The following is a 224,084-nucleotide window of genomic DNA, read 5'->3' as shown; positions in this document are numbered from 1 at the left end:
GCGGCGCCGACCGCGGCGTCGAGCTGCCGGTGCGAGCAGGCCGGCGCATGGGCGAAGATCCGGGCGCTCGCGGGATCCTCCACGGGCGTCCGGCCGGCGCCGGCGGCCGGTTCTCCGTCGATGGTCAGGGTGACGGTCGGGGTGACGGTCAGGGAGGCGTCGGGGCAGGGGGGTCGGGGCGGGGGGACGGCCATGGTTCGCCTCGGCTTTCGGTCGTGAGGGGCGACGGCTCGATGCCGCACCGGGGCGCGGCTCACGCCAGCAGGTGCGCGGTCAGCTCTTCTTCCAGGTCGGCGAGCCGGTGCAGCAGCCGGGCGAGTTCGGTGAGGTCGCCGGCGCTCGCGGCGCAGTACGCCCGTCCGAACTGCTGCGCCTGACGATCGCACATGCCGGCGGCTTCGGGGCGATCGTGGGAGCGGAAGAACTCGGCGTAGTTCCCGGCCCGGGCCGCCGCCAGCGGGAGTTCGAAGCCGACGAGCCGCTCGACGGTCGTTTTGGTCAGGTGGTCGGCCCCCGCTCGCAGGGCCGCGGCACCGGTCGGCCATGGGGCGCCGGACGTGTGCTCGTAGTCGGCGCGGAACGCGGCCAGGGCGGTCGCCCCGACCTCCGGGGTGCGGACGCGCTCCGGTGAGTGCCACAGCTGGTAGCTGCCGCGCCGGTAGTCGATCTCCTCCGCGCGCCAGGCCGCCAGCAGGGTGTCGCGGTCCAGCCGGACGTGCGGGTAACCGCCGGGGTCGTGCAGCAGCAGGTGATCGTCCTCGATGGCGTAACCGACCACGTAGTGGTCCACTCCGGCGGGCGGACGGAACAGGTGGTAGTGCAGCGCGGAGTAATCCACCGGGCCGAGCAGCACCGGACCGCGCGGCAGCAGTTCGGCGAGCCGCCGCCACGCGGCGTCGCCGGTGCCGTCCCGCTCGACCCGGACGTCGAAGCCGAGCCGCTGCAGCGCATGGTCGACTCCGACGTCGGGCGGGACCTGGCCGAGCACCAGGATGTCGCCCGGGAGCAGGATGGCGCCCAGGCCGACACCGCTGAGCGCCTCCACGAGGTCACTCGACACGTCGTGGCCGTGCGCGGCGAGCAGCATGCTCACCCCGTCGGCGTAGCAGTACTCGCGCCGGCCGCGGTAGGGCGGCGGATGCGCACCGGGCCGGCCGGCGGGAGGCGGGCGGTTCGGGTCGGGCGGGAGGGTCATCGTGCTGGCCTCGGCTTTCGGTGGACATCGGACCGGGAACGGCGGGACGCCGCGCGGCGGCTCAGTCGAGCAGGTCGGTGGTCAGTTCGTCTTCGAGGCGGGCGAGCAGCCGCAGCAGGGAGGTGAACTCGGGACGGTCGCCCCGCGCCCACGCCCAGTACGCCTGGCCGCACACGCGCGCCTTTCGTTCGCACACCTGGGCGGTCCCCTGGCGGCCGTGACCGTGGAAGAACTCCGCCAGCAGCTCCGCCCGGGCCGCCGCCAGCGGCAGCTCGAACCGGGCGAGCCTGGTGGCGTTCTGATCGGAGAGGATGTCGGCTCCCGCGCGGATCGCCGCGGCCCCCACCGGCCACGGCGCCCGCGCGGCGCAGGCGTGGTCGGCCCGGAACCCCGCCATGGCGGCCTCGGCGAGCGGCGGCCCGGCGCCGAGGCGCTGCGGGCTGTGCCACATCTGGTTGCGGCCACGGCGGAACCGGATCCGTTCGGCGCGCCAGGCCGTCAGCAGCGGATCCCGGTGAACGGAGGCGTGCGGGTAGCCGCCGGGGTCGTGCAGCAGCAGGTGATCGCCCTCGACGGCGTAGCCCACCACGTAGCGTTGCGTGTCGGCCGGCACGCGGCCGGTGTGATAGGGCAGCGCGGCCAGGGTCAGCGGGCCGAGCAGCACCGGACCGTGCGGCAGCAGTTCGGCGAGCCGCCGCCAGGAGTCGGCTCCGCTGCCGTCCCGCTCCACCTGGACCACGAACCCCAGCCGGTTCAGCGCCCGGTCGATGCCGGTATCAGGGGAGACCTGGCTGAGGGTCAGGGCGCCATCCGGGTGCAGCGTCGCGCCCACGCCGATGCCGGTCAGGATCTCGACGTGCTCGGTGGGAACGGCGTGGCCGTGCCCCGCCAGCAGCATGCCGACGCCGTCGGCGTAGCAGTGGCCGCGGCGGCCGCGGTAGGGCAGCGGTGGCGGACCGAGATCGTGGGTCTGCACTCAGGTCCTCCCGGGGGCGCTGGGCACCTGCGTCTCGGCGTCGTCCGCTCTGGCCGCCGGCCGGCGTCCGGCGGACGCCGGGGCGGACAGCGCCTCGCGCAGGGCGCCGCAGACGGAACGTTCGACCGCGCGCGCGGCGGGCAGCGCCGCGGACATGCCGAAGAAGCCGTGGAACAGGCCGTCGGCGCGCAGGGTGGTGGCGGGTACGCCCGAGGCGGTCAACCGGTCCGCGTACGCCTCCCCCTCGTCGCGCAGCGGGTCGTACTCGGCGGTGACGACGAGCGCCGGCGGCAGCCCGGCGAGGCTGGCAGCGCGCAACGGCGAGGCGTGCGGGTGCGCGGCCTCCCCGGGCGAGGCGAGGTACTGCTCCCGGAACCACGCCAGGTGCCGGGCGGTGAGGAAGTAGCCCTCGGCGTTCTCCCGGCGGGACGGCAGGGTGGAGAGGAAGTCGGTCTGCGGGTAGATGAGCAGCTGGAAGGCGATGGGCGGGCCGCCCTGCTCCCGTGCCAGCAGCGTGCTGACGGCCGCGAGGTTGCCGCCCGCGCTGTCACCGGCGACCGCGAGGCGGGCGGGGTCGGCGTCCAGGGCGTCCGCCGTCCGGTGCACCCACCGGACGGCGGCGTGGGCGTCGCGCACCGCGGCGGGGAACCGGTGCTCGGGGGCGCGCCGGTAGTCGACGGACACCACCACGGCGCCCGCTCCGTCGGCGAGCAGCCGGCAGACGCCGTCGTGGGAGTCGAGCCCGCACAGCACGAATCCGCCGCCGTGGAAGTAGACGATCACCGGCCGGGGGGAGCGCCCGGTGTGCGGATGGTAGACGCGGACGGGGATCTCGGGGTGCCCGGGGACGGCCTGGTCGCGAACCCGGGCCATCGGCGGTCCCTCAGGGAAGCGGGCGGCGGAGTGCACGCGGCGGGCCTCGCTCGCCCGGGTGACTGTTCCGCCGAGGTCGGGGTAGGCCGCCGTCATCAGTTTGAGGACGAGTGCGGTGGTGCGGTCGAGTGCCATTGCCCGCCTTTCGTTGCGGACGCCTCGGTTCGGCGCGGTAACGGACCGGCCGGTGTCATGGCCAAAAAAATTCACGGCGGGTGTCATGGGGAACGACCGCGTCGTGAGTCGAGGGCGCTTCGGCCATTCGGGGATCGGGGACTATCCAGACCGGGAGAAATCTATGATTCCGGTTTTCAGGGCGGTCATCACGGCCGCGGTGCGGTTCGGTGATCCCAGTTTCAGCAATACGCTGGTGACCAGACGCTTCGCGCCGTGCTGCGAGATTCCGAGCCGGGTGCCGATCTGTTTGTTGCTCAGGCCCTCGGCCAGCAGTTCCAGGGTCTGGCGCTCGCGGCTCGTCAGCGACACCGCGCAGCGCGACGCGGGGGCGGACTGCCCGCCCACGTGCGCCAGCAGCGACTTGGCGAGCGCGACCGGCATCGGGATGTCGCCGACGGTGATCCGGCGCAGCGTCTCCGACAGCGACTCCGCGGACAGTTCCCGCTGATCCAGGTACCCGTCGACCGGGAGATCGGCGAGGACCTCGGGCGCTCGCACGTCGGACTCGTCGACGAAGAGCAGGATCTTCGGCCGACGGCGCTCACCTCCGGCGGCGATGGCGCCGACGCGGGCGCGCGCGGAGCCGCTGACGATGAGCACGTCGCAGTCAGCGGATCGGACGCAGGTCTCCACCTCCGCAAAGTTTTCACAGTTTCGGACAATTCCCACAGGCGACGAACTTCGGAGCATGTCCTCCAGTCCGCGACGCAGCACCTCATTTTCCATGAAGAGGGCGACGTCCAGCGTCGCCACCCCCGGGGAATTGACATACCGGACGTAAGTGTCCGCCATGACAAGACTCTCCTCATTATTGTTTTTTTCAACAGCGAAGACTTTATACCAACGGCAGGTTCCATTAAAACAACGCAAAGCCCGACGGAGGAATCTCTTCCGACGGCGCGATTAGGGCGACAATTCGCACCGATCCCCGCAAAACCACCGGGACACTCGGCGGTCGAGCCGGTGGTCGGGTGTGGGCGGGTGGAGCCGCGGCCGGTACCGGTCGCGGCTCGCGTTGATAGGGCGAGGCGGACACGCCCGAAACAACGCCGTAATGACCGCCCGTATCGGGTGGAGCGGATCGCTGCACCGCGGCCTCGCCACGGTGGTCACCGACCACGGCGTGCAGGGCCGCATCCTGGGGTACCGGCTCCACTGGTACCCCAGGATGCGGCCCTGCCGCTCGTGCACGGCGCGATGAAGGCCGCGCCGGTCGATCCTTGTCGGGCTCGCGCTAGGCCGCTCCCCCTTCGGCGACGGGAAGCCGCCCGGCCCGGGCCGGTTGCGCGGGCCCTCCGCCGCCCGCCGGTGTGACACCGGTGGCGGCGGGCAGTTCCTCCGGCCCGATCTCGCGCTCGACGGCCGCCACCAGCAGCCGCTCCACGCCCCGCAGCACCTCCTCGATCACCGGCGGCGGAATGTGCCGGGTGTCGGCGCACAGCTCCAGCACCACCGAGGCGGAACGGCCGCTCAGCACGTCGGGGGTGTCCATGAGCACGAAGTACGCGGCCTCCCGTTCCTGCGGATCGGTGGCGGCGAACCGGCTCGCCGGCACCGCCGCCCTGACCTCCTCGGCGGTGGCAGCGGCGGCGACGGCTCCCGGTTCGGCGGGGCGGCGGATGTCGTTGAAGTAGCAGCCCAGCTCGATGGCGGCGCCGCGCGCGCGGCCCGCCTCGGCCACGAGCGAGTCGGCGTCGTCAGGGTCGTAGCGCGCGTTCCGGTACGCCGCCAGGGCGGTGCGGAAGGTGGCCCGGGCCACCTCTTGGAAGGTACCGGCCCTCAGATCGACCGCCACCGGCACCTCCTGGATGGCGTTCAGCACGGCCCGTCTCAGCTCCGGGACGAACCGGTTGCCGACGATGAGCTGCAGCCCGCACCGCGGCAGCCCCGAGTAGGCACCGAGCACGGCGGCGATGGCGGTCAGCGCCACCGCGGAGACCGACACCCGGTACCGGGCGGCGAGCGTGTCCAGCGCCAGCCGCATCGCCCGCGACTCCAGCGCGCCGCTCTGGAAGCGCGGATCGGCGGCGGCGACACCGGGCCCCGGGAACATCGTCGGCGGAAGCCGCGCGAGCTGGGCGCGCCAGTGCCGTAGCGCGGCCTCGTTCAGCGCCCGCCCCCGCTCCGAACGCTCGAAGGCGGCCTCGTCGAGCGGCCGGCGCGCGGCCGGCAGGACCGGCGGCGGCTCGCCCGCCGCGACGGCCGTGAGCGCGGTGCGCAGCTCCTCGATGACGATCCGGCTGGCCGGCAGGTCGGCGGCCACGTGCGGCACGCAGAATCCCAGCCCCCGAGGTGTGCCGTCGACGAGCCCGACGAGCGGCCGGAACGGCGGTTCGGCCGCGAGGTCGAACCCGGTGCCGCACATCTCGGCCTGGTGCGCGAGGAAGAGGTCGCGGGAGTGCGGCTCCTCGGCGCCGTCGGCCAGCAGCACCGCGACGTCGAGCAGCCCGGAGCCGACGACCCGCTGGGTGAGCACGCCGTCCTCGTACCGGAAGAGCGTGCGCAGCGAATCGTGCCGCTCGACCAGCCGGGCGATCTGGGACAGGACGTCCTCCAGCGTCAGCCCGCCGGGCAGCTCGCACCCGAGGGAGTGGTCGTAGAACGCGCTGTCGGGCATGCGCTGCTGGATGAGCCGCCACATCTGCCGCTGTGCCCAGGTGGCCGGCCCTTCCCCCGCGCGTCCGGAGAACGGTATCCGGCGCCGTACGATCCGCACCATGCCTGCGTCTCCTCGCTAGCTCGGGGACCCGGACGCCATGAGCGGGCTGCCGGACCGCTGCAGCCGGCGCACGTAGAAGATGGCCAGGGCCAGCACGGAGACCCCGAGCAGGTTGCTGAACGCGACCACGCGGTAGAGGGCGGTCGGTTCCTGGACGGCCGCGGTGACCAGGGCGCCCACCGCGATGATGGCCGCGTAGTAGATGACGTTCAGCGTGACGGCCAGCGGTCCGGCGCCGGTCTGCTCCAGGATGGTCAGCGAGGCCAGCACCAGGCCCTGCAGCAGGTAGGTGAGGCCGACGATGTGCAGGTAGTGGGCGGTCTGCGCCGCGATCTCGGGGCTGGGCGTCATGAGCTGGGCCAGCAGGTCGCCGCCGAGCCACACCGCCAGCGCCACCGCCAGGTAGATGCCCAGGACGAGTTCCAGGCCGCTGCGCAGCGTCCGGCCGAGCACGTCGAATCTGCCGGATCCCATCTGCTGGTTCATGACGATGGCGGTGGCCGACCCGAACATGATCCCCGGCATGATGATCAGGCCCTGCAGGGTGGCGGCGGTGGAGTATCCGGAGACCACCTCGGGGCCGAAGGGGGACAGCACCCACAGCAGGCCCATGTTGGCGCCGAACAGCACCACGTGGGTGCCGGCCACCGGCACGCCCACCCGGCCGAGCTGGGAGAACGCCGAGGGCTGCCATGGCCGGGGGGTGCGCGGCACCCACAGGCCGGTGCGGCGCAGGAAGAACAGCCCGAGGGCCAGGCCCACCGCGCTGGAGAGCACGCCGGCGAGGGGCACGCTGAGCACGCCCATGCCGGCGCCCAGGCCGAGCACGGCGACGATGCCGAAGTGCACGGCGGCGTCGGTGAGCGTCACGACGGCCGCGGCGCGGGCGCGTCCGTAGCCGCGCAGGCTCGACGAGCACAGGACGGGCGCGATGTGCGACAGTTCGGCGAGCGACATCCAGAACAGGAAGGACTGGAAGTCCGGCCGCGACTCGGGCGCCACGTCCAGGACGTCGGCGAAGAACGGCCCGGCCAGGATCAGCGAGGCGAAGAGCACCACGGCGACGACCGCCCAGATGCGCAGCAGGCTGGACGCCATGGCGAGCACGTCCTGCGGGCGGCCGCGGCCCCTGCTGACGGCGGCCGACACCTGGTTGGCGATCTCGAAGGCCGTGAACACGGCGATGAAGAGGAACCCGATGGGCATGTACAGCGAGCGCACGTACAGCGCCTCGTCGCCCATGCGGCCCATGAGCGCCACCACGCCGACGACCACGAGCAGGTCGACGACCTCGGCGAGGGTCATGGGGCCGGCGAGCGCCAGAACGGAACGGCGGGACGGCGGGGGCGCCGCACCGGGTGGCGGCCCCATCTCGGGAGTGTCGCCGGGCGGGCCGGGCCTCCCCTCCCCCGGCGCATTCCCGGTGTCGACCTCGCGCACCGGTTCGCGCGTGCCATCGCTGTGATCACTCACGGTCGAGCCTTCCCTGGACGGTCGTTCCTGCAACGGTTCGTGGTTTCGGCGGGTCTGGGCGGTGCGCCGCGCCGGGCCGCGGCGCGGGCCGGGTGGGCTCCCGGGCGCGGCACGCCCGTGCGGGGGTCATGCCGGCCGCTCCGCGCCGAACGTGATCTCGTAGGTGTGGAGGTAGCGCAACTCGCGGTCGTAGTCGGCCAGGACCAGACCTCCCTCGCCCGCTCGCAGCGCGGGCAGCTCCCGGGCGAGGGCCGCCCAGATGCCCGTGGCGGGCAGCCCGGACGGCGCGGCACCGGCCTGCCAGTCGGCCGGCACGTCGCGTTCGGGATCCAGCCCCTGGCCGGTGATCGCGTTCCGCCCAGCGCCGTGGGCCTCGCCGAGCAGTGCGGGGACGTCGCGCAGTGCCACGTCGGCGTACTGGCGGGGGGTGACGGTGCCGGCCGGATCGGCCGGGTCCAGCACGAGCGCGGCGACGGCGTCGCGTGCCGGGGGCACGACGCCGTCCGGTAGCGGCAGGTCGTGCAGCAGGACGCTCTGTTCGAGGGCGAGGACGAGCGAGCGGCCGGTGCCCGCCGACGCCGCGTACTCCGCGGCGACGCGCAGCGCCGTGGCCGTGGCGGCGGTGCCCTGTTCGGCGATGCCGAAGGCGAGCGGGCCGCCCGGCAGGGCCTGGGTGAGTGACGGGCCCGGCCAGCCGGGCTCCGGGTCGGGAGTGCTGTGCGCCATGATCACGAGGTCGAAAGGGTCTCCGGCGGTGAACGGGGCCACGGCCTCTCCGGCCATCTCGGTGAAGGAGTTGCGGGTGAGTCCGTCGAAGTAGTCGTCGCCGTGGGTCAGTCCATACAGGCGGGCGAGGTCGGCGAAGTAGATGTGGGTTCCCTCAAGAGTGTAGGTGCGCCCGGGGCCAAAAATATGGTGATTGACCTGGGAGAACGGCAACGTGGCGGCGGTTCGCCCGGTGGTGGTGGGCGGCGCGGCGAGGAACATCGGTCTCACGCCCCCGCCTGTTCGGCCACATACTCGATGAGGGAGCCGACGGTGGCGAAGTGGTGCAGCGCGAGCGTCTCGGGGTCGGCGTGGAAGCCGAACTCGTCCTCCAGCCGCATGAGCAGTTCGAGCGCGGTGGTGGAGTCGAAGCCGAGGTCCTCGAAGAGGCGGGTCTGCAGCGACATCGACGCGGGCTCGCGCCGCAGCATGGCGGCCAGCGCCGCGGTGATGCCGGTCGCGAGCCGTTCGGAGGCCGCTCGCACGTCTTCGGAAGCTGGTGGCATCGTCGGGTCCTCGCCTTCCTGTGGGGGGTGGGTGGGGTGACGGCGTGCGGCCGGCCGGCTCACGTGACGCGCTCCGGCCGCCGTTCGCCAGGGCCGGGAGCCGGTGTGAGGACGTGCAGGCGCTGGCCGCGCAGCAGTTCCTCGGGCCGGTCGCGCTCCCGCACCAGGTACGCCTCGCCGCGGTGCACGAGGACCTCGGCGGGGCGGCCGTGGCCGAGGAACAGCGTGGGCGAGGCGGTGAGCCCGTAGGCGCCCGAGCGCTGCACGCCCAAGAGGTCGCCGGGACGCAGCGGCGGCAACGCGACGTTGCGGCCGAGGGTGTCGTTGGGGGTGCACAGCGGTCCGGTCACGTGCCAGGGCTCGGCGGGTTCCGCGGACGCGCGGCCGAGCAGCCGCAGGGGGAAGTTCCGGCGGACGAACGAGCCGATCCCGACCGCGGCCATGTGGTGGTGGGTGCCGCCGTCGGTGATGGCGAACCGCTCCCCCATGGACTCCTTCGTGTAGCGGACGCCCACCAGATACGTCCCGCAGGACGCGGTGAGGTAGCGCCCCAGCTCCAGCACGAGCCGGGTGTGCGGCCGGCGGGCCCGGAATTCCGTGACGAGCGGGTTGAGCCCGTCGGCCAGCCGGTCCGGGGCGAGGTCGCGTTCGCCGTCGAAGTAGGCGACTCCCAGTCCGCCGCCCACCCCGACGAGCTCCAGGGGGAGATCGAACCGCTCGGCCTGCCGGTCGGCCAGCTCCAGGATGTTGCGGGTGTTCGCCACGATGACGTCCTCGTCGAGGATCCGGGTGCCCAGGTAGACGTGGATCCCGATGAGGCGGACCCCGGCCAGGCCGCGGGCCAGCGCGACGGCGTCGGCGATCTGCGCCTCGTCGATGCCGAACTGGCGGGGCCGGCCGCCCATGGCCAGGCCGGCCCCGCGGGTCTCGAACGCGGGGTTGACGCGCAGCGCGACGGGGACGCGGACCCCGCGGTCGCGGCCCAGCTCGTCGATGTCGCGGAGTTCGCCGAAGGACTCGCACAGGATGGCGTGCACGCCCTCGTCGACGCACGCCGCCAGCTCGGCGCGGCTCTTCCCGGGGCCGGGGACCATGATCTCCCCGGCGGGCACGCCCGCCCGGCGCGCCGTGAGAAGTTCGGCGAGGGAGGACACCTCGGCGCCCGCGCCGAGCGCGTGCAGCAGGGCGCAGACGGAGACGTTGGGGTTGGCCTTGAGCGAGTAGCGGATCTCCAGCGCCGGGTGCAGCCGGTCGCGCAGGCCGCGGTACTGCTCGGCGAGGACGTCGCCGTCGTAGACGAACAGCGGGGTGCCGAACCGGCGTGCCAGTTCGGTGAACGGGATGGACTGGATGCTCGGGTCAGGTGTCACGCCGGTCTCCTGAGGTGAGGGCGTGCAGCCGGGCGGCGATCTCGGTGTCGATCGCGGCCAGCCGTTCGGCCGTGTCGGCGACGACCAGTCCGTAGAGCCGGCCGTCGAAGGAGGAACCGGGCGGGCCGCCCTCGGGCGGGGCGGCCGCGTTCACCGTCGCGTGGTTGGTCACCAGGAGCCCGGCGGGCGCGCCCGGTGTGAGCAGCAGCCCGCCGAGCGCGTCGCGCAGTTCGGCGAACCGCAGCGGTGTGCGCAGCCGGAGCGGGTAGTGCCGGGTGAGGGTGGTGCGGTCCGGTCCCACGATCAGGTCGTGCAGGGGTGCGTGGTAGGTGGACATGTTGTTGCGGGCGTTGATCTCGATGACCTGGTGGAGGCTGCCGTCGGGCTGCACCAGGGCGTCGACGCCGACCACGCCGTGGTAGCCGTCGGCGTGCAGCAGGGCGCCGAGCCGCTGCGCGGCCTCGGCCAGGCCGGTGTGCTGTGCGGCGGTCAGCCGGGCCGGGGTCCGGTGTCCCAGGTGGACGCCGTCGCGGGTCAGCGCCTCGCGGACGAAGTCGAACCGCACCGTGCCGTCGCGGGCGACGGTGAAGTGGTAGTTGAGGTCGGTGCTCTTGGCGACCCACTCCTCCACGACGACGGCCACCCGCTCGCTGCCCGCCGCCGCGGCGCGGTCGGCGACCATGCGGTGCAGCCGGTCCAGCCGGCGCTCCTCGGCGACCACCGCGAGTCCGCTGCCGGAGACGCCGAACGCGTCCTTGACCACGACCCGTCCGCCGGAGGCGAGCACCGTGCGCGCCCAGGCGACGGCGTCGGCGAGTTCGGCGAGCGTCTCGCACGCGCGCCCGGCGGGCTGGCGCAGCCCCGCCGTCTCGGCGGCGCGGCGGCTGTAGATCTTGCTGTTGACCGCCTTGCACACCGCGGCGGCGGGCGGCAGCGGCCGGAGGGAGGTCCGCTCGGCGAGCCGCTCCTCGGGCCGGGAGAAGCCGTGCGGCAGCAGCCGGTGTCCGGCGGCGGCGAGGCGGCCGAGTTCGGCGAGCAGGGCGGGATCGTCGAGGACATCGAGGGTGACCGTGCGCTCCGGACGCTGCCGGGCGGGGGCCAGCACGGTCGGGAGGTCGAGGCCGAGACCGGACAGGTGGCCGAGGTGGTCGGGGTCGGGTGCGGTCTTGAGGACGACGTGGTCGGCGCCCCCGGCGAGCAGGAGGGCGAACTGGTCCAGGCGGTACACGATGGCCCGCCCGGCCGCGAACCGGAGCCGGGGCAGGCCGTGCTCGCCCACGGCCCACTGTTCCTCGACCTCGAAGTTGCCCAGGTGGACGAGGGGCGTGTCGGCGCCGCCGGTGAGGGCCGTGCGCAGGCGGCGGGTGAAGGGGGCCGGGGGCTCCGGCCGGCCGCGGTGGTCCGGGCCGTCCTCGGCGGTCCGTGCGGCGTGGCCGGAGGTGGCGGGGAGGGTCACCTGCTCCACCTTCCTAGTGCCGGAAGACCATGGCCGAGAAGGTCGCCCCGAGGCCGACCGCGGTCATGAGATAGTGGTCGCCGGGCCGCAGCAGGCCGAGTGCGCTCGCCGACTGGTGGTTGATGAAGGAGTCGGCGCAGAAGCAGTGCCCGGTGACCGGCAGGTTGTCGAGGAAGATCCGGTCCCGGCCCAGGCCGGTCATCTTGGCGACCCGCAGCCAGGAGATGAGGTTGACGTTGTGCGGCAGCACGAGGTCGATGTCGCGGGGTTCCAGGCCGGCCTGGCGCACCGCGGCCAGTACCACCTCGGCCAGGGTGGCGGGGTAGATCCCCTCGAACTCCGCGTCGAGCTTCACCGGGAGGAACGGCGCGGCGTGGAACTGTCCCAGCGTCCGGGTGGCGTAGCCGAGCAGCCGGTCGTGGCCGCCGTCGGCCCGCACCAGGACGACGGCCATGCCCTCGCCCATGATCGCGGTGTCGCGGATGAGCTGCGCCGACGGGGTGAACGCCTTCTCTCCCGCGAAGATCAGCGCGAGCGCGTCGGGATCGCCGTCGGCGGCGAGCAGCCGCCCGGCGATGTCCACGGCGAGCAGCCCGGACGCGCAGGCGTGCTGGGTCACGGAGAAGGCCGTGGCACGGCGTAACCCGAGCTCCGCGCACACGTCGTGCAGGGGGTTGAGCGGGTAGGGCGCGCAGAGCTGGATCGTCCGCGGGTAGAGCACGTACCGCACGCGGTCCTCCACTCCACGCAGGGCGTCGAGCTTGCCGGCCGCGGCCAGCATGAGGTCGCGCAGTCCCGAGTCCGGCGCGCGGCGCACCTGGGAGAAGCCGTAGAAGCGCCGGTACAGCGCGATCTGCGCCTCCTCGACGCCCAGTTCGCCGAGGATGTCGGAGACGGGGGTGCTCTCCGGTGGCAGGTAGCCCGCGACCGCTTCCAGACAGGTCATCTGCTCTCCGCATCGTGGTCGACCCGCGGGGGGCGGGGGTGGTGGGATCGTCGCGACGGCGCGCCGGAGCCGCCGGCCGCTGCGGCATCCACCAGCGTCGCTGTTCCGCGCCGCCGGCAGAAGGCTCGGACGGCCGCACGAACGACCTGCCCGAAGAGGGAGGGCGGACGGCCACACGGCCGGGGCGGTGGGATCGTGGCCGGCGCGGCGCTTGGCGCGCGGCGGCCGTGGGCGGGCGGCCAGGAGGGCGTGCGCGCGGGTCGGGCGATGGCCCCGCGCCTCCGCAGGCGGGGGCGGGCGGCCGTAGGGTGGCCCGCGTGAGTCGACACATCGCGTTCGAGCGTCTGCACAACTTCCGGGATCTGGGCGGATACCGGTCCGCCGACGGCCGCACGGTCCGCTGGGGCCGGCTGTACCGGTCCGACTCGCTCGGCAAACTGCGGGACCGGGACGGCGAGCGGTTCCGGGCGCTGGCGATCCGCACCGTGATCGACCTGCGGCGTCCCAGCGAAGTCGAGCGCAGCGGGCGCGTGCCGCACTACGACGGGCTCGCCTACCACAACCTGAGCGTCGAGCACCGGCCGTACGACCAGGCGAGCCTGTCCCCCGAGGTCGAGCCCGTGCGGTTCCTGGCCGACCGCTACGCCGAGCTCGCCCACGACGGAGCCCAGGAGTTGCGGCGCGCGCTGGAGATCATCGCCGGCGACACCGCCCCACTGGTGTTCCACTGCCACTCGGGCAAGGACCGCACCGGGGTGCTGGCCATGCTGGTGCTGGCGCTGGTCGGGGTGCATGACGACGACATCGCCGCCGACTTCGCGCTGACCGGGCTGGCCACCGACCGCCTGGTCGCCGAGTGGCGCGCCGGTTACCCGCATCTGACGCTCACCTGGCCCGCGTACGGCCGCGCCCCGGCCGGGATCATGCGGCTGTTCATGGCCGAGCTGGCCGCGCGGTACGGATCCGTGCGCGGCTACGCCACGGAACGGCTCGGTGTCGGCGACGACCTGGTGGCGGCGTTGCGCGAGCGGCTGCTGCACTGACACCGCCGCCGGACCGCGGCGCGGCCGGCCGCCCCGTCACCCCTGCGCCGGGCCCGTCTCCAGCACCACCTTGAACGCCTCCCGCCGGTCGAACAGCCGGTAGCCGTGCGCGGCGTCGGCCAGCGGCAGCCGGTGGGAGACCACCCGGGAGGGGTCGATCCGTCCACCGGCCATCAGGGCGAGGACCCGGTCGCGGAGCCGGATCGGGTCGCCGACCGTGAAGCGCAGGGTGAGTTCCCCGGCGAACGCGCGGGCCGCGGGGAAGGGCATCGCGTCGGAGTGGTGCGCGCCGACCGTCACGACGGTGGCGCGCGGCCCGGCACCGTCCAGGGCGGTGCGCAGCGCGGCGGCGGAGCCCACCGCCTCGATGACGACCGTCCCGCCGCCGTACTCCGCGGCGGCGGCGAGCGCGGCGCCGAACTCCTCGGGCGGTACCGCGCGCAGACCGGCCGCTCGCACCCGGTCCCGGCGCCGCTCGTCGGGGTCGGCGACCACCACGGTGGCGGCGCCGGCGACGACCGCGCACTGCGCGGCGAGCAGCCCGACCGGCCCGGCGCCCACGACGCCGGCCGCGTCGCCGGGCCGGATCCCGGAGTCGGCGACCGCCGCGTAGGCGGTGGTGAGCACGTCACCGGCGAACAGCGCCTGCTCGTCGGTCACCCCGTCGGGGGTGCGCGCCAGGACGACGTCGGCGTAGGGGACCCGCACGTACTCGGCCTGCCCGCCCGCGACGGACCGGCCGACGACGGTGGAGTAGCCGAACAGGGTGACCTCGGGGCAGTGGTAGTGCCAGCCGCGGGCGCAGCGCCGGCAGCGCCCGCACGCGACGACGTCGGAGGCGAACACCCGCTCGCCGACGGCGAAGGGCACGTCGTGGCCGGCGGCGGCCACCGTGCCGGCGAACTCGTGCCCGAGAACGGTGCCGGGCGCGAAGCCGGGGATCTCGCCGCGGTAGGGGTGCAGGTCGGTGCCGCAGACGGCGGTGCGGGTCACCCGTACCACCGCGTCGCGCGGCCCCTCGACGCGCGGTTCGGCGAGCCCGGTGGCGACCTCGACGTGGCCGGGGCCGCGGTACACGACGCCCTTCACGGTGCGCCGTCCGGGTCGCCGGCCGGGCCGGGGTCCGGGTCGAGGTCGAGGATCCGCCAGTCCTTGGCGTCGAGTCTCAGCCGCAGGCGGCGTCCGCCGGGCAGGGTGAGCCCGGTCTCGACCGGGGCGGGCCGGTGGTTCACCACGACCGCCCGCCGCCGGTCCTGGCTGCGGCCCGTGACCACCTCGACGTCCGGGACGTCGCACCGTGCCCCAGGCGGCACGCCGGCCCAGTCCGCGACGCGCCGGTACCAGCCCTCCCAGGGGGCCGCGGTGAGCCGGCCGGGGCGGTCGAGCTGGCGCTCCAGCGGCATCGTGGCGAACAGGATCCGTCCCGCGCCGTGCCGGCGCGCCAGGACGGCGGGCGAACCGTCGTCGTAGCCGGCGACCGGTTCGCCCGTGGTGGGGCGCACCGTCACCGGCGGCGCCGCGGCGGCGGCCCAGTCGACCTCCCACCGGCGCCCGTCCCACGAGAAGCCCGACCTGCCGTCGGCGTTCAGCGAGAAGTCCACCAGCCGGGCCCCGGCCAGCGGCTCGCCCGGGAAACCGTGCAGGTGGTCGCCGAGGGAGAGGTAGACGGCGGCGCCTCCGGTGGCCGCGGCGTCGATCCGCTCGATGTCGGTGAGGGTGAGGTGGGTGGTGGAGGGGCAGACGATCAACCGGTAGCCGCCCACGTCGCCCGCGACCACGTCGAAGTCCAGGTGGGCGCGCTTCAGCAGCAGGTAGCCGTAGAGGAGGGCGACGGTGCCGACGCCGGCGTCGAGGTAGCCGCCGCCACGGGGCCGGGCGCGTTCGGGGATGTACAGCGCCACGGGAGCCCGGTCCCGCCGGAGCGCGAGCGCGGGGGCGGCGCGGAGCACACGGGCGTACTCGGCCATGGCGGGTTTGGCGCCGCCGTCGGCGGTGTGCAGGCCGACCAGGCGTTCCATGGGACGGTCCCGGTACGGCTCGGCGGTGGAGGTGATGTCGCGCCAGCACCACGGGATGACGCCCTGGGCACCGTTGGCCAGGGCCGACGCGGCGGCGGCCCGCAGGTAGCGGGCCGCCGTGTCCTCGTCGACCCCGTAGCTGCCGAGCTCGTCGACGACGGCCGGCCCGTAGGCGCCGGCGGCGCGGGCGAGGAACGGCGCCAGGTGCGTCGCCTTGACCGAGAGCGTGGACTCGATCGAGCCGGGCGCCCAGGTGGGGAAGCCGTGGGTGGCGACCAGGTCGAGCCCGTCGGCGTTGTCGGGACCGAACACCGAGCGGCCGAGCACGCCGGAGGCGTCGTTGGCCTGGGTGACGAGCGTCCCGGGCCGTTCGGCGCGCAGCGTGGCGGCGATCCGCCGCTGCCACGCGGCCACGTCGCCGGGCGCCAGGAGGGCGGCCTCGGCGGGGTCGACGTTGCCGATCTCGTCACCGAGGTCGAACGCCAGCAGGTCGTCCAGGTCGGCCAGTTCCCGGGCCGCCGCGCGGGCGAACGCCTCCTGGCGGTCGAGCATCTCGGGATCCCGCCACAGGCTGCGCCCGGCGCGCCACGGCAGGTCGAGCCGCTGGCCGTTCATCCAGATGGTGAACAGCGAGACCACGCAGGCCAGCCCCGCGTCGCCGGCCGTGCGCACGGCGGTCCGCAGGCGTGCCAGCATCTCGGGGCGGATGTGGCCGGGTTCGGGGTGGAAGTCGCGCCAGAACACGAAGAGCCGCACCGTGTTCAGGCCGGCCGCGGCCATGTCGCCGAAGTCCGCCTTGATCGCGGTGGGGTCCCAGTCGGTCCAGATCCGGCACCCGGCCCCGGCCGGGTGGTAGTTGACGCCGAGGACGGTGAACGGGCGGCCGTCGCGGCACAGCCGGCCGCCGGTCACGTGGAAGGTCACGGCCGTCCCTCCCCGCTGCGGCGGACGGCGGCGATGAGGGCGTCCGCGGCCAGTACCGCCTCGGCGCCGGTCATCCGGCTGTGCAGCGGCAGGGAGAGCAGCCGCGGGGTCACCTCGTCGGTGACCGGGAGCGGGCGCCGGTCCGAGGCGAAGGCGCGCCGGTAGTGGCTGAACCGGTGAGTGGGCGGGTAGTGCACGGAGGTCTGGACACCGGCGGACCGCAGGTGCGCGCGCACCTCGTCACGGGGCACGCCGGGCGGCAGCAGCACCGCCATCAGGTGGTGGGCGCTGTCGCCGGTACGTTCGGCGAAGGGCACGCCGATGCGGGGCTCGGCGGCGAGCGCCGCCCGGTAGTCCGCGACGAGTCGGCGGCGGCGGGCGCGGTCCGTGGGCAGCCGGCCGAGCTGCACCCGGCCGAGCGCGGAGGAGATCTCGGTGGGCCGGTAGTTGAGTCCGGCGCCGTCCACGTCGTAACCGGCGACCCCGCCGCGGGTACGGTCCCAGGTCGAGGTGGACAGCGCGTGCGAGCGCAGCGAGCGCATCCGCTCCAGGAGGGCGGGGTCACGGGCGACGAGCATGCCGCCCTCGCCGGTGGTCATGTTCTTCGACGAGTAGAAGCTGAAGCAGCCGATGTCGCCGACGGTGCCGAGCATGCCGCCGCCGTCCTCGCCGGAGCGCACGAGAGGGGCGTGCGCGGCGTCCTCGATGAGCGTGACGCCGTGCTCGCGGGCGGCCTCGGCGAGCTCGCCGAGGCGGGCGGGGTGACCGGCGTAGTGCATGGCGACGACCGCCCGGGTACGCGGCGTGATCAGGCGGCGGACCTCGGCCGGGTCGATCGTGAGGTCGTCCGGGGCCACGACGTCGGCGAACACGGGGGTGGCGCCGCTCAGCGCGGTGACCGCCGCCGAGGCGACGAAACTGAGCGATGGGACGATGACCTCGTCCCCGGGGCCGATGCCGAGCGCGAGCGCCGCGAGGTGCAGCGCCGCGGTGCCGCTGCTGACCGCCACGGCGTCGGGCGCGCCGTGGGCCGCTGCGAACTCCCGCTCGAAGTCGCGGGTGACCCGCCCGGCGGTGAGCCACCGGGACCGGAGCACCTCGGTGACCGCCGCGATCTCCTCGACGTCGATGGTGCTGTCGGCCAGGGTGACCTTCCAGACGGGCTCCCCCGCCGGTTCGTCGGCTGCCGTCATTGAGATACCTCCGAGGACATCCCCGCCTGCGGGCGGGAGCGGAATCGGGCTGGTGCGGTGCGGGGCGGCGAAAGCCGGTGCGCCGCCGGGGCGGACCGGCGGCCACCCGCGCGAGCCCGCGGCTGGTCACGGGCTCCCGCGATGCTTCGCGAGCCGTGAACTTCTCTCAGGTGGGAACGGGCGTACGGGTGGGTGCGCGAGGCCGACGGCATGGTGATGGGGCCGGCGGCCCGAACCGGGGCGTGGACGCTGCGGGCCGAGCGGATCGACGCCCGACGTGGCGCCCCTCCTCCGGGAGAGGGAAGCGAGTCAATGGGGCCCCGTGCTCCCCTCTCGCAACATCGGTTGCCCGGCCCGGTTCGGGGCACCGGCGGAGGCGGTCGCCGGTGGGGCGGCGGCGCCGGTCCGGTAGCCCGCCTCGCAGGCGGCGGCCACCCGGTCCCAGGTGAACTCGCGGGCCGCGCGCCGCCGGCCGGCCTCGCCCAGGGCGCGGCGCAGCCCGGGGTCGGTGAGCAGGCGCACCAGCGCGTCGGCCACGTCGCCGGTCCGGGGCGGCACGACGAGGCCGTCCACCCCATCGCGCACCACATCGTGCACGCCGGGGAACGCGCCGCTGACCACCGGCCGGCCGCTGGCCCACGCCTCGGCGAAGACCAGCGGGAACACGTCGGCGCTGGTGGGCAGGCACAGCACGTCGCAGGCCGCGACGGCGTCGTGCTTGGTGCGGTCGTCGGCAAGGCCGAGGTCGTGGACCCGCGGGTCGCCGGGCGGACCCGGCAGGCCCGCCGAGGCGCCGTCGCCGGGCGGGCCCGCGAACACGAACTCGGCGTCGCGGACCCGCCGCCATACCTGCGGGGCCGCCGCGACCAGGCGGGGGTAGCCCTTGCCGACGGTGCGGCGGCCCACGAACAGCACCGTCGGGCCGGTGATGCCATGCCGGGCGCGGAAACCGGCGGGGTCCGGCCGCCCGGCCAGGTCGGGCGCCTGGGGGAGCGTGCGCAGCGCGGTGCCGGCGGCGCCGTACGTCCGCAGCGCGGCCGCCTCGGTGGGGGTGAGCGCGAAGACGACGTCGGCGGCCGCGCACGCCCGCCGGCCGACGCCGGGGTCCGGCCACAGCTCCGGGGTGGTGGCGGGAGTGAGCGCCAGGCGGGCGCCGGTGGCACGGGCCAGGCGCAGTGCGGCGGCGACGTGGGCGGGACGGGCGAGGTCGAAGGCGTGCACGACGTCGGGCCGGTGGTGCTCCGCGTACCGCCGCAGCTCCGTCTCGGTGCGCAGCAGGCGCGGCGGCGCGTCGTCCAGGAAGGGCGGCCGCCGGGAGTCGGTGGCCACCGCCACCGCGTGCCCGCGCCGGGCGAGGTGCTGCGCGGTGCGCCACGCCATGCGCTCGGCGCCGGCCAGCCCGGCACCGTAGCCACCGAAGACGACCACGACCTCACTCATGGCCGGCCGCCCCGTGCTCCGTGTACCAGGCGAGGGTGGCGCGCAGGCCCTCGTCGAGCGGGGTGGCGGGCCGCGGGCCGAGCAGGGCGCGCAGTGTGGCGAGGTCGGGCAGCCGGCGGTCGGGGGACCCGGCCGGCGGGTCGTGCACGTCCAGCCTCGGGTCGACACCGGCGAGCCGGAACAGCCGGCGGGCGAGCGCGTCGATGCGGATCTCCTCGGTGTCGTCGCCGATGTTGGCCACCAGCGGCTCGTCCCGGCCGATCCGGGTCAGCCGCACGGTGGCGTCGACGGCGTCGGTCACGTAGCAGAACGCCCGTGTCTGGTGCGCTCCGTACAGCGGGAAGGGGTCCTGCCGGTCCAGGATCCGGCCGATGAGCTGCGGGATGACGTGCCGTCGGCCCATGCGCGGCCCGTACACGTTGTGGTACCGCCCGATCCGCACCTGCGTCTTGCCGTGCAGGCGGCGGAACATGGATTCGGCCACGGCCTTGCTCAGGGCGTAGGAGGAGCGCGGGGCGCCGAGGTCGGCCACGACGAAGGGGACGTCCTCGCGGGTGGGGTGCCCGGTCAGCCCCGCGGCGGCGGCGCCGTCGGCGACCTCGCTGGTGGAGCTGAGGAAGAGCGCCCCGGGTTCGGTCCGCGCGCACCAGTCGACCAGGTGGATGGCCGAGAGCAGGTTGGTGGACAGCACGTGCGCGGGCCGGTGGATGCTCTGGTGCACGCCGACGACGGCGGCGAGGTGGTACACCTCGTCGAAGGGCCCGGGGGCGAGGTCGGGCGGGATCGCGGTGGTGAGGTCGTGTTCGACCGTCTCGACGTGCCCGGCCAGTTCCTGGAAGTCGCGGTCGGGGCGGCCTCGGGAGAAGTCGTCCAGCAGGGTCACCCGGACGCCGTCCGCCAGCAGGCGGCGGACCAGGTGCAGCCCGACGAACCCGGCCCCGCCGGTGACGAGTGCGCGCTCAGCCACGGCCCAGCCTCAGGTACTCGACGCCGCCCTGCCCGCCGGATCCGCCGGGCGCGCCGAACTCCGCGCGCAGCAGGCCCCACATGTCGAACACCACGGCCGGCCGGCGCATGCGGCGCAGGTGCGCGGTGTTCTCGGGACGGGCGTAGCCGGGATGGTCGACCAGCAGCACCAGGGCGTCGGCGTCGGTGAGGCCCTCGCCGAGCTCCATGGGCCGGTAGCCGAGTTCGGCGATGCGGTCCGGCTCCACGACGAAGTCGTGGCCGGCCAGCACGCCGACCCGGTCCCGTAGCTCGGCCGCGACCTGCACCGCGGCCGCGCCGCGCACGTCGTCGGTCACCGGCCGGCCCTTGTAGGCGATGCCGCACACCAGCACCTTGGCGCTCGCGGCCGGGCGGCCGGTGCGCTCGAGGGCGGCGAGCACCCGTTCCACGACGTGCCCGGGCACCTGCTCGTTGACCTCGCGGGCCGCCGCGACCAGCGGGGGCCGCCGTCCGGCCCGTTCGGCGGTGTGCATAAGCAGGTAGGGGTCCTTGGTGAGGCAGCTTCCGCCGACGTACCCGGGGCGGGCGAGGTCGGGACGCGGGTAGCGGAGGTTGGCGGTGCTGATCAGCTCCTCGGCGTCCAGGCCGAGCGGCGCGGCGAGCAGCGCCACCTCGTTGCCGAAGCCGTACAGCAGGTCGGTGTGCGCGTTGCAGATGAGCTTGATCATCTCGGCGGCCTCCAGGGAGGACACGGTGATCTGGTCGCTCGCCACGCTCTTGAGCAGTTCGCCCGCGCGGGCCGTCGAGGCGTGGTCGAGTCCGCCGATGATCTGCGGCAGCGACGCCAGCTCGGCCATGGCCTGCCCCTGGATGATGCGTTCGGGGCAGAACGCCAGCAGTGGGTTGGCCACGCGCCGGCGCAGCAGCGGCAGCACCAGCTCGCGGCAGGTGCCGACCGGGATGGTGCTGCGGACGACGACGAGCGTGTCGTCGGCGATGTGGTCGGCCACGTGCTCGGCCGCCGCGCGCAGGTGGCGCAGGTCGGGTTCGCGTGTGCCGGGGTGCACGGCGGTGCCGACGCAGATGATGACGGCGCGCGGCGGGGTGTCGGGGAGCCGGTCGGTGACGGCGAACTCCTCGGGCGTGCGCGCCCGGAGCGCCTCCTCGACCCCGGGTTCGACGAAGAGCGGCCGGCCCTCGGCGAGGGCGTCGCGCACCCGGGCGCTGGTGTCGACGCCCACGACGCGGGTGCCGGTGCCCGCGAGGGCGAGGGCCAGCGGGAGGCCGACGTAGCCGAGCCCGACGACCGCGACTGGGTCGCGGCCCGGCGAGGCGGGACTGGTGCGGTCTGCTGCCGCGCTGGTCTGGGACACGGTGCTACCCCCTGGTTGCCTGGTGGGTGTCGGACTCGATGAGCTTGCGGCGGTCGACCTTGCCCAGCCCGGTGCGCGGCAGCCGGTCGTGGCGGTGCACGTGCCGTGGCACCTCGTAGGGCATGAGCCGTGTCCGGAAGTGGGCGAGGAGATCGTCGGCCTCGGTGCCGTCCGCCAGCACGACGGCGGCGTGGATCTGCTCCTCCCGGTCGATGCCCCCCACCCCGTAGACGGCGATCTCCCGCACTCCGGGGTGCTCCTCCGCGATGCGCTCGATCCGCCGCGGGTTGACCTTGCGCCCGCCGACGTTGACGAAGGTGCTCTTGCGGGCGATGAGGAACAGGTGCCCGTCCTCGTCCACCCGTGCGATGTCGCCGGTGTCGAGGAAACCGTCGGCGTCGAGGGCGGCCGGGGCGCCGTCGAGGTAGCCGTGGAACATGGCGGGCGTGCTGACCAGCAGGCTGCCCTCGGACCCTCCGGGCTCCTGGGGACGGATGCGCCAGCGCACCCCGGGGCCGGCCACTCCCACGCTCTCCGGCGGCCACGGCCGCGCCCGGTCGTACTGGCAGGCGATCAGCCCGGCCTCGGTGCTGCCGTAGATCTGGTGGGGCGGCCGGCCCAGGGCCGCCGTGGCGCGGGCGCGGACGCGCTCGGGGAGCGGACTGCCGGATGACAGCGCGAGGCGCAGTTGCGGCGGAGCCGCGCCGGCCGGCAGCGCCGCGGCCAGGAGTTCGTAGCCGAGCGGCGTGGCGACGAGGACGGTGGCGCCCGAGCGGAGCGCGTCGATGACGGCCCGCACCGTGAACCGGGGGACGGTGACGAGGGTGGCGCCGGCCGTGAGCGCGGTGCAGACCCCGCAGATGAGGCCGAATGCGTGTGCCACCGGCACCGTGACCAGCGACGTGTCGGCGGCGCCGACCCGGTACACCTGCCGGTAGGCGTGGGCTCCGCGCAGGGCGGCGCTCAGGGTCTGGCGGGTGATCCGGGGCTCGCCGGTGGAGCCGGAGGTGAGCTGGAGGATGGCGGGGTCGGCGCGGACGGGGGCGGGCGCCTGCGGGCCCGGACCGGTGAGGTCGTGGTAGTGGTACGCCGGGACGCCGGGCGGCCCGGCGGAGCGCCGGCCGGGCGGTGCCACGACCGCGGCGGGCGCGGCGCGGTGCACCGCCGAGCCCTCGTCGGCCAGGTGGGAGTTGTCGGCCTCGACGAGCAGCAGGTCGGCGCCGCCGGCCATGAGGCCGAGGAGCACCGCGACCGAGGTGGGGGTGTTGTCGAGCAGCATGACCACCGGTCCTGGGCGGCCGGTGAGCCGGCCGGTGCCGGCCGCTACCCGGTCGACCAGCCCGGACAGTTCCCGCCACGTCAGGGTGTCGCCGCCCACGGGAGAGGTGCGCACCGCCACGCGATCGGGGTGGGCGGCCGCGTGGCCGTGCAGGGTGCTCCGCAGCTCGCCGGCGGCTCCCGGGCCGGAAGAGCCCGATGCGGGGCCGCTCACCGGCGCTCCCCGCGGAGCAGGGGGGCGACGGCGGCGGGCGTGGAGTCGTCGAAGATCGCCATCAGGAGTTCGGCCTGCATGGCGTCGGCCGCGGCCTCGTCTTGGGGCCCGAACCTGGCGACCAGCCGGGTGATGATCTCGATCGCCCGGTAGGAGTCGCCTCCGTTGTCGAAGAAGTCCTCGTCCGCGGCGAGCGCGGGGCGCCCCAGCACCGCGCCCATCTCCGCCGCCACCTGGCGGACCAGGTCGTCCTGCTCAACCGTCATCACTACCCCTGTTCGGTCGGTACCGGCTTCGCTCATCGGCTGCCGCCCGCGATGAGCGCGACGTCGAAGCGTGTCTCGGCCTCCTTTTGCCGCCAGCCGCGCGGCGCGGCGATGGGGAGGGCGTCCCGCCGCACCTGCCCCGCGACGCGTTTGGGGCCCACGTAGCGCTCGGAGTGGTCGGCGAACTCCTGTTGCGCGCGCTCGTAGCGGTCGGGGGTGCCGATGTCGTGCCATTCGCCCCCGAACTCGTACGCGGTGACCGGGTCCCCGTGCTCGACGAGGCGCAGGATGAGGTCGGTCATGTCGGCCACGCCGCCGTCCAGCCGGTCCCGGACACCCGGGCTGACCACGTAGATTCCCGAGCTGACGTCGAGACCGAGGCGCGGCTTCTCCCAGAGACCGCGCACCTTGCCGTCGGCGATCTGCAGCACGCCGAGGTCGACCGGGACCTCAAGGCGCTGCGCGGCGACGGTCAGCAGCGCGCCGCTGCGCACGTGCTCCTGGTACAGGTGGGCGAAGTCCAGCGTGGTGAGGACGTCGCCGTTCATGACGAGGGCAGGGGTATCCCACCCCTCGACCCACCGCAGCGGCGCGGCGGTGCCCAGGGCGACGCGGTCGACGCTGAAGTCGATCGCCACGCCCGGATATTCGCCGGCGGCGAACCGCCGGCGGATCATGTCGCCGAAGTGCGAGACGCACAGGGTGACTCTGCGGAATCCGGCGGCGGACAACTGCCGGATGATGATGTCGAGGATCGGTGATCCGCCGACCGGGATCAGCCCTTTCGGGCGGTCCTCGGTGAGCGGGAGTAGTCGTTTTCCCTTACCGCCTGCCATGACGATCGCGTGCAAGGTCTACCTACCCGGAGCCGATTCTGGGGACCATCGCGTTCTCTGCTGCGTGGGGTGACGGCAGGCTCGGGAACCCGCCGCCGTAAGAGTGAGCGCACTGGGATCGTCTCCCGCCGGCTCCGGGTGCATAAGCCTCGCATGGCCACCCGATCGACCTGTCCGAACGGTCATACCGGAATGAGCGGCGGCGGTCGCGGGAGTGGGGTCCGCCGCGGCGTCACTCCCCCGCCGTGCCGGTGTCCGGGAACTCCGATCCGACGCAGTACGCGGTCAGCGGCGGCAGGCCGTTGAAGCCGACGGTGGCGGAGGACAGCGTGTAGGCGCCGGCGCCGAGGATGTCCACGTGGTCGCCGGGGCGCAGCGCCAGCGGCAGCCGGTAGGGGGTGCGCTCGTACAGGATGTCGACGCTGTCGCAGGTGGGGCCGGCGATGACGACCGGCCCGCTGGGGCCGTCGTCGTGCTCGGTGACCAGGCGGTAGTGGATGGCCTCGCCCTCGGTGTCGATCAGTCCGCCGTAGCGGCCGATGTCGAGGTAGACCCAGCGCTTCTCGTCGTCGTGGTGCTTGCGGGCGACCAGCACGACCTCGCAGCGGAGCACGCCGGCCTCGGCGACCAGATAGCGCCCCGGCTCCACGGCCAGGGACGGCGGCACGGCGAAGTGCCGCCGGACGGAGGCGTGGATGGCCGCCGCGTAGGCGTCGATGGGCGCCACGGGGGTCAGGTAGCCGGCGGCGAAGCCCCCGCCGACGTTGAGCATCCGCAGGTGGACGCCGGCCGAGCGCAGCTCGGCGAAGACCCGGGCCGCCTGGGCGATGCTGGGGTCCCAGCGCTGCGGGTCGAGTTGCTGGGAGCCGACGTGGAAGGAGACCCCGACCGGATCCAGGCCGAGGCCGGGGGCGGCCCGCAGCAGCTCGACGGCCATGTCGGGCGCGCAGCCGAACTTGCGGCTCAGCGGCCACCGGGAGCCCTCGCCGCTGGCCGGCAGCCGGCAGAAGACCCGGGAGCCGGGCGCGTGTTCGGCGAGTTTGCGCAGCTCCTCGACGCTGTCGAAGACGAACAGCCGCACGCCGCGGGCGTAGGCGTGCCGAATGTCGGCGGACTTCTTGACCGTGTTTCCGTACGACAGCGCCGCAGGGTCCGCGCCCGCGGCCAGGCAGAGGTCGACCTCGGCCCGGCTCGCCACGTCGAAGGACGCCCCGAGCCGCACCAGCAGCCGGATCACCCGGGGGTCGGGGTTGGCCTTGACCGCGTAGAACACCGGCGCGGAGCCGAACGCGCCCGCGAGCGAGCGGTAGCACCGCGCCACGGTCGGCAGGTCGACGACCAGGTAGGGGGACGGACCGGGGTGGCCGGCCATGAAGGCGCGGATCCGCTGGTGGTGGGTCTCGGTGTCGACGGTGCAGGTGGCTGACTGGTTCATGTGCTCCCTCGGGTGGTCCTGGTTCCGTCCGCGGCGCACCGGGCGCGGCGCGGGGCGCGAGATGGCGACGGAAGGGATTGACAACCGGAAATCAAAAACAATTCGCCCGAACCCGCGGCGCGACAACTATACAATTTAATTTTTGCCACCCGGCCACAATTCGGCATTCCCGATCCGGCGCCGGAAGATGCACATTCTCACGGACCGGCCGGCCGCAATTCGACGGAACGGCCCGAACCCGACTCCCGGCCGGCGAATTCCCGTCCCGAGTTCTTTTTCCGGCATTCGCCGCCCGCCGATCCGGGCGTGGCCGCCGCCGGCCGCCGCGCGTTCCCTGCTTCCCCCGTCACCGCGCCTGGCGCGGACTCGCCGCCGCCCGCGACAATGGGCGGCATGGCAGGTACGGATGCGGGCGCGGCGCGCGTCATCGTGCAGCGGATCGCCGTCTCCTGGTCGCCGGACGCCCGGGGCGCCGCGGCGGCGGCGGAGCGTGCCCGCCTGCCGGAGGCGTTCCCGGTCCCGGCGACGCCCGCGGTTCCCGGTGCGGAGGAGTCCGGCGGCGTGATCCTGCTGCACGACGTCCGGCTGCGCGACGTCCGGGGGTACCGGCCCGAGGAGACGGTGACGGCTGGCCGCGCCGCGGACCGCCCGTGGCGGCAGGGCGTTCTGGCCAGCTGGGGTCTGCGGCTGGTCGAGGAGGGCGGCAGGCTCCACGTGCACCGGACCTCGGCCGGCGACGCGTTCCCCCAGCGATGGCCGCGGCCGCTCTGCGTACTGGAGCCGGGCCGGATCGCCCGGTACCGCGCGAACTTCCGGTTCGTCAGCCTCTCGCACATGTCCGGGTGGCGGTACGCGCAGTGGACCCTCACCGTCGGCTACCGGATCGCCGGTCCGGCGGCGTCCGGCGCGTTCGCCCGCGCCACGGCCGCCGTCGATGTCGACGACCGGGTGTCGCTGTACGGCAACGGCCGCGGCCGCCGTCCGGCGAGGCCGCGCCGGAGATCCCGCGGCTAGGCGCCGGGCGCCTCGGAACCGCCCCCGCCGCCGGATTCCCCGGCCACGCGGCTCGATACGGTGGGGTCGACGAGGCCGCAGTGGGATGATCGTCGGCGTTCCGCGTCGCGGCGCGGAGATCCGATCCAACCCTGTTCGAAGAGGAGAGCCGCCATGCCTGTCGTTCGCACCGCCCACACTCGCTGGGAGGGCACTCTGGCCGAGGGCCAGGGCACCGTCTCGTTCGACTCCTCCGGGCTGCCGGACCAGCAGGTGACCTGGAAGGCGCGCTCCGGCGCCTCCGAGGGCCTGACCAGCCCTGAGGAGCTCATCGCCGCGGCGCACTCCTCCTGCTTCTCCATGGCGCTGAGCCACGGCCTCTCGCAGGCCGGGACGCCGCCGCGGTCCGTGCGGACCCAGGCCGAGGTGACCTTCCAGCCGGGAACCGGCATCACCGGCATCCACCTGACCGTCCGCGCCGTGGTCCCCGGCCTGGGCGCCGAGGACTTCGCGAAGGCCGCCGAGGCCGCGAAGACCGGATGCCCGGTGAGCCAGGCGCTCACGGGCACCACCATCACGCTGGACGCCGCGCTGGAGCAGTAGCGGCGGTATCGGGTGCGACCGCCCCGCCGGCCCGGACGGGCGGCGGGGCGGTTGCCGGTTCGGGCGGCGACGTGGTCGTATGGGGCCATGAGCACCGATCAGGTGCGGCGGGGCGCGGCCGTGCGGGTCCGCCGGGCGGCCACCGGCGATGGCGCGGCGATCGCGGCCGTGCGCGTGTCGGGATGGCAGGCCGCCTACCGCGGCATCGTCCCCGACGACGTGCTGGACCGGATGACACCCGACCCTCTCGCGCGGGAGGCGCTGCTGCGCGCTCCGCGGCCGGGCGTGCGGGAGTACCTCGCCGAGGCCGGCGGTGACGCGGTGGGCTGGCTGGCGGCCGGCCCGTCGCGCGACGCCGACCACTTCGCCGCCGGGGTGCGCGAGATCTACGCGTGCTACGCGGTGCCGGCCTACTGGCGCCGTGGGGTGGGCAGCGCACTGATGGCCGTGGCGCTGCGCGACCTCGGGGACGCCCGTCCCGTCGCGGTGTGGACGTTCCGCGACAACCGCCGCGCCCGCCGGTTCTACGAGGCGTTCGGATTCGTCCTGGACGGCCGCGAGCGCGACTTCGACGCCTCCGGGGCGCCGGTCCGTGAGGTCCGTTACCTGCGTCCGGGGACCGCCGAACCGTGACCGGCGAACTGTTCGACCCGCGGCGGCCCGGGCCGGTCACCGTCGCCCCCGGCGCCGTGCACGTCCCGGGCTGGCTGGACCCCGAACAGCAGCGCGACCTGGTCGGCCGCTGCCGCGACTGGGCGCGTGGCCCCGCGGGCATGCACCGGCACCGCATGCCGCGCGGCGGCGTGATGAGCGTGCGGATCGTGTCACTGGGCTGGCACTGGGCGCCGTACCGCTACACGCGGACGCTGCCGGACGGCACCCCGGTCAAACCGTTCCCCCCGCTGCTCGGCCGGCTGGCTCGCGACGCCGTGGCCGCGGCCTACGGCGCTCCCCCGCCGCCCGGCGCCCCGCCCTACGACGTGGCGCTGGTGAACTTCTACGACGCCGACGCCCGCATGGGCCTGCACCAGGACCGCGAGGAGCGGGTGGACGCGCCGGTGGTCTCGCTCAGCCTCGGCGACTCCTGCGTTTTCCGGTTCGGCAACCCCGAGACCCGCGGGCGCCCGTACACCGACGTCGAGCTGCGCGGCGGCGACCTGTTCGTCTTCGGCGGGCCGTCCCGGCTCGCCTACCACGGGGTGCCGCGGACGCTGCCCGGCACGGGCGACCCCGCCTGCGGGCTGACGTCCGGGCGGCTGAACATCACCATCCGGGCGTCCGGGCTGCCGGCCTGAGCCGCCGCGAACACCCGGGCGGCCGTCCCCGGCCGCCGCCTCACAGGTCGGCGGCGTCCAGGCCGTGCGTCGTCTGGCGGACCAGCAGGTCGAGGACGTCGGTGAGCCGTCCACGCCGGGCGTAGGCGGCGCGCTGACGGTGCGCACCGGACCCGACGGAGAACAGCCGCAGCAGCAGCCGCTCGACGAGTTCGCCCTCGCCGTCGGCGCCGAGCCCGGGCATGGCCGCCTCGACCAGCCGGTCGAGCTGCCGGCGTGCCGGCACGAGGTCGGCGGAGAACGGATCGAGGGCGTGCCCCTCCAGGCCATCGCGCGCGGCCCGCCACATGGCCAGCCGCAGGGAGCGGTCGCTGAGCGGCGGCGCGGGATCGCCCGCGGCGACCTGGGCGAGCGCCACGGTGACCAGGCCCCGGACCAGCACCGCGAACAGCACGGCCTCCTCGGCGGTGCCCGCGACGTCGCCCACCCGGATCTCCAGCGTGGGCAGGTGCTCGGAGAGGCGGACGTCCCAGTACACCATGCGGCGGTCCAGGATCGCCCCGGTGCGCAGCATCTCGGTGACCGCGCGTTCGTGCTCGGCCACCGAGCCGAGCCAGGGCGGCGGGCCGGCGGAGGGCAGCCGCGCCCAGATGATGGACCGCCAGCTGGCGTGCCCGGTGTCCCGCCCGCGCCGGAACGGCGAGTTGGCGGTGAGGGCCAGCAGGGTGGGCAGCCAGGGGCGCAGATGGTTGGCGACGGCGAGCGCCACCTCCCGGTCGGCGATCCCCACGTGCACGTGGCACCCGCACACCACATGGGCGTCGCGCAGCGCGCCGAACCGCTCGGCGATCGCGCGGTAGCGGCGTCCCTCGCTGAGCGGTGCGGACCCCACGTCGCCGAGCACGGCGGTGCCGGTGGCGACCACGGCCAGGGCGCGCTCGGCGGCGGCCTCGGTGAGCGTGCGCCGGGCGGAGGCGACGTGCGTCGACAGCTCGGGGGCGGTCTGGCAGACGGGACTGGCCGCCTCGACCTGGAACCGGGTGATCTCCGCGCAGAGTTCGGAGCCGGTCGGCCGGGCGGCGGCCAGCACTTCGGGCGCCTGGGCGGTCGCCTGCCGGGTGTCGGCGTCGACGACGAAGAACTCCTCTTCGACCCCGAACGTGGGCGCGGCGGCGTGCGGGAGTTCGTCAGGCGATCGGGCCGCCAGCGGAACCACGGGGTGGTGGGGCTGCGGTTCGCCCCCGCCGGCGGGCATGGCGGGAGACGGGAGACGCGGCTGGTCCTGGCGTCTGCGGCTGAACTCTTCCATGCCGGCCCCCAAGCTTGACGGTTTATCGGAGTAGATACCCCTAAATCCCGACGGCGCCCGGTCGCCCGGCGGCCGGAATCGTCCAACCGCGAGTGCGAGAAAACCCCGTGCGGCACGCCCGTCCCTCGCGTCCCACCGCCTGACGTGCCCGCGTGCCGGGGCCGCGCGACGGCGCCGCCCCGGCACCGTGCACGGTGCCGGGGCGGCGGGGGACGCAGGAGAGGCGAGACTAGCGGCGCAGCAGGTCCCGAACGTTGACGACCAGCAGGATGACCACCACGAGCACGATGGGCACCAGCACGGTGATCCGCCAGTTGGCCATGAAGGCGGCGATGATACCCGCCACCGCGGCCACGACGACGAGGAAGATCGCGAGCCCGGTGAGGAAGGACATCAGCTTGCGGCGCGCGAACGCGTCGAACATCGCGAAGAGCAGGACCACGCCGACCCCGGCGAGCGGCGCGAGGGGCCCGCGCAACAGGAGCAGCGCGCCCAGCGAGATGATCAGCAGCGGAGTGCTCAGCGCGGCCCAGATGTGCAGGAAGCGGGTGGGCCGCTGTTTGCCGGACGCGTACGGCAGGTGCGGCGACTTCAGGTGCGCCTGCGGTCCGTGTTCAAGGGACTCGCCGCTTTCGAGGGCTTCGCGGTGCGTGTCGCGTTCGTCCGCCAGCAGGGCGCGTTCGCGGTGCCGGTCGGCGAGCTCGCGTTCCGCCTCGGCGATCCGCTCCCGCTTCTGCCGGGCCTCGGCCGCGGCGTGTGCGCGGCGCCCCAGGACGATGTCGGCCGCCGCGAGCCGCCGGATCTCGTCGCGCCGGCGGACGATGTCGGCGTCGGCCTCGTCGATGCGCGCGTCCAGCTCCTGGACGTGCGCCAGGAGTTCGGCCCGCGCCGCCGTCGCGCTCGGGGACACCTTGTGCAGCCCGACCCAGGACAGCGGGTCGGCCCATGACGCACGGACCGTGCCGTCCCGCTCGTAGCGGGGGCCGCTGGGGGCGCGTTCACCGTCGAACCAGTCGCGGGTATCGCGGCCCCACAGGCCGCGGAATCCGCGCACCCAGGGGGTGTCGTCGTCGATGACCACGGGCGTCCAGTCGCGCTCGCCGCCCGGGCCGACCCGGATGCCGTCGCCACGGGCGTAGTCGACGAACGGCACGCCGATCCCGTGCCGCACGATCGCGCTCGTGCTGGGGAAGATCCGCTGGGTGACGGCGCGCCAGACGCGCACCAGGCCGCGCAGTACGGCCGGGTCCACCTGGATCAGGTAGTCGCCGGGCAGCATCTGGTGGGAGTGCGAGCCCGCCCCGACGAAGATCATCGGATGGTCGCCGTCGCGGTGCAGCTCGGGGTCGTCCCATCTGCGCCGGAGGTCGTCGCCGGTGTACTCGTGGGAGGAGGCGCCCACCCACACCGGCCGGGTGCCGCCGTCGGCGGTCTCCACCAGATAGACGGTGACCCGCTCCCAGTCGGCCTCGTGGTCGTTGACGCCGCCGTAGGTGGACCGCCAGTCGTTCATGGCGTAGAAGAACCAGTACTGGAGGATGACGTAGCCGCCCTCCCGCATGACCCGCCCGTAGTAGGTCGCGCCTCCGGTGTCCAGGCGGTCCTTGTAGCGCGTGGCGGCCGCGGCGGCGACTCCGCCCGGCACGGCGCCGCGGATCAGCAGCGACAGCTTCATCAGCACGTCGACGACCCGACCGAGCACGCCGACCGCGGCCAGCCGGCCGCTGCGCGGGATGACCGGACGCGCGCTCCGCCGATAGCGGCGCGCCTCGGCACGCAGCGATGACTCCTGCACGAACCGCAGGTGCTTGTGGTGGCCGGGCCACTCGCGTTCGGCGCCCGCGAGACGCTCGACGGTGAGTTCGCCGGCCGGGACCACCTCCTGCTCCCGGCCACCGGGCAGTTCGAGCCAGAGGCTGCAGCAGTCGAGGTAGTCCTCGATATCGGTGGGGAAGAAGAGCTCGCCCCTGGTGTAGACCAGCACCGGTTCGTAGGCCCGGAGCAGTTCCAGATCAGATTTTGTCGTGCCCATAACTTCGCCCGACCCTAATGGATCACGGGGGCGCGTTCCGCCATGACACCGGGCGTAGCGCCCGGCTGCGCGGCATTCGGGCACGGCGTAGATTGCCGGGTATGGAGCACGACCAGATCAGCACGCTCTCGGCGTCCGTCCGTGACGAGGCGCCCCTGGCGGCGCTGCAGGCGATCGCGGAACTGCGCCGGGAGCTGGAACGACGCGAGGCGGTCAACGTGCGCAAGGCGCGGGCGCAGGGCGCCACGTGGGCGGAGATCGCCGCCATGCTGGGGGTCAGCAAGCAGGCCGTGCACAAGAAGTACGGCGGTGGCCGCCGGGAGCGCTGACGGCGGCCGGCGGGGAGGGGGAGGCGGAACAGCGCGAACGCGCGCTCGGTATCGTTCTCGTCACAATCGCGTACCGCGCTTCGACGCGGCGACGCCGCCACGGGGCCGGGTGGCGGCGTCGCGAGCCACACCCGGGCACTCGGCCGGTGCGGGACCCGGCGAGGCGTCGCCCGATCACCGTCGATGACCAGGCGACGCGCCGCGCGGGTGGCCCTACTGCATCACGCTCACCGGTGGTGGCCGTGATGCATGCCGTGGTGCCCATAGTGGCCGTGGTGGCCATGATGGCCGTGGTGGCCATAGTGGTGATGATGGTGGTGACGGTGGTGGTGGCGGTGGTGCACCGTCGGCTCATCGGCGGTGGTCGCGGCGTTCGCGCTCACCATGCCCATGGCGGGCGCTCCCAGCGCGACGGCGGGTGCCACGAGTCCGGCCACCAGGATGCGGCGCAGGCTGACGCTCATGCGAATCGTCTCCCCCACAAAAACTGATCCGGCGATCTGCCAGATCAAGACTCCGCTCGAAGGACTCCGGCCGCCGGCCCCTTCGCCGACGGCGGTGGGCCCTGGAGTCACGATTCCCATGCTTGCGGCGCCCGTCCCAAGGCCAAACACGCTCGGGCTCCATGGTGGTCAAAGAAACCGCCGGAAGCGTCAAGGACGCCCGGCGCCCGCCGTGGAGGCGGGGCGGGGCGCGGGCGCGCCCGTCGGCCAGGCGGTCAGGGCCGTCGACGTCGGTCACGTAGCGTCGGCCGCCCTCGGCGCTCCGGATGGATCCACCGACCCGGTCGGCCTCGGCGACGATGTCGGCGGCCAGCCGGACGCGGAGCCGCTGCCGTCGGCGAAGCTGGGCAGGTCGGCGACGTCGTACCCCTCGGCTTCCGGCGTCCGCAGGGCGGTTCGGTCCGCGCACGGTGCGGCGTCGGCGCGCCACGGTTCGACGCCCCCAAGGTCCGGTCGACTCGGCGCGGACGAACAGGAGCGGCCGCCGCACTTCCACCGACCACGATTATTCGCGCCAGCGACCGGAATTAGCCGACAAGGAGACCCCGGCCACAGAGTTCTTCTGGGAGCAAATAACTCCTAATTCAACAACTTTCAATGACAGCACCGCGCAATGATCGCAGCGAGCGACACTTTTTCAATACGTCCCCGGCCCGCGCCCCACCATGGCGGCGACACGCATCGCGACCTGCGATGACGCTCGCGAGATGCGGAAATATCCGCGTCGCCGGACCCCCGGGTCCGGCACCGGAAACGCGGCCGGAGGCGCGGTCTTCCGGTTCGCTCCGATCCCGGCCACACCTCATTCGTCCGCCGCAAGGCGCTCCATGGCCTCCCGCTGCCACTCGCCGCCGCGGGGACTCCCCGAGGTCTGCCGCACGCTCTCGCGCACGGTCCCCCGCCACGCCCACCGGCGGGGGTGGGCCACGGGAGAGGGCACCGGCGCTGGCTCGCGGCGGCCCACGTGCCGCCGCCGGCCGGCCACCACACCGGCGCCGCCAGCGTCACGTGCAGCATGTTCGACGCGATGACCGACGCCTGGAAGACCGGACCGGCGTCCCAGGACGCCGTGCCGCTCGCGGTGGTCAGGACCAGCAGGAGCCCATGGCGGCGGGGAGCAGGGCGTACAGCGCTGCCAGTGCGACGGCCGCGACGCCGAGTCACCGCCGCCGGGCCGCGCCGGGAGCCCAGGAGGCGGCCCCGGACGGCGACACATCGTCCCGTCGTGGTGCGCGGCACGTCATCCGCGATGTCACGGGCCGCGATTCCAGTACGTCTCGCTCCTCCGCCGGGCCGGGCCCTCGGCCGACCGCCCAGGGATCCGGCGCGTCCGCTGCCCGCTGCCTCCACCGTCGGGGCCGGCCGTCGCGGCGCGCACTCACCCGGGCGGTGTTCCGGAGCCGGCGCTTCCGGCCGCCCGCCGCCGCGCGAAGATGACGGGGAGACCCCCTTTTCGTCCCGGCCCGCCGGAGTCCGGTCCCGCTCCCCCTGTTCCGGGCGGAGCGCCCACGGAGGAGCTTCGATGCCGATGTCCACTGCCGCCTCCGCCACCCTGCTGCCGGTCGGCCCGGCCCTCGGCGCGGTGATCGCCGGTCTGGGTCTCGTCGCGATGGCCGTCGCGGCCCTCGGGCGGCTCGGGCACGCGCGGGCCGTCCTCACGGCCGGGCTGCGGGCGGCCGTCCAGCTCGGCGGGGTGGCGCTCGTCATCGCGGCGGTCGTGCGGTCGGGACCGTGGACGGCCGCGTTCGTGCTGATGATGTACGCCGTGGCCGTCTGGACGGCCGGGCGCCGGATCTGCAAGGGGTGGCCGGCGGCGTGGGCGGCGCTTCCGATCGCCGCCGCCTTCCCCGTGGCCGGGCTCGTGCTGGCGACCGGGCTGCTCCCGCCCACCGGGATGGCGGTGATTCCGGTCACGGGGATCCTGGTGGGCGGCGCGCTCACGGCGACCTCGCTGGCCGGTCAGCGCGCCGTCGAGGAGCTGCGCTCCCGGCGCGGCGAGGTGGAGGCGGCCCTCGCGCTCGGGCTGTCCTCCCGGGCCGCCCGGCTGGAGATCTGCCGGCCGGCCGCGGCACGTGCGCTGGTGCCCGCGCTGGACCAGACGCGGACCGTGGGGCTGGTGACGCTGCCGGGCGCGTTCGTGGGGATGCTGCTGGGCGGGGCGAGCCCGGTCGAGGCCGGCGCGGTTCAGCTCTTCGTGCTCATCGGCCTGCTGGCCGTGGAGTCGCTGGCCATCGTGGTGTGCGTGGAACTGGTGGCGCGCGGCGCGTTCCCGGCCGGACCGTAGCGCGGCGACCGGAGGGCGCCCCGGTGCCACGCCCGCCGCCCGGCGCGCCGCGGCGCCGAGACCCGGCAGCCGCCGCCCGTGGGCGTGCCGCCGGCCGCCTCCCCGGAGGTGCCGGCCGCCGGCGAGTCGCGCCGGGACCGCGTGTCCGAGCGCGCCGCTCCCACCCCGGCGACGACCACCAGGGCCATGCCGAACATCTGCGGCACGGTCGGCGTCTGCGCGATGACCAGCATGCCCATCGCGAGGCTCACCGCCGGTTCCAGGCTGCCGAAGGTGCTGAAAGCCGAGCGGCTCATCCGCTGCAGCGCGACCATCTCCACCAGGAAGGGCACCAGCGGGTAGAGCACCGCGATCCCGAGCGCGCCGAGCAGGACACGCGGCTCCGGGTCGGCGACGACCGCGGGAGCGCCGAGCGGTGTGGTGAGCACCGCCGCCACGGTCATGGACAGCGCCAGGCCGTGCAGTGCGCCGAAGCTGCCCCCGACGCGCTGCGCGAGCACGATGTAGAGCGCCACGCACACCGCACCGGCCAGCCCGAACGCCACCCCGGCGAGATCCGCGTCGCCGCTCCACGGCCGGGTGAGGCAGAGGACGCCCGCCAGAGCCGCGAGGATCCACGCCAGCTCCGCGCGGCGGCGCAGCGCCAGCACCGCCACGGCCAGCGGGCCGAGGAACTCCAGGGAGGTCGCGACGCCCAGGTCGATGCGGGCCGTCGCCTCGGAGTAGCAGACCATCATCCCGGCGCTGACCGTGCCCAGGATCACCACCGCGGCCAGCTCCCGCCGCGGCGCCGCGGCCACCGCCGCCCACAACCGGCGGCCGCCCAGCAGGAGCAGCAACGCCGCCGCCCAGCACAGCCGTAGCCAGGTGACGCCGCCCGCGCCGACGGTGTCGAACAGCCGCACCGCGAAGGCGCTGCCGGTGTGCAGGACGAACATGCCCGCGAGCACCAGCAGCGGGGCGGGGGCCCGAGTCAGGGCACGGCGAAGCAGGGCCGAAGAGAAGAGGATCACCGGACCATTGGACCGGTCCCCGTTTGTTGCTGTCCACGGACCGTTGGCGTACGGATCACGTCGTTATGGTGGATGGTCTCCGGTTCCGCCGTCCGTTCCGTGGGCGGGGTCGGCGCCGGAGCGGGCGGAGCGGTCCGCGTGACGGTCACCAGTCCAGTGGAAGGGTGGCGATGAGCCGCCCGAGACGGTCGGCGATGAGCTCGTGATCCCGCGCGGACGGGTGCCAGTCGCAGCCGAGGTAGTCCAGCCCCGAGCCGTCGTAGTACCAGTAGCGGACCCGGTCGTCGCCCTGGTCGTTGCGGTCGCTGACGATCTCCTGCGCGGTCTCGGCGAACACGGTCGTGTTGGACAGGTGGGTGGCGCTGACCACGATGACCGTGCCGGTGCCGTACCGTGCGCGGAGCTCATCGAGGAAGTCGTGATAGGCCGCCTCGTAGGCGGTGACGAGACCGTCGGGGGTCCACGGCTCCCCGGGATTGATGGCGGTGGAGAAGTCGTTGATGCCCAGGCCGACCACGACGAGTTGCGGCCGCCAGCCCGCCGGGCGCTGCCAGCGGTCGCCGTCGACGCCGAGCAGGGCGCGGTCGTAGAAGGAGCGGTAGTCGACCTCGGGCCGCTGGCCGTTGTAGTTGCGCACCATGCCCAGACCGGAATAGGCGTTGATCTGGTAGTCGGCGTCCAGCCGCTGCGCCGTGAGGGCACCGAAGCTCCGGTCGGCGTTGGTGGTGCGGTTCACCTCGTCGCCGGTGCAGACCCGCGTGCCGGAGAGGTTGCCGTAACCGGCGGTGTAGGAGTCGCCGATGAACTCGATCTGCCGGCCGCGGGCGGCGGGCCGGTCCAGGATCGCGCCGCCCGGCGCGGCGACGAGACCGCCGAACGTGCTCTCCGCCCACGGGCTCTCACTGCGCTTGACCAAGCGGACGGCGTGCGCACCGTCGGTGAGGCCGTCGACCCAGTGGGTCCCGCCGGTGGGGGTCACCAGGGTCGTGACGACCTCGCCGTCCACCTGGACGTCATAGTCGGCGGCGGGATCGTCCAGGACGATGCCGACCCCGGTGCCGCGGAAGCGGCCCTCGAAGTAAACGCCGGGCCAGCTGTACCGCACCAGATCCCCGTCGGCGTGGAACCGGCCCGCGGAGTGCACCTGGGTGAGGGGCTCGGTGCCGGTGCCGTCGCCGGCCGGCGCGGCGGACGCCGGTGATGGCACCGGCACCGCCGCGAACCCGACGGTCAGCGCTCCGGCCAGGACAATGGCGGCGACGTTCTTCATCGAGCCTCCTGCACATCGAGACCGGGAGCGCTCCCGGATTGTTTCCGGAACGGCACCGTCCGTCAATAGCTGGCCGGGCCCAGAGGTGGCCGGGCACAGCGGGGGCACGCCACGTCTCCACGCATACTGGACGAGTGGATCTCACCCGGTTGCGCCTGCTGGTCGAACTCGACCGGCTCGGCACCATGGCGGCGGTCTCGGAGGTGACCGGCATGGGAACGTCGGCCATCTCCAAGCACTTCGCGGTGCTGGAGCGCGAGGTCGGCGTCCGGCTCCTCTCACCGGACGGCCGCCGGGTCCGCCTGACGCCGGCGGGGCACCGGCTGGTCGAGCACGCCGTCGGCATCCTGTCCCGCGTGGAGGCGGCCCGCGCCGAACTCGCCGGGGAGTCCGAGCCGGTCGGCCGGGTCAACCTGGTGACCTTCGTCAGTGTCGCCACCCCGATCGTGGTCCCCGCACTGGGGCGGCTGGCCGCCGACCACCCCGGCGTCGACGTGCGGATGATCGAGCACGAACCCGACCAGGCCCTGGAGTTGCTGCACACCGGCGCCGCGGACCTGGGGCTCGTGTACGAGTACAGCCTGGTGCTCCGGCGGTTCCCCGACACCTTGACGCTGCACCGGATCGGGGCCGAGCCGCTGCTGCTGGCCCAGCCCGCCGGATCGACCGCCCGATCCCGGCCCATGACGCGGGAGCGGCTGCGCGAACTCGCCGACACCGCGTGGATCGCGAACTCACGGGGCAGCGACGAGGACCAGCTGGTGCAGCGCATGTGCGCGACGGCCGGGTTCGCGCCGCGGATCCGGCACCGGATCGACAACCTCGACGTGGTCGGCGACGTTGTGGCGGCCGGCTGGGGTGTGGGCGTGCTGCCCCGGCTGGCGGCGCGGACGCGCCGCCGCGGTGTGGTGCACTCCCCGCTCGGCGAGCTGGGCGGTCTGCGGCGCGTCTACCTGGTCGCGCGCAGCGGCGGCTGGGCGTGGCGGCCCGTGCGGACGGTGGCGCGGTACGTGCGCGACGCCGCGCGCGAGGTGCTCGCCGACCCCGACGGCGACGCCGGGCGGCCGCTGCCGGGGACGGAGGGGGTTCCCGGCTGAGCCCGGTCAGGCGGCCCCGCTCCCGGTGACGATGAGCGGGCTCGCCGAGGGCACCGGCACCTTGCTGGCCGCTTCGCGCATGGCGCCGAGCAGCGGCTCGGGGTTGCCGCCCGCCCGGCTCACGGCCACGATGTGCCGGCGCGGGCCGTTGCGGACCGAGCGCACGACCACCTGCGACGTGGACAGGCCGGTCCAGGCCAGCCGGGGCATGAGCGCGATCCCGAGGCCGGCCGCCACGAGCGCGAAGACCGCGCTGAACTCGCCGACGGTGTGCGCGATCCGCGGCTGGAACCCGGCCTGGTTGCAGGCCGCGGTGACGCAGTCGTACCACGCGGTGCCGGGCGCCGACATGATCCAGTCGGCGTCGGCGAGATCGGTGGCGAGGTCGAGCTGTGTGGAGGCCGCCAGCGGGTGGTGGTACGGCAGCACCGCGTCGAACGGCTCCACCATGATGGGGTCGAGCTGGAAGTCCGGGGTCCCCTCGGGCGGCAGGTGCACGGAGGACATGGTGACGGCGAGGTCGAGGGCGCCGACGCGCACCATCTCGGTGCTCTCCTCGGGCTCGGACTGCACGACCTGGAACCGCCAGCCGGGCCGGGTCTGGCGCAGGCCGGCGACCGCGGGGGCGACGAGGTCGGAGATCCCGGTGGCGAAGGAGCCGACGCGGGCGACCCCGATGGTGCCCTCGGCGTACGCGGCGAGGTCCGCTTGCGCGCGTTCCATCTCGGCGAAGATGACGCGCGCGTGGTCCAGCAGGACCCGCGCGGCGCCGGTGAGCAGGAACCGCCGGCCGCGGCGCTCGACCAGGGTCACTCCGGTCTCCTTGGCCAGGGCGGCGAGCTGCTGCGAGACGGCCGACGGGGTCACGTTCAGCGCCTCCGCCGTGGCCGCCACGGTGTGGTGCTGGTCGAGTGCCTGGAGCAGGTGCAAGCGGCGCACGTCGATCATGTCTGCCAATCTAGGCGAGCCCGTGGGGAACTCGGCACGGACCCCGGTGCGGATTCGGATCGACCGCAGGTGGTTGCACCCACACCCCCGCACCGGACTCGACGATTCGCTACTTTTCTCCCAATTTTCCGAATCGCCCAGACCCCACGACCCGCCGCCTGGAGCTCTCGAACAGCCCAGGGGCGGTACCCGTACCGCCCCTGGCCGGCACAGCCCTGGCCCCGCATTACGGAAGATGAACAGAGACCGAACTTCAGCAACGAGACTCTCCGCGTACTCGGCATCTCCTACACCTGAGAAAGCATCAGGGGGCCCGGGAGGCGGGGTCGAATCGAGCATTCCACTTCCCCGAACCCGCCCCGGAGAACGCGAGGCGAAAAAGAGCGCGACGGACGGCACACTCGACTGAGACCGACGTCAGCCGCACTTCTATAACATATGAAAATGCCCTTGAATATCGGTCCCGACGCTCATCGAAGCGCCGTAGCCGAGGCCGTGTTCCGGATCATTGACGGCGACGGGGTCAGCGCGGCCACGGTCACGCGTGTGGCTCACGAAACCGGCCTTCCCCCCGCAACAGTGGCGGCATATTTCACCAATTCAGCTGAGCTGCTGACCTTTGTTCGCGAAGTGATCTACAGTCGGCAAACCCAGCGGCTGGACCGGCCCGCCGCCAGGATTCGCGACACCGGCCCCTCCGTGACGGCGGCCGAGCGGCTCGCCGCGATCGAGGACGCCTTGACGCAGCTCCTTCCGATGGACGAAGAACGCCGAAAAGAGACGCGAGTCTGGCTCGCGCTTTCCGTCCACGCGGCCGACCATCCGGATCTTGAGCCGCTGAGCCACGTCTTCTCGCGCAGCATACGGGAGGGTTTGCGCAACCTCTTCACGTCGGGGAAGAGTACGGGCGTGTTCGCTCCCGATCTCGACATCCCCGTTGAGGGCGAACGGCTCGCCGCGCTACTGAGCGGTCTTCGCATCGACGCCCTCCTGCACCCCGAACTCGTGCGGCCGCGAACCATGCGCGCCGTGCTGCGGCGGCACCTCGCCGATCTCAGCGCGGTTGATCGGCGTTAGATACCCGGCGTGTCCCATCACTGGTCGTTCCAGGTGATGCGACGAACGCCCCCGCCGCCCGCTCACCGCAGGTCGACCCGCTCCAGGTCCGCCACCAGGCGGGCGATCACCGGCGTCCCGACACCGGCACGCTCGGCCGCCCGCAGTAGGGCGCCGCCGAGGGCGTCCACCTCCATGGGGCGGCCGGCCTCGCGGTCGCGCAGCATCGACGGCTTGGTGGCGGGCGGCGCCGCGTCGGCGAACCGCAGCACCGTGGCGGTGTCCAGCCGCACGCCATAGTGGGCGGCCACCTCGGCGACCTCGGCCATCGCGGCCGTGAGGTCGGCGCGCCGCTCGGCCCGGGCGCGGCCGAGGGGCAGTCCGGCGTGCGTGCACACCAGCGCCGTGGGGAGCAGGAAGTGCAGCTTCTCCCATAGCGTCCGCGCCTCGTCGGCGGTGACGGTCACCGTGAACCCGGTGCGCCGCAGCCGGTCGGCCGCCTCGGCCACGAGCCCGTCGGGGGCGCCGGGCGTGGCGATCTCCAGGGTGGTGAACGGGCTCGTGTGGCGGATGTGCCCGGGGGCGACCCGGGTGGACTCGACCCGGATGGCGGCAGCCACCACGTGCGCGCCGGGGAGCCGGCGCCGCAGGTGCTCGACGTGCTCCAGCCCGTTGAGCAGCGGCACCACCAGCGCCCCGGACGCCAGTTCGGGCGGGATCCGGTCCAGCGCGGCGTCCAGGGCGGTCGCCTTGGGAGCGACGATCAGCACACCGGCCGGCTCCGACAGCCGCGCCACGGCGGGAACCTCGGCGGCGAAGTCGCCGAAGCGGACGGACTCCACCCGCACTCCGTTCGCCGCGATGTGCTCGGCGGTGGCCTCCCCGGCGACCACGGTCACCCGCTCACCGGCGCGCGCCAGGAGCCCGGCGAGGAGCCCGCCGACCCCACCGGGGCCGAGGACCGTGAAATGCGGCGAAAGTTTCCCGACTGACATGTCAGCGTCTCCTTTTTCCTGTGTCGGACGGTACCGGCGCCTACCTGCCGAGTAGTCTCGACTCACAGCTCAGCCGGTGGCTCGGTCTGTGCCGCCGGCGAGGGGCCGCCGCATTCTGGTGGAACGGGTGAGAAAAAAAGATGCAAAATTCGGTTGCCACCAAATCCCGCGTCGGAGCCGGTGAGGTCCTGCGCTTCCGTTACCTCGGCCGCCACGATATCGAGGACGTCGCGGACCTCTGGCGCTCCCAGCACCTTCGGCACACCGCCCTTGCCCCGCACCTTGAGGAGGTCCTCGCCTCCGTCGACGTCGAGGAGTCCTGGCGGCGGCGGCGTGCGCAGTACCTCGACTGGCTGGCCGATCCCGACACGATCGCGGTGCTCGCCGAGCGCGGCGGGACGGCCGTCGGCTACGCGATGGTGACCGTGCGCCGCACCCACCAGGGGTCCTGGGAGCGGGGCGAGCGCGTCGCCGTGGTCCAGACGCTGTCGGTGCCCGCCGACCCCGCTGACGCCGCCGTCGGCCCGGCGCTGCTGGAGGAGGTCCGCCACCAGCTCGCCGCCGCGGGCATCCGTGAACTCGAACTCGACGCGGTCGCCACCAACTCCGACGCCATCCGGTTCTACCAGGAGCAGGGTTTCCACCCGTTCGTCACCACGCTCGTGGCGCGCATCGGGGCGGCCGGACCGCACGACTGACCGGCCGCCCCGGCACTCTCGCTCCCCGGCGCGCACGGATAGGGTGAGGCGAGCGCACCCGCCGCGGCCCGGCGCGGTGCCCGGCCCAGCGAGTCCCGGGAGCCCCATGCGCAGTGCCCTCCGCCCGGTCACCTGGTTATCCGCCCTCACCGTCCTGATGCTCGCGCTCTCCGGCTGCGCCGGACCGGATGAGACGGGCGCCGCGGATCCCCCGACGCGCACGGTACGGGTGTCCGGCGCAACGGTGGAGGTACCGGCGGCCCCCGAGCGGATCGCGGTGCTGTGGCGGCCCGGCCTGGCGGCCGTGACGGAGCTGGGCATCGTGCCGGTCGCCACGCTGGGCGACCCCGCCCGCGGCGACTACGGTCTGGCCCCCTACCTGCCCGAGGACATCCCCGCCGAGAGCCTGACCGTCGTGTCGAGCACCCCGCAGGAGCACGACATCAATCTGGAGCGCCTGGCCGGCACCCGGCCGGACCTCATCATCGGGGTGAACAGCACCGCCGCCACGCAGGCCCGGCTACGCGACCGGCTGGCCGAGATCGCGCCCACCGTGCTCCTGAACTGGCCGGGCCCGACGGCCTGGCGGCAGTACCTGCGCGACGTCGGTGCGGTGCTCGGCCGGGAGCAGGAGGCGGAGCGGGCACTGGACGACTACGCCGAGCGGGTCGCCGCCACCCGGGACCGGCTCGGCGACACCGCCGGCGTCGAGGTGTCGCTGCTGCGGCTGCAGAGCGACAGCGAGGTGCGGTTCGAGACCACGACGTCGTTCCCCGGCCAGATCCTCGACGAGCTCGGCTTCGCGCGGCCGGAGAGCCAGCGCGGTACCGAACCGGACGAGCCGTTCGTGTCCGAGAGCTACGAACGGCTGGCCGAGGGCGACGGCGACGTCATCTTCGTGTTCGCGAACCAGGGCTACACCGAGGCTCCGCGGACGTTCGGCGGCGGCGTGTGGGCGAACCTGTCGGCCGTCCGCGAGCGGCGGGTCTACTCGGTGGACTACGACTACTGGGGCGCGTCGAGCCTGTTCGGCGCCGAACGCGTCCTCGCCGACGTCGTCGCGGCGATGGAGGGCGAACTGCCACCCGCGGTGTGAGGCACGGATCGCGGCGGCGTCCGCCGGGCCCCAGAGTCTGGGGGCCGACCGGCGTCGGCCACGCCGCGCCCGCACCCACGCGTCCGGTCGGTCGGCAAGCGCACGGGATCGAGACCGCGGCACGCCATGGACGCCCCTGATGCCCGGCGGCGGACGACGACCAGATGGCTGATGGAGGTTCGCCGGACCATCTGCGAACGGCGAAGAGCGCCGAGGATCGGACGGGAGAAACGACCTGCTCTCCACGCCATCTGGACGACGATGTCCCCCTTCGGCTCCACAGAACCGCGAATCCGGCCCCAAGTGGCCGCTCACCGACGCGGAACCCTCACGCGCGCCCGCAGGCCCGCACCCGCCACGTCGGCAACCCCGTGCCACGGCCGCACCCGATCATGTGCGACACGGGCTTCGCCGGCGCCGGGATCGACAAGCCCGCGCTCGGCCTGGCGCCCATGCGCCCGTACCGCGAGGACGAGCCCATGACGGGCGTGTTCCCCGGCTGGCCGCGTCTGGGATTCAAAGGCCGACGGGGTGGCCGCGCACCCGTCTTCGCCTGGGCGACGACCGGCGCGAGCGACCGCAGGACAGCCGCGCCACAACACCACGGCCGAACGGCGGCCGGGTCAGGGCCGAGCCGCCCGGCTCTGCGCGCCCGGTCGGCCGCCGGTGGGCACCAGGGGGACCGCGGCCGGTTCCGAGGTGGGCACCGCCGATGCCTTTCAGTGCCCCTGGCGCGGGCGCTTCGAGCTTCTCCGCCGCGCCCCGGCCGCGGCCTTCGGGACCAGTGGGCCGCCGGAGCCCTCGGTGAGCTGCCACAACCACCGTCCGCGGCACCGCCCTTCCGGACGGACGCGAACGGCCGCGGTGCCGCCGAACCGTAGGGCCGTGACCGGGCGCTTTCGGTCGGCAGGCACAGCGGTGACCGAAATCGAGCACCGGCGGCCCTCCCCTCGCTTCGCTGGTGCGGCCCCGCCGGACGCCGACAGGACCCACTGATACCGTTAATACATAAAAAGCTTTGTATCAGTACGAAAGCAGGCAGCCGTGGACGCAGCAGCCCAGCCCACGCCCGACTACCCCCGGACGACCCGCACCACGCCCACCCGGCGCGCGGACCGCGCCAGGTACGACAGTGCGACCGTGCACGCCATCCTCGACGCCGAGTTCGTCTGTCACCTCGGCTTCGTCGCCGACGGCGCGCCCGTGGTCCTGCCCACGCTGTACGCCCGGGTGGACCGCCGCCTCTACCTGCACGGCTCCACCGGCAGCCGCCCCATGCGCACCATCGACGGGGAGCGGGTGTGCGTCACGGTCACCATCCCGGACGGGATCGTCCTGGCCCGGGCCGCCATGCACCACTCCGTGAACTACCGCTCGGTGGTGGCGCACGGCATCGCGCACCGGGTCACCGATCCGGCGGAACGCGCCGTGGCCCTCGACGCGCTCGTCGACCAGGTGGCGCCCGGCCGTTCCGCCGACTGCCGCCCGGCCAACGCCAAGGAGCACGCGATGACGGCGGTGCTGCGCCTGGACCTCGACGAGGTGTCGGCCAAGGTGCGCACGGGAGCCGTCGCGGACGAGCCGGAGGACCTGGAACTGCCGCACTGGGCGGGGGTGATCCCGGTGCGCCGCACCCTCGGCGCGCCCGTCCCCGATGGCGCGCTCGCGGCCGGTACTCCGCTCCCCGGCTACCTGTCCCACCGGGCCTGACGGCGGGCCGGGCCGGTGGGCGTCCCCGGGGGATGGGTTTCGGGCACCCCGATTCGGCGGGCGGCCGGGCACCTCGGTAGGTTTACCTGCCGGTGGACCCCGGATGCCGCCGCCGACCCGGCGCGGACCCGTTCCACCCGTCCCTCAGCGCGCCACGACCCATGACGCGCCGTGAGCGGCCCGGCACTGTCCGGCACCCCGCGTGCCGGACGGTGCCGCCCTGGTTCCGCGGTGCGGCCCGCCGGCCGACGGCCGGTGAGGCGCTACCCTCGTCGCGTGGCTGGCACCGACGCGAACACCTGCAACTTCCCCGGCTGCAACCGCCCGGTCCCGCGCGGCTCGTCGCCCGGCCGGCCGCCGGAGTACTGCGACCTCCCCGAGCACACCCGATGGCGGGCGTGGCGGGAACGCCAGCGCCTCGCCCAGGAGGCACAGGAGCGGCAGCAGGCGGCCGAGGAGGCCGCGCGCCCGGTGGCGGACGGCACCAGGGAATCGGGGGCGGAGGCCGGTGCCGCACCGTCGGCCGGATCGGCGACGCGCCGCGATCCGGCACCGGTGACGAGCGCCCGGCTGCGGGCCGACGAACTCCTCACCCGGTTCGCGATCCAGGCCGAGCAGCTGGCCGGCACCCTGACCGCCGCGACCGAGGCGTTCTCCGCCATGACCGATCCCGCCAACGCCGAGTCCCAGGTCGAGGCGGCCCGGGTAGCGGCGGCCCGGCAGGTCGCCGACGCCGACGCCGCCCGGCTGCAGGCGGAGAACCAGCGGCGGGCGGCCGAGGCGGCCAGGCGCCGGGCGGAGGAGGCGGCCGCCTCCTCGATCGCCGCCGCCGGATCGGCGCCGCGCATGGCCGACGCGGCGATCGCCGCCCGCGAGGCTGCGGTGGCCGAGCGCGACACCGCTCTTGCCGAGACCCGGCGGCTCGCCGCCGAGCGCGACGCGGCGGCCGAGGAGCGGGACACCGCGCGGGCCGAACACGACAGCGCGCTCGCCGAGGCCGAACGGCGCATCCGTGCCGCCGAGGAGAACGCCGCCGCCCGGCTGGCGGAACAGCGCCGGGAGTCCGAGCGCGCGCTCGCCGAAACGCGGGACCGGGCCGCCGCCGAGCGCGACGCGCTGCGCGCCCGGCTGGCCGAGGAGACCCGCGCCCGCGAAGCAGAGTCCCGCCGGGCCGAACGCGCCGAGTTCGCCACCGAGCGCGCCGAGGCACGGGCGGCAGAGGTCACCGCCCACCGCGACCGGCTCGCCGCCGACGCCGAACGCCTCGCCGCGGAACTGCGCGAGACACGCGTGCACGCCGAGGAGGAACGGAACCGGGCGCAGACGGAACTCGCCGAACAGCGCCGCACCGCCGCCGAAACCCTCGCCGAGGCCAGGGAGCACGCCGCCCAGCGCCTGGCTGCCGTGGAGGACGCCCGCGCCCAGGCGATCCGCAGGGCGGAACGCGCCGAGGCCCAGATGGACGACGCCCTGGCCGAGCTCAAACGCCTGCGCGCCGCCCTCGACGCACGGCCGAGCGCGGACCCGGCGGGTTGAGCCGCCGGCGGCAAAGGGCCGCGCGGCGGCCGGTAGGACCTTCGCTCTATTGCGCTGGGCGTCGGCGCCCAATGGCCTGCTCATCGGGGTGTATGGCAAAGGTCTTGGACAAGCGGGAAATTCGCCGCCATCCGCAGGCCCGGAACCAGAGAACCGGTGGGCGAACGCAGCGACCCCGAATACGTGCGCACCGCCTGCGAAGCGCAGCCTGCTCCGCCTGGGCGTCGACGACATCGACCTCTACTACCTGCACCACCCCGACCGCACCACCCCGATCGAGGACACCGTCGGCGCGATGGCGGAACCGGTGACCGCCGGCAAGGTGCGGCACATCGGCTTGTCCAACCCGTCCGCCGGGCAATTGCGGACCGGGCATTCGGTGCCCCCGATCACCGCCGTGCAGAACGAGTGGTCGCTGTTCACCCGCGGCTACAAGGACTCGGTGGTGCCGGCCTGCGCCGAGCTCGGCATCGGCTTCGTCGCCTACTCGCCGTTCAGCCGCGGTTTTCTCACCGGGCGGTTCACCTCCCCCCAGGGGCTGTCCCAGAACGACATGCGGCGCGGCCTGCCCCGGTTCGACTCCACGAACGCGGAACACAGCGCCGCCCTGCTCGCGCCGATCCGGCGGGTCGCCGAAGCCCACGGCGCGACAATGGCGCAGGGCGCCCTCGCCCGGCTGCTGACACGGTCCGACGCGCACGGCATCGCCGTCGTACCCATCCCCGGCACGTGCGATCCCGAGCGCCTGGCAGAGAACGTCGGCGCGCTCGACATCGCCCTGACCGACGACGAACTCGCCGAACTCGAATCCATCGCGTCCCGGGTCAGCGGCGGCCGCATGCCCCCGCCGCCCGGCCTGGACCGAACATCACGCCGCACGCGGTCGCACCGCCGACCGTCGTGTCGCGTCAGGGTCCGTCCTCGGCCGGCACCTCCGAAACGGCCGGCCGTCGACCGTGTGGGGCGCCGCGCGGTCGCCCCCCAGGCCGTGGACGTGTCAGCCGAAGACCGCGTACTCCGCCAGCACCTCCTGCAGGTGCGGCGGCAGGTCGGCCCGGATGACCGCGTCCTCCACAGAGGTGAACGGCCCGCCGCGGCTGCGGGCGAGCGCCAGTGCGGCGGCGTGTTCGGCGGTGATCCCGGTGATCCGGCCGAGCGCCTCGTCGGGGGCGTTGTTGACGTCCACCAGTCCGCCGTCGTCGAACTCGCGCGACAGGTCGGGCCGCCCCACCCCGAGTTCCCTGGCGATGAGGGGGTCGCGTTCCATCAGCCCCCTGGCCTGCGCGCGGGCCGCGCGGCGGCGTTCCGCCTCCGCCAGCAGCGGTGGCAGGGGCTTCGTCTCCCGGTCCTCCAGCGCCCGGCCGGTCCCGTCGGCACCGGGGGCGGGGGCGAAGACGTACCCGCGCATGCCGAGGGCGAGTCCGCCGCCCGCGATCCAGTTGACCGCCACGCACACCTCCCACCACGTGCTCGCGCTGTTGAGCACGAAGATCCCCACGACGAGCAGCGGAAACACCACCGCCGGGATCAGCGTCCACACGGAGCGACGGCGGAAGGCCGCGTGGATGAAGAAGAACGGGGTGGCCACCCCGGCCGTCAGTGCGGGAAGGCACGCCCACAGGCCGGTCGCGGCGCGGCGGAGCAGAGTCCGGCCCGGCGCGCGGTCGGCACCGCCGCCAGGGGAGCGACTGGAACCATCTGACATGGGGGCAGGGTAGGGGATCCGGTCCGCGGGGCAGCCGGCCGGTGGCGGCCGCGGTCCGTCGGGGCACCCCGGCCGCTCGGACGAACCACGCATCACGTGTCACACCGCACGCATTGGTGACGAAACTGCCTACCATTGAAGGCGTGCACGAACAGGCGACATCCGGTGACGGCGGCGGCTCCGAGCCCTCCACTCCCGAGTGGCGGCCACCGGCGCGGATCCGCCCCAAGGTGGCCGATCTGCCGAAGCCGCGCGTCGACCTGAAGGCGGTGTTCGGGCTCGCCTCCGGCAAGTGGGCCTGGACGATCGCGATCAAGGCCGCCATCGCGATGACCGGGTCGTTCGCGCTCGCCGCGGTCCTGTTCGATCCCCGGTCCGCGGCGCTCGCGGCGCTCGGCTCCATGACCGTCCTGTACGAGCGCACCACTCCCTATGCGCACCGCGCGGTGGCGCTGGCGCTGGTCGGGGCCGGGTTCGTCCTCAGCGTCGCCGTCGGGTCGCTGGCCTCGATCACCCCGTGGGCGGCCGCGCTCGGCATCGGCCTGATCGCGGGGGTCGCCACCTGGATCTGCCAGGCGCTGCGGGTCGACCGGCCCGGCCCGCTGTTCGTCACGCTCGTCGGCGGCATCTCCACCATCGCCCCGGGCCGGCTGGCCGCCGTTCCGATGCACGCCGCGCTGGCGGCGTTCGGCGCGGCCGTCGGCTGGCTGGTGGCGATGGCCGACGCGCCGTTCCGCGGTCGCGCCCCGGAGAACCGCGCCGTCGCCGAGGCGTTCCGCAAGCTCGCCAAGCTGCTGCGCGCCGTCGGCACGCCCGCGCTCGACCACGTCCAGCACGAGGCGTCGCTCGCGGTCGCCGAGGCGTGGCGGCTGCTGCTGCTCGCCCAGACCCGCGGCTATCGCGACACCCCGGCCGCCGCGCGGCTGCGCGCCCTGCTGCGCTGGGTCTCCGACATCCACCTCGCCGCCACCGACGTGTCCCTGGCCCGCACCGACCCGCTGCCCGAGGAGGCGGCCCGATTCGCCATGGGGCTGGCCGACGCGGTCGGCCGTCCCGGCCTGTGCCCCGACCCGGCGGACCTGGACGAGATCCGCCGCGGCCTGCGCCCACGCTCGCTGGAGGCGCGGCTGTACACCCGGCTGGCCCGCACCGCGCAGACCGCCCGCAAACCCGAGCACGAGGCCGCCGGCCCCGGCCTCGGCCTGTACGACACCCGGTACCCGTCGGTCCTCGACTCGCTGCGGTCCAGCCTGAGCCGCGACTCGCTGGTGCTGCCGACCGCCCTGCGGATGGCGCTCACCGTCACCGTGGCCGGCCTGGTGGCCCTGGCGTTCGGCCTGGAACGGTTCTACTGGGCGTCGATCACCACGGCAGCGGTGCTGCAGGGCGGCAACGTGGTGCTGACGGTGAACCGCGGGGTACAGCGCGCCCTGGGCACACTGATCGGCGTGGTGCTCGCGGTGGGGGTGCTGCTGCTGCATCCGCCGCTGCCGGCCGTCATCGTGCTGGCGGGCCTCTTCATGGGGCTGGCCCAGCTCATGATCACCCGTACCTTCCTGTACGGCAGCATCATGCTCACGCCCATGGCGCTGCTCATCGCCCAGACCGCGGCGCCCTACCCGCTGCCGGAACTCGCCCAGGCCCGGGTGCTGGAGACGGTCCTCGGCTCGGTCGTCGGCATGCTGGGCGCGTTCCTGCTGTGGCGGCAGGCCTCCGCGTCCCGGCTGCCGAGAACGATCATCAACGTCCTGGAGGACGCCCGGACCGTCGTCAACGAGGTGCTCGACCCCGACGTCACCATCAGCCCGGAGCGCCGCTACCGGCTCCGCCGCGACCTGCGGGCCGACCTGATCAGCCTGCGCGGCGTCTACGACAGCGCGGTGGGGGACGTGCCTCCGGCCGAGACCACCCGGCCGCTGTGGCCGGTGGTGATCGCGACCCAGCGCACCGGCTACCTGGCGCTGGCGGCTCTGGCGCGGGAGAACCCGCCGCGAGTGTCGGGCATCACGCTGCAACGCGTCGACCTGGCGTTCGGGGAACTGAGCGCGGCGATGCGCGAGCGCCGGGCTCCCCGGCTGGGCGCGCTGCCGCGGCTGGTGGACTACCCGCGCATCAACCTGGAACTGCGGGCGCTGGCGTCGGCGATGCGCACGGCGGTGGCCGACGATGAACGCGCGGCGGCGCTGGAGCAGGAACGCCGGGCGCGCCGCGAGCAGCGCCGCGCCCGCGAGGAGGTGGACGCCGACCTCTGAGCCCTGGGACGGGTTCGGGTCCGCCCGTGCGGACCACCCGTACCCGCCGCCGTACGGCCGCCGGCGGTGCGCCCGGTGCCCGCGTGCTCAGTCGCCGATGATGGCGAACGCCCGCACCGGGAAGGTGCCCAGTCCGCGGACCTTCACCGGGACCGCGAAGAACCGGAACCCGGCCGTGGGAAGCCGGTCCAGCAGGCACAGGTGCTCGACGACCGGGATGCCGGCGGCGAGCAGCGCCGAGTGCGCCGGCCGGGCGCCTCCCGCGGCCGGCGAGGTGTCGTCGAGGTTGACGGAGTCGATGCCGACGAGTGCCGCCCCGGCCGCGACGAGCGCCTTGGCTCCGGCCTCGGACAGGTACGGGTGGTCGGGGCTGCCGTACCGTTCGGTGCGCCAGTGCCGGTCCCAGCCGGTGCGGATGAGCACGGCGCGTCCGGTGACGTCCACGCCGTCCAGCGCCTCGGGGCCGAGCTCACGCTCGGCGGCGTCCAGCACCACGCCGTCCAGGTCGGCCACCTTGGCCAGGTCGAGGTCGGCGAGGTCGGAGCCGTCGCGGTAGCGGTGCGCGGGGGTGTCGAGGTAGGTGCCGGTGTTGGCGACCATCGACACCCGGCCGATCCGGAACTCGGTGCCGGGCGCGTAGGTCCGGCGGGACTCGTCGAACGAGAGGTGGTCCTCGACCACCGGCCCGGGAAGGCCCGGGTACGTCGTCATCCCCGCTACGATCTGGTGGCTCAGGTCAACCAGCTGGGTCACTGCTCCGCCTCGTCTCCACGCCTGCCGGTACGCCCGGGATCGGGCGCCGCGGACCGGTGTCCTCCCCGGCCCGCGGAGGTCTAGACCAAACTCTAACGGCGCGGAGTGGCCCGCGTCACTTCCGCCTCGCTACCGGGCCGGCGCCGCCGCCGGGCGGCCGTCCCCGGGAGATGGCCGGTGGCCGGCCTCGCTAGAGTCGGTCCGTCCGCCGACCTCCCCCCTTCGAGGAGCAACCCGCCGTGTCGATCTACGGGGCCGCCAAGACGGTCATCGCGCCGGTCACCCGAACGCTCTGGCCGCCGAAGGTGTCGGGGCTGCGGCACATCCCCGCGCATGGCCCGGTGATCCTGGCGTCGAACCACCTGTCCAACCTGGACCCGCTGTTCATCGGGGTGGTGGTCCCCCGCCCGGTGCTGTTCCTGGCCAAGCGGGAACTGTTCGCCGAGGGCAACCTCGCCCAGCGGACGTTCGCCCGCGCGCTGCGCGCGATCGGCCAGTTGGCGACGGACCGTGGCACGGGCGCCCGCGAGGCCATGGACACCAGCCTGGGGCTGCTGGCCGACGGCCGGGTTCTCGGTGTCTTCCCCGAGGGATCGCGCTCGCCGGACGGGCGGCTCTACCGGGGCCAGACCGGGCTCGCCTGGCTGGCGCTGTCATCGGGGGCGCCGGTCGTGCCCATGGCGGTGAGCGGGACGTCGCGCATCCTGCCGCACGGTCGCCTCGTGCCGTCGTTCGGCCACGTCGGGGTGCGGATCGGCCCGCCGGTGGACCTGTCCCCGTGGCATGGGGAGGCGGCGCGGGCGCGGTCCCGCCGGGCGGCGACCGACGCCATCATGGACGCCATCCACGCGCTGTCGGGCCAGCCGCAGGCGGACCGGTTCGCCTCCTCGGTCAAGGCGGAGCTGACGGCGCGCACCGGCTGACCGGCTCCGGGCGCCGGAGCCGGCCGCCCGGAATCGGCCCTTCGCGGTCACCGCGTGCGGCCGCCCGCCGACCGCACGTCGCGCGGCCCGTTATGATCGTTCGTTCCGGCGCACACCGCGATCCCGGCCCGGCGGAGTTCCGGCGGGCCGTCGACGGCCGCGCGGAGCCGGGTGCCACGCCCGGCCGTCGCCCCTGAGTGGCCGTGCGGCGGTGACGGACCCGTGAGGTACCCCACAGTTGTTGCGGGGCTGAGATCGGCCGGCCGGTGCGTTGGGCATGCTGAATAACCGAATTCCCTGACTGACCGGTGGAAATGACATCGATCCTGGCCTGGGCCCCCTCGACCGCCCGCCTGCGGAGGATTGTCTATTTTTAAGGTCGGTTGAGTAGGGCGAGCTTCGGTTCGGTAACTTTGATTTAGGTGAGCCTTGCCTGATTTACCGCGTCGCGAAACACGTGGCGCGTCGCGCGGCCCGGCGAGGCCGCGCCGCCCGAGCAGACGCGAAGGATGGAGATGTCGATGACGCGTCCACTGCGAGTCGGAATCGTGGGGGCCGGCCCCGCGGGTATCTACGCGGCGGATCTGTTGACCAAGGACGACACGCTGTCGGCGAGCGGGATCCCGCTGAGCATCGACATTCTGGACAAGCTGCCGTCGCCGTACGGCCTGGTGCGCTACGGCGTGGCCCCCGACCACCCGCGCATCAAGCAGATCCAGGGCGCACTGCACAAGGTGCTCGACAAGCCCGAGATCCGCTTCCTGGGCAACGTCGAGTACGGCGTCGACCTGAAGCTGGAGGACCTGCGCCGCCACTACGACGCGGTGATCTTCGCGACCGGCTCCGACCGTGACCGCCCCCTGAACATCCCCGGCGCCGACCTGCCCGGCAGCCACGGCGCAGCCGACTTCGTGTTCTGGTACGACAGCCACCCCGACGTGTCCGCCACCTGGCAGGTGGACGGCACCAGCGTCGCGGTGCTGGGCGCCGGCAACGTCGCCGTGGACGTCGCCCGGATCCTCGCCAAGGACGCGGACGACCTGCTGACGACCGACATCACCGACAACGTGCACCAGGGGCTGCGCGCCAAGCGGATCACCGACGTGCACGTGTTCGCCCGGCGCGGCATCGCCCAGGCGAAATTCACGCCCATGGAGCTGCGCGAGCTCGACAAGCAGCCCGGTGTCGAGGTCATCGTCTACCCCGAGGACTTCGACCTGGACGACGCCAGCCTGGCCGCCATCGAGGACTCCAACCAGATCAAGACCAACGTGAAGGTGCTGCAGAACTGGGCCATCCGCGACCCGCGGGGCGAGCCGCGCCGCCTGCACCTGCACTTCCTGCACCGCCCGGTGGAGATCCTGGGCACCGACCGCGTCACCGGCCTGCGCACCGAGCGCATGGAGCTGACCGGCGACGGCGGAGTGCGCGGCACCGGGGAGTTCGTCGACCACGAGGTCCAGGCCGTATACCGCGCCATCGGCTACCTGGGCTCGCCGGCGGCCGACCTGCCCTTCGACGAGGAGCGCGGGGTGATCCCGAACGACGGCGGCCGGGTCCTCGACCTCGACGAGCGGCCGATGCCCGGCGTGTACGCCACGGGCTGGATCAAGCGCGGCCCGGTCGGGCTGATCGGCCACACGAAGGGCGACGCGCTGGAGACCATCGGCAACCTGGTCGCCGACCGCGACACCCTCCCCCCGGCCGCCGAGCCCGATCCCGAGGCGTTCCTGCGGCTGCTGCACGAGCGCGGCGTTCCGTTCACCACCTGGGAGGGCTGGCAGCGCCTGGAGGCCCACGAGGAGGAACTCGGCAGACCGCACGGCCGCAAGCGGGTGAAGGTGCGGTCCCGCGCCGACATGACCCGCATCTGCCGGGGCGAGGACGGCTGAGCCCACGTCTTCGACGTCCGGGGACCCCGTCGGCGACGGGGTCCCCGCGTGTTGGCGGCACCGCCCGGCCCGGCCGCGGCGCGATCCGCCGCGCTCCGCGGACGCTCACCTGCGGCGATCTGCCGGGAGACGGCCGGGTTGTGGGGTTCCGGAACATCCGGGCCCGCACATGGGTTAGAGTCACTGGTGGTCGGTGTGGTAGCAAGTGTCCCCCGGGCCTCACCTTTAGCCTTCGCGGAATACCGCGGACGGCGCCCGCCCAGGTGGGCGGCCGGACGGTCTATTCGGAGCCGCGTTGTGCCCCGCGCCGAGAGGCGACCGCCACACCGGCCACGGACTTCCCCGCCCCGCGCTCGCCCTGCCGAGCCGCGGGGCCTTCTCTTCTCACCCTCAGGCGAGCGGAAGGACGCGCGAGCGTGGACGAACGATGGACCCCGGAGCCTGGCGAGACCCCGCCCGCGCCGCCGGACGGCCCCGGTCACGCGGCGCGGAACAGTGGGCAGGGCTCCGGCGACGGCGGCCCTGACCCGGCACCGCACCGGTACCGGTACTCCCTCCCGCAGGACGTGGCGCCGCCATTGGACCCGCGCCTCGGCGGGTACCCGGACGCCCCGCGGACCGGCCCGCACCCCGGTGCCGGGCCCGCTCGGCCGCCGGAGCCCCCGGCGGACGGCCCGGCCGCCCACGCGGCCCACCAGGGCGCACGGCCACAGTCCGCGCAGCCGGGGCCCGCCGGTGACCGGCAGCACACCGCCCCCCAGCCCGCCGTGGCCCCGCCCCCGCCACCGGACGCGCCGCCCCGGCGCTCCCGCAAGGGCCTCGTCATCGGGGTCACCAGCGCCGTGGTCGCCCTCGCGCTGGTCGGCGGCGGAATCTCGTGGTACGTGATCAGCCGCCCCAAGCCCGAGGCGACCGCTTCGGCGTTCGCCGACGCGTGGAACGAGGCCGACTACGCCGCCATGGCCGACCTCGCCACCGGCGAGGGCGTGGCCGACGCCTACACCCAGGTCGCCGAGAACCTGGGCGTCGAGACGGCCGAGATCACCCTCGGCGCCGTCACCGCCGACGGTGACACGGCCACCGCGCCGTTCGACGCCACGCTCGGGCTGCGCAACGCCGGGGAGTGGAGCTACGAGGGCGAGCTGCCGCTGGAGCGGGTCGACGGCGAGTGGAAGGTCGCCTTCTCCCCCGCCGTCATCCACCCCGAACTCGGCGATGGCCAGACGCTGGTGCGCACCAACGAGTGGGGCGAGCGCGGCAGCATCCTGGCGGCCGACGGCACCCGTCTGGACACCCCCGACGCCACCGGCTCCATCGCCATGCTGACCGGTGGGGTCTCCCCGGCGACCGAGGAGGACCTCGCCGACCTCGGCCCCGCCTACCAGGTGGGCGACCCCGTGGGCCGGGGCGGCATCCAGCAGGCGTACGACGAGCGGCTGGCCGGCACACCGGCGACCAGCATCCGGGTCGCCGACGCCGCGCAGGACGACGCGGCCGGTGACGACGCCGAGGCGACCGAGGTCGGCACGATCGAGGGCACCCCCGGCGAGGACGTCGTCACCAGCATCGACCCGGCGGTGCAGGCCGCGGCCGCGCAGGCGATCGTGAACGAGGACAAGCCCACCGCGTTCGTCGCGGTGCGCCCCTCCACCGGCGAGATCCTGGCCGCGGCCAACGTGCCCGGCGGCTTCAATCGCGCGATCGACGGCCGGTACCCGCCCGGGTCCGCGTTCAAGATCATCAGCTATGAGGCGCTGTTCAACGCGGGGATGACCACCAGCGACCGGATGGACTGCCCGAAGACCGCAGAGGTGGGCGGCTGGCCGTTCAAGAACGCCGGGGACGCCGAGCATGGCGACCAGTCGGTGCTGGAAGCGTTCGCGACGTCGTGCAACACCGCGCTGGTGCAGGAGGTCGCCGACCGGCTGGACTCCGCGAGCCTGACCGCCGCGGCGGAGGAGTTCGGCATGAACGCCCCGCTGGAGATCGGCATCCCGTCGGCCGAGCCGTCCTTCCCGGCGCCCGACAGCACCACGATCCTGGCCGCCTCCAGCATCGGCCAGGGCCAGATCCTCACCTCGCCGCTGCACATGGCGACCGTCCCGGCCGCGGTGGCCGACGGAAGCTGGCGCTCGCCGGTGCTCGTCACCGAGCCCGAGGTCGCCGACCGCCCCGAGCCGCGCCCGATCCAGAACGCGGAGGCCCTGCGCACCATGATGCGCGCGGTGGTCACCGACGGTACCGCCGAGGACGCCGGGTTCACCGGCGAGGTGCACGGCAAGACCGGCACGGCGGAGTTCGGCACGGCCGAGGAGGACGAGGAACTGCCCTCGCACGCCTGGTTCGTCGGTTTCTCCGGTGACCTGGCCTTCGCGGTGGTCGTCGAGGGCGGCGGAGGCGGCGCCAAGGTCGCCGCGCCGCTGGCGGCGGACTTCCTCGGCAACCTGTAGGCACGAGCACCCGCGTCGCGGGTGGAACGGGGCCGCTCCGCAAGGAGCGGCCCCGTTGTTCGTGCCAGGGCCGCCACGTGGCTCGGCACCGGCCCCGGGCGGCTGCCGCGGGCGTCCCCCGTCAGATGCGGACCACGATCTTTCCCCGCGTGTGTCCGCGTTCGGCGTATGCGTGTGCTTCCGCGATCCGTTCGAGCGGGTAGGTCCGCTCGATGCGGGGTGTGGAGCGGCCCTGCCGTCCGAGTTCGCCCGCTTCGGCGAGGAGCGCGGGGTCGTTCTCCGCATTGGCCGTACGCACCCCCAGGCGCCGCGCGTTGGTGTGGTCGGCGATCGTCGACACGCGGCCGGGGTCGCCCACGATCGCGAGGAGGTCAGCCAGGGAGCCGGAGGCCACCGTGTCGAGCGCGAGGTCGACACCGTCCGGAGCCAGGGTGGCGAGGCGCCGCGCGAGGCCGTAGCCGTAGGTGGTGGGGACGGCTCCGAGGGAGCTGAGGAACTCGTGGTTGCGCTCGCCGGCCGTCCCGATCACGGTGGCGCCCTGAGCCGTCGCGATCTCGACGGCGGCGCTGCCCACCCATCCGGCGGCGCCCTCGATGAGAAGGGTGCGCCCCCGCAGGGGACCGAGCGCCTTCAGCCCGCCCATCGCGGTCACGGATGCCAGGCCGGCGCCGGCGGCCTGCTCGTCGGTCCATGTGGTGGGTGCGAGTGCCCAGGCCGAGAGCACGGCCAGCTCCGCTGTCGCGCCGGTGACGCGCCCAGCCCGAAGACACGGTCGCCGATGCGCACCCCCCGCACGCCCTCACCGGTCTCGTCGACCACGCCGACGGCACCACGCCCGGGAATCGCGGGCAGGTCCACCGGGAGTGGATCACCGACCTGCTCGCCGTGCGCGACCGGCTCGACGGCGTGATCGCCATCGCGCGGGACCCTGACTCCGAATGCTCCCACCCGCGATGACGCCCGCTGCCGCACCGGCTTCACGCGCCACCGGCGGATGAGGGCGCGTCCGGGGACGAGGAAGGCGCATCGGCCGATCGCGATGCCGCTCGCCTCCGGGGTGGGCGGGGCCGGCGTTCGGCCTTGGGCGACAGCGGCGCGATCTCCGCCCACGACTCGTCATCGACGTTCCCACGGCTTCGGCCGGGCCATGCCGCGCCCCGGATCGTCGAGATCATCTCGTCAGGAGTTCGCGGCGCTCGCCGGCACCTCTGACACCGCCGCCTCGGATGGACCCGTCGTGGGCGACGTGCCCGCCGCGGCGTGCTGCGGCGGTGTCATCGCGAACACCATCACGAGCAACCCGACCAGCAGCGCGGCGATCGCCCCGCACACGGCCCAGGGTTTCCAGCTCGCGCCGTCGTCCAGGTCGTCGTACCGGAACGGGTCGTCGCTGGCGCCGAAGGCGGCCAGCCGGTCCGCCAGCTCAGGGTCGTCCTCGCCGAGGCGGTGCTCGATCTCGGCAAGGATTCGCCGCTCGTTCTCGCGCAGAGCCATGGCACCCCTCCTCAGCCTGCCGGAGACCCACCCCGGGACCCGGACGTGGATCTTCGCTCAACACCACATTTCTATCCGTGTGCCAGCGAGGCAATCATGTGCCCGCACACCGGACCATTCAGGCGGCCGGCCGCCCGGCTCAGCCGGCCGCGACGGCCGCGCCCGCGCCCAGTGCGCTCTCGGTCCGGTAGGCGTCCACGGCGGTCACGAAGTAGCGGACCGGTCCGTCGCCCGGCGAGGCGTCCCGGTAGCGCTGTTCGCCGGAGCCGTCGGCGCCGACCACGGCCGTCAGGTTGGCGGCGTCGGCCAGCGCGCACGGGTCCTCGCCCTCGCCGGGCACCCGGTAGACGGCGAACATCCGGGCGTCGCCGGAGCCCTGCCAGGTCAGCTCGACGCCGTCAGCCGAGCGCTCGGCGGTCAGCCCGGTGACCGCGGCGGGGGCGCTGTCGGCTCCGGGGACGGCCGGCGGCAGCGCCGGGCGCGGGTAGTGGTCGGCGGCCACCCGCTCCATGGCGTCGGCGGCGCGGCCGGTCAGGTCGGTCATCGAGAAGTACACGTCGCCGGTCACCTGGGGGTGCTCGGTGTTGAGGTCGAGCTGCCGGGAGAGTGCGCCGGCGCCCTCCCACCCCTCGTCGCCGACCTTGTAGGCGGCCTGGCCGATGTAGAGGTCGACGCCGGTGCCGTCCACCTCGCGGGACCACCACGGGACCAGCTCGTCGTAGTCGGCCACCTCGAAGCCCCGGTACCAGTAAAGCTGCGGGACCACGTAGTCGACCGCCCCCTCCTGGATCCAGGCGCGGGTGTCGGCGTAGATGGCGCTGTAGGACTCCAGCGCCCGGGTCCGCGAGCCCGAGTCGTCGGAGGTCGAGTTCTGCCACACGCCGAACGGGGAGATGCCGAACCGTACCCACGGTTTGGTCTCCTGGATGCGGTCGTGGATGTCGGCCACCAGCGTGGTGACGTTGGCCCGGCGCCAGTCGTCGCGGTCGTCGTGGTCGCCGCCGTGCGCGGACCAGCTGGCGTCGTCGTCGAACTCCTCGCCTTCGGCGGGATAGGGGTAGAAGTAGTCGTCGAAGTGCACGCCGTCGATGTCGTAGCGTTCCACGACGTCGAGGACGGTGTCGCTCACCCACCGCCGGACGTCGGGGTTGCCGGGGTCGAGCCACCCTTGGTCGTCGTACTCGATCAGCCAGTCGGGGTTGCGGCGGGCCGGGTGGCCGGCGGTGAGGTTCTCCAGGTCGGGGTCGCGCCAGCCGACCCGGTAGGGGTTGAACCAGGCGTGCAGTTCCAGGCCGCGCGCGTGCGCCTCGCCGACCGCGAACTCCAGCGGGTCGTACCCGGGGTCGCCGCCCTGCTCGCCGGTGAGGTAGCGGGCCCACGGCTCGCGTTCGGAACGGTAGAGGGCGTCCGCGGTGGGGCGGATGTGCAGGAACACCGCGTTGAGGCCGAGGGCGGCGGCCCGGTCCAGCCGGTCCCGCAGTTCCTCCTGCTGCCGCTCCGCGCTGAGGCCGGGCTCGCTCGGCCAGTCGATGTTGCGCACGGAGGCGATCCACACCCCGCGCATCTCGTGCTTGGGGTAGCGGGGGTCGGTCTCGCAGTCGTCGGGGAGCTGCGCGGCCAGCGGCGCGAGCGACGGCGACACCGTTCCCCCGGGCCGGTCCCCGTCCGCCCCCGGCTCGCCGACGCGCGGCTCGAAGCCCGGCGGAACGTTCGCGCACGCCGCCATGACCGGCAGCGACACCAGCACCGCAACGGACCTCCGCAGCCATCCCATCGAGTCCGACCTCCGTTTCGTTGCCCGGTTTCCCGGCGATCCGAAAGGACAGCCTAGAGTCCAACCGGCGCGCGCACCGGAAAACGGGTCGCGGACCATGTGAAACCACCCACCGCCGCTGGACGGGCGGTCGGCCGGCAGCGTCCTAGACTGGAATGTCGTGAGTGTCGCCCTCGAATCGCCGAAGCAGTTGACCATCCGGACCGTTCCGCTGCGCGACGGCCGCCCCCTCCTGGCGCACCTGCCCGAGGCGGCGCCGCTGGCCTGGCTACGCGGCGGGGAGGGGCTGGTCGGGTGGGGCGAGGCCGCCCGGATCACCCTGCCGGCCGAGGCCGACGGCGCGGGCGTGCGGCGGTTCACCTCGGCGGCGCGCTGGCTGGAGGAGGTGCTGGCGCGGTCGCGCGTCACGAACGACCTCGGCCTTCCGGGCACCGGGCCGGTCGTCTTCGGCGGCTTCACCTTCGCCCCCGGATCGGCGGGCTCCACCCTGGTGCTGCCGCGCGTGGTCGTGGGGCGGCGGGCCGGCCGAACCTGGCTGACCACCATCGGCGACGGCCCCGACGCCCGTCCGGAGGAGGTGCTGCACGAGATCCGCCCGCACCGCCCGGTCGGCCCGCTGACGTGGCGCGACGGCAGCCCCGACGCCGCCCAGTGGCGCGCCGCGGTCGCGGAGGCGGTCGCCCGGATCCGCTCCGGGGCCCTCGACAAGGTCGTCCTGGCCCGGGAGGTGCACGCCGACGCGCCCGCCGACATCGACGTGCGCACCCTGCTCGCCCGGCTGTCGCGCGACTACCCCGGCTGCTACACGTTCTCGGTCGCGGGCATGGTGGGCGCCACCCCGGAGCTGCTGATCCGCCGCGAGGGCGACGACGTGACGTCCCTGGTCCTGGCCGGTACCCGCCCCCGGGGCGCCACCGACGAGGAGGACGCCCGGCTGGCCGCCGACCTGACCCGGTCGGCCAAGGACGTCGAGGAGCACCGCTATGCCGTGGACTCCCTGCGCGCGACCCTGACCCCGCTGTGCTCGGCCATCGACGTCCCCGACCGTCCCGAGCTGCTGCGGCTGGCCAACGTCCAGCACCTCGCCTCCCCGGTCCGCGGGCGCCTGCGCCCGGACGTCTCCACGCTGGACGTCGTCGCCGCCATGCATCCGACCGCGGCCGTGGGAGGCACACCGACCTCGACCGCCGTCCGCGTCATCCGCGAACTGGAGGGCACGGACCGCGGCCGCTACGCCGGCCCGGTCGGCTGGCTGGACGCCCGCGGCAACGGCGAGTGGGGCATCGCGTTGCGATGCGCGGAGATCACCGGCTCGCGGGCACGGCTGTTCGCGGGCTGCGGCATCGTCGCGGGGTCCGACCCGGACGCGGAGCTGGCGGAGGCGGACTCCAAGTTCCGGGTGATGCGGGACGCGCTGACGGACGAAGAGTAGCGGCGGCCCGGCGTTCACGCCGGCGCCGACGTGGGCGCGGGGATGCGCCCCTGAGCCGTGTACTCCGCCAGTCGCCGCTCGGTGGTGTCGATGACGTCGTTCAGGGCCTGGCGCGAGCGGGTGAGCGTGTCGATGCGTTCGTCCAGCCCCCGCATGCGCGCGCGCAGCATGACCAGGGTTTCGGGGCACGGTTCGAGGTCGGGCCCCGTCCCGGTGGCGCAGGGCAGGAGGAACTCGATCTCCTTGGTCGACAGGCCGGCGTCGAGCAGCCTCCTGATCTGGGCGACGGTCGTGACGGCGTCCTCGGAGTACTCGCGGTAGCCGTTGGCGGCCCGGCCGGGCTCCAGGAGCCCCTGGGATTCGTAGTACCGGAGCTGATGTGCGGGGACGCCTGTTCGACGGCTCAGCTCACCGATCAGCATGCTTCCGCCCCTTGACCTTCATATCGGTATGAACGTTGAGGATTCTGCCATGAGCAGTGACTCACCTCTGGAACAGCACGTGACCCGGAATCACGGCACGGACCGCACACCCGTGACGGTCATCGGCCTGGGGCGGATGGGCCGGGCGCTCGCCGAAGCGTTCCTGCGCGACGGGCACCCCACGACCGTGTGGAACCGCACGGCGGCGAAGGCCGAACCGCTCGTCGTCGGCGGAGCGACGTTGGCCGCCTCCGTGACGGACGCCGTCGCGGCCGGCCCGCTCGTCGTCGTCTGCATCACCGACTCCGATGCCGTACGCGAACTCCTCGACCCGGCGGGCGGGCTCCTCGACGGCCGGGTCCTGGTGAACCTCTCCACGGGCACCTCGCAGGCGGCCCGCGCGACCGCCGAGTGGGCGGCCGGCAGGGGCGCCGCCTACCTCGACGGCGCGATCATGGGCACCCCGGCGGCCATCGGCACCGCGGACGCGTTCGTCCTGTACAACGGGTCGCGTCCGGCCTTCGACGAGCACGAGGCGACGCTGCGGAGCCTCGGCGCGGGCACCGCCTACCTGGCCGAGGACCCCGCTCTCTCGGCGCTGCACGAAATGGCGGTGCTGAGCCTGATGTGGAACACCATGAACGGCTTCCTGCACGGCGCCGCCCTCCTCACCCGCGCGGGCGTGGCCGCCACGACGTTCGCCCCGGTCGCGAAAGCCGGGATCGAGACGGTGGCCGGCTGGGTCTCCGGCTACGCCCGGCAGATCGACAGCGGGGCCTACCCGGTCGATGACATCACGCTCGGCGCCCACGCCGTGGCGATGCGGCACCTCATCGATGAGAGCGCCGCCATCGGGGTCAGCACCGAACTTCCCCGATTCCTCACGTCCCTCGCCGATCGGGCCGTGAACGCCGGACGCGGCGACGACGGCTACGTCGCGATGATCGAGCAGTTCCGCACGCCGGAGGAGAAGTGATGACCACGTCCGCCTACGACCCGCGCACGCTCCTCGCGGAGAGCCGGCTCGGCGTCCTCGCGACGCTGAGGTCGAACGGCCGACCGCAGCTCTCCCCCGTCCAGCCCTTCTACGATCGGGAGGCCGAGGTCATCCACGTTTCAACGAGCGCGGCGACGGCCAAGATCACCAACCTGCGCCGCGACCCGCGGGCGGCCCTGGAGGTCACCGCCCCGGACGGCTCGGCATGGGCCACCGCCGAGGGCACGGCGACCCTCATCGGCCCGGGCACCGACCCGCACGGACCGGAGGTGGCGGCGCTGGTGGACTACTATCGCGCCGCCGCGGGGGAGCATCCGGACTGGGCGGAGTACCGCTCGGTGATGGTGTCCGAGCGGAGAGTGCTGATCGTGCTGTCGGTCGAGCACGTGTACGGGGACAGCTTGCGCTAGCCGCCTCGTTCGCCCGGCTGCTGGCGTCACTGCCCGAACTCGGTGAGCAGGTCGGGGGTGGCGCTCCTGCTCAGAGCCGCGATGCGGAGCTTGTTGAAGATGGCCGCGTGCATGTCGTTGGCATCTCTGTCGTCAAGAAACAGACTGCCGGTCTGGCTGGCACTGTAGACGGTCGTGAGACCGTCGTCCGCAAGGCCGTGACGCGGCACCCGGCCGCGGCGCAGCTCACCCCAGCGCCGCGGTCACTTCCTCCTGCAGCCGCCGCCGCTGTGCCGCCGACTCCGCTCGGTCGGTGCGGACCTCGATCAGCCGGATCCCCTCGCCCAGCAGGGCCTTGGGCAGGTCGCCCGCCCATTCCAGGTGGGTGTAGGGGAGGTTGGCGACGGCCGCCACGCGTTCCATCGACGCGCCGTGCGGGGTGCCGAAGACCCGCTCGAAGTCGGGGTGGCCGGCCTGTTCCAGGCCGGAGAAGATACCGCCGCCGTCGTTGTTCACCACCACGAGCGCCAGGTCGGGGCGGGGTTCGTCCGGGCCGGTGATCAGGCCGTTCTGGTCGTGCAGCAGGGCCAGATCGCCGATCAGGGCGGCCGCGGGGCCGCCGTCGTCGCGCTGGTGGGCCAGTGCGGCGCCCACGGCGGTCGACACCGTGCCGTCGATCCCGCTGACCCCCCGGTTGCCGATGATGCGGGCGCCGCAGCGGACGCGCATCGTGGCGTCCAGGTCGCGGATCGGCATGCTGGATCCGGCGAACAGCAGGGAGCCGTTGGGGAGGTGGCCGGCCATGTCGCGGGCCAGGCGGAGTTCGCCGAGTGTGTCGTCGGCGTCCAGCAGGGCGTCGGTCGCGGCGCGCGCCGCGGATTCGGCCTGCCGCCATGACCGGGACCATGAGGTGTCGGGGTCGGCGGCGGCCGACGCGACCACGGCCGGGACGACGTCGGTGGCGGTGCGCATCGGGTCGGCGAACGCCGCCGGGTCGCCCACCACGACGTGCCGCCGGGCGCGGCGCAGGTAGCCCATCAGCTGGCGCGACAGTCCGGGGCGGCCGACGCTGACGATCAGGTCCGGCTCGTGCGCGGCCACGAAGTCCGGTGCCGCCAGGAGCTGGCGGTAGGTCGAGATGGCCTCGGCGCGGCGGGCGTTGGAGGTGGGCTCGGCCAGAATCGGCCAGCCGGTCTCGGCCGCGAGCGCCAGGTACGGGACCGCGTCATAGTCGCCGTCGCCGCACACGATGACGCCGCGCTCCACCGGCGGCAGCACCAGCGGCGCCGGGTCCGGCTGCGGGGTCCGCGGGGTGGCGAGCCAGGGACGGCCGCCCTCCCGCCCGGCCAGGGGCTCCGGCCACGGCCGCCCCGTGCCCTCCGGGTCGGGCACCAGCGGGTCCCGGAAGGCGAGGTTGAGGTGCACCGGCCCCGGCAGCGGTCCCGACGCGGCCGCCCAGGCGCGCCCGGCGAGCGAACGCCAGTAGGCCACCATGCCCGGTACCGGATCCGGAACGCCGACCTCCGTGAACATCCGCACCGCGGAGCCGTACAGCGCGATCTGGTCCACGGTCTGGTTGGCGCCGGTCCGCCGCAGCTCCGGCGGGCGGTCCGCGGTGAGCACGAGGAGCGGCACCCCGCTCTGGTCCGCCTCCAGCACCGCCGGGTGGAAGTTGGCGGCGGCGGTCCCCGAGGTGCACACCAGCGCGACCGCCCGGCGCGCGGTCCGGGCCAGCCCGACCGCCAGGAACGCGGCGGACCGCTCGTCGATCCGCACGTGCGTGCGGATGTCCGGGTGGGCGACCAGGGCGAGCGCCAGCGGTGTGGACCGCGACCCCGGGGCGATGACGGCCTCGGCGAGCCCGCACCGCGCCAGCTCATCGACGAGGACACGCGCCAGGGCGGTGGAGGGGTTCACAGCAGCTTCTTTCATCGTCGGCTCGCGGTCGAGGGCGGGGAACGGCCGGCCCGGGGAGCCGACGCGGCAGGGGCACCGCCGTCCGGTCTCCCGTCGGCGGAGCCGACCGGCAACACCGACCGGCGATCCGCCAAGCTGCCAGGCTACGCCACGCGTGTCACGCGCCAGGCACGAACCGCCGTTCCGCCGGACCTCGTGAGCGGCCCCCGTTCCACGCCTCCGCCCGTGAGCACCCCGGCAACAGCACCCCACAACGCCGACGACCGGTGGCGATCCGCGACGACGGATCAGCGCGGCCGGTCCACCGGCCGGACCCGCGCCTCCCTCTCCGGCACACCGTGCGGCTCACCGCTCCCTGGTGCCACGGAACCGGACGGCGGTACAGCGGGCGCGGTGGCGTGGCGCTGCGCGGTCGAGCCCATGTCGGCTACGCCGGATCGGTGTGCCGGGCCTGCCGGGGGCAGTGGTGGGTGACGTGTTCGATGAGCGTCTGCCAGCTGTCGGCCAGGGGAGCGCCGCTGCCGGGTTCCGGATGTTCCGTGGCCAGGTAGAGCAGGAAGGGGCCTTCCAGCGCGGCGGTGAGCTGGACGGAGAGGCCGTCCAGCTGGGCGGCGGGCACGTCGGTCTGGGCGAGCAGCATGCGGATGTGGGCACTGGTCATGCTGGCCGGGCCGGCCGCGACGGGTTCGGTGGGGTCCATGGCGGCGCGGGCGATGGCGTGGTGGGACAGGAGGAACGGGATGCGGGCGCGGCCGTAGGCGATGAGGCGCTCGCGCGGGCCGGCGCCCGGGCCGAGGGGCGGCGGACCGGAGAGGACCTCTTCCTGGAATCGGCGTTCGTTGTCGTCGAGCAGGGCGCGGAAGATTCCGGCGCGAGTCCCGAACCGGCGGAAGACGGTGCCTTTGCCCAGTCCGGCGCGCTCGGCGAGGGCGTCCATGGTGACCTTGTCCGCTCCGTGCTCGGCGATCATCGCGCGGGCGGTTTCCAGGAGGCGCTCGCGGTTGCGCGCGGCGTCGGCGCGCTCGGCGCGCGGTTTTCCGAAGGGCACGGTGGGCGGGTTCACAGGGGAAATCTACTCCTCACCCACAAAGCGGGGTAAAGTCCGCTTATGCTTGCGATCGCGGCACCGGGTCCTGGACCGCCGCATCCGCGATCGCTCCGCCTCGCGGACCTCAACACCTCTGGAGAAGTGAGCTCTCATGCACCTGTTCCGGCTGGACGCCAGCATCCTCCCGAACATGTCCACCAGCGCCGAGATCGCCGACCGCGCCGAGGCCGAATGGACCGCCGCCCACCCGGACGGCACCGTGACCCGCCGTCACCTGGGCACCACCCCGCTGCCCGCCGACGCCTGGGCGCTCGCCGTCATTGCGGGCTTCACCCCCGAGGCCGACCGCACCCCGGCCCAGCGCGAGGCGCTCGCCCTGACGGCGGAGCTGGCCGCCGAACTCCAGGACGCCGACGCCGCGATCCTGGCCGTACCGCTGTACAACTGGGGCGTCTCCCAGCACTTCAAGACCTGGGCCGACCTGGCGATCGCGGGCGTGGAACCCGCCACCCCGCTGCTGAAGGGCACCCCCACCGTCGTGGTCACCGCCCTGGGCGGCGGCTACGCACCCGGCACCCCGCGCGAGGGCTGGGACCACTCCACTCCCTACCTCACGCGTATCGTCGGCGATGTCTGGCAGGCCGACCTCACTCTCATCAAGTGCGAGCTCACCCTCGCCGCGACCACGCCGAGCATGGAGGGACTGCGGGACCTCGCCGCGCAGGAGCGCGCCCAGGCCCTGGAGGCGGCCCGCGACGCCGGCCGGGTGCTGGCCGGCGTCTGAGCCCGGCCGGGGCGACTCGTGGCGGGCCCGCCGCCGCGCGGGCGGCGAACGATGGCGCCCGCGTTCCGGCCCGGCCGGCCGCACATCGGCCGGTGTGCGGCCGGCCCGCGAAGCGCGACACCGCCCGCCCGCGGCGCGCGTGGCCGGCCGTGGACGTCCCGCCGGAATGCGCACCAGGCCCGCCGTGGGCACGCCCTGATCATCCTGGCGCGGAACGCCCGGCCGCGCCCGGCGGTGTTCGGCGGTGGGAACCGGGCGGCACACCGTCTCGGCGGCCGGCCACTCGCCGGGCGGCCCCGTCGCCGCTCAGCGGTCGAGGGCGGGGAACGGCCGGCCCGGGGAGCCGGTACGGCAGGGGCACCGCCGTCCGGTCTCCCGTCGGCGGAGCCGACCGGCAACACCCGACCGGCGATCCGCCAAGCCGCCAGGCCGCGGCACTCATGTCACGCGCCAGGCACGAACCACCGTTCCGCCGGAATTCGTGAGCGGCGCGCGTTCCACGCCTCCGCCCGTGAGCGCCCCACAACGCCGACGACCGACGACGATCCGCGGCGACGGATCAGCGCGGCCCGCCTCCGGCCCGCCCGCGAACCGGTGGCGCGGCGAGGGGTGAGAGCGCCACGCTCCGGTCTCCGGTCGGCGGACCGGCCGGCATGCTTGACCGGCCATCCGCCGAACCGCCGGGCGACGGCACCCGAGTCACGCGCCAGGCACGAACGCCCTTCGGCCGGATCTCGTGAGGTATCCCCGGTCCGCGGGCTCGGACGCGACCTCCGCGGCGACGGCCGGTGGCGCTCGGTGGTGCCACCGGGTCAACGTGGCCGGTCTCCAGGCCGAACCCGCCGGCCCGCCCCCTGCTCGCCCGCCGCCTCCTGCCGCCGCACCAGGCGCTCGGTGTGGTTGGAGCGCGCGTCCGGCCACTCCTGGGACGGAGTGGGCTCGTGGGCCAGGCCGGTCAGGACGGCCCGGATGACGCGCTCGGCCTCCCTCTCGACGGCCGGCACGCCGTCAAGGCGGACCAGCCCGTCGGCGAGCAGGGCGGCGAGACCGTGGACGGCCGCCCAGACGACGAACTCCGCGCCGGGACGGGACGCGGCGGCCAGTGCCCCGGCGCCGACGAGCCGGTCCAGCTCCGCGGCGACGACATCGTGCGGGTGCGGGGAGATCACGCTGTCGGGGCCGGTGGCCCCCGCGCCGAAGACCAGGCGGGCGACCGCCGGATCCTCCAGCGCCCACGTCACGTAGCCCCGTCCGGCGGCGACCACGCGCCGATAGGGGTCCCCCTCCGTTCCCGATGTCCCCGCGGCACGGCTCATCCGCTCGCCGAGCCGCGCGAGCACCCGCTCGGACAGCGCGCGGACCAGTGCGTCGCGTGCGGCGAAGTGGTGGTAGGCGGCGCTCGGGCTGACGCCCACCCGGGCCGACGCCTCCCGCAACGACCAGCCGTCGGCCCCGCGTTCGCGGACCAGGGCCTCGGCGGCGTCGAGCAGCGCGCCGCGCAGTTCTCCGTGGTGGTAGCGCCCCTTGACCATGGCACCTGATCTTAACAGTGATCAGATCGGTGTTATGCTCGCCCCACGATCTGAACACCGCTTAGATTGGAGCCTCCCATGTGCGCCGCCGAGACCCCAACGGGTGCCGCCCAGCCGGACCGGCACGACGCCCAGCCGCCCATCGTGCGCGGCGAGCCGGTCCAGGTGTCCGATGCGGTCTACGTGATCCCGGACGACCGCGTCCCGATCGTCCCGAATGTCGGCATCGTTGTCGGCGACACCGCCGCGCTGGTCATCGACACCGGCATCGGCCCTCGCAACGGCGCCCGCGTCCTCGACCAGGCTCGCCGGCTGGCCGGCGACCGGCCGCTGTACCTGACCACCACGCACTTCCACCCCGAGCACGGCTTCGGCGCGCAGGCGTTCAAGGGCGCGGCGACGATCGTGTACAACCGCGGCCAGCGCGACGAGTTGCACCGCAAGGGCGGCGCCTTCCTCGACATGTTCTCCGGCATGGGCCCGCACATCGCGGCGGAGCTGGAGGGTGCCGAGCTCGTCGACCCCGATGTCACCTACGAGGGCCAGGCCGAGATCGACCTCGGCGGCCATGTGGCGACGCTGCGCGCCGTCGGCCCGGCGCACACCGCGTCCGACCAGGTCGTGCTGATCGACGACCGGGTGCTGTTCGGCGGCGACCTGTTCGAGACCCGGATGTTCCCGATCGCGCCCTACTTCCCGCCGCACGACACCGACGTCGACATCGCCCGGTGGATCACCGTCCTTGACGAGCTCGCCGCGCTGAACGCCGAGGTCGTGGTCCCTGGCCACGGTGAGATCACCGGCGACTCGGCCACTTCACCGATCCGCGAGGTGCGCGACTACTTCGGCTACCTGCGCGACGAGGCCACTCGCCTCCGGGCGGGCGGTGCCTCCGCCGACGAGGCGGCGGCCGTGATCGAGACGGCGGCCCGGGCGCGCTGGAGCACCTGGGACAACGGCGACTGGATCGGCTCGGCCGTGCGGGCCTGCTACGACGCCTGTGGGGGCTGACCGCGGCGGCCAGGAGCACCCGTGCGGTGATCCGGCGGCAGGGGGCCTCTGGCACGGGGAGGTGGGCCGCCGCCGGGTCGCGGCGGCCACTCGACGTAGGTGAGGAGGTCCGCCACGGCCGGACCGCTCGCCGTCACACTCCGCCCGCCGCGGCCCGCTGCTCCCGCCACACGGCGCGGGCCGCCGCGACCCGGGCCGGCCAGCCCGCGGGGTCGGCCGCCACCGCCGCCAGCCGCTCGGTGTCGACGTCGGGCCGGCGCACCGGCAGGTGGCCGTCCACCGGCTCCAGCGGGTCGGCGCACACGTCGGCCGTGAGCAGCCGCATCGTGGCCAGCCCACAGGCGTAGGGCAGTTCCGGCAGCGCCGCCGCCAGCGCCACCCCCGCGGCCAGTCCGACCGACGTCTCCACCGCGCTGGACACCACGACCGGCAGTCCGCACGCCTCGGCGACCCGCAGCGCCGCCCGCACGCCGCCCAGCGGCTGCACCTTGAGCACGACGATGTCGGCGGCCTCGGCCGCGCGCACCCGCAGCGGGTCCTCGGCGCGGCGGATCGACTCATCGGCGGCGACCGGCACGTTCACCCTGCGGCGCACCCGCGTCAGTTCGTCGAGGGTGGCGCACGGCTGTTCCACGTACTCCAGGCCGAACCGGTCCAGCTCGCGGATCATCCGCACCGCGGTGTCCACGTCCCAGCCGCCATTGGCGTCCACCCGGACCCGCCCGCCCGGGCCGAGCGCGTCGCGGACCGCGGCCACGCGCTCGATGTCGTCGGCGCCGGACTGTCCCCGCTCGGCCACCTTGACCTTGGCGGTGCGGCAGCCCCGGCCGTCGGCGACGATGCGGGCCGCCTGCTCCGGCCCCACGGCGGGGACGGTCACGTTGACCGGCACCCGGTCGCGCACCGGCTCCGGCCACCCCTGCTCGGCGGCCTCGTGGCAGGCCGCCCACCACCGCGCGCACTCCCGCGCCCCGTACTCGGCGAACGGGGAGAACTCTCCCCACCCGGCCGCGCCGCGCACCAGCACGCCTTCCCGCGAGGTCACCCCACGGAAGCGGGTGCGCATCGGGATGGCGAAGACCCGCAGCACCGGCTCCGCGCCGTCCTCCCCCGCCGTCGGCTCCCGCACGCCGTCCCTCCCCTCCTTCTCGCCCGTCCGCAGCCGTCCGCCGGTACGTCAGGGGCGGCGCGGGAAGCGCTCGAACTCGGGGCGGCGCTTCTCCTTGAACGCGTCGCGGCCCTCCTGGGCCTCCTCGCTCATGTAGTAGAGCATCGTGGCGTCACCGGCGAACTGCTGCATGCCGGCCGCGCCGTCGCTCACGGCGTTCAGGGCGCCCTTGAGCATCCGCAGCGCCAGCGGCGACTTCTCCAGCAGCTCGCGCGCCCACGCCACGGTCTCCTCCTCCAGCCGCTCCAGCGGCACGACCGTGTTGATCATGCCCATCTGCAGCGCCTCTTCGGCGGTGTACTGCCGGCAGAGGTACCAGATCTCGCGGGCCTTCTTCAGCCCGACGGTCTCGGCGAGCAGCCAGGAGCCGTAGCCGCCGTCGAACGAGCCGACCTTCGGGCCGGTCTGGCCGAACCGCGCGTTGTCGGCGGCGATGGTCAGGTCGCAGCACACCTGCAGCACGTTGCCGCCGCCGATGGACCAGCCGGCCACCATGGCGATCACCGGCTTGGGCAGCCGGCGGATCTGCACCTGCAGGTCCAGCACGTTGAGCCGGCCGATCCCCTTGCGCGCCACCTCGTCGTCGCCCATGTAGCCGTCGTCGCCGCGGATCTTCTGGTCGCCTCCGGAGCAGAACGCCTTGTCACCGGCGCCGGTGAAGATGATGACCCCGACCTCGTCGTCGTCGCGGGCCACGTTGAAGGCGTGCTGCAGCTCGAACAGCGTCTGCGGCCGGAAGGCGTTGTGCCGCTCCGGGCGGTTGATCGTGATCTTGGCGATGCCCTCGGCGGTCTCGTAGATGATGTCGGTGTAGTCACCGGACCGCTGCCAATTGACCACGCTGCTCACTCGTCATCTCCTCAGCGACGTTGGTGTTCCGGACGACGGCCGGTGCGTCCGGCCCCGGACGCGCCGGGCCGGATCGCCGCACCGGTCGGGCATCAACCCTAATAGACCGCCGGTCCCGCCCGGCATCCAGCCTAACCGCGCGGTTAGGCTGGATGGCCGTGCCCAACCGACCGCTCCAGGCGGTGCACGGACTCGACGCAGCCCGGCTCACCGCCCTCCTCGCCGCCGCGACCTCCGGCGATGGCCCGGCGCTGCTGCCGATCGCCGCCGGCACTCCCCCGCCCCGCGTGCGGGCGCTGCTGGCCGCCCTGCGCCCCGCCACCCTGCGCACCGCCGAGGGGGTCACCCGGCTGGACGGCGCGGCCGGCGTCGCCGAGGACACCGCCCTGGTCATCGCCACCTCCGGCTCCACCGGTGCGCCCAAGGGGGTCGAGCTGTCCGCCGCGGCCCTGCGGCACTCCACCCTGGCCTCGACCCGCCGGATCGGCGCCGGCCGCGGCGACGCCTGGCTGTGCGTGCTGCCCACCGACCACATCGCCGGGCTGCAGGTGGTGCTGCGCGCGCTGTCCCTGGGAACCGAGCCGCTGCACCGCCCGTTCGACGTCGCCGAGGTGATGGCGGTGGCGGCCGGGCACCGGCCGCACGTCTCGCTGGTGCCCACCCAGTTGCGGCGGCTGCTCGCGGGCGGCGCCGACCTCTCCCACTTCCGCAGCATCCTGGTCGGCGGCGCCGCCGCGGACGAGCGGCTGCTCGCGCGGGCGCGGGCGGCCGGCGGCCGGGTCATCACCACCTATGGCATGAGCGAGACCTGCGGCGGCTGCGTCTACGACGGCGTTCCGCTGGACGGGGTGGCGGCGCGGATCGCCGGCGACGGCCGGGTGCTGCTGTCCGGTCCGGTGCTGTTCACCGGCTACCGGCTGCGCCCGGAGCTGACCGCGGAGCACCTGGTGCGCGAGGCGGATCGGGCCTGGTTCCGCACCGGGGACCTGGGCCGGCTCGCCGACGGCCGGCTGACCGTACGCGGCCGGGCGGACGACGTCATCAACACCGGCGGCCATAAGGTCGTGGCCGGTGAGGTCGCCGCGCTGCTCGCCCGGCTGGAGACCGTCGCCGAGGCGGCCGTGGTGGGGCGCCCGGATCCGGAATGGGGCGAACGCGTCACCGCCGTCGTGGTGCCCGCCGACCCGGCCGCTCCCCCGACGCTGGCCGAGCTGCGGTCCTGGGTGGCCGCGCACCTGCCCCGGTACGCCGCCCCGCACGAGCTGGAGCTGCGCGCAGCGCTCCCCCTGCTCGCCTCCGGAAAGCCCGACCTGCGGGCCCTGCGCCGGGCCGGCGCCCCGGAACCCCCGAACGCATGACCGGCACTCCTGCGGGCAGGGGACACCTGAAGGGCGCCGCCCGGGCACCGCGCCGGGCGGAGACGGCCATTCGGGGAACTTCCTGACGGCCGGGTGCGTCTATCTGGACGACCCGCCGTCACCCGGAGGAAGGAGGCCGCGCATGCGGATCGTCCCGCGCGACCGGGTCATCGGCGCCGCGGCTCCGGCCCTGCTCGGCGCCGCACTGTTGCCCTGGGCACCGGCCGACGCCGAGGCCGGTGACGGCACCGTTCCCGATCGACCGCCCACCACCGCCGTCTCCGGCGGGCCCGAGGTGCATTCCACCGGCGCCGACCCCGGCGAGGTGGCCGCCTACTGGACCGACGCGCGGACGAGCGCGGCGCAGCCGATGCCCCTGACCCGGAGCTGAGCGCCCTACCCGCTTTTCGCCGGTGCCTGCTACCACATCGGACGTGACCTAGGACACTGCCAACGATATCCAATCGAGATCGGGAACATTTGACTCTCTGACACGTTGGACATAATGGCGCGCCAAGCCGGCGGTCTCCGAGCCGCCGCGCGCCTGACGTCTTGGAAGGGAGGGAGGTGCCCTCATGCCGCGCACTGCCCTAGCCACTTCTCCCACGGCGACGGGGACCGCCGCCGGGTCCGCCGCCTCGGCGGCCCTGGAGGAACTGATCACGCGGGGGCGCTCGCAGGGACACCTGTCCCTGGCCGAGCTGCGGGCCGCGTTCTCCGCGGCCGGAATCAGCCCGGCCGACGGCCGCTCCATCCTGCGCGATCTCGGCGACGCCGGAGTCCGCCTCGCCAACGGAGGCGAGGGCGACGCCGCGGTGGAGTCCGTGGACGCCGACGACGAGGAGCTGGAGGAGGCACTCGACACCACCCGGCCCGAGGCCACCGACCTGAAGGGCCGCAAGGTCACGGGCTCCGTGGCCGAGGCCGAGACTCCCGAGGCCGACCTCGACGATCAGTCCCCCGCCATGGGCGACTCGGTGCACACCTACCTCAAGGCTATCGGCCGCCGGCAACTGCTCACCGCCGAGCAGGAGGTCGATCTCGCCAAGCGCATCGAGGCCGGACTGTACGCCGAGTACAAGCTGGGGCTGACTGAGGGGGCGCCGCAGCCCGAGGGGCTCAGCGCGGCCGAGCGCGACGAGCTGGAGTGGATCGCCGAGGACGGCCGCCAGGCAAAGTCCCACATGCTGGAGGCCAACCTCCGGCTGGTGGTGTCCGTCGCCAAGAAGTACAGCGACCGCGGCATGTCCCTGCTCGACGTCGTGCAGGAGGGCAACCTCGGCCTCATCCGGGCGGTCGAGAAGTTCGACTACGCCAAGGGCTACAAGTTCTCCACCTACGCCATGTGGTGGATCCGGCAGGCCATACAGCGCGGGTTCGCCGACTCGGCCCGCACCATCCGCCTCCCGGTCCACGTGCTGGAGCTGCTCAGCAAGGTGAGCCGGCTGGAGCGCGACATGCACCAGACCCTGGGGCGCGAGCCGACCCCGGAGGAGCTGGCGCACGAGCTCGACAAGACGCCGGCGCAGATCGAGGAGCTGCTGCGGGTCACCCGCCAGCCCATCAGCCTCGACTCCACCATCGGCGAGGACGGCGAGACCCGGATCGGCGATCTCATCGAGGACATCGACGCCTCGGAGGCGTCGGAGGTGGTCGACCGCCAGCTCATGGCCGACCAGCTCCGCCGTGCCCTTGACGACCTGGAACCGCGCGAGGCGACCATCATGTCGCTGCGGTTCGGTCTGATGGACGGCCGGCCGCGCACGCTGGACGAGATCGGCAAGCACCTCGGCCTGACCCGCGAGCGGATCCGTCAGCTGGAGAAGCAGTCGCTGTCCAAGCTGCGGCACCCGAGCCGGGCCCAGCAGCTGCTCGACTTCGCGAGCTGACACCCGGCTCCGGCAGCCGCCACAGCGCAATGAGAGAGCCCCGCGCCACCCGGCGCGGGGCCTCTCCATGCGGGACCGGCCGGCCGATCGGGCCGTCGCACGCCCGGCGCCTCAGGGCGATCCCTGACATTTCCCCGGGGTTCCCGGCCGTCCGGCCGCACGGCCGGACGCACCGGAGATACTGGGTGCCATGTCCCACGAACCCGTGCCCCGGGACGAGGTGGCCGCCGCGCTGAAGGCCGGCCGCGAACTCGGTCCCGACTACGACGACGCCGTCGCCTCGTCGCTCGCCGAGCGCCTCGACCAGACCATCGACGCCCGCATCGCGGCCCGCCTGGCCGCCGCCGGCGTCCGCGAGGGCACCCAGCCCGAGCGCCGCGGCGGAATGAGCCGTAACACGCTCCGGTTCGTGATGGGCATCATCTCCCTGGTCCTGGCCGTCCCGATCAGCGCGATCGGCGCCGGCGCCGCGGGCGGCATCGGCATGCTGTCCGGCATGCTGGGGGTCGTCGCGATCTACCTTCTCGTGGTCGTCGGCTCGGACCGCTGAGAGACGTCCCCCGCCTGGCAGGACGGCCGGGCGGGGGAGAGGTCAGGCCGCGCGGTCGGAATCGAGTTGCGTCTTGATCTGGGAGACTCGTTGATGTGAGATGCCCAGAAGACGCCCGGCGTCGCGTTGATTGATCCCCTGCCTCAGCAGCGCGGTGACCGCGTGCGACATCGCCGACGTCTCCCGGGCGTCGGCCTCGGCCTTCGCCCGGCGGGCGGCCTGGAGTTCGGCCAACGGCTCGGCCACGGAGTCGACGACGACGGCCACCGCCACATCCTCAATAGGGATGTCAAGGAGGGTGGCGATCGCGTCTCGCGCCATGTATTCGGCGTCGTCCAGGTCGCGACCGTAGGTGTGGATCCTCAGTTCATGGACGTCCACCGACCAGTAACGCCCATCGCGCTCACAGTGGGCCGCATGGACCTTCGTTGTCGTGCGCCTCAACGTGCACTCTGCCGCAGCGCCGCGGTCACGATGTCCAGCGCCTCCGACGGCTCCAGTCCCAGCCGCGAGATCACCTCCGCGTAGCCGCGGGCCGCCGCGAGGGCCTCCGCGCGCTGGCGGTCGCCGCCCGCCGCGATGAAGGTGCCGGAGCGGCCGCGCGTCTCGACCACCCCGGCCTGCTCCAGCTCGCGGTAGGCACGGGCGGCGGTGTTCACCGCGACCGACAGTTCCTCGGCGAGCGCCCGCACCGTGGGCAGCTTGTAGCCGACCGCCAGGTCCCCACTCGCGGCGGCGTTGGCGACCGCCTGGCGGATCTGCTCGTAGGGGGGCGTCTTCGACGCCGGGTCGATGCGAATGAAAGCCGGCATCCCACTCTCCGTCCACCCGCGCGGCGCGTGGCCCGCGCCGGTCGCGCCGTTCCGACTTCCGCCGCTGGTCGCGGCGGCGCACCCCGGGGCCTCGGCGTGCCCCTGCATCCTGCCACCGCCTCCGGCCCGCCGCGCGGCGGAACCGGCGTCCCGGCGCGGACCGCGCCCGCGCCGGCCGGTCCGGCTCAGGCGGCCGGTTCGCGCGGTACCCGCGCGATGCCGTGCAGGCGGTGCCGTTCCCGCAGGGTGAGCAGCCGCTCGGCCGCCGCCGTCGCCTCCCGGACGTCGGCGCGCGCCATGCGCCGGCGCCGGTAGATCCGGTCGTCGTAGCCGCGCGGGCCGATGAGCGCCCGCTGCCGGGCGTAGGCGGCGCGCATGGCGTCGGTCAGTGCCGCGTCCAGGTCCGTGCCGCGCCGGTGCAGTTCGGCGACGTCGGCCCCCTGCTCGTGGGCTTCGCGGAGCCGTCGCTCGGCCTCGGCCGCCGCTGCCACCAGCTCGGGCAGCCGCGCTCCGGCCTCGCTGTCCTCGGCATGCCGCCGCCGGGCCTCGGGTCCGATCCTGTGCCTGCCCAGTGCCATGGTCGCTCCTTGTCCATCCGGGTCACCCGCCGGGTTTTCACGGCCGACACCACTGTAGAGGTGGCGGACGTCACACGACAGGGGCGCGGCGCGGCGCATCTCCGGGCTTTACGAGGTAAGTCTAGGATGGCGAGCGTGACCTACAGCACCACCCCGGGACGGGTACGCAACAACGCCGGCCTGAGCACCGAACGCATCGTCACCGAGGCCCTGCGCATCATCGACGGCCAAGGGCTGAGCCGCCTCACCATGCGCCGGCTAGGTGACTCCATGTCGGTGGAGGCCATGGCCATCTACCACCACTTCCCGCTCGGCAAGGAGCAGCTGTTCGACGCCATCGTCGAGCACATCACCGACGTCGCCCCCGGCCGGACGGCCGAGGAGTCCGCGGACACCGGCGACGCGGACGGCGACACCGAACCCGCCCCGGACGACTCCGGCGGGCAGCCGGTCGACGACCGTCCCTGGGACGAGCGGCTGCGCTCCTGGGCGCACGACTACCGGGCCGCGCTGCTGCGGCACGCCGGAGCGCTCTCCCTCATCATCAACCGGCGCCCCGACACCGCCTCGGCGCTGCGTTCGCAGGAGATCCATTACGCCGCCTTCGAGGAGGCCGGCCTCTCCGGCGAGGAGATCGTCCAGGCCGCCGCCCTGCTGGACGCCTACGTCACCGGCGCGGTCATCCAGCAGGTGCGCCTGGAGAGCGTGCCCAGCCCGCAGGCGCCCGTCGTCGACGGCCGCTACCCGCACGTGGCCGCCCTCCAGGGCACCGTCCTGGACGCCGACGCCCGCTTCGAGGCGGGACTGAACGCGATCCTCGCCAGCGTCGCCGCACCGGCCGGCCGGTCCACCTGACCCACCGCACCGGGGCGCGCCCCGCTCAGACCGCGTCACCCAGTTCCTGGGCGACGATGGCCGCCTGTACCCGGCTCCGCAGGTCGAGCTTGGCCAGGATCCGGCTGACGTGGGTCTTGGCGGTGGTCTCCGTGATCCCGAGGCGGCGGGCGATCTGCTGGTTGGACAGCCCCTCGCCGACGCAGCCCAGGACCTCGCGCTCGCGCGGGGTCAACTGGGCGATCGCGGCCGGGCCCGGCGCCGTCCACGACGCCTCCCCCACCGCGGCGGAGCGGCCGGGCGGGCGCCCCGCGCCGGCGAACTCCCGGATCAGCCGCCGGGTGACCGCCGGTGCGATCATGCCCTCGCCGCGGGCGACCACCCGCACCGCGGCGATAAGGTCCTCGGCCTCGATGTTCTTGAGCAGGAACCCCGCCGCGCCGGCCCGCAGCGCACCGAACACGTACTCGTCCAGGTCGAACGTCGTCAGGATGAGCACGTCGACGCCGTCCGCCGTCAGCTCCCGCGTCGCGGAGATCCCGTCCTTGCGCGGCATCCGCACGTCCATCAGCACGACGTCCGGCCGCAGCCGCCGGGCCGCCGCCACCGCCTCGTCACCGTCGGCGGCCTCGGCCACGACCTCGATGTCCGGGGAGGCGTCCAGGATCATGACCAGCCCCGAACGCACCGCCCACTGGTCCTCCGCCACGATCACCCGAATCACGCGTCCGCTCCCGCTTCCGTATGTGCGCCGACCGGAAGCTCGGCGCGCAACCGCCATTGACCGTCGTCCGTCGGGCCCGCGACGAACGTGCCGCCGAGCAGGCTCACCCGCTCGCGCATCCCCGTGAGCCCGGTGCCCCCGCCCAGCGCGGCCACCCAGTCCTCCGCCGGGCGCCGTGGCACCCGGTTCGCGGCGGTGATGACCAGGCGGCGCGGCCCCGGGTCGGGGCCGTGGTGCTCGACGGTGATGCGCACCCGCCGGGGTTCGGCGTGCCGCAGCGCGTTGGTGAGGGCCTCCTGCACGATGCGGTAGGCGGCCGCGTCCACCTGGGTGGGCAGCCGCGGCGCGGGACCGGACTCGGTGTACTCCACCTCCAGCCCCGCCTCGCGCGCCGTGCCGACCAGACGCTCGGCGTCGGCGAGCCGCGGCATCACCCGGTCGAGCGCGGGCGCGTCGTCGCCGGCGCGCAGCACGCCGATCATCTGCCGCATCTCGGCGAGCCCCTGCACGCTGTTGTCCCGGACCACCGCCAGGATCCGCCGGACGCGTTCGGGGTCGAACTCGCGCATGGACAGCGCGGCCGTCGACTGCACCGCCACCGCGCTGAGATGGTTGGCGATCACGTCGTGCAGTTCACGTGCCATCCGGCCGCGTTCCGCGGCGACCGCGTTGTTCCGGTCGAGTTCGGCCATGCGCACGACCTGGCGGGCGCGCTCCCGCTCCAGTTCGGCGCGCATCCGGTGCTCGCGGATGGTCAGTCCGGTGGTCAGCGGCATCAGGAACATCAGCACCACGAGGCCGAGAAGCTGCAGTACATCGAGCAGGCCGCCGGGGAGTGCGCCGATCGCCAGCGCGTACAGCAGGAACGCCAGCACCAGAACGTGGCCGACGATGACGACGTACAGCGTCCCGTGTGCCAGCCGCCGGCGGCCGAAGGCGCCGACGCCGTACAGAACGTCGCCGTAGGTGATGAACACCCAGGTCGACGGCCCGAGCAGCGCCCCGTCCACCACCAGCGCCAGCGTCCCGAGCAGCAGCGCCAGCCATGGCCGCCCACGCCGGAACAGCAGCGCCGCGCACACACCGGCCAGCGTGAGCAGCAGGGTCCACGACGGCACACCGGGCCGCGTCACGTAGGCGCCCAGCAGCAAGAAGACGACGCCCACGACCAGGTGCTGGGCGGCCCACAGCATGCTGCCCGCGTAGATCGCGCCGCCGAAGAACCGCCGGTCGATGAACTCACGGAACCGTGTCATCCGCACAGCCCCATCTCAGCATGTCGGATGCGGCGCCGCGTACATCGAAGGATGCACCGCGATCTCGTCTTCCCGGGCGAAGCGCGGGCCGGGCGCGCGATGGATCCTGGAGCCGACGCTCGGGAGCACCGGCCCCGCACTCCGCGGGCCCGTCCCCGGGCACCGAACCCGATGACTGGATGTGGACGAACCGTGGTCGTGACCTTCATCCTGGCCGCCGAGGCGCTGTTCTGGGTGCTGCTGCTGGGCGGCCTCGCCGCCCGCTACCTGCTGCGGATGCGGCGGCTCAGCACCGTGGCGCTCCTGCTGGTGCCGGTGCTGGACGTCGTGCTGCTCGCCGTGATCGTGCTGCACCTGCGCGCGGGCGGCACCGCCGACTTCAGCCACGGCCTGGGGGCGCTGTACCTGGGATTCACGGTGGGCTACGGGCACAGCATCATCCGGTGGGCGGACGCCCGCTTCGCCCACCGGTTCGCCGGCGGGCCGCCCCCGGAGAAGGGCCCCACACGCGGCCCGGCCCGGCTGCGCAACGAGTGGACGGCGTGGCTGCGCGGTCTGGCCGCCTGCCTCATCGGCGCGGCCGTCCTCACCGGCCTGATCCTGCTGGTCGGCGACCCGGACCGCACCGCGGCGCTGAACGCCAGCTACCCGCCGCTCGCGATCTTCATGTTCTGGAACACCGTCATCGCGGTGTGGGGCAGCGTGGAGGCCCTGCGTCCGGCGCGTCCCCCCCAGCCGGAGGAGCCGACCCCCGACGCGTCCCGGTGACCGGGGCGCCGAGCCGGTGCGGCCGAGGGGACAGGGCTCCTGCCGTAACAGGTGCATCCCGGGACGTCCCGAGGGGCCGCGTCACGCGGGGGTGCTGCCGCGCCGACATGACGAGCCGCTCCCCCGCTCACACACCACCGATCAGGCGGCGTACCTCCCCGTAGCCGGCCCCAGGACGTCATCGCCGGGTTCGGTTACCGGGGGCGGGACGTCGCCCGGATCCAGGTGGCCTGCCGGTATCCGGCGGTCGTGGCGGCCCTCGGGGAGACGGCGCTCGGCCGCGGCGCGGCCGGGCGGGGTGGCGACGCCCAGCCGGACCACCGGCTCGGTCCGGGTCGCGGGGTCGTCGGGGCTGCGGATCGTCGCCCATTCCCGGTACGAGATGCGCGGAAGCGGCGAGCTGACGGCGAAACCGGGACCGGAGCGCGCCGGCGCAGTGCCTTCCGTCCTTGCTTCCACTCCCCGTCGGCTCTCCGCGCCCCGGCCGACCCGCCGTGGATCGGGGAAGGACGGTACGGCGGCTCCGGGTTTCCCCGGCAGGACCCACCGGACATGGATCGCGGGCCGCCTGTCCGGCCTCCGGTCCGCGTCGCGGGGCAGTGCGGCGACGCTCTTCCGGCCGGGATGGTGGCCGCGCGGCGCGATGGCGCGCGACCGCGGCCGTCCGGCGCGGTACGCTGCCCCGGTAACCGACTCCCGGCAGCGGTCCCGATCCCGCACGGCCCCGGACAGGACTTTCAATGACCGAGTCGAGCCGCCCGGACGCCCGGCGTCTGCGGGCCAGGGCCATCAGTGCTTCTCGAAAGTTCCTTCCCCTGGAGCGTTCGGGCGCGTGCCACTCCCGGTTCGGCCCGTTCCCGTCAGGGACGACGGCGCGGACAGGCGGCGAACCCGCCCGAGGCCGCGGTGGCGGCGCCCGGGCCGGTGCGGCTCGCCGGTGATACGCCCCGAGTCGCGCGGGACCGCCGCGAGCCCGGCGCGGGAGGCCAGGCGTCCCGCGTCCCGGTAGATGGCCACATCCCCGGCCACGATGGCGAACCCGCACCCACCCGGGTACCCATCCCCGGCAGGGACAGGGCGACCCCACCCTGCCCCACGCACGCCGGAAACCCGGTACCAACACCGACGACACTAAGGACGACCCATGCCCGCCATCGACCGGCACCTCGCCGACCCCCTGCTGTGGCCGGCCGACCCCGAGGCGGCGCGTGCGGTGCAGGAGCGGCTCGCGGATCGCGTGCGCGTCGCGCCGCTGGATCCCGGCGGCGTGCGGCTGGTGGCCGGCCTGGACGTCACCTACGCCCCCGGCGACACCGGCCTGGTCGCCGCCGTGGTGCTGCTCGAACTACCGGACCTGCGCGTCGTGGAGTCGCACACCGTCTCCGCCGAGCCGGCGTTCCCGTACGTGCCGGGGCTGTTCGCCTTCCGTGAGCTGCCGCCGCTGCTGCGCGCGCTGCGCCGCCTGTCCGCCGAGCCCGACGTCTACGTGTGCGACGGCTACGGGCTCGCCCACCCGCGCCGGTTCGGGCTCGCCTGCCACCTCGGCGTGCTGCTGGACCGGCCGGCGCTCGGGGTGGCGAAGTCGGCGTTCGTCGGCGAGGCGGTGCCGCCCGCACGCCAGCGCGGGTCGGCCAGCGACCTGCGCGACGGCGACGAGGTGATCGGCCGCAGCCTGCGGACCCAGGACGGCGTGAAGCCGGTCTACGTGTCGGTCGGCCACCGCGTCGACCTCGACAGCGCGTGCGATCTGGTGCTGCGCGTCTCGCCGCGGTACCGGATCCCCGAGCCGATCCGGGCCGCCGACCGGCTCTCCCGCGCCGAACTGGCCGCCGCGCGCGGCTGACCTGCCGCGCGTTTCCCGACGTCGGCTCAGCCGGGGACGTCCGGGACTGGCCGCGACCGGCCACGGCGCGCCTGCGGTCGAACCCGACAAATCCCCAGTCCGGAACGGCGGCGAACACTAGAGTACGAGTGGTGCACCACACCGGAAGTACCGAGCGACCGAACCGGAGGCACATCGATGTGCCAGCACGAGCCTACCTGTCCGTCCTTCAGTGCCCCTGACCGCGATGCCGCCCGGGTCGTCGCGAGCCACCCGGAGCAGGGGTGGAGCCTGCTCTGCAACGGCGTCGTGGTGTTCGAGGACACGGGAGAGCTGCTCCCCAACGGCGGGGTGATCGCCCCGCACCGCCCGACCTACGTCGGCGCGGCGGCATGACGGTTCACCACTGACGACGGCGCGGACCGGACGGGGGGACAACCGCCGGTCACGCTCCGCCCGGCCGCCCGGAGGGCAGTCGCCCGGCGAGCCAGCCGGCCACCGCCGCGGCGATCCCCTCCGGGTCCCGGTTCAGGTCGTGCCGCTCGCCCGGCCGCACCAGTACCGTGGTGGCGTCCGCGACGTCCGGAATCCCGAACGGGTCGCGGTCGCCGTTCACCACCAGCGTCGGCGCACCCGCCTCCCGCAGTTCCGCGGCCCGCGACCGCTCCGGTTTCCCCGGCGGGTGCAACGGGAAGGCCAGCGCCACGACGGCCGCGGCGCCGAGGTCGGCGGCCGTCCGGCACGCCACGCGCGCACCGTTGCTGCGGCCGGCCAGGACCAGCGGCACCTCGGCGAACCGCGCGTCCCGCCGCAGCCCGGCGACGACCGCCCGCCACGCCTCGTCCTGCGCGGCCGTCGCCGATCCCGGCATCCGCCGCCCCGCCACCCGGTAGGGCTGCGTCACCCGCGCCACCGCCGCGCCGGCCGCGAGGACGGCGTCCCGCACCGCGACGATGTCGGGGACGTCCACGCCACCACCGGCACCGTGCGTGATGACGAGCAGGTAGTGCGGCGCACCGCCCGGCACGTCGAGGTCGACGCGGGCCGGGCCGCGCGGCGTCTCGATCTCCAAGGATCCCCCTCTCGCCCCGGCCGCGCGATCACGGGGCCGGTCCCCCATCGAGGTTAGGGCCACCGGACCCCGGTCCGCCGGACGGCGGTGCCGGGGCCGCGAGGTTCGGCACGGCCCTCGTCCGCGAGCCGCGGCACGGCGAGGGCGGTCTCGCTCACCGAGGCCACGGCCATGGGCGTCCGCGCCGAGACGGCCGTGCCGGAGGGCGTCTCGCCGTACCCGCCGCGTGCACGACGTCGGCCCCGTGGGTGACGGCCACGGCGGCGCCGGGCAGCCCGGTACTCCGCCACGACGGTGTCGACGGCGGCCCGGGCATGGGACGGGTACGCGGCCACGAAGAGGGCGACGGCCGCCGGCACGGCGCGCCGGAGGCGCCCTGCGGCGACCGCCCGGGACGGCACATGGCGGATGCCGGATGCGGGCATGCCGGTGACGGTATTCGTGCGGCCCTCGCAGCGGCATGGGGACCGCCGCCCGGCTATGCTCCGGAGAACCCGTACCGCGGCGCCCTACGCCGTGCCCGGCGTCACTCGTCCGGCCAGCCCTCCGGGAGGACGTCGGCGGCGCTGCCGGAGGCGATCCGCAGGCGTTCGCGGAAGTCGTCGTGCAGCGCGCGCCCCCACACGTACTCGCCCGGGGTGCGCACCGCCCACTCGACGAGGCCGCGCAGGGTCGCGGCGTGCGTTTCGTTTCCGGCGTGCGCCACGGCGAGGCGGGTGTAGATCTGGTTCAGCGCGACGAACAGCTCGCCGGCCAGCATGGGCGTGCTGTCCTGGGCGACCGCGGCCTCCACGAAGGGCTCCCACCACGGCGGACCGGCGGCGGACTCGGTCTCGGCGGTCTCCGGGTCGGGGGTGAGGAAACCGCGCCGGAGGCGGGTGCGCACCTCGGTGGCCACCTCGGGGTCGGGGTGCCGCAGCCCCTGCTCCCAGGCGTCCGCGGCGCCGTCGGCGTCGCCGCGGACCGCGAGCAGCCGGGCGAGGAGTTCCACCGCGGCGCCCGCGGTCGCGGCGTCCAGGGACGCGGCGGAGTCTCCCGGGTCGCCGTCGGGTGTCCGGACGGGAGCCGCGGCGGCGGCCGCGGCGCCGAACTCGGCGATGGCGCGTTCGACGTGCACGGCGCCGAGCAGCAGCCGCAGCCCCGCGTGTTCGGCCACCTCCAGGCCGCGCCGGATCACGGCGTCGGCCGTGTCGGTGTCACCGCGGGCGAGCAGCCGTTCGGCGTAGTCCTGAGCGGCGTCGGCCACCGCCGGGGAGTCTCCGGCCAGCGCGTGGTCCCAGTGCTCCCGCGCCGATTCGGCGTCGCCACGATCCTCGGCGATCCGGGCCAGCCCATGCCGCGCGGCGGCCGTGTACCGCTCGTTCCCGGTCGCCAGCACCTCGCGCCACGCCTCGTGCGCCCGCTCCCCGTCGCCCTCATCCTCGTAGGAGACCGCGAGGTGGTAGGCGGCACGGGCCGCGTACTCCGAGTGCCCCGTGGCGATGGCCGTCCGGTCGGCCTCCCGTGCGGCGCGGACGTCGCCGAGGTCGTGCCGGACCACGGCGAGCCCGAACGCGGCCGCGGCCCGGTGTTCGTGCTCCCCACCGGCGAGGACCTGCTCGAAGACGCGGGCGGCACGATCGAGGTGCCCGGTGCGGGCGAGATCCCGGGCCTGGTCGCACAGGATCGCGAAGTCGGGATCGTCAGAAGCGGTGTCGGGTGCGGGGGCGCCGGGCGTCGCGGTCATGCACAGCCACTTTCCACGGGGGCGGAGGACTCCGTTGGAAGCCTAGCCGTTACGCAGCGTGCAGAGGAGGCGAAGACGGTGCGGTCGCGGCGATTCCGGACGGGTGACGCCGACCACCATATGTACGACGTAGATTACGACATGTCCGAATAGTCGCGTCGCTCGGCGGCCCCATGCCGCCGCGCGCCGAAGCGCTCCCCTGTACCCGTGCCGAGAGCGGGGACGGCTGCACCGGAGGCCCGCACAGGGCCGGTGGCCGCGCCGAAATCTCTGCCCGAGCACTGCGCGAGCGCAGCCGCGAGGCCGAGGGCGAGCACCTGCATGACCACCTGCCCCGCGCGCTCAAGACCAAGTGATCGGTCCCCGCATGCGCGCAAGGTCTGGGTGGCGATGCGGTCAGCCCGACTTCTCAGCGAGTTCGGCGAGGAACCGCGGCACCCGCCCGGCACCGAAGTCATAGAACCGCGCCCACCGCGGCTCGACCGCGATCCGCGCCATCCGGTCGTACAACGCCCGGCAGTTCCGCTCGAACTCCGCCGCGTACTCGGCGTCGAAATTCTTCCGCGCGGCCGCGAGATACTCCGGAACCACCCCGTCGACGATGGTGAGGTGCGCGACGCCGCGCACCGACAGTGCCCTGGCAGAGCCGGGACTGTCACCGGTGTCGATGGTCAAGGCGACCTCGGGGCGGGCCGACAGCGCCCGCACCTTGGGCGCCGTGGCCGCGGTGGACATGACGATCTCCTCGCCGGTCCAGAAGATCCCGATCGGGACCACGCGGGGCAGCCCGTCGAGTCCGTTGTAGGCCAGCCGCGCCATCGACGCCTGGCTCAACAGCTCGTGGGCGTCGGCCAGCTCCTGCGCGATCTGCTTCCGGTCCATGACCCGCCGTCCTCTACCGTCGCGCGGCCGTTCCCGACCGCTATTCCTCGCGAACGAAAGACGCCGCCGCGTTGCCGGTAGCCGCGGCCGAATCCGCCGTCCACCCGCCCACGGTGATCGTGCCGCGCTCGCCGGCCGCTCCAGCTCCCGCCGCCGCACCTTCGACCGGTCACCGGGCCGCTCCACACCTTCCCACACCGGCCCACCACCAGGAAAGGCGCCCCACGACCTCAGGCCCCCCGGCCGAGCACCACGCGTTCCCGCTCCGGGTCCAGCCCGACCGGCGGAAGGCCGCCGCGCAGCGGCGCCGGCCCGTCGAGCGACCGCAGCCACGCCCAGGTGTCCGCCACCGTCTCGGTCACCGGCCGGCAGCGCAGCCCGGCGGCGAGCGCGCGGGACACGTCGCCCTGGTGCATGGTGTCGTACAGCTCCCCCGGCGGCAGCCAGACCGGCAGTTCCATCCACGGCCGCACACCGGCCGACAGGATGGTCTCCGGGGCCGTCCAGCGGAGTTCGGCATCGGACCCGGTGGCCCGCACGCACGCCTCCAGCAGCTCACCAATGGTGGAGTGGCCGGGTGCGCTGACCACGTTGTAGGCGCCGCCGAGCCCCCGCTCCGCCGCGTCCAGCACCCAGGCGGCGAGGTCACGGGCGTCGACGTACTGCAGGCCCAGGTCCCGCGGCCCCGGCGCGAGCACCGGCCCACCGCGCGCGATCCGGTTCAGCCACCACGGCAGCCGCCCGACGTTCTCGCGCGGCCCGAGGATCAGCCCGGCCCGCGCCAGCAGCGCCCGGTCCCCGAAGACCGCCTCCGCCGCCAGCTCACCGCCGCGCTTGGCCCGCGCGTACTCGACGTCGCCGTCGTCCGGCGAGCCCTCGACCAGCGGCCCGTCCTCGGCGGTGCCGGCCGCGACCGGGATCGGGTGGACCGAGCGGCTGGAGACGTACACGTAGTGGCCGGCCCGTCCGGCGAGCAGCCGTGCCGCGTCCCGCACCGCCGCCGGGGCACCGGACCAGGTGTCCACGACGACGTCCCACTCGCCCTGTCCCAGCTCTGCCAGGCCGTCGGGGGCGGTGCGGTCGCCGCGCAGCGCCGCCACCCCGGGCGGCTCCGTGTGCCGTCCCCGGTTGAACACCGTGACCTGCCACCCGCGCCCCAGAGCGTCGTCCACCACGGCGCGCCCGACGAACTCCGTGCCACCCAGCATCAGTAGTCGCATGCCGGTAGTCTCCTGTTACCTCGCCTCCCAGCGGAACGGACCCACGCTCTGGGCGGAATCGCCCAGAGCGTAACCAGGTCTCGCGGTACCTGCACTTCGTCGAGCAGCGCGAGGAGTTCTGTCACGACAGGGCGCGGAATTGGCTGGTGTCGAGGTCGAATTCGAACGGCTCGGGGATGACCAGCTTCTTCCCGAAGTCCCGGGTAACGCGGTCCAGATAACGTCCACCGCTCGGCTTACTGAACAGCGTGGTCTGCGCCGCGATTGGATCGATCAGCAGGTAGTACTCGATGGCGGCCTTTGCGTAGATGTTCAGCTTCACCACGCGGTCACTACGGGCGTTACTGGGCGAGACGACTTCGGCCACAAGGAGTACATCGTCTGGCGGGACGATCGATTCTGCTGTATCCAGCACCTCCGCGGGAGCGACAAAGAGGTCGGGGATCACGCTCTTGCCCAGTTCCGGCATGCGGATCTCCAGATGTGGTTCCGCGTCATACCCGGCGGGCAGGTGCGGCCTGAGCTGTAGGTCCAGCGACCTCACGGTGCGCTGGTGCTTGCCAGACGCGACAGGCGACACGGTGATCGTGCTCCCTTCGATGATCTCGGCTCGAAGCCCCCTGGGAAGGTCAAGGCTGTCGAGCAGGTCGAAGAGCGCACGCGACTCCGCAGGCGCCGGTGAAACGTCTGAAGTCGTTTTCTCAGGGGCGAGCGTCGTCATCTCCGACTCCTCGTTCTTGGACATGGACGATCACACCCTGTCACATAGCAACGACACTTACGGTCTCTTCTGCCATTTCACCGCGTTGAGTACCAGTGGCGCCAGTCCCCACCCCGGATACCGACGCCACCGCGCTCTCAGCGCCATCCGACGGCGCGCCTCACTCCGCGAACGCCTCCGGCGGCGGGCACGCGCAGACCAGGTTGCGGTCGCCGTACGCCTGGTCGATGCGGCCCACCGGCACCCAGTACTTGTTCAGCCGCAGTTCCGGCACCGGGTAACCGGCCTCGGTGCGGGTGTAGGGGTGCTTCCAGTCGTCCGCCGTCAGCGCCTCGGCGGTGTGCGGGGCGTTCTTCAGCGGGTTGTCGGACGGGTCATAGCCGCCGTCGGCGACTCGGTCGATCTCCGCTCTGATGGCGACCATGGCGTCGATGAAGCGGTCCAGCTCCGCCAGGTCCTCGCTCTCGGTGGGCTCGACCATCAGCGTGCCGGCCACCGGGAACGACATCGTCGGCGCGTGGAAGCCGTAGTCGATGAGCCGCTTGGCGACGTCCTCGTTGCTGATCCCGGTGCGCTTGGCCAGCGCCCGGACGTCGATGATGCACTCGTGCGCCACGAGCCCGCCGGACCCGGTGTAGAGCACCGGGTAGTGCGGGGCGAGCCGCCGGGCCACATAGTTGGCGTTCAGCACCGCGGTCTCGGTTGCCGCGCGCAGGCCGCGCTCGCCCATCATCCGGACGTAGGCCCACGAGATCGGCAGGATGCCGGCGGAGCCGAAGGGCGCCGCCGCGACCGGGCCGACGCCGGTGTGCGGGCCCGCGTCCGGCTGGCCCGGGTGGTTGGGCAGGAAACCGGCGAGGTGGGCGCGCACCGCGACCGGGCCGACCCCCGGGCCGCCGCCGCCGTGCGGGATGCAGAACGTCTTGTGCAGGTTGAGGTGGCTGACGTCGGCGCCGAACTCGCCGGGCTTGGCCCAGCCGAGCAGCGCGTTCAGGTTGGCGCCGTCGACGTACACCTGCCCCCCGGCCTCGTGCACCAGATCGCACACCTCGGTGATGGTGTCCTCGTACACGCCGTGCGTGGAGGGGTAGGTGACCATGATCGCGGCCAGCTCGTGCCGGTGCGCCTCGATGACCCTGCGCAGGTCGGCGAGGTCGATGTTGCCATCGTCGTCGCAGGCCACCACCCGTACCCGCAGCCCGGCCATGACCGCGCTGGCGGCGTTGGTGCCGTGCGCCGAGCTGGGGATGAGGCAGACGTCGCGGTCGGCGTCGCCACGGCTGCGGTGGTAGGCGCGGATGGCCAGCAGCCCGGCGAGTTCGCCCTGCGATCCCGCGTTGGGCTGCAGCGACACCGCGTCATAGCCGGTCACCTCGGCCAGCCAGCCCTCCAGGTCGCGCACGACCCGCACCATGCCCTCGGCCTGGTCCAGCGGCGCGAAGGGGTGCAGCCGGGCGAACTCCGGCCAGGTGATCGCCGCCATCTCGGCCGTGGCGTTCAGCTTCATCGTGCAGGAGCCCAGCGGGATCATGGTCCGGTCCAGCGCCAGGTCCTTGTCGGCGAGCCGCCGCAGGTAGCGCAGCAGCGCGGTCTCGCTGCGGTGCGTGTGGAAGACGGGGTGCTCCAGGTAGTCGACGCCGCGCCGCAGCGCCTCGGGCAGCGCCGGGCCGCCGGCGGCGCCCGGCGCGGCGGAGCCGCCGAAGGCGCGCAGCACCAGGCCCAGGTGCTCTTCGGTGGTGACCTCGTCGCAGGAGATCCCGACCGTGTCGTCGTCCGCACGCAGCAGGTTCACGCCGAGCTCCCGCGCGCGCTCGACCACCGCGCCGGCCCGGCCGGGAACCCGGACCCGCAGGGTGTCGAAGAAGGCGTCGTGCGGCAGCTCCAGCCCCAGCTCCCGCAGGCCCGCGGCCAGCCGAACCGCGTGCCCGTGCACCCGCTCGGCGATCGCGCGCAGGCCGTGCGGCCCGTGGTGGACGGCGTACATTCCGGCCATGACGGCGAGCAGCACCTGCGCCGTGCAGATGTTGCTGGTGGCCTTCTCCCGCCGGATGTGCTGCTCGCGCGTCTGCAGCGCGAGCCGGTAGGCGGGCCGGCCGGCCGCGTCGACCGACACCCCGACCAGCCGGCCCGGGAGCTGGCGCTGGAGTCCGGTCCGCACCGACATGTAACCGGCGTGCGGCCCGCCGAACCCCATCGGCACCCCGAAGCGCTGGGTGGACCCCACCGCGATGTCGGCACCCAGCTCCCCGGGGCTGCGCAGCACGGTGAGGGCCAGGATGTCGGCGGCGACCACGGCGAGGGCACCGCGCGCGTGGGCGGCCTCGATGACGGCGGAAGGGTCGCGCACCGCGCCGCTGGCGGCCGGGTACTGCAGCAGCACGCCGAACGTCTCGCCGTCCGGCACGTCCGGCAGCCCGCCGGCCAGGTCGGCCACCACGATGTCGATACCGAGCGGCTCGGCCCGGGTGCGCAGCACGGCGAGCGTCTGCGGGAAGACGTCGGAGTCGACCACGAAGGTGGCGCCGCGGCCCTTGGCCGCCCGGCGGGCCAGCGTCATGGCCTCGGCCGCGGCGGTCGCCTCGTCCAGCAGGGAGGCGCCCGCGACCGGCAGCCCGGTCAGGTCGGAGACGACCGTCTGGAAGTTGAGCAGCGCCTCCAGCCGCCCCTGGGAGATCTCCGGCTGGTAGGGGGTGTAGGCGGTGTACCACGCGGGGTTCTCCAGGATGTTGCGCTGGATCACCGGGGGCGTGACGGTGTCGTAGTAGCCCAGGCCGATCATGCTGGTCAGCACCTGGTTGCGGTCGGCCAGGGCGCGGAGTTCGGCCAGCGCCTCGCTCTCGCCGACCGGCTCGGGCAGGGCCAGCGGCGCGGCGGCGCCCCGGCCGTTCAGGATGCTCCGCGGCACGGCCGCCGCCATGAGGTCGCCCGTGGACGGGAATCCGACGGTCTCCAGCATCTTCGCGCGCTCGGCCGGTCCGGGCCCGATGTGCCGATCGGCGAACTCGCGCGCCGCCTCGGGGGCGGGCGAACGCTCGTGGGTGGGCTGGTGCGGCATGGAGACCTCCTGGTCGCTGAGCCGTGGAACGGCTGCTCCTGCTTGGTCTCCCCCTCTGTCGCGCATGCCGGCGGTGCCGCAGGCGGATGCCGCCCGCTGCTCCAGAGTGCCTCTCCACACGGTCCTTTTGCCTGAGAGGTTGGGTGGGGAGGGTTGCCCCGTCGGCGCCCCTTGAGGGGTCTCTCCCGTGTGGTATCAACGGCGGTATTGCGTTGGCAGTTTCGCATTATGTCAACGCGTCACGCGCCATGGTACTGACGTGCGTCTTCTGTGGCATTCCCGGCATCGGGCGGATCAACCGTGCCGGCCCGGGGCGGCGGGGACAGGGCCGCGGGTTTCGGCGGGAGGGGCTGGACGGGGCGCGGGTGGGCGGCGGTCGTGCGTCAGGTCATCCGGTCCGGCGCTCGCGGCGGCGGCGCGCCAGCTCGTCGGTCGGGTGGGGGTCGGGGAGGGGTTCGGCGAGCCGTTCGCCGGGGAGTTCGCGCAGCGACCCCTCCAGCTCGCGCCAGACCCGCCCCAGGGCGATCCCGAACACGCCCTGACCGCCCTGCAGCAGATCGACCACCTCGTCCGGCGACGTGCACTCGTAGACGCTCACGCCGTCGCTCATGAGGGTGATCTGGGCGAGGTCGGCGGTGCCGCGCTCACGCAGATGCTGGACGGCGGTGCGGATCTGCTGGAGGGAGATGCCCGTGTCGAGCAGGCGCTTGACGACCTTCAGCACCAGGATGTCGCGGAAGCTGTACAGACGCTGGCTGCCCGAGCCGTGTGCGGGCTGCACACTCGGCTCGACCAGCCGGGTTCTCGCCCAGTAGTCGAGCTGACGGTAGGTGATTCCGGCGGCCGCGCAGGCCGTTGGCCCCCGATAACCGACGTCCATAGGCAGCGCCACCACGTCCTCTTCACACAGCAGGCCCTGCTCGCCAGCGCGCCGTATCGCTGATCGCCTGTGGTCGGAGGCTTGCTGCTTGCCGCTTGTAACCGCCACGCCGAACCTCCGGCTCCTCGACCCGCGGCGGTGTGACAAGGGGAGATGCGGATTGCGCCGCGGGTACCTTCGACACTGAAGGTAAGCCGGTCGCATGGACAGCGTCAACGACAGTGATCGGCGCGTCGCGGAACCTCTCCGCTGGTCCTGTCGCGTGTTGCCCCGGGGCATCGGAACACCGCCGCCCACCGCCCTGAGCCCTCCGCCGAGCGAACCGCTCACCCTCCGCCACCGTCGCGCCGGGCGCCGGGCCGGCGGCGCGGACGCGCCGGATGGAGACGGAGAACGGCCGGACGGCGCGATCGGGGGCCGTGGCCGGCCCTCGTACCGGCTCAGCCTAACGCTGCGTGGCGCCCGAATCCGCCTCCGGATACGCGAACACCCGGCGCCCGCGCCACGGGACCGCTAAAGTGGATGGCGCGGAGCCGGGAGACGTCCCGGTCCCGTCCCCGTCAGGTGGTGCGCCCGAAGTCCTCTGGCGTGATGTTGTCGAGGAACTCCCGGAACTTCTCGACCTCGTCCTCCTGCTCGTCGGGGATGGGCACTCCGGCCTCCTCGATGACGTCCTCCCCCGCGTAGATGGGTGCGCCGGTGCGCAGCGCGAGGGCGATGGAGTCGGAGGGTCTGGCGCTCACCTCCACCCCGTTGGAGAAAATCAGCTCGGCGTAGAAGATGCCGTCGCGCAGCGCGGTGATGTTGACCGTCCTGAGCGTGGCGTCGAGCGCGTCGAGTACGTTGCGGAAGAGATCGTGGGTCAGCGGCCGGGCGGGAGTCACGCCCTGCTGGGCCAGGGCGATGGCCGTGGCTTCGACCGCACCGATCCAGATGGGCAGGTATCGCTCCCCATCCGACTCCTTCAACAGGACAATCGGTTGGTTCGACGGCATCTCGACCCGGACGCCGACAACCTCCATGTGCTTCACTGCGGCTCCGTCCCACGACTCGTCGTGCCGGAGGGGCACCGGCCAGGCCGTGCTCTGCTCCGTCTCTCACGGTACACCGCCGAGGCTCGGACGTGTCGAGCCGCTGGGCCCCGGCCGCTATCCGCGGTCAGCGGCGCTGAACGGCCGCACCATGCGGTGGTCCCATTGACCGAGGTGTTGATCACACACCCCGGGTCGCCCCTTTCGCTGCCGGTCTCCCTACAAGGCTGTCCGCCAGGGCCGGTGCGCAAACCTCCGGTGCGCGGGACACATCGCGATGCCTCCCGCGCCGCGGAGGTGTGCCGGTGACCGTGCCCGGGGAGCTCCCGCCGAGCACGCCCGGGGGATCAGCCGCGCTGCGCGTTGGTGAGGAGCACCAGGCGGAACTTGCCGATCTGCACCTCGTCACCGGGGCTGAGCCGGGTCTCGTCGATGCGCTCGCGGTTGACGTAGGTGCCGTTCAGGCTGCCGACGTCGCGCACGCCGAACGCGTCGCCGCGCCGGAAGAACTCCACGTGCCGCCGCGACACCGTGACGTCGTCGAGGAAGATGTCGCTGTTCGGGTGGCGACCGGCGGTGGTCAGATCGCTGTCCAGCAGGAACCGGCTGCCGGCGTTGGGGCCGCGCTTGACCACGAGCAGAGCGGTACCGGAGGGCAGCGCGTCCAGCGCGGTGGGGTCGGCGACGACGTCCTCGCCGGCGTCCGCCTCGGCCTCCAGCGCCTGGATTCCGGAGATGGAGATGGTGGACGTGGTCTCGCCGACGGAGTCGCGGCGCTCGCGGGGCTGCGGAGCCTCCTGTCCGGCCTTGCGGATGGGGGAACCACAGTTGGAGCAGAAACGGGCATCATCCGCAACGGCGTGACCGCACTGCGTGCAGTAAACGCTCGACATAGGTCGGCTCGGCCTCCTACCGCACGGGGCGGTGCTTGTATCGGCTGTTGTTGACGTGTCGGGCGACCGGCGAACCGGTCACCCCCATGGGGCCCGGGCCAGCGCGGCGGGGCCGCCCGGCGGCCTCACCCGGTCGGTCGTGCCAAGGTCCCTCCCATGATCGGTTGGTTCCGCTCCGTTCGCCACCCCCTGGGTCGGGAGGCAGGCGGATACGGCCCGGCGCGCACTCCAGGAACACTCGACTCTAAACCATATCCGCGCCCCGCCCGCCCCAGTGCCAGACACGGATCGGGGCCCGTCGACGGTCCGCCGCCGGAGAGGTGACGTGCATCCGCCGGCCGGCCCTGTGGGACCGGCCGACGGAATGGTGCCCTGGTCGCGCTCGCCGCCTCACTCCCCTCCACCGCCGACCCGACCCGGCCTCCGGCACAAGAAGGCCGACGCCTCCGGACGCTCGGCGGCTCGCCGCTCCGCGCCTCCGGTCGGTCAGCCCTCGGCGCGCTCGACCACCGCCGCCCACTGCTCCAGCAGCCGCTGCGCGGTATCGGTGTCGGGGCCCTCGGCCCACAGGTGCGTGACGGCTTCGGACGTGTCGGGAAGCACCAGCGCCCAGCTGCCGTCGGGCTCCATGACCCGCACGCCGTCGGTGGTGTCGATGTCGCGCCCTTCCGCGGCCTCCACGACCTCGCGCATGACGCTGCCCTTGACCGCCCAGGGGGTGGGGACCGAGCGGCGCAGCAGATGCGCCTCGGGGATGCGCTTGTCGATCTGGCTGAGGGAGAGCTTGGTGCGGGCCACCAGCCCGAGCAACCGGATGAAGGCGGCGATGCCGTCGCCGGTGCGGGAGAACTCCGGAAGGACGAATCCGCCCCGGCCGTCGGCGGCGAAGATGATGTCATCGGCCATGGCGGCCTTGGTGAGCTCGTCGACGGCGGTGGGGATCCACTGCACCTGGACACCGTGGAATCGGGCGACCTTCTCGGCCACCCGGGTGGTGGTGACCGGCAGGGCCACCCGCCCGCCGCGCCGCTCGGCCGCGACCAGGTCGAGCACCACCAGGAGCGCGCGCTCGTTGTCGACGAGTTCGCCGTGCTCGTCGACGATCGACAGCCGTTCGGCCACCGGGTCGAACCGGACGCCGAAGTCGGCGCCGGAGGAGCGCACCAGCTCGCCGAGCCGCTGCAGGTCGCGCATCTGCTTGGCGAGGGTGTCGGTGGGGGACGCCTCGTCCAGCCGGTTGTTGACCGTGAGCACGTCGACACCGAGACGGCCGAGCAGCGCCGGCAGCACCAGCGAGCCGGTTCCCCCGGCGCAGTCGACCACGATCTTCAGTCCGGCCTCGGAGATGCCGGTGGTGTCGATGCGGCGCAGCAACTCCTGGCTGTAGTTCTCGACGCCGCGGGAGGGGAAGGAGAGTTCGGCGATCTCGCCCGGGAACGCCCGGCGGTACTCGGCCCGGGAGAAGACCCGCTCCAGCTTGCGCTGCGCCGCCGGGGAGAGGTCGGCGCCGCGCTCGTCGAGGAACACGATGTCGACCGACTGCGGGTCGCCGGGGCTGGTGCGCAGCGCGATGCCGCCGCCGACCCCGCTCTGCCCGGTGTGGAAGCGCGCGACCGGAAGCGGGACCGCCTCCAGGTCGCGGACGTCGATGGCGCTCGCCGTCAGGGCGCTGATCACCGCGCGCTTGAGGGTGCGCGCGGCCCGGGAGACGTCCCGGGAGGTGGTGACGACGGTGCCCTTCTTCAGGGTGGTGGCGTAGGCGCTGGCCAGGCGGACCGCCAGCTCGGGGGTGATCTCGACGTTGATGAGCCCGGAGACGCCGCGCGGTCCGAACAGCGAGCGCTGGCCTCGCGACTCCCAGATGACGTTGGTGTTGACGACCGCGCCGGCCTCGATGGTCTTGAAGGGGTACACCTTGAGGTCGTTGGCGAGGTAGGCCTCGGACTCGATGACGCACTCCTCGCCGACGACGGTGCCCTCCTCGATGCGGGCGCTCGGCATGACGTCGGTGTTCTTGCCGATGACGCAGCCCCGCAGGTGGGTGTTGGCCCCGACGTAGACGTTGTCGTGGATGACCGCGCGGTGCAGGAACGCCTCGGAGCGGACCACCACGTTGCTGCCGAGCACGGTGAACTCGCGCAGCTCCGCGCCGGCCTCGACCTTGGCGTAGTCACCGATGTAGAGGGGGCCTTTGAGCACGGCCTCGGGATCGACCTCGGCGCCCTCGGCCACCCAGACGCCCGGGGACATCTCGAAGCCGTCGATCTCGACGTCGACCCGCCCGGACAGCACGTCGGCCTGGGCCCGCAGGTAGCTCTCGTGGGTGCCGACGTCCTCCCAGTAACCGTCGGCGATGTAGCCGTAGAGGGGGGCGCCCTCCTTGAGGAGTTCGGGGAAGACGTCGCCGGACCAGTCGACCACCTCGCCGGCCGCGACCTTGTCGAGGACCTCCGGCTCCATGATGTAGATGCCGGTGTTGACGGTGTCGGAGAAGACCTGGCCCCAGGTGGGCTTCTCCAGGAAGCGCTGGATCCGGCCCTGCTCGTCGACGATGATGATGCCGAACTCCAGCGGGTTGGCCACCCGCTTGAGCCCGATGGTGACCATGGCGCCGTTCTCGCGGTGGAAGCGCACCATGTCGGTGAGGTCGATGTCGGTGAGGGCGTCGCCGGAGATGACGATGAAGGGTTCTCCGCGCAAGTGGTCTTCGGCGTTCTTGACGCTGCCGGCGGTGCCGAGCGGCACCTCCTCGGCCACGTAGTGCAGATTCATGCCGAGTTCCTCGCCGTCACCGAAGTAGTTACGGATCAGGGTCGCGAGGAACTGGACGGTCACGACCGTCTCGTCGAAGCCGTGCCGCTTCAGCAGCCGCAGCACGTGCTCCATGATGGGTTTGTTGACGACGGGTAGCAGCGGTTTCGGCTGGTTGGCGGTCATCGGCCGCAGCCGCGTGCCCTCGCCACCGGCCATGACGACCGCCTTCATCGGGGCCACCCCCAGACCCCGGTCGCAGTACGGCGAAACGCCCTCGGGCGTGCTCTCATGGTGGGGACGTCGCTCCCTTCCTGTCACTGGACGGTGGCCCGGAGTCACCGGCGTGCCGCCCGGGAGGCTTGCCCGCCTCCCGGCCGCCTTTGATCGCCTCGGGATCATCCGCCGTGGCCGCCGGCCGCGCCGCGGACGCTGGGTCGGCGTCCGCATCACCCGCACGGTCGGCCCGCCGGGCCTCCCCGATCAATCGCAGGCCCTGAACCGCGTAGAGCAGTCCGGCCCACCAGTAGATAGCCGTTCCCCAGATTGCGAACGCCCAACCCACTATTCGTGCCAGATCCCCCACAATGCCCCCATATCCCGCGAGGAACAGCAGGGGGAATGAGTAGAGCAGGCACAGGGTCGCCGCCTTGCCGGCGAAATTGACCGGCAGCGGGCCGTAGCCGAAGTGCCGCAGGATCGGCAACGCGAGCACGATGAGAACGTCGCGCAGTACCAGGATCGCCATGAGCCACCAGGGGATGATGCCCCGGACCACCAGGCCCAGCAGCGCGGCGAAGATGTACAGCCGGTCGGCCATGGGGTCCAGCACCGTGCCGAGCCGGCTCGTCTGGTTCCAGGCGCGGGCGATCTTGCCATCGAGCCAGTCCGACAGCCCGGCGAACGCCAGCACTCCCAGCGCCCACACGTCGGCCTGCGGGCCGAGCACCAGCCACAGGAAAAGGGGCACGCCGAGCAGCCGCAGGATGCTCAGTAAGTTCGGGATCGTCCAGACGCGGTCGCCCACCGGATCCGCATTCGTCGGGATCGCCACCCGCACCTCCCTTTCCCGCTTTGGAGCCTACCCACTGGTTCGGAGTGCCGTGCGGCCGTCCACAGCCGCCGCCACCAGGTGCGACCCCACCGGCCGCCCGACCGCCCAAGATAGCGCGGTCCGCCGTGACCTCCTCGTTCGCCGCCGCCTTCGGTCTCTCCTGTCCCTTGCCCACCGCCGCCGCCGTGAAGCGTCCGCGCCGCCGCGCGGCACACCCGCCACGTTCAGTGAACCATGTCGTCACGCTCCGTATACTCCGCGGGTGAGGCGGCGCTCGGCGAGGCCGGGACGCTGACGGAACAGGGGGCGGCACAGATGGACGACGAGTATCCGGCCACCACCCGGTGGGGGGCCTCCCCCGCGGTGAAGGGGCGGCGCCGCCCGGCGTGGCCGCGGCTCTTCGGGGCCGGCCTGCTGCTCTGGCTGGCCGCGGTGGTGGTGACGTTCCTGACCGACAACGTCAACCTGATCCCCAGCGTCGTGCTGTTCGGCAGCTTCCTGGTACCGGTGACCTTCGTGACGTGGGCGTACGAGCGCGCGCACGGCGACGAGATCGGCGTGGAGCTGATGTTCCGCGCGTTCATCGTCGGCGGGATGCTCGGCATCCTGGGCGCCTCCGTGCTGGAGGCCTACCTGCTGCACCCCAACGCCTTCTCCTATCTGGGGATCGGGCTGATCGAGGAGGCGGTGAAGCTCCTGGCGCTGCTGGTGATCTCGCGTCATCTGCGCCGCTACACCATCCGCGACGGCCTGCTGCTCGGCGCCACGGTGGGCTTCGGCTTCGCGGGGCTGGAGTCGGCCGGCTACGCCATGGCCGCCCTCATCACCCCGCAGGGGCTGTCGCTGCTCTCACTGCTGCAGACCGAGATCCTGCGGGGGCTGCTCACTCCGCTCGGGCACGGGCTGTGGACCGGCATCCTGGGCGGGGTGCTGTTCAGCGCGGCCCGGGGTGGCAGTCCGCGGCTCACCATCCCGGTGATCTTCACCTATCTGGGCGTCGCCGTGCTGCACGGGCTCTGGGACGCCATGCGCGGCATCGCCATCGACCTCACCCTGCTGTTCACGGGCAGCCGTGAGCAGCTCCTCACCGTCGCCCGCGGCGAGGTTCCCGAGGTGAGCTCGGCGCAGGACCGGCTCATGACCGTTCTGGACTGGACCGGCCTGCTGACGATCTCCGTCGTGGCGCTGCTCTGGCTGCTCGGCGTGGTCCGCCGCGCCCAGGCGCAGGCCGCCGCCCTGGAGTCCCGCTCCAAGCCGGACAGCGAGTCGGCCGCGCCCAAGCAGCCCCCGGCACCGCCGCGGCGGCCGGAGGAGTGAGCGGACGGGCGCGGTCTTCAGTCCTCGCCGGTACCGGACCGGCGGGCCGCCGCCGCGACGAGCGCCTTGAAGACCCTCCGGTCGTCGCCCTCCTCGGGACGCCACTGCACGCCGACGGCGAACGGGTGATCAGCGACCTCGATGGCCTCCACGGAGTGGTCCTCCGCCCACGCCACCGGGACGATGCGCTCGCCCAGGCGGTTGAAGCCCTGAGTGTGCGACTCCAGGACGGTGGCGCGGTCGCCGAGGGCCTGCCCCAGCACGCTGGTGACGCTGACCGAAACGTCGGCGGAGGAGAGCTTCACCGGGTCGGCGGCGTGCCCGTCGTGCCCGGTCGTTTCGGGCAGGTACTGCACGAGGTTGCCGCCGGTCGCCACGTTCAGCACGTGGGCGCCGCGGCCGATGCCCAGCAGCGGGATGCCCTCGTCCACGGCGGTCTGCGCCAGCGAGATCTCGAAGGCGTCCCGGCGCTGGTCGGGATCTTCGGTGCGCGGATGCGGGCGCGCGCCGTACAGGGCGGGGTCGACGTGTGCACCGTCCGCAAGGAGGAATCCGTCGAACCGGCCGGCGAGGTCGGGCACCCAGCGTGGATGGGTGGGCGGCACCGCCACCGGGAGCCCGCCGGCGCGATGGACCTCGCGAAGGTAGGGGGTGGCGACGACGGCCGCCTCGCGGACCCAGCTCCCCCAGCGCGCGGGTTCGAGGTAGCTCGTGATCCCGATGAGCGGGCGGGGCATGCGTCCTCCTCAGGGCCGGCCCCACGGACCGACGGTGATTATGGGGTCGCGCCAATCATGGCGCAAAAGCACATTCGGGTGTGTTGCCGTAACTAAACCGATAGCGACATTCGTCGCGTCTTTCGCGGTGATCTTGCGTGTTGTCCGGCTATGCCGCCCACGTGTGGACGACCGGGCGGCCGACAGTTGCAAACCACCACGAATCCGGCAGGAGCGCGATACGCCGCCCCAGGGCCATGTCCGTTGAACCAGCGCGACACGAGCTGCGGAACCGCGCCGTGTTAAGCCACGGTGAACTTGTCGTCAAATCGTCGCTGAAACGCCCTGGACCTCCACTACACGGGGTGGCACGATGCCCGCGTTGGTGATCTGCGCCACCGAGAGCGGTGCCGCCCGAGGGCCGCCAGACGACGGAAAGGGGACCACCCGTGTCCAGTAGCACGGCCGGCACAGCAGCACGGCAGCGTCCACAACGCCCGAAATGGAGCCCCGTGCGGATCCTGGTGTGGACCGTGGTGGCGCTGGTCGGTGCCGCCGCCTGGTCGGTCCTGGCGCTGTCCCGTGGCGAGGAGATCTCCGCCGCCTGGCTGATCTTCGCGGCCCTGGCCTCCTACGCCATCGGCTACCGGTTCTACGCCCGCTTCATCAGCTACCGGGTGCTGCGGGTGGACGACACCCGCGCCACCCCGGCCGAGCGGCTGAACAACGGCACCGACTTCCACCCCACCGACCGCCGGGTCCTCTACGGCCACCACTTCGCCGCGATCGCCGGCGCCGGCCCGCTCGTCGGCCCGGTGCTCGCCGCCCAGATGGGCTACCTGCCCGGCACCATCTGGATCATCCTCGGCGTGATCTTCGCCGGTGCCGTGCAGGACATGGTCGTGCTGTTCTTCTCCATGCGCCGCGACGGCCGCAGCCTCGGCCAGATGGCGCGTGAGGAGATCGGCCCGGTCGGCGGCGTGGCGGCGCTGCTCGCGGTCCTGGCCATCATGGTCATCCTGCTGGCGGTGCTGGCGATGGTGGTTGTCAACGCGCTGGCCGACTCCCCCTGGGGCGCGTTCTCACTCGTCATGACCATCCCCATCGCGCTGTTCATGGGGTGTTACCTGCGCTACCTGCGCCCGGGCCGGGTCATGGAGACCTCGGCCATCGGCGTGGTCCTGCTGCTGCTGGCCATCGCGGGCGGCGGCTGGGTGAACGAGCACCCGGTGCTCAGCGAGCTCTTCCACTTCACGCACAACCAGCTGACCTTCGGGCTGATCATCTACGGGTTCGTGGCCTCGGTGCTGCCCGTCTGGCTGCTGCTGGCGCCGCGCGACTACCTGTCGACCTTCATGAAGGTGGGGGTCGTGGCGCTGCTGGCGGTGTCCATCATCGTCACCATGCCCACGCTGCGGCTGCCCGCCTTCACCGACTTCGCCTTCAACGGCGAGGGGCCGGTCTTCGCCGGGTCGCTGTTCCCGTTCGTGTTCATCACCATCGCCTGCGGTGCGCTGTCCGGCTTCCACTCCCTCATCTCCTCGGGCACCACCCCGAAGCTGATCGAGAAGGAGTCGCAGGTCCGGATGATCGGCTACGGCAGCATGCTGACCGAGTCGTTCGTCGCCGTCATGGCGCTGGTCGCCGCCTGCGTGATCGACCCCGGCGTGTACTTCGCCATGAACATGCCGGCCGGCGCGCTCGGCGACACGGTGCAGAGCGCGGCGGCGGCCGTCACCCAGCTCGGCTTCACCGTGACGCCCGAGACCCTGCAGTCGACCGCGGCCATGATCGAGGAGAACAGCGTCCTGGCCCGCACCGGCGGGGCGCCGACCTTCGCGCTGGGCGCCGCGATGATCTTCTCCGAACTCTCGGCGATCTTCGGCGCCGCGATGACGGCGTTCTGGTACCACTTCGCGGTGATGTTCGAGGCGCTCTTCATCCTCACCACCGTCGACGCCGGCACCCGGGTCGGCCGGTTCATGCTGCAGGACACCCTCGGCAACGTCTACAAGCCGATGCGCGACGTCAGCTGGAAGCCGGGCCTGTGGCTGACCAGCGCTCTGGTGGTCGCGGGCTGGGGCTACTTCCTGTGGGCCGGCGTCAACGACCCGCTCGGCGGCATCAACCAGCTCTTCCCGCTCTTCGGCATCGCCAACCAGTTGCTGGCGGCCGTGGCGCTCGCCGTCTGCACCACGCTGCTGATCAAGTCCGGCCGGGCCAAGTACGCGTGGGTTACGCTGGTGCCGCTGGTCTGGGACGTGGTCGTCACGCTCACCGCGAGCTGGCAGAAGGTGTTCTCGCCCGATCCGGCGATCGGGTTCTTCGCCCAGCGCGCCCAGTACGTGGCGGCGCTGGAGAACGGGGAGACCAGCCTCGGCGCCGCGCAGTCGGTCGAGCAGATGCGCCAGGTGGTGGTCAACACCACGGTGGACGGCATCCTGGCCGCCGTGTTCGCGCTGCTCGTCGTCGTGATCCTCGTCGACGCCGCCCGGGTGTGGGTCAAGGCGCTGCGCGCCGGCGGTGAGCTGCCCACGACCGAGACCCCGCACGTTCCCTCGAAGCTGTGGGCGCCGTCCGGGCTGATCGCCACCCGTGAGGAGCGCGAGCACGCCCGCCGGCTGGCGGAGGTGGGCGCCGGAGCCGGCGAGACGGCGGGGACGGCGGAGAAGTGACCGTGCGCACCGTCACCGGAGGCACAGCGCGGCGGCCGCTCGCCCGGATCCGGGCGGCCCTGCACGAGGCGTGGCAGATCGCGCGCGGCATCACCGGGGAGCGTGCCTACGAGATCTACCTCGACCACCACCGCCGGACGCATCCGGACCGGCCGCCCATGGGCGAGCGGGAGTTCTGGCGGTGGTACATCGACCGCGGCGACACTCAGCCCGGTTCGCGCTGCTGCTGACGAGCGGCGCCGGGGGTGCGGCTCCGCGGAGCCGCACCCCCGGCGCCCGGGCTCAGACCTTGCGCCAGCGCGGCACCCAGGCACCGTCGGCGACCTCGTAGTCGCCGAACAGCGCGGGCGCCTCCTTGACCAGGAGCTCGCCGATCCGGCCGAACAGCAGCCGGATCTCCTCCTCCGCGCCGGGCGCGGTGCGCGCCTCCAGCGTGTGCCGCAGGGTGCGCACGTTCGCGGTCCACACCAGGCCGGTGGCCACCCCCTCGGGCGCGAACCGGCGCATGAAGGAGGTGCGGTGCTTCTTCTCCGCGAACGGCACGCCCTCCTCGTCCAGGCCGAAGTGCTCGGCCATCCAGCCCTGGAACTCCTCCATCCGGCTGAGCATCTCGGTGGCGCGTTCCATCAGCTCCGGGTCCTGCCGGGCCCACTCGGGGAACCAGAACGGCAGGTCGGTCAGCCGGACGAACCGCAGCGACTCCTGGGAGATGGCGACCCCGGGGCGGTGCCGGACCAGCTCGTGGGTCAGCACCCGGCTCACGTTGTGCAGCACGAAACTGAAGCTGACGTGCTCCAGGACGGACCCGTGCAGGCTGGCCAGGATGTTGGACAGGTAGGCGTCCTGGTCGGTGCGGACCCGTACCACGTTCGGGTTGAGGCCCGGCTCCCAGGAGCGGTAGCACAGCCGGCCGGCGAATTCGGCCAGGTTCTGCGGGTCGTTCAGCGCGGAGTCCAGCTCACCGCGGTCCAGCCGCTCCAGCCAGCTCTGCCCGCCCACGTCCGCCAGGTAGCGGGCGACCTCGTCGTAGTCCAGCTGCGGGCGCGCTATCAGGTGGACCTCGGGCTCGACGCTCTTCACCGTGTGTTCTTCCCCCCACGACCCGGACCGCCCGGGTGTCGGGTCCGGGTCGGATCGCTCCGACGACATGGCTCTGGGGCGCGCTGCCGGGTGCGGCCGCGCCGCCGCCGGTGATCGAACCTAGCACCGCCCCGGGGTGGCACGTCCTGGCCGGGGGGCCGGGGGCCGCGGAGGGGTGGCCGTCGGCCAGGCGCCCTCCGCGCCGCGAGCCCGGCGGCTAGGCCCCGATGTAGAAGTTGGAGGGCGCGATGATCAGTCCCACCACGATCAGCACGATGCCCCACAGCAGTTGGCGGCGGAGCAGCGCGAGCACACCGGCGACGATCAGGACGACTCCGAGAATCAGTAATAGAACACCCATGCCGATGCGCTGCCCGGATCGGCGGCGGACTAACGCCGCCGCCACCGGAGGCCGCCGCACGGCTCGTGTCACCTGGGCGGTCACGCGCCGCACCGGCGTGCCGACGGCGGCCGTCCGGGGACGGCCGCCGTCGCTTCGCCGCGCCCGGGCCCGGGCGCTGACGCTCACCCCACCAGGCGCAGCACGTTCGCCACGATCCGCTCGCCCACCGCCGCGGTGAGGATGGACTCCGGGTGGAACTGCACCGCCCACCGCCGGGCCCGCGCGTCCTCGATCGCCATGACCACCGGCTCCGGGCCGTCGGCGACCACCGCGGTCACCGCGAAGTTCTTCACCCGGTCCGGGGTGGTGTAGGTGGAGTGGTAGCGCGCGGCGGTGAACTCACCCGCGACGGCCGTGCTCTCGCCGGAGGGCTCCCCCGGGTCCGTCCCGATCCCCGCGAGCAGTTCGCCGCCGGTGACGCGCACCCGGGACGGCTTGCCGTGGACGGGCTCGTCCAGGGTCCGCAGCTCGCCACCGGCGTGCTCCACCATGGCCTGCAGGCCCAGGCACACGCCGAAGACCGGCAGCCGCCGGAGGTCGAGCTCGTCCAGCAGCGCGGAGACGGCGAAGTCGCCCGGCAGGCCCGGACCGGGCGAGAGCACCACCAGGTCGGGCGCGAGCTCGTCCAGCCGGGCGGGGTCGAAGCCGTGCCGGAGGGTGGTGACCTGCGCGCCGTGCCGCCGGAAGTAGTCGGCCAGCGTGTTGACGAACGAGTCCTCGAAGTCGACCAGCAGCACCCGCCGTCCGGCGCCCACCGGCTGCGGGCCGCCCGGCCGCGCATCCGCGGACGGGCCGTGCCGGCCCTGCGTGTCCCGGCCGGCCCGGTCGCCCTCCGCCAGCGTCTCCAGCAGGGCGCGGGCCTTGAGGAAGGTCTCGCGCTCCTCGGCGTCGGGGTCGGAGTCGTACAGCAGGGTGGCGCCGACCCGGACGGTGGCGACTCCGTCGCGGATGTGCGCGGTGCGCAGGGTCAGCCCGGTGTTCATGGAGCCGTCGAAGGAGATCACTCCCACCGCGCCGCCGTACCAGCGGCGCGGCGTGGACTCGTGCGTCTCGATGAACCGCATGGCCCACGTCTTGGGCGCGCCGGTCACCGTCACCGCCCACATGTGGGTGAGGAACGCGTCCAGCGCGTCGAACTCCGGGCGCAGCCGCCCCTCGATGTGGTCGACGGTGTGGATCAGCCGGCTGTACATCTCGATCTGGCGGCGGCCGATGACCCGGACGCTGCCCGGCTCGCACACCCGGGACTTGTCGTTGCGGTCGACGTCGGTGCACATCGTCAGCTCGGACTCCTCCTTGGGCGAGCTGAGCAGGGTGCGGATGTTGTCGGCGTCGGCGAGCGCGTCCTCGCCGCGGCGGATGGTGCCGGAGATCGGGCACGTCTCCACCCGCTGCCCCTCACCGGGAGCCCCCGTGACCCGGACGAACATCTCCGGGGAGGCCCCCACCAGGTACTCGCCTTCGCCCAGGTTGAGGAAGAACTCGTAGGGGGCCGGGTTGCGTTCGCGGAGCCGCTCGTAGAAGCGGGCCGGTGAGTCGCACGCGCCGTAGGTGCGGTGGCTGGGCACCACCTCGAACAGGTCGCCGCGCACGAACCGTTCCTTGGCGTCGGCGACGATGGCGGCGTAGCTGCCGGGCTCCGGCGGCGGGGGGACCTCGGCGGCCACCACGGCCGGGGTGGGCTCGGTCGCACGGGGCAGGCCGTCGGTGCCGGCCTCCGCGCCGCCGTACTCGGCGGGCACCGTGAACTCGTAGCTGTTGCGCACGCAGGTCTCGCGCTTGCGGTCGCGCACCACGATCTCGTCGGGCAGCTGGAGCACGAGGTCGCGGTCGCCGGGGTCGCGGCGCAGCACCTGCTCGATCGGTTCGAACTGGAAGGCGAGGTCGTAGCCGAACGCCCCGTACAGCCCGAGGTGCGGGTCCTCGGGGCTCGCGAACAGCGCGACGATGGAGCGCAGCGCCGAGAAGACGCTGGGGCGCCGGCTGCGCTCCTCCTCCGTGAAGTACTCCCCGGGCGCGGGTTCGGGGATGGTCACCTCGACCACGCCGGGCCCGGCGTTCCCGGTGGGTTCGCCGTGCTCCAGCAGCGCGCGGGCGACGACCGGCAGCAGCACCGCGCCGCGCTCGTTCAGCGCGCTCGCGGCGACGCGCCGGCCCCGGGCGACGACCTCCAGGCAGGGGTCGACGTAGCCGAGGTGCCAGCGGCTGTAGCGCCCCGGATACTCCATCCCGGACGAGAGCACCCCGCCGCGGCGGTGCTCCACGGCGGCGGTGAGTTCGGTGAGGACCTCGGGGTCGCAGGGCGTGCTGGTGCGGCGCACGGCGATGCCGCCGGCGGTGCGGTAGGTGCGGGAACTGTCGTCCACGGGCCGGTCCCTCTCACGCGGTTGTCGCGGGATTCCAGGCGGCGCCCGGACCGTGGCCGAGAGCAGAACGACCGCCGGCGCGGGCGGTCGCTGGTCAGATCTTCGGTAACTGCGAACCAGGTGCACCGCCTAGGGGCGGCGCCACCACTGATGTTGGGTCGGAGCGGTTCGCATGGCTGGCAGTCTAGCGCGAACGGCGGCCGGACATGCCGTTTCGCGACGAACGATGTGCGAGGTGCGGAACGCCCCGGAACGCACGATGTACTGCTAAGCTATTTTGCCCACAACAAAAAATCGGATGACCATTCCGATGACAGGAGTATAGCAACGACATGCATCTCCGTCAAACTGAATCTGCCCCGGCCGCCGTTGCCTCCCCGGACGGCGCCCCGGACCCCGACGCCGCCCGGCGCGCGGCGCTGCGCACCGAGCAGGACTACGTCACCTGGCTGTACGCACGACTGGACGTCCTGCGCGAGCGCGCCCGGGAGGCGCTGCGCGAGGCGCACGGCCGCGGCGGCGCCGGGCACCGGCAGGCCGCCATCGAACGCGAGGTGACCGCCGACGAGCAGGCGCGGCTGCTGGCCCGGCTCTCCGGTGTGGAACGCGGTCTGTGCTTCGGGCGGATCGACCGGCGCGACGGCGCGGACGGCGCGACGTACTACATCGGCCGCGCCGGCCTGCGCGACGAGGAGTACGAGCCGCTGCTGATCGACTGGCGGGCCCCGGCGGCCCGCCCCTTCTACGCCGCCACCCCGAACTCGCCCGGTGACGTCGTGCGCCGCCGGCACCTGCACCTGCGGGACCGGCGGGTGGTCGGCATCGACGACGAGGTGTTCGATCTCGACCGGATGTCCGACACCGACCGGGCCACCCTCGTGGGCGAGGCGGCGCTGCTCGCCGCACTGCGCCGCGGCCGCACCGGCCGGATGGGCGACATCGTCGCCACCATCCAGACCGAGCAGGACCGCGTGATCCGCTCCGGACTCCCCGGAACACTGGTCGTCCAGGGCGGACCGGGAACCGGCAAGACCGTGGCCGCGCTGCACCGCGCCGCCTACCTGCTCTACACCCACCGCGACACACTCGCCCGCCGCGGCATCCTCATCGTGGGACCCAACACCACCTTCCTCCGCTACATCGGCGACGTCCTCCCATCCCTCGGCGAGACCGACGTCGTGCTCGCCTCCGTCGGCGAACTCGTCCCCGGCGTCACGGCGACCGCCGTCGATGGCCACGAGGCCGCGGCGGTCAAGGGCGACCGGCGGATGGTCGCCCTGCTGACGGCCGCCGTGCGCGACCGCCAGCGCGTCCCGGACGCGGACCTCACCGTCGAGGTCGACGACATGGTGCTGCGCGTCGGCCGCGACGTGTGCCGGCGGGCGCGCGACGCGGCGCGGGCGTCGCGGCGCCCGCACAACGCCGCCCGGCCGCGCTACGTCAACGAACTGCTGCGCGCGCTCGCCCGGGACCAGGCCGCCCGGCTGGGCCGCCCGCTCGACGAGGAGGACCTTCGCTACGCCGCCGGTGCCCTGGCGGAGGAACCGGCGGTGCGCACCGCGCTGGACGCCCTGTGGCCGCCGCTCACCCCGCAGCGGCTGCTGCGCGAGCTGTTCGCCGACCGCGCCGCCCTGCGCTCGGCCGCGCGTGCCGCCGGGCTGGACGACGCCTGCTGCGATGCGCTGCACCGCCCGGCGGGATCGCCGTGGACGGTGGGCGACGTCCCGCTCCTGGACGAGGCCGCCGAACTGCTCGGCGAGGACGGCTCCGCGGCGCGGGCCGCGGCCCGCGCCGCGGAGCGCCGCCGCCGGGAGGAGGAGTGGTACGCGCAGGGGGTGCTGGAGATCGCCGGACTGACCGAGACCGCCGGGCTGGACGCCGCCGCCCTGGCCGAGCGGCACCGCGACCGGGGGCCTGGGCGGACCACCGCTGAGCGGGCCGGCGCCGACCGCCGCTGGGTGTACGGCCACGTCATCGTGGACGAGGCGCAGGAGCTGTCGGCGATGGCGTGGCGCATGGTGCTGCGCCGCGTGCCGACCCGCTCGATGACCGTGGTGGGCGACGTCGCGCAGACCGGTTCACCGGCCGGGGCGCGGTCCTGGGGCGAGATGCTCGACCCCCACGTCGGCGGCCGCTGGCGCGAGGAGCGGCTGCTCGTCAACTACCGGACGCCCGCGGAGATCATGGCCGTGGCCGCCGACGTGCTCGCCGCGGTGGCCCCGGCCCAGGAGCCGCCGGAGTCGGTCCGCTCGGGCGGCACGCCACCCCGCGCGCTGCGGGTCGGCGAAGAGGGGCTGGCCGAGACGCTGCCCGGGCTGGTGGCGTCCGAACTGGCGGAGATCGGCGAAGGGCGGCTCGCGGTGCTCGTCCCCGACGCCCGCCACGCCGAGGTCGCCGCGGCGCTGCCCGATGCCGCCGCGACGGCCGCACCGGCGGCGCTGGACTCCCCCGCGGTGGTGCTGACGGTCACGCAGGCGAAGGGGCTGGAGTTCGACGCCGTCGTCCTCGTCGACCCGGCCGGGATCCTCACTCAGTCGCCGAAGGGCGGCCATGACCTGTACGTGGCGATCACCCGGGCCACCCGCCGCCTGACGGTCGTCCATGAGGGCGACCTCCCGGCACCGCTGTCCCGCCTGGCGGCCGGGGAGTGAAGGGGCGGGCCGCCCCGGGGCGGGCGTCCGGTACCCACGGGCGGAGCCTCGGGGTGGGCGTCCGTCCAGGGGAGCGGGCGGCCGCAGCCGCCGTGCGGCGCCCGGCCCGGCGTACGGAGAACACGCGGGGCGGCCCGCCCGGATCCCGGCGGCGGGCGAGTGTGTCGCGGTGGGTGTAGACCAGGTAGGCGGCGCGGTGCAGCGCGGCCACGGTCTTGCCGGTTCCCGGTCCGCCCTGGACGACCAGTGTTCCGGGGAGTCCGGAGCGGATCACGCGGTCCTGCCCGGTTCGGACGGTGGCCCGGCCGGTGCGGGACCTCTCATCGAGATCGAACACCTCCGCGCCGCGGGCGCCCGCAGGCGCCCGCCGGGACCGTCTCCGGCCGCGCACCGCCGGCCGGCCCGGCCGCGGCCTCCCGGGGTGATCGGATCGGCGGAGTCCGGCCGGATGCACGGCGTGCCGGAGCCGATCGCGCTTCCGCGAGCGACGCGGCCGGGAGCGACGCCCCGCGTGCCCGCCCGCCCGGCGGCGCCTCGGCAGGCCGCCCGGCGCGGGCGCCCCGGCTGGGCGCCCGCGCCTGCTCGTTCGCGGTGGGCGCCGGTCCGTGCGGTGCCGCGGCGCCCTCGCGGGCTCGCGCTACCGCGCCTCGTCGAGGCGGTGCCGCTGGTCGGCGGTGAGCGTGAGGTCGACGGCGGCCAGCACCTCGTCCAGCTGGGTGACCGAACTGACGCCGACCAGCGGGATCACCGGCGGGTCACCGTCCAGCAGCCACGACAGCACGACCTGGTTGGGGGTCGCGTCCGCCTCCTTGGCGACATCGCGGAGGGCGGCCAGGCGGCGGCCGGTGCCGGGGTGGTCGTAGGGCGCCGAGAGCGTCTTGGCGGGGTTGGTGTAGGCGCCGGAGAGCAGCGTGGTGTAGACGACGAGCACGGGACCGGAGCCGTCCGCGGCCTCGGCGCGCACGTAGTCGAGGAGATCGGGGCCGGCGTGCACGTGGCCGTCCTCGGGCAACGGGACGTCGGGACGCGGCTGGAGGTAGCTGTAGCGGTACTGCAGCACCTCGTACCCGGGCCAGCCGCGGTCGCGGCTCAGCGCACGGGCGCGTTCCACCCGCCAGACGGCGTGGTTGCTGACCCCGAGCAGCCCGACCCGGGAGGCCGCCACCTCGTCGGCGAGGGCGCCCAGGGTCTCCTCCAGCGGAACCGAGCGGTCCTCGATGTGCGTGTACAGCAGGTCGAGCCGGTCCATTCCGAGCCGCTCACGGCTGCGCGCGGCGGCGGTGCGCACGGCCGCGGCCGACAGCCCCTCGGCGTCGGCCAGGCCGCCGCCGGGGGTACGCGGCTGGGCGCCCAGCTTGGTGGCGATCGTGATCTCGTCGCCGGCGCCGCGGTCCGCGCGCCACCTGCCGAGCACCGTCTCGCTCTCGCCGCCCTGGTGACCGGGGACCCAGAAAGCGTAGTTGTTGGAGGTGTCGACGAAGGTGCCACCGGCCTCGACGAAGCGGTCCAGGATCGCGTACGAGGTGGGTTCGTCGACGGTACTGCCGAACGGAAGCGCTCCCAGACAGATCGTGCTGACCCGGCGGGCCGCGGGCCCGCTTCCGATGGTGCGGTAACGCATCACTTGGCCTCTTCCATGACAGGTTCCTCCCCGTTCACGGGGGCGGCGGACGGCCCGCCGTTCTCGGCGAGCACCGAGCGGTAGTAGTCGATCTTGTGCAGGATGGCGCGCTCGCGTTCCCGCAGTTCCTCGATCCGCCGCGCCAGGCGGTCCGCGTGCGCGTGCAGCACGTCGAGGCGACGCGGGATGGTGTGGTCGCCCTCACGGACGAGTTCGGCGAACTCCCGCAGCCGGGCGATGGGCATGTCGGTGTCGCGCAGGCAGCGCACCAGGTCGAGCAGTTCGACGTCGGAGGCGCGGTACCGGCGGTGGCCGGTCGTGGCGCGTTCGACCTCCGTCAGCAGACCGGCGCGCTCGTAATAGCGCAACGTGTCGAGGCTGACGCCGAACCTCGCCGACACCTCGCCCGGGGTGTAGTACTCGCTCATGCCTCCACAGCGTGCTACCTGGAGTGCACTCCAGGTCAAGCCCGGGCCGGAGATCCGGTGATGGCGCCCACGACGGCGCTGGTCAGCCGCTCGACCACGGTGGCGCGGTCGACCTCCGGGTGGTCCAGCCACCACTCCCCCGCGGCCTGCACCATGCCGATGACGGCGTGCGCGGTGATCCGGGCGCTCACGGGGTCGGCGACGTGTCCTTCGGCGACGAGCAGCCCGGCCAGTTCCTCGCCGAGCCGCCGCACCGTGAGGCCGATGTCGCCCCGGGTCCGCGGGTCCTCGGCCGTGGCGCGGTGCACGAGGAAGCGGTACAGGTTGAGGTCGCGGTGGATCATGCCCAGGTAGGCGCCGACGGTGGCGCGGGCGCGGCCGTGCAGGTCGGCGGGGCCGCGGAACTCCGCGCGTACCCGCGCGACCACGGCGTCGGCGTGCCGCTCGGCCAGGGCGCGGTACAGGCCGCTCTTGTCGCCGAAGTGGCGGTACAGGATGGGCTTGCTGATCCCCGCGGCGGCGGCGATCGCCGACATCGGGGCGTCGGGCCCGTCCCGCCGGATCACCCGGTCGGCGGCGTGCAGGATGGCGCGGCGGCGCCGCGGATCGCGTCCTCGCCCGGCGGGGGCGCCGTCTCGCGCCGCCGGGCCGGGCGGGTCGTGTCGCGCGATGCCGGTGCTCACCCGCTCACCCTGCCACAGCGCCCGGGCCCGTCACACGGTCGCGCGCAGCAACGGGACCTTTCTGAGGAGGGCGGTCGCGGCCAGGCTGAGCAGCAGCACCACGACGACGTGACCGGTGGCGGTGGCCAACATCGCGAGCGGGTGGTCGGGAACGCCGGTGAGGTCGCGCAGGTGGGACAGCACCATCACGTGCACCAGGAAGACGCCGAAGCTCAGGTCGGAGAACATCCGCAACCTGCGGCGGGCCGGCTCGGTGTCCCGGTCGGTCGCGGTGAAGGCCGGCAGGCGGTTGCCGGCCGCGCGGAACAGCAGGAACGCGCTGACCGACATGACGAAGACGGTCGGCGAGAGATAGTCGTACACGTAGTTGGCGGCCGATCCCCAGCCGCCGGTGGCGGTCCCGATGAGCCCGGCGAGCGCCGCCGTGGCGACGACGCTGCCGGCGAACAGCCCGGCGGCGCCCCATGTCCGGCGGCGGGTGAGGTCGGTTTCGCGCAGCAGGTAGCCCATGACGTAGTAGCCGACGAAGGGCAGGAACCGGGTCACCGCGTTGGGTTCCCCGGCGCCGTCGAACGCGGTGACGAACTGGTCGACGATCCCGAGCCCGGACATCACGGCCGCGAAGCCCCACAGGGTGCGGGTACCGGCGTGCCGGGTGAGGATCCGCAGGAACGGGGTGAGCACGTAGAGCCCGGCGAGCACGAACAGGAAGTACAGGTGCAGCGCGGGGCTGCCCGAGAGCACCTGGCTGACGGCCTCCTGAAGGCTGATGTCGGTGCGGTAGGCCGCCTCCCAGCTCAGGTAGACGACCGTCCAGACGGCGAGCGGGGTGCCGATCCGCGCGAATCTGCGCAGGTAGAAGTCCCGCACCCCTTCGCGCCGGGGCGCCAGCAGCAGCGCTCCGCTGATCATGATGAAGACGGGGACGCACCATCGGAGGGCGGAGTCGACGGCGTTGGCCGTCCACCAGGTGGCGGTGCCGAAGTCGGTGTAGCGGGTGGTGACGACGGGGGCGAACGCGTGTACCGCGATGACCGTGCACATGGCCAGGATGCGGGCGACATCGAGCCACGCGGTCCCGGCCGGGGTGGCACGGCGGGCCTCGGAGCCCCTTCGCCGTCCCGCCTCTGGTTCCGTGGACCTGCCCCTGACCTGGTGGGGAATGGTCGCTGCGGAATCCGAAGCGGTGACAGCCATACCGGGTTCCTCGGTGCAATCGACGACGACTGAACTCCCCAATTGATATCATGTCGTTATTATGTTCTCAATAAATCCCCAGGAAACTCCGTCTTGCCGTCCGGGTTCCGCTATGTGACCTCAGGGTCACCCACCGAGGTCGGCGCTGCTGCCGGCCCCGCCCGAGCCGCAGTGGCCGGATCCGGCCACAGGGCCGCCCCGTGGCGTCGGCGGGTGGCTTCGGCACGGCGAAGCGCCCCTTCTCGCTCCCCTTCCCCCGGTGACCGTTCGGCCGCTCTGTCACTGGCCGGCGATACATTCCGGCCAGGCGCGGCCGGTCCGGGGCGTCCAGCACGGTAGGAAGTGGTGGTCCCCCCAGTCCTGCACGAGGGCGGCACGGGTGCCCAATCGGCGGCTGGGCTCAGCCGGGAGCCAAGACAAGGCCCATCAGACCGGCCGCGCCGCTTCCCGTGCACGCGCCCAAGCGGGGGGCGGCAAAGGCGCCTGCGGCCAGGGCGAGCAACAGCGTCGCCATACCGTGCTCGCGCATCGACGTTTCCCCTTCTTTTGCGCCTCCGTTCGATCGCGGATTGGCGCTCCACGCGCAGAGGTTGGCACGCATTGCCAATTCTCGGGCGGCCGTGCTTTCTAAAGTCGTCAGCACGACACTCGGGACAAGGGAGCACCATGAGGAATCCAGCGCTGGCGACCGCGGCCGGACGGTCAGCCGCCGTCGCGGTCGGCCTGCTGCTCACTCTCGCGACGACTCCGGGAACGGCACACGCCGCGACCACGGCGCAGCCGTTCGCCTGGCAGGCCGAAGCCGCCGGCCTGACCGAGGCGCAGACCACCTGGCTGCGGTCGGAGGTCGGCACCTACCTTGAAGAGCTGGGAGGAACCCAGGTCGCCCTGAACGAGATCGACCTCGACGGCGCCGGGAGCGTGCTGGTCGCCCTGCCCGGAGAGGCGCAACCGCGCGACTTCACCTCCCCCGCCGCAGAGCCGGCCGCGGCGGCCGACCGGTGCCTCAACGCACCCTGGTACACCGGATACTTCTGCGCCTACCGGGGGACGCACTACACGGGCACCCGCATCGACATGTGGGACTGCGGCAGGGTCATGTACATTCCCCGGGACTGGGGCGCCGGGTCGTGGATCAACAACCAGAGCAAGGGGATGCGCGGGTACATGTACGACGACAACGGCACCACCATCTACACCACGCCCGGTGCGCGCAGCTACCACGCCACCGCGAACTGGGGCCCCGTCGGATCGATGATCCCCTGCTGACCGGCCATCCCGGCACGGCGGCAGGGCCGCGGGTGGACCGGCAGAGCCGTCCGGGTACACCGTGATCGTGAACGACAACGAGCCGGGCGGGGACGAACCGTGGCCGCAGGCGGGAAAGGCCCCGGCCGCAGAGCCCGGCACCGCGACGGGACTCGCCGCACAGCGGAGCCGAGAGGCCACGCTCCCCACCCGGGCCGGATGGGAGCGGCACCGGGCCGCACTCGCCGACCATGCCCGCCGCGCGGCACAGCACGCCGACCCGGCCGCGCTGGCCGAAGAGCGCGCTGACCTGGTCCTCTCCGCATGGCGTGCCGGCTACCGCAACACCCGTGCCCTCGCGAAGTCCCTTGGCGTCTCTCCCGAAACCGTCCACGCCGATCTGCGCTTCGCCGGCGTCGATCCTGCCACCGACAGAGGGGCCCCGCCGTCGGGCGAGGAGCCGACCACCCCCTCACGGCCGCGAAGGGCGTAGGCCCAGTGGCCACTCGGGCCGCGAGGCCGCTATGCGGGCACGGACGCGTGCCCAAGGGCGATCACCGCTCCGGCGGCGGCGTGACGGTGACGTCGCGCACCGCGGACGCCGGCCGGGCGGCAAGTTCGTCCACCCGCCCGGTCAGGTCCGCCAATGCCTCCTCGGTCCGGCGAACGGCGTCTTTCAAAGAGCCGCCATCGTCATGCCGCACCTCGTGGCGGACCTCGGCCACGCTGCGTTCCAGCACATGGAGACGCTCCATCACACCGAGGCGCGCTTCCACACCCGGCCGGGCTTCTTCCCCTGCCCAGTCGCGGGAGAAATGCCCGGCCGTGCGGGCGAGGGACGCCAGGAACGCACCCGCACGCCACACCGGGCGGGCGAGTACTCCCACGGCGGTGATGACGGCCGCGGCGCCGATGAGCCACGGGCCGAGCCCGCCCAGGTCGATCACGGTCTCTCCTCCAGGTCATGGAACACCTCGTCCACGCTCAGCAAGGTGGATTCCTGGCCGAGCCGGGCATGGCCACGATTCGGCCTGGTCGGTATTCGTCGTGCGCTTCACCGGGCGGGGCGAGGTTCGCCCGCCCCGCGGCGGCCTGGACGGGGACACCCGGCCGGTGATCCGGTGGCCGTCCCCCCAACAGCAAGTCACCCAAAAAATAGCGCAACTTTTGAGGCCGCGCATCCCGCGTTCTTCCTCGACCGACCGCAAGTTTTGGTCCTCATCGGTGAACAGTCCCGGTAGTTTTGCGGTATCCGGGGTACGATCCCCCGCATGGCTCAGACCACTTCCCCGACCGAAGCCGAGCGCCTGGCCCGCGCCCAGCGCTTCGCCGCCGCGCTCGACACCCGCCGTGACCACCTCGGCATGTCCCTCGCCGAAGTCGCCCAGGCCGCCGGAATGACCGAGCAGAACCTCCGCAACATCCGCCGGGGCAAGACCACCCCGCGCCCCAGGACGCGCCGGGCCATCGAGGCGGCCGTCGCATGGGAACCCGGCTCCATCGACACCGTGATGGACGGCGGCGACCCCACGATCAGGCCCGCCCGCGCCGCCGACGTCGGCCCCGCGGCCGAGTTCCATGCCGTGCCACGCGCCGACGGGTTCACCGACCACGTGATGATCGCCGTGATCGCGGGCATCCCCGTAACGGTCCATGTCCCCCAGGTTCCGGGCCGCGATCCCGAGGATCTGAAAAGGGCGCTCGTGCAGAGCGTGACGCACCTCAAGGAAGAACTGGGCGACGCGTGAACCGTCCGGGCGAACGCGCGTCACCATTTCGGCCGACGCCCGCCCCGCCCGCTCCGTGGTCACCACCAGATATAACGCAGGGACTTTACTGTTTTCTCAGGAACAACTCCCTCCCCAATACTCCGACCACCCTCATAAGGTGGCCCCCTAACGGGCGATTTCGGACAGATCCCAAAAGAGGAGGGATTTTGAAGCCCCTGATCACCAGCGTTCCGCGCACCGCCGACCCCCTCGACCTCTACGTGACCGTCGTGGACCGCCTCGACGCCCCGATGACCGTCGCCGTTCCCGACCGCCTCCCCGCGCGGCCCGGCGTCATCCTGGACAGGCCCGTGGTGCTCCTGCGGCGCGGGGTCACCATCCCGCCGGTGCTGCGCGAACTGGTGCTGTACCAGCACATCCTTCAGCCCGGCCACATCCTCACCTGGTGCCTCGCCCTGGGCACCAACCCTCGCGACTTCCTCGACGGCAGCTACCCGCTCGACACCGGCGCCACCCGCGATCTCGTCCCCCAGGGGGTCCGCCTCCCCCACGGGTTCGGCATAGCCGCCTGACGCCACGCACCACAACGCCCCCGCGCCTTGGGAGAGGGACCGCGGGGGCGTTGGATGTGCGGAGCGGGGAGAGACACGGCCGCGTGGGCATCACCCGGCGCGGGGTGCGAAACAGCCCTCCGCACCAGTGGAAACGTCACCGCACCGGCAGCCCCGTCACCGCGCGGCCGATGATCAGGCGCTGGATCTCACTCGCGCCCTCGAAGATCGTGAAAATGGCCGCGTCGCGGTGCAGCCGTTCCGCGGGGAACTCTCTCGTGTAGCCGTTCCCGCCGAGGATGCGGATGGCCTCCTGGGTCACCCACACCGCGGTCTCGCTGGCGAACAGCTTGCTCATGGAGCCCTCCGCCTGGTGGAACTCGCGGCCGGTGCGGCTCAGCCAGGCGGCGCGCCATACCAGCAGGCGGGCCGCGTCGAGGCGGGTGGCCATGTCGGCGAGGGTGAAGGCGACCGCCTGGTTGTCGCCGATGGGGCGGCCGAACTGTTCCCGCTGGACGGCGTAGTCGCGGGCGGTCTCGAAGGCCGCGCGGGCGCAGCCGACCGCCATGGCGCCCACGGTCGGGCGGGATGCCTCGAACGTCCGCATCGCCACCTGGCCCCCGGCGTGGCCGCCCTGGCGCGCCCGGGCCAGACGTTCGGTCAGGCGTTCCCTGCCGCCGAGCAGGCAGCGGCCGGGGACGCGCACGTCCTCCAGCACCACCTCGGCGGTATGCGAGGCGCGGATGCCGTGCTTGCGGAACTTCTGTCCCTGGGAGAGCCCGGGCGTGCCGGGCGGCACGACGAAGCTGGCCTGGCCGCGTGTTCCGAGATCCGGGTCGACCGAGGCGACGACCACGTGCACGTCGGCGATGCCGCCGTTGGTGGCCCACGTCTTGACGCCGTTGAGCACCCACTCGCCGGTGGCCTCGTCGTAGCGGGCGCGGGTGCGGATCGCCCCGACGTCGCTGCCCGCTCCCGGCTCGGAGGAGCAGAAGGCGCCGAGCCGCACGTCATCGGCGTCGCCGAACATCTGCGGCACCCATTCCAGCAGTTGCTCCTGGGTGCCGTTGGTCGCGACCGCGACGGCCGCGAGCGTGGTGCCGGTCAGTGCCAGGCCGATGCCCGGGTCGCCCCAGAACAGTTCCTCGTACACCACCGGGATGGCCACGCCGCTCGGCTCGAACCACTGGGTGGCGAAGAAGTCCAGCGAGTACAGGCCGATCTTCGCCGCCTCGCGCAGGATCGGCCACGGCGTCTCCTCGCGCTCGTCCCACTCGGCGGCGGCCGGGCGGATCACGTCGCGGGCGAACCCGTGCACCCATTCGCGGACCTCGCGGACCTCCGCGCTCGGCTCGAAGCCGAATCCGGGTTCCGCGCCGCCGTCCGCGGCCGCTCCGGTCTCCGGGACGCCGTCCCGGGAGGTCTCGCGGTTCTCGTCGGTCATCGCGCACGTCCTTCGCTGGCTCCGCCGGACGCGGGGACGCCGGCGGTCGGGGGTCGCCGGCGGGCGGCGGCCGCTGCGTGTTACCGAAGGTAACACAGCGGCGGATCGCCGCCCACCCCGTCCCGGCACCGCCGCGAGCGCTCACCCGGACTGCGCGGCGCTCTCGTCCCGCCAGTACGTGCCGAACGCCCAGCAGTTGCCGGCCGGGTCGCGGGCCATGTACTCACGCGCGCCGTAGGGCATGTCCTCCGGCGGGCCGACGATCTCGGCGCCGGCCGCCACCGCGCGCCGGTGGTGCTCGTCGGGGTCGGGCACCACCACGAACACCGCCTGCGGGCGTGGGTCGGCGAGGGCCGGGTCGGCTCCCTCACGCGGCGAACCGACCATGATGATCCCGTTGCCGTACCGCAGTTCCGCATGGTCGACCCGCTCGCCCACCTCCGGATGGCTGAACTCCAGGGTGAACCCGAAGGCCTTGGTGAGGAACTCGATGGCGGCGCGGGCGTCGTGGTAACGCAGCACCGGAATGATGCTCGGCGTCTCGGTCATGACCTGCCCCTTCCGGATCGGCTACTCGTCGTGACCGACGTTACGCCGAGCGTCGCCGCGGCGCCGCTCATTCCGCGGCGTAGCGCTCCAGGAACGTGTAGACGTCGGTCTCGTCCACGCCGGGGAAGGTGCCGGGCGGCAGCGCCGCGAGCACGTGGGAGTGCGCGCGCGCCGACGGCCAGACGTTGCCCTCCCAGCGGGCGGCGAGGTCGGCCGGCGGCCGCACGCAGCACTCGCCGGTGGGGCACTCGGACTTGGTGCGGTGCGTGGTCTCCCGGCCGCGGAACCAGCGCGACTCCTTGTACGGGACGCCGAGCGTGATCGCGAAGTTGCGTTCGCGGCTCGGGTCCACGTGCGCCACGCAGAAGTGCGTGCCGTTGGGCTTGTCGGTGTACTGGTAGTAGATCGAGTACCGGTCCGGCGAGGCGAACACCTGCCGGCCGGACCAGTACCGGCACATCCGCTGCCCCTCGATCGCGCCGGTGTCGTCGGTGGGGAAGATCAGCCCGTCGTTCTCGTACGCCTTGTATATGATCCCGGTCTCGTCGTTGCGGATGAAGTGGCAGACCAGGTCCAGGTGCCGGGTGGCCAGGTTGGTGAACCGGTGCGCCGCCGTCTCGTACGACACCGAGTAGACGTCGCGCAGGTCCTCCACCGAGAGGTCGCGGGCCTGCTGCGCCTCCAGCAGGTAGGGCACGGCGGTGGACTCGGGGATGAGGACGGCGGCGGCGAAGTAGTTGGCCTCCACCCGCTGGCGAAGGAAGTCGGCGAAGTCGCGCGGCTGCTCGTGGCCGAGCAGGAAGTGGCCGAGGGTCTGCAGCAGGATGGTGCGCGGCGTGTGCATCCCCAGCGACTCGCGCTTGAGGTAGAGCCGCCGGTTGCCGATGTCGGTCACCGAGCGGACCGAGCGCGGCAGGTCCTGCACGTAGCGCAGGGTGAACCCGTGGTGGGTGACGATGGCGAGGATCTGGCCCTGGGAGAGCGCGCCGCCGCGGTAGCCGATGGCGTCCAGGGTCTCCTGCGCGACCTTCTCGATGCCCGCGAAGTAGTTGTCGCGCTCGCGCATCTGCCGGCGCAGCTGGGCGTTGGCCCGCCGGGCCTCCTCGGGTGTGGCGGTGGGCTTGGCGGTGCGCCGCTTCAGCTCTTCGTACAGCCCGACGATGTGTTCCAGCACGTCGTTGGGGACCCGCTTGCCGATCTTGAGGTGCGGGAGGTTGAGCGCCCGGTACACCGGGTCGCGCTGCGCCTCCTCGACCGAGATCTCCAGCTGGGCGCGGCGGCTCGGCGGCTGCCGGGAGAGCAGCTCCTCCACCGAGACCCCCAGCGCCTGCGCCAGCGCGGTCAGCAGCGACAGTTTCGGCTCGCGCTTGCCGTTCTCCAGCAGCGAGAGCTGGGAGGGCGCGCGGCCGACCCGGTTTCCCAGGTCCGACAGGGTGAGGCCCCGGGCCCGGCGCAGGTGCCGCAGCCGCTGGCCGAACGTGACCAGGTCGAGATCCGACGGCAAAGTCGGTATTTCTTCAGCCCCAAAGTACGCCATGCGTTCAGCTTAGAGAAAGAATCGCCAATCTTCAGCACTGGGGCCGTCGAAAAACTCGCGATCTTTGCGAAGAATCACAGGCACCGGCGGGGAACAGATCGGCGGATCGGCCGCTCACGGGCCGTTCCGCCGTGGGATCTCCAGCCGGGCTGACCTCCGGGACGCACCGGAACGGCGAGGAAGAAGGCGGGACCATGAGCATCACCGGCCATCAGCAGGAGGCCAGCGCCGCGCTCCAACGCGAGTGGGAGACGCATCCGCGCTGGGCGGACATCGAGCGCACCTACACCGCCGCCGACGTGGTGCGGCTGCGCGGCTCGGTCACCGAGGAGCACACCCTGGCGCGTCTGGGCGCCGAGCGGCTCTGGGAGCTGCTGCACTCCGAGGACCACGTCAGCGCACTGGGCGCGCTCACCGGGAACCAGGCGGTCCAGCAGGTCCGCGCCGGCCTCAAGGCGATCTACCTGTCCGGCTGGCAGGTGGCCGCCGACGCCAACCAGGCCGGCCAGACCTACCCGGACCAGAGCCTGTACCCCGTCGACTCGGTCCCGCGCGTGGTGCGCCGCATCAACAACGCGCTGCTGCGCGCCGACCAGATCAGCTGGTCCGAGGGCGAGCCGGACGCGCCGCACTGGCTGGCCCCGATCGTCGCCGACGCCGAGGCGGGCTTCGGTGGGGTGCTCAACGCGTTCGAGCTCATGCACGCCATGATCGCGGCCGGCGCGGCCGGGGTGCACTGGGAGGACCAGCTCGCCTCCGAGAAGAAGTGCGGGCACCTCGGCGGAAAGGTGCTCATCCCCACCGGTCAGCACATCCGGACGCTGAACGCGGCCCGGCTCGCCGCCGACGTGGCCGGCGTTCCCACGCTCGTCATCGCGCGGACCGACGCCCAGGCCGCCACCCTCATCACCAGCGATGTCGACGAGCGCGACCGCCCCTTCCTCACCGGGGACCGCACCGCCGAGGGCTTCCACCGCGTCCGCAACGGCCTGGACGCCTGTGTGGCGCGCGGTCTCGCCTACGCCCCCTACTCCGACCTGCTGTGGATGGAGACGGCGACCCCCGACCTGGAGGTGGCCCGCCGCTTCGCCGAGCGGATCAAGGCCGAGTACCCCGACCAGCTCCTCGCGTACAACTGCTCGCCGTCGTTCAACTGGAAGCGGCACCTGGACGACACCACGATCGCGAAGTTCCAGCGCGAGCTGGCCCACATGGGGTACCGGTTCCAGTTCATCACGCTCGCCGGATTCCACTCCCTCAACCACTCGATGTTCCGCCTGGCCCGGGAGTACGCGGCCGAGGGCATGACCGCCTACGTCCGCCTGCAGGAGGCCGAGTTCGCCGAGGAGGCGGCCGGCTACACCGCCACCCGGCACCAGCGGGAGGTCGGCACCGGCTACTTCGACCGGGTCAGCACGGCCATCACCCCCGACGCGGCGACGACCGCGCTCACCGGTTCCACCGAAGAGGACCAGTTCGCAGCGGCTCACTGACGGACCGTGTCCTCACCCCCGGTGGCCCGCCCCGCCTTCGTGGCTGGGGCGGGGCGGGCCACTTACGGCCGCCGGCCTCGCGGCACCGTGTCACCCGCGAGGCCGGTGGCCGGCTCCGCGGCGTGCGGCCGCGTCGCCGGGCCGCGCGCGCCGGTGAGATGATCGGGCGCATGGCCGAGCCCAGTTCCCAGACCCCTGCGTCCAGCGGCGCCGACGTCACGGACGCGGCGCCGGCCGAGGCGGCCTCCCGGCTCCCGGCCGCCGCGCCGCTCACCCGCGGCCTGCTCCGCGGCGAGATCCTGTGCGTCCTGGCGCTGTCACTGGGCGCCGCCGCCGTCTCGGCGGTCATCTCGTTCACCGGTGCGGTCACCGCCGGGCCGCTCGCCGAGCAGACCGCCAGCCTGGTGCGCCCGCAGGCCGAGGACGCCCGCCCCTGGCTGGACCTGTCCCGCCAGCTGTACTCACTGGTGTTCGCGCTGGCGCCCGTCGCCCTGGTGCTGTACCTGCTGCGCCGGACCGGGGAGTCCGCGCGCACGATCGGTTTCGACCTGCGCCGCCCCGGCGCGGACCTGCTGGGCGGCGCCGCGCTGGCCGCGCTCATCGGCGTGGGCGGGCTCGCCGTCTACCTGGTGTCCTGGCGGCTCGGGCTGACGGTGACGGTGGCGCCCAGTTCGCTGAACGAGCACTGGTGGCAGTTGCCGGTCCTCGTCCTGCAGGCCGTGAAGAACGGCGTGCTGGAGGAGGTGATCGTGGTCGGCTACCTGATGCTGCGGCTAGAGGCGCTGGGCTGGTCGCCGGTACGCGCCGCGCTGGCGGGCTCACTGCTGCGCGGCACCTACCACCTGTACCAGGGCGTGGGGATGTTCTTCGGCAACATCGTGATGGGCCTGGTGTTCAGCTGGTGCTACCACCGCTACGGCCGGGTGATGCCGCTGGTGGTGGCGCACGCGCTGATCGACATCGTGGCGTTCGTCGGCTCGGTCTACCTGGTCGGCCGGGTCGGCTGGCTGCCCGGCGCCTAGGCCGCCGGGGTCAGCGGCCGGCGTCGCGCAGTGCCGGCTCGTCCTCCAGGTGGCGGTCGCGCCCGAGCAGCATGCCCATGGCCAGGTTGGCCGTCGCCATCACCGCCAGCATCGCCAGCGGCGCGTGCCACGACCCGGTGAGATCGTGGAGCAGCCCGAACAGGAACGGACCGGCGCCCGCCATCAGGTAGCCGAGGCTCTGGCTGACCGCCGACATCGCCGCCGTGGCCGGGGCGGTGCGGGTCCGCATGGCGAAAAAGGTGAGGGCGAGCGGGAACGTCGCCATGCCGATGCCGATGAGCGTCGTCCACACCCAGACGCCCTCGACCGGCGCGACCCACATCCCGGTGAACCCGGCCAGGTAGCAGAGGTAGAAGACGCCGACGAAGACGCGGTGGTCGCGCACCCGCGCCATGAGCCCCGGCAGCACCAGGGAGGTGGGGATGGCCAGCGCGGTCAGGTAGGACAGCGCGAGCCCGGCCGCGCCCGCGCTCATGCCGTTGTCCCGGAGGAGTTCGGCGTACCAGCCGAACAGCACGTAGGCGATCGTCGACTGGGTGCCGAAGTACAGGACGCTCTGCCAGCCCATGGCGGTGCGCAGCACCCGCCCGATGCCCAGCGCCGACCCCGCGGCCGGCCGGGGCGGCTCGTGCCGCAGCACCGCGAGCCACGGGACGGCCGCGACCACGCCGAGCGCCGCGTAGCAGCCCAGCGCGGCCTGCCAGTTGCCGCCGGTGGCCTGGTAGACGGGAATGGTGCCGGCCGCCGCCGCGGTGGTCCCAACGGCCAGGGTGGTGGTGTACAGGGTGGTCATCACCCCGACCCGGCTCGGGAAGTGCTGCTTGACCAGGGTGGGCAGCAGCACGTTGCCCACCGCTCCCCCGGACAGCGCGAGCGCGCTCAGTGCGAGGAAGAGCCACGCGTTGTCGACCAGCACCCTCGTGCCGAGGCCGACGGTGAGCGCGCACAGCGCGGCGAGCAGGACGTGGTGCTCGCCGAAGCGCCTGATGAGCGCGGGAGTGCAGGCGCCGAAGGCCGCGAAGCACAGGACCGGCAGGGTCGTCAGCACTCCGGCCAGCGTGCCGGACATGCCGAGCGCGCCGGTGACCTCGCTGAGCAGCGGCCCCAGGCTGGTGACGGCGGTGCGCAGGTTGACGGCGGCCAGGCCGACCCCCGCGACCAGCAGCCACGCCACGCGGCGCGGACGCCGCTGTCCGCCGTCCCGCGACCGTCTTCGCACGTCCCGGGCCGTCTCGGTCGTCGTCACGGACACGCCGCGCCTCCAGCGCCATACATAGGATGATCGGATACGCCTTCACGAGGGTAGCGCACCCGATGTCCCGGCCGTTCCGGCGGTCCACGGTCTCCGGGGGCCCGCGCGCGCCCGGCCGGGCCCCGGTCACCGGGAGCGGGCGGCGCGCAGCCGCCGGATCGCCAGGGCGACGGCGCCGGCGGCCAGGCCCCACACCGCGTTGACCGCCAGGATCCCGACGATCCCGATGGGCTGCGCGAGCGGGCCCTGGAGTTCACCGGTGAGGATCGGCGAGAGCACGCCGCTGAGCACGATCGACAGCACGCCGTAGGTGAGAGCCGCGCCGAGCAGGGTCAGCACCGGACTGCGGACCTCCGTGAACCCGGCGGCCGCGATCCAGACGGCCGAGATGGCGATGGTGAGCACGATCGGAACCACGGGCTGGCCGGTGATGCCGGCCTGGTCCTCGACGATACGGACGAGCGGACGGATGAGGGCGAGGGCGCCCAGGCCGAGGACCAGGCGCCAGTTCAGGCCGGTGATGACGTTCACGGCGCCGACGGTACGGACCGGGCCGGCCCCGGCACATCCGCCCGGGCTCCCGTCCCGGCTCGCCTCCCGGCGTGCCCGCCGTACGCCGGAAGGCGACAGTGGTGACCGTCCCGCGGCCGAGGTGGGCGGGGGCGGCGGTCCGTAGACTCCCTCCCATGACGACGGACGCGACGACGGCACCCGCGGTCGCGCCGCCGGAGGGCGAGGTCCCGCCCTGGCTGCTGGACGCGCTGCTGGGGACGGTCGTCGCCGCGGCGATCGCGCTGATCGTGGCGATGGAGCACGGCGGCCGGCAGCCGCCGGACGTGCTGGCGTACTCGTTCGCCGCCGGCTTCGGCGCCCTCATGCTGCTGCGCCGCCGGCTCCCGCGCACCATGCTGACCGCGACGGTGCTGGGCACGTTCGCCTACCACGCGCTCGGCTACCCGCCGATCGGGGTCGCGCTTCCGGTGGTCGCGGGCCTGTTCGCCACCGCCGACGCGGGGCTGACCGGGTGGGCGGTGGGCGCGGGGGCGGCCGTGTTCGGGGTCTCGACCGGATTCCGGCTGCACGACGGCGAGGCGCTCGGCTACCTCCTCGGGTACGAGGGGGTGTCGAACATCGCCCTGATCACGACCGCGATCGCGCTGGGGTACAGCACGCGCGGCCGGCGGGTCCGGGCCGCGCAACAGGCGCGGATCGCGCTGCTCACGGCGGACCAGGCGGCGCGCGACGCCGAGCTGCGGGTCCGCGTCGAGCGCGAGCGCGTCTCGCGGGACCTGCACGACACCGTGGGGCACGCGATGTCCGTCATCTCGCTGCAGGCCGGGGTGGCGGCGGAGGCGATCGGCCACGACGACACCGAAGCCCGCGAGGCCGTCCGGCGCATCCAGGCCACGAGCGCGCGGTCGCTGCGGGACGTGCGCTCCATGGTGCGCCTGCTGCGCGCCGGCCCGGACGCGGCCGATGGGCACGGTGTGCTCTCGCTCTCGGGCGTGGCCGACCTGGCGGAGACCGCCCGCGGCATCGGCGTCGACGTGCGCTGCGACATCCGGGTCCGCCCCGACGAACTGGCGCCGCAGGTGGACGTCGCCGCCTACCGGATCGTCCAGGAGTCCCTCACCAACGTGGTGCGGCACGCCGGCGCCAGCCGGGTCCGGATCGAGGCCGGGGTCGAGGACGGCGCGCTGCTCCTCACCGTCGCCGACAACGGCCGCGGGCCGGCCCCCGGCGGGGCGGGCGACGACGGGCACGGGCTGGCCGGGATGCGGGAGCGGGTCCGCACGCTCGGCGGGACGCTCACCGCGGGACGCGACGGCACCGGGTTCACGGTGCGCGCCCGGCTCCCGGCGAGGTGGCCGGAGTGAGCGGGGTGATCAGCGTCGTGGTCGTCGACGACCAGGAGCTGGTGCGGACCGGCCTGCGGACGCTGGCCGAGCGCGACGGCGACATCCGGGTGGCCGCGGAGGCCGCGACCGGCCGCGACGGAGTCGCCGCCGTGCGCCGCCACCGGCCGGACGTCGCGCTGATGGACATCCGGATGCCGGTCATGGACGGACTCGACGCCACCCGGGCCATCGTCGCCGACCCGGAGTTGGGCGGGACCCGCGTCGTCATCCTCACCACGTTCGACGACGAGGCCGACGTGTTCGCCGCCATCCGCGCCGGAGCGGCCGGGTACCTGCTCAAGGACATCAGCCCGCACGGCCTGCGCGAGGCGATCCGCACCGTCGCCGCCGGCGACGCCCTGCTCTCGCCATCGATCACCCGCACCGTCATGGAGCACGTCGGGCGCCGGTCCGGCGGCACCCGGCCCGAACTGCTCGACGGGCTGACCGGGCGGGAGCGCGACGTCCTCACCCGGGTGGGGCTCGGCGAGAGCAACGACGAGATCGGCGGCGCCCTGCACATCAGCCCCGCCACGGCCCGCACCTACGTCAGCCGGCTGCTGGCCAAGCTCGGCGCGCGCGACCGCTCGCGACTCGTCATCCTCGCCTACGAGTCCGGGCTCGTCGTGCCCGGCGCCCGCCCGCCGGGCGGACCGCCACCGGATGCACGGTGACGGAGCGGTGGCGCGTGCGCGGCGACGCTGGACGGCGTGCGCGCCGGGACGCCACTTGGGTAACGCATTGGTCATGCGGCACCATGCATCGGGCCGGTCTGGTCTAAGCTCCCGCTTTAACCGATCGCACCCCGACCGGGCCGCCGGAGTGGCCGTCACCTTCAGGAGGTAACCGCGTGCCCCTCGCCTCGACGCGTCGAACGGGACTAGTCGACCAGGTCATCACCCAGCTCCGGGCCCAGATCGACTCGGGCGAGTGGGCCATCGGCGACCGCATCCCGACCGAGTCCGAACTGTCCGACCAGCTGGAGGTCGGCCGCAACACGGTGCGCGAAGCCGTCCGGGCGCTCGCGCACGCGGGCCTGCTGGAGATCCGCCAGGGGGCCGGCACCTTCGTGCGCGCGTCCAGCGAACTGGGCGGCGCGCTGCGGCGCCGCCTGGAGCGGTCCCGGCTTCGCGAGAACCTGGAGGTCCGCCGCGCCCTGGAGATGGAGGCCGCCCGGCTGGCGGCGCTGCGGCACACCGACGACGACCTCGCCGAGATCGACGCGACGATCCGGCGCCGGAAGGCGGCCCTGCAGCGCAGGGACGTGGGCGCGTTCGTCGAGGAGGACTTCGCGTTCCACCGCGCGGTCGTCAAGGCCACGCACAACCCGCTGCTCATCGAGCTGTACGACGACATCGCCCAGGTGGTGTACGACAGCATCGCGCACTCCGCGCTGGAGGAGCCGGAGCAGGACGAGGGCGTCGAGCACACCGGCCTGGCCGAGGCCATCCGCGAGGGCGACCCCGAGCGCGCGCTGCGCGAGGCGGCCTGCTATCTGGACGACCTGCTGGCGCAGGCGGAGGACTGACCTTCGGCCCCGCCGCGCCGCCGCTCCCGGCGTGTCCGGCCGGGGTCCCGAGTCCGGATCGCGCAACCCAGGTTGACACCGGAGCGCCGCGCAACCTAGGTTGACACCATGGACGCGGTTCAGCTGGCGGCCACCGCCTCGGACACCTCGACCCCGGTGGAGGGCCTGCGCGCCGTCGCCTCACTGCGCGCTCTGGTGGAGTCACTGGAGCTGCGGCAGGTCGAGCAGGCACTGCGGTCGGGCGAGTCGTGGTCGTCCATCGCCGCCGCTCTCGGAGTGACCCGGCAGGCCGTCCACAAAAAGTACGCGAAGCGACTCCGCCACATCGGCGCGCCCGAAAGAGGTCAACGATGACGAACCCCTCGGCGAAATCCGCCTCCCGCGGAGGGGGCTACGACCGGACCGTGACCCTGGGAGCCGCGAGCCGCGAAGCGGGGCGCACCGGCCACCCCGAGGTCGGCTTCGAGCACCTGCTGCTGGGAGTGCTGGTCAACGGCGGCCCGGGCGCCCGTCTGCTCATGGCGGCCGGGGTGAGCCTGACCGAGGCGCGCTCGGCGATCGACGAGATCCTCCGGGAGGATCTCGCCCTGCTCGGGATCGACGCGCCCCTGCCCGCACCGTCCAGCGCCACCGGCGCGGAGTCGTCCGCCTGGCTGCCGCTCACGCCCCGTCTGCGCGAGCTCACCGACGACTGCCCGCAGTCCGGGGGCGACCGGGCCCTGCTCGCGGCGCTGATCGACGACGAGGGCGGCCGGGTACGGCGGCTGCTGGACCGGCTGGGCGTGGACACCGACCGTGTCCGCCGCGACCTCGACGAACCGGCCGCGATCCCGGAGGCCGCGGCGCCGTCCCCGGTGGACGGTGACCCCGACAGGACCTCCGGACGGGAACCGGAGGGCTGGGAGTCCGCCGCCTACGACCTCGATGTGGCGGTATCGCCCGAACGGCTCTGGGACCTGGTGAGCGATCCAGAGCGCCGGGAGGAGTGGGAGTCCTCCGCGGTGTCGTCCCGGCAGCTCGGCGGCGGCGCCGTGGAGCTGACCACCGAGGACGGGACGACCGCCCGGGACGCGATCGTGCACCGTGTCCCCGGCCGCGAGATCACCTGGGAGCAGGAGCCGCAGGGCGACGCGCCGCACCGCAGGCTCCGGATCGTCATCGAGCCGCTCGGGGAGCACGCCCGGCTGTACCTGCACATGAGCTGGCCCACCGCGCTGCGCGGGCGGCTCGGCAACCGGATCGTGCGGTGGTTCATGCGGCAGAACCTCCGGGTGCGCGCCCAGGTCATCGCACAGGCCGCCGCGTCGTGACCGCGCCGCCGTGTCCGGCGTCCGGACGCGGCGGTCCCGCGCCCCGGCGGTCGCTCCTGCGATCACCGGCCCGTGCCCGGCGAGGTCGCCGGCGATAAACCCGGGGACGGGGTCCGGGCGGCGCTGGAAGAGCCGCCACCCGATGGTGGAACGCACTGGCCGACACGGATGACACGGATGATGGCCGCCCGGCCCGGGCTCGGCCAGACCGCCGTTTCACGCATCTGGCGGGCCTTCGGGCGCAAACCGCACCTCGTCGATGGATGGCAGCTTTCCAGCGACCCGTTCTTCATCGAGAAGGTCCGCGACGTCACCGGCCCGTGCCTGATCCTCCCGATACGGCGCCGGTGCCGTGCGTGGACGCGCGATCCCGGATCCAGGCCCTGAACCGGTCGGCGCCGGTCCCGCCGATGACGCCCGCGGTGCCGAGCCGTCAGACCCACGACCGCGTTCGTGCTGGTGGGACCGCCCCGTTCGCGGCCTTGGACGTGGCGGCGGGCAAGGCGATCTCCTCCCACCGCCGTAAGCACCGCGCCGTCGGGTTCCGGTGATTCCTGAACCGGATCGACCGGGAAACACCGCCCGGGCTCGATGTGCGTCCAGTGCTGGACGACTACGCAACGCCCAAGGCGCCGGTCATCAGGGAATGGCCGCCGGCCCACCCCCGTTCCCGTCCACGTTGCATCCCTGCCCACTCCGGCCGGACGAACCCGGTGGAGCGGATCTTCGCCGAGATCACCCGCAAAATGATCCGGCGGGAAGTACCTGTACATCCGCCAAATAACCGGAGGTCCCCGCGGTCATGGACCGACGGCTGGAATGCGGACCCTAGGCCGTTCGGATGGGTGAAGACCACCGAAGAGATCTTCGAGGCCATCACCGCCCATCTTCATCGAATCGACGACCCAGAACACTAGCCCCGGTTCGGCAGCAGCAGGCTGGTGCTCGTCCGCCACATCACGTCGAGCAGTTCCTCGCGCGGCGGCGGGTTCTCCCTGGTCAGGGCCTGAGCCATCAGCTCGCGGAAGGCGCCCAGGATCGCCGCTGCGGCGAACCGTGGCCGGATGTCGGCGGCCAGTTCGCCGCCGCTCTGGGCGCGGGCGATGCTGCCGGCGGCGACCTCCACCTGACCGGCGAGCCGGGCCGCGTCGACCTGCGCGGCGGCCGGTTCACGGAGTCGGCGCCCCACGATCACGCGGGCGAGCGGGTGATCGCACAGGAAGTCGATCTCCCGCCGGATGCGGCCGTACTCGGTCGACAGCCAGCCGCCGCGCTCCTCGGGCCGGGGGCGGGGCCGGAACACCGTCGCGTCGTAGCGGTCGTAGAACTCGTTGACCACCGCCGACACCAGGCCGTCCTTGTTGCCGAAGTACCGGTACAGCAACCCGACCGATGTCCCGGTGCGGGCGGCGATGTCGGCCACCTCAAGTGCGCCGTCCCCGGCGATGATCTCGGTGCGGGCCGCCGCCAGCAGCCGCTCGCGCGTTGCGCGGCCGCGGGCCGACAGCGCGGACGGCCGGTGCATCGCGGCGCCCGGCGGCGCGGTGGCGCGCTCGCGGTCCGGAACCGCCGTGAGTGCGGGCTCCGGGGCCGACGCCGCCTCCCCGTGCGGCGCGATATCCTGCATGCTTCCTCCCCTGGACGGACGGCGCGGCCGGGCGGACCGGCGGGTCATCGTGGCCGCGTCGGCCGAGCGTCCGCGCAAAGTCTGCCCGCACACCGGCCGCCACGTCCGGCGGTACCGGGAAAACACCGGCGGTTCGGCCCGTTCCGGCCACGGATCCGGACCTCCCCGGACAGCTCGGGCACACCGTCTCGGCAGCCCCTGCGGGCGGTTCCGCGCTGTGCTATCGTCTGCTCGGTTTTGTGCGGCGCCCCGGACCTGCCTCTCCGCAGGGCCGTGCCTCCTCTCTGTTCGTTTCAAGGAGTTCTGGCACGGTGCGGGTCTGTCTCGCGGTGTTCGGCTGTGCGCTGCGCCGCTATTCCACCTACCGCGCGGCGACCTTCGCCGGCGTGGTCACCAACAGCGTCTTCGGCCTCATCAACGCGATGGTGCTGCTCGCGCTCTTCGCGGCCCGGCCGCAGATCAACGGGTACGACGCGATGGACGCGGTGACGCAGGTCTTCGTCGCGCAGGCGCTCATCGCGCCGCTGGCCGTCTTCGGCCCGCCGCTGGACCTCAGCGAGCGGATCCGCACCGGGGACGTGGCGGTCGACCTGCTGCGTCCGGTGCACCCGCTGCTGTGGTGGCTGGCCACGGATCTCGGCCGGTCGGCGTTCAGCGTGGTCTTCCGCTCCGTCCCCACGTTCGCGGTCGGGCTGGCCGTCTTCCGGTTCCCGCTGTCCACTGACCCCGTGCGCTGGCTCGCGGTGGCGGCGGCGTTCGTGCTGGCGCTGCTGGTGGGGTTCGGACTGCGCTACCTGTACGCGCTGATCGGGTTCTGGCTGCTGGACACCCGTGGCGTCTACGCGGTCGCGTTCCTGCTCGCTCCGTTCTGCGCGGGTCACCTGCTGCCGCTGACGCTGTTCCCGGAGCCGCTGTCGGAGGTGCTGCGCGTGCTGCCCTGGGCGTCGCTGGTGCAGGTGCCGGCGGAGATCCTGCTCGGCAAGGACACACTGCCGGGCGGCGGTCCGCTGGGCGGGCTCGCCTTCCAGGCGGTGTGGGCGGTGGCGCTGCTGGCCCTCGGCGCGGCGGTCACCGCCCGCGCCACCCGGCGGGTGGTGGTCCAGGGTGGCTGAGCGTTCCGCCGGAGCGACGTGGCCGGCCCTCCGGGACCGGCGCCCGCTGTCCGTCACCGCCTACCCGCGGCTGGCCTGGACCTGGACCCGGGCGCTCGCGCAGTACCCGGTGTCGCTGGTGCTGCTCACCGTGGCCCAGGCGTTCACCACCGCGGCGGAGCTGCTGGCGGTCGTCGTGGTGTTCGGGCGCGCCGGCCGCCTGGGCGGCTTCACCCTGAACGAGGCGCTGCTCGTCTACGGTCTCACCGGCACGGCGTTCTGCACGGCGCACACCCTGCTGGGGGCGGTGGACCGGCTCGGCGACCACGTCCGGCGCGGCAGCTTCGACACCATCATGGTGCGCCCGGTCTCCCCCTTGGTCCAGCTCGCGACCGACGAGTTCTCCCCGCGGCGGATGGGCCGCTTCGTGCCGAGCCTGGCGGCGCTCGGATACGCGCTGTCCGTGCTCGACATCGCGTGGACGCCCGGCAAGGTGCTCATGGTCCCGGTGCTGATCGGCTGCGGGGCGGTCATCTGCGGCTCGTTGTGGGTCGCCGCGGCGAGCGTGCAGTTCTTCGTCACCGACTCACGCGAACTCGCAAGCTCGGTGACCTACGGGGGCTGGGCGCTCGCGGAGTACCCGCTCGCCGTCTACGCCCGTGACGTGGTGCGCGCGGTGACCTTCGTGGTGCCGCTCGCGTTCGTGAGCTGGCAGCCGGCGCTGTTCATCCTGGACCGGCCCGACCCGCTGGGGCTGCCCGGCTGGCTGCGCTACGCCGCGCCCCTGGCGGCCGCCGCCACCTTCGCCCTGGCGACGCTCGCCTGGCGGGCCGGGCTGCGCCACTACCGATCCACCGGGAGCTGATCATGACGGCACACGTGCCCGCGGCCGGCGGGACCCCCATCATCGAGGCCGAGGGCATCGGCCGGGACTTCACCCGGTCCGAGGGGCCGCTCTTCCGCCGGCGCCGCCGCACGGTGACCGCGGTCCGTGACGTGTCCTTCCGGGTGGCGGCCGGCGAGATCGTGGGGTACCTCGGCCCGAACGGGGCGGGCAAGAGCACCACCATGAAGATGCTCACCGGCATCCTCAGCCCGAGCGCCGGGCGGCTGCGGGTCACCGGACTGGAACCGGCGCGCCAGCGCACCCGGCTGGCCGCCCGGATGGGGGTGGTGTTCGGGCAGCGGACCACGCTGTGGTGGGACCTTCCGCTGCGGGACAGCCTCGCCCTCACCCGGCACATGTACCGGGTGCCGGCGCGCGACCACGCGCGCCGGCTGGCCGAACTGACCGAGATCCTGGAACTCGGGTCGTTCCTGGGGACTCCGGTGCGCCAGCTGAGTCTGGGACAGCGCATGCGCGGCGACCTCACCGCGGCGCTGCTGCACGACCCGGCGCTGCTGGTGCTGGACGAGCCGACGATCGGGCTGGACGTGGTCAGCAAGTCCACGATCCGGGAGTTCCTGCTGCGGCTGAACGCCGAACGCGGCACCACCATCCTGCTGACCACCCACGACCTGGGCGACGTGGAGCGGCTGTGCCGCCGGGTGATGGTCATCGACCATGGGCGCCTGGCCTTCGACGGCGACCTGGCCGCGCTGCGCGACAGCGCGCCGTCGCCCCGCACCCTGGTGGTGGACCTCGCGGCACCGGTGGAGCCGATCGAGGTGGCGGGCGCGCGGACCGTCCGGGTGCAGGGCGCCCGGCAGTGGCTGGAGCTGGCCGGAAATCCGGCGACGGTGATCGCGGAGGTCGCGCGCGGCTACTCCATCGCCGACCTCACCCTGCAGGAGCCGGACATCGAGGACGTGGTGGCGCGGCTCTACCGCCGGGAGCGGACCGCGCCCGAGCCGTCGGTCGGCTGAGTCGCCCGGGCGGAGCCGCGGTGGTCAGCGGGCGCGGCCGGCGGACGGCAGACCGCTGCCCTCCCAGCCCGCCACGCGCGTGGGGTCGAGATTGAGCACGTCCAGGGTGCTGCGGCCGGCGGACAGCGCGTCGAGGACCTGCTGTTCGCGGGAGACGACGTCCAGCGCGGCGGCGACGATGGCGCTCACGTGGGCGCGCGGCAGGCACACCGCGCCGTCGTCGTCGGCCACGATCCAGTCGCCGCCGCGCACGGGGACGGGGACCGGGTCGCCGGACATGAGCACCTCCTCGCCGACCGCTCCCCCGGCGTCGTGGCCCGGCTCGCGGGTGGAGACCCCGGTGCCCACGAGCGGGAGGCCGCAGCGGGCGACCGCGGCCACGTCGCGGACACAGCCGTCGACGACGATGCCGGCGATGCCGCGCAGCCGCGCGGCGACCGCGATGATGCCGTCGACGTATCCGTAGTCCGGGTCGCCGGCCGGGTCCACCACCAGCGCCGTACGCGGGGCGGCCTGCGCCACGGCGACGTGGACGGCGAGGTTGTCGCCCGGGACGCAGCGGACCGGCAGCGCCTGGGCCGCGAGGCGGGCGCCGGGCCACATCGGGAACAGGTGCGGTCCGAGCGGCCGGCCGCCGGACCTGGTCAGCGCCGCCGTGCCCATGGCCGTCAAGGTGTCCGCAAGCGCCACGTGAAGCCTCCCACTGTGCGTTCCGCGCGGTCGGGGCCGCCGTCCGCCGCGGCGGGCGCCCGGCCCGGGGCGTGGTACGCCCCGGGCCGGGCGGGAGTGTTCCCCGCGCGGCTCGATCCCCCAATACTCATGGGTAACTTTCCGGTGACGCAAGTCATCGGGCGGGAAAACCCGAAAAGCTTTCACATCACCCTTGGGGACCGGCCGCCCGCAACGCCGCCACGGCCGCCAGTGCGGTCCGGGCCGACGCGGCGTCGTGCACCCGGAACACCCGCGCGCCCTCCCACGCGGCGACCGCCAGCGTGGCCAGCGTGCCGGCGGCCCGCTCGGTGACCGGGGCGTCGAGGGTCTCGCCGATGAAGTCCTTGTTCGACACCGCGAGGAGCACCGGCCAGCCGGTGGCCACGAGCTCGCCCAGCCGCCGGCTCAGCTCCAGCGAGTGGTAGGTGTTCTTGCCGAAGTCGTGCGTGGGGTCCACGAGCACCCGGTCCGGCCGCACGCCCAGCCGCACCGCGCGTTCGGCCAGGCCGGCCACGGTCCGGCGGACGTCGTCGAGCACGTCGGCATAGCCCACCCGGTGCGGATCGGTGCGCGGGGCGAGCCCGCCACTGTGGCTGCACACCAGCCCGACGTCGTACTCCGCGGCGACCCGGGCCAGATCCGGATCGGCCCCGGCCCAGGTGTCGTTGATCAGGTCGACACCGGCCTCAGCGCACGCGCGCCCGACCTCGGCGCGCCAGGTGTCCACAGAGATGAGGGCGCCGGGGTGCCGGCGGCGCAGCTCGGTCACGAACGGCACGACGCGGCGGATCTCCTCCTCGACGGTGACCTCCGCGCCGTACCCGGCCTTGACCCCGCCCACGTCCACGATGTCGGCGCCGTCGCGCAGCGCCGTGGCCGCGGCCGTCAGCGCGGCATCGAAGCCGAACGTGGCACCGCGGTCGTAGAAGGAGTCGGGGGTGCGGTTGACCACCGCCATGACGGCGTACTCCCCCGGCCCGAACGCCCGGCCGCCCAGCCGGAGCACACCGGCCGGGGCCCCGGGGACGGGCCGAGCCGCCGCGGCGGCCGAACCGCCCCCGGGTCCGCGGGCCTCGTTCATCCGTCCCCCTCGTGCCGCACGGCCGGGGATCCGGCCGTGTCCACCTGGTGCCGTTCCTTGACCACCGAGAGGTGTTCCCACGTCTCGACGTAGGAGACGTCGGGGCAGCCGCGGATCGCCTCCAGTGCCTCCACGAGGGTCGGCCGGTCGGTGGCGGTGGCGCTGCCGACGATGTCGTAGCGCCCGAACCCGGTGGACACGAAGGACACTCCGGCCAGTGCGCCGAGCCGGGCCGCGATCGCCTCGGCGTCGCCGCGGCACCGCAGCCCGAACCCGAGGTGTTCGTTCGCACCCACGGCCGACGGTTCGATGAGCGCGGTGACGTGCACAACGCCCGCATCGATGAGCCGGACCACCCGCGACCGCGCGGCGGCCTGGGAGAGGCCGACGTTACGGGCGAGTTCGGCGTAGGACGCCCGTCCGTCGCGCTGCAGATGACCGATGAGCCGCCAGTCCAGCGGATCGATGGCGATCTCGCGCAGCGCCCGGACGCTGGAGTAGGCGTCCTTGACGATCGCGCCCGCCCGGAACACCTCCGCTCCGTGCACCCCGGGCAGGCCGCGCAGCGCGGCGAGTTCGGCGGCCAGTGCCGCGTCACCGCTGACCCGCACGTGCGCCACCGCCGGGAACCTTCCGGCGGTGAGCGCCGCGAACGTCACCGCCTCCCGGCGGCCCAGTTCTGCCATGACCGGCCGCACCGGGCCGGAAATCCGGAACGATATGTGACCGAATACCTCCATCCCCAGGACGCCGGCGTGCAGGACTCCCACGATCCGGATGGCCCCGGCGCCGATCAGGTGCCGCACCCTCGCCCGGACCGCCGTCCGGGAGAGTCCCACACCGTCGGCCAGTGCCTGGTACGTCGCTCTACCGTCCCCCTGCAGCGCCCGTACGAGCGCCGCATCGACCGCATCGAGCACGTTCAATGCCTTTCCATCCCATGACGGCACCCATGTCCCCCCGGGTGCCGCCCCCTCCTCCGGCCAGATCATGGCAGTTGTCGCGGCCGTTAACTACTGATCGCGAAAGAAACAACCCCGACTTTGGGCCACTATGGCCGGGGAACCCGACATCCGACGCCACAACCGCCCATAGCCGGCAGGGCGTCGGGGCGGCGTTCCGCCCAGGGGACGGAAGGGTACAGTTCGAACAACTCAGACAAAGCACGACACCGAGGTACGCATCATCGGCACCCCCTCGCGGTAGAGGTCCCTGTCTGATCGCCGCGGCGGGCCGGCCGCCCGGGCGGGGGCGCCCGGTGGGCCTGCGGCGCCTCGGCAGTGGGGGAAGCAGCCTCCGTGGCGCGCGACCGCGGAACCAGAAGGGGCAGCCATGGCCGAGGAACGGGCCCAGCGACGACGCGAGCGGCCGCGCGGCACGGGGCGCGCGCTGCTCTGGACGGTCGCCTCCGTTCCGGTTCCGGGCATCGCGCACCTGCGCATGGGACGCCGCTGGGCCGGTGGGACGATCCTCGGCTGCTACCTGCTGGCGCTCGGCGCGCTCGCCGCGCTGGCGGTGCACCTGGGCGGCGACCTGCGGCTCAGCATGCGTTTCCTGGTGCAGGAGCGCTGGCTCATCGCCGCCGGAGCCGCGGCCTTCGTGGTGTGCGTGCTGTGGATGACGGTGGTCGTGCACGCCTACGTCATCACCCGGCCCCCGCGCGCGCACTGGAGCAGGAGGTGGACGGCCGCGCTCGTGGTCACCGCCCTGTGCGTGGCGATCGCCGCCCCGGCCGCCGCGGTCATGCGCACCGCGCACACCGCCTACGACGCGCTGTCCTCGGTGTTCAGCGCCGACCGGGGCCGGCCCGTGGACGCCGCCGACCCCTGGGAGGGGCGGGACCGCGTCAACGTGCTGCTGCTCGGGGGCGACGCCGGGGACAACCGGTACGGCATGCGCACGGACAGCATGATGGTCGCCAGCATCGACGTGGAGTACGGCGACACGGTGCTCGTGGGCCTGCCCCGCAATCTGGAGAACGTGCCGTTCCCGGAGGGCACCGCGCTGGCCGAGCGCTATCCCGAGCCGCACGGGTTCGACGACCTGCTGAACGAGGTCTACCAGACGGTGGCCGACGATCCCGTCACCCTGGCCATCGACCCGGTGGCCGAGGACCCGGCGGCCGACACCCTGCGCCGGACCATCGGGTACGCCATCGGTGTCGACATCGACCACTACGCGCTCATCGACATGCGCGGATTCCAGGACCTCATCGACGCCATCGGCGGCATCGACGTGTACATCGACGAGCCCATCCCCTACGGCCTGGAGGGCGACGTCCTGGAGCCCGGCCCGCACCACCTCAACGGCTACGAGGCCCTGTGGTACGGCCGGAGCCGGGTGAACAGCGACGACTACACCCGCATGGGACGGCAGGGCTGCCTGATCAAGTACGTCGCCGAACAGGCCGACCCGGCCCGCGTCCTCACCAGCTTCCAGGAGCTGGCCGGCGCCACCAAACGCACCCTGCGGACCGACATCCCGCAGTCCAGGGTCATGCACTTCGTGGACCTCGCCGAACTCGTGGGCGAGGGCACGATGCGCAGCCTTCAGCTGTCACCGCCGCAGGTGAACACCGCCTACCCCGACTGGGCGGAGATCCGTGCCATGGTCGGCGAGGCGATCCAGGAGCAGGAGGACGCGCAGCGCACCGGCGCTCCCGACGAGACGGACGCGCTGCCGACCCCCGGGGCCTCGCCGTCGCCGTCCGCCCCGGACGACGGGCCGACGGAGTGGCAGGAGTACACCGGCCTGCCCGAGCCCTCCCCCAGCACCCCCGGCCGCCAGGTCGGCGACGAGGCCACCCCGCTCGACGCGCTCTGCCCCTGACCCGTGCGGGCCGGCCGGCCCGCACGGTCTCACGCCTCGAAGCGGCCGTACCGGCTGCGGTGGTACAGCAGCGGCCGTGAGTCGGTCCCGGCGTCGGCCTCCGCGCCGACGACCCGCCCGACCACCAGCCAGTGGTCGCCCACGGCGAGCACGTCGTGCCGCAGGCAGCGCACGTACCCCACGGCGCCGTGCAGCAGCGGCACCGCGCCCGGCCCCCGGAACCACCGGGTGGGCGCGGCGAAGCGGTCGACCCCCTTCGCCGCGAACCTGGACGCGACGTCGCGCTGGTGCTCGTGCAGGATGTTCACCGCGAACGTCCGCGAGTCGCGCAGGCCCGGCCAGGACCCGGAGCGGGCGTCGATGTAGAACGACACCAGCGGCGGGTCGAGGCTGACGCTGCTGAAGGACGTGGCGGTCAGCCCCACCGGGCCGTCGCCCGGATCGGCGGTCACGACCACGACCCCGGCCGCGTGCGAACCGAGGACCCGGCGGAACAGGTCGGGCGGCACGTTCGATTCCGCCGGCTGCGCGCCGCCGGGCTCCGCGCCGCCGGGCCGCGCACCGTTCGCGGCCTGCTCCCGCGCCCCGGCTTCCGCCGCCTGGCCGGTTCTGGATCCCGCCATCGGCCATCCACGCACTGTGCGCCTCCGTCTCCCGCTCGCGACTGCCGTCTCCTCGGGGGTAGCCGCCCCGCCGCGCCGGGTATTCCCCGTGGCGGCGAGTGACGCACGTCCCATCGGGAACGGTTGACGGGGGCGGTGGCGGTACTCGTCAGACCGAGGCGACCGGCGGACCGCGTCGAAGTCGCGCCGAGCCGTGCCTGCTCGCGGCCCGGCTCCGCATCGCCGCGGCCATCAAAAAAACGCGGCACAGTTTGCGGCATGGAGATGAAGCCGAGCAGGACCGTGCCCGTCGACGGAGACGCCATCCGCACGGCCGAGGCCGCCCGCCACCCGGAGACACCGGAGCGCCGCGCGTTGGCGGAGCCGGTCGAGCCGCCGCCGGGAGAGCCGGGCGCGCCCCTGTCCGCCCTCGTCGCGGCCGGCCGAGCCGCCGTGGCCGACCGCCTCCTGGAGCACTCCCCCCTCACGGACCGAGTGATGCGCGACGACATCATCGCCCTTGACCGTGCCGAAGTGCCGGAGGATATGGGCTCGCTCTCCTTCACCACCATGACGATGGCGGCCACCGGCCTGCGGGCAGGCCCCGGCTCTCCGGCCCGACGTGGCTGAACCGCGCGAATGCCGGAACACCCGGTGCGGCTCACCGGTCATCCCCCTGCCGGCGGCGCCCTGCCGTCCGGCACCGGGTGGTCCGCACGTCCCATAAAGTCACGGCATGCGGAGCTGGGTGCGAGGACTGGTCGGAACCACGGCGGCGGTGGCCATCGCCGCCGCGGGCGTGTACGTGGGCGGGCCGTGGCTGCTGGAGCGGACCGGGCTGGGCGAGACCGCGCTGCCGTGGGGGCCCGAGTGCGCGGTGCGGCTGGGGTCGGAGACGGCCGGGCTGACGCTGGAGGAGGCCCGCCGCGCGACCACGGCGGTGGCGCTCGAAGCGCGCGGGGACGGCAGCGCGGTCCCGGAGGCCGACACCGCCGGAATCGATCCGGCCGTGCTCGACCGGCTGCGCGAGGGTCCCGCGGGCGACCCCGGTCCGGTGCTCACCTGCCGGGCGGCACCCGCCGACGGGCTGGCGGCCGAGGAGCTGACCGAATCCGGCCTCACCCCGCGGGCGGAACGGGTGCGCACCGCGATGGCCGAGGTGTTCGGGGAACAGAGCCTGGGCGGGTTCGAACCCGGCGGCGTCTCCGACGGGCACGGCTCCGACTCCGCGCACTACGACGGCCGCGCGATCGACGTGTTCTACCGGCCGGTCGACGAGGAGAACCGGCGGGCCGGCTGGCTGCTCGCGCACTGGCTGGTGGCCCACGCCGACGAGCTGGACCTGGCCGTGGTCATCTTCGACGACCGCATCTGGTCCGCGTCGTTCTCCCAGGTCGGCTGGCGCCCCTACGTTTCCGGCGACACCGGCAACGACATCCTGCAGCACCGCGACCACGTGCACGTCGACGTCCAGCGCGGCGAAGACGGCGCGGCCTGACCGCCACGGCGGCCTGGGTGAACGGCCGCGCCGCCCGGTCTCCCCCGATCAGGGGGGCACTGGCCACCACCGCCGGGAACGGCTACGTTGCCAGTCGTGCCTGACATCGATCACGACTTCCTCGCCCTGCCCCTGCGCCCCCTCGCCGACGCGGCGCTGCAGCGCGCCCGCGACCTCGGCGCCGACCACGCCGACTTCCGGCTCGAACGCGTCCGCGGCCAGCGGCTGCGGCTGGCCGACGGCACGGTCGAGACGGCGGCGGACACCGAGACCCTGGGGTTCGCCGTACGGGTGGTCCACAACGGCACCTGGGGGTTCGCCGCGGACACCGTGCTGACGCCGGAGGCCGCCGCTGCGGTCGCGGAACGCGCCGTGCAGGTGGCCAGGGTCGCCGCCGAGCTGAGCACGGATCGCATCGAACTCGCGCCGGAGCCGCCGCACGCCGACGCCACCTGGGTCTCCGCCTACGAGATCGACCCGTTCACCGTCCCGGTGCACGAGAAGGCCGCCCTGCTGGCCGACTGGAGCCGCCGGCTGCTGGCCGATCCGCGGGTCGACCACGTGGACGCCGACCTGCTGCAGGCCAAGGAGCAGAAGTTCTACGCCGACACCGCGGGCACCGTCACCACCCAGCAGCGGGTCCGGCTCGCGCCCGAGGTCGAGGTGGTGGCCGCTCGCGACGGGCGGCTGGAGAGCATGCGCACACTCGCGGCTCCGGCCGGCCGGGGGTACGAGTACCTGCCGACCGTGGCGGCGGAGCTGGCCGAGTTGCCCGAGCTGCTGGCCGAGAAGCTGGCCGCGCCCAGTGTCGAGCCCGGGAACTACGACCTCGTCATCGACCCGTCCAACCTGTGGCTGACGATCCACGAGTCCATCGGCCACGCGACCGAACTCGACCGCGCGCTCGGCTACGAGGCGGCGTTCGCGGGCACCACCTTCGCGACCGTCGACCAGCTCGGCACGCTGCGCTACGGATCGCCGATCATGAACGTCACCGGTGACCGCACCGTGGAGCACGGGCTGGCCACGATCGGCTTCGACGACGAGGGCGTGGCGACCTCCGCGTTCGACCTCGTCCGCGACGGCGTCCTGGTCGGCTACCAGCGCGACCGGCGGATCTCGGCCGCGCGCGGCTACCAGGAGTCCAACGGCTGCGCGTTCGCCGACTCCCCGCACACGATGCCGATCCAGCGCATGGCGAACGTGTCGCTGGCCGCGGACCCGGCCGGCCCCTCCACCGAGGGCCTGATCAGCGGGGTCGAGCGCGGCATCTACATCGTCGGCGACCGGAGCTGGTCGATCGACATGCAGCGCTACAACTTCCAGTTCACCGGGCAGCGCTTCTACCGGATCGAGAACGGCCGGCTGGCCGGCCAGGTGCGCGACGTCGCCTACCAGGCCACCACCACCGAGTTCTGGAACTCCATGGCCGCCCTCGGCGGCCCGCAGACCTACGTGCTCGGCGGGTCCTTCATGTGCGGCAAGGGCCAGCCCTCGCAGACCGCCGCGGTGAGCCACGGCTGCCCGAGCGCCCTGTTCGAGAACGTGCGGGTCCTCAACACCGTCCAGGAGGCCGGACGGTGACCGGTCTCCGCACGGCGGGCGCCGGGCGGCGGCCGGCACCGTCCCCGCGCCCTGGCGCCCCGGCCATGCAGGCTCCCCATCCCACCACCGCCGCCGCCGCGGCGGGCGCGATCGAGAGGTACACCCCGTGAGCCAGTCCCTGTCCGCCCAGGCCACCGTCGAGCGCGTGCTCGGCCTGTCCCGTGCCGACGCCACCATGGTGCTGGTGAGCGAGACCGGCACGGCGAACCTGCGCTGGGCCGGCAACTCGCTGACCACCAACGGCGTCACCCGTGGCCGTGAGGTCACGGTGATCGCACTGCACGAGACCGATGGCGGCACCGCGGCCGGGGTGGTGCGGCGCAGCGGGCTGCGGGACGACGAACTGGCCGACCTGGTGCGCGCCGCCGAGACCGCGAGCCGGGAGGCGGCGCCGTCGGCCGAGGGCCGGCCGCTCGTCACGCCGGAGGAGGCCGCCCCGGGCGGCGACTGGGACGCCCCCGTGCCCACCACCGGCATCGAGGTGTTCACCGACGTCGCTCGCGACCTGGGACGCGCGTTCCGGAGCGGCACCGCGAACGGCACCCGGCTGTACGGGTACGCCGAGCACGAGGTCACCTCGACCTTCCTCGGCAGCTCCACCGGGCTGCGGCTGCGCCACGACCAGCCCACCGGGACCCTTGAGCTGAACGCCAAGTCGGGGGCCGAGGGGGCGGCCGGCGGCCACTCCACCTGGGCGGGGCGGGCCACGCGGGACTTCACCGACGTGGACGTCGACGCGCTGGCGGCCGAACTGGACCGGCGGATCGGGTGGGCGCGACGCCGGGTGGAGCTGCCGGCGGGCCGGTATGAGACGCTGCTGCCGCCCGAGGCGGTCGCCGACATGATGATCAATCTGTACTGGTCGGCGGGGGCGCGCGACGCGCAGGAGGGCCGGACGGCCTTCTCCGGGCCGCGCGGTGGCACCCGTATCGGCGAGCGCATCGCACCGCTGCCGCTGACGCTGCGCAGCGATCCGGCCGAGCCGGGGCTGGAGTGCGCGCCGTTCGTGCTGGCAGGAGCGCCCGGCCGGCGCAGCACCGCCTTCGACAACGGGCTTCCGCTGGGCCGCACGGACTGGATCTCGGACGGCCGCCTGAGCGCGCTGTGCCAGACCCGGCACTCCGCCGACCGCACCGGGCAGCCGGTCACCGCGCACACCGACAATCTGGTGCTGGAACAGCCGGGTAGCACCGCGACGCTGCCGGAGATGGTGGCGGCCACCGAGCGCGGGCTGCTGGTGACCTGCCTGTGGTACATCCGCACGGTGGACCCGCAGACGATGCTGCTGACCGGGCTGACCCGGGACGGCGTCTACCTGGTGGAGGACGGCGAGGTCACGGCCGCGGTGAACAACTTCCGGTTCAACGAGTCCCCGGTGGGGCTGCTCGCCCGGGCGAGTGAGGTCGGCGCGACCGTTCCCGCGCTCTCGCGCGAGGACGGCTCGTACTTCTCGCGCACCGCCATGCCTCCGGTGCGCGTTCCGGACTTCAACATGTCCACGGTGAGCCGGGCGTCCTGAGCCGCCTTCAGGCCGCGGCGTCCCGGCCGCCGCGGCCTGGAGGCGCCGGGCGGCCGGGCATCGCGGCGCGGACGTGACTCAAATACAGGCTTTTCCGACTCTCTTAGTAGGTTATACTGGCCGCACGTTCCCCTAACTGGCCTCCGGTGGGAGCGTCCCGGCGCCGTCTGTGCGGGTACGGCGCCGGTGGTGGCCGCGTCGCGCGACACAGCGCGGGCGCGCGGCGCGGCCCTCCCCTTCCCGCAGCGGGCCACCGCCGAACGGCCACGCCCGGTCAGTTCTCCAGCCGGAACCCCACCTTGAGCCCGACCTGGAAGTGCGCGATCTCGCCGCCTTCGATGCTGCCGCGGACCTCGGTCACCTCGAACCAGTCCAGTTCCCGTAGGGTGGCCGCGGCGCGCGCGATCCCGTTGCGGATGGCCGGCTCCACCCCCTCGGGCGAACTGCCGACGATCTCGGTCACCCGGTAGACGTGGTTCACCATGGCGTTCCTCCTGTTCGCGAGCCGGAGTCGCACCCCGGATGTGCGCGCTTGCGGACTTCCGGCGCCGTGTTCTCGCCGTTCCCGCTCCGGCGCGGGATGAACTCCGCGTCCCCGACAGAGGCAAACCGGTTTTGACCCCCGATTGATCAGAGCGCGGCCCGGTCTTGGCATGGCATTTTCCCGGAAACCACGGTGATAGCTCCGGATTGATGGCGGTTCAGGACCAATGGCCGCCAAAGCGTGGGACTCTCCCGAGATCACGTCGTAACAGACTCTTGACGTATACGGGGGATCGGCAGTGTACATTGGGAATCAGCGCTTCGGTCCCCCGTCGAAGCGCGGAGCCGGTGTTTCGAGCCCCCGTCGGAACACCGTGCGCGACGTCGGGTGGTTTGCCCCCGTAGCCACCCGGCGTCGCTTTTTTGTGGGCGGAATCCTTCTTGACCATTCCTTGCCGTGCAGCGGATCCGGCCGGACAGCAGGTGAACAATGCACAACGATCACGAGGGCGGTATCACGGCTGCCGGGGGCGAAACCGAACCTCCCCGGTGTTCCCGGAAAGGCTGTCACCGGTCCGCGAGCTGGGCGCTCGTCTGGAACAACCCGAAAGTGCACACCCCGGACCGCCGGAAGACCTGGCTGGCCTGCGACGAGCACCGGGCCTACCTCTCGGAGTTCCTGGAGATCCGCGGCTTTCTCCGGGAGACGGTGCCGTTCGAGGACTTCACCGGATGAACCGGCGCACGCCGCCGCGCGGGCGGGTGCCCGATTCCGCCGGTATCGACGGTCCCGGCCGGCACGGAGCCGGAATGCGCGCCTGAGTGCGGACACCGGGTGCGCCCCGGTGCCCGCCCGGCGCTCGTCGTGGAACGGGCGCTCCATCGCCTAGGCTGCCCCGCGTGACCTCCACCGCACTGCGTCGCGCCCTCACCGAACCGGGCCCACCACCGCTGCCGGAGCGTGCGGCCGCCCTTCTGGAGGAGCTGTCCGCCCCGCCGCGGCTCGCGGCGCACCTGCGCGCCGTGCACGCCGCGGCGTGCCTCCTCACCGACGCCGTGGCCCTCGGATACCCGGAACCGGCCGTCGACCGCGAAGCCGTGCTGTTCGGGGCGGCCGTCCACGACATCGGCAAGACCGTGCACGTCGGCGAGTTGTCCGCACCCGGCTCGGCGCACGAGCAGGCGGGGTACGAGTTGCTGCTCGCCCACGGCATCGAGGAACGGCTGGCGCGGTTCGCCCGGACCCACGCCGACTGGCGGCGGCCGGGAATCGGCATCGAGGACCTGCTGGTCAGCGTGGCCGACAAGGTGTGGCGCGGAAAGCGGGTCGACGACCTGGAGCGGTTGCTGGTCGACCGCCTCACCGGGCCGGGGCGCGAGCCATGGCGGGTGTTCGTGCACCTGGACGACGTTCTGCAGGCGATCGCCGCCGGGGCCGACGAGCGGCTGGCGTTCCAGAACCGGCACCCCGTGGCGGGGTGAGCGGCGTTACGGCCGGCGGCCGGCGGCTAGCGCGGAGTCCCCCGGCCGCGACGGTGGTCGGCGGCGCGGAATGCGGCGCGGGCCCGGGCGAGGGCCTCGGGGGTGTCGCAGTCGAAGGCGGAGCGGTCGTCGGGGTCGCGGGCGGCAAGCAGGGCGGGACGCAGCGGGCTGAGCAGGCCTCGCAGCGACGCGCCCGTGTAGCCGACCAGCGCGGCGCGGAGCGTGGCGGTGTGCCACACGCCCAGCAGCCACTGGGGGCGCCCAGCGGGGTCGAGCAAGGCCGCCCCGGCGTAGCCGCGTGCGGCCAGCCGCAGCCGGGTGACGTCGGCGCCGGTGACGAACGGCAGGTCACCGGCGAGGAGGGCGAACCACGGAGACTCCACCTCGGCCATTCCGGCACGCAGGGCGGGGATGGGCCCGGCGCCTGGTGGGTCCTCCCGGACGTAGCGGGCGGGTGGCCGCTCGCGGGCCGGGCCGACCACGACGAGCAGCCGGGCGTCCCGGACGGCCGCGGCGACGCGTTCCAGGAGCGAACTTCCGCCGACGTGCAGTGCGGGCTTGTCCACCCCGCCCATGCGCCGGCCCGCGCCTCCCGCGAGGACGACGGCGTCGAAGGGTTCGGGCTGGGTCATACGGACACCTCCGGTCAGGCGCTCCCTCAAGCATGGCACCGCCCCTGCCGCGTCGGGAGCGCAGGGGCGGTGCGGCGGGCGGGGCGCGACGATGACGGTCGCGGCGTCTTGGCGGGCGCCGCCCGGCTGCGGGCGGGGCCCGAAACGGTCCGGCTCCCCGCGGCCATGGGGTGGCGCGGCGGGATCGTGGGCACGGAGTCCGGAACATGGGGCGGGGCGGCCGTTCCCGCGGCGGGCGGAACGGCGGCCACCGGCGGTGACGGGGTTCGGCGCGGCGGTACGCCGCTAGCCCCCGGCGCGCAGCAGCCGTTCCAGGAAGGACCGGTAGGCGCGCAGGGTCAGGCGCAGTTCTTCGGTGTCGCGCCCGGCGTCATCGCCACGCTCGGCAAGAGCGCGGCGCTGGTCGGCGAGCGCTGCGGTGAGAATGTTGAGGACGTCGCCGACGAGGCGGTCGGCGTCCTGGACCGAAGCGGGCGGATCGTCCACGAAGTCGCTCTGCAACTCGCGCCACCGCTGCCGCAGCCGGTCCACCTCCGCGGCGGGAAACGGCGCCTCCTGCTCCTCGGCTTGCTCCGCGGCGGACGCGCCGGCCGCATCGCGCTCGGGTGCGGCCCGGTGCGGCTCCCAGTCCCCGGCCGTGCGGATCTCGTCGCGCTCCGCAGCCGCTCGGGCTGATCCCCGCTCCGCAGCCGTTCCTGGCGGCCGGGCGGGCTCACGGGGTTCCGGGTGCCCGAAGCCGGGCGCGCCGTCGTCGCGGTCGTGCGGCGGCGAAGTCGCCCGGAGCGGCTCCGGGGCGTCCTCGTCCGCGGCCAGGGCGTCACCCTCCAGGGGCCGGCGGGTGCGGGCGGCCTGGCTGCGCAGCTTCTCGGAGTGCCGGAAGTTCCAGCGCGCCTCGCGCCGGCTCGCCAGCAGGTCGTCCGGGGGCCGGGCCGCACGGGCGGGTGGGGTCGTCCGCTCGCGGGTCTCGCGGGGAGCGCCGTCCCCGGAGTCGCGGCCGGAGCCGGTGTCTCTCGCCTCGGCGGGCCGGGAGTCGGTGGGTCGGGGATCGTGGGACGCACGGGGGGCGTCGGCGGGCAGGTTCACTGGTGCCTCCTGGGCGGGGACGGGGCGGCGCGACCGCGCACCGGCGCGCTCAGCGCGCCGACGGCGGATCCGGCCGCGCCGGGGATCCTCGGGAGCCCACCGCCTGCGGAACGGCCGCCCGGTCCCCCGGCGAGGCCGGAGCGGGTCTCTCCAGGAGCCGGATGAGGAGCGTCCGGTAGCGCACCAGCGCGACCCGGAGCTCCTCCGTGCGCGGCGGGTCCGCGCCAGGCGCCAGGACGGCGCGCGCGGCCCGGTAACCGGCGACGACCTCCGGACGTTCCACGGAGAGCGCCGCGACGGCCTGCTCGGGGCTGCGCACGGGGTACCCGCGGTCGCTCATCAGCCCGGCCAGCAACCGGTCCGCCGCACGCACCGCCTCGGCGGGGGAATCGACGAACCGTTCCTGAATTGCGGCCCAGTTCCGCATGTATTCCTGCCGAACCGCCTCGGAAAGCGGCCGGGGGCGAAGTTTCGCGTACCGTTTCTCCCGCTGGACGAGTTCCCGCTCGGCGGCACGCCGATCCTGCGCGTGCTCGACCTCCCAGTCGTATTCCGCGCCGAATTTTCGCCGCAGGTGCCGGCTGCGCTGGATGGGCGCGAGGACGAGCACGATGGCGCCGGCGATGAGAAGCAGAGCGAGGGCGCCGAGAACGCCGATCGTCAGGGCCGGGTTCATGGAGTCTCCTGAAGGGCTGTGGAGCCGGACGGACGCACGCCTCACGGCGTTCGGGGCTCCGGAATCAGGGGTGCCCCGCCGAATAGCCGTGAAACCCATGAATCTCAGCTTTCGCAGCGCGTTTACATAATTGCTGTTCAGGAGCCGGGGATTTATTGTGGAGACCTCGATTAATACGGATTCACCGGCGAACTCAGCGCGGCATAATGCGCTCGGCGGGATATCCGAAAACCGGTTGCGGGGCCGTGGACACGCCCGGTCCGGGCTCAGTTCGGGCCGCCGGGCGGCGCGATGGCCGATGTGGGGGTGGGTGTCGCCGAAGTGGGACTGGACGAGCATCGCCGCCTCCGATTCCTGGGCCGGTACACTCCCAGTCTTCGTGCGGTCCGGGCGCGGTCGCCAACCGGATCCGGGGCTTGTGGAAAACCCCGCCGTGGTCCGCCCTCTCGGTGCTCACGCGTCCGGGCGCTCCGGCAGCAGGCACAGGGCGTGCATGCGTGCCCGGTCCACGTGGGCGGCGCAGTGCGGACAGTTCGCCGCCCAGCGGTGCGGCTTGAGGTTCCCGCCGAAGAACGGCAGTGCGCCCTCGGGGACGACCGCGGTGACGCGGCGGCCACAGACGCGGCACCGCCAGCCGCGCACCACCTGGGCCAGCACGACGCCGGCCAGGTCCGGCGGCGGGTCCGCCGGACCGAGCACCGCCCGCTCCGGCCACACGGCGACGTAGCGCAGCGACCGGCCGCGCCAGCGCACCAGCGCCGGGCGGCAGCGTGCGCCGAACTCGGTCCCGGCCAGAACGGCGGCCGGGTCTTCACCGGACACCGCGGCGTCCGGCACGGTCGAGACCGCCTCGATCACGACCTCGACCTCACCGAGGACGACCTTCAGCACGCCCGCGCACCTCCCCGGCGTCTCCGGCGTTTAGCCCGGACACGGCGCCACCGGCGGACCCCTCCCCCAGGGATCCGCCGGCGGCCGTCCTCATGCGCCGTACTCATTCAGCCCTTGACGCACACCACCTGCCGGAGGTGCGCGACCACTTCCACGAGGTCGGACTGTGCCGCGATCACCTGCGACAGGTCCTTGTAGGCGGCCGGGATCTCGTCGATGACGCCGGGGTCCTTACGGCACTCCACGCCCTTGGTCTGCTCCACCAGATCGGCCTGGGTGAAGGTCTTGCGGGCCTTGTTGCGGCTCATCCGGCGGCCCGCGCCGTGCGAGGCGGAGTTGAAGGAGTCGGGGTTGCCCAGCCCGCGGACGATGTAGGTGCCGGTGGCCATGGAGCCCGGGATGATGCCCAGGTCGCCCTTGCCGGCCCGGATGGCGCCCTTGCGGGTGACCAGGACGTCCACGTCGTCGTAGCGCTCCTCCGCCACGTAGTTGTGGTGGCAGGAGATCCACTCGTCGAAGAGGACCCGTGGGAACTCCCGGCGCACGACGTCGCACGCCAGGCCCATCATGATGTCGCGGTTACGGCGCGCGTAGTCCTGCGCCCAGAACAGGTCCCGGCGGTACTCCGCCATCTCGGGGGTCCCGGCGATGAACACCGCGAGGTCGCGGTCCGGCAGGTCCTGGTTGTGCGGCAGCTTGCGGGCGCGCTCGATGTGGTACTCGGCGAGCTCCTTGCCGATGTTGCGCGATCCCGAGTGCAGCACCAGCCAGACGGCGCCCTCATCGTCGAGGCACACCTCCAGGAAGTGGTTGCCGCCGCCCAGGGTGCCCATCTGGCGCCCGGCGCGCTCGCGGAGCTGGCGCACCTTGGGGGCCAGGTCCGCGAAACGGTCCCAGAACTCGCTCCAGCCCGCCGTCTTCAGGCCGTGCACCCGGCGCGGGTCCACCGGCGTGTCGTGGGCGTTGAAGCCGACCGGGATCGCCGCCTCCAGCCGCGAGCGCAGCCGCCCGAGGTCGTCCGGCAGGTCCTCGGCGGTCAGGGTGCTGCGCACCGCCGTCATGCCGCACCCGATGTCGACGCCGACCGCCGCAGGCGACACGGCGTCGCGCATGGCGATGACCGAGCCGACGGTGGCGCCCTTGCCGTAGTGCACGTCCGGCATCACGGCGAGGCCGTGGACCCAGGGCAGCGTGGTGACGTTGCGGAGCTGGTCCATGGCCGCCTTCTCGACGGTCCGTGGGTCGGCCCACATCCGGATCGGAACGCGGACACCGGGGGTCTCGGTGTACGGCATGAGCCACCTCCCTGTTCACAGCCACTGCCCGGGCCGAACGCCTTGGAACGTGCCGCCGGGAGCCACGCGCTCGCGCGCCGCATGGCGGCCCCCGGGCACAGGGGGGACGCACCGGCGCCGCGCACTCGTGCGGCGCTTCCGGATCGACACCGCGGCGGGACCGCCGCGCCCGTCTATGACGCCAGAGCGGCACGACCGGTTGCAACCGATTTACCCGGACCACCAAGGCGATCCGCGCCCCGCGGGCCGCGCTCCGGCGGCGGGCGGCTCAGCCGCCGATCGCCGACATCGGGCGGGCCGGCTGGAGGAAGCTGGGGTCGTCGATGCCGTGACCGGGCAGTTTGCTCGCGACGGCGGCCCGCCACCGCTCCGCTATCCGCTCGTCGGAGGCGCCATCGCGCAGCAGCGACCGCAGGTCGGACTCCTCGCGGGCGAACAGACAGTTGCGGATCTGGCCGTCGGCGGTGAGACGGACCCGGTCGCAGGCCCCGCAGAACGGCCGGGTGACCGATCCGATGACACCGACCCGCGCCGGGCCCCCGTCGACGAGGAACAGTTCGGCCGGTGCGCTGCCCCGCTCGGCGGAGTCGGCCGGGGTGAGGTCGAACTCGGCGCTCAGGCGGTCCAGGATCTCATCGGCGGTGACCATGTTCTCGCGGCGCCAGCCATGCTGGGCGTCCAGCGGCATCTGCTCGATGAACCGCAGCTCGTAGCCGTTCTCCAGGCAGTACCGCAGCAGGGCGGGCGCCTCGGCGTCGTTGACACCCCGCATGAGCACCGCGTTCACCTTGACGGGGGTGAGCCCGGCCGCGGCGGCGCCGGCCAGCCCCTCCAGCACGTCGGGAAGCCGGCGCCGGCGGGCCAGCCGCTCGAAGACGTCGGGCCGCAGCGTGTCGAGCGAGACGTTGACCCGGTCCAGCCCGGCCTCCGCCAGCGCCGGCGCCACCCGCGCCAGGCCGATCCCGTTGGTGGTCAGGGCGGTGTGCGGACGGGGGGCCAGGGCGGTCGCCGCCGCGACGATCCCGGCGAGCCCGCGCCGCAGCAGGGGCTCCCCTCCGGTGAAACGCACCTCGCGGATCCCGAGCATCTCGACGCCGATCCGGACCACCCGGTCGACCTCGTCGTCGGTGAGCAGCTCGGGCTTGGGCAGCCAGTCCAGCCCCTCCGGCGGCATGCAGTACGAGCAGCGCAGATTGCAGCGGTCCGTGAGCGAGACCCTCAGGTCCGTGGCCACTCTGCCGTGCGAGTCGGCGAGCATGGGCGTCACCTCCATGGTCGCGGCGGGCAACCGCGGTCGTGGCGCCGGAAGCGTCCGGGCCATCACTCCAGCCTAGAAGACGGTGCCGAGCGGCCCCGGAACGAGGGGCCTCCGCTCCGTACACCGGCCGCCCACGGCGGGCGGCGGGCGGCCGGTGTACGCTGCGGTCGGTGACGAGGAGGTGGCGCATGGTGCGGATGCGGGAGTGGAGTCTGCCCGGCGGGCCGAACGGCTCGCGGCGCCTGGCGGCGCGCGCGTGGGCGGCCGAGTCCGGCGAACCGCGCTGGCTCGCCGTGCTGGTGCACGGCTACGGCGAGCACATCGGGCGCTACCGGCACGTGGCGGAGTACCTGTGCGCGCACGGCGCGGTGGTCTACGGCCTGGACCATCAGGGCCACGGCCGCTCGGAGGGCGAGCGAGTGCTCATCGAGGACTTCACCGACGTGGTGACCGACGTCCACCGGGTGGTCGCCCAGGCGCGTACCGCCTACCGCACGATCCCGCTGGTGCTCGTGGGTCACTCGATGGGCGGCCTCATCGCCGCCCGGTACGCCCAGCTGTATCCCGCCGATCTCGCGGGGCTGGTGCTGTCCGGCCCGGTGCTGGGCCGCTGGCGGTCCGCCGAGGATCTGCTGACGTACCAGGAGATCCCCGACACCCCGATCGACCCGGGCACCCTGTCGCGCGACCCGTCGGTGGGCGAGGCGTACGCCGCCGACGATCTCGTCTGGCACGGCCCGTTCCGGCGGCCCACGCTGCAGGCCATCGTCACCGAGCTGGCCCGGATCAACGACGCCGGTACAGTGGGGCCGCTCCCGCTGCTGTGGCTGCACGGCTCCGACGACCGGCTGGTGCCGCTCGCCGACTCCGCCACCGGCATCGCCCGCCTGGCCGGCTCCGACGTGACGGCCCGGATCTTCCCGGGCGCCCGCCACGAGGTGTTCAACGAGACCGACCGCGACGAGGTGCTGTCCGAGGTCGTCCGGTTCGCCGAGCGGGTGACGGCCGCCTCCGGACCCCGGCCGCACTGACCCGTCACCGGTGCCGCCGGACGGCGGCCCCTACATCGGCGGTGTCCATAGTCCATCGATGGGACGCCGCGAGGATCCCGCTCGTGTGGGAACACCGGGACGCCCACCTCGATTGATCCGCCGCGCCACCGGACGAACGGGCCGTCGCGGCCGGGGGGCCGCCCGCTCGGAACCGCCGCCACGCATCCCCGTTGGCCGTTGACCCGCCGGTGCGAACGCCTCGCGCGCCCGGCCGCACTTGGCGGCACGGACGCGCGAGGGGGTCGCGCGTGGGCCGGTCAGCCGCGTCGCCCAGCGGCCTCCTCTCCGGCCTCCTCGCCCGCGGCGACGGGAGCGGCGGGACGGCGCCGCCCCCGCAGGAAGCGGACCACCGGCCACAGCACCAGCACCGCGACGATCACGTACACGCCGACGGTCAGCGGCGAGCCGATCAGCCCGGTGAGGTCACCGTCGCTGATCTGCAGCGCGCGGCGCAGCTGGAGCTCCGCCATGGGACCGAGGATGGTGCCGATGATGACCGGGATCACCGGCAGTCCGAACCTGCGCATCATGAACCCGAGCCCGCCGAGGAGCAGCAGCAGGACGAGATCCAGGGCCGAGGCGTTCACCGCGTACATGCCGAGGCTGGCGAAGAACAGGATGCCCGCGTACAGGTACGGCCGCGGGATGTGCAGCAGCCGCGCCCACATCGGCGCCAGCGGCAGGTTGAGGACCAGCAGCATGGCGTTGCCGATGAACAGGCTCGCGATCAGCCCCCACACCAGCTCGGGCTCGCGTTCGAAGAGCAGCGGCCCGGGCTGCAGGCCGTACTGCTGGAAGGCCGTGAGCATGACCGCCGAGACCGCCGTGGTGGGCAGCCCGAGGGTGAGCATCGGGACCAGCACGCCGGCGGCCGAGGCGTTGTTGGTGGCCTCCGGCCCGGCGACGCCCTCGATGGCGCCCGACCCGAACTCGTCGCGGTGCTTGGAGAGCCGCCGTTCCAGCATGTACGACAGAAAGGTGGGCAGTTCCGAGCCGCCGGCCGGCAGCGCCCCGAACGGGAAGCCGATGACGCTGCCGCGCAGCCACGGCTTCCAGGACCGCTTCCAGTCATCGCGCCCCATCCACACCCGGCCGACCGGGATGACCTCGGCCGGGGTACGGCGCAGCCGGGACGCCACCCACAGCGCCTCGCCGACCGCGAAGATGCCGACCGCCACGATCACCACGTCGATGCCGTCGGCGAGCTGCGGGATGCCGTAGCTGAGCCGGGACTGGCCGGTGGTCGGGTCGAGGCCGATGAGCCCGATGGCCAGGCCGATCCCGAGGGAGGCGAAGCCCCGGACCCGGGAGGAGCCGAGCACCGAACAGGCCGCCACGAAGGCCAGCAGCATCACCGCGAAGTACTCGGGCGCGCCGAAGGTCAGTGCGAGGCCGACCATGACGGGTGCGAGGAACACGACTCCGACCGTGCCGATGGTCCCGGCCACGAAGGAGCCGATGGCGGCGGTGGCCAGCGCCTGGGCGGCCCGCCCGCGCTTGGCCATCCTGTTGCCCTCGACCGCCGTGATGACGGACGCCGCCTCGCCGGGGGTGTTGAGCAGGATCGCCGTGGTGGACCCGCCGTACATGCCGCCGTAGTAGATGCCGGCGAACATGATGAACGCCCCGACGGGGTCCAGTCCGTAGGTGAGCGGCAGCAGCAGGGCGACGGCCATGGCCGGCCCGATCCCGGGCAGCACACCGATCGCGGTGCCCACCGCCACGCCGAGCAGGGCGTACAGCAGGTTCACGGGGCTGAGCGCGGTGCCGAAGCCCTGGAGCAGATTGTCGATGGTCTCCAGCATCAGATCACTCCGGTGAACGGGCCGGCCGGCAGCCAGATGCCCATCGCGCCGAACAGCAGGTGGCTGCCGGTGGACAGCGCCACCGAGATCAGCGGGTCGCGGATCCAGTGCCGGCTGCCGAGCGCGAACGCCGAGCCCCAGAACAGCAGGGCGCCGGAGATGATCCAGCCCGCGGTGTCGATGAGCGCGGCGTTGACGAGGAACGCTCCGGCCAGCAGTGCCACGGTCCGCCAGTCGCTGCTGGCCGTGGGGTCGACGTCCTCGCCGTCCTCGGCGGCGCCGCGACCGCCGCGCAGCACGTCGATGGCGAGCACGGTGGCGACCACGATGAGCAGCACCCCGACCGCCACCGGCACGGCCGCCGGGCCGACCGGTCCGCGCTGGGCGCCGCCGGTCTCCAGCCCGGCGGCGTCGACGAGGACCAGCGCGGCCACGAGGTAGAGGAACCCGGCGACACCGAGTTCGGCGCGCCCCCGCCACCACGGGGCGTGCTCCTCGCGCGGTGGAGCCGAGTCCTGGGCGGTGCTCACGCCAGCCCCAGGCTGGCGAGCACGCTCTCCACCCGGTCGGTCTCCTCCTGGAGGAACGTGCCGAAGTCCTCACCGGTGAGGTAGGCGTCGGTCCAGCCGTTGGTCTCCAGGGTCTGCTGCCACTCCTCGCTCTCGTGGAGTTCGTCGACCAGGTCACGCAGCGCCTGCTCGTCCTCCTCGGAGAGACCCGGCGGCGCCACGATGCCGCGCCAGTTGGTGAAGTCGACGTCCAGCCCGTGGTCCCGGAGAGTGAGGGCGTCGAGGCCGGGGACCGGCTCGGCGCTGGTGACGGCGAGGACGCGCAGTTCGCCGGCCTCGATCTGGTCGGCGTACTCCGCCGCGCCCGAGACCCCGAACTCCACCTGGCCGCCGAGCACCGCCGCCAGCAGCTCGCCGCCGCCGTCGTAGCTGACGTAGTTCACGTCCGAGGGCTCGATCCCCGCCGCCGCCGCGGTGAGCATGGGCGCGAGGTGGTCGGGGCCGCCGGGCGAGGAGCCGCCGCCGACCGGCACCTCACCGGGGTTCTCGCGCCAGGCGTCCAGCAGTTCCTCGAAGTCCCCGTACTCGGAGTCGGCGGGTACCACGATGACGTCGGGCTCCTGGGTGAGCCGGGCGATCGGGGTGGTGTCGGCGAGCGTGGCCTCGGAGTCGTTGGTGAAGGAGGCGCCGACCACGCCCAGGCCCATGCTCATCAGCAGCGAGCCGTTGCTCTCCTCGCTGACGACGCGCGCCAGCCCGACGGTGCCGCCGGCGCCGGGGAGGTTGAACACCTCGACGTTGCGGGCGAGTCCGGCGTCCTCCATGGCCCGGGCCGCGCTGCGCGCGGTCACGTCGTACCCGCCGCCGGGCGCGTTGGGCACCATGATGCGCAGCCCGGTGACGGGGGCACCGTCGGCCTGCCCGGCCTGCGCTCCGCAGCCGGCCAGAGCCGTTCCGGCGAGCGCGGCGGTGATGACGGCGGCTGCGACGGCACGCGCTCGCCGCGGCCGGGAGGCAGGCGCTTTCGCAAACCTGAACGCGAGCACTGGTCTTCTCCTTGTGAGGGGGCCTGGCAGGCCGGACTCGGCGTGCCGCCGAGGGGGAGGGGTCGGCACGCGGCCCGTTCGGTCGGATCCGGGGACGCGTCGTCACCGAGCGGCCCCGGACTGGGGAGGAGTCGGACGGGCGGTCCGGCCCACCAGGCGGATCGGATGCTGCCGATCCTGACCCGAGGGTGTGGCTCAGGTCACCTTTACGAAGGCAAAGTTGGTTGTGTTCTTTGTGGTCATATCGGCGGCGAACCTCGCCACCGCGGCGGCCCTGCGCGTACCCGGTGTTCGTCGCGGCCGGCGGACGGGCGCGTTGGCCGGGTTGGCCGCGTTCGACGGCCACCGACTCGCGCACCATCGGCGCGGGGCGACCGGGTGGCACCACCAGGAAGTGAGCAGACCGCCGCGCCCCCGTCGGCTGACGGGGGCGCGGCGGGCCGGCGCGCCGGACCTCGTCCGGATGGCGGTGGCGTTCTAGGACCAGCAGGACGCGCCCGTGGACCGGACATGCGACGCGGTCACCCAGTAGGAGAGCCCGTCCTGATACGTGGCCGTGGTGCGCAGTCTGCCGTTGCGGAGAGAGCCCTGGTAGATGTTGACCCTGGCCCCCGACGACCAGCTGCCAACGGCGGTGCTGTCCTCGTGCATCGTGTAGCGCGGGGTGGATCTGGTGGTCTCGTAAGGGCAGATCGTCGCGGCGGCGCTCGGCGCGCCGCCGATCCCGGCGGTGGTGGCCGCGCCTGCGCTGGGGGCGGAGATGCCAACGGCGGCGAAGGCCAGGGTCGCGGCAGCGGCCACAGCGGTAACGCGGGAGGTCATCGACACGTCAGGGCTCCTCCGTACTCGGTTCGTCGGGCGCTCCATGATCATCGTTGGCTCCGCGGCGTGTCCATGATCTTGCGTCCACAGCCGCTTGACGCGGAGTCTTCGCCCACCTCACCGCAGGCCACCGCCGACGGCACCGGCGGTGCGGACGCTCGCCGTCCGGCCCGTGCGCGTCCCACGGCATGGCGTGCGGGGCCGCGTCGCCCGCACGCCGGTCCGGGCGGTCGGCCCGGTGTCCCCTCGGCGCCTCATGCGGCCCGGGCAGGGGAACCCGTGACGTGACGTCCCGCGGCGGTGACCCAGCGGCGCCATGACGTCGGTGGTTATAACGATATCGACGGCGTTTCCGCCCGATCCATGGGAAACGGTCGCGTAAACCCCGAGCCCGTGTGATCTTTGTGACGAATGCCACGCCACGCCGCTTTTTCGGGGAGGGGCACCGTGCGAGCCACCCATCGGCGCTGGTCACTGGCCCGCCAGTTCCTCGCCTTCCAGTTGGCGATCATGGTCGGGGTGCTGACCGCCGTCGCGGCCCTGTCGCTGGGCCAGTCGTTCTCCCGGTACGAGTCGCTGCAGGGCCGGCGGCTGCAGTCCACCGCCGAAAGCATGGCGGCCATGCCGGCCGTGCGCCTCGCGCTGGACCAGGAGCTGCCCTCCCCGCTGGCCAGCACGGCGGAGAACACCAGCGGCGTCACCGGCCTCACCTCGATCGTGGTGGCCGACGAGCACGGCACGATCCTCACCTCCCACGACCCCGACGACATCGGGCGGACCATCGCCCTGGGCGAGAGCACCGTGCTGTCGGGACGGTCCTGGATCGGCCCGGCCGTCCCCGACCCGTGGGAGCCGCACGAGTTCCGGCCGACCCTCGTCGCGCACGTCCCGGTCTTCAACGACCGCGGGCGGCTGACCGGCCTGGTCGCGATCGGGCAGACCTACCCCAGTTGGTGGCAGCACGCCATCGCCGCCGCGCCGTACTTGGGCATCTACCTTGGGGTGGCCGGCGGGCTCGGCGCCGCCGGGTCGCTGCTGCTGGCCGCCCGGATCAAGCGCCAGACCCTCGGCATGGAGCCCGGTGAGATCGCCGCGACGGTGGAGCAGCGCGAGGCCATGCTGCACGGCGTCAAGGAGGGCGTGCTCGGGCTGGATCTGGCCGATCGCGTCACTCTCGCCAATCAGCAGGCGGTCGACCTCCTGGGCCTGCCCGCCCGCTGCCTCGGCCGGCCGCTCGCCGACTTCGGTCTGCCGGAGCGGCTGCACGAGGTCCTGGCCGGCGGCGGCGAGGGGGTCGAGCAGGTCGTGCTCCTGGAGGACCGGGTCATCACGCTGAACCGGATGCCCATCACCTCACGCGGCGTGCGCATCGGCTCGGTCACCACGCTGCGGGACCGCACCGAACTCGTGGAGCTGCGCCGGGAACTGGACGTCACCCGGCACACCACCGACGCGCTGCGCGCCCAGGCGCACGACTTCTCCAACCGGCTGCACACCATCAGCGGCCTCATCGCGCTGGAGGAGTACGACGAGGTGACCCGGTTCATCATGCGCACGGTCCACAACCGGGAGCGGCTGACCGCGGACATCACCGACCGCGTCGCCGATCCGTCGCTGGCCGCGCTGCTGATCGCCAAGGCCGCCATGGCCGCCGAGCGGGGCGTGCGGTTCGAGATCGCCGACGGCACCCGGGTGCCGTCGCTGGACCCCGAACTCTCCGCCGACCTCGTCACGGTGGCCGGCAACCTGATCGACAACGCGCTGGACGCCCTGCGCGGGCACGGCGGCGGGACGGTGCGGGTCTCGGCCACCACCGACGACGATTCGGTGCTCGTCTCCGTGCACGACACCGGGCCGGGCGTGGCCGAGGAGCTGACCGAGGAGATCTTCCGGCAGGGCTTCAGCACCAAGGAATCGGCCGGCGGAGATCCCCGCGGGCTGGGGCTGGCCATCATCCGGCTCATCTGCCGGCGCCGCGGCGGCACGGTGACGGTGCGAAACGCGGGCGGTGCCGTGTTCACCGCCCGGCTACCGCTGGTGGCGGCCGCCGGGGAGCCGCTGGCGGACTCCGGCACGGCGGGCCGAGGAGCGACGGCGAAATGACCATCCCCCGGGACACCGACACGGGCGCCCACGCCGCGCGGGAGGCGGCCGGCGTGCGGGTGCTCGTCGTCGACGACGACTTCATGGTGGCGCGGGTCAACCACGGCCTGGTGCAGCGGGTCGCCGGGTTCACGGTGGTCGGCGAGGCGCACACCGGCGCGGCGGCGCTGGCCGCGGCGGAGCGGCTGCGGCCGGACCTGGTGCTGCTGGACGTCTACCTGCCCGACATGTCGGGCCTGGAGGTACTCCGGCGGCTACGCGAATCGCCCGACGCCGGGGCCGACGTGCTGGTGGTGACCGCCGCCCGCGACGTGGCCACCATCCGGGCCGCCATGCGCGGCGGCGTGGTGCACTACCTCATCAAGCCGTTCACCCGCGAGGCGCTGTGGGAGCGGCTGGAACGCTACCGCCGCATCGACGAGCGGCTGTCCGCGGGACCGGAGGTGGGCCAGGCCGAGGTGGACCGCATGTTCGGAGGCGGGCGCGCCGACGAGCTTCCCAAGGGGCTGACCCCGCAGACCCGCGACCTGGTCGGGCGGGCGCTGCGCGGAGCCGGCGACCTGTCGGCCACCGAGTGCGGCGAACTGGCCGGCCTGTCCCGGGTCAGCGCCCGCCGCTACCTGGAACACCTCGTGGAGACCGGCGAGGCCGAGGTCCGGCTCCGCTACGGCGCGGCCGGGCGGCCGGAACGCCGCTACCACTGGATCGGCCCGGCCTGACCACCGCCGTGGTGCCCGGCGCGGCACCGGCGACGACCGAGGCGTGCGGCCGGCGTCCTCGGTCGTGCTGGCCCGGGTTCGCACCGAACCAGCGGGGCGACGGCCGGACAACGGCCTCTCGGGTGCGGCCGCGCGGGACGGCGGGGGTGGAGTCGATCGGCCGCGGGTCGTCGTGCCGGGTGGGAACGTGCCGGGCCAAGACCCGGCCCGTCCGGCTGATCGGTGTCTCGGCCCGCTTGAGGCGCTTGTTGTATCACCGCAAGATGTTCGGGCGCCCTTCGCCGGATCCGTCACCTGCCGACACATCGGACTCGTTCAACTCGTGGTCCGGGAACGACCACATGACCCCGGTGCACCTCGCCGCCCCGCCGTTTCGGAACACTGGTGGCCACGCCCTGCCGCCGACCGCGCACGGGCCCGGCCGGACCGCGTCGTACACGGACCCCTCGCACCGTGTCCGCGCTGCTGGATGCCCCCACCCACTCGCTCGAACCGCGTTCCCACCACCGGCGGTGCGCCCCTCGGCTCGCCACCGCCCCCGGTCACGAAACCTCTTCCCCCGCCCGCGCGCCCCGTCCGGGCGGTGGCCGCTCGTGGTCCGCCCGCTCACACGAACACCTCTCCCGCCGCGGGTGCCGGTCCGGCCGCGACGGCGGCGTGCGCCTCGGCCAGGCGCCGGGCCGCGTCGGCGAGCACCTCGGGCGGGCGGGTGTAGGCCACGCGCACGAAGTGCTCCAGGGTCCCCTCGGCGCCGAACAGCGGTCCCGGGGCCACCCGGACGCCGTGCCGGCTCGCCGCGTCGGCCAGCGCGCCCGCGACCGGGCGCGGGAGCTTGACCCACAGCACCAGACCGCCCCGGGGAACGACGAACCGCCACTCCGGCAGCCACTCCCGCAGGCCCGCGGCCAGGGCGTCCCGCTGGGCCCGGAGCTCACGGGAACGCTCGGCGCGCACCCGGGCGATGTCGGAGAGCAGTTCGGCGGCGGCGAGCTGTTCCACCACCGGGGTGGCGAGGTCGAACCGCTGCCGCAACGCCGCCAACCGGGCCAGCATGGGCGGTGTGCCCCGAATCCATCCGATGCGCAGCCCGCCCCACATCAGCTTGGCCACCGAGCCGACCGTGAACACCCGGCCGTCGGTGTCGTGGGCGGCCATCGGCGGCGGCTGCGCCGGGGCGTCGATGGCGAGATCGGCCATGGACTCGTCCACGACGAGGGTGCTGCCGGCCCGCCGCGCCTCCGCCACGACGGTGGCGCGGTCCCGCTCGCCCATCAGGGCGGCGGTGGGATTGTGGAAGTCCGGAACCAGGTAGGCCACCCGTGGGCGCCACTGCCGGAAGCCGTCGGCGACGCACTCCATGTCCCAGCCGTCGGGGGCCACGCCGGTGGTGCGCAGCCGGGCGCCGCGGTTCCGGGCGGCGTCCAGGGCGTGCGGGTAGGTCGGCGACTCCACCAGCACCCCGTCGCCCGGCTGCACCAGCAGTTCCATGATCAGGGCGAGCGCCTGCTGGGCGCCGTTGGTGACCATGACCTGCTCCGGCGTGGTCGGCAGCCCGCGATCGGTGTAGCAGCGGGCGATGGCGTGCCGTAGCTCGGGGAGTCCGAGGACGCTGTACCCCGGGCCGCCGGTGTGCGCCGGGAGCCGCTCGGCGGCGGCCCGCACGGCCGCCTCCAGGCCGCCGACGGCGGCGGGCGCGGCCACCCCGAGGTCGATCCGCTCGCTGTCCGGTACGAACGCCGCGCGCCCGGAGGTGGCCTGCGGAAGCGCCGTCCAGCTGCCCGCCCCCTGACGGCTGTCCAGGTAGCCGTGCTCGCGCAGCCACGTGTAGGCCGCCGTCACGGTGTTGCGGCTCACGCCGAGCGCGGTGGCGAGGTCCCGTTCGGCCGGCAGCCGGGTGCGGGTGGCGATGCGGCCGTCCATGACGAGCGCGCTGACCGCGCGGCCGAGCGCGAGGTAGTACGGCCGCTCGTCGGCACCGACCTCGACCAGCCGGGCCAGGAGATGGCCATTGATCCGTCTTTCCCCGACCGCCATGGGTGCCACTTCCTTCGATTGGCTCTGTTCTCTGGCCGGACAACGGGCCAATACTACCGATCATGGCCCAGTTCCCCACTGATGGAAACCCGATGACCCGCATGCCGTCCCTCGTGTCCGCCGTACTGCGCCGGGCCTTCCTCACCCCGGTGCTCCCCGGCCCGCGCCCGCGCCGGGTCGTCCAGCTGCTCGTGGGGCTCTACCTGTACGGCCTGGGACTGGCCCTGCAGATCACCTCCGACCTCGGTGCCGCGGGGTGGGACGTGCTGCACCAGGGGCTGGCCCGCCAGACCGGGCTCTCCATCGGGGCGTGGAACATCCTGATCGGCGCCTTCGTCATGCTGCTGTGGATCCCGCTGCGGCAGCGCGCGGGGCTCGGCACCATCAGCAATGTCCTGCTGGTGGGGGTCTCCTTCGACGTCTCCCTGTGGTGGCTGCCCGAGGTCGACGGCCTGGCCGCACGGTGGCTCTGCCTGCTGCTGGGCATCGTGGTCACCGGGTTCGCCACCGGCTGCTACATCGGCGCCGAACTGGGTCCCGGGCCTCGCGACGGGCTGATGACCGGTCTGGTCGCCCGGGGGTACTCCCTGCGGGTGGTGCGCACCGGCATCGAGGTCGCCGTGGTGGTGGCCGGTTTCCTGCTCGGCGGCACGGTGGGGATCGGCACGCTGCTGTTCGCGCTCGCCATCGGCCAGCTCGCGCACGTGTTCCTGCCGCTGTTGCGCGTGCCCGCCCCCGCGCCCGCCCCCGCCGAGTAGGCCGGCGCCCTCCCGCCGGTACCCGTCCGGCGTGGCCCGGCCACACCTGCCCAGGTCCTGTCCGAAACCGGTCCGTCTCCGGCCGGCGCGACCGGAATTCCGGGCGGAATCCGGCCCTGAATACCGGTCCCGGCGGCGGATTCCGCCCACGGCGGAATGCCCCATGGTTCACAATTCGGGTGACACCCGGCGGTAGGTTCCGGCGGCCCGGTAGCGTGAGCGGCATACCGTGCCGTGGCCACCTGGCCTCGGCGGACAGTGACACGACGGTCACGCCGGCCGGGGCTGGTCCGGCCTGCACGGGAAAGCGTGATCCGGCGGCGGTCCAGTCATGTCCGAACAGCGCTCGGAATTGGATACGGTACGTCCGCGAGCAACGTGATCTTGGTTATTGGGGGTGTGAGCCGCGTGTCTACCTGGCTTGAGGACTACGCGCTGATCGGCGACATGCAGACCGCCGCTCTCGTGGGGCGGGACGGCTCGATCGACTGGATGTGCCTGCCCCACTTCGACTCCCCCGCCGCGTTCGCGGCCCTGCTGGGCGACGAGCAGAACGGCCACTGGTGGATCCGCCCGGCCGCTGGCGCTATCAGGGCGACCCGGCGGCGCTACCGCCCGGAGACCCTCATCCTGGAGAGCGAGTGGGACACCCCCGAGGGCACCGTGCGGCTGATCGACTTCATGCCGCCGCGTACCGGCGTCCCGCACGTGGTGCGCATCGTCGAGGGGGTCAGCGGCTCGGTGCGGATGAGCACCGCGCTGCGGCTGCGGTTCGACTACGGCAACGTGGTGCCGTGGATCCACCGCAGCGGCACCGAGGTGGTCGCCGTCGCCGGCCCGGACTCGGTGTGGCTGAGCTCGCCGGTGCCCATCGAGGGCCACAACTTCATGCACGACTCCACGTTCACGGTGAGCGCCGGGCAGCGGATCCCGTTCGTGATGACGTGGCACCCCTCGCACACCGAGGAGTCCGACCACCTCGACGCCGAGAAGGCGCTGTCGCGCACGGAGCGCTTCTGGCACGAGTGGGTCGAGAAGTGCACCTACGAGGGCGACTACCGCGACGCCGTGGTGCGCTCCCTCATCACCCTCAAGGCCCTCACCTACCGCCCCACGGGCGGTATCGTCGCCGCGCCGACCACCTCCCTGCCCGAGGACATCGGCGGGGTGCGCAACTGGGACTACCGGTACTGCTGGCTGCGCGACGCCACGATCACGCTTGAGGCACTGATGCGCAGCGGCTACACCGACGAGGCGCGCGCCTGGCGCGAGTGGCTGGTGCGCGCGGTGGCGGGCGAGCCGCAGCACATGCAGATCATGTACGGGGTGCGCGGCGAGCGCCGGCTCGCCGAGTGGGAGGCCGACTGGCTGCCCGGCTACGAGAGTTCCCGTCCGGTGCGCATCGGCAACGCCGCGGTCGGCCAGTATCAGCTCGACGTCTACGGCGAGGTCATGGACGCCCTCGACCTGGCCCGGCGGTCCGGCCTGCACAGCGGCGAGCACGTGTGGGGCCTGCAGCGCTCCCTGGTCAACTACCTGGAATGGTGCTGGGACGAGCCCGACGAGGGCCTGTGGGAGGTGCGCGGCCCCCGCCAGCACTTCGTGCACTCCAAGGTGATGGCCTGGGTGGCGGCCGACCGCGCGGTCCGGATGATCGAGGAGTTCGGCAAGGAGGGGCCGCTGGAGCGCTGGCGCGCGCTGCGCGACACCATCCACGCCGAGGTGTGCGAGTACGGCTACGACGCGCGCCGCAACACCTTCACCCAGTACTACGGCAGCCAGGAGCTCGACGCGGCCCTGCTGCTGATCCCCGAAGTGGGCTTCCTCCCCTACGACGACCCGCGCGTCGTCGGCACCATCGAGGCCATCCGCGAGGACCTGATGGTCGACGGTTTCGTGCTGCGGTACCGCACCGACCGCGACGACGTCGCCGACAAGCTGCCCGGCGACGAGGGCGCCTTCCTCGCCTGCAGCTTCTGGATGGCCAACGCGCTGCTGTCGATCGGCCGTGAGAAGGAGGCGCGCGACCTGTTCGAGCGGCTGCTCGCGCTGCGTAACGACCTCGGGCTGCTGGCGGAGGAGTACGACCCGCGGATCGGCCGCCAGGTCGGCAACTTCCCGCAGGCGTTCAGCCACGTCCCCCTGGTGACGACCGCCCTCAACCTCTCCCACCACGACGGCCACCGCCGCGGCGAGGTCGCCTGACCCCCACCCCCGCCCCATACGGACCCCCCGACGCCCCTCACCTCTGACGCACACCGCGCCTGCCCGCCCGCTCCCGGCCCCGCAATGCCGGGACCGCCAGTGCGGTCCCGGCGGAGCCCGCAGCCCGTGCCGCCCGCGGCACGGGCTGCGTGGTGATTGACCAGGGGTGATCTCCCCGCGAAACTGGACGATATTCCCCCGCTACCGATAGGCGGTCGCGGTTGATCACGTCCTTCAGCATCGAGACGAACCTCACCGATCTGACGTACCAGCACTGGCCGCAGCTCGTCTCACTCGCCATCGCCCTTGTGCTGTGCTCGCTGATCGGCCTGGAGCGCGAACTCCGCCAGAAGTCGGCCGGGCTGCGCACCCACACGCTCGTGGGTCTCGGCGCCGCGCTCTTCATGCTGACCAGCAAGTTCGGGTTCGGCGACGTCATCAACGACCACACGGTGGTGCTCGACCCCTCGCGGGTCGCCGCGCAGGTGGTCTCCGGGGTCGGCTTCATCGGGGGCGGCCTGATCTTCGTGCACCGGCACACCGTGCGGGGGATCACCACCGCCGCGATCGTGTGGGTCTCGGCCGCGGTCGGCATGGCCAGCGGGGCGGGCCTGTGGGTGCTGGCCGTGGTGGTCACCGCCACGCACTTCCTGGTGGTCTTCGGCTACCCGCCCGTCGTGAACTTCATGACCGGGCGGGTGCCCACCGCCGCGCAGTTGCGCCTGGTCTATCTCGACGGCCGCGGCGTGCTGCGCCGGGTGCTGTCGCTGGCCACCGAGCGGGGTTTCGCGGTGTACGAGGTGGCGACCAGCAGGGAACCGTCGCGGCGCGAGCCATCGGAGCGCGCCGAGGTGGATCTCTCGCTGCACCTGCGGGGCAGGGGCGACCTCACCGAACTCGCCGCCGCCCTCTCCGAGACCGAGGGGGTGCTGCGGGTGCACCTGGGCGGGGAGGACGCGGTGTGACCCGCGCCGCCCGCCGCTGGGCGGCGGCGCCCGGTGTCCGGAACCGGCCGGTTGCGCGGCCCGTGCAGCGGTTACGCTGCCCGGCGAAGGCGGAAGGGACCGACCCGACCGGCCGCGCAGCGGGAGGAGAGATGGTGGCGGATCGCGTGTTCGGCGGACGCTACCGGCTGCTGGAGGCGCTCGGCTCCGGCGGGATGAGCGAGGTCTGGAAGGGGGTCGACGAGCGGCTGGAGCGTCCCGTGGCGGTCAAGCTGGTCCGCCCGGACCCCGTGGACCGCCCCGACACCGTGGCCCGCTTCCACCGCGAGGCCCGCGTCACCGCGCTGCTGGCCGGGCACCCCAACATCGTCGTCCTGTACGACTACGGCACCCACGCGGAGTGGGTGTACGCGGTCATGGAACTGGTGGCCGGCCGCACGCTCACCGCCGAACTGCACGAGCGCGGGCCGCTGCCGGTCGCGCTCGCCGCGGCGTGGGGCGCCCAGATCTGCGCCGGATTGTCCGCGGCGCACGCGGCCGGCGTGGTGCACCGGGACGTCAAGCCGGGCAACCTGATGGTGGTGGATCGCGGCGTCGGCGCCGGCGCCCCCGCCGAGGGCGCGCTGAAGATGCTGGACTTCGGGATCGCCGGTTTCCGGGCGGCCGCGGTGCACAGTCGGCCGCGGTCGCGGACCGCCGACCTCATCGGCACCCCGCTGTACATGTCACCGGAGCAGATCCAGGGCCAGCCGGCCGGCGCGGCCGGTGACCTCTACTCGTTCGGGGCGATCCTGTACGAGATGCTGACCGGACGGCCGCCGTTCCGGGCCCCTGAGCCGCTGCCGGTCATGCGCATGCACCTGGTGGAGACGCCGCGCCCGCCCGAGCGCCTGCGCGACGGCATCCCGCCCGCGCTCTCCGCGCTCGTCGGGGAGCTGCTGGCCAAGTCGCCCGGCGAGCGGCCCGGCGACGCCGGAGAGGTCCGGGACCGGCTGCTGGCCTTCACCGAAGGGGCGCCGGCATCGGTGGCCGCGGCGGCGCGGCTCGCCCGCGTCCCGGCGGCGCGCGCGACCAGGCCGGCAGGGCAGCCGGCAGGGCAGCCGGCGAGCCCGGCCCGGCGGGCGGAGCTGCGGCGCCGGCTGGCCGACGCGGACCGGCGCGGCGCGGCCGGTGACCCGGAGACGGCGGTGCGCGAGATCGGCACGCTGATCCCGGACCTGGAGCGCTCGTTCGGCGCGGACCACGTGGCGACGCTCACCGCCCGGCGCCGGCACGCCTACCTGTCGAACAAGGCCGGCCGCCCCGTCGCGGCGGCCGACGCGTTCGCCCGTCTCGTCACCGACCTGGAACGCGTCTACGGCCCCCGGCACCCCGAGACCCTCACCGCGCGGCACTACCTGGCGACCGCCACCGGCCACGCCGGGTACTACGAGCGGGCGGCCCGGATCCACGCCGAGCTGATTCCGGACCTGGTGGCGGTGCACGGCGCGGACTCGGCGCGGGTGCTGATCAGCCGGCTGCACGAGGCGGTGGCCGTCGGCGAGTCCGGCGCCTTCCGGCAGGCGGCGGACCTGCTGGACGACCTCGTCCCGCGCCTGGAGCGGGTGGTGGGCCGGGATGCGGCCGACACGTTCACCGCGCGGCACTACCGGGCCGACTACGCGGGCCGCGCGGGCGACGCGGCCACGGCGGCCCGGCTGTACGACGCGCTGCTGGCCGACCACGCCCGGGCCAGGGGCGCCGACCACCCGCGCACGGCGCGGCTGCGCGCCCGGCTCGACCGGTGGCGCCAAAGCGCGCGGGCCGGTCTTTCGGGGTCAGAGGGACAGCACGCGTAGCGCGAGCGCGGCGCCCGCGACGATCAGCAGCACCAGCGCGCCCGGGGTGCCCTTGTAGTCGCGGACCCGCAGGTGGGCGACGATCGCGCCGACGAAGTACAGCACGACCCCCACCGCGGCGGCGATGCCCAGTGGCGGGTAGCCGAGTCCCGCGAGCAGGCCGAGCGCCCCGGCGATCTCGCAGCCGGCGAGGAAGGGCATCAAGCCGGCCGCGCCGACCGTCGTCATGTTCTGGACGATGACCGGATTACGGGTGAGCTTGCCGATGGCCGAGAAGACCAGCGCGAGGGCGAGCAGGACGCCGACGGCGGCGTAGGCGACGAACACGGGGGCTCCAGGTGATCGGGCGGCCGAGCATCGTGGAGAGTAGCAGATGATTGACCATCTTCAACCATCTCGGGATGTCAATCGTCCGTCGACTGTTAGGATCGGCCGGTGTTCGTGAACCGTCCTGGACTGGCGCTGGCCTTCTCGGGCCAGATCGCGCACGCGCGGATCAGGAAGGCCCTGGCCGGGCACGGCCTGCGCACCGGGCACGGCAACGTCCTCCTGCTGCTGGCCGAGCGGGGCCCCACGAGCCAGCAGTCCCTCGCCGAGACCATCGGCGTCGACCCCAGCGTGCTGGTGGCGATACTCAACGACCTTGAGGGCGACGGCCTGGCCGAGCGCCGCCGCGACCCGGCCGACCGGCGGCGGCACATCGTCGGGATATCGGCCGACGGCCGCCGCCTGGCCGCCGACCTGCACGGCGCCCTCGCCGACGTCGAGGCGGACCTGTTCGCCGACCTCGCCCCAGGCGAGGTGGCCGACCTGCAGCGCCTGCTCGGCAGAGTCCGGGCCGACGGCGGCGGCACCGGCGCCTGCGCCGGCGACTAGCCGTGCCCGCGCGACCGCCGGACGCGGCCCACCGGCCGTACCCCGGCCACCGCCGATACCGCTACGTGGGCCCCGAGGAGCTGCGCGCCGCGGTCCGCCCGGGCGCGGCCGGCCGGGCGATCCGCACCGCCGGTGACCTCGACGGCTGGGCCGCCGAGCGGACGGCGGAGCTCGCCGAACCCGTGACCTTCGTGGTGGACCCGCAGGGGACGTTGCGGGTGGCGCCGCGCCGCAGCGAACACGTCGCCTGCGCCGGCGGCGGACAGGTGCTCAGCGCCGGGGAGATGCGGTTCGCGCGGGTGGCCGGCCGCTGGACGGTCGCGGAGGTCAGCAACCAGTCGACCGGCTACTGCCCGGATCCGGCCTCGTGGCCGGCCGTGGCGGCGGCCCTGGACCGCGCCGGGATCGGCCGCCCCGCCGGGTTCACGCACGTGGTGGTGTTCCGGCGCTGTGCGGAGTGTCAGGAGCGCGCCATCGTCCACGACGGCGACTTCGTGTGCGTCTTCTGCGGCGGCGCGCTGCCCGTGGCGTGGAACGTGGATCCGGAGCCGCCGGACGGCCCGTGAGCCGCACCGCTGCCGGGACGCTCGCGCGGGCGGCGACTTCGATGGCGAATCCGGCGGGAAGGCCCGACGGCATCGGGGATTCCGTCATATATGTCGCCGTCCGCCGATAGTGTGCTGACCATGTCGGAACGACCGTTGAACGAGATCATGGACGACGGCTGGGCCAAGGCACTGGAGCCGGTGTCCGGGCGGATCAGCGAGATGGGCAAATTCCTGCGCGCCGAGGTGGCGGCGGGCCGGACCTACCTGCCCGCCGGGGAGAACGTGCTGCGCGCCTTCCAGCAGCCGTTCGACGACGTGCGGGTGCTGCTCGTCGGCCAGGACCCCTACCCGACCCCCGGGCACGCCGTGGGGCTCAGCTTCTCCGTGGCGCCCGAGATCAGCCTGCCGGGCAGCCTGCGCAACATCTACCGTGAGTACACCGAGGACCTCGGCCTGCCCATGCCGAGCAACGGTGACCTCACCCCGTGGACGGAGCGCGGTGTGCTGCTGCTCAACCGGGTCCTGACGGTCATGCCGCGCAAGCCGGGCTCGCACCGGGGGAAGGGCTGGGAGGAGGTCACCGAGCAGGCCATCCGCGCGCTGGCGGAGCGCGGCAAGCCCATGGTGGCGATCCTGTGGGGCCGCGACGCCCGCAACACCCGGCCGCTGATGCCGGGGGTGCCGTGCGTGGAGTCCACCCACCCGAGCCCGATGTCGGCGCACAACGGCTTCTTCGGCTCCCGGCCGTTCAGCCGCGCCAACGCGCTGCTGGAACAGCAGGGCGCCGAACCGGTCGACTGGCGCCTCCCGTAGGTCCTCGTCACGAAGGGCGCACCGTCCGGCCGGTGCGCCCTTCGTGACGTCCCGCGGCGAGCGTGGATTCGCCGGAGGGCGGTGGGGTCAGTCGCGCGGGTCGCCCGCGCGGGCGAGTTCGTCGTCTCCGCGTTCGATGCAGAACTCGTTGCCCTCCGGGTCGGCCAGCACCACCCAGCCGCGGCCGTCCGGCGTGCGGAAGTCGGCGAGGAAGGTGGCGCCGAGGCCCAGCAGCCGCTGGTACTCCTCGTCGCGCAGCGCCTTCCCCTGCGGGCCCAGGTCGAAGTGGATCCGGTTCTTCACCACCTTGTTCTCCGGCACCCGCAGGAACAGCAGACCCGGCTGCCCCTCGGGCGTCTCGATCAGCGCCTCCTCGTCCCCGGGCTTGCTGTCGGGGTGCAGGGACGCACCGATCACCTCGGCCCAGAACTCGGCGAGCGCGTAGGGGTCGGCGCAGTCGATGGTGATGTTGCGGATGGGCGATGGCATCCCGGGTCTCCTCCTGGGTGGTGCGGGTCGGGCGAGTCTGGGCTGAGGGGCGGACACCGACCGAGGACTCTGTGCCCGGGACGGAGCCGGGAGAACCATCACGCTATGTGGACATGACGGGTTCGGCCCGACGCGGGGCCGCGCGGGCTCAGGCGCCGGCGGGCGGGATCGGGAAGTTGTTCCGGAAGACGTTGCCGGGGTCGTAGGCGGCCTTGACCCGGCGCAGCCGCTCCAGCGTCGGCCCGGGGAACGCCCGGGTGAGGGCGGCGGCGTGATCGTGCGTCTCGAAGCTCAGGTACAGGGCGGCATCGCCGAACGCGGCCCAGGTCTCCTCGGCGTGCGCCCGGCGGCTCTCCCGGATCAGGGCGGTCAGCGAGAAGTTCTGGGTGCGATGCGCGTAGGCGGTGGCGTCGGCCGGGGTGTCGTTGACGGCGCCGCCGACCGAGCGGACCTGGAGCAGGGTGACGTCGCCGTCGGCCACGAGACGTGCAGCGGTGGCCGCGTTCGGCTCGTCGAGGTGGGCGAGCAGCGCGGACCGGCCGCGCATCCGGGCCTGCCCGTGGTGAACGTCGCTGGTGGGGGCCATGAGCGCGGCGTAGCGAGTGAGCCGCGCCTGCTGGCCGAGCACCGGGGAGATCTCCAGGAACGGTTGCAGCGCCGCGGTCGCGGCGTCGGTGTCGCCGCCGGCCCACACCGCGTAGGTCTGCGCCAGGATCTCGCCCTGGCGGCGCACGATCGACAGGAAGGCGGTGAGTTCGCGGGGGCCGTCCGCGGCCAGCCGCCCCCACGCGCGCAGGAACCCGGCGGTGTCGGAGGCGTCGTGCAGGAAGACGGCGAACACCACGTCGCCGACCTCGGCGGCCTCGATGTCCAGCGAGGTGACCACCCCCATGTTGCCGCCCGCGCCGCGCAGCGCCCAGAACAGGTCGGGGTGGTGTCCGGCGTCGGCGCGCACGGTTCTTCCGTCGGCGAGCACGACTTCGGCGCCCACCACGTGGTCCAGGGTCAGGCCGTAGCCGCGCGCGAGGAAGCCCTGCCCGCCGGCCGTGGCGAGCCCGCCGACGCCGACGCCGGGGTGGTCGCCGGAACTGATGGCCAGGCCGTGCGGGTCGAGAGCCTGCGCCACCTCGCCCCAGCGGGCGCCGGCGCCGACCCGCACGATGCGGCGGTCGCGGTCCAGGAGTTCGACGCGGTTCATCCCACGGAGGTCGATCACGATCCCGCCGTCGTTGGTGGATCGGCCGCTGATGCCGTGGCCGCCGCTGCGCACGGCGAGCGGTACGTCCTGGGACCGGGCGAAGGCGAGGGCGTCGGCCACCTGGGGCGCGGTGGCGGGGCGCAGGACCAGGCCCGGCCGGCCGGTCCAGACGTAGGTGGACCGCAGTCCCTCGTACTCGCGGTCGCCGGGCTCGACGGCACGCTCGGCGAGAGAGGGCGGCACCGCGTCGTAGTCGATGCCGTCCCGGCGGCGGGCGAGCGCGGCGGCCGGCCGGACCCGGCCGGTCGGCGTCGCGGCGCCGCGGCGTTCGGCGGCGACCGCCTCGCGCAGCGCGGGGGCGACCTCCTGGCCGAAGGTCGCGATGACGGTGGGATCGTCGGAGCCGAGGATGAAGGTGCTGACGCCGTCGGCCAGCACCAAGGGCAGCAGGGTCTCCACCCATTGCCCGGGCGGGCCCTGGAGGAACGCGTCGCCGCTCTGGAAGCTCCCCTGGATGTTGAGCAGCCGCCGGATCTCCCGAGGGTCGCGGCCGGCGGTCTGCGCCGCCTCATCGATGATCTTGTTGCCGTCGCTCAGGTCGGCCGGACGCAGGTAGCCGAGGCTGGGCAGCCAGCCGTCGCCCTTGCGGCCGATGAGGCGCAGCATGCGCGGCTTGTAGGCCCCGAGCCAGATGGGCACGTCGTGCGCGGGCGCCGGGCCGCGCTTGGCGCCGTTGACGGTGTAGTGGTCGCCCTTCACCCGCACGCCGCCGCGTTCGTCGGCGGCCCAGATGGCGCGGATGACGTCGATGGCCTCGCTGAGCGCGTCGACCGCCGCGCCGGGTGTCAGGCGGCGGCCGCCCATGGCCTCGACGGCGTCCCAGAACGCGCCCGCCCCCAGCGCGAGGTCGACCCGCCCGCCGGAGAGCAGATCGAGGCTGGCGACCGACCGGGCCAGTACCGCCGGGGGCCGCAGCGGCAGGTTGAGCACGTTGCCGGACAGGTGGATGCGCTCGGTGCGGGCGGCCACCCAGCTCAACAGCGTCCAGGTGTCCAGGAAGGCGTTCTGGTACGGGTGGTCCTGGAACGTGACGAGGTCCAGTCCGGCCCGTTCGGAGAGCAGGGCGAGATCGACCACGGCCTCGGGCGAGCGGTTCTGTGGAGTCAGGAACGACCCAAACCTCAGGTCGTGACCGTAGTCGGCCATCATTAACCTCCCACACTTGGTTGACGGATCAACCTTAGCGAGACTGGATGACATGTCAACCGCCGCCCGGTAGCGTGGCCCCATGACCCCGCAGCCACCCGCCGATCCGTCGCGGGAAGCCGGTCTGGCCGTCTGGCGGACCTACAGCGCCGTCCACGCCTCGCTCGCCGGCCACCTCGCCCGCGAACTGTCGCGAGCCACCGGCTACTCCGAAGCCGACTTCCAGGTCTTCGACGCGCTCCTCGACGCCCCGGCGACGCGCATGCGGGTCCTCGACCTGCGCTGGAAGCTGCAGTGGGAGAAGAGCCGGCTCTCCCACCACCTCGCCCGCATGTGCGACCGCGGCCTGGTACGGCGCGAGACCTGCGCCACCGACGCCCGGGGCTGGGACGTCCTGCTCACCCCCGCCGGGCGCGAGGCCGCCGAGCACGCCCGGCGGGTACGTGAGTCGTCCGTCCGGCGCCTCGTCCTCGACACCCTGGGCCCCGACCTGCTCGACCGCCTCTCCGAGGCCGCCGGTCTCCTCGCCGAACGCCTGGAGCGCGCGGCCGACGAGGACCCGGAATGCCGTGCGGCGCGGCCGGAGCCCGCGGAGCGGCCGAACGGGCGCGCGGCTCAGTCGGCCCCGGCGGCGTCCCCGGCGCAGCCGGGGTAGCGGTCGCCCACCTGGCAGCGGTCGTACACCGCCTCCTCGACGGACCGCCAGCCGGAGTCGTCCCGCCACCAGCCGTTATCGCTCGCATCGTGCAGCAGCAGCGACCAGCTCTCGGGGTGGTGGGTGGTGGAGGTGGAGCACTGGGTCTGGCCGGTGGCCGTCGTGGTGCAGCTCGTGGACTGGCTGGTGTGTTCCGGCGAGTATTCGCGCTCCACCACGACACCGCGCTCCGGCGCGGTCAGGGTGTCGGCCACCTGGACCGCGACGAGGCCGAACACTCCGACGATCGCGCCGGTGACCAGCCGGTCCGTCGCGTCGGCGAGATCGTCCACGATGTACCAGACGAGCAGCCCGACGGCGGCGGCCACCGCCACCCCGCAGCCGACCCACGGGTCCCCGCCCGCCCGGCCCGCGAGCAGGGCGGGCACGGCGCCGAGCGCCAGCCCGAACAGCTCCGCCACGGCGCTCCACGCACGGCGCCCTCTCCACCGCCACTGCCGGAGGCTCCTCGGCCGCACACCCGGCTCCCCGCTGCCACGCCGCACCGCCGCCTCCCCTCCGTGCGGGCGAGCCGGGCTCCGGGACGGCCCGCGCGCAGGCGTGCCGGGACGGCCTCTCTCCCGGACGGGCGGCCCACCGGTACCGCCATTGTGCGCCCGCGCCACGCCGTCACCCCGGGGTTGGCACATTCCGGCCATCGCACCGCCGGAGCCGCGGGTGATCTCCGGATCGCGCGGGGTGTACCTTCGGGTGCGCGACGGCGGCACCGCTGCGAGGCCGGTGCCGCCGCGCCTCCCGCTGCCCGGCGCTTGGAAAGGCCCTCCTCCCCCATGGCGAAACCGCTGAGCTACGCCGACGCCCTGCGGGTCCTCGGGAAGGACGACGGACGGATCACCGGATGGGCGGAGGCGCTGGCGGGCGCGGCGGGCGACCTCAGCGGCCTGCCGGGCCTCGGCGCGCTCGGCGAGCAGGTGGTGTCGCAGGGGACGGACGCCGTCCGCGGGATCCGGGACCGGATCACCGGGGTCAGCCGCCTGGACCGCACCCAGCGGATCGAGGCCGCGCACGCGGTCATCATGATCGTCAGCTTCTTCGAGGCTCTCGAAGAGGAACTGGAGAAGGAGAATCCCGGCTTCCGGTTCCGGGATCTCCAGTTCACCCGCGAGGAGCAGGTGGCGCTGGCCACCGGAGGGCCGGTCCGGGACGGCTACGCCGGAGTGATCTCCTCCCTCGCCGAATTCCCGTTGTCGCCGCCCAAACCCGGAGCCGACAACCCCGCCGACATTCTCCGGGCCTTCGTGCTCCTCGCCGAGATCACCGAGGAATTCGTGACCGGCCTCGCCGACGCTCCCGCGTGGCCCGGCAGCCGCGGCCACGCCACGCCGGGCAGCCGGCGACTGGCGGAACTCGCGCTGGCCAAGTACGAGGCGCGCTACCTCTCCCTCATGGCCGATGTACCGGAATTCGCCGCCTGGGCGACCGTGTCCGCGCAGCGAGCCGTCCGGTGGGAGATCCACGAGGAGGCCGCCGCCCGCCAGCGGCAGTGGGCGGAACTCACCACCGGCCTGGCGAGCCTGGGCGAGCAGTTGCAGGCCATGTCCAGCGGGAGCCCGGTGGACCGGCTGCGGGCCGACCTCGCCGCCCGGCACCGGGCCGTGCTCGGGCACCGGATCCTGGCCACGGCCGAAGTGCCTCCCGGTTTCACGCTTCCGTCGCTGGGCGAGGCGTACCTGAATCCGCACGGGCGCGTGGCGACGGTGCAGCCCGACTCGCTCGTCGCCACCGACGAGTGGTGGGAACAGCATCCCGTGCTCGACGACCTACAGCCCGCGCTCGTCGGGCTGCTCACCTCGCTGCGGGCGACCCGGTTCCCCATCGTGATCCTCGGCCACCCCGGTGCCGGAAAGTCCATCCTGACCCAGGTGCTGGCCGCCCGGCTGCCGGCCGAGGACTTCCTGCCGATCCGGGTCGAGCTGCGTTCGGTGCCCGCCGACGCCCCCATCCAGGACCAGATCGAGCGCGGTATCCGCGCCGCCATCGGCGATCGGGTGTCCTGGCCGGAGCTGGCCCGCTCGGCCAACGGCGCACTGCCCGTCGTCATGCTGGACGGGTTCGACGAACTCCTTCAGGCGACCGGGGTGAACCGGTCCGATTACCTGGAACACGTGCGCGAGTTCCAGGAGCGCGAGGCGGAACTCGGCCGTCCGGTCGCCGTCATCGTGACGAGCCGCACCGTCGTCGCCGATCGGACGCGTTTCCCGGACCACACGCCCGTCATCCGGCTGGAGCCGCTGAGCGAAGGCCAGATCGGCCGGCTGCTCGGCATCTGGAACGCGGGGAACTCCGGCATGCTGCGCAGCCGGGGTCTCCGGCCGCTCACCCGCGACCACGTGCTCCAGTACCGGGAACTGGCCGAGCAGCCGCTGCTGCTGGTCATGCTGCTGATCTTCGACGCCGCCGACAACGCCCTGCAGCGGCGGGGGACGGACCTCGGACGCGCGGAGCTGTACGAACGGCTCCTCACCGGATTCGCCGAGCGCGAGGTCCGCAAGCACGCGTCGTACCTGTCGCCCAACGCTCTGGACCAGGCCATCGCCGACGAACTGCGCGGTCTGCAGGTCGTGGCGATGGCCATGTTCGCCCGTCACAAACAGACCGTCACCGCGGAGGAGTTGGAGGCGGACCTCAAGAAGCTGCTGCCGAACAGCGGTGTGCGAGCGCAGCGGGACGGCTTCCAGGGAGCGATCAGCGACGCCGACCAGCTGCTCGCCCGGTTCTTCTTCACGCACGAGTCCCAGGCGGTGCAAGGCACTCGACAGCGCAGCACGTACGAGTTCCTGCACGCCACCTTCGGCGAGTACCTGACCGCCCGTATGGTGACCGGTGTTCTGGACGACCTGGTCGAGGACCGCCGGCGGGCGGCCCGCCGACGCTACGCCGCGCCGCCCGACGACGGCCTGTTCTATGCCCTGACCTCGTTCGCGGCGCTCGCCGGCCGGGACGCGGTCGTGGAGTTCACCGACGACCTGCTGACGCAGCACTTCACTGAGCACCCCGAGGAGCGCGCGGAGTACCGCGCACTGCTCATCGAGCTGTTCCAGGCCGCCCTGTACCCCAACCCGGAGCGTTCCTACAGCGGGTACCAGCCGCACCGCATGCCGATCACGCAGCGGGTGGCGGTGCACACCGCCAATCTCGCCACCCTGCTGGCACTGATCGCGCCGGAAGGGGTCGACATCGCCGAGCTCTACCCGAACTCGGCGCAGCCCTGGCAGGAATGGCGCGGAACCGCCGGTCTATGGCGCGCGATGCACGGGGACGACTGGCACGGCTTCCTCAGCACCGTGCGTATTCGGCACCAGGGGTACTGGGACGGCCCCGGACGCAGCGTCATCACCCGGGAGCGGCGCACCCCGGTCAACGTCGGGGAGTGCGTCGGGTTCGAGCTGTACTCGGGTTACTCCGGCACCCGTCACGAACTCGCCATCACCAACCCTTACGACATCACCGTTCCGGCCGAGGGCGTCACGTCCGGACTCCTGCGCTCGATGGCGATGCGCGCGCACGGTGCGGTGGCGCGCACCGTGCTCATGCTCGGCCCTTACCTCCGGCACGTGAGCACGGACCTGATGCGCTGGCGGTTCGACACTGTCCAGGGGACCTCGTGGACGCTCGCGCACGACGTCTTGGAGCTCCGGCTGGCGGACGCCCACGCGCGGCCGGACGAACGGCTGGACCGCTTCCGCCGTCTGCTGGACGTCGAGACGCTCAGCCGGATACAGCTGCTCGCCCTGCGCCAGGCCGCCGAGGATCTGGCCGCCGTGGGGACGGACGGCAGCTACGGGAAGGCGCTGCGCGATCTCGTCCTCGACCATCTGTCCGGGATCAGGGCGCTCGCGATCCCGTCCGAACACCAGGTCGTCTCCGTTCTGGCAGCCCTTCGCCCGCATATCGAGGCGCCCGAAAAACTGGATCGTGTCAACGGTCTCCCGTCCGTTAATCCACCGCGCATTTCCACCGAATCGACCACGGAATCCGCGTATCCCCGTCCTGACCTGCACCAGTCCGGCCATTACGGCACCAGCGCCGGCTGAATCCCCGCCCACCCGGAATTCCCCACCATCCCCCAAAACACGCAATCCCCCTGACGAACAGGCCCGTCACCCGTCAGGATGGTCCCGGCGATCGTCCCGCCCACGTTCCCGGTGACCCCTGCGGTGGTGCCATGCGCGAGCCTGTCCGGTATTCCGACGCGATCCGTTTCCTCGGCGCCGACGAGGAACGGGTGGTCGAGCTGGTCGATCGCCTCGGCGACGACTCCGCGCTCGACCTGCTCGGAGCGCGCACGGACCTCGTACGGTTCGCGCATCGCGTGCTGAACCGGCTGGACCGCGAGGCGCACCGGCTCAACCGGCTGGAGCGGACGCGGCGGATCGCCGCGGCGCACAGCATGATCGTCGTGACGGCCTTCTTCGAGTCGCTGGACGACACCGAACTCCCCTTCGAGCTGGACGGCCGCTCGGCCAGCCTCGACGCCGCGACCACCGACGCCTCCAGCCCCAAGCACCTGGGCGAGTTCGTGGCGCTGCTGGTCGGCTCCGCTCCCCCGCTCCCCCGCCCGCAACGGCCGGCCGCCGACGCCCGCGCGCGGGTGCGGCGCTTCTACGCGCGGCGGTGCAAGCAGCTGCCGCCGGTGTTGCGCCGCATGCGGCTGTGGGGCGAACTGGGCGAGGCGCACCGCAGCGCCATCACCGACCGGCTCGGCCCGGCGCTCACCGACCGGTGCCTGCGCCGCTACGAGGAACTGCGCGACAAGCTCGCCGCGAGCTTCCCGGAGTTCGGGGCGTGGGCCAACCTGCACGCCGACCGCGGCCGCTACACCGGCGTGCCCGAGGCGACGACCGGCCTGACCCGGCTGCGCCACCAGTTGCAGTCCATCAGCACCGGCACCGTGCCGAGCGTCGCGCAGGCGGCGCTCGCCCGGGCGCACCGCGAGCGGCTGACCGCCCCGCTGGCGCGGCTCGGCGGCGCCGGCACCGGCGCGCACCTGCCGCCGCTCGGCCTGTCCTACGTCGACCCGAGGTTCCGCGCCACCGAGATCGGGCCGGGGTCGCTGCCGCACGACCCGGCCTGGTGGGCGGCGGCCACCCCCGAGCGTGACGACGTCTCGGAGTTCCTGCTCGGGCACTTCACGTCGCCGCGCGCGCTCGGTGTCCCGCTCGTCGTCCTGGGCCCGACCGGGTCCGGCAAGTCGGCGCTGGCGCGGATGCTCGCGGCCCGGCTGCCCGAGACCGACTTCTGCGTCGTGCGGGTGGCGGCGGGCGAGCTGGCCGAGCGGGACGGGGCCGCGGAGCTCGGCGAGCGCCTCGCCGCGGCCACCGCACCGGCGACGGGGACGACCATGGCCGGCCGCGACGCGCTGCCCGTGCTCATCCTGGACGGGCTGGAGGAGGTCAGCACGCTGGCCCCGGTCTCGCGGACCGAGCTTCTCGCGGGCCTGGCCGCCTTTCAGCGCGACCGGGCGCGCGCCGGGTCCCCGGTGGCCGTCGTGGTCACCTGCCGGGACGCCACCGCGGCGCGGGTGCGCTTCCCGACCGGCAGCGTCGCGATGCGGCTGGCCGACCTCACCGAGGAGCAGATCGCCAACTGGGTCGAGACGTGGAACCGGGTCAACCTCAGCTACTTCGACCACCACGGTGTTCAGCCGCTGGACCGCGCCGTGCTGGCCCGGCACGCCGCGCTGGCCCGCCGGCCGCTGTCGCTGCTGCTCCTGGCGCTGTACGACAGCACCGGCAACGCGCTGCACCGGCTGTCGGCGCCGCTGCGGGAGAGCGTGCTGTACGAGCGGTGGCTGCGCCGGCTGGCCGACTCCGCCGACCGCGCCGACCCGGCCGCGACCGGCCGCCCGGCCGCGGCGGCCAGCGACCCGGCGGTGCGCACCGGCCGGATCGAACAGGCGCTGCTCGCGGCGTCGGTCCTGGCGTTCTCCATGCTGAACCGGGGCGGCTGGCACGTACCGGCGGAGCTGGTGACGGCCGACCGGGACCGGCTGCTGGACTGGCCGGCCCACTACGCCCCGCCGCTGGACCCGGTGCGGCTGGGGTGCGTGGTGCCGGCCGAGGACGCCGCGGGCGGGGCGCCTCCGGGACGGCTCGCGTTCACCCACCCCGTGCTGGGCGAGTACCTGGTGGCCCGGCTGGTGGCGGAGGAACTGGCGGGGCTGGCCGAGGCGCGGATGCGGGAGCTGCGCGCGATCCGGCCGTCGCCGCCCGAGGACGCCTTCCTGTACGCGCTGCTGTCGTTCACCCCGCTCTCGGCGTCGGAGGAGGTGCCACGGCTGCTCGCCGAACGGCTGCGGCTGCTCGCCCCGGACGTCCGTGACGAGCTGCGGCTGGTGCTCGCCGAACTGCTGCGCGACGCGGACCGTGGCGGGTCGCACCGGCAGTACGCCGACTACCGGCCCGTCGCGGCGCCGCTGGCGGCCAGGGACGCCGCCTACAGCGCGAACCTGATGCTCGCCCTGGTGGCGGTGCACGGCGACGCCGTCCCGCTGCGCGAGCTGTTCGGCGCCGACGCCGAACTGCGGTGGCGGCGGTACGCGCACCTGTGGAAGTCGCAGTTGCCGCCCGAGCAGTGGGCGGGGCTGGTGCACGCGCTCGACGTCCGGGACGGGCCGGACGGCCTCACCGTGCACCCGGGACGGGCAGCGGAGGCGCCCGCGCCCGGCGCCCCGCCCGGCCCCGCCGCCGTTCCCGTGGACCGCCCCGCGCTGGCGGCGGCGCCCGAGGCGCCGCCGAGCGCGCAGACCGACCTCGGTCTCGTCGCCCGGGAGGCCGCGCTGCTGGCGGACCACGCGACCCAGCGGCTGCTGCACGCGGTGCAGCCGCTGGTACGGGTGTTCGGCGGCGACGTCACCGCCCGCCGCGAGGGCGCGCCGTCCGACGCGCACCTGCTGCTGACGCTGGCGTTCGGCTCCGGCGACGCCGACGACCCCGCCCTGGTGGCCGCCTACGAGCGAGCCTTCGGCCTGGCAGAAGGCCTGGACTCCGACGAGCGGCTGCGGTTCAGCGTCTTCCTGCTCCGCCAACTACGCGGCCACACCCACCGCCTGGGCGCCCGGCTGGTGCCCCTGGTGTCCCGGCACGTCCGCCCCATCGGGGTCTCCCGGCGTGCGCGGGCGGCGGTGCGGCGGCTGGCCGACGAGCACAACGAGCACGTGGGGGCGATCCGGGACATCTTGGCGGGACGGTGGTAGCGGCGGAGGGCGGGGCGGTCGTCGCTGGAGGCGGCTAGAGGCGGCCGGCCTTGGTCTCCTTGAGGAAGAGGATCCACTCGCGTGCGGGGAAGTCGAGATGGCCTAGGTGGCGGTTCTGGGTATCTCGAACCTGCGAAACGCGGCCTTCAGCGACCTCAACGCATTCTCCACCTTGGCCACCGCTGTAGCTGCTCTTGTGCCAGATCTCCTTTCGGAGCGTGGCAGTGATCACAGGTCGCACGACTTCACCTGGACGAGGAAGGCCGCCCACTCCACCGCGGAGAACTCCAGGTGGCCCAAGTGGCGATTCTGGGTGTCGCGGATCCCGGCACTGCCAGCGGTCATGAGCGCCGCTTCCACACAGTTCGTCTCCGCCTGGCTGTAGGAGGACTTGTGCCAGGGCTCCTTCCGAGGCATGGCGGTGGTCACAGGTCGCACGACTTCACCTCGACAAGGAAGGCCGACCACTCCATCGCGGAGAACTCCAGATACCCGAGGCTGCGGTTCTGGGTGTCGCGGACTACGGCCCCGCCTGTCGTCATATAGGCCGCTTCAAGGCAGTTGGTCTCTGCTCGACTGTAAGAGGACTTGTGCCATGTCGACTCGATGATCATTCGATTTCGCCTCGCGCTTTCTCGATAAGGGCACGTGACTGGTCGGGGGGAAGGGCCACGCCGCGAAGGTCGCCCATGAGAGAGACGTGTTCGTCCACGAGGACCGGATCGATCACCACACCGCCGGTTGCCCTGACTTCCTCATAGAGCACAGTCCCCGCATCGGGAACCTTCAGCAGGCGAAAACCGCCATCCAGCCCGGGGTGTCCAAGTGTGTCAGCCGGCACCACCAACAGCTCCACTCGCTCCCAGGTCGACACCTCGCGCAGCTGTTCCAATTGCCGTGCCATGGTCTCAGATCCGCCCATACGACGACGCAGCACGGTGTCATCAAGCACCGCGAGAAAGAACGGCGGATTCCGGCAACGCAGGATCTGCTGCCGCTCCATCCGCGCGGTGACGAGCGCCTCCACGTGGTCGACAGCGGCCCGCCGGTTGCCGGCCTGGATCGACGCACGCGCGTAGTCCTCCGTCTGCAGCAGTCCCGGCACCAGCAACGGTTGGTAGTCCTGGATCTCGGTCGCCCGGCGCTCCATCGCTGGCACCTTCCGATACCAGTCCGGGGGTTCGTAGGCACTGTACTGGGCTTCCCAGGTGGCCATGAGCCGTCCGCTGGCGGTAAGAAGCTCGTCGATACGCCCTGCAAGGTCCTTCTTGACCTTTACGCGCCCCAACTCGGCGGAACTTATCGTGGACTGCGAGATCGGAATCATGTCGGCTAGCTGCTGTTGTGAATATCCCGATTGCAGCCGCAATCGCCGGATTTCCGCGCCGAACTTACGCGCGCTCTCACCTGCGTCTACCACCATGCGATCAGCTTTACCAGCTGATTACGCTGCGTCGCCAGTGGAAATCCGGAATCTTCGCAGCCGGATCGGATATCTGGATCTCCGCTCACTCCTGGTGGAACGGTGAAGGCACAGAAAAACCCTCGCGACGGATGCAGCCGTCCGAGGGCACGGCCTCCACCTTGCAGGCAGGTGAAGACATGCACGATCCTACCGCGCCCGCCCCGAACAGCCCACGGGCTCGGCGCTACGCCCCCGTCCAGCGTTCCACCGACCGAATGCCCGACTACCCCCTCTTCGCCGATGTCGCCTCCCGCCATCACGCCCGCTGGGAGATCGTCTACCGCCCCGCGGAGCCCGCCCCCTACCGGGCCCGGCATCGCGCGCACGAAGTGACCATCGCCAGCGACGACGTCACCACGCTGGACCACCTCCTCACGACCCTCGCCGCCGCCGACAACTGGATCCGTCCTTACATCCGGGTCGACCGCGCGGAGGTGCACCGATGAACCCGACGGCTCCCGTCATCTGGTTCGGGCGCCACACCGGGCACTGGTGGGCGCTGCACGGGGACCGGCTCTACGAGTCCCCCACGCGGGAAGGGCTCGCGGCGCTGCTCGCCGTCCCGTCCGCTCCGGCCCGTCCGGCGCCTTCGCCGCGCCTGCGCGCGATGGCGCCGGTGACCTCGGTGGCCCCGGCGCCCGTGCCGCCGCCGCGGCATCGCCGGAGCCCGGCCCGGTACGCCTGGCCGTCCCGCTACGTGCGAGGGGATCTGCTCCGCTGACCCGTCCCCCGCCCCGGCGCCTCCTCCGGGGCGGGGGACGATCCACGCCAACAGGTCAGCGCGTCGCGGCCAGGACCTTCGCCGCCAGTTCCGGGACGACCTGCCCGATCGGCTCGGTGAACGCCGCCGCCGCGAGGGCGTCGTACGGCGTCGGCTGGGCGTTGACGATGACCAGCCGCGCGCCGTTCTCCGCCGCCAGCTCGCACAGGCCGGCCACCGGCTGCACCGTGAGGGACGTGCCGACGGCGACGAAGACCTCCGCCCGTTCGGCCGCGTCGACGGCCGCTTCCAGCACCTCGGGTCTGAGCCGCTGCCCGAAGGAGATCGTGTCCGCCTTCTGGATCCCCCCGCAGGCGAGACAGGGCGGGTCGGACTCCTCCGCCAGGCGTTCCAGCACCTCCGGGGTGCGGGTGCGCAGCCCGCAGGACAGGCAGACGACCCAGTGGATGGTGCCGTGCACCTCGATGACGCGGTCGGGCTCGGTACCGGCGCGCTGGTGCAGGCCGTCGATGTTCTGGGTGATGACGGCGTCCAGCCGTCCGGCGCGGCTCAGGTCCGCGAGGGCCCGGTGCGCGGCGTTGGGCTCGGCGGTCCAGGCCGGGTGGGAGCGACGCAGCTGCCACACCTGGCGGCGGACGTCGGCGTCGGCCAGGTAGGTGTCGATGTCGAACAGCGCGGCGGCACCGGGGTTGGTGGTCCAGACGCCCTGCGGACCGCGGAAGTCCGGAATGCCGGACTCGGTGGAGATCCCGGCGCCGGTCAGCACGGTGACGTGCTCCGCCTCGCTCAGCCACCCGGCGACGTCGGCCAGGGTCGGTGTGGCCATCGGCGATCCCTCACTCCGCTTCGGGTGCTGGACGTCCATTCTGGCAGCCGCCGAGGGCGCCGGTCGGCGCGGTGGCCGCACCGACGGGGCTCTCCGTCAGATGTGGCGAGATTGTGAAGCCGTCCGCACGATCACCACATCGTCCCATATTCCGGGTTGTGCTGGGATTTTCCCGACTTCGCGCCATGAGAAGCGGCATTCCACCCCGGAGGGGCGGCGCTCAGGGCACGACAAAGAGTGTCAAAATCGACCTACTCATGAAACAGCAGCCCTACATCCTCGTCGTGAACGGGACCAAGGTGCACCGTCCCGTTTTCGTGCTGGGCGCGCCGCACTCGGGGATCGATGTGATCGCCCAGGCGCTGCGCCGTGCTCCCGGTCTGCACCTCACGGCCGGGCACCCCAGCGTGCTGCACGCCGTGTACGCCTTCGCCCGGCGGCCCTCCATCGCGGAGGGACGGGAGTCCGGCACCGCCAGCCTGCTGCGCGACGCGTTCGCCGAGGCGTGGCAGCTCACCCCGCACACCTGTCCGCGGTGTCCGGACCAACGGGTGCCGGCGCGCGAGGCGGCGGAGCCCTGCCGGCACGCCGGCGAGATGAACCGGTTCGGCGACGCCGGTCCGGACCTGCTGTACAGCGCGGCCGCGATCGGCGCCGCGTTCGAGGACGCGGTCTTCGTACAGGTCATCCGGGACGGCCGGGACGTGGTCGCCGACATGCTGGCCGACGAGCAGTCCACCGCCTGGCTGCGGCCGGGAATGGCGGGCGGCGAGCACGAGGTGCCCAACCCGTTCTTCGGCATCGAGACCGAGGAGGAGCGCTCTGGGTACGCGCGGCTGTCGCTGGCCACCAGGTGCGCCATGCGGTGGCGCAGCGCCGTGCGGCTGTCGGCCCGGCTGCGCGCCACGCTCGGACCGGAGCGGCTGCTGACCCTGCGGTATGAGGAGCTGTTCGGCGGCGAGGTGAAGACGGCGCAGCAGCTCTCCTCGTTCACGGGTACCCGGGTGTCGGCGGTCGAGCTGGTGCGGGACGAGCCGCACGGGATCGGCGCGTGGCGCAAGCGGCTGTCCGCCGATCAGCGCTCCGAGGTGCTCGCCGTGGCGAGAACCGAACTCGCCCGGCTGGGGTACGTCTGAGCCCGCGCGGGAGTGTCCGGGGCCGGCCTGCGCTGCCGCTGCGCGGGTCGGCCCCGACGGGCGCCGGACGCCGCCGGCCCGGCTGGGGCGCGACTCAGAACTCGCGGTAGGGCAGGAACTTGCCGTTCAGCGTGATCTGCACGCGGTCGCCTGCGGGATCCGCCACCCGCTCGAAGTCCATCTCGAAGTCGATGGCGCTCATGATGCCGTCGCCGAACTCCTCGCGGATGAGCTCGCTGATGGCTCCACCGTAGACCTGGACGATCTCCTCCAGGCGGTAGACGACCGGTTCCGTGGGGTCGACCGCCTCGGCGCCGCGCACCGGAGGCAGTTGCAGCGCCTCTACGGTCAGCTCGTCAAGGTCCAGCAGCTTGCCGACCTGCCGGGCCTGCTCCTCGCTGACGGGGTGGCGGCCGAGCAGTGCGGCCGTGGTCCACACCGGTGACCGGCCCAGCTCCTGCGCGATCCGGGTCCAGGTGAGCTTCTTACGGCGCTTGGCGTCCAGGACGGCGCGCGCCGCCTCGGCCCGGCCTATCGGGTCCAGGGGAACGATGGACACACGTACCTCCAGTGCGGTCGCGAACGCCGGGCATCGGCCGGCGCCTCTCTTGCTTCCGAATCTAGGAAGCCGCCGCCGGGCGGAACAGGTCTGCGCGGACGCTGAGAGCTGATTCCTCTGAGAGCGGACGCCACGCCCGAGGCGAAGGAGAGGGGCGGTCGCGAGACGCCGCCCGGGTCAGCCGTTGTGGAGCGGTCCCATGCCGGTCGTGGCGCCGGCCACGAGCCGCCGCACGGTCTCCGTGCAGCCGGACCAGGCGACCTCGGTATCCGGCGTCCGCTCGTGCGGCGCGCGGAACCATTCGACGAAGGTGGCCAGGTCGTCCAGCGCCCAGCGGAGCCGGTACAGCGCCAGCGCGGCGGGGTCGGGCCGGTGCCCGCTGGCGTCGGCGTAGCGGTCGAGGTCCGCGGGGCCGGTGGCGGCCAGCCACAGGTCGCGTTCGGGGGGTGCCAGGCCCACGGTGTCCCAGTCGAGGAGCCGGAAGCGCTCGCCCGCCCGGAGCAGGTTGCCCGGGTGCGGCTCGCCGTGCGTGACCACGAGACGGGGCCGGCGGCCGTGGACCTCCGCGATCAGCGCGTCGAACTCCTTCAGGGACCGGTGGAGGCCGGCCGCGTTCTCGGCGAGCAACCGCCGCGTCGGCTCGGCGAACGGCCCGCCCCGCCACGGCCGGTCCGGCTGCGCGAGGGCACGCTCCAGCTCGTCGCGGGTCGGCAGCCGCGGCTCGTGCAGCGGGGTGGCCGTGGGCGGGGTCCGGCGGTGCAGGTCGGCGAGCAGGTCGATGACCCGCTCTCGGTCCGCGGGCGGGAGCACGTCACCGAAGTCGCCGGCGGTGCCGTCGGCGAACGGGAAGACGCTGACGGCGTACCTGGTCCCGAGGGGACGGACCGTCTCCCCGTTCGCGTCGCGCACGGGGGCGACGACGAAGTCGTGCCCGGCCGGGTCCTCCAGCGCGGCGGCGGTGTCCATGGCGGCGCGCAGGCCCCGCAGCGCGGCGGGCGGGGTGGTGCCACAGTGCGCCTTGTTCGCCAGGTCGGCGACGGTGACGAACCACCGCCGCCCGGTGGTGTCGGCCACGCTCCAGTGGTGGTCGCCGAACCCGACCGGCACATACGCCAGCTCGGCGGCGTCGACGCCCCACCCCGTGAGGGCGTGCCGCAGCGCGAGCTCGTCAAGGTCGGCGGGCCGGTCCTGCATCGGGTCTCCCGGGATGGCGGTGGTATCGGCCAGGGACGGCGCGCGGCGCGGACGCACGCACGGTGTCACGTACGGTGACGGCGTCCCGGCCGGGGAGCCTACCGGCGCACCTGCGCGTACCGGAAGCGATTTTCCGGCGGCCTCGGGCGGGGTGGCTCTCGGACCCCGTTCGAGGGTCCGTCCCCCAGGGTGGCCGTTTCGTTCAAGACCGGCGGCGCCGGCCGGTGACAGGATTTCCGCATGAGCATCGACCTGGACGGCGCGAGAGCGTTCATGGCCGCGAACGCGCGCGTTCTCGACCGGCGGCGTTTCGAGGCCGGCACCACCGGCGGGGAGGCGGCCCGGCACGCCGTCCTCCACGCACTTGACGGCTACCGGAATCCCGACGGCGGCTACGGGTGGGGGCTCGAACCCGACCTCCGGTCGCCGGAGAGCCAGCCGGGCGGCGCCCTGCACGCGCTCGAAGCGTTCGCCGACGCCGGTCCCGCGACCTCGCCGCACGCCGCCGCACTCCTCGACTGGCTGAGCTCCGTGACGCTGCCCGACGGCGGGCTGCCGTTCGCGCTCCCGGTCGGCGACCCCGCGGCGTGCGCCCCGTTCTGGGTACAGGCGGATCCCTCGGAGTCGTCCCTGCAGATCACGGCCGCAGTGGCGACACAGGCGTACCGCGCGGCGCGTTGGGACCCCGCCGTGCGGGAGCACCCGTGGCTGGCGACGGCCACCCGGTACTGCTTCGACGCGATCGGCCGGATCGACGAGCGGCCCTTCGCCTACGTGCTCTCCTTCGCGCTGCAGTTCCTCGACATCGCGTCCGATACCCACCCTGAAGCGCGCGACCTGCTCGGCCACCTCGCGCGGTTCGTGCCGAGGAGCGGGGCGCTCGCCGTCGACGGTGGGGCCGAGGGTGAGACGCTGCGCCTCCTCGACTACGCACCCGAGCCCGGGCGGCCGGTCCGCGACCTGCTCGACCCCCAGGCCGTGTCGGACGACCTCGACCGCCTGGAACGCGGCCAGCGCCCGGACGGCGGGTGGGCCGTCGACTTCACCGCCTACTCGCCCGCCGCGTCCCTCGAATGGCGCGGCTATGCCACGGTCGGCGCCGTGGCCGTGCTGCGCCGGAACGGCCGCTGACCCGGTCCGGGCACGCGAGCGCGCCGCCGTGCAGCACCGGCGACCGGGGCGGTGTGGTGTTCAGGGCGGTGATTTCGGCGTGGGCGGGCTTGCTGAGGCGGCGCAGGGCGGCCCATCCCCGGCCATCGGCGCGCAGGGCCGCGACATGCGCCGCGTTGAAGCCGGAGATCTGCCGGTTCACGATGTCGACGGTGGCGTCCCAGTCCGCTCTGTCGTGGGCGGCCTTGAGGTCCGGTAGTGCGTGGCGGCCGAACGGCCGCATCACCGGCTCGTAGGCGATCACCTGGCGCAGCGGCCGATCATTGGCGGCCAGCAGCGCGATCAACCCGCCGTAGCTCCAGCCGAACAGCGCCTCGGTGCCCTCGAACTCGTCAAGGATCACGCCGAGGTCCTCGACCTCTGTGCGCAGCGAGTATGTTGCGGTCAACGGCCCCGAGGGCGCGCGTCCCCGGCGGTTGAGGACCGCCACCGAGGGCCAGGCGTCGATAGCGGCCGCGACGTGCCGCCAGGTGCGGGCATCGCTCATCGCGCCCGGCACGACGACCAGACCCGAAGCATCCGACGGGCCACCACAGGAGGCGTTTTCACGGGTGGCTTCACCTGCCCCGGCCGCAGGGGGCGGCGGTCGTCCCGTCACGTTCGCCGCCTGGCTCACTCCACCGGCCCTGCAGGAGGGGGCTGGGGCCGGAGAGGCTGCCTACGCTCGCCCGGCGACTCGCGATCCGTCCGCACCTCGCTCCACTCCACCGGCTTCGCAGCAGGGGCCTACGGCCAGAGGCGGCACCGGTTGCGCTCGCTCGGCGGCTCACCGTTCCGCACCCCCGATCACGTTCACCACCTCGCTCGGCTCCGCCGACCCCGCAAGGGGGGCCTACGGCCAGAGGCGGCGCCAGCTGCGCTCGCTCGGCGGCTCACCGTTCCGTCGTCCACAGGCGGCCGGGCATCGGACGCGGCGGCCGGGCGGTGGGGCGTACGATGGCCGCATGGGAGCACTCGGAATCACTGAGCTGATCGCATTCGTGATCATCATGTCGTTGCCGGTCAGCCTGGTGGCGGGAGCCGTCGTGTACGTCGTGCGGCTCGCCCGCAGAGGTCCCGAGGCGACCCTTCGGGCGGCGGCGCGGCGGCGCGAGCTCGCCTGACGCGGATCACACCTCGTTCACCGTGGCGGTCCGTCGACTCGCGTTCCCGACACCCCGGGCCGCCACCCTGGTCACCTTGACCGGAAGCACGGCTCCGGGAGCGATACGCGGCGGCAGATGACGGACTCCGCGGCGCGGTATCCCGCCCGCCGGTGGGCGGTCTGCGGCTACGCGGCGTTCGGGCTCGGCGCGCTGTACGCCATGGTCAGTGCCTACTGGGCGCTGGGCGGCACTCTGGGGCCGCACGTTCTCGGCGGTGCGCTAGAGGCCATGGCGCGGGAGCGTGACCCGTTCCTGATCGCCGTGGTCTGGATCACCGCGGTGCTCAAACTCGTGGCGGCGCTGCTCGGTCTGGCCGTCGTGCAGCCGTGGGGGTACCGACTGCCGCGCTGGGCGGTGCTCAGGGGCTCCTACGGCGCTGCGGCGGTGCTCACCCGCTACGGCGGGGTGCTGGTCGTCGGCCAGGCACTGGTGCCGACCGGCGTCATCGGGGTGTCGGGAGAAGTGGACTGGACGCCGTTCGCGTGGCATCTGTTCGTTTGGGACCCGTGGTTCCTGGCCTGGGGACTACTGCAGGGCGCCGCCACCTGGGACTTCGCCCGCCGGACGGCGAAGCGCCGGGGTCCGGCGAGCGAAGGACAGCGAGCAGCCGGGAGCCATGTCCGTCCCCGTCTGCGGTCCGCCGCCACCCGGCAGGCCGGGGGTGGCGGACCGCAGGTGACGTGGCCGTCAGTTGACGTCGTCGGGGTCCGAGCCGAAGCGCCGGCCGGCGTCGAGTGCGGTCAGCGCGTCGACGTCGGCGGCGGACAGCTCGAAGTCGAAGACGTCGAAGTTGGACCGGATGCGCTCCGGCGTCACCGACTTGGGGATGACGACGTTGCCGATCTGCAGATGCCAGCGCAGGATGACCTGCGCCGTCGTCTTCCCGTAGGACTCGGCGATCTTGCCGATGGCCGGGTCGGCGAGCAGGTGGCCCTGCCCGAGGGGGCTCCACGCCTCGGTGGCGATGCCGTGCGCTGTGTGGAAGTCCCGCAGCTCCTGCTGCACGAGGTTGGGGTGCAGCTCGATCTGGTTGATGGCCGGAACGACGCTGCCCTCGTCGAGCACCCGCTGCAAATGCGGCACCTTGAAGTTCGACAGCCCGATCGCGCGAACGCGGCCGTCGGCGTACAGCTTCTCGAACGCCTTCCAGGTGTCGATGTAGCTGTCACGCGCCGGCATCGGCCAGTGGATCAGGTAGAGGTCGAGCTGCTCCAGACCGAGCCGCTCCATGGTCGCGTCGAACGCGCGCAGCGTGCTGTCGTACCCCTGCTCGCTGTTCCACAGCTTCGAGGTGACGAACAGCTCGTCTCGCGGCACACCGGACAGCCGGATGCCTTCGCCGACCCCCTGCTCGTTGCCGTAGACCGCCGCGGTGTCGATGCTCCGGTACCCCGCCTCGATGGCGACGCGCACCGGCTCGACCACCTTGGAGTTCTCCACCTGCCACACCCCGAAGCCGAGCTGCGGGATCCGCACGCCGTTGTTGAGGGTGACATCGGGAACCGTAGTCATGGGCGTCTCCATGTCATTGAAATCTGGACCAGACAGCGCCAACCATGCCCGATCATCGGGCATTCCGTCACGCCCCGGAGTGTGAACACCCCCACTGGCCGGCCGGTGGCGCAGGTCAGCGCACGGGCGAGGGAGTGAGCGGCCTGATCCCCTCGAAGATCCGGTCGAAGGCTTCGGCGCCGTGACCGTCGGCGACCTGGCGATCGATCAGCGCCTTGACCGGGGCGATGACGTCCAGCCCGACTCCGGCGTCCCGGCTGGCGCGGACGATGGCGTCGACCGCCGCCTTGTTGAAGTCGAGGCTCTGGACATCGGTGGTGTAGTCGCCGCTGTCGATGGCGGCGGTGGCCATCGGAATGGTCTGCGCCATGGCCGTGATCCACGGCACCGCCCGCTCCGCGAACTCGGCGGCCGAGACGCCCGCGGACCGCACCATGGCGGCGCCGTGCGTGAACCCGGCGAACATGAGGTACATCCCGGACAGCAGTGCGAAGTCGTACAGCGAGGCGAGCCCGGCGTCCTCGCCGAAGTAGTCGGCCGTTCCCATGAGCTTCAGTGCCGGCGTGTGTTCCTCGAAGACCGTCTTGGAGCCGCTGTACAGCAGCGACGACCCGGGCCGCCCGATCATGGGCGGGGTGGCCATGATCCCGCCGTCGAGGTAGTCGATCCCATGGCGTTCCGCCCAGGCGGCGAGTTCCCTGGCCTCGTTGGGCGCGGTACTGGTCAGGTTGACCACCGCCCGCCCCGCCAGGTCGGCCGCGAGCGGGTCGAGGACGTCGTGGACCGAGGTGTGGTCCAGCAGGCAGACGACGACCAGGCGACTCGCGCGGACCGCCTCCCCGGCCGTGGCGGCGGCCGTGGCTCCGGCCGCGACGAGCTCCGTCTCCTTACCGGGTGTGCGGTTCCACACCGCGACGCGATGCCCGCCCTCAAGGAACGCCGAGGCAAGGGCCCGGCCCATCGCACCGAGACCGAGAACGGCGATGGGCGACCCGGAGGATTCCGTCATCGTGCAACTCCTTCGAACGTGGAAAGCGCCATGTCAGGCGCTCATGAATGCTCGCCCCCTTGCCGCCCATACGACAAGTACCTACTATTTTGTGCGGTACTCACCAGAAGGTAAGTGAGAAGGCGGGACACCATGCCGAGCGAACGAAGGTCGGGGCCCTACCTCTGCGGCATCGACGCCGCGATGGACGTCGTCGGCGGCAAGTGGAAGGCCCTCATCCTGTGGGAACTCCACAACAACGGCACCCGCCGCTTCGGCGAACTCAGACGCGGCCTGCCAGGTGTGTCGGAGAAGGTCCTCATCCAGCAGCTACGCGAACTGGAAGAGGACGACATCGTGCACCGCGAGGTCTACCGCGAAGTCCCGCCGAGGGTGGAGTACTCGCTCACCGAACACGGCACGACACTGAACGCCGCCCTGCTCCCCCTGGGCGAGTGGGGCGCCCGCCGCGCCGCACGCATCGGCGCCGAGCAGGTCCCACACTGAGACCACCGCCCCGCGCCCCACCCCACGGGAAAACCCGTCCCGGGCAGGGCAGGGGATGCGATAGAGTTGGTCCCGTTCGCGGGGACGGAGACGAAACCGCAGGACACCGGGACGTAGCGCAGTTTGGCAGCGCACTTGACTGGGGGTCAAGGGGTCGTGGGTTCAAATCCCGCCGTCCCGACAAGAAGTGGGCGTTCACCCAGGTGAACGCCCACTTGGTCGTTCAGCCTCGACATTCGCCTGCGGCCGGCGCGGTCAGCGGTATATGTGATGCTCGGCGGGAACTCTCGTGACTACCCTTGCGCGCATGGGTGACGAGTTCGTACCGGGGCTCGATCTGGCGGAGGCCTTCTACCACCGGGCCGTGGCCCCGCTGATCGAGGTCCCCCATGCGGCGTGTCTGCTGGGCGAGGGGTCGGAGGTGCTCGGCTTCGACACCTCTCGATCGCAGGACCACGAATGGGGTCCGCGGGTGCAGATCCTCCTGAAGCCCGAACACGTCGAGGCGGTCCGATCCCGCGTCCGAAAAGGGCTGCCGCCGGTCTTCGATGGGTTCGACACCGCCTGGTACTCCCTGGCGGCCGGAACCGTGACGCACCACGTCCAGGTCATGCCCCTGACGGATTGGATCGTCCAAGTCCTGGGCCTGGACCCGCGGAGTGGGATGGACAACGCCGCCTGGCTCGGGACGCCCCAGCAGCGGCTCCTGCACCTGACGGCGGGACGGGTCTTTCGCGACGACGATGGGGAGCTGACCCGTGTCCGGCGGCTGCTGGCCTGGTACCCGGGTGATGTGTGGGCCTGGCTGATGCTCAGCGGCTGGCATCTGATCGGCAACACCGAGCCCCTGCGTGGGCGATGCCTGGAGACGGGCGATGTGATCGGCGTTCGGCTGCTCACGGCGAAGCTCTGCCGCCTGGTCATGGAGCTGGCGTTCCTCCAGGAGCGCCGCTACTGGCCCTACGATAAGTGGTTCGGCGCCGCGTTCGGCCGCCTGGCCGCCTCGACCGTGCTCTCACCACTGTTGGAGGCGGCTTTGAACGGTGAGGAGCCGCAGGCCACGGCCGCTCTCCAGGAAGCCCTGCTCTGGCTCGGGGGCCACCACAACGACCTCGGAATCACGGCCGCCGTACGCCCGGCCTACGGTCCCTTCGAGGTGGGCATCAACGGCGCCGTCCGCCCCTACCAAGTCGTCAACGCCGGCGACTACGTCGAAACGCTGCGGGCGAGCATCACGGACCCGAAGCTGCGCGGTCTCGTCCAGGTCGGCGGGATCGACCAACTCACCCACGCCGACGACGCGATCGTCACGCACACCGACTGGCCCGCGCGCATGGTCCGCGAGTACCGCGATGCCATGCGGTCTTAAAGCAGACCCTCTCGGTGCGGAGTGCCGGAGGGCCGAGTGGGTGGCGGGTGTTCTGCTGTGCAGTGGAAATCCTCAGGCCGTGCGGAGTGAGTCCACGGCCGCCGCCGGAGCGAGCGCCTCTACGAGCCGCACGTGGACGCTGCCCAGATTCGTTCCGCGGTCCCCGGTGACGACGCTGACGTGCCCCCAATACCGGCGGAACAGCGGAATGACGTCCTTCAGCGCGGCCGCCATGAAGGTGCGGAATCCGGGGCCGTCCGTCTCACCGCGAGCGCGGGCGCAGGCGGCGGCGAAGATGTCGACCGCCTCCTGAACCGGCCGCGGGGACTCGGCGTCCACGCGAGATTCAAGGGCCGCGGTGCACGCATCGACGAGCCCGGCATACAGCGACGCCTTGTCCCTCACGTGCGGGCAGACCCAGTAGACCGGGAACTCCGGATGAGCCGCCAGCACGTGCAGCTCGGCGTAGGCGAGAACCATATCGGCCGAGGGCGCGGGCGGAGGTTCCGGCACTGCGTCGGCGGTGATGAGATCGGCCAGCCGCCCCGGCACGGATCGGGGGATGACGCGCCCCCAGGTACGGACGAGGTCCGTGTGAGCCTCGGGGAGCCGCTGAACGCGCGCGAGGAGTTCCAGGCGGCGCAGGCGTTCCTCCGGAACACAGTCGCTCAGCGCTTCGAGCGTCGCCTGACGCCACCGAAGTTCCGAGAGCCGCCGCTCGACCAGGCCGAGCTCGACGCTCACCAGTTCGTCCAGCGAACGCTCGCCGGTGACCACTTCGGCGATGGCGGCGATCGGCGTGTCGAGAGCGCGCAGTCGCTGGACCAACCGCAGGCGTTCCAGCGCCTCAGGACCATAGCGGCGGTGCCCGCCCGAGCTGCGGCCCGCCGTGGGGAGCAGGCCGATGTCCGTGTAGTAGCGGACGGTCTTGACGGTGAGACCGGCACGGGCGGCGAGGTCGCCGATGCTCATGGTGTTCTGGGTCACAGTTCCTTGAATCTCCAGTGCGGGGGAGCTCCTAGTGTGCTGGAGATTCGACGGCCCGGACCTGTCCATTTCCGGTCAGTCCGGCTCGGGCACCGCGGTCCGCGGATCCCGTGACGTCCCCCGTCGGATAGGAGGGAACCATGAAGCGTGCCCGACGGGCTCTGGCAATGGCCGCCGTGACGGCCGCGGTGGCGCTGGCGCCGGTGGCGAACGCGGCTCCGGCGCAGGCGGCCGACTGCCCCACCATCAACGCGATGCCCCCTTCCGTCTCCGGCACCGTCGTGACCGCCCGGGCCTACTGGGAGTGTTACGGACTTCCGTCCGAGATCGCCCACATCACGGTCTCGCTGCAGCAGGACACGTTCTGGAACTGGCGCACGGTTTCGACGACCGAGCATCGGCGTCAGGGGCCTTCCGTTACCGGGCAGTTCAACGCGCCCGCCCATGACTGCCGAGGCGGCGGTAGCCAGACTTACCGGACATGGACCATCGCCACGATGGGCGGCGACTTCTCGCTCGCCTACGTGAGCGATCCGGTCACCGTCAACTGCGGATAGCGGGCATCTGACGCCTTCGCACGCCGCTTCGGTGTGCGAAGGCGTCGCCTGACCGGTCCGGGGCCGGGTACGGTTCCGCCGTGCAGCCGGGCACTCCCCGGACGACGCCGAGGACCTGTTGTCCCGCCTGCCCGTGTGGAAGCAGGCGCCCGCCGAGCAGGTCACCGCGCTGGCGCTCGTGTGGGCGTTCTTCCGCGTTCACATGGCCCGCCACGCACCGGGCGCCGGTCTGACGAAGCGGCATGCCGAACGGGTGCCGGCGGGCAAGGCGTGGGTCGGCCACCGGATCGCCCGTCAGGGCGGTCCCGGCTGACCAGGGCGGTGGACGCGACAGGCGAGGGACGTCTTCCGATCGGCAAGCCGAGCAGCCCCCGGGCCGGTGCGCGCCGGGAGACCCGGTATCTGACGCACCGGCCTTCGGGGCATGCCAGGCCGGTCACGCCCAGATGACGTACAGGTAAGTCGTGAACCAGCCATCGAAGTCGCAGCGGTATGCCTGGTAAGCGCCGTTGTGAACGCCGATCTGCCCGGTCGTCTCACAGGTCTGGTAGCCGATGGCCGGATTCCCGACGTTCGTGTAAGCCGAGACCGGCCCATCCCACTGAGCCGCGGTCGCCGGGCCGGCGACCGCGATTCCGCCACCGAGTAGCGCGGCCGCGGTGGCGGCCGTCGCGGCCACCCTCGTGCAGGTACTCATCGTTGTCGTCCCCCCGTAGGAAGTGTTTCAACGACGATCCTTCGGTGCGCGCCACTGGGGCGTCCATGACTTTCGGTCTGACCCGAAAAGCCACCATCCTGCGTTCAGCCGGTGACGGCCTGAGAGCGCCACCACGCACATCCACGCTCACCGGCCGGTGCGGGGCCGGGGAGCGTCGTCCCGCCCCGCACCGGCACGGTGATCGGCCCTGGCGCCGACCACGGCCGGAGGTCGCGCGTCACGAGGATGTGAAAGAGAACGTGCCGTACGCTCCGGTCTCCATCGCGAAGGTCTCGACTCCGCCGGACCCCTGTGCCTGGCAGGTCACGCCGGTGTCGCCGTCCGGGGTGACGAGCAGGTACTCCTCCATGTCGCACAGCACCGCCTCGGCTTCGGCGTACCACCGCAGTGCGTCCTCGGCGATGTCGCGGGAGATCGGCTTGCGCTCCGCCTCGGCCTCGAAGGAGAAGACGAACTCGCTCCCGCTGATGTCGACGTTCCAGGGGACCTCAAGTCCCTGGTAGGTCACCGTGCAGGTGATGCTCTCCTGGGTGGACGCGTCGGTCTCCGGGCACTCCGCCGTAGCTGAGGGGTCGGCGGCCTGCGCGAAGGTGATCGTCTCGGTCAGGAGTTCGTACTCGATCTGCTCGGTCGGCGACGCGGACGAGCCCGGGTCCGGGGGAAGCTCGTTCTCGTCGAACCTCGGGGCCGAGGACGGAACGGGGCCGGTGCGGAAGTCACCGGAGGCCGCGGCGGCCTCGGCCGGCGCCGACTCCGCGGTGGTCGGTGCCGGGGCCTCGGCGGGCACCTCGCTGTCCGGAGCGCCGCCACAGCCGGCGAGCACACCGACGGCGAGCACGCCGGCGACCGTGCCGGTGAGTCGCTGCTGGACGGGGGTAACTCTCATGGATCTCTCTTCTCACTGGTGCGGGGAGCGCCTGACCAGGCCTGCGGTACGGCCCCGGATCGGACCGGGTGCCGTTTCCGTTGCCGCAGCGTGGCCGTCCTCGCCACGTCACGCCTGAAGTCACTGGCACGGACCATGATCACGATTCGCCGCACGTGGTGTCCATGACGGTCCGTCCACACCTTCTTGACGCTGAGTCCACACCGCACCTCGGTGCCCGGCCTGGGCCGGACGCCGATGCCCGTGGCGGCCCGCCGCAGCCGGTGCGGCGGGCCGCCGCGGGTCCTCGGCGTCCGGGCGTTCAGAACACGAAGCCGCGGAACAGCAGGATCGCGAGCCCGAGGCCGACCAGCAGGTTGAACACGGTGGCGAGCGCGAATACGCCGACCGGCCGCCAGCCCGCCTCGCGCAGGGCTCCGGCGGAGAACTCCAGGCCGATGCTGGTGAACGCCGCGATGAGGAACCAGTCGCGCAGCGCCTGGGCGGTGTCCAGTCCGGGCTGTCCGGCGTCGCCGGTCGCTCCGGCCCATACGGTGGCGAGGACGGAGGCGGCGAGGAAGCCGAGGACGAACTTGGGAAAGCGTTCCCACAGGGCGGCCGCACCGGGGCGGCGCGCCGTGCCGGCCGGGGCGACCCGCAGCGCGAAGTAGCCGGTCAACGCGACCGCCACCACCCCCAGGAGCACGTTCTGGGCGGACTTGACGATGGAGGCGATCTGCAGCGCCTCCTCGCCGACGATCGCGCCGGAGGCCGCGACCGCCGCCGTGGTGTCGATGTTGCCGCCGATCCACGCCCCGGCCTGCGCGCCGCTCAGCCCGATCACGTCGACCAGCCAGGGCAGCAGGAAGATCGATGGCAGCGCGAAGAGGATGACGAGACCGGCGGTGTAGGCGAGCTGCTCCCGCCTGGCCTGGACGGCTCCGGCGGCGGCGATGGCGGCGCTCACGCCGCAGATCGCGACCGCCGAGGCCAGCAGCGCGCGCAGCCGCTCGTCGAGGCCGAACCGGCCGCCGAGCCACCAGGTGAACAGGAAGACCGCCGTCACCAGGACCAGCGCCTGCAGGATGGCCGGTCCGGCGGCGCGGACGATGACGTCGAGCAGGACCGTGGAGCCGAGCAGCACGAGGCCCGTCTTGATGAGGAACTCGGTACGGAACGCCACCGCCAGCCGGTGCCGGACGCGGGCCAAGGTGAGCACGACGTTGCCGAGCAGGCCCAGGATGATGGCGTAGACCGGGTACTCGACGGCCTCGGCGAACCCGCCGATCGCGGTGCCGGCCGTCGCCTCGGGGACGTAGGACTCCAGGAACCGGGTCGTCGCGGTCAGGGCGAGCAGGACCGCGACGCCGGCCGCGCCCCATGCCCAGGTGGCGGGGCGGGTGGACGCCGCGGGTGGACTCGTGGGGCTCGGGCCGGTGGCGGTCTCGGGGCCGGCTTCGCGGGGCGGGTCGGTGCGGTCGTCGCTCATCACGGCACCAGCCAGGCCGGGATGGCGCCGAGCAGCGCCAGGACGAGCAGGGCCAGCCCGGTGATCGTCGCCGCCCAGTCCTCGTTGATCCGGGGGACGGTCCGCCGACCGCCCGGAGGTGGGTCTCCGGCGGTGGGGCGGGGTCGTGTCTCACTCATGCGTTTCCTCAGGGGGATGGTCGTGGTGCCGGAGACACCGAAAAATCCAATAAACCTACTGATTTAGTGTAGTTACTCGCTGTCGCGAACGGAAGACGGCATGCCACCGCAATGGCCCGCCCACCCACGGCCCACCGGGGACCGGGACGAATCCGGCCCGGATACGAGGCTCCTCGTCCGCTCCCGGTCCCGCCGGCCGCTCCGCCGGCCGGTGCGGTCAGGACGCCGGCGCCGCGAGTTGCCGGCAGATGAGCGTGTGAGCGAGTCGTACCGTGGCGAGCAGGTCCTCGCGGTCCACGCCGAGGTTGGATCGCACCGACAATCCGTGCCAGACGGATTGGACCAGCCCGGTCAGCGCCGCCGCGTCGGTCCCGGCGGCCAGTTCGCCGTCCTGGACCGCCCGCTCGACGCGCGCGCGGAGCGTCCGCTCGTTCCAGCCGTGCAGTTCGGCGAAGTAGGCACTGGTGTCGAGCGTGCTGGTGCTGTCGGTCATCACGGCACTGCTGACGAGGCATCCGGGATGCGCGTCACTCGGCCGGGTGAACTCCTCGACCGAGTCGGTGAGGACGCGTTCGATGACGGTCCGGATGTCCTTCTCCGCGACGGCCTGCCGGTAGATCTCCCGGTAACGCTCGGCGTAGGTCCGCACCGCTTCCTCGAACAGCCCCGCCTTACTACCGAAGGCGGCGTAGAGGCTGGAGGCGGAGAGCCCGAGGGCCGCGGTGAGGGCGCGGGTCGACGTCCCGGAGTAGCCGCGGCGCCAGAAGAGGCGGGCGGCGTCGAGGATCGCGCGGTCGCGGTCGAAGGCGCGTGGCCGTCCGCGGTTTCGCTGGGGCACGGTTGCATTGTAGATCGTTTGCTCCATAATGGATTTATGGAGCGAACGATCCAGAAGAGGCTGCCGGTCGGCGAGGGTAGCTGGGTCACGGTCGACGTGTACGGGGAACCGGATGCTCCGGGTCTCGTCGTTGTGCCGGGCGCGATGAGCGACGCCCATACCTGGCGGCACGTCGCGAGGGCCATCGACGCCTGGCCGTCGGTGGCGGTCCTCAACCGCCGGGGACGCGCGCCCTCGGGTCCGTTGACCGCAACGTACTCGCTGCGGACAGAGGTCGAGGACCTCGGCGTGATCCTCGACGAGTTCGGGGGCATCACGTCGCTCTTCGGCTGGAGCTACGGCGGGTTGATCGCGCTGCTCGCCGCCAATGATCGGCCGCTGCGCCAGGTGATCGCCTACGAGCCGGTGATGCGGCCGTTCGGCCGCCACGCACTACCGGACCTCAAGGCCGCCCACGACAGAGCGGACTGGGACGCCACCGTCGACATCGTGAACCGGCAGATCTCCGGCTTCAACAAGGCGCATATCGCGGCCCTGCGCGCCGACCACCAGGGATGGGCCGCCCTGCGCCGCCTCAGCAAGCCCGCCCACGCCGAAATCACCGCCCTGAACACGGCACCGCCACCGGGTGCGATGGCCCGGCGGGCGGACCGCGTCGATCTCATCATCGGCCGGCACAATCTCGGGACGGCCCCGTACGGATCATCGTTCGACGACGTCCGGCGGCACCTCCCGGATGCCGAAGTCCATGAGCTTCCGGCCCAGGGCCACCTGGCCCACATCCAGGCGCCCACGGAACTCGGCCGCCTGCTCAATGCCCTCGCCGCCGCACGATGACGGTCATGGTGACGCGCCGCCCTCCGCCGAGCCGCGGGCGGCGGGCGCGCCGCGTCCGGCCGACCCGTTGCGCCGCCCTGGCGAACTCGGCCGGCACGACCGGCGGCTCCCTGGGCGGCACGGGCGCGCGGCAGGTCGTCCCCCACGCACGGCGTCCGCGTGCCGCGGGGGCCGACCCGCTCCGGGCGGGCGCGCCCGGGCGGAGTCAGCCGCCTTCGAAGGTGATCTCCACCCGCCGGTTCTGCGACCGTCCCGCCGGAAGGTCATTGCCCTCGTCGTCGGTCTCCTCCGCGACCGGCTCGTCGGACCCCCGCCCGGACGCCTCGATCTCCGGCGCCTCGTCGCCGAGCAGCTCCACCAGCGCGTCACGCACCGTCTCGGCCCGGCGCTCCGACAGGTCCTGGTTGTAGTCGTCGGCGCCGAGCCCGTCGGAGTGCCCGACCACCCGCACCGTTCCGGGCGCGTCCGCCAGGCGTTCGGCGAGGTCGCCGAGGGTGGCCTCGGCATCGTCGCTGAGCACGTCCTCATCGAACTCGAACAGCACGTCGGTGGCGATGATCACCGTGGTGGCCGAGCCCTCCGCCTCTTCGGACTCCATCGGCTCGACGGCCTCTTCGACGTCAAGGGCGGTGACGGCGTCCTCGACGTCCAGGCTCACGACGGACTCCTCCAGCCGCGCGGCCGTGATCCCGGCCGTGCCCTGCTCGCCGTCCCCCGCCGCCAGGAGCGCGGGGGTGAGCGCGAGCAGGCCGGCCAGCCAGAGCCCGCGCCGGCCCGGGCCGTTCACCGCAGCACCGGGACGTCGGTGACCGGCGGGAGTTCGCCGACGTAGAGATCCATGGCGGTGACGTCCTCGGGCGGCGCCGCGAACGTGAAGCTGAGGTCGCGGGGCTCGCCGTAGGTGAGATGGGTGTTGCCGGCGTCCGGTGCCTGGAGGGTACCGCCGGAGTCGCGGACGACGTTGTAGCGGGCGAGGTTGGCGGTGTCGACGAGGTAGGGCTGGACTCCCATGTAGCCGTAGAGCCGGTACAGGCTGTCCCCGCTCCTGTCGCCCGTCTGCTCGGCGGTCACGGTCGCGGTGAGCTGCATCAACTCGCCCCGGACTCGCAGCGCATGGATCTGGACCTCGGCCTCGCCGTTACGGTTCTGGTAGGGCCAGGCCGTCTCGGCGACGACCTCCGTGGTCTCCGCGGAGGCGTCGGCCGTGCTCTCGGCCGTCTCCGTGCCGCCGTCACCGTCCGGCTCACCGCCGTTGCCCGTGGCGCAGCCGGTCAGCAGGAGCGCCAGCAGGAGTGGGGGTGCCGCAGCCTTCACGGGCGATCGCATGTCGGGAACTCCTGATCTCGTGGGGGAGCTGTGCAGCGCAGACGCGCTTCGGGAGGAGGCGCACCAGCGCCAAGCGAGGGGAAGACCAGGGCACGCCCGCGCGCGGTCATATGCCGGCTGACATACGCCAGAGCCCTGGCACCCCGCCGAGTCTCCCCTCGCAACCGAGCAAAGTCAACACAGTGTCGATTTCCGCCGCCATACTGCCAAGACTCAGGACCGCCGCACGGGCCGCCCGGACCTCGCGCCTTCGAACGCGGCCGGCGTCCCTCACCAGCCCCGGCTACGAACCGGAACCCTCCACCACGCCCGCGTCCCTTGGTTCCTCGGCTCCGATGGTGCGGCGGATGACGTGCATGAGCGTGTCCAGGAGCTCGTCCTCCTCCTGGGGGGTGTGGGCACGGGTGAAGAGCATGTAGACGCTGCGTTCGGCCATCCAGCTCAGGGCCATGGCGACGCTGTACGGCTCCGCACCGGTGTCGGGGAGAACGCCGCGCGCACGGTCGCGTTCGATCGCGGTGGCATAGAGCCGCGCACAACGTTCGAAGTAGTCCTCCCATGCCATCCGCATGCTCGGGCGATGCGTGAGCAACTGGTTGGCCGCGCTGACCAATGGTGCGTTCCGGCGCCACAGGTCGAAGCTGAATCTGAGGATGTGCTCCACGCTTTCCACCGCGGTCTCGCCGGGTAGCGCCGCGCGGTCGGCGAGCGTGTCGACGATGCTCAGGACAGAGCGTGCGATGGCGGCTTCGACGACGGCGTCCTTGCCGTCGAAGTAGAAGTACACCGCGGCGCGGGAGAGCCCGGCGCCGGCCGCGATGTCGGCGATGGTGACCTCGCTCAGCGGTTTTTCAGCCAGGAGCCGCTCCGCGCTGTCCAGCAGCGCGATCTCCTGGCGGTCCCCACGGCTCATAGCGGGACGGCGCCGCCCGCTCGGGGAGGGGGGCGAGGACTTGGCTGTGCTCATGGGCCCACGGTAGCGATCAACGGCGCCTCGTGCGGCCGGATGCTGATAATAATCGACACTGTGTCGATCGAGACTCGGGAATGCCGACGGCCGCCGCAGCGGGAGCGCGGCGGCCGCGCTCCCGAACAGGCCGCCGGTGCCGCCATGCCGGCTGCTCCCTCCCACCGACCACGTCGGACGCCGCACGCCTGGCCGCGAAAGGAGGCCCGCCTCGGGGGAAATCCGGCCGCCATCGGCGACCACGGTCCGGGAGCCGTCGCCCTCGGGGCACACCCGTGATCTGGCTGGAACATCGGCGATGGGAACCTCCACGACGACTCCGCTCCCTGACCTGAGCCACGTCCACAGAAGATGCCAGGCGCCGGAGCGTGGCGTGCCGCGGCCGCTGTCGATGAGCGACCGCTCCCCATGCGCTTCCCGCGCCTTGAGCGACGGCGTGATTACCGACAGTTTTCCGATTCGTTAGTTGAATTTCACACAATCGCGCTTGGCTCGTAGGTGTCACCCATTGGGAGGTCCCCGTGCCCCGTCCGACCCGCTACGTGTCCAGATCCGACCTCGGCTGGGGTGACTCCCCGGCCGGCTACGCCAACCCCCGCAGCGGCCTGGTGATCCACTACGACGGCTCGAACCAGGGCCTCGCCGGGCAGGCGCACTCCGCCTGTCTCTCCTATTGGCGGGCCACCCGGAACTTCCACATCAACACCAACGGATGGGTGGACATCGGCTACTCCTTCGCCGCCTGCCCGCACGGATACGTCATGGCGGGGCGGGGCCTGTTCAAGGTCCAGGCCGCCCAGCCCGGGGGCAACAGCACCTACTACTCGTGCACGCTCTGCGGCGGGCCGGACGATCCCGTCACCGACGCACAGATCAACGCGGTCCGCGAGCTGCGGCAGTGGCTGATGGAGCCCGAGTCCAGCATCGCCGGGACCGTGCGCGGGCACCGTGACTTCATCTCGACGTCCTGCCCTGGTGACCGGGCCTACGCGATGGTCCAGGACGGCACGTTCGCCCGCCCGCCGGCGTCCGGTGGGACTCCCCCTCCCGACCCCGAATCGGAGGATTTCCTCGACATGGCCGACCTCACCTGGCTGTCCTCGTCCCGCACCCAGCGGCTTCCCAACGGTGTCCCGGTGTGCCTGCTGTTCCAGGACGGCCGGGACGCCCGGATCACCCCCGACGACCCCTACGCCACGATCGCCTTCCAGAACCGCAAGTTCACCGGCACGCTCAACGGCCGCGTCGTCGCGGTCGGGGCGGACGGTGAACCGGCACCGGTCGCCTACCGGGTGCAGCTGGGCAAGGTGCGGGGTGCCGTGGGGGCCGACGCCACGCCGGATCCGCTGTTCGCCGGAGGCGTCTTCACCACCACCGAGTGCAACGTCAGCCTGGACGAGATCACCCGCGCCGACGAGCGGCTGCGCATCTACGTCACCGCCCTCGTGGACGGCGCGGAGTGGCGCGGCGGGAAGGTCACCGGCTGGATCGCCCCGCTCTGATCGCCGGGGCGCGGCTCCGCGCGCGTCCGGGTGGCGTTCCTCCCGCTCTCCGGGCGGGTCCGCCACCCGGACCCGCCCGCCGATGGTGCTAGGGAACCGGTGTCACCAGGCGCCCTTCCGTCAGGTAGGCGTTCAGGTTGCGCAACGCCAGCTCGCCCATGGCCTCCCGGGTCTCGTGGGTGGCGCTGGCGATGTGCGGCAGGAGCACGACGGAATCGAGGCCGAGCAGCGGTTCCGGGACGTGGGGTTCGTCGGCGAACACGTCGAGGGCGGCGCCCGCGATGCGGCGCTCGACGAGGGCCGACACCAGCGCCGGCTCGTCGACGACGCTGCCGCGCGCGACGTTGACGAGGTAGCCCTGCGGGCCGAGGGCGGCGAGCACCTTCTCCGAGACGAGGCCGCGGGTGCCGTCGCCGCCCGAGGTGGCGACGACGAGCACGTCGGCGGATTCGGCGAGGGCCTCGGCCGAGGGGACGTAGCGGTAGGGGACGCCGCCGGCCGGGCGGCGCGAGTGGTAGCTCAGCCGGACGCCGAACCCGGCCAGCCGGGCGGCGATGGCCCGCCCGATCCGGCCCAGGCCGAGGATGCCCACGTGCTTGCCGCTCACCTTCGTGGCGAGGGGGAACGCCGCCCGCGTCCAGTCGCCGCGCCGGACGTGACGGTCCGCGGCGGACAGCCGCCGCATGACGTCGATCAGCGCCCCGACGGCGAGATCGGCCACGCAGTCGGTCAGCACGTCCGGCGTGTTGCTGACGTCGATACCGCGGGCCCGCGCGCGGGCGACGTCCGTGGTCTCGTACCCGACGCCGAAGTGCACGATCGCCCCGAGGTGCGGCAGCGCGTCCATGACATCGTTCGGAACCCCGACCCGGGCGCTGGTCACGGCGGCGGCGACCGCGGGACCGTGTTCGGCCAGGACCGCCGCGCGGTCGGGGTGCTCGTGCAGCCGGATCGTGCGGTGCCGGGCCGCCAGACCGGCCTCCAGGGACGGCGGCAGCGGGCAGAGCTGCAGGACGGTGCGCGGCGGCGCTGACGTGGGCATGGCCGGACTGCCTTTCGACGAGGGGAGCGGCGGGGCCGCCGCACGGGTGGCTCCCGGGTGCGCGGGCACCCGGGAGCCGGGGCTACCGCGCGCCGGTCTCCGCGACGCCGTCGACCAGCCGTGGCACGCCCGCGGAGTCACCGTCCCGCAGCTCCACCGGCAGCAGGGCCTCGGGGACGTCCTGGTAGCTGACCGGGCGCAGGAAACGCTCAATGGCCAGTGTCCCCACCGAGGTGGTCGCGGGCGCCGAGGTGGCGGGGAACGGCCCGCCGTGCACCACGGCGTGCCCCACCTCCACCCCGGTGGGCCAGCCGCCGAACACGACCCGGCCGGCGAGCAGTTCCAGCCGGGGCAGCAGTTCGGCGGCGGCGGGGTGGTCGGACTCGGCGGCGTGCACCGTGGCGGTGAGCTGGCCTTCCAGAACGCCGAGGACGTCGTGCAGCTCCGTCAGGTCGCGCAGCCGGACCACGAGGGAGGTGGCGCCGAAGACCTCGCTCTGCAGGGTCTCGTCGGAACGGAAGGTGGCGCCGTCGGTGACATAGAGCCGAGCCTGGCCGCAGGTGGCGATGGCCTCGTCGCGGCCTCCCGTGGCGAGTTCGGTGACGCCGGGCCGCCCGGCCAGCCGTTCCGCGCCCTCGTCGTAGGCCCGGCGGATCCCGTCGGTGAGCATCGGCGCGGCCGGCGCGGCGGTGACGGCGTCCTTGGCCGCGGTCAGGAACTCCTCGGCGTCGCCGACGGTGAAGACCAGCCCGGGGCTGGTGCAGAGCTGGCCCACGCCCGTGGTGAGCGAGGCGACGTAGCCGGCCCCCAGCTCCGCCCCCTTCTCGGCCAGGGCGCCCGGCAGCAGCACGACCGGGTTGACGCTGGACATCTCGGCGTAGACCGGGATCGGCACCGGCCGCGCCGCGGCGGCCGCGGCCAGGGCCAGGCCGCCGGAGCGGGAGCCGGTGAAGCCGACGGCGGCGATGCGCGGGTCCTGGACCAGCGCCGTGCCGAGCCCGGGTCCGGGGCCGAACAGCAGGGAGAACGTGCCCTCGGGAAGTCGGTGTTCCCGCACCGCCGCGCGGACCGCCCGCCCGACGAGTTCGGACGTGCCGGGGTGGGCGTTGTGCGCCTTGACGACGACCGGGGCGCCGGCGGCCAGCGCCGACGCGGTGTCACCGCCCGCGACCGAGAACGCCAGCGGGAAGTTGCTGGCGGCGAAGACCGCCACCGGGCCGAGCGGGATCTTGCGCTGGCGCAGGTCGGGCTTGGGCAGCGGCGACCGCCCGGGGTCGGCCGGGTCGACGCGGACGCCGAGCCAGGCACCGTCGCGGAGCACGGCCGCGAACAGCCGGAGCTGGCGGGTGGTGCGCGCCCGCTCCCCCAGTACGCGCTGCTCGGGGATGCCCGTCTCGGCGGTCACCCGGCGGACCAGGGTGTCGCCGAGGGCGTCGATGTTGTCCGCGATGCTCTCCAGGAACCGGGCGCGGGTCTCGGCCGGGGTGCGGCGGTAGCCGTCGAACGCGGCGTGCGCGAGTTCCGCGGCCCGGGCCGCCTCGGCCGCGCCGCCCTGCGGGTAGCCGGGTTCGAGGCGCTCGCCGCTGGCCGGGTCCACGGCGAACACCTCGTCCGCGCCGGGCGGGCGGACGTCGGCGAAGCCGATGAGCATGGCGCCGGCCGGGGCGGTCTCCGGGGTGATGGGCTCGGTCATGCGCGGGTCACCTTCTCCACGAGGGCCTTGAGTTCGCCGAGTTCGGTCGCGGTGAGGTCGGTCAGCGGCGGGCGCACCGGCCCGGCCGGGCGGCCGGTGACGGCGAGCCCCGCCTTGACGATCGACACCGCGTAACCGGCCCGGCGGTTGCGGATGTCCAGGTACGGCAGCACGAACTCGTTGAGCTTGCGGTAGACGGTCTCGGCGTCACGGGCGCGTACCGCCGTGTAGAAGTCGAGGGCGAACTCCGGCAGGAAGTTGAAGATGGCCGACGAGTAGGTGGTCACCCCCATCTCCAGGTACGGCAGCGCGTAGGTCTCGGCGGTGGGCAGCCCGCCGATGGAGAGCAGCCGGTCGCCGAGGCGGGCGTGGATGCGGGTCATCAGGTCGACGTCGCCGATGCCGTCCTTGAACCCGATGAGGTTCGGGCAGTCGTCCACGAGTTCCTGGACCGTGTCGAAGTGGTAGGCGGCGTTGGCCCGGTGGTAGACGATGACGCCGAGCCCGGTGGCGGCGCAGACCGCGCGCACGTGGGCGGCGAGCCCTTCCTGCGGCGCCTCGGTGAGGTAGGGCGGCAGCAGGAAGACGCCGCTCGCCCCGGCGGCCTCGGCGGCGCGGGCCATGGCCACCGCCTGCGCGGTGCCGTACCCGGCGGGCGCGACGACGGGCATGCCCTCGGGCACCGCGGCGACGGCGGCGCGCACGACCCGGTCGACCTCGTCCGGGGTGAGGGCGAAGAACTCCCCCGTGCCGCCCGCGGCGAACAGCCCGGAGGGCCCGGCGGCGGCCTGCCGGCTCACGTGGTCGCGGTAGGCGTCCTCGTCGAAGCCGAGGTCGTCGCGGGCGTGGGTGACGGGGAACGAGAGCAGCCCCGAGCCGAGGACGGCGCGCAGTTCTTCGGGGGCGAACTGGGTCATGAACGGTCTCCGATTCGTCGAACGACTGCTGTGGAGCCTAGGCAGCCGCCCCGATACCCGTCCAAGTCGAATTCGGCATCCGTCGATACCGCCCCGGCAACGCCGCAGGTGAAACACGGTATCCGCCGTGCGGCGGCGCGTCGGGGGCGACGCCGCGCCCGGCCCGCCGGGCCTCCGGACCGAACGGGCCCCGCCGCCGGACGCCCGCCCGGCGGCTGCCCGGCCGGCCGGCGCCGGCGTCGCTGACCTGCGGCCGGCCCGATCGGCGGCGTGCCGCTCCCCGTTTTCGCGGCGCCGCACGCATCGGCGGCCCCGGCGATCCGCTCTCTTGACGCGCCACAACCCGGCCGTCTACAAATGCAGACGACGTACGTGTTTCTGGACACAAGCCCCCGTGTCTTCACCCACTCCACCAGGGGAGCGTCCCCACATGACCATCGGAGAGACGATGCCGTCATCCGCACCTCCCCGGCCGCGCGGCGGGCCGTCCCGCACCTTCGCCGTCGTCACCGCGCTCGCCGCACTCGCCGCATTCCCGGGCTGCACCGTGGCCAACAGCGACGCGGCCGGAAGCACCGGGACGGCGGGCGACACGCTGCGCGTCGTCCTCGCCCAGGAGCCCCCGACCCTGGAACCCTGTGAGGCGTCGCTGACGTCCACGGGCGTCGTGGTCCGGTCCAACATCACCGAGCCGCTCATCGAGCGCGACCCGGAGAGCGGCGAGCTGGAGCCGCTGCTGGCGACCGCGTGGGAGCGCACCGGCCCCAGCACCTGGAGCCTGGACCTGCGCTCCGGCGTGACCTTCCACGACGGGCAGGAGTTCACCGCCGAGGACGCCGCCTTCTCGATCGACCGCGCCGTCAACTCCGGCCTCGCGTGCAACGTGGACGGCTACGTCTTCGACGGCAGGGACCTGGAGGTCGAGGTCACCGGCGACCTGTCGCTGAGCGTCACCACGGAGGTCCCCGACCCGATCCTGCCGCTGCGCCTCAGCTTCATCGAGGTCGTCCCCCGCACCACCAGCACCGAGCACAAGGTGCGCGAACCCGTGGGCACCGGCCCCTACGTCCTGGACGGCTGGGAGACCGGCGTCTCCATCTCGCTGCGCCGCAACGACGCCTACTGGGGCGAGCCGCCCGCCTACCCGGAGGCCCGTTACGTGTGGCGGTCCGAGCCGAGCGTGCGCGCCGCGATGATCACCAGGGGCGAGGCCGACCTGGCGACCGCCCTCAACCCCGAGGACGCCACCGAGGACAACTCGGTCGCCTACCCCAACAACGAGACGGTCGCCCTGCGGCTGGACGGCCGGGAGCCCCCGCTCGACGACATCCGGGTCCGCAGGGCGATCGACATGGCCGTCGAGCGCGACGCCATCGCCTCGACGCTGCTCGCCGGCCTCGCCGAACCGGCGGCCCAGCTCGTGCCCGAAGGCGTGGTCGGCCACGACCCCGAACTCCGCGGCACGCCGACCGACCCGGAAGCGGCCCGTGAACTCGTCGCGGAGGCCGCCGCGGACGGCGCGCCGATCGACCGGCGGATCACGCTGGTCGCCCGCAACGGCATGTTCCCCCGGGTCGCCGAGACCGCCGAGGCGCTGCAGTACCAGATGGCGCAGCTCGGCCTGAACGTGCGGATCGAGATGCTCGACACCGCGGCCCACCTGCAGTACCAGCTCCGGCCGCTGCCGGAGAACGTGGGCCCCGTCGCGCTGCTGATCATGCACGGGAACCAGACCGGCGACGCCGCCTTCACCGCGAGCCAGTACCTGCTGAGCGAGGGCGCCCAGTCCACGTTCGGAACCGAGGAGCTCGACGCGGAGATCGCCGCCGCCGGCGAATTGTCCGGCGCGGACCGCCAGGAGGCACTGGCCGGGGTCCTCGCCCACCAGAACGCCGACGTCGTGCAGTACGCCCACGTCGCCCACATGCGCGGGCTGATGGGGATCTCCCCCGCCGTCCACTACCGACCGAACTCCGCCAGCGGAGACGAGCTGCGGCTGGCCGAGGTGCGGCCCGCCGGCCGGGAGGGATCCTGACATGACCGCCTTCCTCGGCAAACGCGTACTGTCCAGCGCGATCCCGCTGCTCTTCGTCGTGCTGGGCGTCTTTTGCCTGGCCCGGCTGACCGGCGACCCCGTCAACCTGTACCTGCCGCTGAGCGCGACCCCCGAGCAGCGGGCCGAGTTCTCCGCCGCGCACGGTTTCGACCAGCCCATCGCGGTGCAGCTATGGGACTACCTCGGCCAGCTCGCGCACCTCGACTTCGGCGAGTCGCTGCGCACCGGGCAGCCGGCCGCCGAGATGGTGCTGGCGGCGTTCCCCGCGACCCTGCAGCTCGCGGCCGTGACCATGCTCATCGCGACGGCCGGCGCGGTGGTGATCGGCTGCCTGGCCGCCTACCGGCCGAACTCCCTCGCCGACCGGATCTGCAGCTTCCTGTCGATGACGGCCGCCAGCATCCCGGACTTCTGGTTCGCCATCATGGGGGTGCTCGTCTTCGGCGTGACCCTCGGCTGGCTGCCCACCTCGGGCGTGACCGGCGGCCCGGAGGTCTGGGTGCTGCCGATCGCCACCCTGCTCATCCGCCCGTTCGGCGTGCTGGTGCAGGTGGTGCGCGGCGCCATGGTGGCCGCGCTCGCCTCGCCCTACACCAAGGTGGCGCGGAGCAAGGGGGCCGGGGAGGCGCGGGTGGTGTTCGGGCACGCGCTGCGCAACGCCGCCATGCCCGTGCTCACCGTCGCCGGGGACCTCGCGATCGGCCTGGTCAACGGGGCGGTCGTGGTCGAGACCATCTTCGGCTGGCCCGGCATCGGCAAGCTGATGATCGACTCCATCCTGCAGCGCGACTTCGCCGTCCTGCAGGCCGCCGTACTGCTGACCGCGGTGACGATCTTCGTGCTGAACATCCTCATCGACGTCTGCTACGCCCTGCTCGACGCCCGCGTGCGACACGCCGTCCCGGCCTGAGACCGAGGAGCCCGCCATGACCGCCCCCGACCACTCCGGCAGCGAGCCGGCGCCCGCGGCCAAGCGCCCGGCACGCTGGTGGACGCTGCTGGGCAGCGACCGCTTCGCGCTGGTCGCGGCCGTCCTGCTCGCGCTGGTCCTGCTGACGGCGCTGCTCGGCCCGCTCCTCATCGGGGACCGGGCCGTCCGCCAGGACCTCGGCGCCTCGCTGCGGCCGCCCTCGCTCGACCACGGGCTGTTCGGCCTGCTCGGCACCGACGTGCTCGGCCGCAGCATGCTGGCCCGGCTGATCGAGGCGGCCGGAACGACGCTGTCCGTCGCCGTCCCGGCCGTGCTCTGCTCCCTGGTGATCGGCTCGGCGGTGGGCATGTGGGCCGGGTACCACGGCGGGCTGCGGGAAAGCGTCGCGATGCGCGTCGCCGACGTGATCCTGAGCTTCCCGTCGCTGCTGCTCGCCGTCGTCGTGCTGTACGTGTTCTCCCCGAGCGTCGCCAACCTGGTGCTGATCCTGGCGTTCGCGCGGATCCCGGTGTTCCTGCGCACCGCGCGGGCCGAGGCCGCCGAACTGCGCAGCCGGCTGTTCGTGGACGCCGCGCGCACGTTCGGCGCGCGCAGCGGCCCGACCATCTACCGGCACATTCTGCCGATCACGCTGCCCACGCTGCTGACCGTGGCCACCCTGGACTTCTGCTTCGTCATGCTGTCGGAGTCCTCGCTGAGCTTCCTCGGAATCGGCATCCAGCCGCCCGACGTGAGCTGGGGGCTGATGGTCGCTCAGGGCCGCCAGTACCTGCAGACGGCGTGGTGGATCGCGGTGCTGCCCGGCATCGCCATCGTGGTCACGACCGTGTCGGCCACCGTGCTCGCCGCGTGGGCGCGGCTGGCCACCGACCCGGCGCAGCGCTGGCGGCTGACGACTCCGCGCGCCGGAGCCGCTCGGGCCGGCACCCGCTCGAAGGGCACCCGCGCGAACCGAGAAGGGACCAGCGCATGACCGCCTCCGCAAGCCCCACCCCCCGCCGTCCGCCGCGGCGGCGCGCACCGCGGCCCGCCGCGCCCCGCGAGGCCGCCGGTCCGGACGACGCGAGTCCCGCACTGGAGGTCGACGCGCTGACCGTCGACGTCCGCACGCCCGCGGGCCTCGTCCGCGCCGTCGACGGTGTCGGCTTCTCGGTCCGCCGGGGCCGGACGCTGGCGCTGCTCGGGGAGTCCGGGTGCGGCAAGTCCATGACCGCCCTGGCGGTGGCCGGCCTGCTGGAACCGGTCGCCGAGGTCAGCGGCGGATCGGTCCGGGTGGGCGGCACGGACGTGCTGCGGCTCGGCCGCGCCGAACGCCGCCGGCTCGCCGGGCCGGTGCTGTCCATCGTGTTCCAGGACGCCCTGACCGCGATGAACCCGGTGCAGACGGTGGGCGCGCAACTCGGCGAGCCGTTCCGCATCCACCGCGGCCTGTCCCGCCGTGCGGCGCGGGAGAAGGCGATCGAGCTGATGGAGGCCGTCGGCATCCCCGAGCCGCGGGCGCGGGCCCGCTCCTACCCGCACCAGTTCTCCGGCGGGATGCGGCAGCGGCTGCTGATCGCGATGGCGGTGGCGCTGAGCCCCGACGTGCTGATCGCGGACGAGCCCACGACCGCGCTCGACGTGACGGTGCAGGCGCAGGTCATGCAGTTGCTCGCCGACCTGCAGGAACGGAACGACATGGCGCTGGTGCTGATCACGCACGACCTCGCCGTGGTGGCCGAGCGCGCCGACGAGGTCGCGGTCATGTACGCCGGGACGGTGGTCGAGACCGGGCCGGTGCGCGAGGTGTTCACCCGGCCGCGCCATCCCTACACGCGTGGGCTTTTGGACTCGGTGCCCGAGAACGTGGAGCGGGGGCGCCCGCTGCGCTCGGTCCCGGGCAGCCCGCCGGAGCTGAGCGCGATCCCGGCCGGCTGCGTGTTCCAGGCCCGCTGCCCGATGGCGCGCGAGCGGTGCGCCGAGCGCCGTCCCGTCCTGGAGCCGGCCGGTCCGTCGCGGGCCGCCGCCTGCCACTTCTCCGAGGAGCTCGCCCGTGCCTGACAACGCCGCCGCCACCGCGGCCCCCGCGACGGCCGAAACCGCGCCCCTGCTGGAGGTCACCGGCGTCCGCAAGACGTTTCGGGTGACCGGCGGCGGGGCCGCGAAGTCGAGGCTGACCGCCCTGGACGGGGTCGACCTGCACGTCCGCCGGGGCGAGACGCTCGGACTCGTCGGCGAGTCCGGCTGCGGTAAGTCGACGCTGGCGCGCGTCCTGCTGCTGCTGGAGCGCCCCGACGCGGGGACCGTGCGGTTCGAGGGGACCGACCCGTTCGCGTTGCGCGGCCGGCGGCTGCTGGCCTGGCGGCGCCGGGTGCAGATGGTGTTCCAGGACCCGTTCGCGTCGCTGAACGCCCGGATGACCGCGGCCGACATCATCGGGGAGCCGTGGCGGACGCACCGCGACGCGGCGCCCGCCGACCGGGACCGGCGCGTCCGGGAACTGCTCGATCTCGTGGGGCTGCGGGCCGGTGACGCGCACCGCTACCCGGGCGAGTTCTCGGGCGGGCAGCGCCAGCGGATCGGGATCGCCCGCGCCCTCGCGCTCGGCCCGGACCTGATCGTCTGCGACGAGCCGGTCTCCGCGCTGGACCTGTCGGTCCAGGCGCAGGTGCTCAACCTGCTCGCGGACCTGCAGGAGCGGCTTGGCGTGTCCTACGTCTTCATCTCGCACGACCTGTCGGTGGTGCGGCACGTGGCCGACCGGGTCGCGGTGATGTACCTCGGCAAGGTGATCGAGCAGGGGCCGACCGAGAGCGTCTTCGACCGGCCGCTGCACCCCTACACCAGGGCGCTGATGTCGGCCGCGCCGACCCTGGACGTGTCCGGGGAGGCCGCGGCGCGCCGCATCCTGCTCACCGGCGAACCGCCCTCCCCGCTGGACCCGCCGTCGGGCTGCCGGTTCCGCACGCGCTGCTGGCAGGCCGCGGAGCGGTGCGCGGCCGAGACCCCGCCGTCCGCGCACCGGTCCGGCGCGGACGGTGCGGACCGGGACGGGCACGCAGCGCTGTGCCACTTCCCGCTGGAGGCCGCCCCGGCGGTCTCGTGAGCACACCGCGCCGGGCGGCCGATCCCGTACGGGGGCGGCCGGCCGGTGTGCCGGTGTCGCGGGTTCCCGGCCCGGGAACGGTCAGGCGCCGGCGCGCACCACGTTGGTCAGCGGCTCGCCCGCGGCCAGCCGCGCGATGTTCGCGGCGATCTCCCGCGCCCGGCCGGTGAACGTGGAGCGGGTGTGCCCCGAGTGGTGCGGGGTCATGACGACGTTGTCGAGCCGGTGGAACGGCCGGGTGTACCCGCAGGCGCCGCCGCCGTCCTTGGGGTGGCTCCACCACACGTCCAGGGCGGCCCCGCCGATGCGGCGTTCGGCGAGCGCGGCGTAGAGGGCGTCCTCGTCGACGATCGGCCCGCGCGCCACGTTGACCAGCAGCGCGTCCGGCCGCATCCGCGCGAGCTCGGCGGCACCGATCAGCCCGGTGGTCGCCGGGGTCAGCGGGACGGTGATCACGACGACGTCGGAGCCTTCGAGCAGCCCCGGCAGGCCGTCGTCGCCGTCGACCCGGTCCATCCGCACCCCCTCGGGCAGCGGCGCGCGGGGGTCGCGGCGGACCGCGCGGGCGCGCATGCCCAGCGCGGTGGCCGCCCGAACGACGGCGGCGCCGATCTCGCCGAGGCCGACGACGCCCACCGTGCGGCCGGCCAGGGTGTCGCCCAGCGGGACGCCGGGATCCACCGCGACGGACTCCCACGTCCCCGCACGGAGCAGGGCGTCCGCGCGCCGGACCCGGCGGGACAGCATGAGCACCGCCATGACCACGTGCTCGGCGATCGAGACGCCGTGGTGGAAGGTGTTGCACACGGTCACGCCGGGCGCGAGCGCGTGCAGGGGGATGCGGTCGACGCCCGCGCCGGTGACGTGCACGAGCCGCAGGCCGCGGGCGGCCTCCGCCATCGGCACGCTCATCCGGGAGGCGACGAGCACGTCCGCCGACCGCAGCCGTTCGGCCACCTCTCCGTCGGGGCGGCCGGCGAGGAACTCCCACTCGTGGCCGTCGGCTCCCTCGCCGGTCAGCAGGTCACGGAACCGGTCCAGGATCGGATCGGTGAGCACGATCCTCATCGCGCACCGTCCCCGCGGCGGCGGCCGGGGGTCACCACCGCGGGGCGGCGGGGTCGAAGCCGGGCTGGAAGCGCCGCATGTACCCGGTGTCGTCGCGCTCGCGGATCCCGCTGGCCAGGTACTGCTCGTGCATGCGCGCCAGAGCGTCCCGGTCGAGCTCGACCCCGAGTCCGGGACCCGTGGGCACCGCGACCGCGCCATCGGCGAAGGTCAGCGCGCCGGGCACGATGACGTCGTCGGCCGGGTCCTTCCACGGCCAGTGGGTGTCGCAGGCGTAGGTGAGGTGCGGGGTGGCGGCGGCCAGGTGCGTCATCGCGGCGAGGCTGATGCCCAGGTGGGAGTTGGAATGCATCGACAGCCCCATGCCGAAGGTGTGGCAGATGTCGGCCAGCGAGCGCGACCGGCCGAGCCCGCCCCAGAAGTGGTGGTCGGAGAGGATCACCTGGACGGCGTTCGCGGCGACGGCCGGCCGCACGTGGTCGAACGCCACCACGCACATGTTCGTGGCCAGCGGCATCGGCACCTCGCGGGCGACCTCGGCCATGCCGTCGATGCCGGTGGTGGGGTCTTCCAGGTACTCGATGACGCCGTCGAGTTCGGCGCCGACCCGGATCGCGGTCGGCACGGTCCACGCGCCGTTGGGGTCGATCCGCAGCGGGTGGCCGGGGAACGCCTCGCGCAGGGCCAGGATGGCCGCGACCTCCTCCTCGGGCGGGAAGACGCCGCCCTTGAGCTTGATGGCGCGGAAACCGTACTCGTCGATCATGCGCCGCGCCTGCGCGACGAGGTCGTCCGGCTTCAGCGCGGCGCCCCAGGAGTCGGGCTCGGCCCCGGGGTGGCCGGCCCACTTGTAGAAGAGGTAGGCGCTGTAGTCGACCCGGTCGCGCACCGCTCCACCGAGCAGGTCGCTCACGGGGCGGCCGATCGCCTTGCCCTGGACGTCCAGGCAGGCCACCTCGAACGGTGAGAGCACCCGGTCGGCGGTGCTGCTGCCGGTGACCATGCCGCTCATGCCGTGCCCGGCCGTTCCGCGGTCGCCGGCGAGCCGGTCGCGGACGAGGGCGGCGATCTCGTGCACGTGCCACACGTCGACGCCGGTCAGCGCCGCCGCTGCCGCGCGCAGCCGGTCGAGGTGCCCGGCGTCGCCGTAGGTCTCCCCCAGTCCGGTGAGCCCGGAGTCGGTGACGATCTCCACGATCGCGCGCAGCGCGAAGGGCTCGTGGACGCCGACCGTGTTGAGCAGGGGCAGGTCCCGGAAGGCGACCGGCGTGATGCGGACCTCGCTGATGCGGTGCGGCTCGCCGGCCGTGTCGTTACCCACGTGTCTCCTCCGCCAGTGTCGGACCGACGGCGTGCGCCGGTGATCTGCGTCTCCGGAGGCACCCTATCGAGCGGTTGTTCAGATAGGTAGACAAATGTCACTATTCAAGACGAATAACCGGACTCCACTCACATACCGGGCAGGCCACCTGGCGAGCCGCCGGTCACCCGCCGGTGCCGGCCGCGGCGTCCTCCGGCCGCTCCGGAAGCGGGAAGCGCAGCGCGGCCGCGGCGACGTGCCGCCGCAGCCCCGTCTCCGCCCGGACGTGCCGCACGGTGCCGCCGTCGTCGACCACCTGCTCCACGAGATCACCCAGCACGTCGGAACTCCGGCGGGCCGGTGCGCCGCACAGCGGGCACGCGTCGCCCGAGCGCGCCAGCCAGCCGTCGCGCTCGCACACCACCCCCGGCGCCGTCGCGCCGTCCTCGACGGCCAGATGGCGGACCGCGGTCACGGTGCCCGCCCACAGGCAGTCGCGCAGGCCCACCGCGGCCAGGCCCCCGCCGGAAGCCGTCTCCAGCAGCCGGGACACCTCGCGGCGTTCCTCGGCGCGCTCGTACTGCTCGATGGCGTGGTCGGCGAGCTTGCGGATGTCGTCGGGCGTGCTCGTCCCCGGATCGAGGGCGAACGTGCCCACCACCCGGGCGCGCAGGGCGTCGGGGAGGAAGCCGAGGAACGGGGTGATCTCGTGCCGGTGACCGCCCACGATCAGCAGTTCGCACCCTCCCGTTCGGAACAGGTCCGCCAGCCGGGTCGCGACCAGTCGGAAGTGCCGCTTGCTCAGTTCCTCCGTCCGGTTGCGAACGCCGTACTCGGCGAACCAGGCGGCGAAGTCGGGTTTGCGCGGGAACTCGTCCCGGAGGCGGTCGACCGCACGGATCTCGTCCTGGTACACCTCCCAGATCCAGGCCGCGGCCCGGTCCACCACCGCCACGCAGTAGCGGTGGTACTCGTCCAGGACCGCGAGCATGGGCCGCACCCAGGGAGTCGCGTCCACCATGACACGGTCCCGGGTCCGGCGCGGCAGGTCGAACCGCTCGAACATGCCGCGCCCACTGCACGAGAACAGCGCGATCGTGCCGCGGGTCCACATCTCCTCGCTCGCCGCGGCCTCCAGGCGCTCGATGTCCCCGCGCAGCGACATCCGCTGCTCCCGTCCCAGCCGCTCGTCCGCCACCCGCGGGCGGAACTGGTGCAGCAGCCCGCTCAATCGCGTCGGCAGCGCGGCACGGTCCGCCGGATCCACCGGCACCGACAGGTAGACCGAGACGACCGGCAGCCCGTCCCCGTCGAACCGGATGACGCGGTCGATCTCCTGCGCCGTGATCATCCTGCTCGCCTCCTCGCGCCCCTGCCGTCCGGACGGGCCCGGCGCCCCCACCGTCCCCGGCCGCGTACGCCGGCCGCCCGTTCGGTCGCGGAGCGGTTGATTTTGGGGTCTTGCTGATGGTGATACCCGGTTCGGGCCGGTCATCCTGCCTTCCGGCGGGACGTGCGGGCGGCCGTACGCCTGGCGGCGGCCGTCCCGCGCCTAGCGGTGCAGCACCAGCCCGTCGTACGCCGTCCGGTACGGGACCTCGGCGGCGTGGGCGAGCATCGTGGGCCCCATGTGGGTGAGGACGAGTTCGCCGGTGGCCAGGTCCGCGGCGTGCTCGTGCACGGTGGTGTAGTCGAGGTGGTAACGCACCGGGCGGTCGTGGGTGTAGGACTCGCAGGCGAACACGTCCGTCCCTGCCGCGGCCTCGCGCAGGGCCGGGGTCCACGCGGTGTCGCCCGAGTAGCCGAACACGGTGCCGCCGAGCGCGACGCGCACCGCCAGCGCGGGGGCGCCGCTGGCGTGGTCGACCTCCCAGGCCGCCGCGGTGAGCGGGCCGGTCGAGCGTGGAGCGCCGGCGCCGTCGAGTTCGTGGACGTGCACGGCGAACCGGCGGGGCGCGGCGGCGGAGCCGGGAAAGAGCGCCTCCATCGCGGCGCGAAGCCGGTCGGCGGTACCGGCCGGGCCGAATACGGTCAGCGGTTCGACGCGGCGGGTGAACTGGCCGTCCAGGATGAGGAACGGCAGCCCGCCGAAGTGGTCGCCGTGCAGGTGGCTGAGCACGACCGCGTCCACCTCGCCCGGGTCGAGGTCCTGGCTCTTCAGCGCGGTCAGGCTGGTGGCGCCACAGTCGACCAGCACCGTGTAGCCGTCGGCGCGCAGCCGGATGCAGGTCTGGAACCGTCCGCCGGTTCCGAAGGCGTCCCCGCTGCCGACGAACCTGATCTCCATCCGGCTGCCTCCCCGTGCTCGGCCTGCTCGTGGACTCGCGCGCCCCCGGGGCCAGCCTCGCAGAGCCCGGTCCGCCACAGGCCGCCCGCCACGGCGCGCCCTGTGGCGGGTAGCGTCTGCCCCGACCGAGGAGGAGGCGGGGCGGATGGGCGCTGAACCGGAGACGTGGGACGACACCGCACGGCGGGTGTCCGGGCTGCCGGGAATCCGCTCGGCCGCCGTCACGCTCACGGCCACCCCGATATAGATCGAGGCGGAGACGGACGACGGGCGCTGGGTGTACTTCCACGCCCGGTACGACCAGGTGTGGCTCGGGGTGGGGGACGACATCGACGCGGCCTCGATCAACGAGGAGGGCGCTATGCGGCTCCGGCTCGTGGGCGCCGGGCGGTTCGCCGCCGGTCACCTCGGCCCGGACGAGGGCTTCCACGCCTTCGCGCTGCTGTGGTCCCGCCGCCGGGCCTGGGAGGACTGAACCGGGCGGCGGTGGCCGAGTGGACGGCCCGGGTCGTCCACTCGCTCGCCGGGGGCCGAGGGCCGGATGCCCCGTGGGGCGTCCGGCCCTCGGCCGGTTCGCGTTACTTGGCGGCGGGCAGGCACACCCGCTTGCCGTTCGCCGGAGCCTCCTCGGCGGGCTGCTCCGCGTGGTGCTCGTGGCCGGCGGGAGCCTCGGCGGCCGGCGGTGCCTGGTCGTCGGCGGGAGCCGGCTCCTCGGCGGGGGCGTCGTTGGCGGCGGCGCCGATGTTGAGGTCGATGCAGTTGTAGAACGCGTTCGCGGTATCGTAGACGTTCCAGACGGCCAGGACCTTCTGCGGGCCGCTGTAACCGGAGAAGTCGACGGTGTGCGTGAAGGTCGAGGGCGGCTGCGCGCCGCCGTCGTCGAAGACGGCCACGCGCTCGCCGTCGATGAAGTACTCCCAGGTGCTGGTGCGGTGGTTGGCGGTGATGTTCCAGGTGAAGTTCACCGAGGTGCCCACCGGGGTCACCTCCCAGCCCTTGCCGTCGTCGTCGAGCTCGGAGAAGCGGGCGTTGCCGCCGCTGCAGCTGGTCAGGCCCTTGGGGCCCTCGACGCTCTGCGGCTCCCACTGGATGTCACCGCACCCGGAGACCGTCCCGGAGGCGCACTGGGCCTGCCGGCTCTCCGGCGCGGAGATGTAGCCGTGGGCGAAGGCGGTGCCCGCGGGCAGCATGGCGAAGACGAGGGGGGCTGCGGCGGCACCGGCGGCGGCAGCGGCGATCTTCCGTTTCAGCGTCATGGTGTGTCCTTGTCTTCTGAGCCGCGTTCCCCGTGGGGGTACGCCGGTCCGGCGCCGGGGGTGAACCCGGCGGCTCCGGCGGTACGGGGACGCGCGGCGGGGGGATGTGGTGAGGACCGCTGGGGGAGGTCCTCGGTGGGCGAGGGTCGACCCGTCCTGTCCGCCGCCGGCTGCGCTGCCGGCGGGATGCGTCGACGCGTCGGGTGGGACGCCGGTCCCGGGGGCTTGTCGGGCGCGGATGACAGGGCGAGTCCGGGCGGGTCCCGAGGTGGTGCCGACGCCGTTCGTCCGACGGCGCGGACCGGCCGATCGGGGGGTTTCCGCTCGCCAGTGAATGTGGTCTAGACCGTAATTGCCCGGCCATTGTCGGTCAAGGTCATCCGGCCGGAATCCCACATGTCCTCGAAATATCGAATTACGGAAAACCGCGCCTTTCCCGGCGGTGACCTGCACTTTTCCCGGGGCATGGAATCCGGGAACGGCGGAGGCGCCCACCCTGATCACGACCGTGTTGACCTGGGACGACGCCTCGCACCGCGCCTCGGAAAGCGGTTTCCAAAAAATCTGCTCAATCCGGGGCCGAGGCGTACACCACACTCGCACGCCGTCTCGGATACGCCGCACACCGCACGATTCAACGTGTATGCTCACTCCTTTTACCACATTACTCCGTATTCACGCGGCCCGTACCGCACCGGCCGCCACCAGCCGGAATCGACCAACCAGTCGGTGGGCGAACGCGCTACAGTGCGGGCAGGGCGACCGCCCGCCCTGCGCCGCCGACCGTCGTCGAGGGAGTGGCACCGACCGTGGACGATCGAGGAGACCGCACCGGCCCCGCGGCGCCCGCCGAGACCGCACCGGCGGCGGCGCCGTCCGGCGCCGCACCGCCGCTGCCGCCCGGCCCGCCCACCACCCGGGTGGACCGCTGGCTGTGGGCGGTGCGCCTCACCAAGACCCGCGCCGAGGCCGCCCAGGCGTGCCGCGGCGGGCACGTCCGCATCAACGACCGCACCGCCAAGCCCGCCGCGCCGGTCGGCCCGGGCGACGTCGTCCGGCTGCACACGCACGGCGTCACCCGGATCGTCGAGGTCGCCCACGTGATCGAGAAGCGGGTCGGCGCGCCCATCGCGGTTCGCTGCTACGTCGACAACACGCCCGCGCGGCCCCCGCAGGCGGCCGCCCCCGTGGCCTACCGTCCGCGCGGCGCCGGCCGGCCCACCAAACGCGACCGCCGCCGGCTGGACCGCCTGCGCACCGAAGGCTTCTGACCCGCCCCGGGGCACCGCCACGACCCCGGCCGCACCGGCCCGCCACCGGCCACGGCCGGAGGCACCACGCGCTCCGCGATCGGACGGCCGCACACTGTTGCGGACGGCGGGTCCGCCGCCGTACCGTCAGGGTGCCGTGGTGTTCGGGAAGCCGGTGCGACGCCGGCGCGGCCCTCGCCACTGTGTACGGGAAGTCCGGGACCACCGCCCGCGCCGCCAGCGCGGAACGGCCTGAGCCACTGGGGTGATCGCCCTGGGAAGGCCGGCACCGGACGCTGACCCGTGAGCCAGGAGACCGGCCACGGCACCGATGACCATCCACGAGGTGCTGGAGAGCTGGTCTCACAACATGCATATCGCTGAGGGCTTTCTGCCTCCCGTGCACGCGGTGGCCTGGACCGTCGCCGCGGCCCCTTTCGTCGTCCATGGCGCCCGGGCGGTCACGATGGCCGTACGCACCGACCCCGACGCCAAGCTGCTCCTCGGCGCGTCCGGCGCGTTCTGTTTCGTGCTGTCGGCGCTGAAGATCCCGTCCGTCACGGGCAGCTGCTCACACCCCACCGGCACCGGACTCGGCGCCGTCCTGTTCCGGCCCCCCGTCATGGCGGCTCTGGGGACCGTCACCCTGCTGTTCCAGGCGCTGCTGCTCGCCCACGGCGGCCTCACCACGCTGGGCGCGAACGTGTTCTCCATGGCGGTGGCCGGCCCCTGGGCCGGGTACGGCGGCTACCGGCTGGTCCGCGCGCTCACCGCCCGGCTCCCCGAGACCACCGCGCTCGGGCTCGCGGTGTTCACGGCCGCGACGCTGGCGTCACTGAGCACCTACACGGTGACGAGCCTGCAACTGGCGCTGGCCTTTCCCGACGCCGGAAGCGGCATCCCCGGGGCGTTCGCGAAGTTCGCCGCCGTCTTCTCGCTCACCCAGATCCCGCTCGCGGTGATCGAGGGCCTGATCACCGTCGTCATCGTCCGGCTGCTGAGCACGGTGGCGCGCGACGAACTCCTCCGGCTGGCCGTGCTGCGGCGCGCCACGGGCGAGCCCGGTGCGCCGGCCGGCGAAAGGACGGTGTGACCATGGCGACCCGGGACCACGACACCACATCCGGCGGCCGGACGACCGGACGGCCGCGCCCGGCGACGACCTGGCTGCTGGTGCTGCTGGCCGCCGCGATCGCGGTGCTGCCCCTCCTCCTCGGCGCGGGCCGGCACCTGGCGGAGCCGTTCGCCGGTGCGGACGGCCAGGCCGAGGAGGCCGTGGGCGAACTCGCGCCGCACTACGAGCCCTGGTTCGCACCGCTCTACGAGGCGCCGTCCGGGGAGATCGAGTCCGGGCTGTTCGCCCTGCAGGCGGCGATCGGCGCGGGCGTCATCGGCTACTGCCTCGGCGTGGCGCGGACCCGGCATCGGCTGCGGACGGCGCAGGGCGCCCGCGCGCCGGACGAGAGGGGCGGCGCCGGACCGGAGGCGGACCCCGCCGACCGGCGCTGATCCGTGCTGGCGATCGACGCCGCCGCCTACCGCGGCCCGTGGCGGCGGCTGCACCCCGCCGTCAAGGGCACCCTCTTCGGCGGGCTGCTGGTCTGCGCGCTCGTGCTGCCGGCGTGGCCGGGCGCCGCGTTGAGCGCCCTGGCGGCGCTGGCGGCCGGGTTCGGGCCGGCGCGGGTGCCCCCGCGCGCGTTCCTCCGCGCCGCGTGGGCGCCGTCGCTGTTCGTGCTGACCGGCGCGGTGACCCTGCTCGTCAGCGTCGGTGGCCCGGACGGCCCGGTCGCGTGGGCCCCGGACGGCGCGCGGCGCGCCGCCGAGGTCTCCGGCCGGGCCGCCGCGGCGCTGTGCTGCCAGCTCATGTTCGCCTTCACCACCCCGCTCGCCGACCTGCTCCCCCGCCTCACTCGGCTCGGCCTGCCCGCCGCGCTCGTGGAGGTGGTGGCGCTGACGTACCGCATGCTCTTCGTCCTGCTGGACACCACGCGCCGGATCCAGGCCGCGCAGGCCGGACGGCTCGGCTACCGGTCCCGCGCGGCCTGGATCCGCTCGCTCGGCGCGCTCGGCGCGGCCGTCTTCGTCCGCTCCTACGACCGGGCCCGCCGGATGCGGCGGGGACTGGAGTGCCGCGGCTACGACGGCACGCTCACCGTGCTCGTCGAGGAGCGGCCGGTCCGCCCGGCGGCCATCGTGGCGGCGGTCGCTCCCCCGCTGCTCGTGGCCGTGGCCGCCCTCGCCGCCGGGATCTCACCCTCGCCCGGTTGAAGCAGCAGACTCCCGGCCCGGGGCGCCCCGCCGGCCGGTGACGGGAAAGGACCCACCCGCGACACCGGCCGGGGCGCGATCCCTCCGGTTCGACACAGCGGCATTGGAGGTGCCTGTGGTGACACGGCTCTCGCTCAGTACACCGTACGCGCGGGACGCTCGCCGCTCACGGCGAACGGCCCGTCCCCCCGCGGCCGCCCGGATGGACGCCACCGCGGCCGGGGATCTCCTCGAAGGAGCACCGTGACGTGACCCACCACACCGACCCCGCCGCCGCGCCCGCCGTCCTCGCCGGCCGCGACCTCGTCTTCGGCTACCGCGCCGGCGACCCGGTCCCGGTGTTTTCGGGCGTGACCGTCGAGGTACCGGCCGGCTCGGTACTGGCGGTGCTCGGGCCGAACGGTGGCGGCAAGACCACGCTGCTGCGCCTGCTGGCCGGCAGCCTGACCCCCGACGCCGGGCGGGTCGTCCTCGACGGCACGGAGGTGCGCCCCACCCGGCGTGGTGTCGGCGAGCTGCGCCGCCGGGTGCAGTTGGTGTTCCAGGACCCCGACGACCAGCTCTTCTCGGCGAGCGTCGCCCAGGACGTCTCGTTCGGCCCGCTCAACCAGGGCCGCCCCGAGCCGGAGGTCCGCGAGCGGGTGGCGTGGGCGCTGGCGGCGCTGGAGATCGCCGACCTGGCGGACCGGCCCACCCACCTGCTCTCCTACGGCCAGCGCAAGCGGGTGGTGCTCGCCGGCGCGCTGGCGATGCGGCCGGACGTGCTCGTGCTGGACGAGCCGACCGCCGGTCTCGACCCCGAGGGCGTCGAGGCGCTGCTGGCGACGCTCGGCGGCCTGCGCGCCGCGGGCACCACCCTGGTCATCTCGACGCACGACGTGGACCTCGCCCACCGCTGGGCCGACCACGCCGTGCTGCTGGACCGCAGGGTCCTGGCGGCCGGTCCGGCCCGTGCGGTCCTCACCGATCCCGCCCTGCTCTCGGCGGCCCGGCTCCGCCCCGCCTGGGGACCGGCGGTGGGCGCCGCGCTCCGCGCCGCGGGCGCCGTCCCGGCGACCGCCCCGGACCCGGCGACCCCGGGCGAGGTGATCCGGCTGACGAGATGAGGCCGTCCCATATCCCGGTCCGGTTGATTCCGGGGCCGGCCGGGCACGCGGTGACCGCCGTGCGGTCAGTCCGCCGGGTAGCAGCGCACCTCCGTCGCCTTGACCCCCGCCCACACGGAACCCCCCACCACGGGCGCCAACTCCCCGAGCCCGGCCGGGGTCACATCCGCGCTCACCGCGAAGCCCGAGGCCGGATCCTCCAGGCGCACCCGCACATGGTCCCCGAACCGCTCGATCCCCTCGACCCGCAGCCGCCACACGTTACGCGGCGTGCCCACCGGCGCCTCCCGGTACAGCGCCACCGCGCGCGGCGGGAAGGCCGCGAACACCCGGCTGTCGGGGTGCGGCCGTGGCCCCCCGGCGGGCCGACGGCGTGTGGGCGGTGATAGGGCCGAACGGGACGGCCATCATGGTGAACCACCTGATGAGACGATGCGGCTGTGCGCGACCCGGCCGACCGCTGTCGGCCGTGGCCCGGCCCGTCTGTCGCCGAGTCCCCGGCGGACGCCGCATGCCGCCGCGTCCCTCGGCACCGCCAAAGCGTCTCCCGCAGCGCCGCCCGCACGCGCACCCGCCAGAGGCGGCGCGGCACCGCGGAGACCCGTTCGACGGCGCGGCTCCCGGTCCGGGCCGGGAGTCACCTGAGCGCCGCGGCTCGGCCGGGCGGGCCGACGGCTGGAACGCCCCGCCGCCCGGGTCCTCGGCGGGACCCGGGCGGCGGGGCCAGGGTGTCCGGTCCGGGACCGCCCGGCGACCGGACACCGGTCCGCTCACGGCGTCCGCCGGACCTCCGGCACCCAGGCCGACGTCCGGAACATCGTGTAGGAGTTCACGGCCGGGAGGTCGTACGGAACCGGCTCGGCCGTCTCCGTCTGCACGATCTCCGTGTAGATGGGCATACCGGTCTCGGCGTCGAACATGATGCGGCGCTCCAGTTCCGCACCGGGGCCCTCCTCGTCGGACCGCACGAGGAAGAGCAGTCCGGGCCGGCCGGACCGGTCCTCCGCCGCGCCGGCGAACCGGACGTCGTCGCGCTCGGCCAGCATGCGCAGCGCCGCGCCCTGGACGGCCGGGGCGACGGGCTGCTCGTCGTACAGCGCGGCGAGCGCGTAGAACAGGCCGGCGGTGGTCTGCCCGTCGCTCCATCCGGCGCCCCGGATCAGCTGGCCGGCCAGTGTGCCGGGGTCGGTGGACAGGGTTCCGGGCTCCCACACGAAGCGGAGGCCGCCCTCCCCTTCGGCGTCCCACTCGTACTCCTCCTCGCCGCCCGTGAACAGGTCCAGGACGGGCCGCTCATCACCGGCGAGGTGGTCGGGGACGTCGGGCCGGCGGATCACCAGGCCGGAGCCGTCCGGATCGCGCCAGGCCCGCACGTCCTCCGGAAGGACGCCCCATCCGGCCTGGTCGGTGTCCAGGTCGTGCGAGAGCACCAGTGACCAGGTGGACGTGTGGAGATAGGAGACGTCGCCCCCCGGCGCTTGGGTCTCCTGCCCTTCCGCCCGCTCGGCGAGGTCGAGCAGCTCCGCGCGGGCGTCGCGCAGGTCGCTCATCTCCACCGCCAGCGGGGCCGGAGGCGGTCCGGCGTACGCCGTCTGCGCGCGGCTGCCGACGAGTCCGCCGATGGCCGCCACGGCCACCGCGCCGGCGGCGGTGGCGAACGCGAGTCTCCGCCACGCCCCCGGGCGGCCAACCGTCCGCGGGCGCCCGGGGCGCTGCGCGCGGGCGAGCGCGTCGATCCTCGCCGCGTTCAGCTGCTCGGTGCCGGTCCGGACTCCGGCCGCCGGGTCGTGGGCGGCCAGCAGGTCGCGCACCGCTCGCTCGTCCGTGTTCATCACAGTCCCCCCATCGCGATGATGTCGCTCCTGGCGGAGCCGGCGGTCGCCGATTCCGCGTCCATCAGCCGGGTGATCCGCCTGCGGGCGCGGTGCAGCCGCACCCGGGCGGTGGCCGCGGTGCAGCCGAGTACGCGCGCCGCCGCGCGGACGTCCAGCCCCTCCCACGCCACGAGCAGCACGAGTTCACGCTCGTTCGGTTTGAGGCGGCTCAGCACCGCCAGCGCGGCCGCACGTTCGGCGACCGGCCCGGACGCGTCATGCACCGGAACCGCCCCCTCCCAGGCGCCGCCGAACGAACTCAGCACTTCGCCGCGCCGCCGCTCCTCGCGGTAGCTCGCCAGAACGATGTTGCGGGCGGCGGCGTACAGCCAGGGCAGCGGATCGTCCTCGGGAACCTTGGCGCGGCGCCGCCAGGCGACCGCGAACGTCTCCGCCGCGACGTCGTCGGCCCGGTCCGGCCCCACCCGCCGCCACGCGTAGCGGCGGACGTCG

Annotated in this window: 211 protein-coding genes, 1 tRNA gene, 5 pseudogenes and 2 riboswitches (2 of these 219 cut by a window edge); of the genes and pseudogenes, 95 read left to right on the top strand and 122 right to left on the bottom strand. The window is 73.5% G+C overall.

Annotation, left to right across the window (positions count from 1 at the left end):
• The 5 genes from ACFQRF_RS12880 to ACFQRF_RS12860 form a co-directional block, all read right to left on the bottom strand.
• A protein-coding gene (locus tag ACFQRF_RS12880; protein ID WP_379871287.1) for an aldehyde dehydrogenase family protein crosses the window boundary here: on the bottom strand, positions 1-194 show its start. 1,264 nt of this gene lie to the left of the window's left edge; the window shows 194 of its 1,458 coding nt (coding positions 1-194); the start codon lies at positions 192-194; the stop codon falls past the left edge of the window.
• A 59-nt stretch (positions 195-253) separates the two neighbouring features.
• Positions 254-1,195, bottom strand: a complete 942-nt coding sequence (locus ACFQRF_RS12875; RefSeq protein ID WP_379871286.1) for a cysteine peptidase family C39 domain-containing protein — start codon at positions 1,193-1,195, stop codon at positions 254-256.
• Between the two features lie 61 nt (positions 1,196-1,256).
• Positions 1,257-2,171 (bottom strand): hypothetical protein, encoded by a 915-nt coding sequence (locus tag ACFQRF_RS12870; RefSeq protein WP_379871285.1) that lies wholly within the window; start codon positions 2,169-2,171, stop codon positions 1,257-1,259.
• On the bottom strand, positions 2,172-3,179 hold the full coding sequence (locus ACFQRF_RS12865; RefSeq protein ID WP_379871284.1) for an alpha/beta hydrolase: 1,008 nt from the start codon (positions 3,177-3,179) through the stop codon (positions 2,172-2,174).
• 141 nt (positions 3,180-3,320) lie between these two features.
• Positions 3,321-3,974 carry a response regulator transcription factor gene (locus ACFQRF_RS12860; RefSeq protein ID WP_379871283.1) on the bottom strand — a complete coding sequence of 218 codons (654 nt, stop codon included), beginning with the start codon at positions 3,972-3,974 and terminating at the stop codon, positions 3,321-3,323.
• A gap of 301 nt (positions 3,975-4,275) precedes the next feature.
• Here ACFQRF_RS12860 and ACFQRF_RS12855 point away from each other — a divergent pair, with 301 nt between their 5' ends.
• Positions 4,276-4,422, top strand: a complete 147-nt coding sequence (locus ACFQRF_RS12855; protein ID WP_379871282.1) for a hypothetical protein — start codon at positions 4,276-4,278, stop codon at positions 4,420-4,422.
• A gap of 33 nt (positions 4,423-4,455) precedes the next feature.
• On the opposite strand, the gene ACFQRF_RS12850 is transcribed toward ACFQRF_RS12855, so the two are convergent.
• The 7 genes from ACFQRF_RS12850 to ACFQRF_RS12820 form a co-directional block, all read right to left on the bottom strand.
• Positions 4,456-5,940 carry a condensation domain-containing protein gene (locus ACFQRF_RS12850; RefSeq protein WP_379871281.1) on the bottom strand — a complete coding sequence of 495 codons (1,485 nt, stop codon included), beginning with the start codon at positions 5,938-5,940 and terminating at the stop codon, positions 4,456-4,458.
• A gap of 15 nt (positions 5,941-5,955) precedes the next feature.
• Positions 5,956-7,413, bottom strand: coding sequence for an MATE family efflux transporter (locus ACFQRF_RS12845; RefSeq protein ID WP_379871280.1), 1,458 nt, complete (start codon positions 7,411-7,413; stop codon positions 5,956-5,958).
• A 126-nt stretch (positions 7,414-7,539) separates the two neighbouring features.
• Positions 7,540-8,409 carry a hypothetical protein gene (locus ACFQRF_RS12840; protein ID WP_379871279.1) on the bottom strand — a complete coding sequence of 290 codons (870 nt, stop codon included), beginning with the start codon at positions 8,407-8,409 and terminating at the stop codon, positions 7,540-7,542.
• The gene (locus tag ACFQRF_RS12835) at positions 8,406-8,684 is read right to left on the bottom strand and encodes an acyl carrier protein (protein WP_379871278.1); all 279 of its coding nucleotides are present in this window, start codon (positions 8,682-8,684) and stop codon (positions 8,406-8,408) included. The genes ACFQRF_RS12840 and ACFQRF_RS12835 overlap by 4 nt, the downstream gene beginning before the upstream one ends.
• A 59-nt stretch (positions 8,685-8,743) precedes the next feature.
• Positions 8,744-10,054, bottom strand: coding sequence for a type III PLP-dependent enzyme (locus ACFQRF_RS12830; RefSeq protein WP_379871277.1), 1,311 nt, complete (start codon positions 10,052-10,054; stop codon positions 8,744-8,746).
• Positions 10,044-11,510 (bottom strand): preATP grasp domain-containing protein, encoded by a 1,467-nt coding sequence (locus ACFQRF_RS12825; protein WP_379871276.1) that lies wholly within the window; start codon positions 11,508-11,510, stop codon positions 10,044-10,046. The genes ACFQRF_RS12830 and ACFQRF_RS12825 overlap by 11 nt, the downstream gene beginning before the upstream one ends.
• A gap of 13 nt (positions 11,511-11,523) precedes the next feature.
• Complete coding sequence (locus tag ACFQRF_RS12820) at positions 11,524-12,456, bottom strand: 3-oxoacyl-[acyl-carrier-protein] synthase III C-terminal domain-containing protein (RefSeq protein ID WP_379871275.1); 933 nt, start codon at positions 12,454-12,456, stop codon at positions 11,524-11,526.
• Between the two features lie 317 nt (positions 12,457-12,773).
• Here ACFQRF_RS12820 and ACFQRF_RS12815 point away from each other — a divergent pair, with 317 nt between their 5' ends.
• The gene (locus ACFQRF_RS12815; protein ID WP_379871274.1) at positions 12,774-13,499 is read left to right on the top strand and encodes a tyrosine-protein phosphatase; all 726 of its coding nucleotides are present in this window, start codon (positions 12,774-12,776) and stop codon (positions 13,497-13,499) included.
• A 36-nt stretch (positions 13,500-13,535) separates the two neighbouring features.
• Here the strand turns inward: ACFQRF_RS12815 and ACFQRF_RS12810 are convergent, their stop codons facing one another.
• From ACFQRF_RS12810 to ACFQRF_RS12765, 10 genes are all read right to left on the bottom strand, one after another.
• Positions 13,536-14,588 carry an alcohol dehydrogenase catalytic domain-containing protein gene (locus ACFQRF_RS12810; RefSeq protein WP_379871273.1) on the bottom strand — a complete coding sequence of 351 codons (1,053 nt, stop codon included), beginning with the start codon at positions 14,586-14,588 and terminating at the stop codon, positions 13,536-13,538.
• On the bottom strand, positions 14,585-16,441 hold the full coding sequence (locus tag ACFQRF_RS12805) for a cellulase family glycosylhydrolase (RefSeq protein WP_379871272.1): 1,857 nt from the start codon (positions 16,439-16,441) through the stop codon (positions 14,585-14,587). The genes ACFQRF_RS12810 and ACFQRF_RS12805 overlap by 4 nt, the downstream gene beginning before the upstream one ends.
• On the bottom strand, positions 16,438-17,634 hold the full coding sequence (locus ACFQRF_RS12800; protein WP_379871271.1) for a DegT/DnrJ/EryC1/StrS family aminotransferase: 1,197 nt from the start codon (positions 17,632-17,634) through the stop codon (positions 16,438-16,440). Before ACFQRF_RS12800 ends, ACFQRF_RS12805 begins: the two co-directional genes overlap by 4 nt.
• A gap of 309 nt (positions 17,635-17,943) precedes the next feature.
• The gene (locus ACFQRF_RS12795; RefSeq protein ID WP_379871270.1) at positions 17,944-19,074 is read right to left on the bottom strand and encodes a glycosyltransferase family 4 protein; all 1,131 of its coding nucleotides are present in this window, start codon (positions 19,072-19,074) and stop codon (positions 17,944-17,946) included.
• Complete coding sequence (locus ACFQRF_RS12790; protein ID WP_379871269.1) at positions 19,067-20,041, bottom strand: NAD-dependent epimerase/dehydratase family protein; 975 nt, start codon at positions 20,039-20,041, stop codon at positions 19,067-19,069. The genes ACFQRF_RS12795 and ACFQRF_RS12790 overlap by 8 nt, the downstream gene beginning before the upstream one ends.
• Positions 20,034-21,395 (bottom strand): nucleotide sugar dehydrogenase, encoded by a 1,362-nt coding sequence (locus ACFQRF_RS12785; RefSeq protein WP_379871268.1) that lies wholly within the window; start codon positions 21,393-21,395, stop codon positions 20,034-20,036. The genes ACFQRF_RS12790 and ACFQRF_RS12785 overlap by 8 nt, the downstream gene beginning before the upstream one ends.
• A 4-nt stretch (positions 21,396-21,399) precedes the next feature.
• A complete protein-coding gene (locus ACFQRF_RS12780) occupies positions 21,400-22,887 on the bottom strand; it encodes a class I adenylate-forming enzyme family protein (RefSeq protein ID WP_379871267.1) in 1,488 nt (495 codons plus the stop codon).
• Positions 22,884-23,153: an acyl carrier protein gene (locus ACFQRF_RS12775; protein WP_379871266.1), complete on the bottom strand. Its 270-nt coding sequence runs from the start codon at positions 23,151-23,153 to the stop codon at positions 22,884-22,886. The genes ACFQRF_RS12780 and ACFQRF_RS12775 overlap by 4 nt, the downstream gene beginning before the upstream one ends.
• A 32-nt stretch (positions 23,154-23,185) precedes the next feature.
• Positions 23,186-23,989, bottom strand: coding sequence for a nucleotidyltransferase family protein (locus tag ACFQRF_RS12770; RefSeq protein WP_379871265.1), 804 nt, complete (start codon positions 23,987-23,989; stop codon positions 23,186-23,188).
• Between the two features lie 232 nt (positions 23,990-24,221).
• The gene (locus ACFQRF_RS12765; protein WP_379871264.1) at positions 24,222-25,424 is read right to left on the bottom strand and encodes a type III PLP-dependent enzyme; all 1,203 of its coding nucleotides are present in this window, start codon (positions 25,422-25,424) and stop codon (positions 24,222-24,224) included.
• A 393-nt stretch (positions 25,425-25,817) separates the two neighbouring features.
• On the opposite strand from ACFQRF_RS12765, the gene ACFQRF_RS12760 reads away from it, so the two are divergent.
• The 4 genes from ACFQRF_RS12760 (at position 25,818) to ACFQRF_RS12745 (ending at position 28,315) form a co-directional block, all read left to right on the top strand.
• Positions 25,818-26,438 carry a hypothetical protein gene (locus ACFQRF_RS12760; protein WP_379871263.1) on the top strand — a complete coding sequence of 207 codons (621 nt, stop codon included), beginning with the start codon at positions 25,818-25,820 and terminating at the stop codon, positions 26,436-26,438.
• A 153-nt stretch (positions 26,439-26,591) separates the two neighbouring features.
• On the top strand, positions 26,592-27,020 hold the full coding sequence (locus tag ACFQRF_RS12755) for an OsmC family protein (RefSeq protein WP_379871262.1): 429 nt from the start codon (positions 26,592-26,594) through the stop codon (positions 27,018-27,020).
• Positions 27,021-27,107: 87 nt separating this feature from the next.
• The gene (locus ACFQRF_RS12750; protein ID WP_379871261.1) at positions 27,108-27,653 is read left to right on the top strand and encodes a GNAT family N-acetyltransferase; all 546 of its coding nucleotides are present in this window, start codon (positions 27,108-27,110) and stop codon (positions 27,651-27,653) included.
• Positions 27,650-28,315 carry an alpha-ketoglutarate-dependent dioxygenase AlkB family protein gene (locus ACFQRF_RS12745; protein WP_379871260.1) on the top strand — a complete coding sequence of 222 codons (666 nt, stop codon included), beginning with the start codon at positions 27,650-27,652 and terminating at the stop codon, positions 28,313-28,315. Before ACFQRF_RS12750 ends, ACFQRF_RS12745 begins: the two co-directional genes overlap by 4 nt.
• Before the next feature lie 40 nt (positions 28,316-28,355).
• Here the strand turns inward: ACFQRF_RS12745 and ACFQRF_RS12740 are convergent, their stop codons facing one another.
• Both ACFQRF_RS12740 and ACFQRF_RS12735 read right to left on the bottom strand, forming a co-directional pair.
• Complete coding sequence (locus tag ACFQRF_RS12740; protein ID WP_379871259.1) at positions 28,356-29,549, bottom strand: carboxylate-amine ligase; 1,194 nt, start codon at positions 29,547-29,549, stop codon at positions 28,356-28,358.
• Between the two features lie 283 nt (positions 29,550-29,832).
• Complete coding sequence (locus ACFQRF_RS12735) at positions 29,833-31,635, bottom strand: hypothetical protein (protein ID WP_379871258.1); 1,803 nt, start codon at positions 31,633-31,635, stop codon at positions 29,833-29,835.
• Between the two features lie 101 nt (positions 31,636-31,736).
• On the opposite strand from ACFQRF_RS12735, the gene ACFQRF_RS12730 reads away from it, so the two are divergent.
• The gene (locus tag ACFQRF_RS12730) at positions 31,737-31,964 is read left to right on the top strand and encodes a hypothetical protein (protein WP_379871257.1); all 228 of its coding nucleotides are present in this window, start codon (positions 31,737-31,739) and stop codon (positions 31,962-31,964) included.
• Positions 31,965-32,191: 227 nt separating this feature from the next.
• Here the strand turns inward: ACFQRF_RS12730 and ACFQRF_RS12725 are convergent, their stop codons facing one another.
• The gene (locus tag ACFQRF_RS12725) at positions 32,192-32,428 is read right to left on the bottom strand and encodes a hypothetical protein (RefSeq protein WP_379871256.1); all 237 of its coding nucleotides are present in this window, start codon (positions 32,426-32,428) and stop codon (positions 32,192-32,194) included.
• A gap of 1,561 nt (positions 32,429-33,989) precedes the next feature.
• Between ACFQRF_RS12725 and ACFQRF_RS12720 the strand changes: the two genes are divergently transcribed.
• The gene (locus ACFQRF_RS12720) at positions 33,990-34,751 is read left to right on the top strand and encodes an ABC transporter permease (RefSeq protein WP_379871255.1); all 762 of its coding nucleotides are present in this window, start codon (positions 33,990-33,992) and stop codon (positions 34,749-34,751) included.
• Here ACFQRF_RS12720 and ACFQRF_RS12715 read toward each other — a convergent pair.
• The gene (locus ACFQRF_RS12715; RefSeq protein ID WP_379871254.1) at positions 34,652-35,764 is read right to left on the bottom strand and encodes an EamA family transporter; all 1,113 of its coding nucleotides are present in this window, start codon (positions 35,762-35,764) and stop codon (positions 34,652-34,654) included. The genes ACFQRF_RS12720 and ACFQRF_RS12715 overlap by 100 nt on opposite strands.
• 145 nt (positions 35,765-35,909) lie before the next feature.
• On the bottom strand, positions 35,910-37,034 hold the full coding sequence (locus tag ACFQRF_RS12710) for an SGNH/GDSL hydrolase family protein (protein ID WP_379871253.1): 1,125 nt from the start codon (positions 37,032-37,034) through the stop codon (positions 35,910-35,912).
• A gap of 134 nt (positions 37,035-37,168) precedes the next feature.
• Here ACFQRF_RS12710 and ACFQRF_RS12705 point away from each other — a divergent pair, with 134 nt between their 5' ends.
• Positions 37,169-38,131 carry a LysR family transcriptional regulator gene (locus ACFQRF_RS12705; protein WP_379871252.1) on the top strand — a complete coding sequence of 321 codons (963 nt, stop codon included), beginning with the start codon at positions 37,169-37,171 and terminating at the stop codon, positions 38,129-38,131.
• Between the two features lie 6 nt (positions 38,132-38,137).
• On the opposite strand, the gene ACFQRF_RS12700 is transcribed toward ACFQRF_RS12705, so the two are convergent.
• A complete protein-coding gene (locus ACFQRF_RS12700; protein ID WP_379871251.1) occupies positions 38,138-39,079 on the bottom strand; it encodes a LysR family transcriptional regulator in 942 nt (313 codons plus the stop codon).
• A gap of 444 nt (positions 39,080-39,523) precedes the next feature.
• On the opposite strand from ACFQRF_RS12700, the gene ACFQRF_RS12695 reads away from it, so the two are divergent.
• Positions 39,524-40,156 (top strand): TetR/AcrR family transcriptional regulator, encoded by a 633-nt coding sequence (locus ACFQRF_RS12695; protein WP_379871250.1) that lies wholly within the window; start codon positions 39,524-39,526, stop codon positions 40,154-40,156.
• Positions 40,157-40,218: 62 nt separating this feature from the next.
• Here the strand turns inward: ACFQRF_RS12695 and ACFQRF_RS12690 are convergent, their stop codons facing one another.
• On the bottom strand, positions 40,219-41,130 hold the full coding sequence (locus tag ACFQRF_RS12690) for a ketopantoate reductase family protein (RefSeq protein WP_379871249.1): 912 nt from the start codon (positions 41,128-41,130) through the stop codon (positions 40,219-40,221).
• A gap of 140 nt (positions 41,131-41,270) precedes the next feature.
• Here ACFQRF_RS12690 and ACFQRF_RS12685 point away from each other — a divergent pair, with 140 nt between their 5' ends.
• The 5 genes and pseudogenes from ACFQRF_RS12685 to ACFQRF_RS12665 all read left to right on the top strand — a co-directional run.
• Complete coding sequence (locus tag ACFQRF_RS12685; protein ID WP_379871248.1) at positions 41,271-41,828, top strand: GNAT family N-acetyltransferase; 558 nt, start codon at positions 41,271-41,273, stop codon at positions 41,826-41,828.
• A 106-nt stretch (positions 41,829-41,934) separates the two neighbouring features.
• Entirely contained in the window at positions 41,935-42,924 is a 990-nt protein-coding gene (locus tag ACFQRF_RS12680) for an iron-siderophore ABC transporter substrate-binding protein (protein WP_379871247.1), read from the top strand.
• Between the two features lie 1,044 nt (positions 42,925-43,968).
• Positions 43,969-44,634, top strand: coding sequence for a pyridoxamine 5'-phosphate oxidase family protein (locus tag ACFQRF_RS12675; RefSeq protein WP_379871246.1), 666 nt, complete (start codon positions 43,969-43,971; stop codon positions 44,632-44,634).
• A gap of 276 nt (positions 44,635-44,910) precedes the next feature.
• Complete coding sequence (locus ACFQRF_RS12670) at positions 44,911-46,170, top strand: coiled-coil domain-containing protein (protein WP_379871245.1); 1,260 nt, start codon at positions 44,911-44,913, stop codon at positions 46,168-46,170.
• An 88-nt stretch (positions 46,171-46,258) separates the two neighbouring features.
• Positions 46,259-46,972, top strand: a pseudogene (locus ACFQRF_RS12665) (aldo/keto reductase); the annotation flags it as partial.
• 195 nt (positions 46,973-47,167) lie between these two features.
• Here ACFQRF_RS12665 and ACFQRF_RS12660 read toward each other — a convergent pair.
• A complete protein-coding gene (locus tag ACFQRF_RS12660) occupies positions 47,168-47,875 on the bottom strand; it encodes a hypothetical protein (protein ID WP_379871402.1) in 708 nt (235 codons plus the stop codon).
• Positions 47,876-48,018: 143 nt separating this feature from the next.
• Here ACFQRF_RS12660 and ACFQRF_RS12655 point away from each other — a divergent pair, with 143 nt between their 5' ends.
• Positions 48,019-50,127 carry an FUSC family protein gene (locus ACFQRF_RS12655; RefSeq protein ID WP_379871244.1) on the top strand — a complete coding sequence of 703 codons (2,109 nt, stop codon included), beginning with the start codon at positions 48,019-48,021 and terminating at the stop codon, positions 50,125-50,127.
• A gap of 87 nt (positions 50,128-50,214) precedes the next feature.
• Here the strand turns inward: ACFQRF_RS12655 and ACFQRF_RS12650 are convergent, their stop codons facing one another.
• Complete coding sequence (locus tag ACFQRF_RS12650; RefSeq protein ID WP_379871243.1) at positions 50,215-50,880, bottom strand: cyclase family protein; 666 nt, start codon at positions 50,878-50,880, stop codon at positions 50,215-50,217.
• A 239-nt stretch (positions 50,881-51,119) separates the two neighbouring features.
• Here ACFQRF_RS12650 and ACFQRF_RS12645 point away from each other — a divergent pair, with 239 nt between their 5' ends.
• The 3 genes from ACFQRF_RS12645 to ACFQRF_RS12635 all read left to right on the top strand — a co-directional run bounded on the left by ACFQRF_RS12645 (position 51,120) and on the right by ACFQRF_RS12635 (position 56,145).
• A complete protein-coding gene (locus tag ACFQRF_RS12645) occupies positions 51,120-51,803 on the top strand; it encodes a lysophospholipid acyltransferase family protein (RefSeq protein WP_379871242.1) in 684 nt (227 codons plus the stop codon).
• A 521-nt stretch (positions 51,804-52,324) separates the two neighbouring features.
• Positions 52,325-53,695: an FAD-dependent oxidoreductase gene (locus ACFQRF_RS12640; protein WP_379871241.1), complete on the top strand. Its 1,371-nt coding sequence runs from the start codon at positions 52,325-52,327 to the stop codon at positions 53,693-53,695.
• A 416-nt stretch (positions 53,696-54,111) separates the two neighbouring features.
• Positions 54,112-56,145, top strand: a complete 2,034-nt coding sequence (locus tag ACFQRF_RS12635; protein WP_379871240.1) for a penicillin-binding transpeptidase domain-containing protein — start codon at positions 54,112-54,114, stop codon at positions 56,143-56,145.
• A 121-nt stretch (positions 56,146-56,266) separates the two neighbouring features.
• Here the strand turns inward: ACFQRF_RS12635 and ACFQRF_RS12630 are convergent.
• The 3 genes and pseudogenes from ACFQRF_RS12630 to ACFQRF_RS12620 all read right to left on the bottom strand — a co-directional run bounded on the left by ACFQRF_RS12630 (position 56,267) and on the right by ACFQRF_RS12620 (position 59,413).
• A pseudogene (locus ACFQRF_RS12630) lies at positions 56,267-57,141 on the bottom strand (NADP-dependent oxidoreductase).
• 183 nt (positions 57,142-57,324) lie between these two features.
• Positions 57,325-57,639 carry a DUF3040 domain-containing protein gene (locus ACFQRF_RS12625; protein WP_379871239.1) on the bottom strand — a complete coding sequence of 105 codons (315 nt, stop codon included), beginning with the start codon at positions 57,637-57,639 and terminating at the stop codon, positions 57,325-57,327.
• A gap of 139 nt (positions 57,640-57,778) precedes the next feature.
• Entirely contained in the window at positions 57,779-59,413 is a 1,635-nt protein-coding gene (locus ACFQRF_RS12620; RefSeq protein WP_379871238.1) for a glycoside hydrolase family 10-like protein, read from the bottom strand.
• A 160-nt stretch (positions 59,414-59,573) separates the two neighbouring features.
• Here ACFQRF_RS12620 and ACFQRF_RS12615 point away from each other — a divergent pair, with 160 nt between their 5' ends.
• Positions 59,574-60,845 (top strand): isochorismate synthase, encoded by a 1,272-nt coding sequence (locus ACFQRF_RS12615; RefSeq protein ID WP_379871237.1) that lies wholly within the window; start codon positions 59,574-59,576, stop codon positions 60,843-60,845.
• A 14-nt stretch (positions 60,846-60,859) separates the two neighbouring features.
• On the opposite strand, the gene ACFQRF_RS12610 is transcribed toward ACFQRF_RS12615, so the two are convergent.
• Positions 60,860-61,267 (bottom strand): MerR family transcriptional regulator, encoded by a 408-nt coding sequence (locus ACFQRF_RS12610; RefSeq protein ID WP_379871236.1) that lies wholly within the window; start codon positions 61,265-61,267, stop codon positions 60,860-60,862.
• A 49-nt stretch (positions 61,268-61,316) separates the two neighbouring features.
• On the opposite strand from ACFQRF_RS12610, the gene ACFQRF_RS12605 reads away from it, so the two are divergent.
• Both ACFQRF_RS12605 and ACFQRF_RS12600 read left to right on the top strand, forming a co-directional pair.
• The gene (locus tag ACFQRF_RS12605; protein WP_379871235.1) at positions 61,317-62,243 is read left to right on the top strand and encodes an NAD(P)-dependent oxidoreductase; all 927 of its coding nucleotides are present in this window, start codon (positions 61,317-61,319) and stop codon (positions 62,241-62,243) included.
• Entirely contained in the window at positions 62,243-62,674 is a 432-nt protein-coding gene (locus ACFQRF_RS12600; RefSeq protein ID WP_379871234.1) for a PPOX class F420-dependent oxidoreductase, read from the top strand. The genes ACFQRF_RS12605 and ACFQRF_RS12600 overlap by 1 nt, the downstream gene beginning before the upstream one ends.
• 26 nt (positions 62,675-62,700) lie before the next feature.
• Here ACFQRF_RS12600 and ACFQRF_RS12595 read toward each other — a convergent pair whose 3' ends face one another.
• The 3 genes from ACFQRF_RS12595 to ACFQRF_RS12585 form a co-directional block, all read right to left on the bottom strand.
• Positions 62,701-62,883: a Scr1 family TA system antitoxin-like transcriptional regulator gene (locus tag ACFQRF_RS12595; protein WP_379871233.1), complete on the bottom strand. Its 183-nt coding sequence runs from the start codon at positions 62,881-62,883 to the stop codon at positions 62,701-62,703.
• Between the two features lie 16 nt (positions 62,884-62,899).
• On the bottom strand, positions 62,900-64,570 hold the full coding sequence (menD, locus tag ACFQRF_RS12590; RefSeq protein ID WP_379871232.1) for a 2-succinyl-5-enolpyruvyl-6-hydroxy-3-cyclohexene-1-carboxylic-acid synthase: 1,671 nt from the start codon (positions 64,568-64,570) through the stop codon (positions 62,900-62,902).
• A 427-nt stretch (positions 64,571-64,997) separates the two neighbouring features.
• A complete protein-coding gene (locus ACFQRF_RS12585) occupies positions 64,998-65,633 on the bottom strand; it encodes a TetR/AcrR family transcriptional regulator (protein ID WP_379871231.1) in 636 nt (211 codons plus the stop codon).
• A gap of 136 nt (positions 65,634-65,769) precedes the next feature.
• On the opposite strand from ACFQRF_RS12585, the gene ACFQRF_RS12580 reads away from it, so the two are divergent.
• Positions 65,770-66,402 (top strand): FMN-dependent NADH-azoreductase, encoded by a 633-nt coding sequence (locus ACFQRF_RS12580; protein WP_379871230.1) that lies wholly within the window; start codon positions 65,770-65,772, stop codon positions 66,400-66,402.
• Between the two features lie 812 nt (positions 66,403-67,214).
• On the opposite strand, the gene ACFQRF_RS12575 is transcribed toward ACFQRF_RS12580, so the two are convergent.
• Entirely contained in the window at positions 67,215-67,934 is a 720-nt protein-coding gene (locus ACFQRF_RS12575) for a TetR/AcrR family transcriptional regulator (protein ID WP_379871229.1), read from the bottom strand.
• A gap of 78 nt (positions 67,935-68,012) precedes the next feature.
• Between ACFQRF_RS12575 and ACFQRF_RS12570 the strand changes: the two genes are divergently transcribed.
• Positions 68,013-68,945: an MBL fold metallo-hydrolase gene (locus tag ACFQRF_RS12570; RefSeq protein ID WP_379871228.1), complete on the top strand. Its 933-nt coding sequence runs from the start codon at positions 68,013-68,015 to the stop codon at positions 68,943-68,945.
• 133 nt (positions 68,946-69,078) lie between these two features.
• Here ACFQRF_RS12570 and ACFQRF_RS12565 read toward each other — a convergent pair whose 3' ends face one another.
• Together ACFQRF_RS12565 and menB are read right to left on the bottom strand one after the other, a co-directional pair.
• Positions 69,079-70,011, bottom strand: coding sequence for an o-succinylbenzoate synthase (locus tag ACFQRF_RS12565; protein ID WP_379871398.1), 933 nt, complete (start codon positions 70,009-70,011; stop codon positions 69,079-69,081).
• A gap of 111 nt (positions 70,012-70,122) precedes the next feature.
• On the bottom strand, positions 70,123-70,962 hold the full coding sequence (gene menB, locus ACFQRF_RS12560; protein ID WP_379871227.1) for a 1,4-dihydroxy-2-naphthoyl-CoA synthase: 840 nt from the start codon (positions 70,960-70,962) through the stop codon (positions 70,123-70,125).
• A gap of 152 nt (positions 70,963-71,114) precedes the next feature.
• Between menB and ACFQRF_RS12555 the strand changes: the two genes are divergently transcribed.
• From ACFQRF_RS12555 to ACFQRF_RS12540, 4 genes are all read left to right on the top strand, one after another.
• Positions 71,115-72,320, top strand: coding sequence for an AMP-binding protein (locus ACFQRF_RS12555; protein ID WP_379871226.1), 1,206 nt, complete (start codon positions 71,115-71,117; stop codon positions 72,318-72,320).
• 142 nt (positions 72,321-72,462) lie between these two features.
• The gene (locus ACFQRF_RS12550; RefSeq protein WP_379871225.1) at positions 72,463-72,711 is read left to right on the top strand and encodes a hypothetical protein; all 249 of its coding nucleotides are present in this window, start codon (positions 72,463-72,465) and stop codon (positions 72,709-72,711) included.
• Positions 72,712-72,895: 184 nt separating this feature from the next.
• Positions 72,896-74,209, top strand: coding sequence for an RNA polymerase sigma factor (locus tag ACFQRF_RS12545; protein WP_379871224.1), 1,314 nt, complete (start codon positions 72,896-72,898; stop codon positions 74,207-74,209).
• A gap of 190 nt (positions 74,210-74,399) precedes the next feature.
• Positions 74,400-74,759, top strand: a complete 360-nt coding sequence (locus ACFQRF_RS12540) for a hypothetical protein (protein WP_379871223.1) — start codon at positions 74,400-74,402, stop codon at positions 74,757-74,759.
• A gap of 42 nt (positions 74,760-74,801) precedes the next feature.
• Here ACFQRF_RS12540 and ACFQRF_RS12535 read toward each other — a convergent pair whose 3' ends face one another.
• The 3 genes from ACFQRF_RS12535 to ACFQRF_RS12525 form a co-directional block, all read right to left on the bottom strand.
• Positions 74,802-75,140: a type II toxin-antitoxin system HicB family antitoxin gene (locus tag ACFQRF_RS12535; RefSeq protein WP_379871222.1), complete on the bottom strand. Its 339-nt coding sequence runs from the start codon at positions 75,138-75,140 to the stop codon at positions 74,802-74,804.
• 59 nt (positions 75,141-75,199) lie between these two features.
• Positions 75,200-75,571 carry a GntR family transcriptional regulator gene (locus tag ACFQRF_RS12530; protein WP_379871221.1) on the bottom strand — a complete coding sequence of 124 codons (372 nt, stop codon included), beginning with the start codon at positions 75,569-75,571 and terminating at the stop codon, positions 75,200-75,202.
• Between the two features lie 185 nt (positions 75,572-75,756).
• Complete coding sequence (locus ACFQRF_RS12525) at positions 75,757-76,149, bottom strand: hypothetical protein (protein WP_379871220.1); 393 nt, start codon at positions 76,147-76,149, stop codon at positions 75,757-75,759.
• Between the two features lie 135 nt (positions 76,150-76,284).
• Between ACFQRF_RS12525 and ACFQRF_RS12520 the strand changes: the two genes are divergently transcribed.
• On the top strand, positions 76,285-77,004 hold the full coding sequence (locus tag ACFQRF_RS12520) for a TetR/AcrR family transcriptional regulator (RefSeq protein WP_379871219.1): 720 nt from the start codon (positions 76,285-76,287) through the stop codon (positions 77,002-77,004).
• Between the two features lie 25 nt (positions 77,005-77,029).
• Here the strand turns inward: ACFQRF_RS12520 and ACFQRF_RS12515 are convergent, their stop codons facing one another.
• Together ACFQRF_RS12515 and ACFQRF_RS12510 are read right to left on the bottom strand one after the other, a co-directional pair.
• The gene (locus tag ACFQRF_RS12515; RefSeq protein WP_379871218.1) at positions 77,030-77,707 is read right to left on the bottom strand and encodes a response regulator; all 678 of its coding nucleotides are present in this window, start codon (positions 77,705-77,707) and stop codon (positions 77,030-77,032) included.
• Entirely contained in the window at positions 77,704-78,963 is a 1,260-nt protein-coding gene (locus ACFQRF_RS12510) for a sensor histidine kinase (protein ID WP_379871217.1), read from the bottom strand. The genes ACFQRF_RS12515 and ACFQRF_RS12510 overlap by 4 nt, the downstream gene beginning before the upstream one ends.
• A gap of 198 nt (positions 78,964-79,161) precedes the next feature.
• Here ACFQRF_RS12510 and ACFQRF_RS12505 point away from each other — a divergent pair, with 198 nt between their 5' ends.
• The 3 genes from ACFQRF_RS12505 (at position 79,162) to ACFQRF_RS12495 (ending at position 81,949) form a co-directional block, all read left to right on the top strand.
• A complete protein-coding gene (locus ACFQRF_RS12505; RefSeq protein WP_379871216.1) occupies positions 79,162-79,731 on the top strand; it encodes a hypothetical protein in 570 nt (189 codons plus the stop codon).
• Positions 79,732-80,875: 1,144 nt separating this feature from the next.
• Positions 80,876-81,574 carry an endonuclease V gene (locus tag ACFQRF_RS12500; RefSeq protein ID WP_379871215.1) on the top strand — a complete coding sequence of 233 codons (699 nt, stop codon included), beginning with the start codon at positions 80,876-80,878 and terminating at the stop codon, positions 81,572-81,574.
• A gap of 177 nt (positions 81,575-81,751) precedes the next feature.
• Entirely contained in the window at positions 81,752-81,949 is a 198-nt protein-coding gene (locus ACFQRF_RS12495; protein ID WP_379871214.1) for a DUF5999 family protein, read from the top strand.
• A gap of 49 nt (positions 81,950-81,998) precedes the next feature.
• Here the strand turns inward: ACFQRF_RS12495 and ACFQRF_RS12490 are convergent, their stop codons facing one another.
• From ACFQRF_RS12490 to ACFQRF_RS12440, 11 genes are all read right to left on the bottom strand, one after another.
• The gene (locus ACFQRF_RS12490) at positions 81,999-82,625 is read right to left on the bottom strand and encodes an alpha/beta hydrolase family protein (protein ID WP_379871213.1); all 627 of its coding nucleotides are present in this window, start codon (positions 82,623-82,625) and stop codon (positions 81,999-82,001) included.
• Positions 82,626-83,151: 526 nt separating this feature from the next.
• Positions 83,152-84,351, bottom strand: coding sequence for a tetratricopeptide repeat protein (locus tag ACFQRF_RS12485; RefSeq protein WP_379871212.1), 1,200 nt, complete (start codon positions 84,349-84,351; stop codon positions 83,152-83,154).
• Between the two features lie 396 nt (positions 84,352-84,747).
• The gene (locus tag ACFQRF_RS12480) at positions 84,748-85,233 is read right to left on the bottom strand and encodes a pyridoxamine 5'-phosphate oxidase family protein (protein ID WP_379871211.1); all 486 of its coding nucleotides are present in this window, start codon (positions 85,231-85,233) and stop codon (positions 84,748-84,750) included.
• Between the two features lie 230 nt (positions 85,234-85,463).
• Entirely contained in the window at positions 85,464-86,453 is a 990-nt protein-coding gene (locus ACFQRF_RS12475; protein WP_379871210.1) for an NAD-dependent epimerase/dehydratase family protein, read from the bottom strand.
• A gap of 121 nt (positions 86,454-86,574) precedes the next feature.
• Positions 86,575-87,198 carry a Uma2 family endonuclease gene (locus tag ACFQRF_RS12470; protein ID WP_379871209.1) on the bottom strand — a complete coding sequence of 208 codons (624 nt, stop codon included), beginning with the start codon at positions 87,196-87,198 and terminating at the stop codon, positions 86,575-86,577.
• 136 nt (positions 87,199-87,334) lie between these two features.
• Positions 87,335-90,229 (bottom strand): aminomethyl-transferring glycine dehydrogenase, encoded by a 2,895-nt coding sequence (gene gcvP / locus ACFQRF_RS12465; RefSeq protein WP_379871208.1) that lies wholly within the window; start codon positions 90,227-90,229, stop codon positions 87,335-87,337.
• A 109-nt stretch (positions 90,230-90,338) separates the two neighbouring features.
• Positions 90,339-90,427: riboswitch (glycine riboswitch) on the bottom strand.
• 190 nt (positions 90,428-90,617) lie between these two features.
• Entirely contained in the window at positions 90,618-91,217 is a 600-nt protein-coding gene (locus ACFQRF_RS12460; RefSeq protein WP_379871207.1) for a MerR family transcriptional regulator, read from the bottom strand.
• A gap of 452 nt (positions 91,218-91,669) precedes the next feature.
• Positions 91,670-92,140 carry a bifunctional nuclease family protein gene (locus ACFQRF_RS12455; RefSeq protein ID WP_379871206.1) on the bottom strand — a complete coding sequence of 157 codons (471 nt, stop codon included), beginning with the start codon at positions 92,138-92,140 and terminating at the stop codon, positions 91,670-91,672.
• A gap of 347 nt (positions 92,141-92,487) precedes the next feature.
• Positions 92,488-93,033 (bottom strand): FHA domain-containing protein, encoded by a 546-nt coding sequence (locus ACFQRF_RS12450; RefSeq protein ID WP_379871205.1) that lies wholly within the window; start codon positions 93,031-93,033, stop codon positions 92,488-92,490.
• Between the two features lie 486 nt (positions 93,034-93,519).
• Positions 93,520-96,018, bottom strand: a complete 2,499-nt coding sequence (locus tag ACFQRF_RS12445) for a sugar phosphate nucleotidyltransferase (protein WP_379871204.1) — start codon at positions 96,016-96,018, stop codon at positions 93,520-93,522.
• A 55-nt stretch (positions 96,019-96,073) separates the two neighbouring features.
• On the bottom strand, positions 96,074-96,838 hold the full coding sequence (locus ACFQRF_RS12440; protein ID WP_379871203.1) for a CDP-alcohol phosphatidyltransferase family protein: 765 nt from the start codon (positions 96,836-96,838) through the stop codon (positions 96,074-96,076).
• Between the two features lie 234 nt (positions 96,839-97,072).
• On the opposite strand from ACFQRF_RS12440, the gene ACFQRF_RS12435 reads away from it, so the two are divergent.
• The gene (locus ACFQRF_RS12435) at positions 97,073-98,155 is read left to right on the top strand and encodes a PrsW family intramembrane metalloprotease (RefSeq protein ID WP_379871202.1); all 1,083 of its coding nucleotides are present in this window, start codon (positions 97,073-97,075) and stop codon (positions 98,153-98,155) included.
• 17 nt (positions 98,156-98,172) lie between these two features.
• On the opposite strand, the gene ACFQRF_RS12430 is transcribed toward ACFQRF_RS12435, so the two are convergent.
• Complete coding sequence (locus ACFQRF_RS12430; protein ID WP_379871201.1) at positions 98,173-98,892, bottom strand: gamma-glutamyl-gamma-aminobutyrate hydrolase family protein; 720 nt, start codon at positions 98,890-98,892, stop codon at positions 98,173-98,175.
• A gap of 491 nt (positions 98,893-99,383) precedes the next feature.
• Between ACFQRF_RS12430 and ACFQRF_RS12425 the strand changes: the two genes are divergently transcribed.
• Positions 99,384-101,546, top strand: a complete 2,163-nt coding sequence (locus ACFQRF_RS12425; RefSeq protein ID WP_379871200.1) for a carbon starvation CstA family protein — start codon at positions 99,384-99,386, stop codon at positions 101,544-101,546.
• A gap of 2 nt (positions 101,547-101,548) precedes the next feature.
• Positions 101,549-101,776, top strand: coding sequence for a YbdD/YjiX family protein (locus ACFQRF_RS12420; RefSeq protein WP_379871199.1), 228 nt, complete (start codon positions 101,549-101,551; stop codon positions 101,774-101,776).
• A 52-nt stretch (positions 101,777-101,828) separates the two neighbouring features.
• On the opposite strand, the gene thyX is transcribed toward ACFQRF_RS12420, so the two are convergent.
• The 3 genes from thyX to ACFQRF_RS12405 all read right to left on the bottom strand — a co-directional run bounded on the left by thyX (position 101,829) and on the right by ACFQRF_RS12405 (position 105,395).
• A complete protein-coding gene (gene thyX, locus ACFQRF_RS12415) occupies positions 101,829-102,626 on the bottom strand; it encodes an FAD-dependent thymidylate synthase (RefSeq protein ID WP_379871198.1) in 798 nt (265 codons plus the stop codon).
• Positions 102,627-102,843: 217 nt separating this feature from the next.
• Positions 102,844-102,987, bottom strand: coding sequence for a GPGG-motif small membrane protein (locus ACFQRF_RS12410; protein ID WP_379871197.1), 144 nt, complete (start codon positions 102,985-102,987; stop codon positions 102,844-102,846).
• A gap of 164 nt (positions 102,988-103,151) precedes the next feature.
• Entirely contained in the window at positions 103,152-105,395 is a 2,244-nt protein-coding gene (locus ACFQRF_RS12405; protein ID WP_379871196.1) for an anthranilate synthase component I, read from the bottom strand.
• A 332-nt stretch (positions 105,396-105,727) separates the two neighbouring features.
• On the opposite strand from ACFQRF_RS12405, the gene ACFQRF_RS12400 reads away from it, so the two are divergent.
• On the top strand, positions 105,728-108,046 hold the full coding sequence (locus tag ACFQRF_RS12400; protein ID WP_379871195.1) for a HelD family protein: 2,319 nt from the start codon (positions 105,728-105,730) through the stop codon (positions 108,044-108,046).
• A gap of 637 nt (positions 108,047-108,683) precedes the next feature.
• On the opposite strand, the gene ACFQRF_RS12395 is transcribed toward ACFQRF_RS12400, so the two are convergent.
• The 4 genes from ACFQRF_RS12395 to ACFQRF_RS12380 are packed head-to-tail and all read right to left on the bottom strand — an operon-like array spanning position 108,684 to position 111,822.
• Positions 108,684-109,667 carry an aldo/keto reductase gene (locus ACFQRF_RS12395; protein WP_379871194.1) on the bottom strand — a complete coding sequence of 328 codons (984 nt, stop codon included), beginning with the start codon at positions 109,665-109,667 and terminating at the stop codon, positions 108,684-108,686.
• Complete coding sequence (locus ACFQRF_RS12390; protein WP_379871193.1) at positions 109,667-110,095, bottom strand: MerR family transcriptional regulator; 429 nt, start codon at positions 110,093-110,095, stop codon at positions 109,667-109,669. Before ACFQRF_RS12390 ends, ACFQRF_RS12395 begins: the two co-directional genes overlap by 1 nt.
• 35 nt (positions 110,096-110,130) lie before the next feature.
• On the bottom strand, positions 110,131-110,778 hold the full coding sequence (locus tag ACFQRF_RS12385) for a TetR family transcriptional regulator (RefSeq protein ID WP_379871192.1): 648 nt from the start codon (positions 110,776-110,778) through the stop codon (positions 110,131-110,133).
• Between the two features lie 30 nt (positions 110,779-110,808).
• Positions 110,809-111,822, bottom strand: a complete 1,014-nt coding sequence (locus ACFQRF_RS12380) for an acyltransferase (RefSeq protein ID WP_379871191.1) — start codon at positions 111,820-111,822, stop codon at positions 110,809-110,811.
• Positions 111,823-112,641: 819 nt separating this feature from the next.
• On the opposite strand from ACFQRF_RS12380, the gene ACFQRF_RS12375 reads away from it, so the two are divergent.
• Both ACFQRF_RS12375 and ACFQRF_RS12370 read left to right on the top strand, forming a co-directional pair.
• Entirely contained in the window at positions 112,642-113,244 is a 603-nt protein-coding gene (locus ACFQRF_RS12375; protein ID WP_379871190.1) for a hypothetical protein, read from the top strand.
• 67 nt (positions 113,245-113,311) lie between these two features.
• Positions 113,312-113,716: a hypothetical protein gene (locus tag ACFQRF_RS12370; RefSeq protein WP_379871189.1), complete on the top strand. Its 405-nt coding sequence runs from the start codon at positions 113,312-113,314 to the stop codon at positions 113,714-113,716.
• A 61-nt stretch (positions 113,717-113,777) separates the two neighbouring features.
• Here ACFQRF_RS12370 and ACFQRF_RS12365 read toward each other — a convergent pair whose 3' ends face one another.
• Positions 113,778-114,170, bottom strand: a complete 393-nt coding sequence (locus ACFQRF_RS12365) for a hypothetical protein (RefSeq protein WP_379871188.1) — start codon at positions 114,168-114,170, stop codon at positions 113,778-113,780.
• A gap of 324 nt (positions 114,171-114,494) precedes the next feature.
• Between ACFQRF_RS12365 and ACFQRF_RS12360 the strand changes: the two genes are divergently transcribed.
• Entirely contained in the window at positions 114,495-114,971 is a 477-nt protein-coding gene (locus tag ACFQRF_RS12360; protein WP_379871187.1) for a helix-turn-helix domain-containing protein, read from the top strand.
• 188 nt (positions 114,972-115,159) lie between these two features.
• Positions 115,160-115,525, top strand: a complete 366-nt coding sequence (locus tag ACFQRF_RS12355) for a hypothetical protein (RefSeq protein ID WP_379871186.1) — start codon at positions 115,160-115,162, stop codon at positions 115,523-115,525.
• A 136-nt stretch (positions 115,526-115,661) separates the two neighbouring features.
• Here ACFQRF_RS12355 and ACFQRF_RS12350 read toward each other — a convergent pair whose 3' ends face one another.
• From ACFQRF_RS12350 to ACFQRF_RS12340, 3 genes are all read right to left on the bottom strand, one after another.
• Positions 115,662-116,948, bottom strand: coding sequence for an acyl-CoA dehydrogenase family protein (locus ACFQRF_RS12350; protein ID WP_379871185.1), 1,287 nt, complete (start codon positions 116,946-116,948; stop codon positions 115,662-115,664).
• A gap of 141 nt (positions 116,949-117,089) precedes the next feature.
• Entirely contained in the window at positions 117,090-117,497 is a 408-nt protein-coding gene (locus ACFQRF_RS12345; RefSeq protein ID WP_379871184.1) for a VOC family protein, read from the bottom strand.
• 67 nt (positions 117,498-117,564) lie between these two features.
• Positions 117,565-119,001, bottom strand: coding sequence for a helix-turn-helix domain-containing protein (locus tag ACFQRF_RS12340; RefSeq protein WP_379871397.1), 1,437 nt, complete (start codon positions 118,999-119,001; stop codon positions 117,565-117,567).
• A gap of 227 nt (positions 119,002-119,228) precedes the next feature.
• On the opposite strand from ACFQRF_RS12340, the gene aceA reads away from it, so the two are divergent.
• Together aceA and ACFQRF_RS12330 are read left to right on the top strand one after the other, a co-directional pair.
• Complete coding sequence (gene aceA / locus ACFQRF_RS12335) at positions 119,229-120,527, top strand: isocitrate lyase (RefSeq protein WP_379871183.1); 1,299 nt, start codon at positions 119,229-119,231, stop codon at positions 120,525-120,527.
• 158 nt (positions 120,528-120,685) lie between these two features.
• Positions 120,686-121,549, top strand: a complete 864-nt coding sequence (locus ACFQRF_RS12330) for a CPBP family intramembrane glutamic endopeptidase (RefSeq protein WP_379871182.1) — start codon at positions 120,686-120,688, stop codon at positions 121,547-121,549.
• Between the two features lie 10 nt (positions 121,550-121,559).
• On the opposite strand, the gene ACFQRF_RS12325 is transcribed toward ACFQRF_RS12330, so the two are convergent.
• Both ACFQRF_RS12325 and ACFQRF_RS12320 read right to left on the bottom strand, forming a co-directional pair.
• Positions 121,560-122,816 (bottom strand): CynX/NimT family MFS transporter, encoded by a 1,257-nt coding sequence (locus ACFQRF_RS12325; protein WP_379871396.1) that lies wholly within the window; start codon positions 122,814-122,816, stop codon positions 121,560-121,562.
• A gap of 132 nt (positions 122,817-122,948) precedes the next feature.
• Complete coding sequence (locus ACFQRF_RS12320; RefSeq protein WP_379871181.1) at positions 122,949-123,353, bottom strand: hypothetical protein; 405 nt, start codon at positions 123,351-123,353, stop codon at positions 122,949-122,951.
• Between the two features lie 155 nt (positions 123,354-123,508).
• Here ACFQRF_RS12320 and ACFQRF_RS12315 point away from each other — a divergent pair, with 155 nt between their 5' ends.
• The 6 genes from ACFQRF_RS12315 (at position 123,509) to ACFQRF_RS12290 (ending at position 127,945) form a co-directional block, all read left to right on the top strand.
• Positions 123,509-124,699 (top strand): sensor histidine kinase, encoded by a 1,191-nt coding sequence (locus tag ACFQRF_RS12315; protein ID WP_379871180.1) that lies wholly within the window; start codon positions 123,509-123,511, stop codon positions 124,697-124,699.
• A gap of 5 nt (positions 124,700-124,704) precedes the next feature.
• Positions 124,705-125,394 (top strand): response regulator transcription factor, encoded by a 690-nt coding sequence (locus ACFQRF_RS12310; RefSeq protein ID WP_379871395.1) that lies wholly within the window; start codon positions 124,705-124,707, stop codon positions 125,392-125,394.
• A gap of 176 nt (positions 125,395-125,570) precedes the next feature.
• The gene (locus ACFQRF_RS12305) at positions 125,571-126,248 is read left to right on the top strand and encodes a FadR/GntR family transcriptional regulator (protein WP_379871179.1); all 678 of its coding nucleotides are present in this window, start codon (positions 125,571-125,573) and stop codon (positions 126,246-126,248) included.
• Between the two features lie 108 nt (positions 126,249-126,356).
• Positions 126,357-126,602 carry a hypothetical protein gene (locus ACFQRF_RS12300; protein WP_379871178.1) on the top strand — a complete coding sequence of 82 codons (246 nt, stop codon included), beginning with the start codon at positions 126,357-126,359 and terminating at the stop codon, positions 126,600-126,602.
• On the top strand, positions 126,599-127,558 hold the full coding sequence (locus ACFQRF_RS12295; protein WP_379871177.1) for a Clp protease N-terminal domain-containing protein: 960 nt from the start codon (positions 126,599-126,601) through the stop codon (positions 127,556-127,558). Before ACFQRF_RS12300 ends, ACFQRF_RS12295 begins: the two co-directional genes overlap by 4 nt.
• Before the next feature lie 72 nt (positions 127,559-127,630).
• Complete coding sequence (locus tag ACFQRF_RS12290; protein ID WP_379871176.1) at positions 127,631-127,945, top strand: hypothetical protein; 315 nt, start codon at positions 127,631-127,633, stop codon at positions 127,943-127,945.
• Positions 127,946-128,471: 526 nt separating this feature from the next.
• On the opposite strand, the gene ACFQRF_RS12285 is transcribed toward ACFQRF_RS12290, so the two are convergent.
• A complete protein-coding gene (locus ACFQRF_RS12285; RefSeq protein WP_379871175.1) occupies positions 128,472-129,185 on the bottom strand; it encodes a TetR/AcrR family transcriptional regulator in 714 nt (237 codons plus the stop codon).
• A gap of 311 nt (positions 129,186-129,496) precedes the next feature.
• On the opposite strand from ACFQRF_RS12285, the gene ACFQRF_RS12280 reads away from it, so the two are divergent.
• The 3 genes from ACFQRF_RS12280 to ACFQRF_RS12270 are packed head-to-tail and all read left to right on the top strand — an operon-like array spanning position 129,497 to position 132,142.
• On the top strand, positions 129,497-130,297 hold the full coding sequence (locus tag ACFQRF_RS12280; RefSeq protein ID WP_379871174.1) for an ABC transporter permease: 801 nt from the start codon (positions 129,497-129,499) through the stop codon (positions 130,295-130,297).
• 46 nt (positions 130,298-130,343) lie between these two features.
• Positions 130,344-131,141, top strand: coding sequence for an ABC transporter permease (locus ACFQRF_RS12275; protein ID WP_379871394.1), 798 nt, complete (start codon positions 130,344-130,346; stop codon positions 131,139-131,141).
• Between the two features lie 2 nt (positions 131,142-131,143).
• Positions 131,144-132,142, top strand: coding sequence for an ABC transporter ATP-binding protein (locus ACFQRF_RS12270; RefSeq protein ID WP_379871173.1), 999 nt, complete (start codon positions 131,144-131,146; stop codon positions 132,140-132,142).
• Between the two features lie 24 nt (positions 132,143-132,166).
• Here the strand turns inward: ACFQRF_RS12270 and ACFQRF_RS12265 are convergent, their stop codons facing one another.
• The 3 genes from ACFQRF_RS12265 to ACFQRF_RS12255 all read right to left on the bottom strand — a co-directional run bounded on the left by ACFQRF_RS12265 (position 132,167) and on the right by ACFQRF_RS12255 (position 134,854).
• Complete coding sequence (locus tag ACFQRF_RS12265) at positions 132,167-132,832, bottom strand: RraA family protein (protein WP_379871172.1); 666 nt, start codon at positions 132,830-132,832, stop codon at positions 132,167-132,169.
• A 187-nt stretch (positions 132,833-133,019) separates the two neighbouring features.
• Positions 133,020-133,811 (bottom strand): dihydropteroate synthase, encoded by a 792-nt coding sequence (gene folP / locus ACFQRF_RS12260; RefSeq protein WP_379871393.1) that lies wholly within the window; start codon positions 133,809-133,811, stop codon positions 133,020-133,022.
• 119 nt (positions 133,812-133,930) lie between these two features.
• Positions 133,931-134,854 (bottom strand): Lrp/AsnC family transcriptional regulator, encoded by a 924-nt coding sequence (locus ACFQRF_RS12255; protein ID WP_379871392.1) that lies wholly within the window; start codon positions 134,852-134,854, stop codon positions 133,931-133,933.
• Between the two features lie 412 nt (positions 134,855-135,266).
• On the opposite strand from ACFQRF_RS12255, the gene ACFQRF_RS12250 reads away from it, so the two are divergent.
• Positions 135,267-136,763, top strand: a complete 1,497-nt coding sequence (locus tag ACFQRF_RS12250) for an LCP family protein (protein WP_379871171.1) — start codon at positions 135,267-135,269, stop codon at positions 136,761-136,763.
• A 29-nt stretch (positions 136,764-136,792) separates the two neighbouring features.
• Here the strand turns inward: ACFQRF_RS12250 and ACFQRF_RS12245 are convergent, their stop codons facing one another.
• The gene (locus tag ACFQRF_RS12245; RefSeq protein WP_379871170.1) at positions 136,793-137,386 is read right to left on the bottom strand and encodes a flavin reductase family protein; all 594 of its coding nucleotides are present in this window, start codon (positions 137,384-137,386) and stop codon (positions 136,793-136,795) included.
• A gap of 258 nt (positions 137,387-137,644) precedes the next feature.
• On the opposite strand from ACFQRF_RS12245, the gene ACFQRF_RS12240 reads away from it, so the two are divergent.
• The 4 genes from ACFQRF_RS12240 (at position 137,645) to ACFQRF_RS12225 (ending at position 141,987) form a co-directional block, all read left to right on the top strand.
• Positions 137,645-137,995 carry a hypothetical protein gene (locus ACFQRF_RS12240; RefSeq protein ID WP_379871169.1) on the top strand — a complete coding sequence of 117 codons (351 nt, stop codon included), beginning with the start codon at positions 137,645-137,647 and terminating at the stop codon, positions 137,993-137,995.
• A gap of 106 nt (positions 137,996-138,101) precedes the next feature.
• Positions 138,102-138,863, top strand: coding sequence for a VldE C-terminal domain-containing protein (locus ACFQRF_RS12235; RefSeq protein ID WP_379871168.1), 762 nt, complete (start codon positions 138,102-138,104; stop codon positions 138,861-138,863).
• A gap of 96 nt (positions 138,864-138,959) precedes the next feature.
• Complete coding sequence (locus tag ACFQRF_RS12230; protein WP_379871167.1) at positions 138,960-140,447, top strand: TldD/PmbA family protein; 1,488 nt, start codon at positions 138,960-138,962, stop codon at positions 140,445-140,447.
• 127 nt (positions 140,448-140,574) lie between these two features.
• Complete coding sequence (locus ACFQRF_RS12225) at positions 140,575-141,987, top strand: metallopeptidase TldD-related protein (RefSeq protein WP_379871166.1); 1,413 nt, start codon at positions 140,575-140,577, stop codon at positions 141,985-141,987.
• 274 nt (positions 141,988-142,261) lie between these two features.
• Here ACFQRF_RS12225 and ACFQRF_RS12220 read toward each other — a convergent pair whose 3' ends face one another.
• On the bottom strand, positions 142,262-142,471 hold the full coding sequence (locus ACFQRF_RS12220; RefSeq protein WP_379871165.1) for a dodecin: 210 nt from the start codon (positions 142,469-142,471) through the stop codon (positions 142,262-142,264).
• Between the two features lie 489 nt (positions 142,472-142,960).
• On the opposite strand from ACFQRF_RS12220, the gene ACFQRF_RS12215 reads away from it, so the two are divergent.
• Complete coding sequence (locus tag ACFQRF_RS12215) at positions 142,961-143,206, top strand: hypothetical protein (protein ID WP_379871164.1); 246 nt, start codon at positions 142,961-142,963, stop codon at positions 143,204-143,206.
• Between the two features lie 164 nt (positions 143,207-143,370).
• Positions 143,371-143,952, top strand: a complete 582-nt coding sequence (locus tag ACFQRF_RS12210) for an HD domain-containing protein (protein WP_379871163.1) — start codon at positions 143,371-143,373, stop codon at positions 143,950-143,952.
• 26 nt (positions 143,953-143,978) lie between these two features.
• On the opposite strand, the gene mobA is transcribed toward ACFQRF_RS12210, so the two are convergent.
• From mobA to moaA, 6 genes are all read right to left on the bottom strand, one after another.
• On the bottom strand, positions 143,979-144,584 hold the full coding sequence (gene mobA / locus ACFQRF_RS12205) for a molybdenum cofactor guanylyltransferase (RefSeq protein WP_379871162.1): 606 nt from the start codon (positions 144,582-144,584) through the stop codon (positions 143,979-143,981).
• 285 nt (positions 144,585-144,869) lie between these two features.
• Positions 144,870-145,667: a hypothetical protein gene (locus tag ACFQRF_RS12200; RefSeq protein WP_379871161.1), complete on the bottom strand. Its 798-nt coding sequence runs from the start codon at positions 145,665-145,667 to the stop codon at positions 144,870-144,872.
• 49 nt (positions 145,668-145,716) lie between these two features.
• Entirely contained in the window at positions 145,717-146,343 is a 627-nt protein-coding gene (locus ACFQRF_RS12195; RefSeq protein WP_379871160.1) for a hypothetical protein, read from the bottom strand.
• Positions 146,344-146,796: 453 nt separating this feature from the next.
• Positions 146,797-147,234, bottom strand: a complete 438-nt coding sequence (locus tag ACFQRF_RS12190; protein ID WP_379871159.1) for a hypothetical protein — start codon at positions 147,232-147,234, stop codon at positions 146,797-146,799.
• Positions 147,235-147,341: 107 nt separating this feature from the next.
• Complete coding sequence (locus ACFQRF_RS12185; protein WP_379871158.1) at positions 147,342-148,529, bottom strand: RtcB family protein; 1,188 nt, start codon at positions 148,527-148,529, stop codon at positions 147,342-147,344.
• Positions 148,530-148,797: 268 nt separating this feature from the next.
• Positions 148,798-149,787, bottom strand: a complete 990-nt coding sequence (moaA, locus tag ACFQRF_RS12180; protein WP_379871391.1) for a GTP 3',8-cyclase MoaA — start codon at positions 149,785-149,787, stop codon at positions 148,798-148,800.
• 188 nt (positions 149,788-149,975) lie between these two features.
• Between moaA and ACFQRF_RS12175 the strand changes: the two genes are divergently transcribed.
• On the top strand, positions 149,976-150,818 hold the full coding sequence (locus ACFQRF_RS12175; RefSeq protein WP_379871157.1) for an alpha/beta hydrolase: 843 nt from the start codon (positions 149,976-149,978) through the stop codon (positions 150,816-150,818).
• A gap of 278 nt (positions 150,819-151,096) precedes the next feature.
• Here ACFQRF_RS12175 and ACFQRF_RS12170 read toward each other — a convergent pair whose 3' ends face one another.
• The 4 genes from ACFQRF_RS12170 to ACFQRF_RS12155 form a co-directional block, all read right to left on the bottom strand.
• Positions 151,097-152,644: a tripartite tricarboxylate transporter permease gene (locus ACFQRF_RS12170; RefSeq protein ID WP_379871156.1), complete on the bottom strand. Its 1,548-nt coding sequence runs from the start codon at positions 152,642-152,644 to the stop codon at positions 151,097-151,099.
• Positions 152,644-153,174: a tripartite tricarboxylate transporter TctB family protein gene (locus tag ACFQRF_RS12165; protein WP_379871155.1), complete on the bottom strand. Its 531-nt coding sequence runs from the start codon at positions 153,172-153,174 to the stop codon at positions 152,644-152,646. The genes ACFQRF_RS12170 and ACFQRF_RS12165 overlap by 1 nt, the downstream gene beginning before the upstream one ends.
• Entirely contained in the window at positions 153,171-154,199 is a 1,029-nt protein-coding gene (locus tag ACFQRF_RS12160) for a Bug family tripartite tricarboxylate transporter substrate binding protein (RefSeq protein WP_379871154.1), read from the bottom strand. The genes ACFQRF_RS12165 and ACFQRF_RS12160 overlap by 4 nt, the downstream gene beginning before the upstream one ends.
• Positions 154,200-154,676: 477 nt before the next feature.
• On the bottom strand, positions 154,677-155,027 hold the full coding sequence (locus ACFQRF_RS12155; protein ID WP_379871153.1) for a hypothetical protein: 351 nt from the start codon (positions 155,025-155,027) through the stop codon (positions 154,677-154,679).
• A gap of 441 nt (positions 155,028-155,468) precedes the next feature.
• Between ACFQRF_RS12155 and ACFQRF_RS12150 the strand changes: the two genes are divergently transcribed.
• Both ACFQRF_RS12150 and ACFQRF_RS12145 read left to right on the top strand, forming a co-directional pair.
• Positions 155,469-157,124: a sensor histidine kinase gene (locus ACFQRF_RS12150; RefSeq protein WP_379871152.1), complete on the top strand. Its 1,656-nt coding sequence runs from the start codon at positions 155,469-155,471 to the stop codon at positions 157,122-157,124.
• Positions 157,121-157,843, top strand: a complete 723-nt coding sequence (locus ACFQRF_RS12145; protein WP_379871151.1) for a response regulator — start codon at positions 157,121-157,123, stop codon at positions 157,841-157,843. Before ACFQRF_RS12150 ends, ACFQRF_RS12145 begins: the two co-directional genes overlap by 4 nt.
• 606 nt (positions 157,844-158,449) lie before the next feature.
• Here the strand turns inward: ACFQRF_RS12145 and yczR are convergent.
• Positions 158,450-159,877 carry a MocR-like transcription factor YczR gene (yczR, locus tag ACFQRF_RS12140; RefSeq protein WP_379871150.1) on the bottom strand — a complete coding sequence of 476 codons (1,428 nt, stop codon included), beginning with the start codon at positions 159,875-159,877 and terminating at the stop codon, positions 158,450-158,452.
• Positions 159,878-159,969: 92 nt separating this feature from the next.
• Here yczR and yczE point away from each other — a divergent pair, with 92 nt between their 5' ends.
• The 4 genes from yczE to ACFQRF_RS12120 all read left to right on the top strand — a co-directional run bounded on the left by yczE (position 159,970) and on the right by ACFQRF_RS12120 (position 165,622).
• Complete coding sequence (yczE, locus tag ACFQRF_RS12135; protein ID WP_379871390.1) at positions 159,970-160,635, top strand: membrane protein YczE; 666 nt, start codon at positions 159,970-159,972, stop codon at positions 160,633-160,635.
• Positions 160,636-161,043: 408 nt separating this feature from the next.
• Positions 161,044-162,840: a glycoside hydrolase family 15 protein gene (locus tag ACFQRF_RS12130; protein WP_379871149.1), complete on the top strand. Its 1,797-nt coding sequence runs from the start codon at positions 161,044-161,046 to the stop codon at positions 162,838-162,840.
• A gap of 221 nt (positions 162,841-163,061) precedes the next feature.
• On the top strand, positions 163,062-163,805 hold the full coding sequence (locus ACFQRF_RS12125) for an MgtC/SapB family protein (protein ID WP_379871148.1): 744 nt from the start codon (positions 163,062-163,064) through the stop codon (positions 163,803-163,805).
• Positions 163,806-163,936: 131 nt separating this feature from the next.
• Positions 163,937-165,622 carry a serine/threonine-protein kinase gene (locus ACFQRF_RS12120; protein WP_379871147.1) on the top strand — a complete coding sequence of 562 codons (1,686 nt, stop codon included), beginning with the start codon at positions 163,937-163,939 and terminating at the stop codon, positions 165,620-165,622.
• Here ACFQRF_RS12120 and ACFQRF_RS12115 read toward each other — a convergent pair.
• The gene (locus ACFQRF_RS12115; RefSeq protein WP_379871146.1) at positions 165,602-165,949 is read right to left on the bottom strand and encodes a DoxX family protein; all 348 of its coding nucleotides are present in this window, start codon (positions 165,947-165,949) and stop codon (positions 165,602-165,604) included. The two genes, ACFQRF_RS12120 and ACFQRF_RS12115, sit on opposite strands and share 21 nt — an antisense overlap.
• A 108-nt stretch (positions 165,950-166,057) precedes the next feature.
• On the opposite strand from ACFQRF_RS12115, the gene ACFQRF_RS12110 reads away from it, so the two are divergent.
• The 3 genes from ACFQRF_RS12110 to ACFQRF_RS12100 all read left to right on the top strand — a co-directional run bounded on the left by ACFQRF_RS12110 (position 166,058) and on the right by ACFQRF_RS12100 (position 167,859).
• Positions 166,058-166,498, top strand: a complete 441-nt coding sequence (locus tag ACFQRF_RS12110) for a MarR family winged helix-turn-helix transcriptional regulator (protein WP_379871145.1) — start codon at positions 166,058-166,060, stop codon at positions 166,496-166,498.
• 2 nt (positions 166,499-166,500) lie between these two features.
• The gene (locus ACFQRF_RS12105; protein WP_379871144.1) at positions 166,501-167,064 is read left to right on the top strand and encodes a hypothetical protein; all 564 of its coding nucleotides are present in this window, start codon (positions 166,501-166,503) and stop codon (positions 167,062-167,064) included.
• A gap of 120 nt (positions 167,065-167,184) precedes the next feature.
• Positions 167,185-167,859, top strand: coding sequence for a uracil-DNA glycosylase (locus tag ACFQRF_RS12100; RefSeq protein ID WP_379871143.1), 675 nt, complete (start codon positions 167,185-167,187; stop codon positions 167,857-167,859).
• Positions 167,860-167,946: 87 nt separating this feature from the next.
• On the opposite strand, the gene ACFQRF_RS12095 is transcribed toward ACFQRF_RS12100, so the two are convergent.
• Both ACFQRF_RS12095 and ACFQRF_RS12090 read right to left on the bottom strand, forming a co-directional pair.
• Entirely contained in the window at positions 167,947-168,348 is a 402-nt protein-coding gene (locus tag ACFQRF_RS12095) for a VOC family protein (protein WP_379871142.1), read from the bottom strand.
• 148 nt (positions 168,349-168,496) lie between these two features.
• The gene (locus ACFQRF_RS12090) at positions 168,497-170,752 is read right to left on the bottom strand and encodes an LLM class flavin-dependent oxidoreductase (RefSeq protein WP_379871141.1); all 2,256 of its coding nucleotides are present in this window, start codon (positions 170,750-170,752) and stop codon (positions 168,497-168,499) included.
• Between the two features lie 82 nt (positions 170,753-170,834).
• Between ACFQRF_RS12090 and ACFQRF_RS12085 the strand changes: the two genes are divergently transcribed.
• Positions 170,835-171,407 carry a MarR family winged helix-turn-helix transcriptional regulator gene (locus ACFQRF_RS12085; RefSeq protein WP_379871140.1) on the top strand — a complete coding sequence of 191 codons (573 nt, stop codon included), beginning with the start codon at positions 170,835-170,837 and terminating at the stop codon, positions 171,405-171,407.
• Here ACFQRF_RS12085 and ACFQRF_RS12080 read toward each other — a convergent pair.
• The gene (locus ACFQRF_RS12080) at positions 171,368-171,868 is read right to left on the bottom strand and encodes a hypothetical protein (protein ID WP_379871139.1); all 501 of its coding nucleotides are present in this window, start codon (positions 171,866-171,868) and stop codon (positions 171,368-171,370) included. The two genes, ACFQRF_RS12085 and ACFQRF_RS12080, sit on opposite strands and share 40 nt — an antisense overlap.
• A 369-nt stretch (positions 171,869-172,237) precedes the next feature.
• Here ACFQRF_RS12080 and ACFQRF_RS12075 point away from each other — a divergent pair, with 369 nt between their 5' ends.
• Both ACFQRF_RS12075 and ACFQRF_RS12070 read left to right on the top strand, forming a co-directional pair.
• The gene (locus ACFQRF_RS12075; RefSeq protein WP_379871138.1) at positions 172,238-175,501 is read left to right on the top strand and encodes an NACHT domain-containing protein; all 3,264 of its coding nucleotides are present in this window, start codon (positions 172,238-172,240) and stop codon (positions 175,499-175,501) included.
• A 131-nt stretch (positions 175,502-175,632) separates the two neighbouring features.
• The gene (locus tag ACFQRF_RS12070) at positions 175,633-178,662 is read left to right on the top strand and encodes an NACHT N-terminal helical domain 7-containing protein (RefSeq protein WP_379871137.1); all 3,030 of its coding nucleotides are present in this window, start codon (positions 175,633-175,635) and stop codon (positions 178,660-178,662) included.
• 34 nt (positions 178,663-178,696) lie between these two features.
• Here the strand turns inward: ACFQRF_RS12070 and ACFQRF_RS12065 are convergent, their stop codons facing one another.
• Genes ACFQRF_RS12065 through ACFQRF_RS12050 form a run of 4 tightly spaced genes read right to left on the bottom strand, consistent with a single transcriptional unit; the run spans position 178,697 to position 180,085 of the window.
• The gene (locus ACFQRF_RS12065) at positions 178,697-178,894 is read right to left on the bottom strand and encodes a DUF397 domain-containing protein (RefSeq protein WP_379871389.1); all 198 of its coding nucleotides are present in this window, start codon (positions 178,892-178,894) and stop codon (positions 178,697-178,699) included.
• Positions 178,891-179,100 carry a DUF397 domain-containing protein gene (locus ACFQRF_RS12060; protein WP_379871136.1) on the bottom strand — a complete coding sequence of 70 codons (210 nt, stop codon included), beginning with the start codon at positions 179,098-179,100 and terminating at the stop codon, positions 178,891-178,893. The genes ACFQRF_RS12065 and ACFQRF_RS12060 overlap by 4 nt, the downstream gene beginning before the upstream one ends.
• The gene (locus tag ACFQRF_RS12055; RefSeq protein ID WP_379871135.1) at positions 179,088-179,276 is read right to left on the bottom strand and encodes a DUF397 domain-containing protein; all 189 of its coding nucleotides are present in this window, start codon (positions 179,274-179,276) and stop codon (positions 179,088-179,090) included. The genes ACFQRF_RS12060 and ACFQRF_RS12055 overlap by 13 nt, the downstream gene beginning before the upstream one ends.
• Positions 179,273-180,085 carry a helix-turn-helix domain-containing protein gene (locus ACFQRF_RS12050; protein ID WP_379871134.1) on the bottom strand — a complete coding sequence of 271 codons (813 nt, stop codon included), beginning with the start codon at positions 180,083-180,085 and terminating at the stop codon, positions 179,273-179,275. Before ACFQRF_RS12050 ends, ACFQRF_RS12055 begins: the two co-directional genes overlap by 4 nt.
• A gap of 179 nt (positions 180,086-180,264) precedes the next feature.
• Between ACFQRF_RS12050 and ACFQRF_RS12045 the strand changes: the two genes are divergently transcribed.
• Together ACFQRF_RS12045 and ACFQRF_RS12040 are read left to right on the top strand one after the other, a co-directional pair.
• On the top strand, positions 180,265-180,573 hold the full coding sequence (locus ACFQRF_RS12045) for a hypothetical protein (protein ID WP_379871133.1): 309 nt from the start codon (positions 180,265-180,267) through the stop codon (positions 180,571-180,573).
• Positions 180,570-180,848: a hypothetical protein gene (locus tag ACFQRF_RS12040; protein ID WP_379871132.1), complete on the top strand. Its 279-nt coding sequence runs from the start codon at positions 180,570-180,572 to the stop codon at positions 180,846-180,848. Before ACFQRF_RS12045 ends, ACFQRF_RS12040 begins: the two co-directional genes overlap by 4 nt.
• Positions 180,849-180,903: 55 nt before the next feature.
• On the opposite strand, the gene ACFQRF_RS12035 is transcribed toward ACFQRF_RS12040, so the two are convergent.
• The gene (locus tag ACFQRF_RS12035; RefSeq protein ID WP_379871131.1) at positions 180,904-181,674 is read right to left on the bottom strand and encodes an SIR2 family NAD-dependent protein deacylase; all 771 of its coding nucleotides are present in this window, start codon (positions 181,672-181,674) and stop codon (positions 180,904-180,906) included.
• A gap of 257 nt (positions 181,675-181,931) precedes the next feature.
• On the opposite strand from ACFQRF_RS12035, the gene ACFQRF_RS12030 reads away from it, so the two are divergent.
• Entirely contained in the window at positions 181,932-182,810 is an 879-nt protein-coding gene (locus ACFQRF_RS12030; RefSeq protein ID WP_379871130.1) for a sulfotransferase, read from the top strand.
• A gap of 94 nt (positions 182,811-182,904) precedes the next feature.
• On the opposite strand, the gene cynS is transcribed toward ACFQRF_RS12030, so the two are convergent.
• A complete protein-coding gene (gene cynS / locus ACFQRF_RS12025) occupies positions 182,905-183,369 on the bottom strand; it encodes a cyanase (RefSeq protein ID WP_379871129.1) in 465 nt (154 codons plus the stop codon).
• 177 nt (positions 183,370-183,546) lie between these two features.
• Entirely contained in the window at positions 183,547-184,563 is a 1,017-nt protein-coding gene (locus ACFQRF_RS12020; protein WP_379871128.1) for a phosphotransferase, read from the bottom strand.
• Between the two features lie 240 nt (positions 184,564-184,803).
• On the opposite strand from ACFQRF_RS12020, the gene ACFQRF_RS12015 reads away from it, so the two are divergent.
• On the top strand, positions 184,804-185,694 hold the full coding sequence (locus ACFQRF_RS12015; protein ID WP_379871127.1) for a prenyltransferase/squalene oxidase repeat-containing protein: 891 nt from the start codon (positions 184,804-184,806) through the stop codon (positions 185,692-185,694).
• Here ACFQRF_RS12015 and ACFQRF_RS12010 read toward each other — a convergent pair.
• Complete coding sequence (locus ACFQRF_RS12010; protein ID WP_379871126.1) at positions 185,606-186,349, bottom strand: alpha/beta fold hydrolase; 744 nt, start codon at positions 186,347-186,349, stop codon at positions 185,606-185,608. The genes ACFQRF_RS12015 and ACFQRF_RS12010 overlap by 89 nt on opposite strands.
• Positions 186,350-186,677: 328 nt before the next feature.
• Between ACFQRF_RS12010 and ACFQRF_RS12005 the strand changes: the two genes are divergently transcribed.
• Together ACFQRF_RS12005 and ACFQRF_RS12000 are read left to right on the top strand one after the other, a co-directional pair.
• Positions 186,678-186,836 carry a hypothetical protein gene (locus ACFQRF_RS12005; protein WP_379871125.1) on the top strand — a complete coding sequence of 53 codons (159 nt, stop codon included), beginning with the start codon at positions 186,678-186,680 and terminating at the stop codon, positions 186,834-186,836.
• 117 nt (positions 186,837-186,953) lie between these two features.
• Positions 186,954-187,397, top strand: a pseudogene (locus ACFQRF_RS12000) (DUF3995 domain-containing protein); the annotation flags it as partial.
• A gap of 168 nt (positions 187,398-187,565) precedes the next feature.
• Here the strand turns inward: ACFQRF_RS12000 and ACFQRF_RS11995 are convergent.
• The gene (locus ACFQRF_RS11995; protein ID WP_379871124.1) at positions 187,566-188,390 is read right to left on the bottom strand and encodes an aldo/keto reductase; all 825 of its coding nucleotides are present in this window, start codon (positions 188,388-188,390) and stop codon (positions 187,566-187,568) included.
• A gap of 115 nt (positions 188,391-188,505) precedes the next feature.
• On the bottom strand, positions 188,506-189,399 hold the full coding sequence (locus tag ACFQRF_RS11990) for an NAD(P)-dependent oxidoreductase (protein WP_379871123.1): 894 nt from the start codon (positions 189,397-189,399) through the stop codon (positions 188,506-188,508).
• A gap of 132 nt (positions 189,400-189,531) precedes the next feature.
• Here ACFQRF_RS11990 and ACFQRF_RS11985 point away from each other — a divergent pair, with 132 nt between their 5' ends.
• The 3 genes from ACFQRF_RS11985 (at position 189,532) to ACFQRF_RS11975 (ending at position 191,254) form a co-directional block, all read left to right on the top strand.
• The gene (locus ACFQRF_RS11985) at positions 189,532-189,885 is read left to right on the top strand and encodes a winged helix-turn-helix transcriptional regulator (RefSeq protein WP_379871122.1); all 354 of its coding nucleotides are present in this window, start codon (positions 189,532-189,534) and stop codon (positions 189,883-189,885) included.
• Between the two features lie 107 nt (positions 189,886-189,992).
• Positions 189,993-190,066, top strand: a tRNA-Pro gene (locus tag ACFQRF_RS11980).
• A gap of 126 nt (positions 190,067-190,192) precedes the next feature.
• A complete protein-coding gene (locus ACFQRF_RS11975; RefSeq protein ID WP_379871121.1) occupies positions 190,193-191,254 on the top strand; it encodes a DUF4037 domain-containing protein in 1,062 nt (353 codons plus the stop codon).
• A 72-nt stretch (positions 191,255-191,326) separates the two neighbouring features.
• Here the strand turns inward: ACFQRF_RS11975 and ACFQRF_RS11970 are convergent, their stop codons facing one another.
• On the bottom strand, positions 191,327-192,241 hold the full coding sequence (locus ACFQRF_RS11970) for a helix-turn-helix domain-containing protein (protein ID WP_379871120.1): 915 nt from the start codon (positions 192,239-192,241) through the stop codon (positions 191,327-191,329).
• Positions 192,242-192,381: 140 nt separating this feature from the next.
• Between ACFQRF_RS11970 and ACFQRF_RS11965 the strand changes: the two genes are divergently transcribed.
• Positions 192,382-192,798, top strand: coding sequence for a hypothetical protein (locus tag ACFQRF_RS11965; protein ID WP_379871119.1), 417 nt, complete (start codon positions 192,382-192,384; stop codon positions 192,796-192,798).
• A 118-nt stretch (positions 192,799-192,916) separates the two neighbouring features.
• Entirely contained in the window at positions 192,917-193,111 is a 195-nt protein-coding gene (locus tag ACFQRF_RS11960) for a hypothetical protein (RefSeq protein WP_379871118.1), read from the top strand.
• Positions 193,112-193,234: 123 nt separating this feature from the next.
• Here the strand turns inward: ACFQRF_RS11960 and ACFQRF_RS11955 are convergent, their stop codons facing one another.
• The 5 genes from ACFQRF_RS11955 to ACFQRF_RS11935 all read right to left on the bottom strand — a co-directional run bounded on the left by ACFQRF_RS11955 (position 193,235) and on the right by ACFQRF_RS11935 (position 196,866).
• Positions 193,235-193,495 (bottom strand): hypothetical protein, encoded by a 261-nt coding sequence (locus ACFQRF_RS11955; RefSeq protein ID WP_379871117.1) that lies wholly within the window; start codon positions 193,493-193,495, stop codon positions 193,235-193,237.
• 238 nt (positions 193,496-193,733) lie between these two features.
• The gene (locus ACFQRF_RS11950) at positions 193,734-194,402 is read right to left on the bottom strand and encodes a hypothetical protein (RefSeq protein ID WP_379871116.1); all 669 of its coding nucleotides are present in this window, start codon (positions 194,400-194,402) and stop codon (positions 193,734-193,736) included.
• 301 nt (positions 194,403-194,703) lie between these two features.
• On the bottom strand, positions 194,704-195,870 hold the full coding sequence (locus tag ACFQRF_RS11945; protein WP_379871115.1) for a YeiH family protein: 1,167 nt from the start codon (positions 195,868-195,870) through the stop codon (positions 194,704-194,706).
• Positions 195,870-196,028 (bottom strand): hypothetical protein, encoded by a 159-nt coding sequence (locus ACFQRF_RS11940; protein WP_379871114.1) that lies wholly within the window; start codon positions 196,026-196,028, stop codon positions 195,870-195,872. Before ACFQRF_RS11940 ends, ACFQRF_RS11945 begins: the two co-directional genes overlap by 1 nt.
• Before the next feature lie 217 nt (positions 196,029-196,245).
• Positions 196,246-196,866 (bottom strand): TetR/AcrR family transcriptional regulator, encoded by a 621-nt coding sequence (locus ACFQRF_RS11935; RefSeq protein WP_379871113.1) that lies wholly within the window; start codon positions 196,864-196,866, stop codon positions 196,246-196,248.
• A gap of 36 nt (positions 196,867-196,902) precedes the next feature.
• Here ACFQRF_RS11935 and ACFQRF_RS11930 point away from each other — a divergent pair, with 36 nt between their 5' ends.
• Positions 196,903-197,703, top strand: coding sequence for an alpha/beta fold hydrolase (locus tag ACFQRF_RS11930; protein ID WP_379871112.1), 801 nt, complete (start codon positions 196,903-196,905; stop codon positions 197,701-197,703).
• Between the two features lie 205 nt (positions 197,704-197,908).
• On the opposite strand, the gene ACFQRF_RS11925 is transcribed toward ACFQRF_RS11930, so the two are convergent.
• The 3 genes from ACFQRF_RS11925 to ACFQRF_RS11915 all read right to left on the bottom strand — a co-directional run bounded on the left by ACFQRF_RS11925 (position 197,909) and on the right by ACFQRF_RS11915 (position 199,996).
• A complete protein-coding gene (locus ACFQRF_RS11925; protein WP_379871111.1) occupies positions 197,909-198,490 on the bottom strand; it encodes an OmpA family protein in 582 nt (193 codons plus the stop codon).
• Positions 198,487-199,029 (bottom strand): hypothetical protein, encoded by a 543-nt coding sequence (locus tag ACFQRF_RS11920; protein ID WP_379871110.1) that lies wholly within the window; start codon positions 199,027-199,029, stop codon positions 198,487-198,489. Before ACFQRF_RS11920 ends, ACFQRF_RS11925 begins: the two co-directional genes overlap by 4 nt.
• Positions 199,030-199,312: 283 nt before the next feature.
• Positions 199,313-199,996, bottom strand: a complete 684-nt coding sequence (locus ACFQRF_RS11915; protein ID WP_379871109.1) for a TetR/AcrR family transcriptional regulator — start codon at positions 199,994-199,996, stop codon at positions 199,313-199,315.
• A gap of 521 nt (positions 199,997-200,517) precedes the next feature.
• Between ACFQRF_RS11915 and ACFQRF_RS11910 the strand changes: the two genes are divergently transcribed.
• Positions 200,518-201,498, top strand: coding sequence for a peptidoglycan recognition protein family protein (locus ACFQRF_RS11910; RefSeq protein WP_379871108.1), 981 nt, complete (start codon positions 200,518-200,520; stop codon positions 201,496-201,498).
• An 88-nt stretch (positions 201,499-201,586) separates the two neighbouring features.
• On the opposite strand, the gene ACFQRF_RS11905 is transcribed toward ACFQRF_RS11910, so the two are convergent.
• From ACFQRF_RS11905 to kdgD, 3 genes are all read right to left on the bottom strand, one after another.
• A complete protein-coding gene (locus ACFQRF_RS11905; protein ID WP_379871107.1) occupies positions 201,587-202,540 on the bottom strand; it encodes a 2-hydroxyacid dehydrogenase in 954 nt (317 codons plus the stop codon).
• A gap of 82 nt (positions 202,541-202,622) precedes the next feature.
• Entirely contained in the window at positions 202,623-204,233 is a 1,611-nt protein-coding gene (locus ACFQRF_RS11900) for an aldehyde dehydrogenase (NADP(+)) (protein ID WP_379871106.1), read from the bottom strand.
• Positions 204,230-205,150, bottom strand: a complete 921-nt coding sequence (gene kdgD, locus ACFQRF_RS11895) for a 5-dehydro-4-deoxyglucarate dehydratase (RefSeq protein WP_379871105.1) — start codon at positions 205,148-205,150, stop codon at positions 204,230-204,232. The genes ACFQRF_RS11900 and kdgD overlap by 4 nt, the downstream gene beginning before the upstream one ends.
• 430 nt (positions 205,151-205,580) lie before the next feature.
• Between kdgD and ACFQRF_RS11890 the strand changes: the two genes are divergently transcribed.
• From ACFQRF_RS11890 to ACFQRF_RS11870, 5 genes are read left to right on the top strand one after another with little or no spacing between them, the layout of a single operon-like run.
• Positions 205,581-207,185: an ABC transporter substrate-binding protein gene (locus ACFQRF_RS11890; protein ID WP_379871104.1), complete on the top strand. Its 1,605-nt coding sequence runs from the start codon at positions 205,581-205,583 to the stop codon at positions 207,183-207,185.
• Between the two features lies 1 nt (position 207,186).
• A complete protein-coding gene (locus ACFQRF_RS11885; RefSeq protein WP_379871103.1) occupies positions 207,187-208,116 on the top strand; it encodes an ABC transporter permease in 930 nt (309 codons plus the stop codon).
• Between the two features lie 16 nt (positions 208,117-208,132).
• Entirely contained in the window at positions 208,133-209,110 is a 978-nt protein-coding gene (locus ACFQRF_RS11880) for an ABC transporter permease (RefSeq protein WP_379871102.1), read from the top strand.
• Positions 209,107-210,177, top strand: coding sequence for an ABC transporter ATP-binding protein (locus ACFQRF_RS11875; protein WP_379871101.1), 1,071 nt, complete (start codon positions 209,107-209,109; stop codon positions 210,175-210,177). The genes ACFQRF_RS11880 and ACFQRF_RS11875 overlap by 4 nt, the downstream gene beginning before the upstream one ends.
• Positions 210,170-211,222, top strand: coding sequence for an ABC transporter ATP-binding protein (locus ACFQRF_RS11870; protein WP_379871100.1), 1,053 nt, complete (start codon positions 210,170-210,172; stop codon positions 211,220-211,222). Before ACFQRF_RS11875 ends, ACFQRF_RS11870 begins: the two co-directional genes overlap by 8 nt.
• A gap of 81 nt (positions 211,223-211,303) precedes the next feature.
• Here the strand turns inward: ACFQRF_RS11870 and ACFQRF_RS11865 are convergent, their stop codons facing one another.
• The 4 genes from ACFQRF_RS11865 to ACFQRF_RS11850 form a co-directional block, all read right to left on the bottom strand.
• Entirely contained in the window at positions 211,304-212,290 is a 987-nt protein-coding gene (locus ACFQRF_RS11865) for a 2-hydroxyacid dehydrogenase (protein ID WP_379871099.1), read from the bottom strand.
• Between the two features lie 31 nt (positions 212,291-212,321).
• Positions 212,322-213,611, bottom strand: coding sequence for a glucarate dehydratase family protein (locus ACFQRF_RS11860; RefSeq protein ID WP_379871098.1), 1,290 nt, complete (start codon positions 213,609-213,611; stop codon positions 212,322-212,324).
• 163 nt (positions 213,612-213,774) lie between these two features.
• Entirely contained in the window at positions 213,775-214,941 is a 1,167-nt protein-coding gene (locus ACFQRF_RS11855) for a baeRF10 domain-containing protein (protein WP_379871097.1), read from the bottom strand.
• A gap of 201 nt (positions 214,942-215,142) precedes the next feature.
• The gene (locus tag ACFQRF_RS11850; RefSeq protein ID WP_379871096.1) at positions 215,143-215,877 is read right to left on the bottom strand and encodes an MBL fold metallo-hydrolase; all 735 of its coding nucleotides are present in this window, start codon (positions 215,875-215,877) and stop codon (positions 215,143-215,145) included.
• Positions 215,878-216,154: 277 nt separating this feature from the next.
• Here ACFQRF_RS11850 and ACFQRF_RS11845 point away from each other — a divergent pair, with 277 nt between their 5' ends.
• A complete protein-coding gene (locus tag ACFQRF_RS11845; RefSeq protein ID WP_379871095.1) occupies positions 216,155-216,352 on the top strand; it encodes a hypothetical protein in 198 nt (65 codons plus the stop codon).
• Between the two features lie 256 nt (positions 216,353-216,608).
• Here ACFQRF_RS11845 and ACFQRF_RS11840 read toward each other — a convergent pair.
• Positions 216,609-217,133 (bottom strand): annotated as a pseudogene (locus ACFQRF_RS11840) (lytic polysaccharide monooxygenase auxiliary activity family 9 protein); the annotation flags it as partial.
• Between the two features lie 893 nt (positions 217,134-218,026).
• On the opposite strand from ACFQRF_RS11840, the gene ACFQRF_RS11835 reads away from it, so the two are divergent.
• From ACFQRF_RS11835 to ACFQRF_RS11815, 5 genes are all read left to right on the top strand, one after another.
• Positions 218,027-218,404, top strand: a complete 378-nt coding sequence (locus ACFQRF_RS11835) for an RNA-binding S4 domain-containing protein (protein WP_379871388.1) — start codon at positions 218,027-218,029, stop codon at positions 218,402-218,404.
• A 120-nt stretch (positions 218,405-218,524) separates the two neighbouring features.
• A riboswitch (cobalamin riboswitch) is annotated at positions 218,525-218,722 on the top strand.
• The gene (locus tag ACFQRF_RS11830) at positions 218,715-219,476 is read left to right on the top strand and encodes an energy-coupling factor ABC transporter permease (RefSeq protein WP_379871094.1); all 762 of its coding nucleotides are present in this window, start codon (positions 218,715-218,717) and stop codon (positions 219,474-219,476) included. (Overlaps the previous riboswitch by 8 nt.)
• A gap of 2 nt (positions 219,477-219,478) precedes the next feature.
• A complete protein-coding gene (locus ACFQRF_RS11825) occupies positions 219,479-219,892 on the top strand; it encodes an energy-coupling factor ABC transporter substrate-binding protein (protein ID WP_379871093.1) in 414 nt (137 codons plus the stop codon).
• A 3-nt stretch (positions 219,893-219,895) separates the two neighbouring features.
• A complete protein-coding gene (cbiQ, locus tag ACFQRF_RS11820; protein WP_379871092.1) occupies positions 219,896-220,651 on the top strand; it encodes a cobalt ECF transporter T component CbiQ in 756 nt (251 codons plus the stop codon).
• 248 nt (positions 220,652-220,899) lie between these two features.
• Positions 220,900-221,757 (top strand): energy-coupling factor ABC transporter ATP-binding protein, encoded by an 858-nt coding sequence (locus ACFQRF_RS11815; RefSeq protein ID WP_379871091.1) that lies wholly within the window; start codon positions 220,900-220,902, stop codon positions 221,755-221,757.
• 65 nt (positions 221,758-221,822) lie between these two features.
• On the opposite strand, the pseudogene ACFQRF_RS11810 reads toward ACFQRF_RS11815, so the two are convergent.
• The 3 genes and pseudogenes from ACFQRF_RS11810 to ACFQRF_RS11800 form a co-directional block, all read right to left on the bottom strand.
• Positions 221,823-222,119 (bottom strand): annotated as a pseudogene (locus ACFQRF_RS11810) (TOBE domain-containing protein); the annotation flags it as partial.
• Between the two features lie 408 nt (positions 222,120-222,527).
• Entirely contained in the window at positions 222,528-223,589 is a 1,062-nt protein-coding gene (locus ACFQRF_RS11805; RefSeq protein WP_379871090.1) for a CU044_5270 family protein, read from the bottom strand.
• On the bottom strand, positions 223,589-224,084 hold the 3' portion of the coding sequence (locus tag ACFQRF_RS11800) for an RNA polymerase sigma factor (protein ID WP_379871089.1). 71 nt of this gene lie beyond the right edge of the window; 496 of the gene's 567 nt are visible here — the last part of the coding sequence; its start codon lies off the right edge, out of view; it ends in the stop codon at positions 223,589-223,591. The genes ACFQRF_RS11805 and ACFQRF_RS11800 overlap by 1 nt, the downstream gene beginning before the upstream one ends.

Source organism: Marinactinospora rubrisoli, from assembly GCF_042664915.1.
GTDB classification, from domain to species: domain Bacteria; phylum Actinomycetota; class Actinomycetes; order Streptosporangiales; family Streptosporangiaceae; genus Marinitenerispora; species Marinitenerispora rubrisoli.
The sequence above is the reverse complement of the archived record's forward strand: the minus strand, read 5'-3'. Positions and strand labels throughout refer to the sequence as shown.

Bases quoted from the DNA above. Each gene is read 5' to 3' on its own strand.
- ACFQRF_RS12875 (WP_379871286.1), bottom strand. From the start codon at position 1,195: ATGACCCTCCCGCCCGACCCGAACCGCCCGCCTCCCGCCGGCCGGCCC.
- ACFQRF_RS12865 (WP_379871284.1), bottom strand. From the start codon at position 3,179: ATGGCACTCGACCGCACCACCGCACTCGTCCTCAAACTGATGACGGCG.
- ACFQRF_RS12855 (WP_379871282.1), top strand. From the start codon at position 4,276: ATGACCGCCCGTATCGGGTGGAGCGGATCGCTGCACCGCGGCCTCGCC.
- ACFQRF_RS12850 (WP_379871281.1), bottom strand. From the start codon at position 5,940: ATGGTGCGGATCGTACGGCGCCGGATACCGTTCTCCGGACGCGCGGGG.
- ACFQRF_RS12835 (WP_379871278.1), bottom strand. From the start codon at position 8,684: ATGCCACCAGCTTCCGAAGACGTGCGAGCGGCCTCCGAACGGCTCGCG.
- ACFQRF_RS12820 (WP_379871275.1), bottom strand. From the start codon at position 12,456: ATGACCTGTCTGGAAGCGGTCGCGGGCTACCTGCCACCGGAGAGCACC.
- ACFQRF_RS12800 (WP_379871271.1), bottom strand. From the start codon at position 17,634: ATGACGGCAGCCGACGAACCGGCGGGGGAGCCCGTCTGGAAGGTCACC.
- ACFQRF_RS12795 (WP_379871270.1), bottom strand. From the start codon at position 19,074: ATGAGTGAGGTCGTGGTCGTCTTCGGTGGCTACGGTGCCGGGCTGGCC.
- ACFQRF_RS12775 (WP_379871266.1), bottom strand. From the start codon at position 23,153: ATGACGGTTGAGCAGGACGACCTGGTCCGCCAGGTGGCGGCGGAGATG.
- ACFQRF_RS12770 (WP_379871265.1), bottom strand. From the start codon at position 23,989: ATGGCAGGCGGTAAGGGAAAACGACTACTCCCGCTCACCGAGGACCGC.
- ACFQRF_RS12765 (WP_379871264.1), bottom strand. From the start codon at position 25,424: ATGAACCAGTCAGCCACCTGCACCGTCGACACCGAGACCCACCACCAG.
- ACFQRF_RS12760 (WP_379871263.1), top strand. From the start codon at position 25,818: ATGGCAGGTACGGATGCGGGCGCGGCGCGCGTCATCGTGCAGCGGATC.
- ACFQRF_RS12755 (WP_379871262.1), top strand. From the start codon at position 26,592: ATGCCTGTCGTTCGCACCGCCCACACTCGCTGGGAGGGCACTCTGGCC.
- ACFQRF_RS12750 (WP_379871261.1), top strand. From the start codon at position 27,108: ATGAGCACCGATCAGGTGCGGCGGGGCGCGGCCGTGCGGGTCCGCCGG.
- ACFQRF_RS12740 (WP_379871259.1), bottom strand. From the start codon at position 29,549: ATGCCCGCCGGCGGGGGCGAACCGCAGCCCCACCACCCCGTGGTTCCG.
- ACFQRF_RS12735 (WP_379871258.1), bottom strand. From the start codon at position 31,635: ATGGGCACGACAAAATCTGATCTGGAACTGCTCCGGGCCTACGAACCG.
- ACFQRF_RS12730 (WP_379871257.1), top strand. From the start codon at position 31,737: ATGGAGCACGACCAGATCAGCACGCTCTCGGCGTCCGTCCGTGACGAG.
- ACFQRF_RS12725 (WP_379871256.1), bottom strand. From the start codon at position 32,428: ATGAGCGTCAGCCTGCGCCGCATCCTGGTGGCCGGACTCGTGGCACCC.
- ACFQRF_RS12720 (WP_379871255.1), top strand. From the start codon at position 33,990: ATGCCGATGTCCACTGCCGCCTCCGCCACCCTGCTGCCGGTCGGCCCG.
- ACFQRF_RS12710 (WP_379871253.1), bottom strand. From the start codon at position 37,034: ATGAAGAACGTCGCCGCCATTGTCCTGGCCGGAGCGCTGACCGTCGGG.
- ACFQRF_RS12700 (WP_379871251.1), bottom strand. From the start codon at position 39,079: ATGATCGACGTGCGCCGCTTGCACCTGCTCCAGGCACTCGACCAGCAC.
- ACFQRF_RS12695 (WP_379871250.1), top strand. From the start codon at position 39,524: ATGCCCTTGAATATCGGTCCCGACGCTCATCGAAGCGCCGTAGCCGAG.
- ACFQRF_RS12690 (WP_379871249.1), bottom strand. From the start codon at position 41,130: ATGTCAGTCGGGAAACTTTCGCCGCATTTCACGGTCCTCGGCCCCGGT.
- ACFQRF_RS12685 (WP_379871248.1), top strand. From the start codon at position 41,271: ATGCAAAATTCGGTTGCCACCAAATCCCGCGTCGGAGCCGGTGAGGTC.
- ACFQRF_RS12680 (WP_379871247.1), top strand. From the start codon at position 41,935: ATGCGCAGTGCCCTCCGCCCGGTCACCTGGTTATCCGCCCTCACCGTC.
- ACFQRF_RS12660 (WP_379871402.1), bottom strand. From the start codon at position 47,875: ATGTCAGATGGTTCCAGTCGCTCCCCTGGCGGCGGTGCCGACCGCGCG.
- ACFQRF_RS12640 (WP_379871241.1), top strand. From the start codon at position 52,325: ATGACGCGTCCACTGCGAGTCGGAATCGTGGGGGCCGGCCCCGCGGGT.
- ACFQRF_RS12625 (WP_379871239.1), bottom strand. From the start codon at position 57,639: ATGGCTCTGCGCGAGAACGAGCGGCGAATCCTTGCCGAGATCGAGCAC.
- ACFQRF_RS12620 (WP_379871238.1), bottom strand. From the start codon at position 59,413: ATGGGATGGCTGCGGAGGTCCGTTGCGGTGCTGGTGTCGCTGCCGGTC.
- ACFQRF_RS12610 (WP_379871236.1), bottom strand. From the start codon at position 61,267: ATGCTGATCGGTGAGCTGAGCCGTCGAACAGGCGTCCCCGCACATCAG.
- ACFQRF_RS12605 (WP_379871235.1), top strand. From the start codon at position 61,317: ATGAGCAGTGACTCACCTCTGGAACAGCACGTGACCCGGAATCACGGC.
- ACFQRF_RS12600 (WP_379871234.1), top strand. From the start codon at position 62,243: ATGACCACGTCCGCCTACGACCCGCGCACGCTCCTCGCGGAGAGCCGG.
- ACFQRF_RS12580 (WP_379871230.1), top strand. From the start codon at position 65,770: ATGCACCTGTTCCGGCTGGACGCCAGCATCCTCCCGAACATGTCCACC.
- ACFQRF_RS12575 (WP_379871229.1), bottom strand. From the start codon at position 67,934: ATGGTCAAGGGGCGCTACCACCACGGAGAACTGCGCGGCGCGCTGCTC.
- ACFQRF_RS12570 (WP_379871228.1), top strand. From the start codon at position 68,013: ATGTGCGCCGCCGAGACCCCAACGGGTGCCGCCCAGCCGGACCGGCAC.
- ACFQRF_RS12565 (WP_379871398.1), bottom strand. From the start codon at position 70,011: ATGCGCACCCGCTTCCGTGGGGTGACCTCGCGGGAAGGCGTGCTGGTG.
- ACFQRF_RS12555 (WP_379871226.1), top strand. From the start codon at position 71,115: ATGGCCGTGCCCAACCGACCGCTCCAGGCGGTGCACGGACTCGACGCA.
- ACFQRF_RS12550 (WP_379871225.1), top strand. From the start codon at position 72,463: ATGCGGATCGTCCCGCGCGACCGGGTCATCGGCGCCGCGGCTCCGGCC.
- ACFQRF_RS12545 (WP_379871224.1), top strand. From the start codon at position 72,896: ATGCCGCGCACTGCCCTAGCCACTTCTCCCACGGCGACGGGGACCGCC.
- ACFQRF_RS12540 (WP_379871223.1), top strand. From the start codon at position 74,400: ATGTCCCACGAACCCGTGCCCCGGGACGAGGTGGCCGCCGCGCTGAAG.
- ACFQRF_RS12530 (WP_379871221.1), bottom strand. From the start codon at position 75,571: ATGCCGGCTTTCATTCGCATCGACCCGGCGTCGAAGACGCCCCCCTAC.
- ACFQRF_RS12525 (WP_379871220.1), bottom strand. From the start codon at position 76,149: ATGGCACTGGGCAGGCACAGGATCGGACCCGAGGCCCGGCGGCGGCAT.
- ACFQRF_RS12510 (WP_379871217.1), bottom strand. From the start codon at position 78,963: ATGACACGGTTCCGTGAGTTCATCGACCGGCGGTTCTTCGGCGGCGCG.
- ACFQRF_RS12500 (WP_379871215.1), top strand. From the start codon at position 80,876: ATGCCCGCCATCGACCGGCACCTCGCCGACCCCCTGCTGTGGCCGGCC.
- ACFQRF_RS12495 (WP_379871214.1), top strand. From the start codon at position 81,752: ATGTGCCAGCACGAGCCTACCTGTCCGTCCTTCAGTGCCCCTGACCGC.
- ACFQRF_RS12485 (WP_379871212.1), bottom strand. From the start codon at position 84,351: ATGACCGCGACGCCCGGCGCCCCCGCACCCGACACCGCTTCTGACGAT.
- ACFQRF_RS12480 (WP_379871211.1), bottom strand. From the start codon at position 85,233: ATGGACCGGAAGCAGATCGCGCAGGAGCTGGCCGACGCCCACGAGCTG.
- ACFQRF_RS12475 (WP_379871210.1), bottom strand. From the start codon at position 86,453: ATGCGACTACTGATGCTGGGTGGCACGGAGTTCGTCGGGCGCGCCGTG.
- ACFQRF_RS12470 (WP_379871209.1), bottom strand. From the start codon at position 87,198: ATGTCCAAGAACGAGGAGTCGGAGATGACGACGCTCGCCCCTGAGAAA.
- gcvP (WP_379871208.1), bottom strand. From the start codon at position 90,229: ATGCCGCACCAGCCCACCCACGAGCGTTCGCCCGCCCCCGAGGCGGCG.
- ACFQRF_RS12450 (WP_379871205.1), bottom strand. From the start codon at position 93,033: ATGTCGAGCGTTTACTGCACGCAGTGCGGTCACGCCGTTGCGGATGAT.
- ACFQRF_RS12445 (WP_379871204.1), bottom strand. From the start codon at position 96,018: ATGAAGGCGGTCGTCATGGCCGGTGGCGAGGGCACGCGGCTGCGGCCG.
- ACFQRF_RS12435 (WP_379871202.1), top strand. From the start codon at position 97,073: ATGTCGTCACGCTCCGTATACTCCGCGGGTGAGGCGGCGCTCGGCGAG.
- ACFQRF_RS12430 (WP_379871201.1), bottom strand. From the start codon at position 98,892: ATGCCCCGCCCGCTCATCGGGATCACGAGCTACCTCGAACCCGCGCGC.
- ACFQRF_RS12410 (WP_379871197.1), bottom strand. From the start codon at position 102,987: ATGGGTGTTCTATTACTGATTCTCGGAGTCGTCCTGATCGTCGCCGGT.
- ACFQRF_RS12400 (WP_379871195.1), top strand. From the start codon at position 105,728: ATGCATCTCCGTCAAACTGAATCTGCCCCGGCCGCCGTTGCCTCCCCG.
- ACFQRF_RS12395 (WP_379871194.1), bottom strand. From the start codon at position 109,667: ATGCGTTACCGCACCATCGGAAGCGGGCCCGCGGCCCGCCGGGTCAGC.
- ACFQRF_RS12390 (WP_379871193.1), bottom strand. From the start codon at position 110,095: ATGAGCGAGTACTACACCCCGGGCGAGGTGTCGGCGAGGTTCGGCGTC.
- ACFQRF_RS12380 (WP_379871191.1), bottom strand. From the start codon at position 111,822: ATGTGCACGGTCATCGCGGTACACGCGTTCGCCCCCGTCGTCACCACC.
- ACFQRF_RS12375 (WP_379871190.1), top strand. From the start codon at position 112,642: ATGAGGAATCCAGCGCTGGCGACCGCGGCCGGACGGTCAGCCGCCGTC.
- ACFQRF_RS12360 (WP_379871187.1), top strand. From the start codon at position 114,495: ATGGCTCAGACCACTTCCCCGACCGAAGCCGAGCGCCTGGCCCGCGCC.
- ACFQRF_RS12350 (WP_379871185.1), bottom strand. From the start codon at position 116,948: ATGACCGACGAGAACCGCGAGACCTCCCGGGACGGCGTCCCGGAGACC.
- ACFQRF_RS12345 (WP_379871184.1), bottom strand. From the start codon at position 117,497: ATGACCGAGACGCCGAGCATCATTCCGGTGCTGCGTTACCACGACGCC.
- aceA (WP_379871183.1), top strand. From the start codon at position 119,229: ATGAGCATCACCGGCCATCAGCAGGAGGCCAGCGCCGCGCTCCAACGC.
- ACFQRF_RS12330 (WP_379871182.1), top strand. From the start codon at position 120,686: ATGATCGGGCGCATGGCCGAGCCCAGTTCCCAGACCCCTGCGTCCAGC.
- ACFQRF_RS12315 (WP_379871180.1), top strand. From the start codon at position 123,509: ATGACGACGGACGCGACGACGGCACCCGCGGTCGCGCCGCCGGAGGGC.
- ACFQRF_RS12300 (WP_379871178.1), top strand. From the start codon at position 126,357: ATGGACGCGGTTCAGCTGGCGGCCACCGCCTCGGACACCTCGACCCCG.
- ACFQRF_RS12295 (WP_379871177.1), top strand. From the start codon at position 126,599: ATGACGAACCCCTCGGCGAAATCCGCCTCCCGCGGAGGGGGCTACGAC.
- ACFQRF_RS12285 (WP_379871175.1), bottom strand. From the start codon at position 129,185: ATGCAGGATATCGCGCCGCACGGGGAGGCGGCGTCGGCCCCGGAGCCC.
- ACFQRF_RS12270 (WP_379871173.1), top strand. From the start codon at position 131,144: ATGACGGCACACGTGCCCGCGGCCGGCGGGACCCCCATCATCGAGGCC.
- folP (WP_379871393.1), bottom strand. From the start codon at position 133,811: ATGGCGGTGGTCAACCGCACCCCCGACTCCTTCTACGACCGCGGTGCC.
- ACFQRF_RS12250 (WP_379871171.1), top strand. From the start codon at position 135,267: ATGGCCGAGGAACGGGCCCAGCGACGACGCGAGCGGCCGCGCGGCACG.
- ACFQRF_RS12245 (WP_379871170.1), bottom strand. From the start codon at position 137,386: ATGGCGGGATCCAGAACCGGCCAGGCGGCGGAAGCCGGGGCGCGGGAG.
- ACFQRF_RS12240 (WP_379871169.1), top strand. From the start codon at position 137,645: ATGGAGATGAAGCCGAGCAGGACCGTGCCCGTCGACGGAGACGCCATC.
- ACFQRF_RS12235 (WP_379871168.1), top strand. From the start codon at position 138,102: ATGCGGAGCTGGGTGCGAGGACTGGTCGGAACCACGGCGGCGGTGGCC.
- ACFQRF_RS12220 (WP_379871165.1), bottom strand. From the start codon at position 142,471: ATGGTGAACCACGTCTACCGGGTGACCGAGATCGTCGGCAGTTCGCCC.
- ACFQRF_RS12215 (WP_379871164.1), top strand. From the start codon at position 142,961: ATGCACAACGATCACGAGGGCGGTATCACGGCTGCCGGGGGCGAAACC.
- mobA (WP_379871162.1), bottom strand. From the start codon at position 144,584: ATGACCCAGCCCGAACCCTTCGACGCCGTCGTCCTCGCGGGAGGCGCG.
- ACFQRF_RS12195 (WP_379871160.1), bottom strand. From the start codon at position 146,343: ATGAACCCGGCCCTGACGATCGGCGTTCTCGGCGCCCTCGCTCTGCTT.
- ACFQRF_RS12185 (WP_379871158.1), bottom strand. From the start codon at position 148,529: ATGCCGTACACCGAGACCCCCGGTGTCCGCGTTCCGATCCGGATGTGG.
- moaA (WP_379871391.1), bottom strand. From the start codon at position 149,787: ATGCTCGCCGACTCGCACGGCAGAGTGGCCACGGACCTGAGGGTCTCG.
- ACFQRF_RS12175 (WP_379871157.1), top strand. From the start codon at position 149,976: ATGGTGCGGATGCGGGAGTGGAGTCTGCCCGGCGGGCCGAACGGCTCG.
- ACFQRF_RS12170 (WP_379871156.1), bottom strand. From the start codon at position 152,644: ATGCTGGAGACCATCGACAATCTGCTCCAGGGCTTCGGCACCGCGCTC.
- ACFQRF_RS12145 (WP_379871151.1), top strand. From the start codon at position 157,121: ATGACCATCCCCCGGGACACCGACACGGGCGCCCACGCCGCGCGGGAG.
- yczR (WP_379871150.1), bottom strand. From the start codon at position 159,877: ATGGCGGTCGGGGAAAGACGGATCAATGGCCATCTCCTGGCCCGGCTG.
- yczE (WP_379871390.1), top strand. From the start codon at position 159,970: ATGACCCGCATGCCGTCCCTCGTGTCCGCCGTACTGCGCCGGGCCTTC.
- ACFQRF_RS12120 (WP_379871147.1), top strand. From the start codon at position 163,937: ATGGTGGCGGATCGCGTGTTCGGCGGACGCTACCGGCTGCTGGAGGCG.
- ACFQRF_RS12100 (WP_379871143.1), top strand. From the start codon at position 167,185: ATGTCGGAACGACCGTTGAACGAGATCATGGACGACGGCTGGGCCAAG.
- ACFQRF_RS12095 (WP_379871142.1), bottom strand. From the start codon at position 168,348: ATGCCATCGCCCATCCGCAACATCACCATCGACTGCGCCGACCCCTAC.
- ACFQRF_RS12090 (WP_379871141.1), bottom strand. From the start codon at position 170,752: ATGGCCGACTACGGTCACGACCTGAGGTTTGGGTCGTTCCTGACTCCA.
- ACFQRF_RS12085 (WP_379871140.1), top strand. From the start codon at position 170,835: ATGACCCCGCAGCCACCCGCCGATCCGTCGCGGGAAGCCGGTCTGGCC.
- ACFQRF_RS12075 (WP_379871138.1), top strand. From the start codon at position 172,238: ATGGCGAAACCGCTGAGCTACGCCGACGCCCTGCGGGTCCTCGGGAAG.
- ACFQRF_RS12070 (WP_379871137.1), top strand. From the start codon at position 175,633: ATGCGCGAGCCTGTCCGGTATTCCGACGCGATCCGTTTCCTCGGCGCC.
- ACFQRF_RS12055 (WP_379871135.1), bottom strand. From the start codon at position 179,276: ATGATCATCGAGTCGACATGGCACAAGTCCTCTTACAGTCGAGCAGAG.
- ACFQRF_RS12050 (WP_379871134.1), bottom strand. From the start codon at position 180,085: ATGGTGGTAGACGCAGGTGAGAGCGCGCGTAAGTTCGGCGCGGAAATC.
- ACFQRF_RS12045 (WP_379871133.1), top strand. From the start codon at position 180,265: ATGCACGATCCTACCGCGCCCGCCCCGAACAGCCCACGGGCTCGGCGC.
- ACFQRF_RS12040 (WP_379871132.1), top strand. From the start codon at position 180,570: ATGAACCCGACGGCTCCCGTCATCTGGTTCGGGCGCCACACCGGGCAC.
- ACFQRF_RS12035 (WP_379871131.1), bottom strand. From the start codon at position 181,674: ATGGCCACACCGACCCTGGCCGACGTCGCCGGGTGGCTGAGCGAGGCG.
- ACFQRF_RS12030 (WP_379871130.1), top strand. From the start codon at position 181,932: ATGAAACAGCAGCCCTACATCCTCGTCGTGAACGGGACCAAGGTGCAC.
- ACFQRF_RS12020 (WP_379871128.1), bottom strand. From the start codon at position 184,563: ATGCAGGACCGGCCCGCCGACCTTGACGAGCTCGCGCTGCGGCACGCC.
- ACFQRF_RS12015 (WP_379871127.1), top strand. From the start codon at position 184,804: ATGAGCATCGACCTGGACGGCGCGAGAGCGTTCATGGCCGCGAACGCG.
- ACFQRF_RS12005 (WP_379871125.1), top strand. From the start codon at position 186,678: ATGGGAGCACTCGGAATCACTGAGCTGATCGCATTCGTGATCATCATG.
- ACFQRF_RS11995 (WP_379871124.1), bottom strand. From the start codon at position 188,390: ATGACTACGGTTCCCGATGTCACCCTCAACAACGGCGTGCGGATCCCG.
- ACFQRF_RS11990 (WP_379871123.1), bottom strand. From the start codon at position 189,399: ATGACGGAATCCTCCGGGTCGCCCATCGCCGTTCTCGGTCTCGGTGCG.
- ACFQRF_RS11985 (WP_379871122.1), top strand. From the start codon at position 189,532: ATGCCGAGCGAACGAAGGTCGGGGCCCTACCTCTGCGGCATCGACGCC.
- ACFQRF_RS11975 (WP_379871121.1), top strand. From the start codon at position 190,193: ATGGGTGACGAGTTCGTACCGGGGCTCGATCTGGCGGAGGCCTTCTAC.
- ACFQRF_RS11965 (WP_379871119.1), top strand. From the start codon at position 192,382: ATGAAGCGTGCCCGACGGGCTCTGGCAATGGCCGCCGTGACGGCCGCG.
- ACFQRF_RS11955 (WP_379871117.1), bottom strand. From the start codon at position 193,495: ATGAGTACCTGCACGAGGGTGGCCGCGACGGCCGCCACCGCGGCCGCG.
- ACFQRF_RS11950 (WP_379871116.1), bottom strand. From the start codon at position 194,402: ATGAGAGTTACCCCCGTCCAGCAGCGACTCACCGGCACGGTCGCCGGC.
- ACFQRF_RS11945 (WP_379871115.1), bottom strand. From the start codon at position 195,870: ATGAGCGACGACCGCACCGACCCGCCCCGCGAAGCCGGCCCCGAGACC.
- ACFQRF_RS11940 (WP_379871114.1), bottom strand. From the start codon at position 196,028: ATGAGTGAGACACGACCCCGCCCCACCGCCGGAGACCCACCTCCGGGC.
- ACFQRF_RS11930 (WP_379871112.1), top strand. From the start codon at position 196,903: ATGGAGCGAACGATCCAGAAGAGGCTGCCGGTCGGCGAGGGTAGCTGG.
- ACFQRF_RS11920 (WP_379871110.1), bottom strand. From the start codon at position 199,029: ATGCGATCGCCCGTGAAGGCTGCGGCACCCCCACTCCTGCTGGCGCTC.
- ACFQRF_RS11915 (WP_379871109.1), bottom strand. From the start codon at position 199,996: ATGAGCACAGCCAAGTCCTCGCCCCCCTCCCCGAGCGGGCGGCGCCGT.
- ACFQRF_RS11905 (WP_379871107.1), bottom strand. From the start codon at position 202,540: ATGCCCACGTCAGCGCCGCCGCGCACCGTCCTGCAGCTCTGCCCGCTG.
- ACFQRF_RS11900 (WP_379871106.1), bottom strand. From the start codon at position 204,233: ATGACCGAGCCCATCACCCCGGAGACCGCCCCGGCCGGCGCCATGCTC.
- kdgD (WP_379871105.1), bottom strand. From the start codon at position 205,150: ATGACCCAGTTCGCCCCCGAAGAACTGCGCGCCGTCCTCGGCTCGGGG.
- ACFQRF_RS11890 (WP_379871104.1), top strand. From the start codon at position 205,581: ATGACCATCGGAGAGACGATGCCGTCATCCGCACCTCCCCGGCCGCGC.
- ACFQRF_RS11885 (WP_379871103.1), top strand. From the start codon at position 207,187: ATGACCGCCTTCCTCGGCAAACGCGTACTGTCCAGCGCGATCCCGCTG.
- ACFQRF_RS11880 (WP_379871102.1), top strand. From the start codon at position 208,133: ATGACCGCCCCCGACCACTCCGGCAGCGAGCCGGCGCCCGCGGCCAAG.
- ACFQRF_RS11875 (WP_379871101.1), top strand. From the start codon at position 209,107: ATGACCGCCTCCGCAAGCCCCACCCCCCGCCGTCCGCCGCGGCGGCGC.
- ACFQRF_RS11865 (WP_379871099.1), bottom strand. From the start codon at position 212,290: ATGAGGATCGTGCTCACCGATCCGATCCTGGACCGGTTCCGTGACCTG.
- ACFQRF_RS11855 (WP_379871097.1), bottom strand. From the start codon at position 214,941: ATGATCACGGCGCAGGAGATCGACCGCGTCATCCGGTTCGACGGGGAC.
- ACFQRF_RS11850 (WP_379871096.1), bottom strand. From the start codon at position 215,877: ATGGAGATCAGGTTCGTCGGCAGCGGGGACGCCTTCGGAACCGGCGGA.
- ACFQRF_RS11830 (WP_379871094.1), top strand. From the start codon at position 218,715: ATGACCATCCACGAGGTGCTGGAGAGCTGGTCTCACAACATGCATATC.
- ACFQRF_RS11825 (WP_379871093.1), top strand. From the start codon at position 219,479: ATGGCGACCCGGGACCACGACACCACATCCGGCGGCCGGACGACCGGA.
- ACFQRF_RS11805 (WP_379871090.1), bottom strand. From the start codon at position 223,589: ATGAACACGGACGAGCGAGCGGTGCGCGACCTGCTGGCCGCCCACGAC.